The 230,686-nt window shown below is 59.2% G+C and carries 198 protein-coding genes and 6 pseudogenes (2 of these 204 cut by a window edge); 109 read left to right on the plus strand and 95 right to left on the minus strand.

Translation table 11 applies throughout. The features are described 5' to 3' along the window. Positions 1-1,142, plus strand: the 3' portion of a protein-coding gene (locus CFBP6623_RS23215) for an MFS transporter (protein WP_046802049.1). It extends 40 nt beyond the left edge of the window; the window shows 1,142 of its 1,182 coding nt (coding positions 41-1,182); its start codon lies beyond the left edge, outside the window; the stop codon is at positions 1,140-1,142. 79 nt (positions 1,143-1,221) lie between these two features. On the opposite strand, the gene CFBP6623_RS23220 is transcribed toward CFBP6623_RS23215, so the two are convergent. From CFBP6623_RS23220 to CFBP6623_RS23235, 3 genes are all read right to left on the minus strand, one after another. Then, positions 1,222-2,214: a WD40 repeat domain-containing protein gene (locus tag CFBP6623_RS23220; protein ID WP_080842964.1), complete on the minus strand. Its 993-nt coding sequence runs from the start codon at positions 2,212-2,214 to the stop codon at positions 1,222-1,224. Positions 2,215-2,608: 394 nt separating this feature from the next. Beyond that, positions 2,609-3,718, minus strand: coding sequence for a CobW family GTP-binding protein (locus tag CFBP6623_RS23230; RefSeq protein ID WP_046802046.1), 1,110 nt, complete (start codon positions 3,716-3,718; stop codon positions 2,609-2,611). 117 nt (positions 3,719-3,835) lie between these two features. Beyond that, positions 3,836-4,636, minus strand: coding sequence for a creatininase family protein (locus tag CFBP6623_RS23235; protein ID WP_080842965.1), 801 nt, complete (start codon positions 4,634-4,636; stop codon positions 3,836-3,838). Positions 4,637-4,715: 79 nt separating this feature from the next. Here CFBP6623_RS23235 and CFBP6623_RS23240 point away from each other — a divergent pair, with 79 nt between their 5' ends. The 3 genes from CFBP6623_RS23240 (at position 4,716) to CFBP6623_RS23250 (ending at position 7,682) form a co-directional block, all read left to right on the plus strand. After that, positions 4,716-5,225 carry a MarR family winged helix-turn-helix transcriptional regulator gene (locus CFBP6623_RS23240; protein ID WP_046802044.1) on the plus strand — a complete coding sequence of 170 codons (510 nt, stop codon included), beginning with the start codon at positions 4,716-4,718 and terminating at the stop codon, positions 5,223-5,225. A 132-nt stretch (positions 5,226-5,357) separates the two neighbouring features. Then, positions 5,358-6,380: a LacI family DNA-binding transcriptional regulator gene (locus CFBP6623_RS23245; RefSeq protein ID WP_004433466.1), complete on the plus strand. Its 1,023-nt coding sequence runs from the start codon at positions 5,358-5,360 to the stop codon at positions 6,378-6,380. Between the two features lie 339 nt (positions 6,381-6,719). After that, positions 6,720-7,682 (plus strand): 2-hydroxyacid dehydrogenase, encoded by a 963-nt coding sequence (locus CFBP6623_RS23250; RefSeq protein WP_080842966.1) that lies wholly within the window; start codon positions 6,720-6,722, stop codon positions 7,680-7,682. Between the two features lie 150 nt (positions 7,683-7,832). On the opposite strand, the pseudogene CFBP6623_RS23255 reads toward CFBP6623_RS23250, so the two are convergent. The 12 genes and pseudogenes from CFBP6623_RS23255 to CFBP6623_RS23310 form a co-directional block, all read right to left on the minus strand. After that, positions 7,833-8,998, minus strand: a pseudogene (locus CFBP6623_RS23255) (IS481 family transposase); the annotation flags it as partial. A 222-nt stretch (positions 8,999-9,220) separates the two neighbouring features. Continuing rightward, entirely contained in the window at positions 9,221-10,348 is a 1,128-nt protein-coding gene (locus tag CFBP6623_RS23260) for a Gfo/Idh/MocA family protein (RefSeq protein WP_080842967.1), read from the minus strand. A 215-nt stretch (positions 10,349-10,563) separates the two neighbouring features. Continuing rightward, positions 10,564-11,376 (minus strand): 5-deoxy-glucuronate isomerase, encoded by an 813-nt coding sequence (iolB, locus tag CFBP6623_RS23265; protein ID WP_080842968.1) that lies wholly within the window; start codon positions 11,374-11,376, stop codon positions 10,564-10,566. 242 nt (positions 11,377-11,618) lie between these two features. After that, on the minus strand, positions 11,619-12,527 hold the full coding sequence (gene iolE / locus CFBP6623_RS23270) for a myo-inosose-2 dehydratase (protein WP_080842969.1): 909 nt from the start codon (positions 12,525-12,527) through the stop codon (positions 11,619-11,621). A gap of 1 nt (position 12,528) precedes the next feature. Beyond that, entirely contained in the window at positions 12,529-14,355 is a 1,827-nt protein-coding gene (iolD, locus tag CFBP6623_RS23275; protein ID WP_052820663.1) for a 3D-(3,5/4)-trihydroxycyclohexane-1,2-dione acylhydrolase (decyclizing), read from the minus strand. Next, positions 14,352-16,268: a bifunctional 5-dehydro-2-deoxygluconokinase/5-dehydro-2-deoxyphosphogluconate aldolase gene (locus CFBP6623_RS23280; protein WP_080842970.1), complete on the minus strand. Its 1,917-nt coding sequence runs from the start codon at positions 16,266-16,268 to the stop codon at positions 14,352-14,354. The genes iolD and CFBP6623_RS23280 overlap by 4 nt, the downstream gene beginning before the upstream one ends. A gap of 206 nt (positions 16,269-16,474) precedes the next feature. Further along, on the minus strand, positions 16,475-17,290 hold the full coding sequence (locus CFBP6623_RS23285) for a MurR/RpiR family transcriptional regulator (protein WP_046802038.1): 816 nt from the start codon (positions 17,288-17,290) through the stop codon (positions 16,475-16,477). A gap of 217 nt (positions 17,291-17,507) precedes the next feature. Continuing rightward, a complete protein-coding gene (locus CFBP6623_RS23290) occupies positions 17,508-18,224 on the minus strand; it encodes an ABC transporter ATP-binding protein (protein WP_052820660.1) in 717 nt (238 codons plus the stop codon). Then, complete coding sequence (locus tag CFBP6623_RS23295) at positions 18,205-18,969, minus strand: ABC transporter ATP-binding protein (protein WP_080842971.1); 765 nt, start codon at positions 18,967-18,969, stop codon at positions 18,205-18,207. The genes CFBP6623_RS23290 and CFBP6623_RS23295 overlap by 20 nt, the downstream gene beginning before the upstream one ends. Further along, a complete protein-coding gene (locus tag CFBP6623_RS23300; protein WP_080842972.1) occupies positions 18,966-19,973 on the minus strand; it encodes a branched-chain amino acid ABC transporter permease in 1,008 nt (335 codons plus the stop codon). Before CFBP6623_RS23300 ends, CFBP6623_RS23295 begins: the two co-directional genes overlap by 4 nt. A gap of 1 nt (position 19,974) precedes the next feature. Beyond that, complete coding sequence (locus CFBP6623_RS23305; RefSeq protein WP_046802034.1) at positions 19,975-20,838, minus strand: branched-chain amino acid ABC transporter permease; 864 nt, start codon at positions 20,836-20,838, stop codon at positions 19,975-19,977. A 118-nt stretch (positions 20,839-20,956) separates the two neighbouring features. After that, on the minus strand, positions 20,957-22,129 hold the full coding sequence (locus CFBP6623_RS23310) for an ABC transporter substrate-binding protein (protein ID WP_080842973.1): 1,173 nt from the start codon (positions 22,127-22,129) through the stop codon (positions 20,957-20,959). A gap of 377 nt (positions 22,130-22,506) precedes the next feature. Here CFBP6623_RS23310 and CFBP6623_RS23315 point away from each other — a divergent pair, with 377 nt between their 5' ends. Then, a complete protein-coding gene (locus CFBP6623_RS23315) occupies positions 22,507-22,884 on the plus strand; it encodes a hypothetical protein (protein ID WP_052820655.1) in 378 nt (125 codons plus the stop codon). Positions 22,885-22,965: 81 nt separating this feature from the next. On the opposite strand, the gene CFBP6623_RS23320 is transcribed toward CFBP6623_RS23315, so the two are convergent. The 7 genes from CFBP6623_RS23320 to CFBP6623_RS26955 all read right to left on the minus strand — a co-directional run bounded on the left by CFBP6623_RS23320 (position 22,966) and on the right by CFBP6623_RS26955 (position 31,275). Continuing rightward, a complete protein-coding gene (locus CFBP6623_RS23320) occupies positions 22,966-23,790 on the minus strand; it encodes an AraC family transcriptional regulator (RefSeq protein ID WP_052820654.1) in 825 nt (274 codons plus the stop codon). Positions 23,791-23,993: 203 nt separating this feature from the next. Then, positions 23,994-25,727, minus strand: coding sequence for a M14 family metallopeptidase (locus CFBP6623_RS23325; RefSeq protein ID WP_080842974.1), 1,734 nt, complete (start codon positions 25,725-25,727; stop codon positions 23,994-23,996). A gap of 5 nt (positions 25,728-25,732) precedes the next feature. Next, complete coding sequence (locus CFBP6623_RS23330) at positions 25,733-26,581, minus strand: ABC transporter permease (protein WP_080842975.1); 849 nt, start codon at positions 26,579-26,581, stop codon at positions 25,733-25,735. 6 nt (positions 26,582-26,587) lie between these two features. Beyond that, positions 26,588-27,511 carry an ABC transporter permease gene (locus tag CFBP6623_RS23335; RefSeq protein WP_167379193.1) on the minus strand — a complete coding sequence of 308 codons (924 nt, stop codon included), beginning with the start codon at positions 27,509-27,511 and terminating at the stop codon, positions 26,588-26,590. An 89-nt stretch (positions 27,512-27,600) separates the two neighbouring features. Beyond that, complete coding sequence (locus CFBP6623_RS23340) at positions 27,601-29,136, minus strand: ABC transporter substrate-binding protein (RefSeq protein WP_080842976.1); 1,536 nt, start codon at positions 29,134-29,136, stop codon at positions 27,601-27,603. Positions 29,137-29,177: 41 nt separating this feature from the next. Next, positions 29,178-30,998, minus strand: a complete 1,821-nt coding sequence (locus CFBP6623_RS23345; protein ID WP_080842977.1) for an ABC transporter ATP-binding protein — start codon at positions 30,996-30,998, stop codon at positions 29,178-29,180. Between the two features lie 139 nt (positions 30,999-31,137). Beyond that, the gene (locus CFBP6623_RS26955) at positions 31,138-31,275 is read right to left on the minus strand and encodes a hypothetical protein (protein ID WP_167379194.1); all 138 of its coding nucleotides are present in this window, start codon (positions 31,273-31,275) and stop codon (positions 31,138-31,140) included. 292 nt (positions 31,276-31,567) lie between these two features. Here CFBP6623_RS26955 and CFBP6623_RS23355 point away from each other — a divergent pair, with 292 nt between their 5' ends. Then, positions 31,568-31,861 (plus strand): putative quinol monooxygenase, encoded by a 294-nt coding sequence (locus tag CFBP6623_RS23355; RefSeq protein ID WP_080842978.1) that lies wholly within the window; start codon positions 31,568-31,570, stop codon positions 31,859-31,861. A gap of 60 nt (positions 31,862-31,921) precedes the next feature. Here the strand turns inward: CFBP6623_RS23355 and CFBP6623_RS23360 are convergent, their stop codons facing one another. Next, positions 31,922-33,823: a bifunctional sugar phosphate isomerase/epimerase/4-hydroxyphenylpyruvate dioxygenase family protein gene (locus CFBP6623_RS23360; protein ID WP_080843262.1), complete on the minus strand. Its 1,902-nt coding sequence runs from the start codon at positions 33,821-33,823 to the stop codon at positions 31,922-31,924. 122 nt (positions 33,824-33,945) lie between these two features. On the opposite strand from CFBP6623_RS23360, the gene CFBP6623_RS23365 reads away from it, so the two are divergent. Continuing rightward, positions 33,946-34,638, plus strand: coding sequence for a TetR/AcrR family transcriptional regulator (locus CFBP6623_RS23365; RefSeq protein WP_046802087.1), 693 nt, complete (start codon positions 33,946-33,948; stop codon positions 34,636-34,638). Here the strand turns inward: CFBP6623_RS23365 and aroQ are convergent. The 11 genes from aroQ to pcaD form a co-directional block, all read right to left on the minus strand. After that, positions 34,613-35,056: a type II 3-dehydroquinate dehydratase gene (gene aroQ / locus CFBP6623_RS23370; RefSeq protein ID WP_080842979.1), complete on the minus strand. Its 444-nt coding sequence runs from the start codon at positions 35,054-35,056 to the stop codon at positions 34,613-34,615. The genes CFBP6623_RS23365 and aroQ overlap by 26 nt on opposite strands. Next, entirely contained in the window at positions 35,053-35,922 is an 870-nt protein-coding gene (locus CFBP6623_RS23375) for a shikimate dehydrogenase (protein WP_080842980.1), read from the minus strand. Before CFBP6623_RS23375 ends, aroQ begins: the two co-directional genes overlap by 4 nt. Positions 35,923-36,125: 203 nt before the next feature. After that, positions 36,126-36,887 carry an amino acid ABC transporter ATP-binding protein gene (locus tag CFBP6623_RS23380; protein WP_052820646.1) on the minus strand — a complete coding sequence of 254 codons (762 nt, stop codon included), beginning with the start codon at positions 36,885-36,887 and terminating at the stop codon, positions 36,126-36,128. Between the two features lie 13 nt (positions 36,888-36,900). Continuing rightward, on the minus strand, positions 36,901-37,740 hold the full coding sequence (locus CFBP6623_RS23385) for a transporter substrate-binding domain-containing protein (protein ID WP_080842981.1): 840 nt from the start codon (positions 37,738-37,740) through the stop codon (positions 36,901-36,903). A 42-nt stretch (positions 37,741-37,782) separates the two neighbouring features. Beyond that, positions 37,783-38,433, minus strand: coding sequence for an amino acid ABC transporter permease (locus CFBP6623_RS23390; RefSeq protein WP_080842982.1), 651 nt, complete (start codon positions 38,431-38,433; stop codon positions 37,783-37,785). 10 nt (positions 38,434-38,443) lie between these two features. After that, a complete protein-coding gene (locus tag CFBP6623_RS23395) occupies positions 38,444-39,112 on the minus strand; it encodes an amino acid ABC transporter permease (RefSeq protein ID WP_046802020.1) in 669 nt (222 codons plus the stop codon). A gap of 368 nt (positions 39,113-39,480) precedes the next feature. Next, positions 39,481-40,542, minus strand: coding sequence for a 3-carboxy-cis,cis-muconate cycloisomerase (locus CFBP6623_RS23400; RefSeq protein ID WP_052820644.1), 1,062 nt, complete (start codon positions 40,540-40,542; stop codon positions 39,481-39,483). 12 nt (positions 40,543-40,554) lie between these two features. Then, positions 40,555-41,175, minus strand: a complete 621-nt coding sequence (gene pcaG / locus CFBP6623_RS23405; protein WP_052820643.1) for a protocatechuate 3,4-dioxygenase subunit alpha — start codon at positions 41,173-41,175, stop codon at positions 40,555-40,557. Positions 41,176-41,177: 2 nt separating this feature from the next. Then, positions 41,178-41,918, minus strand: coding sequence for a protocatechuate 3,4-dioxygenase subunit beta (pcaH, locus tag CFBP6623_RS23410; RefSeq protein WP_052820642.1), 741 nt, complete (start codon positions 41,916-41,918; stop codon positions 41,178-41,180). Beyond that, complete coding sequence (pcaC, locus tag CFBP6623_RS23415) at positions 41,915-42,364, minus strand: 4-carboxymuconolactone decarboxylase (RefSeq protein ID WP_046802016.1); 450 nt, start codon at positions 42,362-42,364, stop codon at positions 41,915-41,917. Before pcaC ends, pcaH begins: the two co-directional genes overlap by 4 nt. Before the next feature lie 3 nt (positions 42,365-42,367). Continuing rightward, on the minus strand, positions 42,368-43,165 hold the full coding sequence (gene pcaD / locus CFBP6623_RS23420; RefSeq protein ID WP_052820641.1) for a 3-oxoadipate enol-lactonase: 798 nt from the start codon (positions 43,163-43,165) through the stop codon (positions 42,368-42,370). 94 nt (positions 43,166-43,259) lie between these two features. Between pcaD and pcaQ the strand changes: the two genes are divergently transcribed. Next, on the plus strand, positions 43,260-44,204 hold the full coding sequence (gene pcaQ / locus CFBP6623_RS23425; RefSeq protein ID WP_052820640.1) for a pca operon transcription factor PcaQ: 945 nt from the start codon (positions 43,260-43,262) through the stop codon (positions 44,202-44,204). Here the strand turns inward: pcaQ and pobA are convergent. After that, positions 44,198-45,370, minus strand: a complete 1,173-nt coding sequence (gene pobA, locus CFBP6623_RS23430) for a 4-hydroxybenzoate 3-monooxygenase (RefSeq protein ID WP_052820639.1) — start codon at positions 45,368-45,370, stop codon at positions 44,198-44,200. The two genes, pcaQ and pobA, sit on opposite strands and share 7 nt — an antisense overlap. 117 nt (positions 45,371-45,487) lie before the next feature. On the opposite strand from pobA, the gene CFBP6623_RS23435 reads away from it, so the two are divergent. Next, positions 45,488-46,411 carry a helix-turn-helix domain-containing protein gene (locus CFBP6623_RS23435; RefSeq protein ID WP_052820638.1) on the plus strand — a complete coding sequence of 308 codons (924 nt, stop codon included), beginning with the start codon at positions 45,488-45,490 and terminating at the stop codon, positions 46,409-46,411. Here the strand turns inward: CFBP6623_RS23435 and CFBP6623_RS23440 are convergent. Continuing rightward, positions 46,381-47,142 carry an IclR family transcriptional regulator gene (locus CFBP6623_RS23440; protein WP_046802011.1) on the minus strand — a complete coding sequence of 254 codons (762 nt, stop codon included), beginning with the start codon at positions 47,140-47,142 and terminating at the stop codon, positions 46,381-46,383. The two genes, CFBP6623_RS23435 and CFBP6623_RS23440, sit on opposite strands and share 31 nt — an antisense overlap. Positions 47,143-47,281: 139 nt before the next feature. Here CFBP6623_RS23440 and CFBP6623_RS23445 point away from each other — a divergent pair, with 139 nt between their 5' ends. From CFBP6623_RS23445 to CFBP6623_RS23490, 10 genes are all read left to right on the plus strand, one after another. Further along, entirely contained in the window at positions 47,282-47,989 is a 708-nt protein-coding gene (locus tag CFBP6623_RS23445; protein ID WP_052820637.1) for a 3-oxoacid CoA-transferase subunit A, read from the plus strand. Further along, a complete protein-coding gene (locus tag CFBP6623_RS23450) occupies positions 47,986-48,681 on the plus strand; it encodes a CoA transferase subunit B (protein ID WP_052820636.1) in 696 nt (231 codons plus the stop codon). The genes CFBP6623_RS23445 and CFBP6623_RS23450 overlap by 4 nt, the downstream gene beginning before the upstream one ends. A 24-nt stretch (positions 48,682-48,705) precedes the next feature. Continuing rightward, the gene (gene pcaF / locus CFBP6623_RS23455) at positions 48,706-49,911 is read left to right on the plus strand and encodes a 3-oxoadipyl-CoA thiolase (protein ID WP_052820635.1); all 1,206 of its coding nucleotides are present in this window, start codon (positions 48,706-48,708) and stop codon (positions 49,909-49,911) included. A 409-nt stretch (positions 49,912-50,320) separates the two neighbouring features. After that, positions 50,321-51,349, plus strand: a complete 1,029-nt coding sequence (locus CFBP6623_RS23460) for a LacI family DNA-binding transcriptional regulator (protein ID WP_052820634.1) — start codon at positions 50,321-50,323, stop codon at positions 51,347-51,349. 282 nt (positions 51,350-51,631) lie between these two features. Beyond that, entirely contained in the window at positions 51,632-52,573 is a 942-nt protein-coding gene (locus CFBP6623_RS23465; RefSeq protein WP_052820633.1) for a sugar ABC transporter substrate-binding protein, read from the plus strand. Between the two features lie 152 nt (positions 52,574-52,725). Next, positions 52,726-53,634, plus strand: coding sequence for a sugar ABC transporter substrate-binding protein (locus CFBP6623_RS23470; RefSeq protein WP_052820632.1), 909 nt, complete (start codon positions 52,726-52,728; stop codon positions 53,632-53,634). 47 nt (positions 53,635-53,681) lie between these two features. After that, the gene (locus CFBP6623_RS23475; RefSeq protein WP_080842984.1) at positions 53,682-54,578 is read left to right on the plus strand and encodes a sugar phosphate isomerase/epimerase family protein; all 897 of its coding nucleotides are present in this window, start codon (positions 53,682-53,684) and stop codon (positions 54,576-54,578) included. A 10-nt stretch (positions 54,579-54,588) separates the two neighbouring features. Next, entirely contained in the window at positions 54,589-55,599 is a 1,011-nt protein-coding gene (locus tag CFBP6623_RS23480) for a Gfo/Idh/MocA family protein (protein ID WP_080842985.1), read from the plus strand. Positions 55,600-55,607: 8 nt separating this feature from the next. Continuing rightward, complete coding sequence (locus CFBP6623_RS23485) at positions 55,608-56,393, plus strand: TIM barrel protein (RefSeq protein WP_052821214.1); 786 nt, start codon at positions 55,608-55,610, stop codon at positions 56,391-56,393. 206 nt (positions 56,394-56,599) lie between these two features. Continuing rightward, positions 56,600-57,646: a LacI family DNA-binding transcriptional regulator gene (locus tag CFBP6623_RS23490; RefSeq protein ID WP_175415505.1), complete on the plus strand. Its 1,047-nt coding sequence runs from the start codon at positions 56,600-56,602 to the stop codon at positions 57,644-57,646. 250 nt (positions 57,647-57,896) lie between these two features. Here CFBP6623_RS23490 and CFBP6623_RS23495 read toward each other — a convergent pair whose 3' ends face one another. From CFBP6623_RS23495 to CFBP6623_RS23505, 3 genes and pseudogenes are all read right to left on the minus strand, one after another. Beyond that, on the minus strand, positions 57,897-58,946 hold the full coding sequence (locus tag CFBP6623_RS23495) for a carbohydrate ABC transporter permease (RefSeq protein ID WP_137002582.1): 1,050 nt from the start codon (positions 58,944-58,946) through the stop codon (positions 57,897-57,899). Positions 58,947-58,948: 2 nt separating this feature from the next. Then, positions 58,949-59,944, minus strand: coding sequence for a carbohydrate ABC transporter permease (locus CFBP6623_RS23500; RefSeq protein WP_080842987.1), 996 nt, complete (start codon positions 59,942-59,944; stop codon positions 58,949-58,951). Position 59,945: 1 nt separating this feature from the next. Then, positions 59,946-60,746, minus strand: a pseudogene (locus tag CFBP6623_RS23505) (ABC transporter ATP-binding protein); the annotation flags it as partial. Here CFBP6623_RS23505 and CFBP6623_RS23510 point away from each other — a divergent pair. From CFBP6623_RS23510 to CFBP6623_RS23520, 3 genes are all read left to right on the plus strand, one after another. Then, positions 60,682-61,686 (plus strand): ABC transporter ATP-binding protein, encoded by a 1,005-nt coding sequence (locus CFBP6623_RS23510; protein ID WP_080843263.1) that lies wholly within the window; start codon positions 60,682-60,684, stop codon positions 61,684-61,686. The pseudogene CFBP6623_RS23505 and the gene CFBP6623_RS23510 sit on opposite strands and share 65 nt — an antisense overlap. After that, complete coding sequence (locus CFBP6623_RS23515) at positions 61,683-63,368, plus strand: ABC transporter permease (protein WP_080842988.1); 1,686 nt, start codon at positions 61,683-61,685, stop codon at positions 63,366-63,368. The genes CFBP6623_RS23510 and CFBP6623_RS23515 overlap by 4 nt, the downstream gene beginning before the upstream one ends. Positions 63,369-63,448: 80 nt before the next feature. Next, the gene (locus tag CFBP6623_RS23520; RefSeq protein WP_080842989.1) at positions 63,449-64,405 is read left to right on the plus strand and encodes a hypothetical protein; all 957 of its coding nucleotides are present in this window, start codon (positions 63,449-63,451) and stop codon (positions 64,403-64,405) included. A 153-nt stretch (positions 64,406-64,558) separates the two neighbouring features. Here the strand turns inward: CFBP6623_RS23520 and CFBP6623_RS23525 are convergent, their stop codons facing one another. The 4 genes from CFBP6623_RS23525 to CFBP6623_RS23540 form a co-directional block, all read right to left on the minus strand. Then, positions 64,559-65,122: a flavin reductase family protein gene (locus CFBP6623_RS23525; protein ID WP_080842990.1), complete on the minus strand. Its 564-nt coding sequence runs from the start codon at positions 65,120-65,122 to the stop codon at positions 64,559-64,561. Positions 65,123-65,133: 11 nt separating this feature from the next. After that, a complete protein-coding gene (gene fdxA / locus CFBP6623_RS23530) occupies positions 65,134-65,469 on the minus strand; it encodes a ferredoxin FdxA (protein WP_080842991.1) in 336 nt (111 codons plus the stop codon). 103 nt (positions 65,470-65,572) lie between these two features. Further along, positions 65,573-66,172 carry a superoxide dismutase gene (locus CFBP6623_RS23535; RefSeq protein ID WP_034498094.1) on the minus strand — a complete coding sequence of 200 codons (600 nt, stop codon included), beginning with the start codon at positions 66,170-66,172 and terminating at the stop codon, positions 65,573-65,575. A 373-nt stretch (positions 66,173-66,545) separates the two neighbouring features. Then, entirely contained in the window at positions 66,546-67,115 is a 570-nt protein-coding gene (locus tag CFBP6623_RS23540; RefSeq protein ID WP_080842992.1) for a TetR/AcrR family transcriptional regulator, read from the minus strand. Positions 67,116-67,162: 47 nt separating this feature from the next. On the opposite strand from CFBP6623_RS23540, the gene CFBP6623_RS23545 reads away from it, so the two are divergent. After that, on the plus strand, positions 67,163-67,690 hold the full coding sequence (locus tag CFBP6623_RS23545) for a dihydrofolate reductase family protein (protein ID WP_080842993.1): 528 nt from the start codon (positions 67,163-67,165) through the stop codon (positions 67,688-67,690). A 40-nt stretch (positions 67,691-67,730) separates the two neighbouring features. On the opposite strand, the gene CFBP6623_RS23550 is transcribed toward CFBP6623_RS23545, so the two are convergent. Beyond that, complete coding sequence (locus CFBP6623_RS23550) at positions 67,731-68,798, minus strand: linear amide C-N hydrolase (protein WP_080842994.1); 1,068 nt, start codon at positions 68,796-68,798, stop codon at positions 67,731-67,733. 140 nt (positions 68,799-68,938) lie between these two features. Between CFBP6623_RS23550 and CFBP6623_RS23555 the strand changes: the two genes are divergently transcribed. After that, complete coding sequence (locus tag CFBP6623_RS23555; protein ID WP_080843264.1) at positions 68,939-69,739, plus strand: hypothetical protein; 801 nt, start codon at positions 68,939-68,941, stop codon at positions 69,737-69,739. Between the two features lie 100 nt (positions 69,740-69,839). On the opposite strand, the gene traA is transcribed toward CFBP6623_RS23555, so the two are convergent. Then, a complete protein-coding gene (traA, locus tag CFBP6623_RS23560) occupies positions 69,840-73,595 on the minus strand; it encodes a Ti-type conjugative transfer relaxase TraA (RefSeq protein ID WP_080842995.1) in 3,756 nt (1,251 codons plus the stop codon). Between the two features lie 425 nt (positions 73,596-74,020). Beyond that, the gene (locus CFBP6623_RS26960; protein ID WP_167379195.1) at positions 74,021-74,293 is read right to left on the minus strand and encodes a hypothetical protein; all 273 of its coding nucleotides are present in this window, start codon (positions 74,291-74,293) and stop codon (positions 74,021-74,023) included. Here CFBP6623_RS26960 and CFBP6623_RS23570 point away from each other — a divergent pair. The 3 genes and pseudogenes from CFBP6623_RS23570 to CFBP6623_RS23580 all read left to right on the plus strand — a co-directional run bounded on the left by CFBP6623_RS23570 (position 74,277) and on the right by CFBP6623_RS23580 (position 76,914). Continuing rightward, entirely contained in the window at positions 74,277-74,585 is a 309-nt protein-coding gene (locus CFBP6623_RS23570) for a mobilization protein (RefSeq protein WP_137002583.1), read from the plus strand. The two genes, CFBP6623_RS26960 and CFBP6623_RS23570, sit on opposite strands and share 17 nt — an antisense overlap. After that, positions 74,582-75,725 (plus strand): annotated as a pseudogene (locus CFBP6623_RS23575) (type IV secretory system conjugative DNA transfer family protein). Before CFBP6623_RS23570 ends, CFBP6623_RS23575 begins: the two are co-directional and overlap by 4 nt. 238 nt (positions 75,726-75,963) lie before the next feature. After that, a complete protein-coding gene (locus CFBP6623_RS23580; RefSeq protein WP_080842997.1) occupies positions 75,964-76,914 on the plus strand; it encodes a bile acid:sodium symporter family protein in 951 nt (316 codons plus the stop codon). 49 nt (positions 76,915-76,963) lie between these two features. Here CFBP6623_RS23580 and CFBP6623_RS23585 read toward each other — a convergent pair whose 3' ends face one another. Further along, positions 76,964-78,019 (minus strand): aldo/keto reductase, encoded by a 1,056-nt coding sequence (locus tag CFBP6623_RS23585; RefSeq protein WP_080843265.1) that lies wholly within the window; start codon positions 78,017-78,019, stop codon positions 76,964-76,966. A 184-nt stretch (positions 78,020-78,203) separates the two neighbouring features. On the opposite strand from CFBP6623_RS23585, the gene CFBP6623_RS23590 reads away from it, so the two are divergent. Beyond that, positions 78,204-79,109, plus strand: a complete 906-nt coding sequence (locus CFBP6623_RS23590) for a LysR family transcriptional regulator (protein WP_080842998.1) — start codon at positions 78,204-78,206, stop codon at positions 79,107-79,109. 94 nt (positions 79,110-79,203) lie between these two features. On the opposite strand, the gene CFBP6623_RS23595 is transcribed toward CFBP6623_RS23590, so the two are convergent. Next, positions 79,204-79,989 carry a 2-keto-4-pentenoate hydratase gene (locus CFBP6623_RS23595; protein ID WP_080842999.1) on the minus strand — a complete coding sequence of 262 codons (786 nt, stop codon included), beginning with the start codon at positions 79,987-79,989 and terminating at the stop codon, positions 79,204-79,206. A 192-nt stretch (positions 79,990-80,181) separates the two neighbouring features. On the opposite strand from CFBP6623_RS23595, the gene CFBP6623_RS23600 reads away from it, so the two are divergent. Beyond that, positions 80,182-81,366 carry an AGE family epimerase/isomerase gene (locus CFBP6623_RS23600; RefSeq protein WP_080843000.1) on the plus strand — a complete coding sequence of 395 codons (1,185 nt, stop codon included), beginning with the start codon at positions 80,182-80,184 and terminating at the stop codon, positions 81,364-81,366. Between the two features lie 155 nt (positions 81,367-81,521). Here CFBP6623_RS23600 and CFBP6623_RS23605 read toward each other — a convergent pair whose 3' ends face one another. Further along, on the minus strand, positions 81,522-83,285 hold the full coding sequence (locus CFBP6623_RS23605; protein ID WP_080843001.1) for an ABC transporter ATP-binding protein: 1,764 nt from the start codon (positions 83,283-83,285) through the stop codon (positions 81,522-81,524). Positions 83,286-83,555: 270 nt separating this feature from the next. After that, positions 83,556-84,986: a mannose-1-phosphate guanylyltransferase/mannose-6-phosphate isomerase gene (locus CFBP6623_RS23610; RefSeq protein WP_080843002.1), complete on the minus strand. Its 1,431-nt coding sequence runs from the start codon at positions 84,984-84,986 to the stop codon at positions 83,556-83,558. Between the two features lie 319 nt (positions 84,987-85,305). Here CFBP6623_RS23610 and CFBP6623_RS23615 point away from each other — a divergent pair, with 319 nt between their 5' ends. The 7 genes and pseudogenes from CFBP6623_RS23615 to CFBP6623_RS23645 all read left to right on the plus strand — a co-directional run. Further along, positions 85,306-86,583, plus strand: coding sequence for a glycosyltransferase family 4 protein (locus CFBP6623_RS23615; protein WP_080843003.1), 1,278 nt, complete (start codon positions 85,306-85,308; stop codon positions 86,581-86,583). 168 nt (positions 86,584-86,751) lie between these two features. Next, complete coding sequence (gene gmd / locus CFBP6623_RS23620) at positions 86,752-87,723, plus strand: GDP-mannose 4,6-dehydratase (protein WP_080843004.1); 972 nt, start codon at positions 86,752-86,754, stop codon at positions 87,721-87,723. Positions 87,724-87,725: 2 nt separating this feature from the next. Next, positions 87,726-88,727, plus strand: coding sequence for a GDP-mannose 4,6-dehydratase (locus tag CFBP6623_RS23625; RefSeq protein ID WP_080843005.1), 1,002 nt, complete (start codon positions 87,726-87,728; stop codon positions 88,725-88,727). A 220-nt stretch (positions 88,728-88,947) separates the two neighbouring features. Next, positions 88,948-90,435, plus strand: coding sequence for a glycosyltransferase family 4 protein (locus CFBP6623_RS23630; protein WP_080843006.1), 1,488 nt, complete (start codon positions 88,948-88,950; stop codon positions 90,433-90,435). 31 nt (positions 90,436-90,466) lie between these two features. After that, positions 90,467-90,685: pseudogene (locus CFBP6623_RS23635) on the plus strand (IS66 family transposase); the annotation flags it as partial. A 386-nt stretch (positions 90,686-91,071) separates the two neighbouring features. Next, a complete protein-coding gene (locus CFBP6623_RS23640; protein WP_080843007.1) occupies positions 91,072-92,610 on the plus strand; it encodes an IS3 family transposase in 1,539 nt (512 codons plus the stop codon). Between the two features lie 55 nt (positions 92,611-92,665). Then, a pseudogene (locus CFBP6623_RS23645) lies at positions 92,666-93,127 on the plus strand (DDE-type integrase/transposase/recombinase); the annotation flags it as partial. 36 nt (positions 93,128-93,163) lie between these two features. Here the strand turns inward: CFBP6623_RS23645 and CFBP6623_RS23650 are convergent. From CFBP6623_RS23650 to CFBP6623_RS23675, 6 genes are all read right to left on the minus strand, one after another. Continuing rightward, positions 93,164-97,984, minus strand: coding sequence for an FkbM family methyltransferase (locus CFBP6623_RS23650; RefSeq protein ID WP_080843008.1), 4,821 nt, complete (start codon positions 97,982-97,984; stop codon positions 93,164-93,166). A 122-nt stretch (positions 97,985-98,106) separates the two neighbouring features. After that, positions 98,107-99,000, minus strand: coding sequence for a glucose-1-phosphate thymidylyltransferase RfbA (gene rfbA, locus CFBP6623_RS23655; RefSeq protein WP_080843009.1), 894 nt, complete (start codon positions 98,998-99,000; stop codon positions 98,107-98,109). Next, on the minus strand, positions 98,997-99,890 hold the full coding sequence (rfbD, locus tag CFBP6623_RS23660) for a dTDP-4-dehydrorhamnose reductase (protein ID WP_080843010.1): 894 nt from the start codon (positions 99,888-99,890) through the stop codon (positions 98,997-98,999). The genes rfbA and rfbD overlap by 4 nt, the downstream gene beginning before the upstream one ends. 4 nt (positions 99,891-99,894) lie before the next feature. Further along, complete coding sequence (rfbB, locus tag CFBP6623_RS23665; protein WP_080843266.1) at positions 99,895-100,950, minus strand: dTDP-glucose 4,6-dehydratase; 1,056 nt, start codon at positions 100,948-100,950, stop codon at positions 99,895-99,897. A 2-nt stretch (positions 100,951-100,952) separates the two neighbouring features. Then, positions 100,953-101,522, minus strand: coding sequence for a dTDP-4-dehydrorhamnose 3,5-epimerase (gene rfbC / locus CFBP6623_RS23670; protein ID WP_080843011.1), 570 nt, complete (start codon positions 101,520-101,522; stop codon positions 100,953-100,955). A gap of 288 nt (positions 101,523-101,810) precedes the next feature. Further along, on the minus strand, positions 101,811-103,877 hold the full coding sequence (locus CFBP6623_RS23675; RefSeq protein WP_080843013.1) for an ATP-dependent helicase: 2,067 nt from the start codon (positions 103,875-103,877) through the stop codon (positions 101,811-101,813). Positions 103,878-104,259: 382 nt separating this feature from the next. Between CFBP6623_RS23675 and CFBP6623_RS23680 the strand changes: the two genes are divergently transcribed. Further along, positions 104,260-104,997, plus strand: coding sequence for a prolyl oligopeptidase family serine peptidase (locus CFBP6623_RS23680; RefSeq protein WP_080843014.1), 738 nt, complete (start codon positions 104,260-104,262; stop codon positions 104,995-104,997). An 88-nt stretch (positions 104,998-105,085) separates the two neighbouring features. Here CFBP6623_RS23680 and CFBP6623_RS23685 read toward each other — a convergent pair whose 3' ends face one another. Genes CFBP6623_RS23685 through CFBP6623_RS23700 form a run of 4 tightly spaced genes read right to left on the minus strand, consistent with a single transcriptional unit; the run spans position 105,086 to position 108,576 of the window. Then, entirely contained in the window at positions 105,086-105,823 is a 738-nt protein-coding gene (locus CFBP6623_RS23685; protein ID WP_080843015.1) for an ABC transporter ATP-binding protein, read from the minus strand. Beyond that, positions 105,820-106,665 (minus strand): ABC transporter ATP-binding protein, encoded by an 846-nt coding sequence (locus CFBP6623_RS23690; protein ID WP_052820395.1) that lies wholly within the window; start codon positions 106,663-106,665, stop codon positions 105,820-105,822. The genes CFBP6623_RS23685 and CFBP6623_RS23690 overlap by 4 nt, the downstream gene beginning before the upstream one ends. Beyond that, positions 106,652-107,551, minus strand: a complete 900-nt coding sequence (locus CFBP6623_RS23695; RefSeq protein ID WP_052820396.1) for an ABC transporter permease — start codon at positions 107,549-107,551, stop codon at positions 106,652-106,654. Before CFBP6623_RS23695 ends, CFBP6623_RS23690 begins: the two co-directional genes overlap by 14 nt. Next, positions 107,548-108,576, minus strand: coding sequence for an ABC transporter permease (locus CFBP6623_RS23700; protein WP_080843016.1), 1,029 nt, complete (start codon positions 108,574-108,576; stop codon positions 107,548-107,550). The genes CFBP6623_RS23695 and CFBP6623_RS23700 overlap by 4 nt, the downstream gene beginning before the upstream one ends. 206 nt (positions 108,577-108,782) lie before the next feature. Between CFBP6623_RS23700 and CFBP6623_RS23705 the strand changes: the two genes are divergently transcribed. The 9 genes and pseudogenes from CFBP6623_RS23705 (at position 108,783) to ligD (ending at position 119,929) form a co-directional block, all read left to right on the plus strand. Further along, positions 108,783-109,496, plus strand: coding sequence for a FadR/GntR family transcriptional regulator (locus tag CFBP6623_RS23705; protein ID WP_046801148.1), 714 nt, complete (start codon positions 108,783-108,785; stop codon positions 109,494-109,496). A gap of 67 nt (positions 109,497-109,563) precedes the next feature. Continuing rightward, positions 109,564-110,544, plus strand: a complete 981-nt coding sequence (locus CFBP6623_RS23710; protein ID WP_080843017.1) for a mannonate dehydratase — start codon at positions 109,564-109,566, stop codon at positions 110,542-110,544. A gap of 124 nt (positions 110,545-110,668) precedes the next feature. After that, on the plus strand, positions 110,669-112,207 hold the full coding sequence (locus CFBP6623_RS23715; protein WP_404801037.1) for an ABC transporter substrate-binding protein: 1,539 nt from the start codon (positions 110,669-110,671) through the stop codon (positions 112,205-112,207). 243 nt (positions 112,208-112,450) lie between these two features. Further along, positions 112,451-113,554 (plus strand): hypothetical protein, encoded by a 1,104-nt coding sequence (locus CFBP6623_RS23720; protein WP_137002604.1) that lies wholly within the window; start codon positions 112,451-112,453, stop codon positions 113,552-113,554. A gap of 177 nt (positions 113,555-113,731) precedes the next feature. Continuing rightward, positions 113,732-116,074 (plus strand): bifunctional diguanylate cyclase/phosphodiesterase, encoded by a 2,343-nt coding sequence (locus CFBP6623_RS23725; protein ID WP_080843018.1) that lies wholly within the window; start codon positions 113,732-113,734, stop codon positions 116,072-116,074. Between the two features lie 125 nt (positions 116,075-116,199). Then, a pseudogene (locus CFBP6623_RS27220) lies at positions 116,200-116,304 on the plus strand (NAD(P)-dependent dehydrogenase); the annotation flags it as partial. Between the two features lie 29 nt (positions 116,305-116,333). Continuing rightward, a complete protein-coding gene (locus tag CFBP6623_RS23735) occupies positions 116,334-116,609 on the plus strand; it encodes a hypothetical protein (RefSeq protein WP_080843019.1) in 276 nt (91 codons plus the stop codon). After that, positions 116,606-117,433 carry a Ku protein gene (locus CFBP6623_RS23740; protein WP_080843020.1) on the plus strand — a complete coding sequence of 276 codons (828 nt, stop codon included), beginning with the start codon at positions 116,606-116,608 and terminating at the stop codon, positions 117,431-117,433. Before CFBP6623_RS23735 ends, CFBP6623_RS23740 begins: the two co-directional genes overlap by 4 nt. 3 nt (positions 117,434-117,436) lie before the next feature. Beyond that, positions 117,437-119,929: a DNA ligase D gene (ligD, locus tag CFBP6623_RS23745; RefSeq protein WP_080843021.1), complete on the plus strand. Its 2,493-nt coding sequence runs from the start codon at positions 117,437-117,439 to the stop codon at positions 119,927-119,929. A 13-nt stretch (positions 119,930-119,942) separates the two neighbouring features. Here ligD and CFBP6623_RS23750 read toward each other — a convergent pair whose 3' ends face one another. From CFBP6623_RS23750 to CFBP6623_RS23760, 3 genes are all read right to left on the minus strand, one after another. Beyond that, on the minus strand, positions 119,943-120,734 hold the full coding sequence (locus tag CFBP6623_RS23750; RefSeq protein ID WP_080843022.1) for a Ku protein: 792 nt from the start codon (positions 120,732-120,734) through the stop codon (positions 119,943-119,945). A 95-nt stretch (positions 120,735-120,829) separates the two neighbouring features. Further along, positions 120,830-121,834: an inorganic phosphate transporter gene (locus tag CFBP6623_RS23755; protein ID WP_080843023.1), complete on the minus strand. Its 1,005-nt coding sequence runs from the start codon at positions 121,832-121,834 to the stop codon at positions 120,830-120,832. Further along, positions 121,834-122,478, minus strand: coding sequence for a DUF47 domain-containing protein (locus tag CFBP6623_RS23760; RefSeq protein ID WP_080843024.1), 645 nt, complete (start codon positions 122,476-122,478; stop codon positions 121,834-121,836). Before CFBP6623_RS23760 ends, CFBP6623_RS23755 begins: the two co-directional genes overlap by 1 nt. Positions 122,479-122,591: 113 nt before the next feature. On the opposite strand from CFBP6623_RS23760, the gene CFBP6623_RS23765 reads away from it, so the two are divergent. Then, positions 122,592-123,134, plus strand: coding sequence for an NUDIX hydrolase (locus CFBP6623_RS23765; RefSeq protein WP_080843025.1), 543 nt, complete (start codon positions 122,592-122,594; stop codon positions 123,132-123,134). 285 nt (positions 123,135-123,419) lie between these two features. Here the strand turns inward: CFBP6623_RS23765 and CFBP6623_RS23770 are convergent, their stop codons facing one another. Further along, positions 123,420-126,581 (minus strand): efflux RND transporter permease subunit, encoded by a 3,162-nt coding sequence (locus CFBP6623_RS23770; protein ID WP_080843026.1) that lies wholly within the window; start codon positions 126,579-126,581, stop codon positions 123,420-123,422. Between the two features lies 1 nt (position 126,582). Beyond that, positions 126,583-127,731: an efflux RND transporter periplasmic adaptor subunit gene (locus CFBP6623_RS23775; RefSeq protein WP_080843027.1), complete on the minus strand. Its 1,149-nt coding sequence runs from the start codon at positions 127,729-127,731 to the stop codon at positions 126,583-126,585. 188 nt (positions 127,732-127,919) lie between these two features. Here CFBP6623_RS23775 and CFBP6623_RS23780 point away from each other — a divergent pair, with 188 nt between their 5' ends. The 3 genes from CFBP6623_RS23780 to CFBP6623_RS23790 all read left to right on the plus strand — a co-directional run bounded on the left by CFBP6623_RS23780 (position 127,920) and on the right by CFBP6623_RS23790 (position 130,911). Further along, positions 127,920-128,594, plus strand: a complete 675-nt coding sequence (locus CFBP6623_RS23780; RefSeq protein WP_080843028.1) for a response regulator transcription factor — start codon at positions 127,920-127,922, stop codon at positions 128,592-128,594. Further along, on the plus strand, positions 128,591-129,928 hold the full coding sequence (locus CFBP6623_RS23785) for a sensor histidine kinase (protein ID WP_080843029.1): 1,338 nt from the start codon (positions 128,591-128,593) through the stop codon (positions 129,926-129,928). The genes CFBP6623_RS23780 and CFBP6623_RS23785 overlap by 4 nt, the downstream gene beginning before the upstream one ends. 104 nt (positions 129,929-130,032) lie before the next feature. Further along, positions 130,033-130,911 carry a DUF3313 domain-containing protein gene (locus tag CFBP6623_RS23790; RefSeq protein ID WP_080843030.1) on the plus strand — a complete coding sequence of 293 codons (879 nt, stop codon included), beginning with the start codon at positions 130,033-130,035 and terminating at the stop codon, positions 130,909-130,911. 2 nt (positions 130,912-130,913) lie between these two features. On the opposite strand, the gene CFBP6623_RS23795 is transcribed toward CFBP6623_RS23790, so the two are convergent. From CFBP6623_RS23795 to CFBP6623_RS23830, 7 genes are all read right to left on the minus strand, one after another. After that, the gene (locus CFBP6623_RS23795) at positions 130,914-131,786 is read right to left on the minus strand and encodes a sugar phosphate isomerase/epimerase family protein (RefSeq protein WP_137002584.1); all 873 of its coding nucleotides are present in this window, start codon (positions 131,784-131,786) and stop codon (positions 130,914-130,916) included. Next, positions 131,786-132,991, minus strand: coding sequence for an NAD(P)/FAD-dependent oxidoreductase (locus tag CFBP6623_RS23800; RefSeq protein ID WP_080843032.1), 1,206 nt, complete (start codon positions 132,989-132,991; stop codon positions 131,786-131,788). The genes CFBP6623_RS23795 and CFBP6623_RS23800 overlap by 1 nt, the downstream gene beginning before the upstream one ends. Positions 132,992-133,048: 57 nt before the next feature. After that, the gene (locus CFBP6623_RS23805) at positions 133,049-133,993 is read right to left on the minus strand and encodes a substrate-binding domain-containing protein (RefSeq protein ID WP_080843033.1); all 945 of its coding nucleotides are present in this window, start codon (positions 133,991-133,993) and stop codon (positions 133,049-133,051) included. A 176-nt stretch (positions 133,994-134,169) separates the two neighbouring features. Then, positions 134,170-134,481, minus strand: a complete 312-nt coding sequence (locus CFBP6623_RS23815) for a MocE family 2Fe-2S type ferredoxin (protein ID WP_046801168.1) — start codon at positions 134,479-134,481, stop codon at positions 134,170-134,172. Beyond that, complete coding sequence (locus tag CFBP6623_RS23820; protein WP_046801169.1) at positions 134,478-135,512, minus strand: sterol desaturase family protein; 1,035 nt, start codon at positions 135,510-135,512, stop codon at positions 134,478-134,480. The genes CFBP6623_RS23815 and CFBP6623_RS23820 overlap by 4 nt, the downstream gene beginning before the upstream one ends. A 172-nt stretch (positions 135,513-135,684) precedes the next feature. Continuing rightward, positions 135,685-136,686: a LacI family DNA-binding transcriptional regulator gene (locus CFBP6623_RS23825; protein ID WP_080843034.1), complete on the minus strand. Its 1,002-nt coding sequence runs from the start codon at positions 136,684-136,686 to the stop codon at positions 135,685-135,687. A gap of 50 nt (positions 136,687-136,736) precedes the next feature. After that, a complete protein-coding gene (locus CFBP6623_RS23830; RefSeq protein ID WP_080843035.1) occupies positions 136,737-137,642 on the minus strand; it encodes a hydrogen peroxide-inducible genes activator in 906 nt (301 codons plus the stop codon). 211 nt (positions 137,643-137,853) lie between these two features. On the opposite strand from CFBP6623_RS23830, the gene katG reads away from it, so the two are divergent. Then, the gene (gene katG / locus CFBP6623_RS23835) at positions 137,854-140,025 is read left to right on the plus strand and encodes a catalase/peroxidase HPI (protein ID WP_080843036.1); all 2,172 of its coding nucleotides are present in this window, start codon (positions 137,854-137,856) and stop codon (positions 140,023-140,025) included. Between the two features lie 165 nt (positions 140,026-140,190). Here the strand turns inward: katG and CFBP6623_RS23840 are convergent, their stop codons facing one another. Then, positions 140,191-140,367, minus strand: coding sequence for a hypothetical protein (locus CFBP6623_RS23840; RefSeq protein ID WP_052820419.1), 177 nt, complete (start codon positions 140,365-140,367; stop codon positions 140,191-140,193). Between the two features lie 217 nt (positions 140,368-140,584). Here CFBP6623_RS23840 and CFBP6623_RS23845 point away from each other — a divergent pair, with 217 nt between their 5' ends. Further along, entirely contained in the window at positions 140,585-141,478 is an 894-nt protein-coding gene (locus CFBP6623_RS23845) for a helix-turn-helix domain-containing protein (RefSeq protein WP_208613760.1), read from the plus strand. Between the two features lie 203 nt (positions 141,479-141,681). Here the strand turns inward: CFBP6623_RS23845 and CFBP6623_RS23850 are convergent, their stop codons facing one another. Further along, on the minus strand, positions 141,682-143,802 hold the full coding sequence (locus tag CFBP6623_RS23850; RefSeq protein ID WP_080843038.1) for a TonB-dependent siderophore receptor: 2,121 nt from the start codon (positions 143,800-143,802) through the stop codon (positions 141,682-141,684). A 221-nt stretch (positions 143,803-144,023) separates the two neighbouring features. Between CFBP6623_RS23850 and CFBP6623_RS23855 the strand changes: the two genes are divergently transcribed. The 4 genes from CFBP6623_RS23855 to CFBP6623_RS23870 are packed head-to-tail and all read left to right on the plus strand — an operon-like array spanning position 144,024 to position 147,932. Next, positions 144,024-145,034 (plus strand): iron-siderophore ABC transporter substrate-binding protein, encoded by a 1,011-nt coding sequence (locus tag CFBP6623_RS23855; RefSeq protein ID WP_080843039.1) that lies wholly within the window; start codon positions 144,024-144,026, stop codon positions 145,032-145,034. Positions 145,035-145,036: 2 nt separating this feature from the next. Next, positions 145,037-146,074, plus strand: a complete 1,038-nt coding sequence (locus CFBP6623_RS23860; protein WP_408606505.1) for a FecCD family ABC transporter permease — start codon at positions 145,037-145,039, stop codon at positions 146,072-146,074. Then, positions 146,071-147,111 carry a FecCD family ABC transporter permease gene (locus tag CFBP6623_RS23865; RefSeq protein WP_137002586.1) on the plus strand — a complete coding sequence of 347 codons (1,041 nt, stop codon included), beginning with the start codon at positions 146,071-146,073 and terminating at the stop codon, positions 147,109-147,111. The genes CFBP6623_RS23860 and CFBP6623_RS23865 overlap by 4 nt, the downstream gene beginning before the upstream one ends. Then, positions 147,108-147,932: an ABC transporter ATP-binding protein gene (locus tag CFBP6623_RS23870; RefSeq protein ID WP_080843042.1), complete on the plus strand. Its 825-nt coding sequence runs from the start codon at positions 147,108-147,110 to the stop codon at positions 147,930-147,932. The genes CFBP6623_RS23865 and CFBP6623_RS23870 overlap by 4 nt, the downstream gene beginning before the upstream one ends. 41 nt (positions 147,933-147,973) lie before the next feature. On the opposite strand, the gene CFBP6623_RS23875 is transcribed toward CFBP6623_RS23870, so the two are convergent. After that, positions 147,974-148,861: a LysR family transcriptional regulator gene (locus tag CFBP6623_RS23875; RefSeq protein WP_080843043.1), complete on the minus strand. Its 888-nt coding sequence runs from the start codon at positions 148,859-148,861 to the stop codon at positions 147,974-147,976. A 126-nt stretch (positions 148,862-148,987) separates the two neighbouring features. Between CFBP6623_RS23875 and CFBP6623_RS23880 the strand changes: the two genes are divergently transcribed. After that, positions 148,988-149,344 carry an antibiotic biosynthesis monooxygenase gene (locus tag CFBP6623_RS23880; RefSeq protein WP_080843044.1) on the plus strand — a complete coding sequence of 119 codons (357 nt, stop codon included), beginning with the start codon at positions 148,988-148,990 and terminating at the stop codon, positions 149,342-149,344. Positions 149,345-149,438: 94 nt separating this feature from the next. On the opposite strand, the gene CFBP6623_RS23885 is transcribed toward CFBP6623_RS23880, so the two are convergent. Then, positions 149,439-150,311 (minus strand): helix-turn-helix transcriptional regulator, encoded by an 873-nt coding sequence (locus CFBP6623_RS23885; protein ID WP_080843045.1) that lies wholly within the window; start codon positions 150,309-150,311, stop codon positions 149,439-149,441. Positions 150,312-150,445: 134 nt separating this feature from the next. Here CFBP6623_RS23885 and CFBP6623_RS23890 point away from each other — a divergent pair, with 134 nt between their 5' ends. The 6 genes from CFBP6623_RS23890 to CFBP6623_RS23915 all read left to right on the plus strand — a co-directional run bounded on the left by CFBP6623_RS23890 (position 150,446) and on the right by CFBP6623_RS23915 (position 156,416). Next, positions 150,446-151,660, plus strand: coding sequence for an amino acid ABC transporter substrate-binding protein (locus CFBP6623_RS23890; RefSeq protein ID WP_080843046.1), 1,215 nt, complete (start codon positions 150,446-150,448; stop codon positions 151,658-151,660). A gap of 70 nt (positions 151,661-151,730) precedes the next feature. Continuing rightward, positions 151,731-152,603 (plus strand): branched-chain amino acid ABC transporter permease, encoded by an 873-nt coding sequence (locus CFBP6623_RS23895; RefSeq protein WP_080843047.1) that lies wholly within the window; start codon positions 151,731-151,733, stop codon positions 152,601-152,603. Beyond that, positions 152,600-153,508 carry a branched-chain amino acid ABC transporter permease gene (locus tag CFBP6623_RS23900; RefSeq protein ID WP_046801184.1) on the plus strand — a complete coding sequence of 303 codons (909 nt, stop codon included), beginning with the start codon at positions 152,600-152,602 and terminating at the stop codon, positions 153,506-153,508. The genes CFBP6623_RS23895 and CFBP6623_RS23900 overlap by 4 nt, the downstream gene beginning before the upstream one ends. Then, a complete protein-coding gene (locus CFBP6623_RS23905) occupies positions 153,505-154,233 on the plus strand; it encodes an ABC transporter ATP-binding protein (RefSeq protein ID WP_080843048.1) in 729 nt (242 codons plus the stop codon). The genes CFBP6623_RS23900 and CFBP6623_RS23905 overlap by 4 nt, the downstream gene beginning before the upstream one ends. Further along, complete coding sequence (locus CFBP6623_RS23910; RefSeq protein WP_080843049.1) at positions 154,226-154,948, plus strand: ABC transporter ATP-binding protein; 723 nt, start codon at positions 154,226-154,228, stop codon at positions 154,946-154,948. The genes CFBP6623_RS23905 and CFBP6623_RS23910 overlap by 8 nt, the downstream gene beginning before the upstream one ends. 16 nt (positions 154,949-154,964) lie before the next feature. Further along, positions 154,965-156,416 (plus strand): aldehyde dehydrogenase, encoded by a 1,452-nt coding sequence (locus CFBP6623_RS23915; RefSeq protein ID WP_080843050.1) that lies wholly within the window; start codon positions 154,965-154,967, stop codon positions 156,414-156,416. Positions 156,417-156,446: 30 nt separating this feature from the next. On the opposite strand, the gene CFBP6623_RS23920 is transcribed toward CFBP6623_RS23915, so the two are convergent. Further along, complete coding sequence (locus CFBP6623_RS23920) at positions 156,447-157,343, minus strand: choline sulfate utilization transcriptional regulator (RefSeq protein ID WP_080843051.1); 897 nt, start codon at positions 157,341-157,343, stop codon at positions 156,447-156,449. A gap of 94 nt (positions 157,344-157,437) precedes the next feature. Here CFBP6623_RS23920 and choX point away from each other — a divergent pair, with 94 nt between their 5' ends. After that, complete coding sequence (choX, locus tag CFBP6623_RS23925) at positions 157,438-158,391, plus strand: choline ABC transporter substrate-binding protein (RefSeq protein ID WP_080843052.1); 954 nt, start codon at positions 157,438-157,440, stop codon at positions 158,389-158,391. 15 nt (positions 158,392-158,406) lie between these two features. Continuing rightward, entirely contained in the window at positions 158,407-159,921 is a 1,515-nt protein-coding gene (gene betC / locus CFBP6623_RS23930) for a choline-sulfatase (protein ID WP_080843053.1), read from the plus strand. Between the two features lie 15 nt (positions 159,922-159,936). Here betC and CFBP6623_RS23935 read toward each other — a convergent pair whose 3' ends face one another. Genes CFBP6623_RS23935 through CFBP6623_RS23960 form a run of 6 tightly spaced genes read right to left on the minus strand, consistent with a single transcriptional unit; the run spans position 159,937 to position 166,446 of the window. After that, positions 159,937-160,827, minus strand: coding sequence for a carbohydrate kinase family protein (locus CFBP6623_RS23935; RefSeq protein WP_080843054.1), 891 nt, complete (start codon positions 160,825-160,827; stop codon positions 159,937-159,939). Next, positions 160,824-161,864, minus strand: a complete 1,041-nt coding sequence (locus CFBP6623_RS23940) for an ABC transporter ATP-binding protein (protein WP_080843055.1) — start codon at positions 161,862-161,864, stop codon at positions 160,824-160,826. Before CFBP6623_RS23940 ends, CFBP6623_RS23935 begins: the two co-directional genes overlap by 4 nt. Beyond that, on the minus strand, positions 161,864-163,378 hold the full coding sequence (gene argH, locus CFBP6623_RS23945; RefSeq protein ID WP_080843056.1) for an argininosuccinate lyase: 1,515 nt from the start codon (positions 163,376-163,378) through the stop codon (positions 161,864-161,866). The genes CFBP6623_RS23940 and argH overlap by 1 nt, the downstream gene beginning before the upstream one ends. 4 nt (positions 163,379-163,382) lie before the next feature. Then, positions 163,383-164,225 carry a carbohydrate ABC transporter permease gene (locus tag CFBP6623_RS23950; protein ID WP_046801194.1) on the minus strand — a complete coding sequence of 281 codons (843 nt, stop codon included), beginning with the start codon at positions 164,223-164,225 and terminating at the stop codon, positions 163,383-163,385. Next, entirely contained in the window at positions 164,222-165,163 is a 942-nt protein-coding gene (locus tag CFBP6623_RS23955) for a carbohydrate ABC transporter permease (protein ID WP_080843057.1), read from the minus strand. The genes CFBP6623_RS23950 and CFBP6623_RS23955 overlap by 4 nt, the downstream gene beginning before the upstream one ends. 17 nt (positions 165,164-165,180) lie before the next feature. Beyond that, entirely contained in the window at positions 165,181-166,446 is a 1,266-nt protein-coding gene (locus CFBP6623_RS23960; protein ID WP_046801196.1) for an extracellular solute-binding protein, read from the minus strand. 248 nt (positions 166,447-166,694) lie between these two features. Between CFBP6623_RS23960 and CFBP6623_RS23965 the strand changes: the two genes are divergently transcribed. The 3 genes from CFBP6623_RS23965 to CFBP6623_RS23975 are packed head-to-tail and all read left to right on the plus strand — an operon-like array spanning position 166,695 to position 171,251. Further along, complete coding sequence (locus CFBP6623_RS23965) at positions 166,695-167,921, plus strand: ROK family transcriptional regulator (protein WP_046801197.1); 1,227 nt, start codon at positions 166,695-166,697, stop codon at positions 167,919-167,921. 19 nt (positions 167,922-167,940) lie between these two features. Further along, positions 167,941-170,343 (plus strand): PIG-L family deacetylase, encoded by a 2,403-nt coding sequence (locus tag CFBP6623_RS23970; protein ID WP_080843058.1) that lies wholly within the window; start codon positions 167,941-167,943, stop codon positions 170,341-170,343. Next, on the plus strand, positions 170,340-171,251 hold the full coding sequence (locus CFBP6623_RS23975; RefSeq protein ID WP_080843059.1) for a DMT family transporter: 912 nt from the start codon (positions 170,340-170,342) through the stop codon (positions 171,249-171,251). Before CFBP6623_RS23970 ends, CFBP6623_RS23975 begins: the two co-directional genes overlap by 4 nt. An 11-nt stretch (positions 171,252-171,262) precedes the next feature. On the opposite strand, the gene CFBP6623_RS23980 is transcribed toward CFBP6623_RS23975, so the two are convergent. Then, positions 171,263-171,730 (minus strand): hypothetical protein, encoded by a 468-nt coding sequence (locus CFBP6623_RS23980; RefSeq protein ID WP_046801200.1) that lies wholly within the window; start codon positions 171,728-171,730, stop codon positions 171,263-171,265. Between the two features lie 73 nt (positions 171,731-171,803). Continuing rightward, positions 171,804-172,697 carry an AraC family transcriptional regulator gene (locus CFBP6623_RS23985; RefSeq protein WP_046801201.1) on the minus strand — a complete coding sequence of 298 codons (894 nt, stop codon included), beginning with the start codon at positions 172,695-172,697 and terminating at the stop codon, positions 171,804-171,806. Between the two features lie 197 nt (positions 172,698-172,894). Here CFBP6623_RS23985 and CFBP6623_RS23990 point away from each other — a divergent pair, with 197 nt between their 5' ends. The 11 genes from CFBP6623_RS23990 (at position 172,895) to CFBP6623_RS24040 (ending at position 188,521) form a co-directional block, all read left to right on the plus strand. Continuing rightward, positions 172,895-174,361: an alpha-glucosidase/alpha-galactosidase gene (locus CFBP6623_RS23990; protein WP_080843060.1), complete on the plus strand. Its 1,467-nt coding sequence runs from the start codon at positions 172,895-172,897 to the stop codon at positions 174,359-174,361. Positions 174,362-174,465: 104 nt separating this feature from the next. Next, positions 174,466-176,553 (plus strand): ABC transporter substrate-binding protein, encoded by a 2,088-nt coding sequence (locus CFBP6623_RS23995; RefSeq protein WP_080843061.1) that lies wholly within the window; start codon positions 174,466-174,468, stop codon positions 176,551-176,553. Between the two features lie 207 nt (positions 176,554-176,760). Then, positions 176,761-177,768, plus strand: coding sequence for an ABC transporter permease (locus CFBP6623_RS24000; protein WP_046801204.1), 1,008 nt, complete (start codon positions 176,761-176,763; stop codon positions 177,766-177,768). A 19-nt stretch (positions 177,769-177,787) separates the two neighbouring features. Then, complete coding sequence (locus tag CFBP6623_RS24005; protein ID WP_408606506.1) at positions 177,788-178,906, plus strand: ABC transporter permease; 1,119 nt, start codon at positions 177,788-177,790, stop codon at positions 178,904-178,906. A gap of 12 nt (positions 178,907-178,918) precedes the next feature. Continuing rightward, positions 178,919-180,586, plus strand: a complete 1,668-nt coding sequence (locus CFBP6623_RS24010; protein WP_080843063.1) for an ABC transporter ATP-binding protein — start codon at positions 178,919-178,921, stop codon at positions 180,584-180,586. Between the two features lie 22 nt (positions 180,587-180,608). Then, entirely contained in the window at positions 180,609-181,982 is a 1,374-nt protein-coding gene (locus CFBP6623_RS24015; protein WP_080843064.1) for an alpha-glucosidase/alpha-galactosidase, read from the plus strand. 474 nt (positions 181,983-182,456) lie between these two features. Beyond that, positions 182,457-183,521: an HlyD family secretion protein gene (locus CFBP6623_RS24020; RefSeq protein ID WP_080843065.1), complete on the plus strand. Its 1,065-nt coding sequence runs from the start codon at positions 182,457-182,459 to the stop codon at positions 183,519-183,521. Next, positions 183,518-186,301 (plus strand): ribosome-associated ATPase/putative transporter RbbA, encoded by a 2,784-nt coding sequence (gene rbbA / locus CFBP6623_RS24025; RefSeq protein WP_080843066.1) that lies wholly within the window; start codon positions 183,518-183,520, stop codon positions 186,299-186,301. Before CFBP6623_RS24020 ends, rbbA begins: the two co-directional genes overlap by 4 nt. Then, positions 186,298-187,416 carry an ABC transporter permease gene (locus tag CFBP6623_RS24030; RefSeq protein ID WP_046801210.1) on the plus strand — a complete coding sequence of 373 codons (1,119 nt, stop codon included), beginning with the start codon at positions 186,298-186,300 and terminating at the stop codon, positions 187,414-187,416. Before rbbA ends, CFBP6623_RS24030 begins: the two co-directional genes overlap by 4 nt. Positions 187,417-187,553: 137 nt before the next feature. Further along, entirely contained in the window at positions 187,554-188,156 is a 603-nt protein-coding gene (locus CFBP6623_RS24035) for a hypothetical protein (RefSeq protein WP_046801211.1), read from the plus strand. A 218-nt stretch (positions 188,157-188,374) separates the two neighbouring features. Continuing rightward, the gene (locus tag CFBP6623_RS24040; RefSeq protein WP_080843067.1) at positions 188,375-188,521 is read left to right on the plus strand and encodes a DUF1127 domain-containing protein; all 147 of its coding nucleotides are present in this window, start codon (positions 188,375-188,377) and stop codon (positions 188,519-188,521) included. Positions 188,522-189,001: 480 nt separating this feature from the next. Here the strand turns inward: CFBP6623_RS24040 and CFBP6623_RS24045 are convergent, their stop codons facing one another. Continuing rightward, the gene (locus tag CFBP6623_RS24045) at positions 189,002-189,445 is read right to left on the minus strand and encodes a response regulator (RefSeq protein WP_046801212.1); all 444 of its coding nucleotides are present in this window, start codon (positions 189,443-189,445) and stop codon (positions 189,002-189,004) included. A gap of 374 nt (positions 189,446-189,819) precedes the next feature. On the opposite strand from CFBP6623_RS24045, the gene ftsZ reads away from it, so the two are divergent. The 3 genes from ftsZ to CFBP6623_RS24060 all read left to right on the plus strand — a co-directional run bounded on the left by ftsZ (position 189,820) and on the right by CFBP6623_RS24060 (position 192,956). Beyond that, positions 189,820-190,782, plus strand: a complete 963-nt coding sequence (gene ftsZ, locus CFBP6623_RS24050) for a cell division protein FtsZ (RefSeq protein ID WP_046801213.1) — start codon at positions 189,820-189,822, stop codon at positions 190,780-190,782. Positions 190,783-191,182: 400 nt separating this feature from the next. After that, complete coding sequence (locus CFBP6623_RS24055; protein WP_080843068.1) at positions 191,183-191,881, plus strand: GntR family transcriptional regulator; 699 nt, start codon at positions 191,183-191,185, stop codon at positions 191,879-191,881. Between the two features lie 109 nt (positions 191,882-191,990). Next, positions 191,991-192,956, plus strand: a complete 966-nt coding sequence (locus CFBP6623_RS24060; protein WP_046801215.1) for a dihydrodipicolinate synthase family protein — start codon at positions 191,991-191,993, stop codon at positions 192,954-192,956. A 245-nt stretch (positions 192,957-193,201) separates the two neighbouring features. On the opposite strand, the gene CFBP6623_RS24065 is transcribed toward CFBP6623_RS24060, so the two are convergent. After that, on the minus strand, positions 193,202-194,239 hold the full coding sequence (locus CFBP6623_RS24065) for an Ldh family oxidoreductase (protein WP_046801216.1): 1,038 nt from the start codon (positions 194,237-194,239) through the stop codon (positions 193,202-193,204). Between the two features lie 378 nt (positions 194,240-194,617). Between CFBP6623_RS24065 and CFBP6623_RS24070 the strand changes: the two genes are divergently transcribed. The 7 genes from CFBP6623_RS24070 to CFBP6623_RS24100 all read left to right on the plus strand — a co-directional run bounded on the left by CFBP6623_RS24070 (position 194,618) and on the right by CFBP6623_RS24100 (position 201,647). Next, entirely contained in the window at positions 194,618-195,424 is an 807-nt protein-coding gene (locus CFBP6623_RS24070) for a transporter substrate-binding domain-containing protein (protein ID WP_046801217.1), read from the plus strand. Between the two features lie 72 nt (positions 195,425-195,496). Next, a complete protein-coding gene (locus tag CFBP6623_RS24075) occupies positions 195,497-196,162 on the plus strand; it encodes an amino acid ABC transporter permease (RefSeq protein WP_046801218.1) in 666 nt (221 codons plus the stop codon). Positions 196,163-196,174: 12 nt separating this feature from the next. After that, the gene (locus CFBP6623_RS24080) at positions 196,175-196,828 is read left to right on the plus strand and encodes an amino acid ABC transporter permease (RefSeq protein WP_046801219.1); all 654 of its coding nucleotides are present in this window, start codon (positions 196,175-196,177) and stop codon (positions 196,826-196,828) included. After that, positions 196,821-197,543: an amino acid ABC transporter ATP-binding protein gene (locus tag CFBP6623_RS24085; RefSeq protein ID WP_020811659.1), complete on the plus strand. Its 723-nt coding sequence runs from the start codon at positions 196,821-196,823 to the stop codon at positions 197,541-197,543. Before CFBP6623_RS24080 ends, CFBP6623_RS24085 begins: the two co-directional genes overlap by 8 nt. Beyond that, positions 197,543-198,784, plus strand: a complete 1,242-nt coding sequence (locus tag CFBP6623_RS24090; protein WP_080843070.1) for an NAD(P)/FAD-dependent oxidoreductase — start codon at positions 197,543-197,545, stop codon at positions 198,782-198,784. Before CFBP6623_RS24085 ends, CFBP6623_RS24090 begins: the two co-directional genes overlap by 1 nt. Before the next feature lie 114 nt (positions 198,785-198,898). Then, entirely contained in the window at positions 198,899-200,608 is a 1,710-nt protein-coding gene (locus tag CFBP6623_RS24095) for an aconitase X (RefSeq protein WP_080843071.1), read from the plus strand. Positions 200,609-200,618: 10 nt separating this feature from the next. Further along, entirely contained in the window at positions 200,619-201,647 is a 1,029-nt protein-coding gene (locus CFBP6623_RS24100; protein ID WP_046801222.1) for a trans-3-hydroxy-L-proline dehydratase, read from the plus strand. Positions 201,648-201,873: 226 nt separating this feature from the next. Here CFBP6623_RS24100 and CFBP6623_RS24105 read toward each other — a convergent pair whose 3' ends face one another. After that, complete coding sequence (locus tag CFBP6623_RS24105; protein WP_080843072.1) at positions 201,874-202,896, minus strand: LacI family DNA-binding transcriptional regulator; 1,023 nt, start codon at positions 202,894-202,896, stop codon at positions 201,874-201,876. A 157-nt stretch (positions 202,897-203,053) separates the two neighbouring features. Next, positions 203,054-203,374 carry a hypothetical protein gene (locus CFBP6623_RS24110; protein WP_046801224.1) on the minus strand — a complete coding sequence of 107 codons (321 nt, stop codon included), beginning with the start codon at positions 203,372-203,374 and terminating at the stop codon, positions 203,054-203,056. A gap of 294 nt (positions 203,375-203,668) precedes the next feature. Between CFBP6623_RS24110 and CFBP6623_RS24115 the strand changes: the two genes are divergently transcribed. From CFBP6623_RS24115 to CFBP6623_RS24145, 7 genes are all read left to right on the plus strand, one after another. Next, positions 203,669-204,472 carry a transporter substrate-binding domain-containing protein gene (locus tag CFBP6623_RS24115; protein ID WP_046801225.1) on the plus strand — a complete coding sequence of 268 codons (804 nt, stop codon included), beginning with the start codon at positions 203,669-203,671 and terminating at the stop codon, positions 204,470-204,472. Between the two features lie 67 nt (positions 204,473-204,539). Continuing rightward, positions 204,540-205,244, plus strand: a complete 705-nt coding sequence (locus CFBP6623_RS24120) for an amino acid ABC transporter permease (RefSeq protein ID WP_003499524.1) — start codon at positions 204,540-204,542, stop codon at positions 205,242-205,244. Continuing rightward, positions 205,241-205,900, plus strand: coding sequence for an amino acid ABC transporter permease (locus CFBP6623_RS24125; protein ID WP_003499527.1), 660 nt, complete (start codon positions 205,241-205,243; stop codon positions 205,898-205,900). Before CFBP6623_RS24120 ends, CFBP6623_RS24125 begins: the two co-directional genes overlap by 4 nt. Beyond that, entirely contained in the window at positions 205,881-206,612 is a 732-nt protein-coding gene (locus tag CFBP6623_RS24130) for an amino acid ABC transporter ATP-binding protein (RefSeq protein WP_046801226.1), read from the plus strand. The genes CFBP6623_RS24125 and CFBP6623_RS24130 overlap by 20 nt, the downstream gene beginning before the upstream one ends. 23 nt (positions 206,613-206,635) lie before the next feature. After that, on the plus strand, positions 206,636-207,571 hold the full coding sequence (locus CFBP6623_RS24135) for a 2-hydroxyacid dehydrogenase (protein ID WP_080843073.1): 936 nt from the start codon (positions 206,636-206,638) through the stop codon (positions 207,569-207,571). A 230-nt stretch (positions 207,572-207,801) separates the two neighbouring features. Further along, a complete protein-coding gene (locus tag CFBP6623_RS24140; RefSeq protein WP_080843074.1) occupies positions 207,802-209,976 on the plus strand; it encodes a putative bifunctional diguanylate cyclase/phosphodiesterase in 2,175 nt (724 codons plus the stop codon). 448 nt (positions 209,977-210,424) lie between these two features. Continuing rightward, positions 210,425-211,540: a porin gene (locus CFBP6623_RS24145; protein ID WP_080843075.1), complete on the plus strand. Its 1,116-nt coding sequence runs from the start codon at positions 210,425-210,427 to the stop codon at positions 211,538-211,540. Positions 211,541-211,715: 175 nt separating this feature from the next. On the opposite strand, the gene CFBP6623_RS24150 is transcribed toward CFBP6623_RS24145, so the two are convergent. Then, positions 211,716-213,254 carry an amidohydrolase family protein gene (locus tag CFBP6623_RS24150; RefSeq protein WP_080843076.1) on the minus strand — a complete coding sequence of 513 codons (1,539 nt, stop codon included), beginning with the start codon at positions 213,252-213,254 and terminating at the stop codon, positions 211,716-211,718. A 159-nt stretch (positions 213,255-213,413) separates the two neighbouring features. On the opposite strand from CFBP6623_RS24150, the gene CFBP6623_RS24155 reads away from it, so the two are divergent. The 7 genes from CFBP6623_RS24155 (at position 213,414) to CFBP6623_RS24185 (ending at position 221,843) form a co-directional block, all read left to right on the plus strand. Beyond that, on the plus strand, positions 213,414-214,979 hold the full coding sequence (locus CFBP6623_RS24155; protein ID WP_052820550.1) for an ABC transporter substrate-binding protein: 1,566 nt from the start codon (positions 213,414-213,416) through the stop codon (positions 214,977-214,979). Between the two features lie 257 nt (positions 214,980-215,236). After that, positions 215,237-216,205, plus strand: coding sequence for an ABC transporter permease (locus CFBP6623_RS24160; RefSeq protein ID WP_046801232.1), 969 nt, complete (start codon positions 215,237-215,239; stop codon positions 216,203-216,205). Positions 216,206-216,223: 18 nt separating this feature from the next. Beyond that, a complete protein-coding gene (locus tag CFBP6623_RS24165; RefSeq protein ID WP_080843077.1) occupies positions 216,224-217,171 on the plus strand; it encodes an ABC transporter permease in 948 nt (315 codons plus the stop codon). 5 nt (positions 217,172-217,176) lie between these two features. Beyond that, on the plus strand, positions 217,177-218,370 hold the full coding sequence (locus tag CFBP6623_RS24170; protein ID WP_080843078.1) for an amidohydrolase family protein: 1,194 nt from the start codon (positions 217,177-217,179) through the stop codon (positions 218,368-218,370). Then, positions 218,370-219,863, plus strand: coding sequence for an amidohydrolase family protein (locus CFBP6623_RS24175; protein ID WP_080843079.1), 1,494 nt, complete (start codon positions 218,370-218,372; stop codon positions 219,861-219,863). The genes CFBP6623_RS24170 and CFBP6623_RS24175 overlap by 1 nt, the downstream gene beginning before the upstream one ends. Next, positions 219,856-220,839, plus strand: a complete 984-nt coding sequence (locus CFBP6623_RS24180; protein ID WP_137002587.1) for an ABC transporter ATP-binding protein — start codon at positions 219,856-219,858, stop codon at positions 220,837-220,839. The genes CFBP6623_RS24175 and CFBP6623_RS24180 overlap by 8 nt, the downstream gene beginning before the upstream one ends. After that, positions 220,836-221,843, plus strand: coding sequence for an ABC transporter ATP-binding protein (locus CFBP6623_RS24185; protein ID WP_080843080.1), 1,008 nt, complete (start codon positions 220,836-220,838; stop codon positions 221,841-221,843). The genes CFBP6623_RS24180 and CFBP6623_RS24185 overlap by 4 nt, the downstream gene beginning before the upstream one ends. 9 nt (positions 221,844-221,852) lie before the next feature. On the opposite strand, the gene CFBP6623_RS24190 is transcribed toward CFBP6623_RS24185, so the two are convergent. Further along, positions 221,853-222,530 carry a GntR family transcriptional regulator gene (locus tag CFBP6623_RS24190; RefSeq protein WP_046801238.1) on the minus strand — a complete coding sequence of 226 codons (678 nt, stop codon included), beginning with the start codon at positions 222,528-222,530 and terminating at the stop codon, positions 221,853-221,855. A gap of 130 nt (positions 222,531-222,660) precedes the next feature. Here CFBP6623_RS24190 and CFBP6623_RS24195 point away from each other — a divergent pair, with 130 nt between their 5' ends. Together CFBP6623_RS24195 and CFBP6623_RS24200 are read left to right on the plus strand one after the other, a co-directional pair. Further along, complete coding sequence (locus CFBP6623_RS24195) at positions 222,661-223,290, plus strand: flavin reductase family protein (protein ID WP_046801239.1); 630 nt, start codon at positions 222,661-222,663, stop codon at positions 223,288-223,290. A 22-nt stretch (positions 223,291-223,312) separates the two neighbouring features. Further along, complete coding sequence (locus CFBP6623_RS24200; RefSeq protein WP_080843081.1) at positions 223,313-224,029, plus strand: aspartate/glutamate racemase family protein; 717 nt, start codon at positions 223,313-223,315, stop codon at positions 224,027-224,029. Between the two features lie 65 nt (positions 224,030-224,094). On the opposite strand, the gene CFBP6623_RS24205 is transcribed toward CFBP6623_RS24200, so the two are convergent. From CFBP6623_RS24205 to CFBP6623_RS24220, 4 genes are all read right to left on the minus strand, one after another. Beyond that, a complete protein-coding gene (locus tag CFBP6623_RS24205; protein WP_052820557.1) occupies positions 224,095-224,601 on the minus strand; it encodes a DUF992 domain-containing protein in 507 nt (168 codons plus the stop codon). Beyond that, entirely contained in the window at positions 224,598-224,945 is a 348-nt protein-coding gene (locus CFBP6623_RS24210) for a BON domain-containing protein (protein WP_080843082.1), read from the minus strand. Before CFBP6623_RS24210 ends, CFBP6623_RS24205 begins: the two co-directional genes overlap by 4 nt. Before the next feature lie 7 nt (positions 224,946-224,952). Beyond that, positions 224,953-225,132: a CsbD family protein gene (locus CFBP6623_RS24215; protein ID WP_080843083.1), complete on the minus strand. Its 180-nt coding sequence runs from the start codon at positions 225,130-225,132 to the stop codon at positions 224,953-224,955. Positions 225,133-225,272: 140 nt separating this feature from the next. Next, the gene (locus CFBP6623_RS24220) at positions 225,273-226,751 is read right to left on the minus strand and encodes a helix-turn-helix transcriptional regulator (protein ID WP_080843271.1); all 1,479 of its coding nucleotides are present in this window, start codon (positions 226,749-226,751) and stop codon (positions 225,273-225,275) included. Positions 226,752-226,941: 190 nt separating this feature from the next. Between CFBP6623_RS24220 and CFBP6623_RS24225 the strand changes: the two genes are divergently transcribed. From CFBP6623_RS24225 to fdhF, 4 genes are all read left to right on the plus strand, one after another. Beyond that, complete coding sequence (locus tag CFBP6623_RS24225; protein ID WP_080843084.1) at positions 226,942-227,877, plus strand: LysR family transcriptional regulator; 936 nt, start codon at positions 226,942-226,944, stop codon at positions 227,875-227,877. A gap of 104 nt (positions 227,878-227,981) precedes the next feature. Next, positions 227,982-228,461, plus strand: a complete 480-nt coding sequence (locus tag CFBP6623_RS24230) for a formate dehydrogenase subunit gamma (protein WP_046801244.1) — start codon at positions 227,982-227,984, stop codon at positions 228,459-228,461. Next, positions 228,458-230,014 carry a formate dehydrogenase beta subunit gene (locus CFBP6623_RS24235; RefSeq protein ID WP_080843085.1) on the plus strand — a complete coding sequence of 519 codons (1,557 nt, stop codon included), beginning with the start codon at positions 228,458-228,460 and terminating at the stop codon, positions 230,012-230,014. Before CFBP6623_RS24230 ends, CFBP6623_RS24235 begins: the two co-directional genes overlap by 4 nt. Positions 230,015-230,018: 4 nt before the next feature. After that, on the plus strand, positions 230,019-230,686 hold the start of the coding sequence (gene fdhF / locus CFBP6623_RS24240; RefSeq protein WP_080843086.1) for a formate dehydrogenase subunit alpha. The gene runs 2,215 nt beyond the window's last position; 668 of the gene's 2,883 nt are visible here — the first part of the coding sequence; it begins with the start codon at positions 230,019-230,021; the stop codon falls past the right edge of the window.

Consider the following 230,686-nt stretch of genomic DNA (forward strand, 5'->3'; position numbering starts at 1 on the left):
AGGCCTATATGATCGCGCTGCTGGTCTTCGTTGCCGGCGGCACCAATGCGGCTGTCGTGCCTTTTATCGGATTTTACATTATTCAGGTGCTCGGCCACGCGCCTGCGACACTCGGCATCTACAGCGTTACAGCGATGGTTGCCTCGATTGTAGCCAGTCGTATTTATGGTGAACGTGTCGATGCCGGTGTGCGGGTGCGGCCCTTGCTGCTTCTTTCCGTTGCCGGGGCTTTTATCGCTGCGGCGGCGGCGACTTTCGGTCATCTGGCGCTGCTGGTGGCTGTTACGGCCACTGGAATGGGGCTTTCCAACGCCGCCAGCACGCTCGTCTTCAGTTATGGCCGATATCACGGCCGGGTGCAGGCGCTCGATACCACCGCCTACAACGCTTTCCTGCGGATGATGGTATCGCTGGCGTGGATGCTGCTTCCGGCCGCCGCCTATCTGATCGTCGATCTCGCCGGTGCAAAAGCCGTGTTCATGAACGCCATGCTGATGGCAGCCATCTGGGGCGGGCTGGCCTTGGCCATCGTGCCGCGCGGCCAGACATGCCCTATGGAACGGCGACAGGGGGGCGAGACCGATGAAGGGCGCAACCTGCCGCTGCTTATGGCGGCGGCGGCCAGTTTCTGCATGTCTTTCGCCCATTCCCTGTGCGCGTCGGCTCTGCCGGTGTTTCTTGTGCGTGAGGTTGGGTTGCCGGATTACGCGCCGGGCCTGTCGCTCAGCATCAAATGCGCCATGGAGGTTCTGCTGATCCTGCTTGCGCCGAGGATCATGCGCCGGGTCAGCGCGCGCCTGTTGCTGAGCGGTGCGGCGGTGACGGCGATTATAGCCTTCAACATCATCGCCTCGGTCACGACATTACCCGCCATGCTGTTCGGCGCAGCCATGGAGGGAGCTTATTATGGCCTTTTTGCCGGCACGAGCCTGACCTTCATTCAGGGTTTTGCACGCGGGCGCACGGCGCGGGCGACCGCGCTTTATATGAACTCCATCTTCCTTGCCGCACTGTTTGCGGTGCCCTTGATGGGGTTCGTGGCACAATATTCCAGCTTCGGTGTGTCGATCCGGCTTGCCTCGGTGGGCGCCGGCGCAGCCCTGCTGCTATTGTTCCTGACGCGGCGTCAGGTGAGCGAATAGACGGCTCTCCGCCACATTCCCGTGATAAGGACGGGAATGAGAGGAATAGAGCCAGTAAATTGTCTGACCGGTGCCTGCCTTACGCCGAAATATCGATAATGCCGCAGTCGCCTGCCTCTGAGGCAAAGGCGAGCAGTTTGCCGGTGGCGCTCCAGTCCATGGCGGTGATGGCGCCCTTGCCGGGGCGACGAAGCAGGGCTTCCTTGCCATCGGCCAGGCGTACGCCGAGGATCATGCCGTCGATGAAGCCAATGGCGAGCACATCTTCCACCGGGTGGAAGGCGACGTTGGTGACCATGATGTTGGCGCGGCTGCCGAGCTCTTCCGGCGCCTTGCCCATCGGGCCGTCCTTGCCGGCAAATGGCCAGACGATGGCGGCCGGCGCGCCGGAAGAGGCAAGCCATTTGCCCTTAGCCGACCAGGAAATGGATTTGACCTTGGCTGGATAACCCGTCATGCGCATGTGGCGGGCTTCCATGCCGCCCTTGGTGGCTTCCATCTTCCAGCCATGCAGGGCGTTTTCCTGCATGGTGGTGACGAGGAACTTGCCGTCAGGCGAGAAGGTGACGCCGGTATGCGCGCCCTTCCATTCCAGATCGACCGGATCGCCGGCGCTAGCCACCCAATGCAGTGTCACGCCGTTGTAACGTGCAACCGCAATGCGCAGGCCCTTGGGCGCAAAGGCAATCGCCTCCACCGTGCGCTCTTCCTTGAATTCCTTGATCGTGCCGTCCGACAGCCGCACGAAGCTGGACTTGCCGAGACCGTAAGCGACCGCCTTCTGCGGCCCGCCGGCAACGACGCCGACCCATTTGCGCGGCACGTGCGCCAACTCGCTGATGCTGCCATCATGGCCGATGCGCAGCACGCGTCCATCCTCACCACCGGAAAGCAGCGTGGCGCTGTAGGGATCACGAATGCAGGTCAAAAGCCCCTCATGCGCCTCGGTTACCTTTTCGCCGCCATCCAGCCGGTGAATGGTGCCGGCGGCGGTGGCAAACAGGGGAATGTCGCCGAGAAAATGGGTCGAGACCACGTGGCCTTCGATATCAAGCGGGGCAACAGTCGGCATGGGGCATCGGTCTTTCGTATCTGTGTCGGATGGGGCGACGATGTCGACCCCGGCGGCAGGCATGGTTCTAAAGCATTTCCGGCAAAAGCGGAACCGCTTTTACGTTCGGACGATTCGTGAAATCAAGGAGATAGAGCGCTTTGTCGTCGAGGGACCCACGGTGTACGGCATCACGATTTTACAGGACGGTGCATCTCCCTGTCCCTCATTCCTGTGCTTGTCACAGGAATCCAGCCGACGCGCGTCTGCGCGACGGGAAGGCTCTTTTCAGCCCAAAGACTTGGGCTGGCTGGATCCCTGTGACAAGCACAGGGAGGAGGGGCGGTGAGCGCATCCGAATGACGTACGCGGTGCCACCCCGGCGCCAAAGGCCGGGGTGAAGGAGGGATAAGGATCAGGCCGTTGCGAGGCAGGCGTTGAAGCTCTTTTCCAGCTTTTCGCGATCCAGTTCGCGGCCGATGAAGACGAGGCGGCTTTCGCGTTTTTCGTCTTCCTTCCACGGGCGCTGGTGATCGCCCTCGATGATCATGTGCACACCCTGCACCACGTAACGTTCCGCATCGCCCTTGAAGGCGATGATGCCCTTCAGGCGCAGAATGTTCGGACCGTCGGTCTGGGTAACCTTCTGGATCCATGGGAAGAAACGCTCGGGGTTCATCTCCCCGCCGCGCAGCGATACCGATTGTACGGTCACATCATGGATCGGCGAAACCGCGCCATGGTGGTGGTGATCGTGGCCATGGTCGTGATCATGGTGATGATGCCCGTGGTCATGGTCGTGATGATGGTGGTCATGGCTGTGATCGTGGTCGCAATCGGGCCCGCAGACGTGATCCTCATGGCCGTGCTCGAGGAAATGCGGATCATTTTCCAGCGCGCGTTCCAGGTTGAAGGCGCCCTGATCGAGCACCCGGGCGAGATCGACGCCGGAACGGGTTGTCTTGTAGATGCGGGCGGAAGGGTTGATGGCGCGCACGATATCCTCGATGCGGGCGACTTCCTCGGGCGAAACGAGATCGGTCTTGTTGACGACGACGACATCGGCAAAGGCGATCTGGTCTTCGGCCTCGCGGCTGTCCTTCAGCCGCAGCGGCAGGTGCTTGGCGTCAACCAGGGCAACGACCGCATCAAGCTCGGTCTTGGCGCGCACGTCGTCATCCATGAAGAAGGTCTGGGCGACGGGAACCGGGTCGGCAAGACCTGTCGTCTCGACGATGATGCCGTCGAAACGGCCGGGACGGCGCATCAGGCCTTCCACGACGCGGATCAGGTCGCCGCGCACCGTGCAGCACACGCAGCCATTGTTCATTTCGTAGATTTCTTCATCGGACTCGACGATCAGATCGTTATCGATGCCGATCTCGCCGAATTCATTGACGATGACAGCGTATTTCTTGCCGTGGTTCTCGGAGAGAATGCGGTTAAGAAGCGTTGTCTTGCCGGCGCCGAGATATCCCGTCAGGACGGTGACTGGAATGGGCTTGGCTGGTGCTGTTTCGGTCATGGAAAACCCCGCGTGGAGACAAGGCCGGTAGAGGCCTCAAGGAAGAAGTGTCGACGTCCATATAGGCGCGACGTCCGGGCAGTTCAAAGAGATTTTGGCCGAATCCGGCCAAGTGCCTCAAATTTTGTTATGAAATAACGTTATGTCAAAAGCGTGGACATCTTCAAGCAGTTCGACAAGGCCCTTGACGGCGTGGGAGATGAGCCTCTCACCCTTTTGCGCCGTGGCTGCTGCGGCATTTCCGGCAACACCATCAGGGTTGAGATCGCTCATCAGCCAGCCGAAGGCGTGCGGGCCATAGGCGCGCAGATGCCGGAAGCGGCTGGCGAAATCGCTCTGGCGCGAGCGGAAATCGGCTGCCTTTTCCATTCTTACCCGTTCCGGGCAGAGCGCCAGCATGACGGAGGTTTCGATATCGCCGCCATGAATGTCGATCGCCTTGTCTTCCGGCTTCACCACATCGGCGGGCACGCCGAAACGGGTCCAGCTGGTGGCAACCGCCAGCATGCCGAAACGGGCGCGGGCCTCGGTGGCAACGATGGTCATCAGCGGCGAGTTGCCGCCATGGGCGTTCAGCATCACGAATTTGCGCACGCCTTTTTCATGTTCCGTCTTCGCAATGCCGAGCCAGCGTTCAACAGCTTCATCGTAATGCAGTGTCTTCGTGCCCGGCACGTCCATGTGTTCGATGGAATATCCGACGGGTTCCACCGGCAGGAAGGAGACCGGCAGATGGGAGGGCAGGGCGGCGGCGAGACGGGCAACGATACCTTCGGCAATCAGCATATCGGTCTCGAAGGGCAGGTGCGGCCCATGCTGTTCATGCGCCCCCAGCGGCAGCACGGAAATTGCACCTGTTGCGCGAAGATGCGGGTCTGTTACGTTTTCGTCGTGATAATGCGTGTATGAGTTTGGCATCTGGCAGTCCGCGCGTGCATTCGGTAAGGATTTCCAGCAACATATATCGGTTCCGCCACAGGGTAAAAGGCACTCGCATATGAGCAAGGACAAAACTGGGCATAAGGACAAGGGCGCCAAAAAAGAAAAGGGCGGCAAGAAAATAAAGGACGCCAAAAAAAGGGATGAGAATTTCAACCCCGAAGAACTGGCGCAATCCATCACCCAGGCCGCCCGTTCCATGCGCACGGCGCTGAGCCACAGCCTGGCCGAAAGCGGGCTTTATGCCGGGCAGGACGGTGTTATCCTGGCGCTGGCGCAGGAAGGCAGCCTGACACCGGGGCAGATCGCCCAGAAACTCGGCGTCAAGGCGCCCACCATGACGCGCACCATCGGCCGCATGGAGGCCCAGGGCTTCGTGGAGCGCAGCGGCGACGACGAGGATGGCCGCGTGACCTTGGTGAAGCTGACGGAGGCGGGACTGAAAAGCGTTGAACACATCAACATCTCGATAGCCGATTGTGGCGCCAGGGCCATAGAGGGGCTTTCGGCCAAGGATGTGCGCACCGTGGTTAAACTTCTCAAGGCAATCGATACCAATCTTCAATGATTTGTTGAAATTTTTAAAAATAAAACTCTGTTTTGTGGGTATCTCTTAAACGGGTTGCGGATTTTGTTTAAATTGTTTAATTGCAATTTAAACAGGGACATCCGTCGCTGACATGCGTTTGGGAGGAATGCTGTGGCTCAAAAGGTCAAACTGTCCACGATTGCCGAAAGTCTTGGTCTCTCGACCGCCACCATTTCCCTTGCATTACGTGACAGTCCGCTGGTTGCTTCCGATACACGCGACAAGATCAAGGAACAGGCGCGTGCGCTGGGTTATATCTACAACCGTCGTGCCGCCAGCCTGCGCACATCGCGCTCCGGCATTGTTGGCGTGGTGTTCCACGATGTGATGAACCCGTTTTACGGGGAAATTCTCAAAGCCATCGAAAGTGAGCTGGACCGCAGCCGCCAGACCTTCATTCTTTCCAATCATTATGATTCAGTGGAAAAACAGCGCACCTTCATCGAAACGTTGCTGCAGCTGGGTTCCGATGGCATCATCATGTCGCCGGCCATCGGCACGCCGATTGAGGATATGACGCTTGCCGAAGAGAACGGCATGCCGGCCATTCTCGTAGCCCGTTCCATGGATGGCGTCGACATGCCGACCTATCGCGGTGACGACAGCTACGGCATTTCGCTCGCCACCAACCACCTGATCAGCCTCGGTCACCGCACCATCGCCATGGTTGGTGGTACCGATCAAACATCGACGGGCCGTGACCGTTATCAGGGTTACGTCAATGCACTGCGTAAAGCCGGCATCGAGGTCGATCCGAACCTGCGCATTCCCGGCCCGCGCTCCAAGCAGGGCGGTTTCGAGGCGGCGGTGCATTTTCTGTCACTACCGCAGAAGCCGACGGCCGCCGTCTGCTGGAACGATCTGGTCGCCATCGGCCTGATGAACGGCATTTCGCGTGCTGGTCTGGTGCCGGGTGTCGATATTTCGGTAACCGGCTATGACGATCTGGAGGAGGCGGCGATTGCCACGCCGGCGCTGACCACCGTTTCCAACGGTCAGGCCGAGGTGGGGCGTCTTGCGGCCCGCGCGCTGCTGGACAGGCTGGCGGGCAGCCATGAACCTGACGGCATTCACCTCATCAAGCCGGAAATGCGCATCCGGCAATCCACCGGGCCGGTGCGGCCGCGGGTTTGAGGCTTCAGACGATGGGAAATGGTGCGCGTTCTGTGCATTGCACCTTTCCGTCATCCCAGCCTTGAGCGGGAATCCAGCTACCGCGTGTCCACGCGGTAAAAAAAGACTCTCTCAGCCCAAAGACTTGGGCTGGCTGGATGCCGGATCAAGTCCGGCACGACGGTGAGGGGGCGCAAAAAATCGGCATGAAACTTCCGTCTGCCCCCATAGCATCCCCTTATTGCCCTTTTCACGGCGGTCTTTGTTTGAAAGGATCGCCGCCCAGAGGAGTGGTATGCGAGCGGTTCGCCTGCAACCCACTTCAGCATATTGGAATGTTATCAGGAGGAATATCCGCTCATGTCTGACAAAAAGGCCGTCGTTCTCGTTCCCGGCAAGATAAACCCGCGCGTTCTCGAACGCCTCGAAGGCAAGGTCGAGATCGTGACTGTGCCTGCCGGTGCCGAGCCGGTTCTGCCGGCAGGCGCGGCGGAACGCATCAATGCCATCGCCGTTTCCGGCGTCGTCAACGCAAAGTGGATCGATGCGCTGCCGAAGCTCGAGATCATCGCCAATTTCGGCGTGGGTTATGACGGCGTCGATGCCAAACATGCCGCCACACGCAACATCGTGGTGACGAATACGCCTGACGTGCTGAACGACGAGGTGGCCGATACGACGATTGCGCTTTTGATCAACACCGTGCGCCGTCTTTATCAGGCCGAGACCTGGTTGCGCGATGGCAAATGGGTTGGTGAAGGTCCGTTCGCGCTGTCGCCGTTTTCGCTCCGCGGCCGCAAGGTGGGTCTCTTTGGCATGGGCCGCATAGGGCAGGAAATCGCCAAGCGGCTGGAGCCTTTCAAGGTGGAAATCGGATACCACACCCGCAGCAAGCGGGATGGCCTCCCTTACACCTATTACGGCTCGCTGAAGGAGATGGCGGAAGCCGTCGACATCCTGATCTGCATCGTGCCCGGCACGCCGGAAACGCATAAGGCGATCAACACCGAAATCCTGACAGCGCTGGGGCCTGAGGGCGTGTTCATCAATGTCGGGCGCGGTTCCAGCGTCGATGAGGATGCGCTTTTGCAGGCGCTTAAGAGCGGTGCTGTGGGCGCTGCCGGCCTCGATGTGTTCTATGCCGAGCCGAAGGTGCCGGAAGCCTTCCTGTCGCTGCCGAATGTCTCCCTGCTGCCGCATGTCGCCTCCGCCTCGATCCCGACGCGCAACGCCATGGCCGATCTGGTGGCCGACAATATTCTCGGCTGGTTCAGGGACGGCAAGGTGCTGACGCCGGTGCCGGAAACGCCAGTCAAGGGGTGAGGCTTTGGGGAAAGGGCGAGGGCTGCGAAGAGCAGCCTTCAAGGTGTAGACTAGGGCGAAGGCTCCGCCCTCTTCTTCGTCGTCCTCGGGCTTGACCCGAGGATCCACGATCAGTTGAAAGCAATGGATCCTCGGGTTAAGTGTAAAGACCGGACACATCCCTGACATGTGTTCGGAGACATCCCTGACAGTCAGACTTTGTCTTCGAGGTTTATCTTTGCGATCTGCGTTGCCCCGAAGAACACGCCGAAGAGACCTGGGCTGTTGAGTGGCCGGATGGCCAGGCGCTCGCTTCTGAAAGCGTTCGGGATGCGCCATGCTTTGCCCTTGAAGCTGAGATAGCCTTTGGTAGAACTGACGCTGCGCACGATCTCGCTTCTGTCGTAGACGGGCTCGGGAAGCTGACTTGGAAATGGGCGTGCAGAAGGCCGATAGCGGCTTGCAGGCACAGCCATGTCGATCGCTTCATGCGGGCGATGGTGATTGTAAATCTCACGCCAGCGGTCGAAAGCTCTCTGGGCATGTGCCTGATCCTTCAGCGCGGCGAAGTCCGTCACCTCGGCCTTGAGGCTGCGATGGAAACGCTCGTTCTTGCCGCGCCCCTGCGGATGATAGGGTCGTGAATGGATCAACTCGATGCCAAGCTTCAAAAGCCAGACCCGCAAGCGCGTCCACTGGTTTGGAACACCTGCACCCCACGGGTTGCCATTGTCGCAGTAAATCGCCAGCGGCATGCCATAGCGGCGAAAGATCGTCTCCAGCTTCGTCTGTACGGTCTCCAGTTGCTCGTTGAGGCAGGCCTCTATCGCGATGGCAAAGCGGGAGTGGTCATCGATGATCGTCAGGGGGTAGCACCAGTTGCCGCAGCCCATCTGCGTACGCCCCTTGAAGTCCATCTGCCACAGAAGGTTCGGTGCTTCACGCTCGAAGCGGCTCTCTGCCATGCGCTCACTTGCCTGCGGTCCGATCCGACCATGGCGGGACAGGACAGCATGCACGGTGGATGCTGAGGGAGGCTCGATGCCCAGATCCTGCATTCGCCTTGCGATCTTGCGAGCACCCCAGGCAGGGTGCTCGTCACGAATGGCAAGCACGCAGCGCTCCAGATCATCGGATGTCCGTCGAGGGCTTGAGTGTGGACGACGGGAGCGATCCTTTACCGCCTCTCCCGCATTCGCCCGACGCCGCCAGAGATAACCCGTCTGCCGACTGATGCCGAAGCGCTTGCACAGGGCCGAAACATTGGCCCCGTCCAACGTCGCAAGCAGCACGAACTCCCTACGCTGGTCCATGACAGAAATCTCCCGCCAAGCCATCCCGACCCTCCTCTGCCAACCGGCAAAAGTGTCAGGGATGTCTCCGAACATCTGTCAACTATGTCTCCGGGCTGAACATTAAGCCCGAGGATGACATCGTGGGGGCGGTAAAGTTCCGGGGTTGTCCCGGAGATGACCCCAAGTGAGCGGTAAATTACCCCCAACCCTCGGTAGATGACGTCGAGTGGGTAGGTTTTGCCGCAACCCCACGAATGCTTTCACTTATTCCGCAATCTCCGCGCTTCCCACCCATCGTCCTTCGGCGAAAGACCGGGCCATGGCGTGAATGCTGCGCTCGATCTTCAGCCCTTCCTCGAAATCGATGATATGGGCCTTTTTCCCCTCGATTGCCGCGATCAGTTCCCGGCATTCGATCACCTTCAGATCGTTGAAGCCGAGGCCGTGGCCGGGGGCGGGGATGAAGCGGTCATAGGGCTTGTGATGCGGCGCGGTGAGGATTGTTCTGAAACCCTGCTCCTCCGGGCGTCCGTCCGTGGTGTAGAACTGGAACTCGTTCATCCGTTCCTGATCGAAGAGAATCGAACCCGTCGAGCCATAAATCTGGATGGCGATGCGACCCTTGCGGCCCCAGGCGGAACGGTTGGCGATGAGCACGGCGGAAATGCCGCCTTCGAGCTTCAGCAGCACGCTGGCAAGATCATGCGTCTCGACGGCGCGCTCGCCGCCGCCGGCAAGCGGGCGAGTCTCATAAGGTTTCACCATGTCGGTGATGGCGCTTTCGGCATGGCCGAACAGGGCAAAGAGCAGCGATAGCGGATGCACGGCGAAATCATCCAGCGCGCCATAACCGGAGGAAGCTTCGCTCTTCCAGTAGAAGGGCTGGGTGGCATCCGCCATGAAGTCCTCGTCCATTTCGGCGCGGACGTGATAGACCCTGCCGATGGCGCCTTCGTCGATCAGGCGGCGGATATGGCGGATGACGGGGTTCTGAATGTAGTTGTAGCCCATCGCCGCGGCCTTGCCGGAACGGCGGGCCGCATCGCGCATCTTCACCGCGTCAGTAAAGGCGGGCGCCATCGGCTTTTCACACCAGACATGTTTGCCGGCCTCAAGGGCGGCAATCGCCATTTCCGGGTGGAAGGCGTTCGGCGTGGTGACCGAGATGACGTCGATCTCGGGGTCGGACAGCAGGTCGCGCCAGTTACCTGTCGAGCGGGCGAAGCCGAACTCGGCGGCTTTCTTCGCGGCAAGCTCGGGATTGACTTCCGCGAGCGTCACGAGGCGCGGGCGCTCCACATCGCCGAAGACGCTGGTGACATTGTTCCACGCCAGCGCGTGGCATTTGCCCATGTAACCGGTGCCGATAAGGCCCACGCCAAGAGCGGCCATGGTATTCTCCTCCCGAGAGTTTTAGAATGAAATCAAAGTATTGAGCGTTTATTGAAATGTGGCAGGCGAAACAAAGCCCCTCCGCCCTCATCCCTGTGCTTGTCACAGGGATCCAGCCAGCCCAAGTCCTTGGGCTGGGAAGACTCTCCCCGTCGCGCAGACGCGCGCCGGCTGGATTCCTGTGACAAGCACAGGAATGAGGATAGGTGAGTGAATTACGGATTATCCCGTTTGAAAATCCAGTCGTGATCCGGGTGGTTCTTGAAGCGCCATTTGCGCATCGGCCCGGCCATCACGTTCAGATAATACATCTCATAACCATAGGGCGCGCCGCAGGGGTGGTGGCCCTTGGGCACCAGCACGACATCGCCGTCCGACACCGCCATGGTCTCATCCAGCGAACCGTCTTCGGTAAAGACACGCTGGAAACCGAAACCCTGCGCCGGGTTGAGGCGATGATAATAAGTCTCCTCCAGATAGGTCATGTCAGGGTAATTATCCTCATCATGTCGGTGCGGCGGATAGGACGACCAGTTGCCGGATGGCGTGAAGACTTCCGTTACCAGCAGGCTGTCGGCCACATCGCGCTCTTCCATGGCGATTGGGAAGATGTAACGCGTATTGGCGCCCTTGCCGCGCTCGGTGAGCTGCACGCCATTGGGACCGATCTGCTGCGCCTCGCGGCTGCCTTTTTCGCCGGGTGCGGTGCAGACGCCGACGGTGCAATCCGTCGTGGCAGTCAGCGACCATTCGGAGCCTGCGGGCACGTAGACGCAATGCGGCGGCTTGCGTTCGAACACGTTCATGCGGTCGCCGAGTTCACCGAAATCCTTATCCCCTGCGGAAATCGTCGCCTTGCCTTCGACCAGCACAAGGATGACTTCGGTATCGCCGGTGTTTTCCGTCGCCGTCTCGCCCGGCTTCAGGCGGTAGAGGCCGAAACCGACATAACCCCAATCCGCGCTTTGGGGCGTGATATCGTGCACCTTGCCGCTGGTCGCGACCGGCTTGCGCAGAAGTGAGGTCATGGTGGTGTTCCTTTTTGGTCAGTCGTTCAATGTATCGGGCGGCTATTCCCGCGTTTCCCTCATCCCTGTTCCCTGTGCTCGTCACAGGGATCCAGCCAGCCCAAGTCCTTGGGCTGAGAGGAGTCTTCCCGCCGCGCCGACGCGCGTCGGCTGGATTCCTGTGACAAGCACAGGAATGAGGGAGGAGGGTTGCACCGGAACATACGATTCTAGGACGTATGGACGAATGCTCCCCGCTCGGTTCAAGCAGCCTGAGCCTTGTCCAGCCCCGCTTCACGCGCAAAAGCCTTCAGCGATTTCAGCCCGAGGCTCTGATATTCGAAGGGGTTGCGGACATCCGGGTCCTGTTCCGCCTCGATCACCAGCCAGCCGCTGTAACCATGCTCGGCCGCCACCTTCAGCACCGGCGGGAAGTTCACGCCGCCTTCGCTGTCGCCGGGAACGGTGAACACGCCACGGCGCACGCCTTCGAGGAAGGAAAGCCGCTCGCCCCGAACCTGATCAGCAATGGCAGGGCGCACGTTCTTGGCATGGATATGGCCGACGCGACCCATATATTTCTGCGCGACACGCACGGGATCGCCGCCGCCGAACAGGCAATGGCCGGTATCGAGCAGAAGGTGCGTCTTCGGGCCGGTGTGCTGCATCAGAAGGTCGATCTCGTCTTCGCTCTCGACCACCGTTCCCATGTGGTGATGATAAACGAGGGTGATACCCTGTTCTGCGGCAAAGGCGGCCAGCGCCTCGACCCCCGCGCCGAATTTCGCCCAGTCATCGGCCGCAAGGCGCGGACGGTCGACCAGCGCCTTGTTGTCATCGCCGTGGATGGCGTTCGAGGTCTCGCAGACGATGATGACCTTCGAGCCCATGGCCTTCAAGAGATCAAGCGCCGGCTGCATGGCCTTCTTTTCGGATTCGATGTCGTCGGTCAGAAGGTTCAGCGAATGCCAGCCGGAGACGAAGGAGAGACCGCGCGGCGAAAGCACGCCCTTCAGGCCTTCCGGCTTAGTCGGGAACTTGTGGCCCTTTTCGATGCCGTCGAAACCGATCTTGGCGGTTTCATCGAGGCACTGTTCGAGGCTGATATGGGCGCCCAGCGTGCGGTCATCGTCGTTGGACCAGGCGATGGGATTGGTACCGTAACGGATCATCTTACTGTCTTTCCTTGACATGGTTTTCATAACGGGCGCGCGCCGGGCCGATTTCGGCACGGTCGGAGACTTCAGGCACCGCGACATCCCACCAGTGACCGCCGGCCTGAGGGGTCGGATAGGGATCGGTATCGATGACGATCACTGTTGTTCGGGTGGAGGCACGGGCGCTCGCGAGCGCTTCTTCCAGTTCAGTGATGGTGGAAACCTTACGCGCATCCGCCCCCATCGAGCCGGCATGGGCGACGAAATCGATGGCGATGGGGTTGACGTTGGTGTGGGCGTAGAGGTTGTTGAACTCCGCGCCGCCGGTCTCCATCTGCAGGCGGTTGATGCAGCCATAGCCCCTGTTGTCGGTGATGACGAGCGTGATCTTCACGCCCATGGCGACCGATGTGGCAAGCTCCGAATTCATCATCATGTAGGAGCCGTCACCGACCATGACGATCACGTCGCGGTCCGGCTCCGCCATCTTGATGCCGAGGCCACCGGCCACTTCATAACCCATGCAGGAGAAGCCGTATTCCATGTGATAGGAGAGCGGCAGCTTGGATTTCCAAAGCTGGTGCAGCTCACCCGGCATGGTGCCTGCCGCGCACATGACGACGGTATTGTCACGCGACTGGCGCTGCACCGCGCCGATGACCTGCATGTCGGTGGGCAGGCTGTTGGCGTTGTCTTCGCCCGGCGCGGCTGTATCGGCATCGGCCTTTTCGAACCATGCCGCCTTGAGACCGGCATCCGGCGCGGCAAAACGGTGGCTGCCGAGTGCTGCGGAGAGCTTTTCAAGCCCGATCTTCGCATCCGCCGTCAGGCTGATCGCATCATGCTTGGCGCTGTCATAGGGCTGGACGTTGAGCGCCAGGATCTTGCGGTTAGGGTTCTTGAACAGCGCCCAGGAACCGGTGGTGAAATCCTGAAAACGGGTGCCGACGCCGAAGACCAGATCGGCCTTTTCACTGATGATATTGGCGCTTTCCGCGCCCGTGACGCCGACGGGACCGAAGTTGAGATCGTGATCCCACGCCAATGCCGATTTCCCAGCCTGCGTTTCGACAACGGGAATGGAATGGGTTTCGGCAAAGCGCTTCAGGGTTTCGGTTGCGCCGGCAAAATGCACGCCGCCGCCGGCAACGATGATCGGGTTCTTCGCCGCCTTCAGCGCGGCGACCGCATCTTCGAATTCCACAACATCCGGCTCAGGACGGCGCTGACGCCAGACGCGCTTTTCGAAGAAGCTGACAGGATAATCATAGGCTTCCGCCTGCACATCCTGGCAGAAGGCGAGCGTGACCGGGCCGCAATCGGCCGGGTCTGTCATGGTGCGCATGGCGCGGGGAAGGGCGGTCAGCAACTGTTCCGGTCGCATGATGCGGTCAAAGTAACGGCTTACCGGGCGGAAGCAGTCGTTGACCGTCATGGTGCCGTCGCCGAAATCTTCGAGCTGCTGCAGCACGGGGTCGGGGCCGCGATTGGCGAAGACATCGCCGGGAATCAGCAGAACCGGCAGGCGGTTGACATGCGCAAGGGCCGCCGCCGTCACCATATTGGCGGCGCCGGGACCGATGGAGGAGGTGACCGCCATCGCCCGCCGGCGGCGCAGCTGCTTGGTGTAAGCAATGGCCGCATGGGCCATGGATTGCTCGTTCTGGCCGCGATAGGTCTGCAGCTCGTCGCGAATGCCATGCAGCGCTTCGCCGATACCGGCGACGTTGCCGTGGCCGAAAATGGCCCAGACACCGGCAATATAGGTTTCGCCATGTTCATTCATCTGCGCGGCGAGGTAACGAACCATTGCCTGCGCAGCCGTCATTCTGATTGTCTTCACGCTGCCTCTCCCTTTTTGGCGCGCGCCTCATCCCAAATGCGGCACAGGCTGATATAGCGCTGCGCCATATCCTTCACCGCTTCCTGATCGGTGATCCTGCCACCGAGCCAGCTTCGCGCGGCATCTGCGAAAATCGTGCGGCCAACGGCGAAACCTTTGACCAGATCAAAACCGGCGGCAAGGCGGAAGCTTTCCTCCAGCTCGCTTTGCGGGGCGTCGAGACCGAGAACGACGATGCCGCGCACATAAGGATCGTTACGATGCACGGCATCGCAGGCGTTCTTCCAGGCGGCGCGGGTCTTCATCGGCTCCAGCTTCCACCAGTCGGGATAGACCCCGATCTCATAAAAACGCTCGACGATGCGGGCGGCTGTCAGATCGTCGGTCGGGCCGACCTTGGAAGGAATGACCTCCAGCAACATTTCCAGCCGGTTGCGGCGTGTCGCCTGGAACAGACGCATGACCGTCTCCTCCTGCGTTGATCGCATCTCCTCCGTATCGTCGGGATGATAGAAGCACAGGACCTTGACGACATTTTCAAGCGGCCATTCGGACAGCCCGCCGAAATCCTTGCCGAGTTCCGGTTCCAGCGTCAGCGGACGGGAGCCGGGCCATTCCACTGGGCGGCCGATCCAGAGACCGGAACCGCTCGCGGCAAACAGGGCGTCACGGCCAAGGCGACCGTCGCAGAGAATACCGTAACCCGGCCTGTCGCCGGCCACCTGCTGTGCGGCTTCTAGGCAGAGCTTCTTGAAAGCGCCGATCTTTTCGTGCTTGACGCCAAGCTCGTCGGCGATGGCTTCCAGCTGCATGCGGTGGTCAAAGGCGAAGACGCGCATCGTGTCCCAGTCGCCCTTGCGGTTGGTGGACCAGTGCACCTGTTCCAGCGCCTCGTCCTTGCGCAGCGCCTTGTTGCGAATGCCGGCCTTGAAGAAATATTGCAGCTCTTCCCAGCTCGGATAGGCCGGCGTGCAGCCGTGGCGGGAAACGGCGAAGGCGCCGCATGCATTGGCGTATTTTAATGTCGTCGGCCAGTCTTCGCCGCGCAGCCAGCCACGGAACAGCCCGGCCATGAAGCCATCGCCCGCACCCAGAACGTTGAAGACCTCGATCGGGAAACCTTCGCCCGTCTCGCCATCGTCGAGACTTGCCGGGATTTCACCGGTGAAGACCGAGGCCCCCATCGGCCCGCGCTTGCACACCAGCGTCGCATTCGAAACCTTGCGCACGGCCTTCAGCGCCGCAAGCGTATCGGTGGAGCCGCCGGCGATGTGGAATTCTTCCTCGGTGCCGACGATCAGGTCGAAGAGATGCAGGGTGGATTGCAGCTTGGCGGTGACCTTCTGCGATTCCACGAAACGGCTTTCGCCGTCGCCATGGCCGGCCACACCCCAGAGATTGGGCCGGTAATCGATATCGAGCGCGGTCTTCGCGCCATTTTCGCGGGCGAGTTTCAGCGCCTTCAGCACGGCCGCTTCCGTTTTTGGATGCGACAGATGCGTGCCGGTGGCGCAGACGCAAGCAGCTTCGGCGATGAAGGCGGGATCGATATCGTCTTCGCTGAGCGCCATGTCGGCGCAGTTTTCGCGATAAAAGATCAGCGGGAACTGGTTCTGGTCGCGAATGCCGAGCAGCACCAGCGCGGTCAGCCGCTCCGGGTCTGTCTTCACGCCGCGCACATCAACGCCTTCACGCACCAGCTGCTCGCGGATGAAGCGGCCCATATGCTCATCTCCGACACGGGTGATGACGGCGCTGTTGAGCCCAAGGCGTGCAGCGCCGGCTGCTATATTGGTGGGAGAGCCGCCGATATATTTGGCAAAGGAGGCCATGTCCTCCAGACGGCCGCCAACCTGCGAACCGTACAGATCGACAGACGAGCGCCCGATCGTGATAAGATCAAGTTTTTTCAAAAGGTTCCTCCTTCGGGCCGCCCGTTGCGGCGGCCTGCCTCACATGTTTGGAGCGATATCGGGCAAAGCTGCCCGCACCTTTCGCCATCCCGTTCCGGCAGGCCTCCTCCGCCCGCTGTCATCCGTCACGAGACGGACGAATATGGAATGCCCGTTTCATGGATTTGGATCATAAATTCTATTTTTTCCATTTTCAATAAAAATATTCAGGCTGTTTTGCGGGTTCCCACAGCCACGGCCAGCGTAATCGCCAGACAGAGGGTGGCGGAAAGGGAGCGGAATGCACCAAAATCGATCTCCGTGACCGTCAGAAGCGTTGCGCCGGATTTTCGCAGCGGATTGACGGCAGAATCAGAGAGCGCAACCACCGGAATGCCATTGGCCCGGGCCGTTTCCGCCAGTTCCAGCGTCTCAGTGGAATAGGGGGAGAAGGTGATGGCGATCAGCGCGTCATCGCTGGAGATGGCGCTGATATTGCCCAGCCCGCCGACGGCGCTGTGCAGAACCGCCGGAACCTTCATTTTCTCGAAGGCATAGGCAAGGTAACTGGCTATGGGGAAAGAACGTCGCAAACCGACAATGTGGACGGTGCGCGCGCCAGCCAGTGCCGAAACTGCCTCGTCAAGCTGCCGTGTATCGACCGATTTCAGCAGCATTTCCAGCGAGGAACGACCAGCTTCGACAAATTCCGCAAGCAGGCTGGAGGCACTTTCATCGCCCTTTTCACGCAGATGGTCGAGCCGTGTGGTGTAATCCGGCCAGCCGCCGACATAGGAATCGCGAAACAGGCGCTGCATTTCCGAAAAACCGGAAAAGCCCATGATCTGGCAAAACCGCATGAAGGCCGAAGGCTGCACGCCAGCACCCTCTGCCATTTCGGCGACGGTGGAAACGGCGATGCGGTCCTGATTGGAGGCGACATAATCGGCGCATTGCCGCAATCGTTTCGGCAGCCCCTCCGCAACCTGGAGCAACCGCTCCTCAAAAGCCTTCACCGATTCTGGCGCCTCGATTGCCGTCATTGTCGTTCCTTTATGCAGACTGAAATTGTGTGCACTTTAACTCCAGTGGAATTTTTATTCCATTGGGTTTTTTAGGAACGAATAAATGAGGTGTCGTGGGTCCGTTGTGGGCACAGTTGATCCGACGCCCTCATTCCTGTGCCTGTCACAGGGGTCCAGCCAATGCGCATCTGCGCGGTGGGGGCTGGAAACCTGTTCTGGTTTTATTTCGATGCACTCAGTGCAGCCCGCCAACGCCAAGATGCGTATCGACAATATCCGGGTTCTCCGCAAGCGCGCTGGACGGCCCTTCCCAGACGATGCGGCCACGTTCCATGATGATGGCGTGGTCGGCGAAGTCGATGGCCATCTGGATACGCTGTTCGACGAGAAGAATGGTCATTTCGCCCGATTGCGCCAGTTTGGAAAAGGCCGCCATCAGCTCCTCGCAGATGACGGGGGCGAGGCCTTCCAGCGGTTCGTCGAGAAGCAGCACGCGCGGCTGGCCGAGAATCGTGCGGGCGGTGGAAAGCATCTGCTGTTCGCCGCCGGAAAGTTGCGAGCCGAGATTGCGGCGGCGCTCCTTCAGGCGCGGAAACAGCGTGTAGGCTTCCTCGATGGCCGATTTCGGCCGGGTCTTGAGGCCGACGAACAGGTTTTCCTCGACGGTCAGCGTCGGGAAGACATCCCGCGTCTGCGGCACGTAGCCGAGGCCGGCTTTGGCGCGGGCGGCGCTCGGCAGGGCGGCGATGTCCTGCCCGCCGATGCGGATATCGCCGGCAAAGCGTTTCGTCTGGCCGGCCAGCGTGGCGAAGAGGCTGGTCTTGCCGACGCCGTTGCGGCCGAGAACCGCGAAACGCGAGCCCGACGGCACGGAAAGCGACAGGCCCTCGATGACGCGGGTGGGGCCGTAACCGGCGGTGAGGTTGACGATTTCAAGCGGCGCTGCGGGCATCGGCGTAACTTCCCAGATAGGCTTGGCGGACTTCCGCATTGCTGGTGACGTCTTCCGGCGAACCGTCGAAGATGACCGCGCCTGCGGCGAGCACCACCACACGTTTGGCAAAACGGAAGACCAGATCCATGTCATGCTCGATCATCAGGATCGCGAGATCGGCCGGCAGCCGGTCGAGTGCCTGTTCGATGCGCGCGGTTTCCGTGGAAGGCACGCCGGCGGCCGGTTCGTCGAGCAGCAGGATTTTCGGGCGAAGCGCCATGGCAAGCGCGATCTCGATCAGCCGTTGCTGGCCATAGGCGATTTCGCGCACGCGGGTTTCTGCAAGGGCCAGAAGACCGAGCGTGCCGAGAATGTCGCGGGCTTCGCTCATCACCGCGGGCATGGCGCGGTAACGGCCGAAAATCCGGCCCGTCTTGCCTTCGCGCTGGAGAATGGCAAGCGCCACATGCTCCTCCGGCGTCATGTCCTGAAACAGCCTTGTGACCTGGAAGGAGCGGACGAGGCCGCGCTTCACCCGCTGGCTGGCGCTGAGGCCGGTCACGTCTTCGCCGGCGATGCGCACCGTGCCGGCCGAGGGCTTGATGTTGCCGGTGACGAGATTGACGAAGGTGGTCTTGCCGGCGCCATTGGGGCCGATCAGCACCGTGCGGTCTCCCGGCGAAAGCGACAGCGAGACATTGTTGGTGACGACGAGGCCGCCGAAATTCTTCTTGAGGCCGGATACTTCGAAAATGGCGCTCATTTACGAACTCCCCGCAGGCGCGCAATGATCTGCTCACCTGCGCCATAAAGCCCGCGTGGTGCGAAGAGCACGACGGCAATCAGCAGCAGGCCGACAATGGTGAGCCAATGAAATGGATTGGCGGCGGAAACGACATCTTCGAACCACATGAAGGTGACGGTGCCGATCAGCGCACCATAGAGCGAACCCGCGCCGCCGAGTACCAGCATGACCAGCGCTTCGGCCGAAAGCGTGAAGCTGAGGCTATCGAGGCCGACGACCTGGGTGGAAATCGCGTTCAGTGCGCCGCCAATGCCGGCGACGACGCCTGATATGACGAACATCTTCAAAATCGTGCCATTGACCGAGCCGCCCATGGCCTGAATGCGGATGCTGTCCTGCTTGACGCCGCGACACAGCATGCCGAAGGGCGAGTGGACAATGACCCTGAGGGCGAGGAAAACGAGGAGCAGCAGACAGACGCCATAGATATAGGCGGTGCGGCCGAAAAGATCGAACTCGAAGGTGCCGAACAGGGCGTCCGGCGAGACGCCGGCAAGGCCGTCGCTGCCGCCCGTCCAGTTCGACGCCTTGTTGGCCGCCTCATGGAACAGATGGATGACGGCGATGGAAAGCACCAGCTGCGGCAGGCCGTGGGCACGCAGCAGAACCGTGCCGGAGAGCAGCCCGGCGACGCCGCCTGCTGCGGCGCCGATGGCGGTCATGAGCAGCGGATCGGTGATCTCGAAATGGGCGGCGGCGATGCCGGCGGCATAGGCGCCCGCACCGAAGAGCGCCGCATGGCCGAGCGTGGCGACACCGCAATACCCTGTGACGAGATCGATCGAAAGCACGAGAAGCCCAATGGCGATGATGCGGGTCAGAAGCGCCAGATTATCCGGAAACAGAAAGTAGCCGATGATGGCGGCGGCGATGATGAGGAGCGGCCCTGCGACAGCGCGCAGCGGCGAGCGTGTTTTCGGGATCTCTGCCGTTTCAGTCACGTCGTTCATGAGCACCGCCATCTCATTTCGCCCTTCCGAGAAGGCCGCGCGGGAACAACGTGATGATCACGATGACCGCCAGATAAAAGAAGAATTCGCCATATTCAGGGGCGAGATACCGCCCGGTCGTATCGATGGCGCCGAGCAGCAGGCAGGCGATCAGCGCGCCGGGGATGGAGCCCGCGCCGCCGACCGAGACCACCACGAGGAAGGTGACCATATAGCGCAGCGCATAATAGGGTTCGACCGGCAGCAGTTCCGCGCCGATGACGCCGCCCATTGCGGCAAGACCGACGGCGATGGCGAAGCTGACGGCATAGATGATTTCGGTGCGCACGCCCAGCGCCGCAGCCATCGCGGCATTGTCCACCGCCGCTCGCAGCTTGATGCCGAAGGCCGTCTTTTCGAAGGTGAACCACAATGCACCCGCGACGGCCAGACCGCAGGCAATGGCGAAGATGCGGTGGGTCGCAATGGTGCGGAAGCCGAGATCGGTCGGGCCAGCCAGCTGCTGCGGCAGCGGAATGGTCTTCAGCGTCGGGCCGAAGACGAAATTGGCGATGCCGATGATGCAGAAGGTGATGCCGATGGTCATCAGCACCTGCGTCAGTTCAGGTGCACCATAAATCCGCCGGTAAAGGAAACGTTCGAGCGGTATGGCGATGATAATGGTGCCGACGATGGCAACGAGGATCGCCGCCGCATAACCGAGACCGAGGCCGTGGGCGGCATAAGAGGCGAGGTAACCGCCGATCATGGCGAAAGCGCCATGCGCCAGATTGACCACCCGCATCAGTCCCATCGTCACCGAAAGGCCGATGGAGATGATGAACAGGACCATGCCATAGGCAAGCGCATCGATAAGGATGCTGAAGACCGTCTGCATGTTGAAAAAACTCCTCCCGGTGCTGTAACGCCCGTCCGGGCCGGAACCGAACCGCCGCAAGGGCGGCTCGACCGTTGCAAGAATGCCGCCCTTGTGGCGGCGAGGCCGGTATCGCCGGTTATTTCGCGGCGGTGAGACCCGGATCGCCCTGTTTTTCGAAGGTCTGGACTTCCTTGTTGTAATAGTTGCCGTCATCGCCCTTGGCGACTTCGCGCAGATAGATGTTCTGCGTGATGTGGCGGCTTTCCGGATCGATGCTGACAGGGCCGCGCGGGCTTGTCCAGGAAAGACCCTTCACCGCCTCGACTGCCTTTTCCGCATCCTGTTTGCCGCCGGTGGCCTCGATCATCTTGCTGATGACATACATGCCGTCAAAGGCGCTAACGGCAGGGAAGGACAGTTCCTTCGGATTGCCGATCGCCTTGGTGGCGGCTTCCACGAAGGTCTTGTTCTCAGGTGAATCATGCGAGACGGCATAATGGAAGGTCGTCTGCATGCCGAGTGCGGCCTCGCCAAGTGCCGGCAGGTCGGATTCCTGCGTGAGATCGCCCGGCGCGAAGAGCTTGACGCCTGATGATTTCAGCCCGTTATCGTTGAAGGCCTTGACGAAGCCGAGCGTGGTCGGGCCTGACGGCAGGAAGGCGAAAACCCCTTGCGCGCCGGAATCCTTCACGCGCTGCATGATGGGGCTGAAATCATTGGTGGAAAGCGGCATGCGGATGGTTTCCACCACCTCACCGCCGGCGGCGGTAAATGCCGTCTTGAACGCGTTTTCGGCATCGACGCCGGGGCCGTAATCGCTGACCAGTGAAATGACCTTCTTCACACCGCCATCAAACGCCACCTTGGCAATGGGGGTGGAGGTCTGCCAGGTGGTGAACGAGGTACGCACCACATAGGGGCTTTTGGTCACGATGGCCGAAGTGGCGGCATTCATGATGACCATCGGCACATTGCCCTGCTTCAGAAGCGGCGTGACGGCCATGGCGTCGGGTGTGAAATAGAAGCCGGCGAGATATTGCACGCGTTCCTTCACCACCAGTTCCTGTGCCAGCGCCTTGGACTGCGCCGGATCGGCTTGCGGCACATCGCGATAGACGACCTCGACCGTGTCATCGCCGACCTTGTTGCCGTGAAGTGCAAACCAGGCATCGATGCCGGCCTTGAAGTTCTTGCCCTGCAACGCAAAGGGGCCGGAGAACGGACCGACCACGCCGACCTTGATTGTCTCGGCATAAGCAGCAGAACTGAAGCAGATGGCCGCGATTGCGGCGGTGATCCGTAATTTCATTGATTTTCTCCCAATTGATCCGTGGCTCCCATCCACAGATCCAGGCTGCCAGATTGATGAGTGCGGTGACCAAAGTAAAATGAAATAAGGGGGGTAATAAATAACCTGACGGTTATCAATCCCGGCTTCATCTGCTTCCGTCTGCAATGGGATCACACAATAGGCATCGCCGGGTGATTCTCAATACGAAGCCCACCGGCGACCATCGCGGGCGGCCTGTCTGGAAGCTGCCGCGTCTGGATGTCCCGTTATCAAACGGCTGCGGCCGGTGACGGGAAGACACGGATTTCATGCGCGCAAAATGATATGCCTTAACCAGTTCTAAGGGGATTGTTCGTAGTCTCGCGAAGCATATTTTGAAATTTATTTGGTGTCTGATGGGCGAATATCAAAATAAGGCTGTTGAGCTGATGCGAAATCGCGTCGGAGAAAGTATACTCAACAACAAGATCGAGCGCCGCGAGGCGTTTCTGCGCAAGGCGCTGGCTCTGTATCACGTCATGGGTGGTACGGTGGAGGGTGTTCAGGCGGCGACGAAGGATGTTGCAACCTTGCCGGTGCCGGCCGTCGACGTGGCCGTCGGCGATGTCATGTATAAGCTTGCCGCAATCGGCCATGTCGCCGATATCGATATCATTCAGGCCGGTTATAACAAGCTCGACGCCGCAAACCTGCATATCCTCAGCAAAGGCAAGAAGCTGTTGCAGAAACAGCGGGAAAACAAGCTTGCCGCCACCACGACACCGGAAAAATAAGCGTAATTTCCGTTCCTGCCCGCCAAAAGTGCGGTTCAGGGTATGCCCCAGCACTAGGCTGGGGCATAGGCATTTCAGGCGTCAGGCGACGATCGGAATCCAGATTTCCACGGTGCCCCGTCCCGTTTGCGGATCGAAACGTCGATCATACAGTTCGAAATCGGGGGAGCGGGCGGTTTTGAGGCCGGCATCGGGCAAGGCTTTGTTCCAGATCGTATAGACCGTTTTGGGAAGATCCGAGATATGGCCACTATGGGTGAAGACCGCGTAGGATTGCGCGGGTACCTCGATGTGATCCATGCCGGCTGTTTTCTTCAGCGCTTTGACGCCGGCTAGATATGTGCAGTTGCCAGCTTCATCGGCGACGCTGCATACGCCGTAAGCGGCCCCGGATACCGCCTCCTCGACGTCGTTTTCACGGGTGTTAAAGGCTTGCCAGAGCGTCGGAATAGCGCCGTTGTTCTCCAGCGAACAGGCGGTGCTGAGACCGACTACCAGGAAGGCGTCGGCGCTGCGCATTTCCGGTGGCTGGACTTTGACGAACATGTCGTTCTTCATTTTGAATGGCTCCATGAGATCAAGGGATGAGGTTGATCGGGCCTTGCGAACAATGCTCGGTAATATGTTGAAATAATTCGCAAAGGCTCGTGTGAACGCCTCATGAGACCCGTATCCCGCACCAAGCGCGACGGTGAGGATGTCAGCATCGCACTGCGCGATGGTTCTGGCCGCCTCGGAAAGCCGACGCGCCCGGACATAAGACATGATCGACAGGCCGGTGGAAAGCTGGAACAACCGGCACATATGATGTGTGCTGATGGCGCAGCGGTCGGACAGGACCATCAATGTCAGGTCTTTGTGCAGGTCGGTCTCGATCTGCCAGATAAGTTTGTCCAGGGCGGGCATGGGGTCTCCTGTGGTTCACACCCGCATCATGCAAAACCGCTCCCCTTCATGCTTGATCGGGTTTGACTTGTTGTCGCGAATGGACCGGACAATACAGGAGACATCCGAATATTTGTCGGATGTCGCGCCGCTGCTTCCAAGTTGACCGGGTGCCAGCGCGCCCGAAGGTGAATACGCTGGCATGGGGCCCTTACCTGGCGATGTCAGGCGACCTGCGGTGACACAATCTCCTGCCAGGCATCATAGGCCGATAGAACCGTTTCCATCTGTGCAGTATGGCCGGTGATGAAATCATCGCCGTAGATCGTCTCATCGGGATATTCGGTGATCAACGTCATCGGCACGGTGTGGCGGTCGTCGATGGACGAGAGGCACGGGAAGCCGTTGATGATGCGGAAACCGGTTTCGCCGGCGTGGATTTCATAAAGCGCGATCTGTCGATTGTTGTAATCGAGCAGCCCGGGAATGGCGCCGAGATGGCGGGTTACCCTGTCGAGCAGGGCTTCGGCCTGGCTTTCCCAGTCGGCATGATGGCGGATGATGAGGAAGAAGCCTTTCGGCAGTGTCCACATGGCGAAGTTGCGCGGCACATAACCTGATAGAGGCCGGGTCCATTCATGCGAGGGATAGCCGTGCAGGTTTACATGCAGGCTGGCACCGCTCATCTCCTGCGCTTTGAAGCGGATTTCCTTCTCGTTGAGATGGCTGCCTGAATTTTCCGGCGTGCGATATTCGAGATCGTCGCCCAGCGCCGTGTAGCGTGCCGCATGGTGCATATGACGGGGATTGTCGATGCGCAGCCGTTGGTGCAGGGCATAGCCGTCAGGGTTTTCCAGCGGCGATATGGTGAAATGCGCACCCTTGCGCTCTGCAAGTTTGCGGGCCGCCCGGATGGCGCCGACGATGCCTGTCGTCTCGTTGGGGTGCTGGCCGCCACTCACCATCACGGCGGCATCGCTGCCGGCGATGTAACGGGCGGCCAGAATGCGGCCGGAACGCGAGCGGGCATCGAAGGCCTCGCCGCCGATCTCCGATAGCAACCCTGCGATCTGACCTGCGGCCACCGGTTCGCTGGCCGCATCGATCGTCTGCTCCTTGCCATCGAGGAAGGCGGTGGTGAGCGCACGGGTCTCGATGCGGACCGAAACCTCGCCATTGCTCTTGGCGATTTCCGGAACGATCTGGCCGGGTTTCAGGCCGCGGTCACCCAGCGGTCGGCCCGATTTTTTCTGGAAGAATTCCAAGAGCGAGAAATAGAAATCCTCATGCAGCGCTTCACGCAGGCTGACGACTTCATCGCCGACCGGTAGCGACAGGTCTTCGGCCGGATGCGCAGCGCGGATGTTCAATTCCTCGAAATAGGGTTCTTCATTACCCCAGTCGTGGCTGGCGACTGCTTTAATGGCCGCTTCGAAAAGTCGCTCGTAGTCCGTCTCCAGCCGCTCGCCGGTCATATCGCCTGCAAGACGGAACCAGCCGGTGGGTGAGACATTGGTTTCGCCGACGATATCGTCGTGAACCCGGTTTGGAGCCAGAACCTTCAGTGTTTCCGTCCGGTCGCCACGCTTGAGTGTCAGGTCATAGTGAAGGGCATCGTCCTTGCGGGCAATGAAGCCAATCTTCGCATCGCCGACCAATGCTGCCAGCGGATAGGCCTCCAGCCGGAAACGGTTGGCGGGCGCGTTTGCGTGCACCGGGTAACCCACCTCGATGCTATCGACGCCATCAAGATTGATCTCTTCCAGAAAGGTGAAGAGAAGCGGCTTGTAGGCGCTGCGGATACGGGCGCTGATGCCCTTCTTCTTCAGCCTCTCTTCGGCCTCGCGGCGGCTTTTGGCATCATCGAAGGTCCATGCCTCGAAGGATTGGCCGGGCGCGGCGCGGGCGACAAGGGCGTCCAGGGTGCGCTCGAAGGTCTGTTCGAAAATCTGGCTCATCGCTGTTACCTCGAGGTTCTGCCTGTTGGGTCAAGGCTGTCGCGCAGCCAGTCGCCGAGAAGGTTGAGGCCAAGCACGGTGAGGAGAATGGCGAGGCCGGGGAAAACGCTGACCCACCATGCCGTCTGCAGATAGGTGCGGCCATCCGCCAGCATGCCGCCCCAGCTCGGAATGGTCGGATCGACGCCGAGGCCAAGGAAGGTGAGGCTGCTTTCAAGCAGGATATTGTTGGCGACATTGAGCGTCATCAGCACGATGACGGGGCCGATGAGGTTCGGCAGCAGGTGCTGGAGGATGATGCGCCAGTCCTTCACGCCGATGGCGCGGGCGGAAAGGATGAATTCCCGTTCCCTCAGCGTCAGCACCGAGCCGCGCACGAGGCGGGCATATTGCACCCATTGAGACACGATCAGCAGGATGATGGTGTTGGTAAGGCTGCCGCCGACAATGGCGATGAAGGTGATGGCAAGAAGGATGAAGGGCATGGCGAGCTGGATATCGGCAAAGCGCATGACCAGCATATCCCAGAAGCCGCGATAATAACCGGCCACGAGGCCGACAGCGACGCCGAAGATGACGGCGCCGATGACCGAAGTGAAACCGACCAGCAGCGAAATCTTGCCGCCGGCGACGACGCGGGCGAGCACGTCACGCCCCAGCGGATCGGTGCCGAGCGGATGGGCGGCGCTGGCAAAGGGCTTGGCAAGGCGCGCCATCAGGTCGATCTTCTCCGCCCCACCGGGAAACAGCACGTCGGAAAAGAGGACGGCAAGGCAGATGACGGTGGTGAGCAACGCGCCGAGAACGAATTCGAGATTGGTGAAGCGCGACAGGCGCGAGGTTTTGGCAGCCATCGTCACTTACTCCGTGCGGATGCGCGGATCGACAAGCCCATAGGCGATATCGACCAGAAGGTTGATGCCGACGATCATCAGCGACAGCACGGTGATGACGGCCTGAAGCACGGGATAATCACGCGCGCCGACCGCATCGAAAGCCAGCGTGCCGAGACCCGGCCAGTTGAAGACACGCTCGATGACGACGATGCCGCCGAGCAGCCCGCCGAATTGCAGGCCGAAATAGGTAATCAGCGGAATGGCGCAGTTGCGCAGCGCGTGTTTGTACAGCACCTTGCTTTCGCTGAGACCCTTGGCGCGCGCCACCATGACATATTGCGAACGCAGCGTATCGAGCATGGCCGTGCGCACCAGGCGCACATTGGTGGCCGTCAGGATCACACCCATGGTGACTGACGGCATGATGTAGCTGGCAAAACCGCCCATGCCGCTGGGCGGCAGCCAGCCGAGCGTGATGGAGAACAGGAGCACCAGCATGGTGGCCAGCCAGAAATTCGGGAAGGACAGGCCGACAAGCGAGAAGATGCGGATCACCTGATCGGCCGTCTTGCCGCGCGAGGTCGCCGCCTTGATGCCGAGCGGGATCGAAAGCACAATCGACACCGCCATCGAGATGAAGGCGAGCAAAAGCGTGGCGGGCAGGGCGTCGGCAATCAGCCGCGAGACCGGCGTGCTGCCGGTGAAGCTGCGGCCGAAATCGAGCGTTACGAGGCCCTTCAGGAAGCTGAAATATTGCACGAAGAACGGTCGGTCGGTACCGAGCGCCGCGCGAATGCGCGCCAGATCGTCTTCCGTCATGCTGCCGCCGCCCTGGAACATGGTGACAGCCGGATCGCCCGTCAGGCGGATGGCGAAAGAGACGAGAAGGGTGATGGCGATGACGACAAAAATCGCCTGCAGCAATCGCTTGATGAGGAAACCGGCCACGTTTTTTACCTTGCGAGGAAACGGGGGAAGAGAAATCCCGCCTTGCCCGCGAGAGGCGGACAAGGCGGCGTGTCAGAGGATCAACCCGCTTATTCGACGGTGACGTCGGTAAGCTTCAGGCGGTTGTCCGGCGGTGCGATGAAACCCTTGACCCGCTTGTTGATGCCATAAATGGCATTGGTGTTGTAAAGCGGAATTTCCAGCGCGCGTTCGGCGGTATAGCTGCCGATTTCCTTGAGGATCTTTTCGCGCTCGGCACGGTCGGTCAGCGGGCGCTGGGATTCCAGCAGCTTGTCCAGCTTCTCGTCCTTGTCGTAAGGGTTCCACTTTTCACCCGAGTGATACATGGAATAGGCCGTGTTATCGTAATCGAAGGTCCAGCCGCCCCATTTCTGCTGGAACATCGCGCCGGTCTTGCCCTGCGGGATGATGTCGTTCAGCAGAACGTTGGTTTCGTAAGGCTTGATGGTGGCGGTGATGCCGACCATGGAGAGGTAGCTGGAAATAACCTGCGCCACCTCGTTCATTGTCGCGTCATTGCCGCGGATATCGATCTGCAGCGCCGCACCTGCCTTGACGCCGGCTTCCGCAAGCAATTTTTTCGCACCTTCCGGATCGTAAGGCAGCGGCTTCAGTTCCGGATCGTAACCGAAGGACAGCGCGCTCTGGAAGCTTGCAATCTCGGAGGCCTGGCCGGCAAGGATCGACTTGACGATGGTGCCACGGTCGACGGCCATGATGATCGCCTTGCGCACCTTCGGATCGGCGGTGATGCCATCACGGGTGTTGAAGCGCAGCGCATCCACAGTCGGGCCGGGAACGCTGACGATCTCCAGCTTGGAATCGCCCTCGATAACCGGGATCATGCCGATCGGGATGGTGGGCGGAATGACGAGATCGACGCGGCCGGCCTGCAATTCGGCAACGGCGGTCGCCGGTTCGGCGATGAAACGATATTCAAGCTCGGAAAGCTTCGGCGCACCGCCCCAGTAATCCGGGTTGGCTTCCAGCTTGATGTTGGTCTTCGGCGCGTAGGAAACGAATTTGAACGCACCGGTGCCGATCGGGTTGAGGTTGAAATTATCCTCGCCCTTTTCCTGAATGTACTTCGGCGGAACGATCATGCCGCCATAACCGGCAAGCTTGGTCAGCAGCACCGGATCCGGCGCCTTCAGCTTCATGTCGACAGTGTAGTCGTCGATGACGTCGACGCTTTCGATGGCGACATAGTTGGAGCGCTGCGGGCCCTTGGCACCCTGTTCGCCGAGAAGGCGCTCGAAGGTGAACTTGACAGCGGCGGCGTCGAAGGGTTCGCCATTGTGGAACTTGACGTTCTGGCGCAGCTTGAAGCGGATGCGCTTGCCCTCATCCAGCTCTTCCCAGGATTCGGCAAGGCCGGGGGCCAGTTTCAGGTCCGGGCCGCGATAGGTCAGGCCGTCGAAGATGTTGGTGGCCACAGCCGCCCATTGCACGAGGAAGGTGTCGATCGGATCCCAGCTGCCCGGGTCCTGCGGGCTGGAAATGGTCATCTTGCCGGCGGCAAGAGCCGGTGCGGCGTTCAAGGCCGTGGCGGCCATGGCAAGCGCGACGAACGTTGTCGTCATCCCCTTCTTGATTATTGTCATCTACCTGTTCCTCTTCAGATTGTTGTGGGTCTGGTTGTTATTCAGGCGCTCTTCGCGATGAAATGGCCTGGATTGATTTCCTCATGGGCGAGAATGGCCGGCTCATCGCCGACACGGCGCACGGGATTGGGAATTTCGCCCTCGATCATGGCGATGCGGCGCTCGATCTTGGGATCGGCGACCGGCACGGCCGAAAGCAGGCGGCGGGTATAATCATGCGTCGGGGTTTCGAAGACCTGCCGGCGGCTGCCCATTTCCATGATCTGGCCGAGATAAAGCACGGCGACGCGGTGGCTCATCTTTTCCACCACCGCCATGTCATGGCTGATGAAGAGATAAGCGAGACCGCGCTCGGCCTGCAGGTCCATGAACAGATTGATGATCTGCGCCTGAATGGAGACGTCGAGCGCCGAGAGCGCCTCGTCGGCGATGATGAGCTTTGGGTCGGAAGCGAGTGCGCGGGCAATGCAGACACGCTGGCGCTGGCCGCCGGAAAACTCGTGCGGATACCGTGATGCATGTTCGGAGCTTAGGCCCACACGTTCCAGCAATTCATCCACGCGCCGCCGTACGGCCTTCTGATCATTGATCAAACCATGGGTGTTGATTGGCTCGGCAATGGAAAAACCCACCGTCTTGCGCGGATCGAGCGAGGCGAAGGGGTCCTGGAAGATATATTGCACTTCCTGGCGCATGCGGAAGCGCTCTGCCGCCGACATCTGAGAATAGCTGCGGCCATTGAAGGAGATTTCTCCCGACACTGCCGATTGCAGCTGCTGGATGGTGCGGCCGATGGTGGATTTGCCGGAACCGGATTCACCCACCAGCGCCAGCGTCTCTCCGGCATGAATGTCGAAGCTGACCTTCTGGACGGCGCTACAACGGTGTGTCGCCTTGCCGAACAGGTTCTTGCGGATATCGAAACGAACGAACAGATCCTTGACCGACAGTAGCGGCTTGGCGTCATATTTTGCGGTGTTCTGCACGCGTTCCTCGCCGACCACCACCGGCTGGCCGTCCTGCAATACGGTGAGCGGCAGGCGCTTGGGAAACTCTTCGCCTTCCATGCTGCCGAGACGCGGAACGGCGGAAAGCAGGGCGCGCGTATAGGGGTGCTGCGGATTGCCGAAGATATCCTTGACCGGACCTTCCTCGACCTTCTTGCCCTTCCACATGACGACGACGTCATCGGCCATTTCAGCCACCACGCCCATATCATGGGTGATGAAGACCATGCCCATGCCGAGCTTCTTCTGCAGGTCGCGCATGATGTTGAGGATTTGCGCCTGAATGGTCACGTCCAGCGCCGTCGTCGGTTCGTCGGCGATCAAGAGCTTCGGTCGGCAGGCGAGCGCCATGGCGATCATCACGCGCTGGCGCATGCCGCCGGAAAGCTGGTGGGGGTAACGGTGCAAAAGCTCGGCCGCATCGGGCAGCCGCACCATGTCGAGCAGCTTTTTTGCTTCCGCCATGGCCGCCTGCTTGCCCATCTTCTCATGCAGAACAAGCACTTCGCAAATCTGGTCGCCGATGGTGAAGACCGGGTTCAGCGATGTCATCGGCTCCTGGAAGATCATGGCGATCTCCTTGCCGCGGATCGAGCGCATCTCCTTCTGCGAGGCCTTCAGCAAATCCTTGCCTTCAAACAGGATTTTACCGGTGGGATAGGTCGCGCCCATCATGTCGGCAAGGCGCATGGTGGACAGTGAGGTGACCGATTTTCCCGATCCGGATTCGCCGACGATTGCCACGGTCCTGCCTGCTTCCACGGAAAAGGAGATGTCGTCCACGACGCGGCTGTCGCCGAACTCGACGCTCAGGCCTTCGACCGAGAGGAGGGCGTTGCGGTTTACGGCAGTCATGTCAGCGTCTCCGGCTTGGCGTGCGCGGCAATTCTGGCGCGGCCATCTGAATTATGGAAGGGCAAAAGGGCGTCGGACAGGCGCCGGCATCAGGCGTTGCGCGAAAGAAGGCGAATGTGAAGGAAGAGCGCATGGTGGCTCACGCCGCCTCGAAGGCGCAATGGGCATCGGATGAAGCCGGCAGACGCGGATATTGCGATCTTGCCCCGGCTTTGAAAGCCACGACGTCGGTGCCGGCAAGATGCCCGGCATCGGCCCCGGAATCGATGTTGCGCATGAAATTGTATTCCCCACCCTTGTTTTACAAAAAAGCTAACAAAACCCGACAATCATGTCCAGAGTGTTGAACAATTTTTATGTACTGCTCTACAAATGCGCAAGTGCATTTATTTTGGGCGCGGGTGTGCCTCAATGTGCTGGGCGCGTACAACGCCTCTTCAGGGCTTACTTTCGAGGATGACGGAGGAAGGGTAAGCGGACAAATTTTATCGTGATGTCGCAATGGTAGACGATTGTATCGTTGCCCGTGCTACAGGCGGATAAACAATAATCCAACGAGGATACCGAACATGACGAATAGAACGGGCGCAGTCAGATTATCCGGCTTCCTGCGTTGCGCATCGGTGGAGGATATCCAGCTTGTGGAAACCCATCTTCCCGAGCACCTTCGTCTGACCAGAGCGGAACCCGGCTGCATTTCCTTTGACGTCACTCAGACCGACGACCCTCTGATCTGGCGGGTGGAGGAACTTTTTGTCGATCGCGCCGCCTTTGATTTTCATCAGCAGCGGACGCGGGCATCGGAGTGGTTTGCTGCCACCTCCGCCATTCCACGGGATTACGAGATAACGGCGGTGGCGTGAGAAGAACGGCCGGCCGCAGCGGCATTCCTGTCGCTGCGTACTGTCGGTTTTCGACGGCAATTATTCCTTCGGCATGCCGACCGGTGGTGCAAGACGTCGTTGGGCCGCAATGCGGAAAGGCGCGTTCATGGCCCCATAACCGGCATAGGCACCACGCCGCTCGATGATCTCGAAGAAGAAACCTTCACCGAAGGTGCGGCTGTATATCTGGAAATATTCGCCATTGTCGTCGCGGTCATAAAGAATACTTGCTTCTCGCAGGGCATCGGAAAATTCCGGTTCCAGCCCGAAACGGGCTTCCAGATCGTCGTAATAATTGCGCGAGATCGGCAGGGCGTGGAAACCTCGTGCCTGCATTGCCTTGGCCGTCGCGAAAATATCATCGGTGGCAAAGGCGATGTGCTGGATGCTGGTGCCGAAACCCTCGGCCAGAAATTTGCCGGCGAAGGTCTTGCGATTGTCGGCGCCGTTCATGGTCAGGCGGAAATGCGGCGAGGGCACGCTTTCAATTGCCTGACTGCGCACCAATCCGCCGGGATCGACCACATCGACCATCGGCGTGCGGCGGGTGGAAAACAGCGATGTGTAGAACAGAAGCCAGGTCAGCATTTCATCATAATGCGTTGTTTGCGCAAGGTGATCGATGCGCTTCAGGCCGGCATCTTCGGCTGCCTTCCGTCCCTGCGTCGACACGAACTCATTGTCCCAGATGGAGGCGAGCGCCGGCGAGGCATCGAGGAAATAGATGACGCCGTTGCCCACGCCCTGAATGGCGGGAACGGCCACTTCGCCCGTCTTGCGCGGTTCCGTGAAGGTCGGCGCGCCGAGCGCTTCGGCCCGGGCAAGGGCCGCCTGTGCATTATCGACCTTCAGGCCGAAGGCATAGGCATTGGTGCCGTGGATGGAATAGGACGCGCCGGCGAAACTGTCGCCTTCATCGCTGGTGTTGATAACAATGCGGATGTCGCCCTGCGTATAAAGATCGACATCGCGATTGCAGTGCTTGCCGGTTCTTTCGAAACCGAGCGTGGCGAGCAATGTCTCCAGATGGGCTTTTTCCTCCGGTGCCGTGGTGAATTCGACGAATTCCACCCCTTGCGTTTGCACCCGCTCCGGCATGGCCGGCACATCGATGCGAATATCGGGTTCGAGACGGCGCACCTGATCCATGAGGTTGATGAGCGAGCGGTGACCGTCTTCGGCGAGCAGGCGGGCCGAGCCGCCGCGGAACTGGTCGTTGAAGATTTCCAGCGATAGCGGGCCGCTGTAACCCGTCGCCGCCACGGCGCGCATGAAATCCACCACCGGCAGGTCGCCTTCGCCCGGCATGTTGCGGAAATGGCGGCTCCAGTAGAGCAGGTCCATGTCGATCAGCGGCGCATCGGCCAGCTGCACGATGAAGATCTTGTCGCCGGGGATGGAGCGGATCGAATTGGGGTCGATCTTGCGTGAGAGCGTGTGGAAACTGTCGAGAATGATGCCGACATTGGCGTGGTCGGCGCGGCGCACCACCTCCCAGGCATCGCGGTGATCGCTGATATGGCGGCCCCAGGCCAGTGCCTCATAGCCGACGCGCACGCCGTGTTTTGCCGCAAGCTCCCCAAGTTGATGGAAATCGGCGGCGGCGCGGTCGATGCCGCCAAGCGAGACCGGCGAGACATTCGAGCAGATCAGCATCAGGTCGGTGCCGAGTTCGCCCATGATGTCGAATTTGCGCTGAGCGCGTTCGAAGGCGCGGGCGCGGTGCGGCTCCGGCATGCCCTCGAAATCGCGGAATGGCTGGAAAAGCGTAATGTCCAGCCCGTGATCGGCGACAAGCGCCTTCACCTCGCGCGGGGAGGCGTCATAGGTCAGGAAATCGTTTTCGAAAATCTCCACGCCACTGAAACCCGCCTTGGCGATGGCCGCCAGTTTTTCGGGAAATTCGCCGCTGATCGATACGGTTGCAATGGATGTGCGCATTGGCATGCCGTGTCTGCCTGTGTCATAGCTCGCCATATTGCCTTCCTTTTCAGCCTTATGTACTGATTGGTTAATAATCAGGGCGTGGGCTTGGGCCAGCCGCCCCACCGATGGAATGGATCATGACCAAAAGTGCTACTTCGAACGGAACCCGAGACAGCCGGCAGGCGAAGCGCGATCCGGAAGGGGTGCGCCGCGACATTCTTTCGGTGGCCATGGAAGAGTTTTCGCAGAACGGTCTCTCCGGCGCCCGCATTGATGAAATTGCGGCCCGCACGCGTACGTCCAAGCGCATGATCTATTACTATTTCAGCGACAAGGAGAGCCTTTACCAGCGTGTGCTGGAAGAGGCCTATGCCAAGGTGCGCGGGGGTGAGAGCGATCTGGAGCTGGACGATCTGGAGCCGGCGGCGGCACTCGACAAGCTCTGTCGGTTCACCTTCGATCACCACCGGCGCAATCCGGCCTTCATCCGCATGGTGATGATCGAGAACATCCATCATGGCCGGCACATGCAATCGTCCGAAACCATCCGTCAGCTCAACCGACCGGCCATTGATGCATTGGAAAGCGTTCTGCTGCGCGGCCAGAAAGGCGGCATCTTCCGCGATGGCATCGATGCGCTGGAACTGCACTGGCAGATCAGCGCGCTGTCCTTCTTCAACGTTTCGAACGCCGAGACCTTTTCGTTCATCTTCGGCGACAGCCTGTTTACCGAAAAGGGTCAGGAGACATTGTCGCGGCATGTCAGCGACATGGTACTGCGTTATGTGCTGACGCCCGGCCATATCACGACGATCGGGAAAAACGGTTGATGAGATGGCGTAACGCCACCTCGTAACCTTCGATGCCGAGACCGGCGATTACGCCTTCGGCGCGGGTCGAGACGTAGGAATGGTGGCGGAAAACCTCGCGTTTGTGGATGTTGGAAATATGGACCTCGATGACATCAGCTTCGAAGGCATTCAGCGCATCGAGGATCGCCACTGATGTGTGGGTAAAGGCGCCGGGATTGATGACGATGCCCGACGATTTGCCCCGCGCTTCGTGAATCCAGTCGATCAGCTCATATTCGCGGTTGCTCTGGGCAAAGAACAGCTCGTGGCCGGCAGCATCGGCCACCTTGCGGCAGTTGGCCTCCACGTCGGCCATCGTCTCATAGCCGTAGATTTCCGGCTGGCGCTGGCCGAGCAGGTTGAGATTGGGTCCGTTCAAAACAGTAAAAAGGCTCATGCCACACCCTCCGCCATGCACAGTTCGGTGAAATGCGCCGTCATGCGCTCCGCATCCGGCTCGCGGCCGCAGAACAGGCGGAATGCGCCGACGGCCTGAAACACCGTCATGCCGCCGCCGGGCAGGGTGCGACAGCCCTTTTTCGCCGCCGTCGCCAGAAGTTCGGTGACCAGTCGCATATAGACGATATCGGCCACCCAGTGCCGCTGTTCGATGAGGTCGGCCGCGACCGGCATGCCCGGATGGGCAGGCATGCCCATGGGGGTGGCATGGATGAGACCATCGGTGAGGGGCAGGGAGGCAGCAGGGTCTTCAACGGCAAAAGCGCGGCCGTCGCCGAAACGGGCATTGAGTTCACCGGCGAGCCGCTCCGCCCGCGGGAAATCGCGGTCGAAAATATCGAGACGGATGATATCGAGCTTCAGCGCCGCATGGGCCACCGCAACGCCCGCTCCGCCAGCGCCGACCAGCAGCGCCCGGTCACGTTTCGCATCCGGCAGGCCGCGCACGAAACTTTCATAAAAGCCGTACCAGTCGGTATTGTGGCCGACGCGTCGGCCATCCTTGAAGACCACGGTGTTGACCGCGCCAAGCATGCGGGCATCGTCGGAGAGTTCATCCAGATGCGGAATGACCGCCTGTTTGAACGGATGGGTGATGTTGGTACCGGCAAAACCACGCGCTTCCAGCTCATCGAGCAGATCGGGAAGGGCGCTTGCGGGCAGCTTGCGGGCGGTGACGTCGAGCAGCTCATAGGAATAATCGAGGCCGTGGGCAGCGCCTTCGCGCATGTGCAGCGCGGGCGATTTGGAAAGCTGGATATCGGCGCCGATCAGGCCGACCTTGAAGGATTGTTTCTCTATCATGATCAAGTGTCGTTCGTCGTTTCGGGGCAGGCTCCGCCTGCCTTCAGGTTGCTGGCGAGGTATTGAGACCTCTCCTTCGTCATCCTCAGGCTTGACCCGAGGATCCATAGCCCGTTGAAATCATTGGATCCTCGGGTCAAGCCCGAGGATGACGTCGCGTATGCCGAGAGGTCGCCACAAGTCTGAGGGCAGATGGACGAACCTCAGTGATGGGCGAGAATTTCGCCGAGGAACGTGCGCGTGCGCTGATGCCTGGGATCGCTGAAGAATTCCTCCGGCGGGCCTTCCTCGATGATCTCGCCTTCCGACATGAAGATCACGCGGTCTGCCACCTGCCGGGCGAAACCCATTTCATGGGTGACGCAGATCATCGTCATGCCGTCACGGGCAAGGCCGATCATGGTGTCGAGCACTTCTTTCACCATTTCCGGATCGAGCGCCGAGGTTGGCTCGTCGAACAGCATGGCTTTCGGCTCCATGCATAGCGCCCGGGCAATCGCCGCACGCTGCTGCTGGCCGCCGGACAGCTGGGCCGGGTATTTGTCGGCCTGGTTGAGGATGCGCACGCGCTCCAGATATTTGCGCGCCGTCGCCTCCGCATCGGCTTTCGACAGGCCCTTCACCCGCATTGGGGCGAGCGTGCAGTTTTCCATGATGGTCTTGTGCGGGAAGAGATTGAAGCTCTGGAACACCATGCCCACCTCGCGGCGAACCGCATCGATGGCGCGGCTCGAATCCGAAAGCGTGGTCCCTTCCACCGTGATCTTGCCTTCCTGGATTTCCTCCAGATGGTTGATGCAGCGGATAAGGGTGGATTTCCCCGAACCCGACGGGCCGCAAAGGACGATTTTCTCACCCTTGCGAACCGTCATGTTGACATTTTTAAGCGCATGGAAGGCTCCATACCACTTTCCAACCCCTTGAAGGGCGATAAGCGGAACCTCGGCAGTGGCGGATTGCGGCATGGAAACCTCCGGATTACTTCACGGTGAACGGGATGTCGGGCAGGCTGTCCGGGAAGGCCGGAACTTCGCGCTTCATCCACTTGTCATAGATCTTGGCCAGCTGGCCGTCGGACTTGATCTTGTCGAGGAAGGCGTTGACGGTCTCGTTCCAGTCCTTTTCACCGGGACGGGTGCCGGCGCCGTTATAAAGCGTCGTCAGATCGAACTTCGGCTCGTATTTGCCTTCGGCCGCCTTGTTCAGACGGTCGCCATAAAACTGGTTGCCGCCGACGACCTCGACCTGGCCGGAGATGAGCGCCTGAATATTGGCGGCGTCATCATCAAAGCGAAGGATGTTGGCCTTCGAGCCGGCGCCTGCCGTGATCGATGTATCCATGGCGCTCGACTTCGGCACGCCGACGGAGACGCCGGTCAGATCGTCATAACCGGCGATCTTCTTGTCCTTCGGGCCGTAGACCGAGAGAACGTTGCCGGCATAGGGCTTGGAATACTGGATGGTCTTGGCGCGTTCGGCGGTCATGCCCATGGTTGCGAAAAGCAGGTCGACCTTGCCGGTCAGAAGCGCCGGAATGCGGTTTGCCACAGCGAGCGGCACAAACTCCACCTTGACGCCGAGATAATCGGCAAAGGCCTTGCCGATATCGGCATCGAGACCGTCCTGTACGCCGCTGGAATTGACGAAGCCCCATGGCGAATTGTCGCCCTGAATGCCGATGACGACCTTGCCCCGGGCCTTGGCCTCTTCCACCGTTCCGGCGAAAGCATCGACCGGTGCGATAAAGGGCAGGGCAACCGTTGCCGCGGCAAGCGCGAGCAGGGCGCGGCGAGAGAATTTCATGCTGGTGGTTTTCATCTTTTGCTCCTCCTTACAAAGCTGATGAGATGGTTTTGGTTGTTAACGGGAATTGGCCTGCATCCGTCTCTCCACACCCGCGCCCCACAGGGAAAGCGGCCAGCAGATCAGGAAATAGATGATGCCGACGATGGCGAAGACGGTGAGCGGGCGGAACGTCTGGTTGGAGACGATCTGGCCGGCGCGCGACAGTTCGACGAAGCCGACGATGGCGGCGAGCGAGGTGCCCTTGATGAGCTGCACCAGAAAACCGATGGTCGCGGGCAGAGAAATCTTGAAGGCCTGCGGCAGAACCACGTCCTTCATGCGGGAGATATAATGCAGGCCGAGCGCATTGGCGGCTTCCGTCTGGCCTTTCGGCACCGCCTGGATGCCGCCGCGCCAGATTTCGCCAAGGAAGGCGCTGGCATGCAGGGTGAAGGCGATGGCGACGGCAATCCATGCATCGACATTGAGGCCGGCAAGCGCCACGCCGTAATAGACGACGAATAGCTGCATCAGGAGCGGAGTGCCCTGGAAGACAGCGATGTAACCGGTGCTGGCGCGCTGGATAGCGGCATTGTCGGCAACGCGGGCAAGCGCCACGCAGAGACCGAAGACACCGCCGCCGATAAAGCCGATCACGGTCAGCGCAAGTGTCCATTTCAGGCCTTGCATCAGGAAGAAGAATTCGTTGGGACCGATGGATTCCATTGTCTTTTCCTCACTTGACCGGATAGCTGAAAGACGCGCGGGAGATGAGCGAGAAGATGCCCATCATCAGCGAGGAAATGATGAGATAGAGCAGCGTGATCGAGAAATAGACCTCGAAGGACCGGAAGGTGTCCGCCTCGATCTTCTGGGCCACGGATGTCAGTTCGTAGGCGGCGATCGAGGTGCAGACCGAGGTGGTCAGCGTCAGCATGATGAACTGGCTGGTGAGCGACGGATAGACCGCGCGCAGTGCCGGCTTCAGAATGATGTGGCGGAATATCTGTGACCGATGCAGGCCGAGTGCCAGCCCAGCCTCCACCTGGCCCTTGGGAATGGAATCCACGCCGCCGCGAATGATTTCAATGGCATAGGCGCCGCCGTTGAGAGCCAGCGCAATGATGGCGGTGACGGTGGGGTTAAGCTTGATGCCAACCTGCGGCAAAGCGAAGAAAATGAAGAATATCTGCACCAGAAACGGCGTGTTGCGGATGGCTTCGACGAAGCCAATGACCAGACCGCGCAGCAGCTTGAAGCGCGAACGACGGGCAACGACGCCGAGAACCCCGATGACGGTGGCGAGCGACATGCCGGCAATGGCAAGGCCGATCGTCGCCAGACAGGCCAAAAGCAGCTCGGGCAGGCGGTCCATGACCACCGAAAAATCGAGACTGTAAGACATTCTTCCTCCCAACCCGTTCGGGTCCGGACAGGCGTTTCGCCTTGTCCTTATCGCTTTGGGAACCTTACGGCGCCAAAGCCCTCCATTTGTCTGACCATGTCCAGAAGGTTGTTTTCCTCACCCGCAGCACGGCTTCGACATGATTGTTTGTACCAGTTAGTTCATTTTTGTGTCAAGCGCTTCATCCGGTTAAAAAAGCAGCTGAAAAGCCGTTTTTTCTACATTCGTTATTTTTAAGAAAATCTTGTGTTATCAATAGCTAATGCGCAAAGGCGCAAGCGTTTTCAATGCATGCAAACACTGCCGCCGAAGGTGTGGCGTGAAGTGCCGGGGAAGCCGATTTCAATCAAAATCCGTGGGTCTCTCGGCTAGCTTTTTTCCGTGCCCAACCTGTCTATCTGTCCCGCGAGGCGTTCGGCGATCAGCAGGGATGCACCCGTTGCCGTCACCATTTGCGGCAGCGTCATCCATTCCAGCATCCAGCCAGCACCGGACCGCTCCTGTTCGTGGACAAGCGACTGATGCACTGCGGATATCTGCACGGCATTAAACCGTGCCAGTGTCACCAGCGTTTCGGCATTGACCGGATTCTGCTTGTGCGGCATGGCCGAGGAGCCGCCGCCGCCGGAGAGGCGGATTTCCGCGCCGAGTTCCGCCATCAGCGCAATGTCCTGGCCGAACTTGCCCAACGCACCGGTGATCAGCGAGAGAATATTGCCGAATTCGGCGACGCCATCGCGCTGGCTCTGCCATTGCGGTCTGTCGGCAAGGCCGAGGCGCTTTGCAAGATCGGCGCGCACGGCAGCGGCATCGTCGCCAAGCTTTTCCAGCGTGCCGGCCGCGCCGCCGAACTGAAGGGCAAAGCCGTTCTGCGCAAAGATTTCGAGCCGTAACAGATGGCGTTCGAGTGGCGCGGTCCAGCTCGCCGCCCGGTCGGCGACGGTGATGCCGATGGCGGCCTGCATGCGGGTATAGCCCGTCAAGTGGTTGTGGCCGTCGCGGGAAGCGATGTCTCCCAGCGTATCGATGAGGTGGCCGAGCCGGGTGGCGATGATTTCCGCAGCCATTTTCAGCCGCAGCATCAGGCTGGTATCGATGACATCCTGGCTGGTCGCGCCGAAATGCACCTTGTCCGCCGCCTGACCGGCGACCGCTGCCCGCATCTGCCGGATGAGTTCGGGAACCACAACGCCGTCCTTCGCGACGCCGTGGCGAAGTGCGGTCATATCGGCGGCAAAGTCCGAAAGCCCCAAGACGATCGCTTCCGCCACATCCTCGGAGATGATGCCGGCCTCCGCTTCCGCCTGCGCCAGCGCCGTCTCGCAACGGACCATGGCGTCGATATCCGCTCTCGCCGAAAACAGCTCGACGATCTCGCTGTCGCCGAAAAGGCCGGACAGAAACGGATGTTCGAAAGGGGAAAGGCTCATCTTCCGTCTCGCTCAGATATCGAAAAACACGGTTTCGCCTTCGCCCTGAAGGCGGATATCGAAGCGATAGACGTTGCCTTCTTCCCTTTTGGCGACGAGCGTGGCGATACGGCTTTTCTGCTCGACGCGGGCAAGAACCGGATCGGCGGCATTGGCCTCCTGTTCTTCCGGAAAATACATGCGGGTCTGCAGGCCGATATTGATGCCGCGCGCAACGATCCAGAAGGTGATGTGCGGCGCCATCGGCCGGCCGTCACGGAACGGGACCGTGCCGGGCTTGATCGTTTCGAAAATGAATTCGCCAGTATCCATGTCGCCAGGCGAGCGGCCCCAGCCGATGAAATTCGGATCAGCCTTGCCGCGTGTTTCGCTCGGGCTGTTGTAATAACCGTCGGTATCGGCCTGCCAGATTTCGATCAATGCGTCCTTCAGCGGCATTCCCGCGCCGTCATAAACCGTGCCGCGCACGCTGATACGTTCGCCGCGCGCCTTATCGTTATAAAGCGGACCGGACCCCAGATCCTTTTCGAACACGCCTTCGATGCCGACGAAATTGGGCGTGCAGCCGATATGCACATAGGGTCCCGCCGTCTGCGAGGCGGTCTCTTTGAAATAGTTGAGCGGCTGAACCATGGTCAGTTGCCCTCCATGCGATTTTCGAAAAGGGTCGAACGGCGACCGCGCAGGACGATATCGAACTTATAGGCCAGCATGTCCATCGGCAGCGTCGCATTCATGTCCAGCGGCGCAATCAGCCGCTTGATTGCGTCCTCATCCGGAATGGTCTTGACGATCGGACATTTCCAGATCAGCGGGTCGCCTTCGAAATACATCTGGGTGATGAGCCGCTGGGCGAACCCGTGGCCGAAGACGGAAAAATGGATATGGGCCGGCCGCCAGTCATTGACGCCGTTCGGCCAGGGGTAAGCGCCCGGCTGGATGGTCTTGAACCAGTAATAGCCGTTCTCATCCGTAATCGTGCGGCCGACGCCGCCGAAATTCGGATCAATGGCGGCGAGATAGCTTTCCTTCTTGTGGCGATAGCGCCCGCCGGCATTGGCCTGCCAGAATTCCACCAGCGCGCCATCCACGCCGCGGCCGCGCTCGTCCAGCACCCGGCCATGTACGAGGAGGCGCGGACCGATGGGCATTTCGCCGGGGCGGGCGTAATTGAGGATGAGGTCGTTATCCAGCTCGTTCAGCATGCCATGGCCGAAGACGGGACCGGTGATCTCGCTCTTGGTGCCATCAAGCGAAATCAGCGCGCGCTGCGGCGAGCGCAGGATCGAAGTCTTGTAGCCGGGCGCATAGGCCAGCGGGTGAATGTCGCGGTTGCGCGCGAAGAACGGTCCGGTTTCGGGCGGTTGGTTGCTCATTTCGTCTCCTCCCCATCGCCAGAATGATCAGCGCCAGAATTATCAGGGGAACTATCGGCCTTCATGCTGGCCAGGGCAAGCTTGGCGATCTTGAAAGCGTGGTTGGCGGCGGGCACGCCGGCATAGATCGCCACATGCAGCAGCGCCTCGCGAATATCCGCCTCTGTGGCGCCGGTGTTGACGGTGGCGCGCACATGCATGGCAAGCTCCTCGTCCTGCCCGAGCGCGGCAAGCAGCGCGATGGTGACCATCGAGCGCTCGCGCTTCGTCCAATGGTTGCCGGACCACACCGTTCCCCAGGCGGCTTCGGTGATGAGCTGCTGGAAGGGCTGGTCGAAGCCGGACGTCATGGTTTGCGCCCGGTCGACATGCGCGTCGCCCAGCACGGAGCGGCGGGTCTTCATGCCCTGTTCGAATCGTTCGTTCTTGTCGATATGGTCCGCCATCGGTCAATGCTCCGGCAAGGTCTTCAGAAAAATTGAGGTCGCCTGTGTGTAGGCAAGCGGCTGTTCAAGGCATGGGATGTGGCCGCAGCCGGCAATGGTCACGAAATGGCTTGCGGGAATGAGATCGGCAAGCGTCCGCACCAGCTCCGGTGAGGTGGAGCCATCCTGATCGCCCGCGACACAAAGCGTCGGCACGGCGATGCGCCCAGTGGCTTCGGTAAAATCCGCATCGCGGATGGCGGCGCAGGTGCCGCTGTAACCGGCTTCCGGCTGTTGCGAGAGCATGTTGCGCGCGCCGGCATAGGCGGCATTGTCTGGCTTACGGAAGACGGGTGTGAACCAGCGCTCCATGACGGGATCAACCAGCGAGGCGAGGCCATCGGCGGCGATCTTGTCGATGCGTGCATTCCACATCTCGGCCGTGCCGATCCTGTGGGCGGTGTTGCTGAGCACGAGCGCGCGCACGAGATCGGGACGGCGGGCATAAAGCCCCTGTGCAATCAGACCGCCCACCGACAGGCCCCAGATGATCGCGCTCTTCACACCAAGATGATCGAGGAGTGCGATCAGATCGCCGGCATGATCGTCGATGGAATAGGGGGTGTGTCCGACATCGGAAAGCCCGTGGCCGCGCTTGTCGTGCAGGACAAAAGCATAGTCATCACCGAGCGCTTCGATCACCGCATCCCAGATGCGGAAATCGGTGCCGAGCGAATTGATGAAGGCGATGACCGGCTTGCCGCTGTCTAATCCCTTGGTGCGATAATGGATCACGGTCTCGCCGCAGCGCAGAAAATGCATGGCATGCTCCTCCTGCCAGGGATATTGCAAGCCGGTTCCGGTTAAGTAAAATGACATTATCGATGAAAATCATAACCTGTGGATTATATGAGCGATGGTCGATCAGCGTATCAAGTTCCGCCACCTGCAGACCTTCGTGGAGGTGGCACGGCAGAAAAGCGTCATCCGTGCTGCGGAAATCCTGCATGTCAGCCAGCCGGCGGTGACGAAAACCATCCGTGAGCTGGAAGAGATTCTCGGCGTCTCGCTGTTCGACCGGGAAGGGCGCGGCATCCGCATCAGCCGTTATGGCGAGATATTCCTGCGGCATGCCGGCGCGACGATGACGGCGCTGCGGCAGGCGGTCGATTCGGTCTCGCAGGAGGCGGCACGCGCCGGTCCGCCGGTGCGGGTGGGGGCTTTGCCCACGGTTTCGGTGCGGATCATGCCGCAGGCGATGGCCGGGTTTCTGGCGGAAAAGACCGGCAGCCCGGTGAAGATCGTGACCGGCGAAAACGCCGTGCTGCTGGAGCAGCTGCGCGTCGGCGATCTCGACCTCGTTGTCGGTCGGCTGGCCGCGCCGCAAAAAATGGCGGGCTTTTCCTTCGAGCATCTCTATTCTGAGAAGGTGCGCTTCGTGGTGCGCGTCGGCCACCCGTTGCTGTCACCCGGTCTTTCGGTGTTCGACCACCTGCATGAATATCCGGTGCTGATGCCGACGCGGCAATCGGTCATCGGCCCTGTCGTCGAGCAGTTTTTGATCGCCAACGGCGTGCCGGCCCTGCCGATCCGCATCGAAACCGTGTCCGACGCCTTTGGTCGCGCCTTTTTGCGCACCAGCGATGCGATCTGGATCATCTCCGAAGGCGTGGTGGCGGCGGATGTGGCGGATGGCATTCTGGCGATCCTGCCGGTTGATACCGGCGATACCAGCGGCCCGGTGGGGCTGACGGTGAGAGCCGATACGCAGCCTTCGCTGCCGCTTTCGCTGCTGATGCAGGCTATTCGCGAAGCGGCGGGTGAGTTGCTGGATGGGAGGGCGGAGGCCACCTCTCAGTAAGGAAGCCCGACATAATTCTCCGCAAGCGCGGTGGAAGCGGCGCGTGATTGCACGAGGTAATCCAGTTCCGCTTCCTGAATGCGCTGGCCGAACTCCCCCGTATCCGGGAAACGGTGCATCATCGTCGTCATCCACCAGGAAAAACGCACGGCCTTCCAGACGCGGGAAAGCGCCTTCTGCGAATAGCCGTCGATGCCGGTCTCTGACCGGTCGCGATAAAACTCGATCAACGCCTCGCTCAGATAATGCACGTCGCTAGCGGCGAGGTTTAGGCCCTTGGCGCCCGTCGGCGGCACGATATGGGCGGCGTCGCCGGCCAGAAACAGCCGCCCGAACCGCATGGGTTCGCAGACGAAGGATCGCAGCGGCGCGATGGATTTTTCAAAGGAAGGTCCGGTCACCATTTCATCCGCATGGTTTTCCGGCAGGCGGCGGCGGAGTTCATCCCAGAAGCGCTCGTCGCTCCAGTTTTCCGGCCGGTCATCCAGCGAACATTGGATGTAATAACGGCTGCGCGTGTTTGAGCGCATGGAACAGAGGGCAAAACCGCGCGGATGGTTGGCATAGATGAGTTCATGGTTGACGGGCGGCACATCGGCCAGAATGCCAAGCCAGCCGAAGGGATAGACCTTCTCGAATTCCTTGATCGCGCCATCAGGCACGGATTTGCGGCTCACCCCATGAAAACCGTCACAACCGGCGATGAAATCGCAATCAATCCGGTGGGTTACGCCGTCTTTCTGATAGGTGACATAGGGACTGGCGCCATCGAAATCATGCGGCTCCACATTGGCGGCATCGTAAATGGTCATGAGGCCCGCCGCTTCACGGACATCCATCAGGTCATGCGTCACCTCGGTCTGGCCATAGACCATGACGCGTTTGCCGGCGGTCAGATCGAACAGATCAATGCGATGGTCGCGGCCGTCGAAGGTCAGCGAAAAACCATCATGCGGCAGGCCTTCCCGGTGCAGGCGCTTATCCGCGCCGACCTTTTCCATGAGGTGCACCGTGCCTTCTTCCAGCACGCCGGCGCGGACACGGCCGAGGATATAATCCTTGCCGGCCCGGTCCAGAATGACGGTCTCGACGCCTTCTCTGGCCAGAAGCTGGCCAAGCAGAAGCCCCGATGGGCCGGAGCCGATGATGACGACCTGTGTGCGCATTGTTTCCTCCCGGACTTGTCTCCTGTCAGGAAATTGACCAAGGCGGGCAACAAGCTCAATGGACTTTCTGATCCGTAAATTGCACAATCCGACCATGAGGTGGAGGAGGGGGATAAGATGCGGATTGCTGCGAGTGAGGGGCTTTATGGCGAAGAAGCGGCGCAAGGCACTGATTTTCGCTTCCATTGCGAGACGCTTTTTTCGAGAAGCAGCCTGCACCGTTTCGAAATCGGACTGCATCGCCACTCTGCCTTTCTGCAAATCTTGTACATTTTTGGCGGTGAGGGCGATGCGTTGCTGGATGGTCGCATCGAACCTATCCGCCCGCCGGTCGCCATCATCGTGCCGCCGGGTTTCGAGCACGGCTTCCGTTTCTCACGCGATATTGGCGGGGTGATCGTCACCATGCTGCCGGGCGCGCTGCCGGCATCGGTGCAGGCGCTTTTGCTGCGCAATTTCCAGCAGCCGGTGCTTTTGCCCTTGCGCGACTTTGCCGAGGGAGAATGCCTGAGCCAGGGTTTTGAACGGATTTCCGCGGAATACGAAGCCCGCGAGATCGGCCGCAATGCGATGATCGAAGGCCAGCTGGCCACCGTGGTCACGCTTCTTTCACGGGCCGCGCGGCCGCTTCTGGAAGCGAGTGGCGAAGGCCTTGCCGGGCAGCGTTTCGAGCGGTTGCTGTCGCTGATCGCCCGCCATATTCGCGAGCCGCAAAAAGCCGGGTTTTATGCAAAGAAGCTCGGTCTGTCCGAGACCCATCTCAACCGTCTGGTCCGCTCCGTGTCCGGTCTCAGCCTGCAGCGGTTGATCGCCAAACGTCAGATCGAGATCGCCCAGCAGGAACTGGTCTTTACGGTTTCCAGCGTGCAGATGATTGCGGAAGGGCTGGGCTTTACCGATCCCGCCTATTTCAACCGCTTCTTCAGGCGGGAGACCGGCATGACGCCGCGCGCCTGGCGGCTGGCCGAACAGCGCAAAATGGGCGATGCCGGCGCGCGGCAGATGCCGCCTCAGACCAGCATTCTCGCCAGTTCCCGCTGAACGGAAAGAAGCGCCGGCAAATATCGCTCCACCAGTTCCTCCATCGAGGCGGCCGAGGCGGCGAGCCCGACATTAAGCGCAGCAACCGTCTGACCACGCACGCTTTTCAGCGGCACCGCGATGGAGCGAAGACCGGCTTCGACTTCCTGATCGATCAGCGCATAACCGCGATGACCGGTCACCTCGATTTCGGCGAGCAGGGCGTCGATGTCGGTGATCGTCTTTTCCGTGCGGGCGACCAGCCGGGAAGCTTCGAGAATGTCGCGCCGCCGCTCGGATGGTTGCGCCGAAAGAAGAACGCGGCCCATCGAAGTGCAATAGGCGGGCAGGCGCGATCCGGGCATCAGTGCAATGGACATGACCCGCTGCTGGGCGGCGCGGGCCACATAAACGATTTCGGTTTCATCCAGAATCGAGACGGAGGTGCTCTGGCCGATCTCCTCTGAGAGATGGTCGATGAGCGGCTGCACGATCTTCGGCAGCGGCATTGTGGCGAGGCAGCCGGTGCCGAGCCGCAGCACCTTCGGCGTGACGGTGAAGAACTTGCCGTCATAGGCGGCATAACCAAGCTCTGAAAGCGTGAGCAGACAGCGGCGCGTCGTGGCGCGGTCCAGCCCGGTAATCTCGGCGGCATCGGAGATGGAAAGGCGCGGCCTCTCGGCGCTGAAAGCCTCGATCACACGCAACCCCTTGGCGAGACCGCCCATCATGTCTCTTTCGTTGACCGCCATTTTACAGCTCCATTTATGCGATATACGAACAAAAGTCATATAACGCACAAAATCCTTGCCGTCGAGGTTGTTTCGGATTTACCTCATGGCCACAAAGCCTTGCCGGTTCCATCAGCTTGGCTGGATGGAGGTTTTGAGAATGGACAAGACAATCAAGAGTGCTAGAGAGGCGCTTTCCGGTATCGGCGACGGTGCGACGATCATGATCGGCGGTTTTGGCGGCTCCGGCGCGCCGATCGAGCTGATCCATGCGCTGATCGACAAGGGTCCGAAGAACCTGACGGTCATCAACAACAATGCCGGCAACGGCCGCATCGGCATCGCCGCTATGATCGACGCCGGCATGGTCAGGAAGATGATCTGCTCCTTCCCGCGCTCTTCCGATCCGCGCGCCTTCACCGATCGGTATCTGGCCGGCGAAATCGAGCTGGAACTGGTACCGCAGGGCACGCTTGCCGAGCGCATCCGCGCTGGCGGTTCCGGTATTCCGGCTTTCTACACCCCGACCGGCTTTGGCACGGAACTGGCGCAAGGCAAGGTTATCGCGGAATTTGACGGCCGCTCCTATGTGCAGGAGCGCTGGTTGAAGGCCGACTTTGCCATCGTCAAGGCCGAGCTTGGCGACACCTATGGCAACCTCACCTACAACAAGGCCGGGCGCAATTTTAACCCGCTGATGTGTATGGCCGCGAAAACCACCATTGCGCAGGTCTCGAAGATCGTCGCCGCCGGCGAGATCGATCCGGAGCATGTCGTCACGCCAGGCATTTTCGTGAACGGCGTCGTGGAAATCCCCGATCCGCAACAGGAAGAAGTCCTCATTCGCGCCGGGGTAGCCTACGCATGACCACGACCATCGACACCCGCGAAGACATCAAGCTTTCCAACGCCCAGATCGCATGGCGTGCGGCGCAGGACATCGAGGACGGCGCTTACGTCAATCTCGGCATCGGCTTTCCGGAAATGGTGGCACGTTACCAGCCGCCCGGCCGTCAGGCGATCTTCCACACCGAAAACGGCATCCTCAATTTCGGCGAAGCGCCGCCGGAAGGCGAAGAGGACTGGAACCTCATCAATGCCGGCAAAAAGGCCGTGACGCTGAAACCTGGTGCGGCCTTCTTCCACCATGCGGACAGCTTCGCCATGGTGCGCGGCGGGCATCTGGATGTGGCGATCCTCGGGGCCTATCAGGTGGCGCAGAATGGCGATCTCGCCAATTGGCGCGTCGGCTCCAAGGGCGTGCCGGCCGTCGGCGGGGCCATGGATCTGGTGCATGGCGCCAAGCAGGTCTTCGTCATCACCGAGCATGTGACCAAGAACGGCGAACCGAAGCTCGTTGAGAAATGCGCATTTCCGCTGACCGGCGTCGGCTGCATCACCCGCATCTATACCAGCCATGCCGTCATCGACGTGGTGGATGGCCGTTTCGTGCTGCGCGAAAAGCTGCCGGCGATGACATTTGAAGAATTGCAGGCCATGACCGGTGCGCCACTCAGTGTGAATGGCGAGGTAACCGATCTCGTTGCACCGGAACTTTAAGGCCAGAACTCTAAGGAAAGACCGATGACCGAAGCCTATATCTGCGATTACATCCGCACGCCCATCGGCCGCTTCGGCGGCGCGCTTTCCTCCGTCCGTGCCGACGATCTCGGTGCGGTGCCGCTGAAGGCGCTGATGGAGCGCAATCCTTCCGTCGATTGGGAGGCCGTCGAGGATGTGATCTTCGGCTGCGCCAATCAGGCGGGCGAGGACAACCGCAACGTGGCGCGCATGTCGCTGCTGCTTGCCGGCCTGCCGGTTTCCGTAACCGGAACGACGATCAACCGGCTGTGCGGTTCTGGCATGGATGCTCTCATTACGGCCGCCCGCGCAGTCAAATCGGGCGAGGCGGAGCTTATGATTGCCGGCGGCGTGGAAAGCATGAGCCGCGCGCCCTTCGTTCTGCCCAAGGCGGAAAGCGCCTTTTCGCGCAATGCCGAAATCTACGACACCACCATCGGTTGGCGTTTCGTCAACCCGCTGATGAAGGCGCAATATGGCGTCGATTCCATGCCGGAAACGGGTGACAATGTCGCGATCGATTATCAGGTCTCGCGTGAGGATCAGGATGCCTTTGCCGTGCGCAGTCAGCAGAAGGCGGCTGACGCGCAGGCTAACGGCCGTCTCGACAAAGAGATTGTTTCGGTGACGATCCCACCGCGCAAGGGCGATCCGCTTGTTGTCTCCAGAGACGAACACCCGCGTGCGACCAGTCTCGAAGCGCTGGCGAAGCTGAAGCCGGTGAACAGGCGCGATGGCGCGACGGTGACGGCGGGCAATGCGTCGGGCGTCAATGACGGCGCGGCCGCGCTCGTCATCGCTTCAGCGGAAGCGGCGAAGAAATATGGTCTTACCCCCATCGCCCGCATCCTTGGCGGTGCCGCCGCCGGCGTGCCACCACGCATCATGGGCATCGGCCCGGCGCCTGCTTCGGCCAAGCTTCTGGCACGGCTAGGGTTGAAACAGGAACAGCTTGACGTGATCGAGCTGAACGAGGCTTTCGCCAGCCAGGGCCTTGCGACGCTTCGCCAGCTCGGCATTGCCGATGACGATGCGCGGGTGAATGCCAATGGCGGCGCCATCGCGCTCGGCCATCCGCTCGGCATGTCGGGTGCGCGTATTGCCGGCACTGCGGCGCTTGAGCTTTCGCTGACCGGCAAGCGCCTTGCGCTCGCCACCATGTGCATCGGCGTCGGGCAGGGGATCGCTGTGGCGCTGGAGCGGGTCTGATCGTTTGGCGGCATTCGGAATCGTCAAAACGGTGCGAATGCCGCTGCCGCAGTTTCCTTACGTGTGAGAGTGGCCATTCAGGCTACCCGGCAGGCGATTTTCTCGCTCTGACACATCCCAGCCTCCTCATTCCTGTGCTTGTCACAGGAATCCAGTCGACGCGCGTCTGCGCGGCGAAAGGTCTCTCTCAGCCCAAGGACTTGGGCTGGCTGGATCTCTGTGACAAGCACAGAGATGAGGGAAGGAGCGTACTGGACCAGGCAAGTCGGCCTTGCGGCGCAGCTCTGGCCTGGCTATTCCCTGATGAAGCACTCCATACCATATCCCTTCACGCATGTTGGATTCCATCATGATCCGTGACATGTTTTGCGAGATATGACAGGAATCTTTCCGTCTACGGGGTGTCCGCATGAAACGTCCGACCATCACAGATGTTGCGACAGCCGCCGGCGTCAGCGTCGCAACCGTCGACCGCGTGTTGAACGGCCGCCTGCCGGTGCGAGAAGAAACCGCGCGGCGCGTGTTTGAGGCGGCGGAGAAGATCGGTTTTCATGCCACCAACATCATTCGCCAGCGCATGCTGGCCGATATGCCATCCTACAGTCTTGGCATTATCCTGCGCAAGGAACGGCATGCCTTTTACCAGACCTTTGCCGACGAGCTCGAACTTGCGGCACGCAACATCCGGGATCGCCACCTCAATCTTCGCATCGAATTCGCCCAGTCCGGCGAACCGGGCGAGTTGGCGGCGCTTCTGGCCGGCATGAAGGGCCGTGTGCAGGCGGTCGCTGCCACGGGTCCGGACCATCACGATGTCACGGCCGCCGTCGAGGCGCTGAAAGCCAAGGGTATACCGACCTTTTCCCTGCTCTCCGATTTTGCTCAAGGCGTGCGGGAGGCCTATCTCGGCGCCAACAATATGAAGGTCGGGCGCACGGCGGCCTGGATGATCTCGCAGCTGGCGCGCAGCAGGGGCAAGGTGCTTCTGCTTTTGGGCGGTCACCGTTTCCACGGCCATTCGCTGCGCGAAACCGGCTTTCGCAGCTACATGCGGGAATATGCGCCGGAATTCGAGGTGATGGATGCGCTGATCACGCTGGAGACGCGGCGACTGACCTATGAGCTTGTCATGGATACCATCGCCAAGCATCGGGATCTCGTCGGCATCTATTGCATCGGTGGTGGCATGGAAGGGGTGATCGAGGCGCTGCAGCAGGAAAACCGGCATGAAAACATCGTTTGCCTCGTGAATGAACTGACGCCCGAGTCCCGTCAGGCGCTGCTGGAACGGCGCATCAGCGGCGTCTTCCAGACACCGCTTCGCGAGCTGTGCGCAGACCTCCTTGTCACCATGGTTCACACCATCGAACACGGCATGGCGGAAACGCCGGGACAGCGCTTTGTGCCTGCGCATCTGTGGGTTCCTGAGAGCCTTTGATGGTTTGATGGATTCCATCATAAATCCGGTGTCCGTTTCTATCAGGCTTGATGGTTTCGGTGGTCTCTGACGCGTTGACGTCGGGGCCGGACTAGGAAATCTTGCCAGCGTGCGGAACGGGCAGGAGGCCGGACCCACACGACATTAGATTATTTCAGGGCTGTTTGACGCTGCGGTTTTTCCTTTGCGGCGAAGGGCAGTTTTTGCCGGAAAGCGGTGGGGGCGCGATGCGCTCCAGCCGGCTCGACCGGTTCTTTTCAAAGGGGTTTGGAGGAGAACGACATGAAAAGACATTTCGCAATTGCAGCTTTTGCCGCGATGCTGGCAACGGGCGCGTCGGCGCAGACGGTCGGGGTTTCCATGGCCCTGTTCGACGATAATTTCCTGACTGTGCTGCGCAACGGCATGATCGATTATTCCAAGGGCATGAGCGGCGTATCGCTGCAGGTCGAGGATGCGCAGAACGATGTCGGCAAGCAGCTGAGCCAGGTGCAGAATTTCGTCGCCGCCGGCGTCGACGCCATCATCGTCAATCCCGTCGATACGGACGCGACCGTTGCGCTTTCGCAGGCCGCAGCCGCCGCCGGAATTCCGCTTGTTTACGTCAACCGCCAGCCGGTCAATCTCGACAGCTTGCCGGACAAGCAGGCCTTCGTCGCATCCGATGAAAAGCAATCGGGCACCCTGCAGACGCAGGAAGTCTGCCGGCTTTTGAAGGAGGCGGGCAAGACGGAAGCCAGTGCCGTGGTGATGATGGGCGAGCTTTCCAACCAGGCGGCCCGCATGCGCACGCAGGATATCAAGGATGTGGTGGCGGCGCCCGATTGCAGCTTTATCAAGCTTGTCGAGGAACAATCCGCCAACTGGTCACGCACTCAAGGATCGGACCTGATGACCAACTGGCTTTCCGCCGGCGTTGAGTTCGATGCTGTCATTTCCAACAATGATGAGATGGCCATCGGCGCCATCCAGTCGTTGAAGGCGGCCGGCCGGCCGATGGACAGCGTCATCATCGCCGGCATCGACGCCACGCAGGACGCGCTTGCGGCGATGGCGGCGGGCGATCTGGATGTGAGCGTTTTCCAGAATGCCGCAGGCCAGGGCAAGGGTGCGCTGGATGCGGCGCTGAAACTCGCCAAGGGCGATGCGGTGGACAAGAAGGTCTTCGTTCCCTTCGAGCTGGTCACGCCGGCCAACCTCAAGAACTATCAGGCCAAGAACTGAGCCATCGCCGTGCCCAGTCGGCTTCTCCGCTCCCGGGGAATGCCGCCAGGCTGGGCGAACGCGCCGGAGCCGGTAGGATGGCCGGCTCCGGCGACAAGAAATGAAGCAACCAGCGGCGATTTCCGCGGGAGGAAACCTTGAAAAAATTACTGATGGCGACGGCGCTCTGCGTCTTCGCGACACCGGCCCTTGCCGAGACCCGCATTGCGGTGTCCATGACGTCTTTCGACAATCCGTTTCTGACGATCCTGCTCAACGGTATCAGGGCCGAGGCCGGGCGCGATAAAAATATCGAGCTTCTGGTCGAGGATGCCCAGCTTGATCCGTCGAAGCAGCTCAATCAGGTGCAGAATTTCATCGCCAATGGCGTTGATGCGATCATCGTCAATGCCGTGGATGGTGATGCCACCACCGCGATCACCAAAGCCGCATCCGCCGCAAAAATCCCTCTCGTCTACGTCAACCATCCGCCGGCCGAACTGGAAACCGGCCTGCCTGATGGGACGGCCTTTGTCGGTTCCAACGAACTCGATTCCGGCACCATGGAAGCGGAAGCCGCCTGCAAGCTGATGGGCGGCAAGGGCAAGGCCGTGATCCTGATGGGACCTTTGGAAAACCATGCGGCGCTGGTGCGCACCAAGGATGTGGAAACGGTGTTTTCCAAGCCTGACTGCAAGATCGAAATTCTCGAAAAGCAGACGGCGAACTGGAGCCGCACGCAGGCGCAGGACCTGGTTTCATCCTGGCTGACGGCGGGCATCCAGTTCGATGCCGTCATCGCCAATAATGATGAAATGGCGATCGGCGCCGCGCAGGCGCTGAAGGCGGCGGGCGTTTCCATGAAGGATGTCGTCATCGCCGGCATCGATGCCACGCCGGACGGTCTTGCCGCCATGCAGGCCGGCGATCTCGACATTACCGTCTACCAGAATGCGACGAAGCAGGGCGAGGTCTCGGTTCAGACGGCGGTGAAGGCTGCTGCCGGGCAGGGCGCTGAAAAGACGCTCTGGGTGCCCTTCGAACTCGTCACCCCGGAAAACATGTCTGCCTACGCCAAATAAGCCGGGGCTTCGGCCCCGGTCCGTTTATCACTTCACTGGAAACAGCCATGAAACATACGCTCGATCCCCACATGTTCCGAGACCTTTCGCTGGCCGAGACCTGCCGCAAGGTTGCCGAACTCGGCTATGACTACGTCGAACTTTCACCCCGTCCGGATTTCCTTTCCTGGTGGACCCGGCCGAAGGTCTATCCCGAACGCGTCGCCGAATTCAAAAAGGCGCTGAAGGACCATGGTGTCGGCCTTGCGACGCTCCAGCCGATGTATCGCTGGGCAAGCCCCTATGCGGACGAATGGGAAGTGGCGATCGACAACTGGAAACGCGCCATCGAGATCGCCGTCGAGATGGAATGCCCGATGTTCGTTTCGGAATTCGGCCGCGGCGGCTCGCCGGAGCGCAGCCTCAACGACCGTTCCGGCCTGCATCGTCCGGAAACCTGCGAAGCGCAGTTCTTCCGCGCCATGGATATTCTGGTGCCGATCCTCGAACGGGAGGGGCTGGTGCTGTCGCTGGAGGCCCATCCCGAAGACTGGATCGAGGAGATCGCGCCGGCTATCGACATTATCAAGACCATCAATTCCAAGGCGGTGAAGGCCTCCTTCATCGCGCCGCATACGTTCTTCTACGGGCCGGACATGGTGGCTAACCTCCGTGCCACCGAGGGCCATCTGGTGCATGTGCGCCTTGCCGATACCTATGACCACAACAAGTCTTCTCAGCTGCGCTACATCGTCAATCCCCCCGGCTCGAAGGTCAGGGTGCATCAGCACACCGATTTCGGCCAGGGCGAGATCGACTGGGAGACCTTCTTTGCGACGCTCGCCGACATGAAATTCGACGGCGTGCTGTCGAACTGCGTGTTTGCCTGGGAAGATCGTGTCGATGAAAGCGCGCGTTTCATGCTCAGCGAAACCCGGCGATACGTCGCCAAGTACTGGAAATGAGGTTTTTCAAATGAGTGTCAGAATTGGTGTCGTCGGCACCGGCGCAATCGGGCGTGATCACGCCCGCCGTATCAACAAGGTTCTGGGCGGTGCGAAGATCGTCGCTCTCAGCGACGTCAACCGCGCATCCGCCGAGGCGGTCAAGAACGACATCGCCCCCGATGCCGTCGTTTTCGCCACCGGTGAAGAGCTGATCGCATCACCGGACGTGGATGCCGTGCTCGTCACCTCATGGGGTGCCACGCATGAGCAATATGTGCTGGCGGCCATTGCCGCCGGCAAGCCGTGCTTCTGCGAAAAGCCGCTGGCAACAACGGCGGAAGGGGCAAAACGCATCGTCGACGCCGAGGTGGCGCATGGCAAGCGGCTGGTTCAGGTGGGCTTCATGCGCCGCTACGATGCCGGTTACGTGGCGCTGAAAAGGGCCGTCGATAGCAAAATCGGCGCGGCGATCATGGTGCACGCCGCCCACCGCAATCCAACGGTTCCGGAGCAATATGTCACGCCCATGGCGATCCATGACACGATGATCCATGAGATCGACGTGCTGCGCTGGCTGCTTGACGATGACTATGTTTCGGCGCGTGTTCTCTTTCCCCGTTCGGCGGCCAGAAGCCATGCAAGGCTGAAGGACCCGCAGATCGTCATTCTGGAGACGGCGAAGGGCACGATCATCGACGTCGAAATCTTCGTCAACTGCCACTATGGCTATGACATCCAGTGCCAGGTGGTGGGCGAGGACGGCATTGCCAGCCTGCCGGAGCCGATGTCGGTGCAAACGCGCCTCGGCGCCAAGCTGCAGAACGACATTCTGACTGACTGGAAAGATCGCTTCATCGCCAGCTACGATGTGGAGTTGCAGGACTTCATCCATGCGGCGGCGAAGGGCACGGCATCGGGGCCCAACTCCTGGGATGGCTACGTCGCCGCCATCACTTCCGACGCCTGCGTGGCCGCGCAGGAAACGGACGGGGCAGCCGTCGCGATTGAGCTTCCCACCCGTCCCGCCCTTTATCAGTGAGGTCTTTCATGCGTTTTGCCATCAACCACATCACCGCGCCGAAGCTTTCCCTTGAGGAGTTCTTCGCGACAGCCCGTGAACTCGGCCTTACCGAAGTCGAAATCCGCAACGACCTGCCTGATATCGTCGGCACGGTTGAGCCGGCGGCCGTGAAGGCGGCGGCCGAAAAGGCCGGCGTAACGATCATCTCGATCAATGCGCTTTATCCCTTCAACGTCTGGTCGGGCGACCTGCCTGCGCGGGCCGTCGCGATGGCCGATTATGCGGCGGCAAGTGGCGCGAAAGCGCTGGTCATGTGCCCGCTCAATGATGGGACGCCAGTGTCTTTTGACGATCTCGTCACGGCGCTGAAGGCCATGAAGCCGATCCTCGAAGAACGCGGCCTGACCGGCCTTGTCGAGCCACTCGGCTTCCCGGTATCATCACTGCGCACCAAGGCCGAGGCCATCAAGGCAATCGACGCGGCCGGCGGCGGCGATGTCTACAGGCTGGTGCACGACACCTTCCATCACCACCTCGCGGGCGAGACGGCGTTTTTCCCGGAACGAACGGGGCTGGTCCACATTTCCGGCGTGACCGATCCTGCCGTCTCCGTGGCCGACATGCTTGACGCTCACCGCGTTCTGGTGGATGGCGACGACCGGCTGGAGAATATCGCCCAGATCAGGACACTCGAGGCGGCCGGTTACAAGGGACCTTACAGCTTCGAGCCCTTTGCGACGGAAGTGCACGAGCTGAAGGATCCGGCAGCTGCCGTGAAGGACAGCATCGACCATATCTCTCAGGGGCTCTGACCGCGTGGCCGTTCGCGGTTCGCTGCGGGCGGCGTTTCTTGCGGGAGATTAAAAACCCAGAGAAATCAATTCCGCATTTACGGATGATGCTGTAATCTTCCGGCGACGAGAGAACAGCAAACAGGCACGGGTATTTTTCAGATCGACTGCGTGGGGCAGGCTTTCTGCCCGCACCGTCCGAAGTAGAGTGGTTGAATTTCCCCTTTATGAAAATAGACAGGAAAACGACGCTTAAGGACGTGGCGCGGGAGGCGAATGTTTCGCTGAGTACCGCTTCGCATGCCCTCAACGGCACCGCACCCTTGACCACGCAGGTTCGCGAGCGGGTGCTGGAAGCGGCTCGTTCGCTCGGTTATCTCGAAAACCGCCGGCAGAAGGCGACGATCGCCACTCTGCGTGTCGTGTTGCTCGCCATGACCAATGATGCAGCGCCGCAGAGCGATCTCAATATGGTCAGCTGGACGATGCTGAACGGCTTCCGGCGTGAATGCGAGAAGCGCGGCATTCGCATCGTTCCCTTTGTCAGCACGACGAGCCGGCTCGATCCCGTTACCGTCGCGGAGGCTGCCGATGCCGACAATGTCGATGGCATCGTGGTCCTGAATGATGACAGGGCGCAACTGGTCGAGGCGCTGTCCGCGCTTTCCAGGCCGGTGGTCCTGATCAATGGCGAAGACCCGGCCATGATCGTCGATACGGTGACGGCCGAGAACCGTTTTGGTGCGCGGCTCGGTATCGAGCATCTGCTCTCACTCGGGCATCGCGACATATTGCATGTCACCTGGAAGGGCCGCACGACGATCCGCCGCCGTTATGATGGTTATAGCGACGCGTATCTCGCGGCAGGCCTGACAGTTCCGGCCGATATGGTTATCGAGGTGGAAAGCTACGAGCCGGAATGGGGCGAGGTCGCCATCCGCCGCCTGCTGGCCGAGACACGCCCGCTTAGAAACGCAACGGCGACCTTCTGCGCCGCCGATAATCTGGCGCTCGGCTGCCTGAAGGCGTTGACGGAGGCCGGTATCCGCGTTCCCGATGATGTCTCGGTGCTTGGTTTTGACGATATCATGCCGGCCGCCTTCAGCGCGCCGCCGCTCAGCACCATACAATTGCCCGCTGACAGGCTGGGCGGTGCCGCCCTTTCACTTTTGGAACAGCGGCTTGTGGCAGCTGATCCCACCCGACCGGCGCACCGGCTGGAACTCGGCTGTCGGCTGGTATTAAGGGGTAGCATCGCTCCGCCGCCAAAATAGGATCGTCGGCCCCTCTGCGGGCTGGTGGAGAATGCCTGTTGGGCGACTAATTTTCTCGCCGTCATGCCGGACTTGATCCGGCATCCAGCCGACGCGGCTCTCGCGCGGCGGAGAGACCCCTTCAGCCCAAGGACTTGGGCTGGCAGGATACAGGCTCATGGCCGGTATGACGGGGTGGAGAGGTCTCGGTACTACATCATCCAATAGTCGAAGCGGCTATGCTTTAAAGCGAGCATCCTCGAACCCCGCCTCACTTCATGCCTGTCCCCGCAATGCCTGTCGTGATGTAACGCTGCAGGAACAGGAATACGACGGTGACAGGCGCCAGGCTGAGGAAGGTCATGGCGAGGATATAGTGCCATTGCACCGAGAACTCGCCCTGGAAGGCATTCAACCCCACCTGCAGCGTGAAGTTTTCACGGCTGCTGAGAACAATCAGTGGCCAGAGGAAGTCGTTCCAGCGCCAGAGCACCGAGAAGATGGCGAGAACCGCAAGCGCCGGCGCCGTCAGCGGCAGGATGATGCGCCAGAAGATGCGGAATTCGCTTGCCGCATCGACGCGGGCCGCCTCGATCAGCTCGTCCGGAATGGTCAGCATATATTGCCGCAGCAGGAACACGCCGGTCGGCGTCGCGACCGTCGGGATGATGACGCCCCAGAGATTGTCGACGAGGCCGACGCCGACGATGACGAGATAGGCCGGCACCATGACAACGGTGAGCGGGATCATCAGGGTGGATATGATCAGCACGAAGATCGCCTTCTCGCCGCGGAAGCGGTATTTGGAGAGAGCGAAGGCTGCCATGGCATTGACGATCAGCGTCAGGATAGTCGCCACGAAAGTGACGAAGACCGAGTTCTTGAGGAAGGTCAAAAAGCTGAACCGGGTGAGCGGATCGGTGAAGTTCTCCGTCGCGATGGTCAGTTTCTGAACCGGCGTTATTTCCCGCGTATCGACGCTAACCGGCGGACCGGGATTGGCGGGGTCCACCATCTGGGCTTTGAGGCCGATGCGACGGACCATGGCCATCTCCCGCTCCATGCCGTCGATGGGGGCTTTCCAGAGGCTGAGCGGTTTGTCGTAACCCTGCACTTCCACCTGCACGGCGGCGCGCGGCAGAAGGCTCGGCGGAAACCGGGTGATTTCGGCTTCCGGTTTCAGCGATGACATGGCGGCCCAGACGACGGGGATGAGGACGGCGAGCGTGCCGCCAATAAGCCAGACCCATGACAGCATATCGGTGAGGCCGATGCGGCCGGGGCGGCGGGTGCGTGTGAGGAAGGAGACGGCGTTGGACATGGTCAGGACTCCATCTTTTTGCCAAGGCGCAACTGCACCAGCGTCAGCGCGAGAAGCACAAGGCCCATCAGAACCGATGCGGCGGATGCAAGGCCGAACAGCCTCAGATCGCTGCCGAAGGCCATCTGGTAGATATATTGCACGACGAATGTATTGGCTGTTCCCGGTCCACCACCATTGGTGAGAACCCACGCTTCATCAAATATTTGCACCGATCTGATCATTAAGAGGATGAGCACGACCAGCAGGTTGGGCCCAAGCAGCGGCAGGGTGATGCGCAGCAGGGTGCGCCGGGGCGAGGCGGCATCGATGGCGGCGGCTTCGTAGAGATCCTTCGGGATGGCCTGAAGGCCGGCGAGCAGGATCAGCGTATAAAAGCCCATGTGGAACCAGACCGAAACGACCACCACGAAAAAGCGCGACCAGCCGACATCCAGCAGGAAGATTTCCGGCGGCACGCCCAGCATCTGGAAGAAGGCGTTGAGCAGGCCGTTGCGGTCCAGAAACCATTTCCAGATGAGGCCGATGACGACGGGCGACAGCAGGACCGGATAAAAGAACATGGCGCGGAAGAAGCCGCGCGCGGCTATCGCCCTGTTGAGGATGAGGGCGGTGATGAGCGCGACCAGCAACGTGGCGATGACATTGAAACCGACAAACCACAGCGTGTTCCAGATCGCCGTCCAGAACAGCGATTCCCGGCAGCTTCCCGGGTCCATATAGCTCTGGCAATCCAGCAGCTTGCCGAAGTTTTCCAGCCCGACGAAGGGGCGGTCGGTGATCAAAAGTTCGGTGCCGCCGGTAAAGGCATAACCGACGGCAATCGCAATCGGCAGGAAGGTGAAGATGCCAAAAAGAATGAGGTTAGGCATCAGGAAGATGTAGGGCATGCGCCTTTTGCCGATCAGCCGCTCGATGAAGTTGAGCGGCACCTCGGCAATCGCCATAACGGCGTCAAGCGCGCGGTCGGACAGTCTCGCAAGCTTTGGATTTGCCATGCTACCCCCTCCCTTGGCCCGCAAGGCGCGGCAGCGCCAGTTCGGTGGCGGGATCGAAGACATGCACCTTCTCACGTGCAGGCATGATTTTGAGCACCGAGCCGGATGCGGGCGCGAAGTGGCCAGCCTGATGCACGATGATCTGGTCCTTCTCACCCTTGATATTGCCGTAGAGATAGGTCTCGGTGCCGAGGCTTTCGTGGTATTGCACCTCGAAGGGCAGACCGGCATCCGCGATGGTGAAATGTGAGGGTCGGATGCCCGCGAGAACCGCCTGTCCGGGACTGACGGTTGCCGGATCGACGAGGCAGGGGAGGGACACGCCATGGCCAGCATCGATGGCAATGCTGCCGTCCTCGGCCTTGGTGATGGTGCCCTTCAGCATGTTCATTCGCGGCGAGCCGAGGAAGCCGGCAACGAAGAGGTTGCGCGGATTATCGAAAAGCTCAAGCGGGCTGCCCACCTGTTCGATGCGCCCGGCGCGCAGCACGACGATCTTGTCGGCCATGGTCATGGCTTCCACCTGATCATGGGTGACATAGATCATAGTTGTCTTGATATCGCGATGCAGGCGGGTGATTTCGGCGCGCGTCTGCACGCGCAGTGCCGCATCGAGGTTCGACAACGGCTCATCGAACAGGAAGATGTCAGGTTCGCGCACGATGGCGCGGCCGATGGCGACGCGCTGGCGCTGGCCGCCGGAAAGCTGTTTCGGCTTGCGGTCGAGATAGGGCTCGATGGCAAGCATCCGCGCCGCCTCGTTGATGCGGCTTTCGATCTCCGCCCGCTTGAAGCGCAGGTTCGCCGGGTTTCACCAACAGGACAGTGGCAGCATCAGCATCGAAAGACAGGCGATTGAGCATGTGCCCGCCCATAAGCGTGATGTCGGGATGGTATTTCAGGATTACGCAGTTTTTCCGCATATTTCCGTGTTCGATAATATTGCCTTCGGTCTGAAGCAACGTAAGGCATCGTCCGCCGAGATCCGCGAACGAGTCGCCAAGATCCTCGATATCGTGCAGCTTGCTCCGTATGCCAAGCGCATGCCGCACGAGCTTTCCGGCGGCCAGCAGCAGCGTGTGGGCCTCGCGCGCGCACTGGTCATTAATCCCAAAGTGCTTTTGATGGACGAGCCGCTATCCAACCTCGACGCCAAACTGCGCGTGGACCTGCGGCGGGAACTGCGTGAAATCCAGCAGGCCATGAACATCACGACGGTTTATGTTACCCATGATCAGGAAGAGGCGCTCGCCATGTCCGATCTGGTTTGCGTCATGTATGGGGGAGTAATTCAGCAGGCTGCGCCACCCTGGGAAGTCTACAATAATCCCTCTAACCGTTTCGTCGCGTCTTTCGTTGGAGCCAATAACTTCCTGGCGCTTGATCGCACGGGCGGGCAGACATTCCTGTCAGGCCACAAGGTTGCACTGCCGCAAGCGGATGCGATTTCACCGGAACGGAAGGTCGTCGCAGCGATCCGCCCCGAGGCGATTTCAATGGGTCTTTCCGCGATCTCTGCTCAAGACTGCATCGACCTGCCCGTGACCATCCGTCAGGTCAGTTTCACCGGACGCGAAATGAACGTGGCGGCCGTACTCTCCTCGGGTGAAGAGATCGAGGCAATCACCAAGCCGTCACCAGAGATCATCGCCCTCGAGCCGAACCAGAAGACAACCTTTTCCTGGCGGGCGGCCGATACTCAGCTTTTCGGTGAAGGTGTGACGGGGGAGCGCTTGTCATGACGGATATGACCGCCACTTCAACGCCTGGAGGTTTTCGCCTGCGGCTGCCGGGTTTCTGGACAAGTGTCACGGCGCTTGCCGTGATCTTGCTGGCAATTTTCCTGATCCTTCCGATATTCAGCGTGTTTTTCATCAGCTTTTTTGATGCAAAGACCGGTGCGCTCGGGCTCAGCAATTACGCGGAGGTATTCACGCGCCGGTTTTACACCGTGGCCCTTTGGAACACATTGCTGATCGGCGTCCTGGGCATGCTCGGTGCCTGTCTACTTGGGATCCCGCTTGCATTTTGCACGTCGCGTTATCGCATCAAGGGACGCACATTCATCGCGACCTTTGCAGTTCTTGTTCTCTGCGCACCGCCTTTCATCGGTGCTTATGCCTGGATCATGCTGTTCGGCGCCAACGGTGCGGTTACCAACCTTTTGTCTTTTGCCGACATCTCGTTGCCAACGATTTATGGAATACCCGGCATCGTCATGGTCTTCAGCCTGAAGTTCTTCCCGTATATCTTCCTGATGACGGAAAATGCTCTGAACACCATCAACAAGTCTTATGAGGATGCGGCGGAAAACCTCGGCTGCACGGCGTTTGAGCGTTTCCGCAAAATCACCTTGCCCCTTGTTTTTCCAGCAGTCAGCACAGGTGCGATCATCTGCTTCGTGCTTTCCATCGCCGACTTCGGAACACCGGCCATTCTTGGCAAGGGCATCAGAACGCTATCGACCATTGCCTATGCGCAATATACCTCCGAAATGGCGGGCACGCCGACCATGGCCGTCACGATTTCAATGGTGATGATCGGGATTTCCATGGCAGCGCTTCTTCTCCAACGGCACATTCTCGCCAAGCGCCGCTACGCCAGCTCCCTGACCAACCGACCCGTTAAACAGTCGATGCGCCCGCTGAAGTCATTCATCGTTCACGGTTTCTGCTATCTGGTAGTGTTCATTGCCATGCTGCCTTCTCTAACGGTCATCTATACATCTTTCCTGGCGACGAACGGCCCCGTCTTTACCGGCGGCTTCGGGTTGGACAGCTATGCTCGCATTTTGAGGGATTCCCCTCAGGCCATAGCCAACAGCTTTACCTTCGCACTGGCCGCAGTGGTGCTTATCGCGGTCGTCTCCGGGCTCCTGTCCTTTATCGTCGTGAGGCGCGATAATGCCGTTTCCGGCTCGCTCGATCTGTTATTGATGGTGCCGTATCTCATTCCGGGCGTCGTTATGGCGATCGGTTACGTCACGACGTTCCGATATCCTCCTTTCGATATCACCGGGACGGCGCTCATCATCATCCTTCTGGTGTTCATACGCCGGCTGCCCTATGGCGTCCGATCCACGACATCGATCCTCAGGCAGATCAAGCCGTCGATCGAGGAGGCGGCGGTTAATCTTGGAGCTTCACCCGCAAAGACATTCCTGTCGGTGACGGTGCCATTGATGTTGCCAGGCCTCATCATCGGTTCGCTGATGAGCTTCATCACCGCCATCAACGAGCTTTCCTCGACGCTGATCCTTTATACGGCGCGCACGATTACCATGCCGGTCCTGATCTACATCCAGGTAATCGACGGTGAATTCGGGACTGCGGCCGCGCTTTCGACCGTACTATTGGTCAGCACCGGGATCTGTGTCTTCGTCGTCTTTCGCCTTTCGGAAGACAAGGAAGCTTCCTTCGTCTGACCTCTTACACCCCAGTAAAGACAATAGCTGCGGCGACCGACGTGTCGCCGTCCGCTACCCTCTGCAAGGAAATCAACAAAATGAATATCGCGAGCTTTTCGCAATCGAAATACAAGAACGCCGCAACGCCGGGGGACGACGTGGCAGTTCTTCTTCCCGGCCGGGTTCTGGCTGTTTTCGACGGTGCGACCGATCCGACCGGAGCAAGTTACGACGGGCTGAGTTCCGGCCGTATCGCCGCACTTGCCGCAGCAAACGCGGTCGCCGAGATGAGCATAAAGGGCACCTTGCAAAGCTGTGAGGCGGCAGCTCTGTTTCAAAGTATCAGCGACCTCCTGAAATGCGAGGCTAAGCGCATCAATGCAAGCCATCCGCCATCCACAACGCTCGCGATTGTTGCAGATCTGGGTGACAGTTTTCGCCTGCTTCTGGCCGGGGATTCTGGTGTGCGTATCAACGGTACCCGCCTCCTGCAGCACGCCAAGCTAATAGACAAGGTCAGCACGTCGGCGCGAATCCATGTTTTCAAAGGGCTCCTGGCGACGCATGGGGACGGCGATGCTGCTGAGGCAAAAACCCGCGCCACCATATTTTCCGGCCTTCACGCTGCTGTTAAAGCTGGCATCATGACGATGCCGGAAGCCGAGAAAGTCGTCGCCGCCGCGGCTGTCGCAAGCGGCCTTCAAAACGATATGGAAGCGGTCGAAGAGTTCCTGATGGGCGGCATTCGTGTCCAGCCACATTATGCAAACAGGCAGGGCCATGTTCTCGGTTACGCGTCGATCAACGGTGGGCAGGTGATAGGGGAGGGCTTGGTCGATCTCACCCTCGCCAAGGACACGGTCACAAGCCTCGAAATCTTCTCCGATGGTTATCTGTCATTGCCGACCGGTGTAGACATTGCCGATTGGGAGGCGGAATTTGCCCGCGTCGAGGCAGCAGATTTTCACAAGCTCAGCGACTACCCGTCGGTGAAGGGATCCACAACGGGCGAATTCAGTGACGACAGGACGGTGATATGCCTAAAGGCTCGGTAATAAATCTGCTGCGGCAGGTATGGGGTCGCTGGCTGTGTTCTACCAGGCTGCAAGATCCCATAATTGACTGCCAGGCTCTCGCCACTTTGTGGGAGTGTTAAAGCCGACTGAAAGACGCTGTGTATCTGAGGTCGTCGGGGGAACCCTGGATCGCTAGCCCCCCGTCTCTCTGCCGGTATAGGAGCGTTCGCTCCAAAGCAGGGCTTTGCGTGAGGGATCTGGGATCGATTCGGTGATGGCGCCAACGAACAGGATGTGGTCGGCGGCATCAACGGAGCCGACGAGCTCGCAATCAAGGGAGAGTAGCGCCCCGGCAAGCTGAGGGCTTCCTGAAGGCCAGGGATCCCACTGGCCGATCGAAAACCGATCCGGCAGGTTTCCCTTCCCCGCGAAAACGTCGGCGATCTCTTCCTGGCCCCTGGACAGCGCGGCGACGGAAAACCGCCGGCTTGCGGCTATGAGGTCGACCATACGGCTGCTGGCGTCGATGGAGATCATCAGAAGCGGTGGCTCCGCGCTGAGCGGCATGTAGGAGGTGATCGTACGTCCGATCCGCTCACCTCCATGGGCGGATGAGGCCACCGCGACGGTGAAGGCGAGGGCGCTCATCGCGTCCTTGAACTCACGTGGTGAGACTGCCGGCGTAGCGGAGGCTTTCAGCGGAAGATGCGCGTGATTGACCGCACCGCCATCGATGAGCCTGAGGTTATGAGACATGCGACACCGGGCTAACCGCCCGCTCCCGGTTTTTTCGAAAAAATGGAAAACTTGGCCGCCGCGCCATTCATGATATCGGCATTCTCCGGCGGCGCTCTCTTTTGATGCACGCGCGGCCAGATGCCGGAATAGTGGCGGTTGAGGTCGAGCCAGACGTGCAGTCCCGGCTCCGTATCTGGCCTGATCGCTGCGGCGGGGCACTCTCTCTCGCAAATGCCACAGTCGATACATTGATCGGGATGGATGACGAGCATGTTCTCGCCTTCATAAAAACATTCGACCGGGCAGACGTCCACACAGTCCATATATTTGCAGGCGATGCAGTTTTCGGTGACGACATAGGGCATCTGGGTGCTCGAACGGAATGGCAGCCGGATGGCGGCTGTCCGGCTGCGCCTGAGCCGACGGGCCGCACGAGGTAGCGGCGCCGGCCGGATTGGTTCAATCAGATCAGAGACGACCGGCGACCGCCTGCCAGTTCACCAGATTATCGAGGAAGTTCTCGATATAGGCCGGGCGCTTGTTCCGGAAATCGATGTAATAGCTGTGTTCCCACACATCGCAGCCAAGAAGCGCCTTCTGTCCGGAGCACAGTGGATTGACCCCGTTTTCAGTGCGGGTAATTTTCAGAGAACCATCGGTATCCACTACCAGCCACGCCCAGCCGGAGCCGAACTGGGAAGCGCCGGCAAGGGCGAAATTCTGCTTGAACAATGCTACCGAGCCGAAGGACTGTGTCAGCGCCTCTTCCAGCACCTTGGGCATCGCATGATGCTCAGGCCCCATGATTTCCCAGAAGAGAGTGTGGTTCCAGTGCTGGGAGGCGTTGTTGAATATGCCGGATTGTGCCACCGCACCCTTCTCATAGGTGCCTCGGACGATCTCTTCGAGGTTCCTGTTTTCCCACTCGGTCCCTGATATCGCCTTATTGAGATTGTCGACATAGGCTTTGTGATGAAGATCATGATGGAACTTCAGCGTCTCCTCGGACATCCCCGAGGGGGCGAGCGCATCATGGGCATAGGGCAGGTCGGGAAGCTGGAAAGCCATGGGGTATTCCTTTGTCAACTGTTCGCTCAAGAGCATGAAAGAGCCTTGCGAAAACAAGGTGACCGTACTTCTAGGACCTCAATCGCGGTTGAGGTCAAGCGGTTTTTTGACGCCATGCCAACGGCGTGCCGCCGTGATGGTGAGGGCAGGCCAGCCAACGGGACTGCGCTTCGGTTTGCTCGCTTTTGCGCCTAGAATTTCTTGCTGACGCCGAGTTTCGCCCCTGCTGATGTTTCCCGATCGCCCTCTATGTTGAAAAGGAGTGCTGCATCAAGCGACCAGTTTTCTGCCGTCTCCATGGAAACACCCGTCGTGAGGGAGCCAAATGCGCCAGATCCGTCAAGACTTGAGACACCGACAGTACCCCTGAATTTCACCGCCCAGCCCGTTCCACCATGTCCACCCAATCCTGAAGCGCTCTTCGAATTGCCGAATCCGCGTCTTCACCGCGGGTGAACGCCCACCACGTGTGCGCGCCCTGCCAGACGGCCGCCATCTGCCAGCCGAGGCTCGCTGCGGCTTTTTCATCTTTCGAGACCCGACGCCCCAGCGATTGTGCGAGAATCTTGCCCCAGAGGGCACCTTTCGCCCTGAGTTTCGGATTGCGGATATCTTCTCTAAGCAGCAGGAGTCCGTCACAGGCGTTCTTTTCTGCAGCGTCACCCGGCATAAGCCGTATCAGCAGGGATATCGCGCCCTGCGGCGTCAACGGCTCCTCCTCGTCCCCTGTCCGCGTCTGCGCCAGCAGGTTGTCCCATGCGCGCATCAGCACAGACTCCACAAGGTCTTCGCGGTTGCCGTAGCGCTGTACCAGCGTAGCGGCAGAGAGGCCACTGGCTTTGGCGGCGGCAGCGAAGGTCAGACCGTCAGGCCCTGTCTGCAACATCAGCGGCAGCAGGGAGTCAAGCACCTCTTCATCGGAAACAAGCTTGTGTCTTGGCATGAGGATACTTATAAACGAATATTCATTTATAAATCAAGGAGGGTGGAATGGCAATCATTCGTGGATATATAGCTGCCAGTCTGGACGGCTTGATCGTAGCGGGAGACGGGTCTCTCGACTGGCTCTACAAGTATGACGACATGGACCTCGGCGAACATGATTATCGCCTGTTCCTGAAGGGGATAAGGACTGTGGTCATGGGACGGGCGACCTATGATTTCATTGCCGGGGAGCAGAGCCCCTGGGCCTATGACGGCCACCGTGTCATCGTCGTCACGTCGCGGCCGATCGAGCAGCCGAAAGGCGCGCTGGAAGTGCGCGCCGACCCGGACTCGCTGATCGAGGAATTGCGTGCTCTCGATGACGGCGATGTCTGGATGCTCGGCGGGGGCCGGCTGCAGATGGCCTTCATGGAGCGCGGCGCGCTGGATGAGATCGAAATATATGTGATCCCGGAAATGCTCGGCTCCGGCCAGCCTCTCTTTCCTCTGACCGGTTATCGGGCAAGCCCGACGCTGATAAGTGCAACAGCAATCGACAAGGGCTGTGTGAGATTGCATTACCGCTTTTCATGACGCTCCGGCGACCATGGAACCGCAGCGGCCAGGATGAGACTCAAAGCCCCAGAAATTTGAAAGGTTGAGCCTCCTTCAGGCTATCATTCGCCATGCCGGAATAGATATGGATCTGATTGGCGCCGAGGTCGAGTTTCTTCACTGCACCCGTCTCTTTGGAAAGATCGAGCTTCGTCAGGTCAATCCAGAAAATATTCGGTGTCAGTGCGGATTCGAAGAAATAGAGCTTGCGCTTGTGATCGATCACCGTGCGCCAGCGGGTGGAGGATATGTTGGGCTGGTCCGGGGTCGTGATGCCGTAAGGAACGGAGACGTTGCGGATGACACTGAATACGCTTGCGATGGCTTCGACCGGGTTTTCGCTTTTGGGTATTGCGTTTGCGTAAAAGGATGCGCGGGCAAAACGGTCGGACGCGCGGTTCGTGCCCGGCAGCATGACGGTGCCGCCAATCTGCTTCCAGTATTCGTTCAATGCCAACTGATGGTCGAAAGTCGGCGAATTGGTCATCACCTGATACTGGCGGCCGTGATGGATGACCTGCTTGCCATCGATATATTCAACGATCGCACTGTCGCCACTCCCATCGGAGAGCGATAGATGCAGTGTCGCCAGACGCTCTTCGCCGGGGACATTATCAGTCACGATCGTGAACGGGTTTTTCTCGAGCGCACGCACCGCTTCCTCCACGGTCGCGAAATTGTCGAGCACATATTGCGCCCATGCTGCGATGGACAAGCCCGGAGATTTCCCGTCATAGACGGGATAACTCGACTCAACGAGCCAGAGAACGTTGGCCGCCAGGCCTGCCTCGTTCACGCCGTCCGTCGTGGAAATGTCGTAACCCGATGCAATGACGCTGCCATATTTCGAGGTCCATTTTATGGAGTTCGGACCGGCCTCACCGGAACGGTCCATGCCGCGGGGGAAAACCCAGATATTTGTCCCCACATCGGTTTTCCAGTCCATCGAACGGGCCGTCATTACCTGATTATTCTCGCCCAAATAAACGAAACGCGTGCAGGCTTCCGCAACTGACGTGGTGAGCGTGGCGATGGAAACCATGGCGGCGGTGAAGGCAGAGAAAAGCGGCAGGGTCTTCGGGCGCATTTAAACGTCTCCGGTGCTTTCGGTACAAGATACAGCGTACGATAGAAGATCGGACTTGTTGGCGGGAGTCAAATAGGTTTAGCTACGGGCAATTACTTGGGGAGAAGGCATTGCTAAAATATTCGGTTTTTGCGGTCTTTATGGCCTTTTCCGCAACTGCCGCCTCAGGCGCGGATGAGGTTCGTGCCGCGCCCGCAACGGTTGATGGAGCCGATTGGGCGTTTCAGGCCACGGGTTATCTGTGGGCCACTGGTTTGAACGGCAACATCTCGCCGTTCCGGCGGGCGCCCACGCTTCATGTCGAAAAATCCTTCTCCGACGTGATGGAGGATCTCAACTTCGGCGGGTTTCTTAACGTCTGGGGCCGTTATGACCGCTTCGTCCTTTCCGGCGACATCATGTATGTCGATACGACGGACAGCAAGGCGGCCGGGCCGCTGCCAGCGCTGCAGATTCCCGGTTTACCAACCTTGCCGGCCGGCGCTGCAATCGATGCAGATGTAGACACGCAGGAATTCATGGCGACGCTGCAGGCCGGGTACCGCATCGTTGACGCAGATGGATTTTCGCTGGACGCGCTGGCCGGGGCTCGCTTCTGGCATATTTCCAATGAGGTGGCGGTGACCGCCAGCCATCCCCTAATCGGCAGCGTGTCCGCCACCCACAAGGAAAGTTTTGGCTGGATAGATCCCGTCATCGGCGCACGCGCTTTTTTCAGCCTGACGGATAAGCTGTCCGTTCAGGGGCAGGTGGATATCGGCGGCTTTGGCGCGGGATCCGATCTCACCTGGTCAGCCTTGGCTACGGTCAACTACATCTTCACCGACACATTGTCCGTCTCGGCAGGCTATAAGGTGCTCGATGTCGATTATTCAGACGATGGTTATGTTTTTGATTCCCGATTGAGCGGGCCTGTGATGGGCCTAACTTACCGGTTCTAGTCATTGTTTGTCTCAGTCTCCGCCATAATGGGTCCACGGCCCAGAAGACGGAGGCGACCGGCGCAACAGCTAGTTAATGCTATGTAGCAGTCAGCGCTAGCTAACGGCTCCATCCAAGCCCGCGAGACCGGTTCATTTGCTGTTTCAGCGTATGGTCATGGCTGAGCTCAGCATGGCGTGTACGATGCACAATACGGGCGATCGCCTCGATCTGCGCGGCCTGTTTTGCGAGTTCGGGACGTGATGCAAGCTCCTCGGCGAACTTGCGAGGATCAGAACTACCGAACCGCCGCGTGAGCGCATCAACCACCAGCTTTGCCTCATCGAGCGCGGCTTGCCCCTCAGGTGACGATCGCAGCTCTTTGATGAACTTGCTTCTCCGCTCGACCGGCATCTTCTCCACCTGGCTGATGATCTCGGCGCTGCGCGGCGTGAGGCCGGGCACTTCGATCACGTCACGCTTTTCACGCTGCCATTGTTCGCTTGCGCGTTCTTCTCCCACCCGACGCTCCCATGCCTCGGAGACATAGCCGATATGGGCGGAGAGAGATCTCGCATATTGCAGCGCCTCTTTGCGCTCCTTGTTGTTTCCGAACAGACCGGACTTGCCGCGCAGCTCCCCGAACCGCTCGGGTTGCTCGGCCATGGCCTTTGCCATGATCTTGCCATTGCCTTCCTTCTCGGTCATCGCGGTGCGCAGTCTCGCGGCGACCTCGGCCGGATCACGGAACACGTGCCGCACCAGAGATTCGACCGTATCGAATTGCTGCTCGATAACCGACATCGCCCTGATCTGCGCCACCGCTTCGATGCTGCGTTGGTATTGGGTGATGGCTGGTACCAGCGGCGCTGGCTTACCGGGTTCCAGCCACGATTGCTGGCCGACAGCTTCTGTGGGGGCAGGGAGGGTGCTGTCTTTCGACATGAGGTCGGACCAGCGGATGCGGCGATATCCTTTATTCTCCTCCGTCCGATCGTCGCGCCGTCCGTCATCGATATTTCGGGCGAACTGATTGCGACGATCCTCGCAGCGAACAGGGCCGGCCAGATCGCCGCCAGGTTCCTCGTAAACCCGCTGACGTTCCGATGGCCGGCCCTGCTGTTCCCGTTGCAGATGGGCCGCGCGGGACACGACGTCTTGACGCTCATTCCGGTCGGAAGCAAGTTCAATCTCGCTTCTGAGCCCGAGCTGCTCCGTGATGCCCCGCCGCTCGGCAAAGTCCCTGACATAGTCCAGCGTGGTTTCCTTCGCGCCGGAACGCGACAGGCGGCCTGCCAGCTTCTGGTAGGCCAGTTCATCACCCTTGATGACACGCCATGCATTTCGCTCGGCCTTTGTACCGTCCGGAAGCGTGACGGGCGTCGCGCCTTCATGCTGCAGGGAAATCCTGTCCCCGATCTTTGGCGAGGCATCTCGCATGGCCCGCTTGAGATCGACGCCCCACACCGTGCGCCGCTCGTCCTTGTCGTTCTCCAGGGTCACAAAATAGTTTTCTCTCGCCTGGCGACTATGCTCGTAGGGCGCAACGCCGTGATCAACCAGCCGGCCCGCATTGGTGAACTCCTGGAGGTCGGCATAGAGTTGCACGCTGTCGCGATGCCTTGTCATGGCGACATAGGTCAGATGCCGGTCCATGGTGCCGGACGCCAGCACGAAAGCGCGATCAACCGTCGCTCCCTGGTTTTTATGGATCGTCGTCGCATAACCGTGGTCGATCGCCTGGTAGCTGTCCGTGGCAATGCTGACACTGTCGCCGCCTCGGCCATCGAGCTGGGCGATGATCTTGTTTGGCTCGACATGCTCGACGGTGCCAAGCATGCCGTTTTTGACGCCGAGGTCGCGGTTGTTCTCGAGGAAGATTATCCGGTCACCGGGAGCGAAAGCGCGGTTGCCGTTACTGGTCTGGAAGGTGAGTTCTCCAACTGCCTCACTTTTCCCTCCGGCCTTACCATCCGCTTGCTCTGCACCAGCGCTCAGCTCGTCACGGTTCCCCAGCCTTTGTCGGTTTTGAAGCTCCGAGCGGATGGCAGCATTGAGGACGCGCACATCGGCGCGGCGATGCGCCATGGCAACCCGGCTGCCATCGGCACGCCGCTCACTATCGGCAACATAATCACGCACGATCTGCGCCATCGCCTTGTCGCGGCTTTCCGCAAAATGAATGTCGCCGTGCTCGCGGTAAGCAGCCAGCCCCTCGGCCGTTTTGTGGGTGGCAAAGGCAACCGATGCTTCTCGCTGCCAATCATGGCGCTGGCGGCGAATGCCGGAAAGCTCGACATGGCCAATCTGCTCGGCAATCGCCCTGAAGGGTGCACCGGCTCCGATTGCCTGCAGTTGCTCATGGTCACCGACAAGCACGATCTTTGCGCCTCGCTCCTCCGCTTCTCCGATGAACCGGGCAAGCTGACGGCTGCCGACCATGCCGGCCTCATCGATGACGAACACGTCACGTCGGCCGATCAGATCCCGGCCATGGTCCCAGCTGTATGACCATGACGCAAGCGTGCGGCTCTCTATGCCGGAACTTTCCTCAAGCCCCTCGGCTGCCTTTCCGGCTAATGCCGCACCATGGACCTGATAGTCTTGAGCCTCCCACGCCTCGCGAGCGGCTGCCAACATGGTGGACTTTCCGGCGCCGGCAAACCCGACCACGGCCGCAATGCGTTCTCGCCCGGTAATATGCTCGATCGCCTGACGCTGTTCGGCCGACAATCCCGCAGACGGATCGCTCGCAGCCGACGGTCCGCCAGAGCTTGTCCGAAGAGAGCGATCCTGCCTCTCCATGGCGCGCTCGACATGGCGATGATCGACACCATGGGACTGCGCCTGATGCAACCGGTTCGCCGATCGCGCCATTGCGAGTTCCAGGTCGATCATTTCCCGTGTCGAATAGCGCGAATTGGAAACCTCGCCTGTCTCGTGATCGATGCGCTCAGCCTGGAGTTCCACCAGCGCCGGCGAGGCCATGACAGCGGCAAAGGCGTTCCGGAACGTTTGGGCGTCATCGTTGATATAGCGATGCAAGGTTTTGGCGATATCGTGCCGATCGAACACGCTCTTCTCATGGCTGATCAGCGTCAGAACCTGTTCCGGTTTTTGACGGATCAGTTCGGCATTTTGGCGTGCTGCCTCGTCATCCAGCCGGCCGCGCTCGACCGTCAATCCTTGCTGCTGCATCTGCGAGGCATGCACGCCCATGTGCTCGGTCGGCGACAACTCAAGACCGCGCTCCACATGCGAGCGATGATCGATGCGAACATCCAGGCCTTCGCGTTGAAGCTGACGGTTGGCAATGCCTTCCCATGCCTGCCGGATATCGCGAAGCTGCATGTCGGTTGTCGCCATACCATTTGCCAGCAGCCGTGCGTTCTTGTGCTCAAGATAAGTTTTCTCGCCAAGACGGGTTTTGCCAAGCTGTCGCGTCGTCATCAGCACATGCGCGTGGTAGTTCCTAATATCACCATGCTCGCTTGGCGAATGGATTGCAAAATCCACGGCCGCGCCATAGCGGTTTGCAAGATCCTGGGCAAAGGCGCGTGCAGCCTTCAGTCTCCCTTCTGGCGACAGCTCATGCGGAAGCGCGATTTCGAATTCGCGGGCGACGCGGGCATCCCTGCGCTTTTCTGCAAACTCGGCAGCGTTCCACAAGGCAGAACGATCCAGAGCCCAATCGGCAGAAAGACCGTCCGGCAGCACGATCTCCTTATGCTCGACGCCCTCTTTGCGGGTGAAGTCATGCACGAGGCCATCGCGATGATTGGTGAGGAGAACCGCGCAACGATAGGCGGCAGATGCCACAGCGCTTCGGCCGGATGAGCGCGAGACAGGTTTGGTGCTGAGATGATAAATCGCCAAACGAAATCTCCGATCCGCAAACGGGGAAATTCAGCGCGCTGACGCGTGGCAAGTCGTAAGTGCGCCCTTGTCTGTTTACCGGTGGCGACGCTAGCAACATCGAACGGGTGTTTCGACTGCTAAAAGTGGTCAGCAAAATTCAACCTGAGATAATGAACCCGTCAATGTTCGCTATTGAGGAACGCCGGTATTCCAATACCATTTGCATCAATCAGAGATAGCTGCCCAGGGCCGAAGGCGCATAGTCGGGAAGACAGACATTTGCCGGGCCGCTCAAAACCGGAGTTCGAGCGGGCTCTGGTATTGCTCAGACAGGACACCGTGGATAAGCGGAGCAGACATGAAGACCAGCCTTGAACATTTGCCGGCCTTGAGCTTTTGCCGGAACGTAAGCAACGCGAGTTTGTCCGCATCGCCGGAATTATTCAGAAAAAATTCGCTGATCTGGTGGCGCGCTCGGCGTCTGACGCCAGGCCGATGGGCGGATTTTCAAAATCATTCTGTTCGGTCTTGGGCGAAAATTTCATCTGCGCAGGTGACGGCGGCATCATGAACCATAGGGTTTGAACTCCTCTTACAATCGCTATGCCGATCTCCTCATAGAAACTGGCCGGTCTTCCAGGAGCGAAGCCGTGGTCAACAACGGCAGTTCCGGTGCGACCGCAATCGAAAGGAACAATCGTGGCAAGGAAAACCATCGAACAGCGCCTGGCTGAACTGGAGGCGCAGCGGTCTGCGCTGAAGGCCCGGCTTTCCAAAACCGAGCGCAACAACGATATGCGCCGCAAGGTCCTGATCGGGTCGCTCGTCCTGCAATACGTGGAGACTTCGAATGATCAGGAGTTCAGCAAACAACTCGGTGACTGGCTGCGCCGCGAACTGCCAGGGTTTCTGACACGCGACAATGACAAGGCGCTCTTTGCCGATCTGATCGGACCAGTGCTACCGGGGAACGGAGAGGGTGGCGACAGTGCGGAAGGGCTTCCATGAACCGGTTACGGCTTGCCCGGGCCGCATTCAAGAACATGATGCGCGCCGCCGCGCGGGATCCGCTCTGGGCATTTCTGGCTTTGATCACCATGCCCTTCCGGATCTGGAAACGGCTTCTTGGATTTATGTTCATCCTGTTCAACGTCACCTTTGTGATCGGCATGGGGGGCGGTCATTTCCTCGAGCAAACGGGTTTCGAGCGGGGCTCGCTTGTCCACATCATCCCGGGTCTCTTAACCCTGCTGGCGCTTGCCGTTATCACCTTCTGGTTCATTACCAATTCACTGATTTTGCATTTCGGGGAGAATGACGATGAGACCCATGGCTCAGCCCGCTTTGCGACAGACAAGGAGATAGCCGCTCTCACCTCATGCGGCTCCGGCTTCCTGATCAGTCGTCATACAAAAACGGGCAAGCTCCTGCGCTATGATGGCCCGGCCCATCTCCTCACCATGGCGCCGACCCGTACCGGCAAGGGCGTGGGCACGATCATCCCGAACCTGCTGACCGCCAATCGTTCGGTGATCTGCGTCGATCCAAAAGGCGAGAATGCAAGGATCACCGGCCGTGCGCGCCAGAAATTCGGACCGGTTCATGTGCTCGATCCTTTTGCTGTTACCGGGAGACCTTCTGCAGCCTTCAATCCCCTTGCCATGTTTGATCCCAAAGCCGGTGACACCCGTTCTTTATCTGCTCGATGAGTTCGCATCCCTTGGGCATCTGGCACCGGTCGAACGCGCGATGGGTCTAATGGCGGGTTACGGTGTCCAGCTTTGGCCCATCCTTCAGGACATCCATCAGTTGCGTGCCACATACGGTCACCGCGCCGGAACTTTCCTGTCAAACGCCGGCGTGCTGCAGGTCTTTGGCGTCAACGATCATGACAGCGCCCGTCTCATCTCTGATTTCGGACAGGAAACGGTCGTGTTCCAGACGATGGCGAGAGCGCTCGATTCCGATAAGACAGGCATATCCTACAGCCAGCAGCATACCGGCCGGCCGTTACTCACCCCGGACGAGGTGCGCAATCTTCCAGCCAACGGACAATTGCTGTTCCTGGCCGGGCAACGACCTGTTTTTGCGCAAAAACTTGCCTACTTCGCCGATCCGGAGTTCAGGGAGATGTTCGATCCAGTCTAAGGCACGACGAAAAAGCCGTCCGGCATCTGCATCGGACCTTGTATGCGCTGCCTCGGACTCTCTCGGCGCAATAGGAAGCGGATAGATTAGCCATCGTCAAAATTGTAGTCCTGGGGTGACGGCGACATCGTGTTCAAGGGATCGTTTTCGATCACGAGGTCTAGCAACGGCGCAATGACCTTGACAGGGCACCATAGGAGACTAGAGGGGGGGGCATGATCATCTTGGGAGTATTGAAATGAAAACACTGGCAGCCGTTTCGGCTTTTGTGGGCAAGACCTTTGCGGCCTGGGTCATCCTGTTTGCAGTGCTCGGCTTCTTTTTTCCGAATACGTTCAAGCAGATCGCGCCGTGGATCGTCACGCTTCTCTCAATCATCATGTTCGGCATGGGTCTCACACTTTCGGTCAATGACTTCAGGGAGGTAGTGAAAAGGCCGTTCGATGTGACCATCGGCGTGCTCGGTCAGTTTCTCATCATGCCGCTTCTGGCGGTGCTGCTCACCCGCATCATTCCCATGCCGCCGGAAGTCGCGGCGGGCGTCATTCTGGTCGGTTGCTGCCCGGGCGGCACGTCTTCCAATGTCATGACTTATCTCTCTAAGGGCGATGTCGCGCTGTCGGTCGCCTGCACCTCGGTCACCACGCTTGCCGCGCCGCTGGTGACGCCATTCCTCGTCTGGCTGTTCGCAAGCCAGTTCCTGCCGGTTGACGGCTGGGCCATGTTCCTCAGCATCGTCAAAGTCGTTCTGGTTCCGCTGGCTCTCGGCGCCGCCCTGCAAAAGCTGCTGCCCGGCCTCGTCAAGACCGCCGTACCGGCGTTGCCGCTCGTTAGCGTCATTGGCATTGTCCTCATCGTCTCGGCGGTGGTCGGAGGATCCAAGGCGTCCATCGCCCAGTCTGGATTGATGATTTTTGCCGTCGTGGTTCTGCACAATGGCCTCGGCTATCTGCTCGGTTACCTCGCGGCAAAGGCAACGGGCCTGTCGCTTGCCAAGCGCAAGGCCATTGCGATTGAGGTCGGCATGCAGAATTCCGGGCTTGGTGCGGCACTTGCCACGGCCTATTTCTCGCCTCTCGCTGCCGTTCCGAGTGCCATTTTCAGCGTCTGGCACAATATTTCCGGTGCAATCCTGGCGAACTGGTTTTCGGGCCGGGTGGACGCAGGCTCCGCCAACAAAACCGCCTGAAGCTCCGCATTTGTCAGGCCGCCCGTCGTTGAGGCGGCCTGACCCTGCCTTAGAACGGCATAGTCTGACGTGCTAGGGCAGGTGGATTAAGCCGGGCAAAGCCCTCCTGGCGCTGATACGGGAAATGCGGGTAGGGCGCTGTCGTCTCGCTGGCTTTATCCAGTGTCGCGAGCTGTGCGGATGTCAGTTCCCATCCCACGGCATCGAGATTGTGCCGAAGCTGTTCCTCGTTGCGCGCGCCGATGATGACCGTGGAAACAGTCGGGCGTCTGAGCAACCAGTTCAGGGCGACCTGCGGTACGGTCCGGCCTGTCTCCGTCGCAACGGCGTCGAGCGCATCGATCACGCGGTAGAGATGTTCATCATCCACCGGCGGGCCGAAACCGGCGGTTTCATGCAGGCGGCTACCCTCAGGCAGCGGCGTGCCGCGGCGGATTTTTCCGGTCAGCCGTCCCCAGCCAAGCGGGCTCCAGACCATTGCGCCAAGACCCTGATCCGCGCCGAGCGGCATCAGATCCCACTCGTAATCTCGGCCGATCAGGGAGTAGTAGACCTGGTTGACCACATAACGCGGCCAGCCATATCGATCCGCGACCGCCAGCGATTTCATGATCTGCCAACCTGAAAAATTCGAGACACCAATATATCGCACCTTGCCCGACCGGACGAGCGTATCGAACGTCGAGAGCACTTCCTCAACCGGCGTGAAGGCGTCGTAGGCGTGGAGCTGAAGAATATCGATATAATCGGTCTCAAGGCGGCGTAAAGCGTCATCCACCGCGCGAAGCAGCCTGAAACGGGAAGATCCGGCTTCGTTTGGGCCATCACCCATCGGCAGGCTGGTCTTGGTCGAGATGAGAACGCTGTCGCGCCTCCCCTTGACAGCTTCGCCGAGCACTTCCTCCGATGCGCCATTGGAATAGACATCGGCGGTATCGAAGAGGTTGACGCCTGCTTCCAGACAAATATCGATCAGGCGTCGGGCTTCTGCCGCATCTGAATTGCCCCAGTTGCTGAAGAGCGGGCCGGAGCCGCCGAAGGTTCCGGTGCCGAAACTCAAGACCGGCACCCTCAGACCGGATTTGCCAAGCTGGCGATATTCCATGAGACTTTCCTTTGTTGTTTCGAAATGATCGTGGGCGGCGCGTCGCGGCGTGGCCTTCTGCCCGTCCATTAGTGATCCGACGGGTGAAGACTGCGCTGTGTTGCAATCGCTTTCTTAAGATAGACGCCTGCTCTTCAATGAAATAGAATGCCGAAAATATTATCACTTGTGAGATGAAGTCATCATGGCGCGATTGGAGATCAACCGGGCAGGGGAGATGGAGATCTTCGTACGGGTCGTTGAGCTTGGTGGTTTTTCTCGCGCGGCGGCTGCGGCTAACATGACGCCTTCCGCCGTGAGCAAGCTGATCGCGCGCTTGGAAAGCCGCCTTGGTGCACGCCTGCTCAACCGTTCCACCCGTCAGCTTCAGATCACCCCCGAGGGCTGCGCCTTCTATGAACGGGCCACCCGTATCCTCGCCGATCTCGAAGAGGCCGAACGCGCCGCCGGGGAAGGTGAACGGCCTCTCGGCCGCGTGCGGATCAACACCAGCGCATCCTATGCAGCGCATATTCTTGCACCGATCCTGCCACGGTTTCTGGCGTTCCATCCAGGCATTACGCTCGATATCGTACAGACGGATCTGGTGGTTGACCTGCTTGCGGAACGCACGGATGTGGCCGTGCGCGCGGGACCACTGAAAAGCTCAACGCTTGTCGCCCGCAAGCTCGGTGAGACGAGAATGATCATCGCGGCCTCTCCTGATTATCTGGAACGTTATGGCACGCCGCAGACAATAACCGATCTGGAAGACCACAATCGGCTCGGGTTCGGTTACGCGCGGTCAGTGGACGGGTGGCCGTTGCGGGACGCCGGAAAGACCGTCGTTATTCCGGCCACGGGACGCGTGCAGGTCAGCGATGGCGAAGGTCTTCGCCGTCTTGCTCTTGCCGGTGTCGGGCTGGTTCGTCTTGCCGCTTTCACCGTGAGAGACGATATCGCCGCCGGCCGGCTGGTCCCCGTGCTCGATCATCGCGATACGGGTGAGACGGAGATGTTTCATGCCGTCTATGTCGGCCAACGGGGACCGCTTCCGGCACGTATTAGGGCCCTGCTCGATTTTCTGGGTGAATACGGGCGGGTGAAATAAAACGATGCAAATAGATAACGGTTGGAAACGGCGCCCGTTGGCTTCTCATGGCTGCGGATCGGGCGCGTGTGATTGTATCCGTTAGGCTGGCGGCTTAATCTTTCGGACCTGACAATGTGAAAGCGCCGACCGATTCCAGCATAATGCCGGTCTCGCCAGAAAGTGCACCCGGCAACGCACCGCAGAGGCTGCCCGTCGTCACCACTTGGCCTGCTCTCAGCATATGTCCTGTGTTGAGTGCGGCGTTGGCGAAGGCGAGAAGCGGCGCCAACGGATCAATATTCGGGTGTTTTACCTTGGCATTGAAGAGCTGCACTGGACCATCGGTGACGATGAGCAGCGGCAGGTCATCGCTATTAGCCGCAAAAACATCCACGATGCGCTTGTCCACTTCCGGCCCGAGGGCGAAACCGTGGTTGGCGAGGCGATCTGCGAGAAAGAGCGGAAACGGAACCTGATTTTTCTCTTCCAGCCTGTATCGGAGAAGCTCGACACCGAGATGCACTTTGTCGATATACTGCATCATATCCGCCCTGGTGAGCTGCCTTTCAGCGGCGGCGGGAATATCGGCAGCGAGCGTAAAGCATATCTCGACTTCAATCCCTTCTATACCAGCCAGCGGGAAGGAAGCGACATTGGCATCGTTCACCCGGCAGCAATCAAACATGGGCGCCCCAACAGCCTCACCATCCGGCCGGATCGCCAGTTTCCAGCCGGCAGCCGGCGTTGCCCAGTTTCCAGCAAAAGCCCGCTGAACCGCCATAGCCTCTGAAAGGCTGCCGGGAACGAGATCCTCCGCTTCAAGCTCTGCCAGAGGAATTCTCGCGCCTTGATGAACTGCTTCCGCGAAGCGCCCTGCTAGTTTTTCCATTGACGTCATTGTCTGATATGTCCCCTCGGTCTGCGTCGCTAATGGTGGCACGATCTGTAGCTGTTCGCCAGCAGTTCGCGCAGATGAACGCGCTTGGACTGAGGGATAGTTATGCTGCTCCAAAACGACGGTTTTAGCCTTTGTTTTCAGTCTTTCTTGTCGTATGGGTGCCACGGATACATCCCAAGAGAGAGTTACCGCATGACCGTGCAATTTCCGAGTATCGCGCAGACACTTGCCGAGGAGATCGGAACATTACGCAAATGGCTTGACGAGGATGCCCTGCCATTGTGGTGGGAGGCGGGGTCAGCCCGGCCGGATGGCGGCTTTTACGAGCGGCTCGGTCAGGATGCGAAACCGGTTTTTTCCGATGACCGCCGCGCCCGCGTCCAGCCGCGCCAGGCTTATTGTTATGCCGCCGCCGGCCAGCATGGCTGGCATGGACCCTGGAAAGACGCAGTGTTGCACGGGCTGTCTTGGTTCGAGAAGGTCTATCGCCTTGAGAACGGCCTTTACGGCAACCTGGCCGACCAGACTGGAAAACTGATCGACCCCTCCTTCGATCTCTACAACCAGGCTTTTGCGCTTTTCGCCGCAGCACAGACAGCTGCGATCCTTCCCGAGCGAAAGAATGAGATGCGCAGCCGCGCGCTCGAAATCCTTGCCGTTCTCGAGCGCGACTACAGACACCCCATCGCTGGCTTCGAGGAGGCGAACCCGCCGCGCACACCGCTTTGCTCCAATCCGCATATGCATCTTTTCGAAGCGATGCTGGCTTGGGAAGAACAGGATCGTGACGGCCCGTGGTCGGCGCTGGCGGACGAGATTGCTGGCCTCGCACTTTCCCGCTTCATCGATGACGGCAATGGCGGCCTGCGCGAATTCTTCGACCATGACTGGACACCTTACGAGGGGGAGAAGGGCCGGATCATGGAGCCGGGCCACCAGTTCGAATGGGCCTGGCTTCTGGTGCGCTGGGGCAGCCTGCGTGGAAACGAAGAAGCGATCAGGAAGGCAAAGCGCCTGTTCGAGATCGGGGAAGACCACGGTATCTGCCCGCGCCGCAAGGTGGCGGTGATGAGCCTTTACGACGATTTTTCGGTGCGTGACGGGCTTGCGCGACTATGGCCGCAGACGGAATGGCTGAAGGCGGCGGTGCGGCTTGCCAGTGTGACTGATGGTGAGGAGCGGCAGCGTTACCTTGCCTCTGGTCTGAGCGCCATCGGCGCGCTGCAGCCTTTCCTTGATACGCCGGTCAAGGGCCTGTGGTTCGACAAATGGCCGGCGGACCGGCCCATGCTCGACGAACCGGCGCCGGCAAGCACGTTTTATCACATCGTCTGCGCCATCTATGAGGCAGAGGCGGTGCTGGCGGTCAGTGGTTGATCTCAGGACGCCTAGCCGGTGAGACTGCATTCGCCACCCTCCTTTTCAGGGTGGCGAGACAGTTAGTATTAATATGCTGCAAGCAGCCGGTTCGTTATAGCTGACGCACTCGGCGCAGATCAAAGTCGCGCCTTTCGTCTGTCGAATCCTCTCGACTAAGCTACATCGGCGTCAAATTGGATACTGTGAAGCCGTTTATAAAGGCCATCATTCGCAAGAAGCTCACGTCTGCTGCCCTGCTCGGCAACCTCACCATTGTCCATAACGACAATTTTGTCGGCGCGATTGATAGTGGAGAGACGGTGAGCAATGACGATTGATGTCTTGTTGAACGTCAATCGCTCAAGTGCATCGCGGACGAGAGCTTCGGATTCTGAATCCAATGCACTTGTTGCTTCATCGAGGATCAAAATATCTGCGTCTCTGAGCATGGCGCGGGCTATCGCAACACGCTGCCGCTGCCCCCCGGACAATCCAGAGCCGTTTTCGCCGAGCCTGCTGTCATAGCCGTCCGGCATGCTCATGATGAAATCGTGCGCATTGGCTGCCTTGGCGGCCGCTATTATCTCTTCTTCGGTGGCATTGTCGCGGCCAACGGAAATATTGTGTCTTATAGTTCCCGAAAATAGGAATGTTTCCTGCCCGACGTAAGAAACGTGCTCGCGCAAGCTCGAAAAAGAAACGTCGCGCAAATCCATACCGTTGATTTCTACGGAACCGGTTTGCGGATCGTAAAGGCGCATCATGAGATTGATGATGGTGGATTTGCCGCTGCCGGATGGGCCAACGAGCGCAGTCATCTTGCCACCTTCGAAGAGCAGGCTGACATCCTTCAGAACAGGCTGGCCTGCAACATATTCAAAGCTCACATTTTTCAGTTCGACGTTGCCCGTCGCTTTGGGCAGAGGCTCGGCGTCTTTTTTCTCTGCAAGCGTCAGCGGGGCGTCCAGCACCTCAAACATCATCCGCACGCCAATCATACCGCCTTCGATCTGTACCCGCATGCGGGCGAGGCGTTTCGCCGGTTCATAAGCGAGCAACAGGGCGGTAATAAATGCCATCAAATCGCCCGGCGAGCCGCCTTTTTCAAGAACGGTATAGCCGGACACGGCAATAACTACAGCAATTGCAAGGCCTGATAAAGTCTCCATGATAGGGCTGGTTGCGGCCTCCAATTTGGCAATGCCATTGGCACGTTGCTCTACGTCGGAAACCGCCTTGTTCATGCGCTGACGCATAAGCTTCTCAAGGGAGAATGCCTTGATGACACGTACACCTATGCTGGTTTCCTGTACGACATTGACAATCTCACCGAGCGAAGCAAGCTCCGCCTCCATGATCTTGCGTACGCGGCGCAAGACAAGCCGAACGCTGAAGATGGCAAGAGGGCCAATAATCATGGAGATCGCACTGAGGAGGAAATTCTGGGCGAACATCACGATAATCAGACCGATCAGCGAAAACAGATCACGCACGAAAGAAGTAACTATTGTATCGATAACATTTCGAGCGGATTGCGCATTGTAAGTGACGCGAACAAGTAGCTCGGAGGATGGTATATTTTGAAAAAAAGAGACCCCCTGCCTCAAAAGTCGGTCATAGATCTTTCGTTGTTGCTCCGCGACGATACTATTCCCAGCTTTGCTGAGATAATAACTCTGCACGAAGGTTGCCAGACCTTTAATGATAAAGATTGCCGCAACCGCAACCGCAATCTCAAGGACAACCTCAAAGCCTCGTTTCAGATAAACACTGTTGACGATGTCGCGCATGATCCAGGCGCTAAGCGAAGTCATCCCCGCAACCACGATCATCGCGGCTATCGCTGCAGAGTACCAGCCCACGTGCTTTTTGAAGTTTTCTTTAAAAAGTCGCACCAGCAACTTCTTGTCGTTTTCAGACAAAAAAGATCCGATCACGGAGATATCCTTAGTTAGCTGATACCACTACGATTTGAGAAATTGATAGCTGTCCATTTCGATCATTTTTTGACCAGGAAACCAGTGAACTATCTGTTCCGAACAGGTAAGCCGCATCGTACTTCGTTTTGTAATCCCGTATCAACTGGCTTGATAATTTCTCTCGGCGCTGGAAAAGTCCTCAGACTCGTTGCTCAAGCGAACCAAATAGTGTGGTGGCTGGCGAGTGTCAACATCCTGCGGCCCCGGTCGCACATTCGCGATGCACCGTTACCGCCTTTTATAATCGTCCTCGATGCGGATGACATCGTCCTCGCCAATATAGGCTCCGGTCTGGATTTCGACCAGTTCGAGCGGGATCTGCCCCTCATTGGCAAGACGGTGCGGCTGGCCGATCGGGATATAGACCGACTGGTTTTCCGTCAGCAGTCGGGTCTCGTCACCAATCGTCACCGTCGCCGTTCCCTTGACGACGATCCAGTGTTCCGAGCGGTGATAATGTTTCTGGAACGAGATGCGGTGGCCGGGATCGACCGTGATGTGGCCAACCCGGTAACGCTTATCCACATACATGTGTTCGATATAACCCCAAGGGCGATAAACGCGTTTGTGCGCCTGCGTCTGCGGCGCATGGTCGCCGTCCTTCAGGGTCTCCACCAGACCCTTGACATCCTGCACCCGGTTTTTCGGCACCACCAGAACCGCATCCTTGGTGGCCACCACCACCAGATCCTTGGCGCCCACCACCGTCGTCAGCAATTGCGTCGAATGGATGAGGCAGCCTTCGGAATCGATGAAGACGCCGTTACCTTCCAGCGCATTGTCATTGCTGTGTTTGTCGGCGATCTCCCAGATCGCGTCCCAGCTGCCGATATCCGACCAGCGAAAATGGCCGTGCACGACAGCCATGCGCCTGGTCTTCTCAATCACGGCATAGTCGATGGAATTCTTGGGCGAGGCTTCGAAGCTTTCCTGATGCAGACGCACGAAACCGAGGTCGCTTTCATATTGCTCGACGGACTGCGTTACCGCGGCTAGAATTTCCGGCGCAAAGGCCTCCAGTTCGGCAATCATCACGTCGGAGCGGAACAGGAAGTTTCCGGAATTCCAGAGATAGCCTTTTTCGAGATAGGAGATCGCCGTCTTCATGTCAGGCTTCTCCACGAAGGCCTCGACCTTGCTCAGATCCTTTTCACCATCGATCGCCTCGCCCGGCTTGATGTAACCATAGGAGGTGCGCGGCTCCGTCGGCACCAGGCCGAAGACGACGATATTGCCCTGATCGGCGGCTTTGGCGCCGAGTTTCACGGCATCGGAAAACTTGTCGGCGTCGAGCACCACATGGTCGGCAGCAAGCGCCAGAACCAGGCATCCGGGTTCGCGGCGCTCGGCCAGCACGGCGGCGGCGGCCATGGCGGCGGCGCTGTCGCGGCGGGCGGGCTCAAGCACCACGGTGGCCGGCAGATCGATCTCCTCCGCCTGACGGCGGGCAAAAAAACGGAAATCCTCGTTGGTGATGACGAGTGGCTCGGAATAAAGCGTTTCGTCACCCACCCGCTGCAGGGTCTGCTGATAGGTCGAAAGATCGCCGACCAGCGGCTGAAACTGCTTGGGCAACTGATCGCGCGAGACCGGCCATAGCCTGGAGCCAGCACCACCGGCCAGAAGAACCGGCGTGATCTTTCGAGTGTACGTGCTCAAAATGAAACCTCTCAACTTTCTATCGCCCCTTGACTTTCGTGATATCGAACGTGAGCTGACGCTTCAAATGCGGCATAGAGCTTTCCACAGCGAATAGAAACAACGTGATTTTTACTTGATGAACCGATGACTGCCAAAATTTTCACGGGTGATGAGCGCATTTGACAAGGGTTCAGAACCACCTGTATAAGCCGCGCACATCTCCGCCCGCGCCAGAAGTTAAGGGCTTAAAGAGGGGCGTATCCCCGATGTGGGTGATTTAGTAACGCTGCATCGGCGTCAACTGCCACTTGGTGGGGCATGAGGATATGTCTGCAAGATGACTGAAGTTTTTTTCGATCTTTCCGAGCTTTTTTTAAATTCAGGCGTGAAATTCAAATATTATGGTATCTCCAGAACTGTGATGGAGGTTGCTTACGAACTGACAAGGTTGGATTCGAGGGTCCGATACGTCATATATTCTCCATATCATGGTCGGTTTTTTGAAGTTTTCCCGAGGGTTGGAGACGCATCACCGACTGGCGTGTTGGACCACAATCTTCCTCCTTCGGCCACTCCTCTTCGGCTGCGTCAGAGCCTCTTCAACAATAACCCCGTAAAATCTTCCGTTTATTGGGCAATTCGAAAGATCGTCGATTTCAGAAACCGGCGGCGATGGGCTACGGTGCCGGATGGTTCGGCTAAGGAGGTCGATCTCTCGGGCCATGTGCTGATCTCCCTGGGCAGGCCCAAGATTATGTCCGACTATCTGGAGGCCCTTGAAGCGCGTGGAACAAAGGTGATCTTCGTCCCACTTCTGCACGACATGATCCCGTTGCATGATTTCACGCACAGGAATCAATTCTCTTTCCCGAAAAATTTTCTGCACGACAATCAGGTGGCGATTAAAGCATCGTCACTCGTTCTCACGAATTCGGAATTCACAGCTCGTGAAGTCATGCATTTTTCGGATAAAGGCGTGTTGCCGCCTGTATCCAAGGTCATTGCCGTGCCGCTTTGCAACGAGCTGCGCCCGACATCAGAGCCCATAGAGAAGCGCGGGCCGTCCGGACGTTACATCTTATGCGTGGGAATCTACAATGGCAGGAAAAATCTGGAATGCGTAGTTGAGGCCATGATGTCACTTCACGAGCGGGGAATGGATGTCCCCAGTCTAGTATTGGCCGGTGCGAGACGTAAACGCGTGGAGAAATTTCTGAAGAATAAGCGATTTATGCCCCTGTCCATGAAATTTCATTTCGTACTCAACCCGAACCAGGCCGAACTGGCGGAATTGTATAAACGTGCATTTGCGCTGGTTCTCCCCAGTCGGATGGAAGGATGGGGCCTGCCCATAAGCGAGGCACTATGGTGCGGAACACCTGCACTGGCGGCGGACGTGCCGGCACTGAGAGAGGCGGGGGGCGACCTGGCGCGCTATTTTGACCCGGAAAAGCCAGATGAGTTGGCGGATGTTTTGGGTGAGTTGTTGGTGAACCACGCGGAGTACGAAGCTCTGCGTCTTGAGATCGCTGAACGGAAACCCTTTATGCGGACATGGCACAATGTTGCATCTGAAATACTTTCGGGAGTGAAAAATACGCTTTTAGTGACTTGAAGCTTTTCGTATGTCGCTGACGGATATCTGTGCGTTCAGATAAAAGGACTCGGTAAATTCCGATAAATATCATAGAAGAGATTGCTGTCTGCGCATTTTTTTGAATTCGTGCTGGCATGTAATGCAGAATGACCAGAAGATCTGGGTTGATTAGATTACAGGTGGAAAATGAAAAAAGCGTTGGTAACCGGATTAACTGGCCAGGATGGAGCCTATCTTTCGCAGTTTTTGCTGGAGAAGGGTTATGAAGTATACGGCTTGGTGCGGCGCTCCAGTACTGCAGATGTCAATGATACTAGGCTGAAGTGGCTGAATATCGACAAGCATGTTCGTATTATTGATGGAAATCTTACAGATCTCTCCAGCATAATTCGGATTATGCGTGAAGTGCAGCCCGACGAAATATACAATCTGGGTGCGCAATCATTTGTGAAGTCTTCTTGGAATCAGCCGCTGCTGACAGGGCAGGTGACGGGCCTGGGTTGCGCAAACATGTTGGAGGCGACGAGACTTGAGGTGCCGGGTGCGCGCTTTTATCAGGCTTCCTCTTCTGAAATGTATGGCCTCATTCAGGAGGCGATGCAGAACGAGACGACGCCGTTTTATCCGCGTTCCCCTTATGCTGTTGCGAAGCTTTACGCGCACTGGATGACGGTAAACTACCGCGAGAGTTTCGGTTTGCACGCCTCCAGTGGTATTCTGTTCAATCACGAATCGCCGCTGCGTGGGATCGAATTCGTAACCCGCAAGGTTACAGACGGTGTGGCCAGAATTAAGTTGGGGCTTCGCGACGAGCTACGCCTCGGCAATATTGATGCGAAGCGCGACTGGGGTCACTCTAAGGACTATGTCCGTGCAATGTGGCTGATGTTGCAGCAGGAAATCCCGGATGACTATGTTGTTGCAACAGGGCGCACTGTTACCGTTCGCGATATGTGCAAGATCGCTTTCGGGCACGTTGGGCTGAATGTTGATGATTATCTCGTAATCGATCCGGAGCTGTTCCGCCCGGCTGAGGTTGACGTACTCCTTGGGAATCCCAAGAAAGCAAAAGAGAAGCTTGGTTGGGAAGCCACAATCACGCTTGAAGAGATGATTTGTGAAATGGTTGATGCGGATATCAGTCGGCTTTCGAAGTGAATATGGCGCAGCAAAATTCTGTCTCTAACCCCCGTGTCTTGATAACGGGCGCGAATGGATTTGTTGGACGTTGGCTGCGGGAGGAATTACAAAAAGTCCTCCCGCCGGCCGCTCAGATAGTTTCCACCTTCAAGGGAGGTGGAAATGACGTTGCAGCTCAGTCACAAGGAACTGAGGTCTCAATTGCGTTGGACATTGAAGACGAAGAGGCTGTCGCACAGGTGATAGAGACCTGGCGACCGACCGTGGTTATACATTTGGCTGCGGTCTCTCATGTATTGGAAGCCTCTGCTTCTCCGAAACAGACATTTGCCGTCAATCTTAACGGTACGATTGCGCTGGCATGTAGTGTTCGCAAATTTTGCCCAGATGCCCTGTTTATAAATATCGGGTCGTCCGAGGTTTATGGGAGCAGCTTCATCGGTGCGACAAGTCCTTTGGACGAGGAAACGTTACTTGCTCCGACAAATGTCTATGCAACATCTAAGGCTGCTGCGGATCTCTTTATTGGCCAAATGGCGAGAAGCGGTCTGAATTCTGTTCGATTTCGACCGTTTAATCACACTGGACCGGGGCAAGCGGAGAGCTTCGTAGTCTCGGGTTTTGCGGCGCAAATAGCACGGATCGAAAAAGGCCTGCAACCGCCGACTATCAAAGTTGGCAATCTTGAAGCGCAACGCGATTTTACCGATGTGAGAGATATAGTTTCGGCCTACGCTGCTGCAGCTCTCTTACCTGCAGAAGTGTTTAAGAAGGGAGAAATTCTGAATCTATCCTCTGGAATACCGCGCCGAATTGGAGATATTCTTGATGAGTTGCTAGGAATGTCCCCAGCTCAAATTCAGATCATTGAAGATCCTACTCGGATGAGGCCAAGTGAAGTGCGCTATGCCGCAGGTAGTTCTGTGAAAGCACATGGCCTTCTTAAGTGGTCACCGACGACCCCTTGGCAAGAGACCTTACGTTCCGTTTTAGATTACTGGCGTTCGAAAGTCTCGCTTTGAATAGGCTACTTTGTTTCGACTTGGATTTGACAGATCCTCTTTCTATCATGTGGGGTAATCGTTAAATTCGCCTTCTCGGGGGTAAATTTCGGAGGCAACAGAGATGTTCGTTCGTGCCGTCTCTAAAGCCTCCGCGTCTGTTTTGAAACGAGACGAGCAAATGGACTAGTTTTGAATTCTATGGCAGATGCTTTGAGTTTTCAATAATATTGGGGACGTTATGTCAGATACTAATAAAAAAATGCGCGTGTTTTTCGACATATCGAGTCTCGTAGCTTACGTTGCTAAAATAGACAGATATTCCGGAATCCAGCGCGTCCTTGTAAATATAGTTGCGGAAATTAAAAAATATGCAGTCGATGCCGAGTTTTATTTTTGCTTTCATGAGGGCGTGACCAGAAAGTATGTCTCTCTGCCGTTTTCATATTTTAACATGGAGAATTTTGACGACCCCGCAACGCTTCGGGCAGCTCTCAAAATGCCGAAAGTAAGTACAGCGGCGGATATCTCTGTGATATCAAGGTATAATTCAAATATACTAAAGTTCTACTTCCATAGAACGAAGCTAGATTTCTTGGCGATGCTTGGTTCAAAACATTCTTTTTTGAGGCACAATATTACACCTGAACGTTGGCTGGAGATGCGTTTCCCACGAGACAGGAAGTCGCGGAAGAGCGCAATGAAAAAAAGCTTTTTGGCAATCTGCCAACCAGGTGATGTATTGGTCAATCTCGATAGCTCTTGGTTAGATCTGCACGAAAGGACCTTCGCTGCTGCGAAGGAAAAGGGTGTGATCTGTTACACTCTCGTTTACGATCTTATTCCTATTTTGTTGCCACAAACTACGAATGGTATGATGCCGCTGATTTTTCATAAGTGGCTAGCTAACAGCGTGGAGTATACGACGAAGTATCTCTGTATCAGTAATGCGACAAAGAAAGATTTGCAGATCTTTTTAGCTAAGAGCGGTTGTAGGCACGAAATCGATGTTTTGCCATTGGCTCAGCAGGGAATAGATAGAAAAGTGACTCCCGAAGCAGCGGGTCCGATGTCTGTTAAAGTCAACAAGAACGCATATCCGTGGCTTTACGAGGTCGCCGAGATTTCGGATCATGTGCGCAACGTGGCCACGATTCCCTACGTACTGTGCGCCGGAACAATTGAGGCCCGTAAGAACGTTTGGCGCATTGCACAGAGTTGGCAGCGCTTGCTTGAGGACGGGGACTATGACCTTCCGCGACTTGTATTTGCTGGAAGAAAGGGTTGGCATATTCGCGCATTTGAAGACTTCTTGAATGCTACAGGCAATCTTAACGGCTGGATCCAGATTATAGAAGCGCCTAGTGATAGTGAGTTGGCGTTTCTGTACAGGAATTGTAAATTCTCGATTATGGCAAGTCTTTATGAGGGGTGGGGATTGCCAGTGGGGGAGGCGCTCTCGTATGGAAAAACTGCGGTTGTCTCGAATAATAGTTCGCTCCCTGAGGTTGGCGGGGATCATGTTGAATATTGTGACGCGACCTCAATCGAAAGTATTGCTGCGGCTTGTGGCCGTCTCATCAAAAACCCAGCGCGTATCGAAGAGTTGGAAGATGGCATAGCCTCTGCGAAATTGCGAACGTGGGCCGAGGTGGCTTCTGATTTGCTCAGTATTCTAGGTTTACTGACCGATACGCCCGCTGAGCAAAATAATGCTTTACAGAATTGACAAGCTGTTCGTCGAGTGGCTTCGGCGGTTGAGAGAATTGCGCGGCGCGGCTTGCGGGAGAAAAAACCGGAGCGTTGCCTGTTCGATCGTGGCGCAGACCGGGCCGCCATCATGCTGATCCTGATTACGACCGCCTCAACGACATCGATCCAAAGGCCCGGCTTCCCGACTTGTTGGCCCGGATTGGTGAGCTTCCCATCTCCCGGCTGCATGCCTATTGCCTTGGGAGGAAATTCCGGCTGCTGCCTAAACAGTTTGCGAAACAGTTCTTCCGACCGGCACGGACCCTCGTCCCCATCACCAGCGGCTTCTACTTGTTCACCGGATCGCCGATCAGGCCTTCCTGATACAAACGATCACCGAATACATCGGCAATTTGCTCCTTGCGCTCGAGGGGAAGCGCGGCCAGAGCACTTCAAATGTGGGCATTTCTGTCATCATAGTTGAAAATCCTCTACCCTTCGGATAGTGATCGTTCTCTCATTGGGGGACGGTGAATTGAGGGATAATTCAGCTGACGGGCTGCGAGGCCTTGCTGCGTTAAATGTGGTAATTGCGCACTTTGTTGATGGGTTTTGGCCCAAAGTGCTCTTTCGGGGGTGCGGACGAAAACTTGGACCACCAAGGAGGTAGTTCATGTATTCCTACGCAGACAGACTTCGAGCGGTTGAGCTCTATATCCGGCTTGGCAAGCGGCTTAACGCGACCATTCGCCAGCTGGGATATCCCACCAAGAATGCGCTGAGGGGCTGGTACCGCGAGTACCTACAGCATCTCGACCTGCGTACTCAGCCGGTAGCGCGAGCGCCAAAATATTCACAGGCTCAGAGGCAGGCGGCACTTGAGCACTTTCGCACCCATGATCGTTGCATCTCTGCGACGATGAGGGCGCTCGGCTATCCCGGTCGAGGAACTCTAACCGCATGGGTTCGTGAGGCGTTTCCGGAGGCGCGGACATCGATGGTCGGTCGATCGTGGCACCCTGGCTATTCCGAAGAGGTCCGGCAAGCGGGGGTCATCGGATTATGCAGTGGAGATGAAAGCGCTCAACAGGTGGCTGACCGACTGGGCGTCTCAAGGCCGACATTGTACAGCTGGAAAGATCAGCTACTCGGTCACGAGGCCCCCTCATCCATGAAACGCCGCAAATCCAACCCCAAGGTGCCTGAACGTGAAGAGCTCGAGCGCCAACTTGAAGCCCTCCAGCGTGATGTCCGCCAGTTACAACTCGAGCATGATCTCCTGAAGAAGGCAAACGAACTCCTAAAAAAAGACCTGGGCGTCGATCTGCAGATCCTGAGTAATCGGGAGAAGACCCAGCTGATTGACGCCCTTAAGGAAGTTTATCGCTTGCCAGAGCTGCTTGCCCAGCTTCGAATTGCCCGCAGCTCCTACTTCTACCATCGCGCTCGCATGTGCCTGGCAGACAAGTATGCCGCCGTCCGCCACAGCCTAGCGGAGATCTTTGAAGCGAACCGGCGTTGCTACGGTTATCGACGTCTGCAGGCGTCGCTGGCCAGACAAAGCGTGATAATCTCGGAAAAGGTTGTCCAGCGATTGATGAAGCAGGAGCAGTTGGTCGTTGCCAAGCCGCGTCGACGGCGGTTTGGATCCTATCTGGGAGAGATCAGTCCAGCGCCCGAGAACCTGATCAATCGCGACTTTCATGCAAAAGCGCCGAACGTGAAGTGGCTGACAGATATTACTGAGTTCCAGATCCCAGCTGGCAAAGTTTACCTTTCGCCCATCATCGACTGCTTTGACGGCATGGTCATCAGCTGGTCCATCGGAACCCAACCAGATGCGGGTCTCGTCAACACAATGCTGGATGCAGCCATCGGAACCGTCGCCAACGGCGAGGAACGGCCAATCATCCATTCTGATCGCGGAGCTCATTATCGATGGCCCGGCTGGTTAACCCGTATCAGCGAAGCAAGACTGGTTCGCTCGATGTCTCGAAAGGGTTGCTCGCAAGACAACGCCGCGTGCGAAGGGTTCTTCGGTCGGTTGAAAACCGAGCTCTTCTATCCACGAGACTGGAAGGTCATCACGATCGAGCAGTTCGTGGCAGAGGTGGACGCCTACATCCGATGGTACAATGAAACGCGCATCAAAATATCACTGGGATCACTCAGCCCGGTCGAATATCGTAAGAGCCTCGGCCTGAGCATTTAAAACAGTCCAACTTTTTATCCGCACCCCCACCGGGTCACTTCTCAGTGAAAATCAACACGTGGCCTTCGTGATCGATGCCTTTGCCCGACGTATCGTCGGTTGGCGGGCAAGCCGGACTGCCCATGCGGGCTTTGTCCTCGATGCTCTGGAGCAGGCACTTCATGATCGGCGGCCCGTCAAACGGGGCGGGCTGGTTCATCATTCCGACCGCGGCTCGCAATACGTGTCGATTCGCTATTCTGAGCGGCTGGCGGAGGCGGGCATCGAGCCGTCTGTCGGGAGCGTCGGTGATTCCTATGACAACGCTCTCGCCGAAACGATCAACGGCCTTTACAAAGCCGAGGTCATCCATCGCCGGGGACCATGGCGCAACTTCGAAGCCGTGGAGTTCGCCACACTCGAATGGGTGGACTGGTTCAACAACCGACGCCTTCTGGAGCCCATCGGCAACATACCGCCAGCCGAGGCAGAAGAACGATACCATGCCATGCTGGACGCGCCAGCCATGGCCGCATAACTTAAACCAAACGGTCTCCGGTAAACTCGGCGCGGTTCATCTCGCTCCACTTCTAATTTCGTCGAGGCGCGCTAACATCCTGCGTCCGGCTTTTTCAAGAGACAACTGAGTTGTCGCGTGTCCTTTTGCTTTTGCAGCTAATGCATGAGCAAATTCTTTATCTTCATAAATTCGCCTCATCTTTTTCGAGGCGTCTTCCTCTGAAGGGTAAGCCCATTTGAAGGAGGAGTCGTATGGCGGAATCGATTTACCAACGTCCACCAGTTTATAATCGACTAGCAAGCTGTTTTCGTCGTCCATGAATTCTAAGTTACCGGAATAGCGCGTGGCGATTACCGGCTTTCCGAGTAACATCGCTTCCGCCATTGTAAGGCCTAAGCCTTCGCTGCGATGTAACGAGACGTATGCATCCGAAACATTGATCAAAGCCAAGAGGTCTTCGTGGCTGAAATCTCGGTCGATGATAGTAATTCTAGCTCCCTCAGCGGCTGCTTGGAGCTCTTTCATCTGAGCCGGATGACGATCGCCGAAGGACGTTTTCAGAACAAGGCGAACTGGCTCCTGCGGTGAAAATGCAAGTTTAAATGCACGAATCAACCCTAAAGGGTTTTTTCGCTCCATTATACTGACCATGTGGAAGGCGAAGAAGAAAATTGTCTCTTTTTCGCAAAGTTGAAAATAGCTGCGGTCCCGTTTGCGGAAGTTTAAAAGTCTGACGCCTGGGAACATCTTTCTAACGGGAACTGAGAGCTTTTTACGCAGTCCGGTTGCTACAAATTCCGTCGCAGCCCAGACTTCGTTGACATCATTAGCAGACGTCCTCCACTCGTCTGGAATGCTGTCGAACTCCCAGTACCAATATGCAATTCGATATGAGCGCGGAGTTCGCGGCAGCAGATCTGCTCGTTGAAACGCGTTAGAAAAGAATGGTTCCGGTTGGGCGTGGATAAGTGTAGTGTCAAATGTTTCAAAACCAGAAAACTTTTCCCGTCCAACTTCATCTTTTTGGTCCGTACGGAGATCGCGCAACGAAGTCTGTACGCCGCATTTCTGTAAGCTTTCAACTATTGCCTCCGCCGATACCCGGAGGCCTGAAGGATAGCGTAGATGCCCAATAACATTCAGGCCTACGCCCGAAAGCTCGCGAGCAACATTCAATTGGTCAAGGCCGCTTAACCAATTTAAAACCCACTTTTCGACGTAAACTTCCCCGGATTGCAGCCAATTTAAGAATAGTTGAGCGCAATTAATATCATTCAAAGCGTGCGGATGTGCCGCTTGCCAATCTTCTCTGCTCCGCCAAGAGAGACGAACCTGGTCCGCTGGAGTGCCGGGAAACGGCCAGTTCGCCGGATGGACCCACGGGGCGGTTACCCGGTAACGAGAAGAAAACCAGTTCGCAAAACGGCCAGCTCCGAACGGAGATGCGCCGTCTGGGAACATCGCCTGCCAGTCCGGTGTGAATGCAAATGCTGTAACTAATTCAAATTCTGGGCGTTCGGAAGCTTCCATGAACAGCCACCAGATTTCCTCTTTTGAGAGCTTTCCATCATATCGCCCCTCTTGAAGAAACCAGCGGAAAAGCTCATCTCTCCCAGCAGGCGTCAGTCCATGTGGAAGGCTCCGCCGAATATCCTCTCGCCAGAAATAGTAACGACGCGCTCTTGCGCCGAAGCATGCGTCGTACATCGGCGCAATATGCATATTTGTATCTGTAGGAAGACCAAATTGAGCGAGTGCGTCGGTTGAAAGCCACTTTGCAAAATCGCCATTTGACCCGTCCGAAAGCGCTCGAGGAAAGCGTTCACGAATATCCGAACGACGTCTAAGTAGGTCAAGAGTAAACCGAGCGAGGGCTATTGGACTATCTACTTGGTGGGCCGATTGAGGTGGCCAAAGAATTTCGTCACGACTACGATTTACGAACTCCATAACATTTTGGTCACTCCCCAGTTCGAGCAGTGTCCCTGAGCCCGGGTAGGAACTATTTAATTGCAACATTTGCTCCAGAACATCAGCAGGTCCGGAGGCCGATTGCGATCTGAGGCGAGGGGTGGGGGAATTCCCATCCAACTCAGGGTGGAGATATGGGTCTTCTTCGATGCCCGCGGCGCGTATGTCTTCCGCGAGCCGGCGTTCGTCTTCGGGAGGATTAGTATGGCCGCGGGTCGCTCCTTCGTGATGAATGAGTTCTCCTTCGGGAACATACGCCGTTCGATAACCGTATTGCCAAAGTCGGATGCAAATAGCCACATCGCTCATGGCTATTCGATAAGCTTCATCGAACCCTCCAACAATTGAAAAGGCTTCTCTAGATATCATTTGGCAAGCACCCATTACGGCGAGCCAGTTGCGTGAATGATGGGGCGAGCCGAACACGTCAAACGCCATCCGTTCTTGGCCTCGATAGCCTAGTGCTGCTAGATGTGGCCCAATCATTACGCCGCCATGCTGTAGCATACCATTCGGGTAACTCAGCTTCACTCCTACGCAACCGACTCCAGGGCGTTGGGCAACACGAACCATCGACGACAGCCAATCAGACGATATGACCTCAATATCGTTGTTAAGGAACAGTAGAAATTTTCCCTTTGCCGAGGCGGCACCGAAATTGCAGGCTGATGAATAGTTGAATTTAGATTTGAAATTAATAATGCGCACGCGGGAATCATTACGCAGCTCTGCGTATAATTCATGTGTCGCAGCCTCCACCGATCCTGTGTCGACAATGATCAGCTCAAGATTCTGGTAGTCCGTTTGCCGGAGGACGCCGGTTATAGAAACCTTGAGAAGATCGGCTCGATCTTTTGTCGGAATAATAATTGACACGAGCGGCTCTTCTTTGAAGGGCCAGGAAACTGACTGCGTGCCATCCGGGAAAGACTTTGCCGTAGCGTCAAAGCCTTTGGCGCGCCAGTAAGTTTCAATTGTTCGTCTACAAGCAAGTGCGGGCTGAGTTTCAGGGGCCGGGCGACCTCTGTGGCTGGTGAAGTGTCGATGGCAAATGATTTTAGGAAGGCGCACGATGCGCTTGGCTAAATCGGATGCCCTCAGATTGAGATCCCACTCTGCGTCTAAGTCGGCGTCTTCAGTAAGACCACCCGCACGCACTACGATTTCTCGGCTAAGGAGCGTCAATCTTCCAAAGTAGTTAAAAGCATAAAGAAGCTCCGGTGACCATGAAGGCTTGAGGTAGGGAGTAGATATCGAACCGTCCGTAAGTTTTACGTCCTCATCGCTGTATACGATATCGGCGTCGGGGTTCTTCGCCAATTCGAACGCGAGGTGATCAAGCGAATCTTTTTCTAGCGTATCACCCGGCTCAAGAAGAGCGATGAACTGACCGTTAGCCTTCGTTATGATATTAGAACGTTCAGAAACAACCACGATACGAACGTCGTGTTCCGTTTTATCTAGGCCCGGGTTCGCGGTCACTAAATACGAATTTTCACCATAGACAATGATCTCCCATCCCGGCCGATTTAGGCTAAGAAGGGACTGGATGGTCACGTCAGCGAATTGAGCTGCCGCCGGAGTTTGAACGTTCATGAGGAAGGAGACGATGGCCGACTCTTCTCCGCTAAATGCCGCAGCCTCAACTCTCGTCCACGAATGGTGTCGTAGAGGCGCAGGTTGATTTCGGGTGGAAGTTCTCTCACTGTGTAATACCAGCGGTAAAGTTGCCGTGTTCGAGTTTGGCAATGGGACCGCCCTAGGGAGTCTTTGATACTCTTGGCTGGTTAGCCACATGGAAAAAGGTCTATGAGGCCTTCCATCCGGATGTAGGATCCATTTTTTAAATACTCCACGCGGTTTTCCGTTGTTGTGGAAAAATAAACGTCGAAATGCTTTTTTCGGCTTTCCAGAGGGGCGAAAGAGAAGAGTTTCCCACAGATCGCGATTCAATACGTATTGATGTTTGTTCGACAAGTCGTTGTACATGGCCTCTGACTGATTAGCTCTGTGATTCTCGTTAACAAAACTCGCCTCTAATGATTGGGCCCGTCGCTCTGCTGTATCCGCACGCACACATTCTTCATTGGCTTTCGATGATTCTTCTTGGAGCTTCTGCTGAGTATCAGTCATTCTCAGTTGAAGCTCTTCGATCTTCTGCTGAGTGTTCGTTATTCTCAGTTGAAGCTCTTCGATCTGGTGCTCTGCTTCCATTTGGCCGACGGTAATGAAGCCATCAAAAATATTTGGCGGCGCGGAAAATGCGGACTTCAAATCGCTATGCTCATCGGCGACGTAGAAGCGGTTAAGCCCATCCCAATACGCAGCGCTATAGCCCGCCGATAAAATCAGCGGCTCCCAATCAGTAGATGTTTCGGTTCGTGATAGTGGCACCGTTGCCTCGACGACAATTACCCAAGGACGATGTACCGACAAATCGAGTCCTCCGAGCGCGGCCGCTTCGTGTCCTTCTACGTCAACTTTCAGGAAATGGATCGGTTGATCCGGCTTTACATGTTCCGCCAAGATAGAGGAAAGTCTTTTCCGCGCGACCTCAACGACTTGTGTACCCCATCCAGATGATTTGTGCATCTCTGCGATCGAGGGTTCGACGGTTGTCAGTCCCGTGTCATCAACAATGTGAAGTTGCACAAAGCCATCTTGGTCACTTACTGCGAGCTCTAGGTTGATATCGCGAACGCGCTTATGTTTTAACTCGGCAACACGTTTTGGATTAGGTTCGATATTAATTCCGGCCCATCCCCGATCGTAGAAAGCGCGCGTAACACTGTGCTCGTCTGGAGAATAAGCGCCCACATCCACGTAGAAGCCGTTTTGCAAGTGCCCTAGCGCTCTCCAGAGAATCACGTCTTCAAAATTTTGCGCAAATGATACAAATTGCATTTTAAGATTTCCTAATACGATACGTAGGCACTGTTGAGAATTTTCTTCGCACGGCAACTTCTCTTCCGACGTCAATGATAAGTAAATACGAGTTGCGATACTTCGAAGATGAACAAATGAGACTAAGCCTCTGGGGCGACATTCTTGTCTTGTTGCGAAGCGATGCGGCGAAGATACGCCCCGTAATCGCTTTTACCGGCCATAGCTGCTGTTTTGTCGAACTGTGCTTCTGTTATGAAGGCTTTACTCAAAGCAATCTCTTCGGGGCAAGCGATCTTAAAGCCTTGGCGTTTTTCCAGCGTCCGCACGAATTCTCCGGCCTCCAGCAAGCTATCCGGCGTTCCGGTGTCAAGCCACGCATAGCCGCGCCCCATGATCGATACTTTCAGCTTTCCGCGCTCGAGATATATGCGGTTAACGTCGGTAATTTCGTATTCGCCCCGATCTGAGGGTTTCAAGTCAGCGGCAATATTCACAACGTCGGCGTCATAAAAATAAAGCCCCGTTATCGCCCAGTTAGACTTTGGTTTGCGAGGTTTTTCCTCGATGGAAAGTACCCGCATCCGACTGTCGAACTCAATGACGCCATATCTCTCTGGGTCGTTCACTTGATAAGCGAACACTGTTGCACCATCCACCACCGCCGCGCCACCAGCTAAGAGCTCGGGCAATCCGTGACCGTAGTATATGTTGTCTCCTAGGATTAGACAGGATGGTGAACCATCGATGAATTCCGCACCAATTATGTATGCCTGTGCGAGCCCGTCTGGACTTGGCTGTATTGCATATTCGATAGAAAGTCCCCATTGCGAACCATCTTTTAGTAGGTTCTGAAAAAGCGGCATGTCGTGTGGTGTTGAGATAATAAGAATCTCGCGAATGCCGGCCAGCATCAGCGTGGTCAGCGGGTAGTAGATCATCGGCTTGTCGTAGACCGGCAGGATCTGCTTCGAGACCGCCAATGTCATCGGATGTAGGCGCGTGCCACTGCCGCCCGCCAGAATAATGCCCTTCATGGCTGTTCCTCTTTAATGTGTGCCAAGGCGGAAACGACCGCGCGCGTTGATGTTTGCCAGTTTGGCAGCCTTATGCCGTAAACCGCTTCCAGCTTGCTGCAATCAAGCCGCGAGTTTGCCGGACGCCGAGCTGGTGTAGGGTACTGTGCAGTCGTGATGTCGTTGACGATCATCGACTTTCCGCCGTTTTCTTCAGAAAATGCGAATATCTGTTTCGCGAAATTCGCCCAGTTCGTTTCCCTGGTTCCGGAAAGATGAAAAACTCCACGGAGACTGATCGAGGAATCATCCAGGAGTTTTCTTGCGATTGCTACTATAGCGGCAGCGATATCGTTGGCCGAAGTAGGGCATCCGAACTGGTCCGCAACGACATTGATTTGGTCGCGGTTCTCGCCGAGCCGGAACATTGTCTTCACGAAGTTGTTGCCATATTCCGAATAGACCCATGCGGTCCGCAGAACCACATAATTGTCGGTGGCCTCCGAAACGGCGCGTTCGCCTTCGAGCTTCGAGCGGCCGTAGACGGAAGTGGGGCCTGTCGGATCACTTTCGACATAAGCGGTGTCCTTGGTGCCGTCGAAAACATAATCCGTAGAGAGATGAATGACAGGAATGCCGAGTTCATTTGCCGCCTGCGCGACGGCCCTTGCTCCGTCCCGATTAACGGCAAAAGCGATTTCCGGCTCGCTTTCTGCCTTGTCGACAGCGGTGTAGGCAGCAGCCGATACCACAGCATCGGGCTTTACCTCTCGTAGCGCCTTCAAAACAGTTTCAGGCTGGGCTAGGTCGAGTTCCGGCCGACCAATAGCCACGATCTCCAGCTCGGCGCTCGCCAGTGCCTGAAGGGCGGTGACGACCTGACCATTTTTGCCCGTAACTGCCAGCCGCATTCGTTCAGCCCTTCGTCAGAACGCCAAGGCGTTCTCCGGCATAAACACCCTCGCGAAGCGGTTGCCACCACCATTCATTGTCGAGATACCATTGCACGGTTTTGCGGATGCCAGTTTCAAAATTTTCCTGTGCTTTCCAGCCGAGCTCGGTTTCGAGCTTCGTTGCATCAATGGCGTAGCGCGCATCGTGACCAGGGCGATCGGTAACGTATTTGATAAGCTCGGCATAGGGTTTGGATTGAGGGCGCAGTTCGTCGAGAATAGAGCAGATGCAGTTCACCACATCGATATTCTTCTGCTCGTTTCTGCCGCCGACATTGTACTTCTCGCCAACAAGACCCTTTTGAACGATGAGCCACAGGGCGCGGGCATGGTCTTCCACATAAAGCCAGTCTCGAATGTTTGTACCGTTGCCATAAACCGGCAGCGGTTTGCCATCCAACGCGTTGAGAATGATCAGCGGAATGAGCTTTTCCGGGAAGTGGAACGGGCCGTAATTATTGGAGCAGTTGGAAATGACGACCGGAAGGCCATAGGTGCGCTGCCAGGCTGTGGCGAGATGATCGCTTGCGGCTTTCGAGGCGGAGTATGGCGAGGACGGGTCGTAAGGGGTCGTTTCTTCGAAAAGACCCTGGTCCCCGAGCGAGCCGTAAACCTCATCGGTTGACACATGAAGCATGCGGAATTCCGCCTTGGCGTCGCCCTCAAGACCACTCCAATATTGCCGCGCCGCCTCCAGCATCGTGAAAGTGCCGTTGATGTTGGTCTGAATGAAATCAGCGGCGCCTGTGATGGAGCGATCGACGTGGCTCTCGGCTGCGAGATGCATCACGTAATCCGGCTGGAATGTCGTGAAGGCGTCATTCATCGCGGTCCGGTCACATATGTCGGCCTGAAGAAAGCGGTGATTGGGTGAGTTTTCGATTGGCTTGAGAGAAGCCAGATTTCCCGCATATGTCAGCTTGTCGACAGTGAGAACATCCGCGCCAACCTCGCTTACGAGATAACGTACGAGGGCCGAGCCGATAAATCCGGCGCCGCCGGTAACTAGAACGCGCATCATCAGTTCCCAGTGTTTTCGTAAGTGAAATATTCAGGCAATTCGGACAGAAGCGGCTGTTTGGCATCTTTGTCGGAAAGGATGCAGCCATCCAGCTTCGGCCAGCTGATGCCGATGGCAGGGTCATCCCATTTAACGCCGCGGTCGTTGGCTGCACTGTAAGGGGCCGTCACTTTGTAAGAGATGACCGTGTCGTCAACGAGCGTCATGAAGCCATGCGCAAATCCCGCCGGAACCCACAGTTGCTCGCCATTTTCAGGTGAGAGTTCGACAGCGGCCCATTGTCCGAAGGTGGGCGATCCTGTTCTGATATCGACAGCGACATCCAGCAGCCGTCCCCGAATGCAGCGAACGAGCTTGCCCTGCGCAAAAGGCTCTGTCTGGAAATGAAGCCCTCGCACGGTTCCGGCCTGTGCGGACAGGGATTCATTGTCCTGCACGAACTCCACATCCGCTACATTTTCGCGAAACCATTCCCTCTTGAAAACCTCGCTGAAGTAACCCCTGCTATCGCCGAAACGAGCCGGAGTTATCTTTTTCAAGCTTGATATCGAGAATGCTTCTAGTTGCACTATGCGGATCCTGTCTGGTCTGCTTACTCAGGGTGATATGGCTTTATCGGCAGGGACAGTCAATAACGCTTTATTGATCGCCCACACAAGAGCAACAAGCTTTACGTTGAGCAGTATGCAGAATCTTCCAGATCATCGCGTGTTTTTTTGCATCGCGTTCAGCGAAGCGCTCGCTAAATTCTCTCCATTTGCCATCCGCGCAGCGTGAAATCTATACTGCCTGCGCGTCAAGTCCACCGGGATTGATTGTGAATTGTTCCATGCGCTTTCCGGGATGCGGTCGCACTCTTATTTCCACATCGCCCGCATCCGCGCGCCCACATCAATCCGGATCTGCTGCGCGCTGCGCTCCGAAGCCGCGGCCGATATGATGGGCCAGGTTGCCGTTTCGAAGAATTGCAGCAATGTCGCCGGTATGAAGCGGGTTCTTGAGGCGTAGACATGCCTGTCGCCCTGCTGGCTCTGGCCGCCGGTGAAGAAGCGTTGTGGCGTGATCAGTGACAGGCCGTCCTTGGCGCGCGTCATCGCGACATAGAGTAGCCGTCGCTCCTCCTCCAGTTCCTGGGTGGTGCCGACGCCAAGATCCGATGGGATGCAGCCGTCGATGACATTCAGGATGAAGACGGAACGCCATTCCTGGCCTTTTGCCGAATGGATGGTCGACAGGGTCAGGTAATCCTCATCAAGCAGCGGCACGCCGGCCTGATCGCTGGTGGCGTCAGGCGGATCAAGTGTCAATTCCGTCAGGAATCGTTCGCGTGAGGGATAACCGCCGGCGATCTGTTCGAGCTGTAGTAGATCGGCCTTGCGGGTATCTGCATCCTCATGGATGCGTTCGAGATGGGGCTCGTACCACAACCTTGCCTGCCCGATTTCGTCCGGCCAGCCGTTTTGGCTCCGCCGCAGGCCCACCAGCATTTGCGTGAAGGCCGTCCAGTCATCGCCGGTCTTCGGTGGTGGCGGAATTTCGGCAAGGGCAAGCAGGGGCTCGGCGTCTGTCGCAATTGCATCGAGAATATTGCCGGCTTTCTTCGGTCCGATGCCGGGCAGCATCTGCAGCAGCCGGAAGCCGGCGACACGGTCACGCGGATTCTGGGCGAAGCGGAGGACTGCCAGCATGTCCTTCACATGGGCGCTGTCGAGGAATTTGAGGCCGCCGAATTTGACGAAGGGGATGTTGCGGCGGGTCAGTTCCACCTCGAGTGGGCCGCTGTGGCTGGAGGTGCGAAACAGCACGGCCTGCTGTTTCAGCGTCATGCCGGTTTCGCGATTGGCAAGGACCTGATCGATGATGAAGTTCGCCTGTTCGGTTTCGTCCTTCACCGTCACGAGCTTGGGGCGTTCGAGCGACTGCCGCTCCGTCCACAGGTTTTTGGTAAACCGCTCACGCGCCAGATCGATGACGCCATTGGCGGCGGCAAGAATTGGCTGCGTCGAGCGATAGTTGCGATCAAGCGTGATGATATCCGCCGCCGGGCTGAAGGATGCCGGAAAATCGAGGATGTTGCGCACCGTCGCAGCCCGGAACGAATAGATCGACTGCGCATCGTCACCCACCACCGTCAACCCGCGGCCACCGGGTTTGAGGGCCATCAGCACCGAAGCCTGCAGCCGGTTGGTATCCTGATATTCGTCGACCATCACATGGTCGAAACGGTTGCCGACATCGTCTGCCAGGATGGGGTCGCTCACCATCTGCGCCCAATAGAGCAGAAGATCGTCGTAATCGAGCACGTTCTGGACCTGCTTGGCTTCGACATAGGCCGCAAACAGTTGCTTGAGTTCACTCTCCCAGCTGGCGACCCACGGATAATGCTGGCGCAGGATCTCCTTCAGCGGCGTCTGGGAATTCACCGCACGCGAGTAGATCGCAAGGCATGTTCCCTTGGTCGGAAAACGGCTTTCGGTCTTGGAAAATCCCAGCTCGTGCCGGGCAAGGTTCATCAGGTCGGCGCTGTCTTCGCGGTCGTGGATGGTGAAATCGATATTGAGGCCGATCTGTTCGGCATAGATGCGCAACAGGCGTGCGCCGATGCCATGAAAGGTGCCGGACCATGCCAGCGCGTCGGTGAGCGCGCCCGAATTGCCGCCGAGGACCTGTTTGCAGATACGCTCGACACGCCGCGACATTTCCGACGCGGCACGTCGGGAAAACGTCATCAACAGGATGCGGCGGGGATCGGCGCCGTTCACAATCAGATGCGCGACGCGATGGGCAAGTGTGTTGGTCTTGCCGGAACCGGCGCCGGCAATGATCAAGAGCGGTCCGGCCGTCTGTCCTTCTCTCAGCCCGACTCCGTGTTCCACGGCCTTGCGCTGCTGTTCGTTCAACTTGTCCAGATAGGCAACCGCCATGCCTGCAATCCTTGATATGTGGTTGTCCGTCCGTGGATAGCTGTGGATATGGTCAGCCGTCGAGGCATCGGCTGGCCATATCCACCGTTCCTGCAATGATTAGCAAAGACTCAAACACCAATCCAGAACAAATGCTGAACGCACTGCACGGATCATTTTAGCCGGCATGCTGCTCCAAGAACCGTGGGCGGAAAGGATCTGATTTTCCCATCATGATAAGAATAGTAGTGAGGAAAATCTCGTACTTAATTGAAATATATATTCATTTATTGTGGTCTCTCCCGCGTTTCCTGTTTCAGGTCGGAAAGATTTGAACCAAGCCGGAGGCCTGCGAGTTCAATCATCGGCCTTGGGGAAGAGGCCAGTCTGTTGGGAGGACCAAATGAAAAATCTGAAATTCTGCCTGATCGCCGTTGCCGCCCTTGCTACCTCGACATTTGCCTTGGCCGAGCAGAAAGCCGTGAAATCCGATGTCACCATCGCCTCAGATATCAATTACCTGCTTTACACCCCGAAGGACTATGATGGTTCGGACAAGACCTATCCTCTCGTCGTCTGGCTGCATGGCGGTGACCAGGGTGGCAGCGATGTTGAAAAGCTAGGGGCGAGCGGACTGCCGAAAATGATCGAAGAGGGGCGTGATTTTCCTTTTCTGGTGTTCTCGCCGCAAAACCCGAGTGAGGAACTGCTTTATCCGATCGAGCGTGTCGCAGCCACTCTCCAGTCGGTGGTGGCCGATCATCGGGTGGACCGCAGCCGCATCTACCTGATCGGTTATAGCCGGGGTGGATTTGGGGCGTGGTCAATGGCCGAACAGTTTCCGGAGACCTTTGCTGCTGTCGTGCCGATTGCCGGCGGCGGTATCCGGCATTATCTCAACCGGACCAATGAAAAGACCGCCTTTTGGGCTTTTCATGGTGCAAATGACGAGGTGATACCGCTGTCCGACACCGTGGTTCTCGTTCAACGCCTTCAGGAGCTGAAACGCAATGTTCGGCTCACCGTGTTCGAGGAGACAAATCATCAGGCGGTGGAGGGAAAAGTGCTGAAGGATGAGGCGATGTGGACGTGGCTTCTCGAACAGAAGCTCGCTGAGGTCAAAGCACCGTCTTCTCCCTGAGTTTCGCCGGATCTCTGATTGAGACGATCACAGACAAAGCCGCCCGGCGCTTCCGCCGGACGGTTGTCTTTAGAGGCTCGATGTTCGTCTAAAGGAAGCTGCTTTCGAACAGTTCGCCCGAATAGGCCGCGTGGGTGATGCCCGCTTCAAGATCGGCCCTGGTCAACTCATCGATGAAAACGCCATTCTGCATGACGAGAACGCGGTCGCACATATGGGCAATGACCGCGAGGTCGTGGCTGACGAGAACGAAGGTGAGGTCGCGTTCCTCACGCTGGTCGGCGAGCAGATTGAGGATTTCCGCCTGAATGGAAACGTCGAGTGCGGATGTCGGCTCATCGAGCAGCAGGATCGGTGGCTCGAGGATCAGCGCGCGGGCAATCGCCACACGCTGGCGCTGGCCGCCCGAAAGTTCATGCGGGAACCGCTCGGCGAAATGTGCGGGCAGGCCGACCTGTTGCAGGGCGGCCGGAACCTTCGACCAGCCATCGCCAAGCCCCATGGAGCGGATGGGTTCGGCGAGAGCCCGGCCGATGCGATGGCGTGGGTGCAGCGAACCGTACGGGTCCTGGAACACCATCTGCGCCAGCTTCAGTTCTTCGCGGCTGCGCACTTTGCCGACCGGCTTGCCGTCGAAACTGATCGATCCGGTCCACACCGATTCCAGACCCGCAAGCGACCGCAGCAATGTCGATTTGCCGCAACCGCTTTCACCCACGATACCGAGCGTTTCACCCTTGTTGACCTTGAGGCTGACGCCGCGAACCACGTGATTGCGGTTTTCCTTGGCGCCATAAACGACATCGAGCTTGTCTACCGTGATCATCGCATCACCTCCGCATCAATTGCCTGTCGGTCGAGTACCTTGAGACGCCGGACCGGATTGCGGGGATCTGGCATCGCCGCGATCAGGCCACGCGTATAGGGATGTTGCGCATCTTCCAGCTTCGTCAGCGTTTCCACGACGCGCCCGCCATACATGACCAGCACCCGTTCGCAGAAGGCCGACACCATGCGGATGTCATGGCTGATGAGAATGAGGCCTGAATTGTTTTCGCGCACCATCTCGTCCAGAAGCAGAAGCACATCCTTGCGAACGCTGACATCGAGAGCCGAGGTCGGCTCGTCGGCGATAACGAGCTTCGGTTTGGCGAGCAGCATCATGGCGATCATCACGCGCTGCCCCATGCCGCCGGAAATCTGATGCGGATAAAGCCCCATCACGCGGTCGGGATCGTTGATGCGCACGCGCAGCAGCATATCCCGCGCTGCGTTTCTCGCGGCCTTGCCGGTGAGAGCCAGATGCAGTTCTGCCGCCTCCGCCACCTGTTTTCCGATGGGCAGGACCGGATTGAGCGAATAACGCGGGTCCTGCATGATCAACGCCATCTCGCTGCCGCGGATCGCGCCCATCTGGCGCTCGGATCTGGTAAGCAGCGGCTCGGAGAGGAAGTCCATGCGCTCCGCTGTAACGGTGGCGCTTTTCGGCAGAAGCCGCATGGCGGCGCGGCCGGTCGTGGACTTGCCGGAGCCGGATTCGCCGACGATGCCGACACGCTCGCGCCCAACGTCGAAGTTGACATTGGAAACGGCGGGAATGGAGTTGCGGCCGAAGCGAACGTTGAGGTCGCGGACCGAAAGAATGGGGGAGCTATCAGGAACGGGCATGGCGCGGATCCAAGAGGTCTCGCAGCGTATCGCCGGCGATGTTGAAGGCAAGGCTCGTCAGCAGGATGGCGATGCCGGGCATGACGGCAACCCACCAGTAATCGAGCATGAATTTACGGCCGCTGGAGATCATCGCTCCCCATTCCGGCAAGGGAGGCTGGGCCCCGAGACCGAGGAAGCCAAGCGATGCGGCAGTGAGGATGATGCCGGCCATGTTCAGCGTCAGGCGGACGATGACCGAAGGAATGCACATCGGCGCAATGTATAAAAACAGGATGCGCAGCGGTGATGCGCCATAAAGGCGGGCGGCGGCCACATAATCCGTATTGCGCACGACGAGGGCTTCGGCGCGGGCAAGACGCGCGATTGGCGGCCAGGCGGTCAGCGAGATCGCGATAATCGCCGTGCCGAGACCCGCACCCATGGCGGCCGCAAAGGCAAGTGCCAGCACGAGCGATGGGAAGGACAGCACGATATCGGTGGCGCGCATCAGGATCGCATCGGTTCTGCCGCCGAAGAAGCCGGCCATGACGCCAATCGCAAGGCCGATGGGGCCGACGATAACCGAGACCGACAAAACCGTCTGGATGGTGATGCGGGTGCCATAGACGAGCCGGCTGAAAATATCCCGGCCGAATTCGTCGGTTCCGGCCAGATGCAGCCAGCTGGGCGGCTGAAGCGCATTGTCGAGTGCCTGGCGGGCCGGATCGAATGGTGCAATGAGCGGCGCAAAAATCGCGACGAGAACCAGGATGGCAAGGATGGCGAAACCGAACATTCCAAGCGGCTCGTCACCGAGCTTCCTTAATGTCCGGAACGTCGTGGTCGATAGGCGTGACAGGGCGCTGCGGCCGTGAACACCATTATTCTGGGTGATATCGGTCATCGAGCGACCTCCCGTGTGCGCGGGTCCAGCGTGGTATAGGCCACGTCTGCCAGGAAGTTGAGCATCATGAAGATGAATCCGATGACGATGGTGGCTGCGAGAATGGCATTCATGTCACCGATGAGCAGGGCGTTGGTCATGTATTGACCGATACCGGGCCAGGAAAAGACGATTTCCGTCACCACGGCGCCTTCGAGAAGGTTGCCATAGGAGATTGCGAGAACGGTGATGAGCTGCACGGCGATATTGGGCAGCACGTGCCGGGTAACCGTGCGTGCCGGGCTGACGCCCTTGGCGCGCGCTGCGATCACATAATCCTGGCTGAGTTGCTCGAGCGTGAAAGCACGTGTCATGCGGGTGATATAGGCCATCGCCATATAGGCAAGGATGATCGCCGGCAGGAGGATGTGCGAAAGCGCGTTCCAGAAAATCTCGGTTTCGCCGGCAAGGAGGGTATCGACCAGCATCAGTCCCGTTTTCGGTTCCACGAGGCCTTCGTAAAAAACGTCGACACGGCCGGGGCCTGCAACAAGGTTGAGATTGGCGTAGAAAATCACCAGCCCGACGATGCCGAACCAGAAGACCGGGATCGAATGTCCCACCAGCGCGAAGACACGGGCGAATTTGTCGATGAACGTATCGCGAAACAGCGCGGCGGAAAGACCAAGCGGCACGCCGATGACGGTGGAGATGATGATCGCCAGCGTCGCCAGTTCCAGAGTTGCCGGAAAGGCCTGTGCCAGATCCTTGGTCACCGGGTTGCCGGTCAGGATTGCTATCCCGAAATCTCCATGCAGCAGGCCGCGCAGATAAAGGAAAAACTGCTGGTAGAGCGGCAGATCAAGTCCGAGCCGCGCCCGCATGGCCTCATAGGCCTTGGGGTCCGCAAGCTCGCCGACAATTGCGCCGACCGGATCGGTCGGCATGACCCGGCCAATGATGAATGTGATGCAGAGCAGAATGAAGAGGCTGACGACAAGTTGCAGAAAGCGATGTCCAAGCCCGCGCAGTGAGATTTCCGTCATTGCAGGCCGCACTTCCGCACGAGGAAACCGTTAGCGAATGGCGTATCTCGAACCGCTCGCCACAGGCGCGCAATTCTCCATTGCAAAAACTCTTGATGGTACTTCATCCCAACTCCTCCCTGAGCTAACATGAAAACATATGACGTAACACAAAGTCATCATATGAGTAACGAAGGGATTCGTATTTCGCAAGAGGGAAGAGTGGCATGAGGGACGATATGGCAAAACCGCGGGAGCGACGGGCGCAACAGATCATCGACAATCTCAGCGCGGAAATTCGCAGCGGTAAACTGAGAAATGGTGACCAGCTTCCCACGGAACCGCAGCTTGAACGCACCTATGGCGTGAGCCGAACGGTGGTGCGCGAAGCGATCGCGGATTTGCGCTCTGCCGGTTATGTCGTTCCCATCCAGGGCAAGGGGGTTTTTGTCAGCAATACCAGTGAATGGGCCGGGGTAAAGCTGACCCAGTCGGAAGCTGGCACCATTGCGGAAACGCTGGAAATGCTGGAGTTCCGGCTGGCAACGGAAGGGGAGGCGGCGGCGATTGCAGCCTATCGCCGCACGGCCCAGCAGGAAGCCGCAATCTCGGCCGCGCACCGGAAAATGGCCCGCGCCATAGATGCCGGCGAAACCACCGTTGACGCCGATTACGAGTTTCATACGGCCATCGCGATTGCCACGAATAACCGCTTTTATCTGGAGGCCCTGCGCCAGTTCGGTTCACGCTCCATACCGCGCGGTCAGTTTCCGACGCTGCCTGAAACGGGGGATGCGAATTATCTTCGCAAAGTGCAGGCGGAACACGATGCAATCCTGCGCGCCATCGTCGAGCAGGACCCGGATGCGGCGCGAAAAGCCATGCGCGAACATATGCTTGCGAGCCAACGTCGCTATCGCCTGCTTTCGGAAGCGCAATAGCATCTCGACACTCATCTTATTTCGTGCAATGTCATATGATGACTTGCATGGAGAGAGGAGAGAATCGATGTATGTCGGCACCCAGGTTGCTGCACGCGACGATGAGGATTTCAAGGTTTGGGCGCAGCTCGGCGTCAAGAACATAAGCGCTGACCCGCCCGGAAAGCCCGCGAGCTGGGTTCTGGATGACTTCGAGCGTCTGCGCGACAAGGTCGAAAGTTTCGGTCTGGTGCTGGACATGGTGCAATTGCCCCTGCCTTCCCGGCCGATCGAACAGGCATCGTATCCGGATATCCTGCTTGCCGGTCCAGAGCGTGACCGGCAGATCGATGCCGTCTGCACGATGATCGAGAATATCGCCAAGGCCGGCATTCCGGCAGCGAAATACAATCTCAATCTCATCGGCATTCCGCGCACTGAAATGGAACTTGGCCGCGGCGGTTCGCTGAATGAAGCGTGGCGGTGGGACAAGGCTGACCACAATGCCGATCCGGGTCTGGCCGGCGTACTTTCGGAAGACGAGAACTGGGAGCGCATCGATTATTTCCTCGAGCGCGTGGTGCCGGTCGCGGCAAGCAACAAGGTGCGCCTCGCGTGCCATCCGCATGATCCCTATACGCCACCGGGCTATAAGGGCGTCACCCGTGTGCTCGGCACCGTCGAGGGCCTGAAGAAATTCGTGCAGATGCGCGAAAACCCCTATCACGGCCTGAATTTCTGCCAGGGGTCGATTGGCGAGATGCTTGATAATCCGCGCGAGGAGATCGATGACATCATCCGCTGGTTCGGCAGCCGCGACAAGATTTTCAACGTCCATTTCCGCAATATCAGCGGCGGCAAGCTGTCGTTCATGGAGACGTTCCCCGATGAGGGCGACATGGACATGGTACGTTCGCTGAAGCTCTATCGTGAGCTGGGCTATCGCTACATGATCATGCCCGATCATGTGCCGACGATTGCCGGCCGCGACCCCGTCGGCGTCGCTTTCGGCTTCTGCTACGGCTACATCGCCGCGCTTCTGGAAGCACTCAACAACAAGCATCTTTGACCGTTTCAGGCCGGTCGGCGCAGGTCCGCGCCGCCGGTTTCACATCCATAATTACCGATCTGTAGGAGGAGCAGGTATGAGAAAATCATTGATCCGTCTCGCATTCACCACCGTTCTGGGAGCCATGCTGGTGCCCGCGGCACCAAGTCTGGCAAAAACCCCCAACGACCAGCTCATCATCGCAACGTCGCTGGCTCAGGTTCTGTCGCTTGATCCGCATCAGGCCACCGAAGCCAAGGCCAACGAAATCATGGCCAATCTTTATGATCGCCTGATTTCGGTTGACGGTTCGGGCAAGGTCTCGCCGCAGCTGGCGGAGCGCTGGGAGACAGACGACAAGGGCATCACGTTCCATCTTCGCGAGGCCAAATTCGCGTCCGGCAATCCTGTCACCTCTGCGGATGTGGTTTATTCGTTCAGCCGCCTGTTGAAGATGAACCAGGCGGCCGCCGCCAACCTTAAACGTGTCGGTTATAATGCTGACAATGTCGACAAGCTGGTGAGCGCGCCGGATGAAAAAACGGTGCGCATCGAACTTTCCGGTGAGACCACGTCCGAACTGCTGCTCTATCGCCTCGCCATGGTCATTGCCAGCGTTGTCGACAGCAAGGAACTCAAGTCCCATGAAGTCAATGATGATTGGGGCAATGCCTGGCTGAGAACGAATTCCGCCGGTTCCGGACCCTTCACGCTCAATCGCTGGTCGCCCAATGAGATCATCATTCTCGAGGCCAACAAGGATTACGTGGCCGGCAGCCCGAAAATGCGCCGCGTCATCGTGCGGCATGTGCCCGAAAGCCAGGTCGAGCGTCTGATGCTGGAGCGCGGCGATATCGACATCGCCAGTGCCTTGACGGCGGCTGACCTTGCGATCTTCAACAACAAGGAAGGTTTTCAGATCCAGCGCGTGCCGACGGGCGGTTTCTACGTCCTGTCGATGAATGCCGGCAAGGAGCCTTTGTCCAATCCCAAGGTCCGCGAAGCAATCGCTTACGGCATCGACTACAAGGGCATGGAAAAGACCATCATGGGGCCTTATGGCCGGGCGCGCACGGTGCCGGTGCCTGAGAATTTCGAATATGCCATTCCAAGCCCGGACTGGAAACTCGATGTTCCCAAAGCAAAGGCACTGCTCAAGGAAGCCGGATATGAGAACGGCTTTACGCTTAATCTGAAGACGATTGCACAGACACCGCGTATCGACCTTGCCACCGCGATCCAGGCGTCCCTGAGCCAGATCGGCATCAAGGTCAATATCCAGCAGGGCAATGGTTCGGACGTGATTGCCGCTCACCGCGCCCGCGATTTCGATCTGCTCATTCCGCAGACCGGCGCCTATATGCCGAATGTGCTGGGTTCTATGGAGCAGTTTTCCAGCAACCCCGACAATTCGCTTGCCGCCAACAATGCCGGCAATTTCGTCTGGCGCTCGGCCTGGGACATTCCGGAACTGACTGCGCTGACGGCAAAGGCTTCGCTTGAACCCGACGCCAAGAAACGTGGGGAAATCTACACCGAGATGCAGGAGAAGTTCATTGCGCAGAATCCGGCCGTGCTGCCGATGTTTGAGCGGTTCGAACCGATTGTGCTCAATGCGCGCGTGAAGGACTATGTGGGCCATCCAAGCCAGACGACACGGCTGGAAAAGGTGACGAAGGACTGAGGGCCAGACCACACACCATCTGAAAATCTGTGACGGGCGGTCTTACCGCCCGTTTTTTATCGGCAGTTGCAGCGCAATGTTTCAGGGCAGACCATTGGTTTCAGGCGATTATCGTCATCATCCCGAAATTTCGGGGGTTTTCTCAAGGACTTCATCGGATTAGACCGTGTGATGACCATTCCTTCCGCTGGGCGAGAGTCGCAAACTCCGCTCACCAACCTCCCAGAAAATACGTTGACGATCATGAACCTTGCACAGATAAAACTTCCGTCGCGGCCGCTGAGCCTCAAGCGTGGCGTCATTTCGGTGCCGGCAGCCTATTATTTTTCCATTCCGGTGCTTCTGGTAATCCTGGCGGTGATGCTTGTGGCTGAGGGCCCGGGCATATTGCGCGATTACCAGATCAGTAAAGATCCGCTTGAGATTGAAAGCGGCGATATCAACGGCAGCTGCAAGACACGCAAGGCGATCTTTACGACCTGCGAGGCGGACCTTTCTTATGAACAAGCCGGCGTGAGCTACACGAAGGAAGTCGAGGTCATGTTCGTCGATTTCCATTCCGGTGACTATGAGACCGGGCTGGTCATTTCCGCGAAGAACCCGGAGCTTGCAACGATCTCACTCGGCCTCGATATGCTCTGGAACCGCATCATCACACTCGGTGTGTTTGTCGCCCTGCTCGGTTTCGGCAGTCTGGCAATGCTGTTTACGCTTATCCGCGTCCTGCGAGCCCGCCTGCAATTGCGGCATCCGGCACCTTTGACTGTTATCCCCGTGGCGCTGACGGCAGTTGCCGAAAAACGCAGCCGCCTTTTCGTAACCTATGCCGATACGGTCAGAGACGCCAAAACCAAGCGGCAGTCCTTCACGCATCTGGAGAGAGGACGCATCCCTGTTGTCGTCGGTCACACCGGAAAACACGATATTGCGCTGGCGGTCTGGCACGGCAATACCGCGCTTCCGGTTCTTCTCGACGATCAGCTGGAGCGGATCGACCTCTCGAACGAGGAGAGGGCGCAGGCTCTTGCATCAATTGCACCGATGGTTGCGAGCCAGGTACAGGAAGCTTCCCCCACTGCCGGTGCGGCGATAAAGAAACAACCGGGCCTTCTGCGTCGGCTTGGGACTTTCGCCGCAATCGTGGCCGTCATCATTGTCGCGGCCTTCGGCTACTGGCTGTGGTACGTCACAGCCGCGCCGTCGCAATTCAATTCGCCGGGTATGGACCTCAACAACATGATGCCCGCAGCCGTCAATGAATGGGGTTGCGCCCGCCTGCAGGAGCGCTTCGCCGACGGCCCGGCGCCCTTCGGATGTACTGCGGCTGACTACCGAAGCTGGAAATAACGGCTTCTCTCTCTAACATCGCCGGACCGAGCGCAACGTTTTGCGCCGGTCCGGTGCATATCCTGTTTTGCGCAGAATGGCTGGCGCCATTTATCAATAGTTGCATTAGAGATTTATAAATAAACCAAATTCATAGTGCGATCATGGGCGGTTCTTCAGAGGCTGGGAGAGTGCATCATGTTCACGGTTCTGGAATGCGTTGCCGTACAACACGACCGGGCGGTCGTGCTTCTTGCGGCAGTGATCTGCCTGCTTGGCATGCTTGCCTTTTTTCACCTGTTGCTGCGTGCGGAGGAAAGTCCGGCAGGTCGCAAGCCCTATTGGGTGCTGACCGCCGCCTTTGCCGGGGGGCTTAGCGTCTGGGCCACACATTTCGTCGCCATGCTCGCCTATAAGGGATCGGTCCCTATCGGGTTTGATTTTTTCTTCACGGCTCTTTCCGCAGCGCTTCCGGTTCTGGGTTTCTGGCTGGCGCTCAGAGTGCCCTCGCAGGCAGGTTACAGCCCTGCCATCGTTGGAACGCTGGTGACCGTTTCGGTCGCCGTCATGCATTTCGTCGGCATGGCGGGAATGGATGTCGCCGCCACCATCAGCTATCGCTGGGGGGCTGTCCTTGGCGGTTTTGCCGTTGCCTGGGTGTTTTTTCTTCTGGCCTTTTTCCTGTTTCGCCGTTCCGGCTCCTGGAAACAGCGTATCCTCCTTCCGGCCGGCTCTTCGATCCTGGCAATCTGCGCACTGCACTTCACCACTGTTTCGGCAACGGTGCTGTCGCCGGATCCCTCCATTTCCGGTCCTGATCCCGATAGTCTTGCAAGGCTGATGGTGATCGGTGCCGTGTCCGGCGTAACGTTCCTCATCATTTGTGTGACTGCTACAGCGGCGCTTGTGGATCGCTACCTTGTCGATCTCAAGGGCCTTGTCGATGCGACGCTGGATGGTCTTGCCGTCGTGCGCGATGGTCGTATCGTCGAGTTGAACACCCGCTTTGCCGGTCTTCTCGGCAATGATGAGGCATCCCTGATCGGGAAGAATCCCGATGATCTGTTCAAGGCCATCGACGGGCAGCCCGCCTATCTGCCGCGCCACGCGCCGGTCGAGGCGATCCGCGAGCGGGCCGACCGGCAGCAGGTGTTTGAACTTGCCGTGCGCACCATCGAATATCGTGGTCGCCCCTGCGAGGTGATGGCCATTCGCGACCTGACGGAAAAGCGTGAGGCGCAACGGGAAATCGAATATCTCGCACGCCATGACGTGCTGACGGGCCTTGCGAACCGTACGATGTTCCAGACGCAGCTGCGCCGGCAGATCGAGAATTGCGACGACGAGGACGAATTTGCGCTGCTGGCGCTCGATCTCGACCGGTTCAAGGCGGTCAATGACATATTCGGCCATGCCGAGGGCGACCGCGTGCTCAAAAGGGTCGCCGCCATTCTCCATGAATGCGCAAGGGCAGGGGATGTGGTTGCGCGCCTTGGCGGTGACGAGTTCGTCATACTGACTGCCCGGCACACCAAGGCGGATGAGGCGCGATTGCTCGCCGAGACCATCCTTGGCATGTTCGCACTGAAAATGAATGTTGCCAACGACCCGACCGCCGTCGGCGTCAGCATCGGCATTGCCGTTTTCCCGCGTGATGGTCTGAATGATGAAAGCATCATGCACGCTGCAGATCTTGCACTTTACCGTGCCAAGGTCGGCGGGCGTGGCATATTGGCTTTTTACGATCCTCTGATGGATCAGGAGGCGCGTGAGCGCCGCCAGCTCGAAACGGATTTGCGGCTTGCCGTCAATCGCAACGAGTTGCTGTTGAACTACCAGCCGGTTTTATCCGTCGAATGTGGCCAGGTCGTTGGTTACGAGGCGCTGGTGCGCTGGCAACACCCGACAAGGGGTGTCGTGTCGCCGGATGTTTTCATTCCGATAGCGGAAGAAAGCGGGATCATCATCTCGCTCGGCGAATGGGTGCTGCGTGAGGCCTGCCGCGAGGCGAGCACCTGGGCACCGCATCTGAAAATCGCGGTCAATGTCTCGCCATTGCAATTTTCTCTGGCAAATCTCGGCCATGTCGTCTGTACGGTGCTGATGCAGACCGGTCTTTCGCCGAACCGGCTGGAACTGGAAATCACCGAGGCTGCGCTGCTGAAAGATCGCAAGGCGACGCTGATCATCCTCAACCAGTTGAAGGCGCTGGGCGTCGCCATCGTCATGGACGATTTCGGCACGGGTTATTCTTCGCTCAGCAATCTCCAGAGCTTCCCTTTCGACAAGATCAAGATCGACCGCAGCTTCATTGCCGCCATGAGCGATGATGACAATGCCCGCGCCATCGTGCGCGCGGTAATCGGCCTTGGCCGCAGCCTCGATCTGCCGGTGACGGCGGAAGGCATCGAAACCGACGCGCAATATCGTATGGTTGTCGATGAAGGATGCGCGCAGGCACAAGGTTATCTCTTCGGTAAACCCGATGTGGCGCCAGCCGGGGCCGCAGGTACGACCACACGCAAGAAATATTCCGTTTGAAAGAAGGCGCAACGGCGTGATGCCGTTGCCCGCCATTCCCCAAATGATGGAACGAGAGCGGACGTAGATCGTTAGGGTCACGTGTGATGTGTCCACATCGTCGGCCAGGTCCGGCACCGGACGACCAGCCTGTGGAACTCGCGCCCGTCTATGTGCTGCTGGCCTCTCAGGACGGGAGCTTCATCAATGGCGAGGTCTATGGCGTGACCGGTGGCAGGGGCATCGCCTGAGGGCGACGTGTCAGTCTTGAGGATGTGAGATGAAACGGCAGGCAGAACGTTCAGATGCTCAGGTAAACGCCCTCGACGTCCGCGACCGGCTGATACTGGCGCTTTATGCCCAGCTGAAGGCGGAGCGGCAGACGCGTGAGGCGATGGAGTGGGTCATCCGTAACGGTGGCCTCACACCCGAGGTGCTGGAGGCGATGGCATCCGACCCCGTGCCGGTGCTGGCTGAGGCGGATATTCCCGCGATCGAGCGTATTCTTGGTGCTGATCGATTTTCACGTGACGCTAACAGCGGACGGCCATCATGAACCGAAGAGCCAGCTGGAAGGGCCATCTTGCCTTTGCCGATTTCAACTGCGAAATCGGCCTCTATTCCGCGCTGACCTCCACAGAGAAGATCTCGTTCAACATCGTCAACCGCAAGACCGGCCACCGGGTTGAGCGGCAATATGTCGATAGCGATACCGGCGACGCCGTCGGGCGTGACGATCAGGTCAAGGGCTACGAGCGCGACAATGGTGACTACATCGTCATCGAAGGCGATGAGATCGCAAAACTGATGCCGGAGAGTGACAAGGTCATTCGCATCCGGCATTTTCTTGAATGTGACGAGATCGACAAGCTGTTCTTCGACAAATCCTATTATCTCGCCCCCACGCAGGACGGCGGAGAGGAGGCCCTGACGCTGCTGGCAAAGGCCATGCAGGACGAAAACGTTGTCGCGCTTGGCGAGGCTGTACTTTTCCGTCGTAACCGCATGTTGCTGATCCGCCCAAGCGGCAAGGCGCTCATCGCCACCACGCTGAATTTCGGTTACGAGGTGCGCGCTGAGAGTACCGTTTTCAAGTCCATTCCCGATATCCAGTTCGATGACGAGATGCTGGAGCTTGCTGGCCACATTATTCAAACTCGCGCCGGCACCTTCGATCCCGCCGAATATAGCGACCGTTACAATGATGCGCTCGCGGAGCTGGTGAAGGCCAAGATCGAGGGCCGGGAAATCCAAAGGCGGCCCGCTCCGAAAGAAGACAATGTCATCGATCTGAAAGAGGCCCTGCGCCGCAGTGCGAATGCCGATGGCGGAAAGAAAACCAGGACGACGGGCCGCAGGACTTCCCGGAAAGCGAGCTGACGCATGGGATTGCAGACCTATAACGCCAAGCGCAGTTTCGACAAGACGCCGGAGCCGAAGGGTACGCGGGCCGAAGCTCAAGGGTCGAGTTTCGTGATACAGAAACATGATGCCCGCCGGCTGCATTATGATTTCCGGCTGGAAATGGACGGGGTGTTGAAAAGCTGGGCGGTGACGCGTGGCCCCAGCCTCGATCCGGAGGACAAGCGCCTTGCGGTGCATGTCGAAGACCACCCGCTGAGCTATGGTGATTTCGAGGGCGCCATTCCCAAGGGACAATATGGCGGGGGAACGGTCATCGTCTGGGATCGTGGCGTCTGGAGGCCGATTGGGGATGCCAAGAAGGGGTATCGCAAAGGCCATCTCGAATTTGAACTTGATGGCGAAAAGCTGAAAGGGCGCTGGCACCTGGTGCGCATGCACGGAAAACCCGGTGAGAACAGGGAAAACTGGCTGCTGATCAAGGGTGATGATGAGGAGGCCCGGCATCAGGGTGGTGCGGATATTCTGGAGGAGCGGCCGGAATCGGTAAAGACCGGACGCAGCGTCGAGGATGTCGCGGCCAAACCGAAAGACACGTGGAATTCCAAGCCGGTATCGAAAAAGGCTGCTGCCTCTTCTTCCGGCCAAAAGCAGGCGCATGCCCTGCCCAAGGGCGCACGCAAGCAGACGCTTCCGTCCTTCGTGCCGCCGGCGCTGGCGACGCTGAAGCCGAAACCGCCGACCGGTTTGCGCTGGCTGCATGAAATCAAATTCGATGGTTACCGTCTGCAGGTGCGGCTTGATCACGGCAAACTCCAGCTTCTGACCCGCAGCGGGCTGGACTGGACGGAGAAGTTTGGCGATGCGGTGGCACGTGCGCTTAAAGCCCTGCCGGCGGAAACCCTGCTCATGGACGGGGAAATCGTCGTGGAACGCGACAGCGGCGCCTCCGATTTCTCGGCTTTGCAGCAGGATCTGAGTGAGGGGCGCAGCGACCGTTTCGTTTTTTACGCCTTCGACCTGCTTTACCTTGATGGCAATGATCTGCGCGGGGCGGCACTGACCGATCGCAAGGCGCTGCTGGAAAAGCTGCTGCCGGCGGGCGATCCAAAGCTTCGATACAGCGAACATTTCGAGGAGAGCGGCGAGCTCGTGCTGGACCATGCCTGCCGTCTCAGCCTTGAGGGCGTTATTTCCAAGGTTAAGAACAGCCAATATGTTTCCGGCCGTAAAGGCGAATGGGTGAAATCCAAATGCTCCATGCGGCAGGAATTCGTTATCGGCGGCTACACGCTCTCTTCGACATCGGACCACGCCATCGGCTCGCTGGCGCTTGGCGTTTATGAAAAGGGCAAGCTGCGCCATGTCGGCCGTGTCGGCACCGGCTACACGGGCGAAGTGGCCGAAATGCTGCTTGGCCGCCTGAAACCGCTGGACCGCAAGGAAAGCCCGTTTGGCGACAAGCTCTCCGCGCTTGCGCGCCGCGACCTTCACTTCGTCACGCCGCAACTGGTGGCGGAAGTGGAGTTCCGCGCCTGGTCTGGCGATGGCAATCTGCGTCATGCGTCCTTCCGGGGCCTGCGCGAAGACAAGCCGGTGGAAGAAATCGAACGCGAGGAGAAGGCCGTGAGCGATACAAACGCGCCGCAATCCGCCATCAAATTCACCCATCCGGACCGGCTTTACTGGCCGGACGATGGTGTGACCAAGGAGGGGCTCGCCGATTATTATGCGCAGGTATGGCGGCATATGGCGCCCTTCGTCGTCGATCGGCCACTGGCGCTGCTGCGTTGTCCCGAGGGTATAGAGGGGCAGCGTTTTTTCCAGAAACACGCCTGGCGCGGCATCAACAAGGCCGTGGAGCAGATCAAGGACCCAAAGGACAAGGATGGCGAACCGCTGATCCGCATCACCGATTTCGACGGCCTTATGGCTCTGGTTCAGTCCGCAACGCTCGAAATTCACCCATGGGGCGCAACGACTGCCAATTGGGAGAAGCCGGATATGATCACAATGGACATCGACCCCGGCGAAGACGTGGCCTGGGAAGAGGTGATCGAAGCGGCGTTGGAACTGAAACGGCGTTTCGAAGACGCCGGGCTTGCGGCCTTCGTCAAGACCTCCGGCGGCAAGGGCCTGCATGTCGTGGCGCCGCTCAAACCTCAGGCGGGCTGGGCCGCCGTCAAGGCATTTGCAAAAGCGATGGCCGCCGATATGTCGAAGGCTGAACCCGATAAATATCTTTCCGTGGCAACGAAAGCGAAACGCAAAGGCCGCCTTTTCATCGATTATCTGCGCAATGGCAGAGGCAATACGGCGGTTGCACCCTATTCGACCCGTGCACGACCGGGGGCGGCGATTTCCGCGCCGCTGGAATGGTCGGAACTCACGGCCGAGATCGGCCCGGCGCATTTTACCGTCAACAATATCGGCGCGCGCCTTTCGGCTCTGAAAAAAGACCCATGGGACGGTTTTTTCGCCGCAGCGGAACCGCTGCCGAAAAAAGCGCGCTGACAACAGCTGATCTTCAGCTTCGTTTTTCGGCGGCGAGGCTTTTTTTAAGTGCGTCCATGATGTTGATAACATTGCCGCCGGTGCTGGCTTTTGTGCCGGTTTTCTTTTTGGAAGACGGTGTCTCGTCGCCTTTGGTCTTCAAAAGCGCCTTGATCTTTTTCTGGATCGGGTCCTGCACCAAAGTTGGCTTCCAGCCGGTCATCTGTTTGCCGATGCGCTTTTCCATGGCCTGCAGCAGCGGCTTTTCAATTTTCATTTTCGGGTCAAGCGCGTCGATGCTCTCGCGCACCTCTTCGCCATAATGCAGCGTCCACAGGATGATGCCCTTGCCTGAAGGCTCCAGCAGAACGGCCCGTTCACGGCGGTAGAGCACCAGCCGCGCAATGCCGTACACGCCGTTGGCCGTCATGGCTTCGCGAATGACGCTGAAGGCCTCGGTGCCGATCTTGTCTTCAGGGCGCAGGAAGTGCGGGCGGTCATACCAGATCCAGTCGATCGAGCCCTTCGGTACGAAAGTCCTGATATCGATCGTGCGGGTGCTTTCCAGCGCCACGGCATCGATCTCTTCGTCTTCCAGCAGCACATACTCGTCCTCGGCGCGGGGAAACCCCTTCACCTGGTTTTTTGCTGCTACAGGCCGATGAGTGATGCTGTCGACATAGCGGCTCTCGACACGGTTGCCGGTTTTGCGATTGAGGATGTGGAAGGAATATTTGTTACCCTCGGTCGTCGCTGGTGTCAGCGAGACGGAGGCCGTCACCAGCGACAGCTTCAGATAACCCTTCCAGAAAACCTGCCGTGCCATTGTCCGCGATCCGTTTCGCCGTTGATCTCCCGGATCAAACTTCCGCGGGGCGGTATTTGTTCCGGGAGAATGGCAAGAGGGCAGGGGGGAGCCTGTCAGCCGAGCAGCGAGGTCAGCCCGTAGACGGTGGCGGAAATCAGTGCGGCGGCCGGCATGGTCACGATCCATGCGATGACGATGTTGCCGGCAAGCCCCCAGCGTACCGCCGAAACCCGGCGGGCAGCCCCCACGCCAACGATGGCGCCGGTAATCGTGTGGGTGGTGGAGACCGGAATTCCGAGCCATGTCGCGCCGAACAATGTCAGCGCGCCGCCGGTTTCGGCGCAGAAACCCTGCATCGGGTTCAGCCGGGTGATCTTCGAGCCCATGGTGTGCACGATGCGCCAGCCGCCGAACAATGTGCCGAGCGCCATGGCCGACTGGCAGGAAATGACCACCCAGAACGGCACGTAGAAACTTTCGCCCAAATGCCCCTGGCTGAACAGCAGCACGGCAATGATGCCCATGGTCTTCTGCGCGTCGTTGCCGCCATGGCCGAGCGAATAAAGCGAGGCGGAGATGAACTGCATGACGCGGAAGGTGCGATCCACCGCAAAGGGTGTCTGCCGCACGAACAGCCAGGAAACGGCGAGCACCAGCAGCAGCGCCAGGAAAAAGCCGATGGCCGGCGACATGAAGATGGCCCCGACAGTTTTCAAGAGGCCCGACCAGACGATGGAATTAAAGCCCACTTTCGCAAATCCGGCACCGACGAGACCGCCGATCAGCGCGTGTGACGAACTGGAGGGAATGCCGAAAATCCAGGTGACGATGTTCCAGACGATCGCGCCGATGAGGGCGGCAAAGATAACCTGCGGCGAAACGATGGCCGGATCGATGATGCCGGTGCCGAGCGTTTCCGCCACATGCAGCCCGAAAAACAGGAAGGCGATGAAATTGAAGAACGCCGCCCAGGCAACCGCATATTGCGGGCGCAATACGCGGGTGGAAACGATGGTGGCGATGGAATTTGCAGCGTCATGGAGACCGTTCAGGAAATCGAAGAACAGCGCGATGGCGATAAGGCCGACAAGCAGCGGCAGGGCAAGTGCGACATCCATCAGACGTTCTCGATAACGATGCCGCTGATCTCGTTGGCCACATCCTCGAAGCGGTCGACGACCTTTTCGAGTTCGCCGTAGATCTCGCTGCCGATCAAATAGGCCATGGCGTTACCGGCCGCACCGTGGCGGCGGAAAAGGTCTTTCAGGCCCTGATCATGAAGCTCATCGGAGCGGCCTTCGACGCGGGTGACTTCTTCGGCAATCGCCGACAAGCGCTGCGCATTGGTGCCGACCTTTTCCAGAAGCGGAATGGCTTCGGCGATCAGGCTTGCCGCACGCACGATCTCGTGTCCCATCTCCTTCATCAGCGGGTCGAATTCGCCCTGTTCGAAGAGGCGGATGGTCTTCACCGTCTTGTGCATCATGTCGATGGCGTCATCCATGGACTGGATGAGGTCCTTGATGTCGCCGCGATCAAAGGGGGTGATGAAGCTGCGCCGCACCGCAAGCAGCACATCGCGGGTAATGTCATCCGCCTGATCTTCGAGGGCAACGATAAGGTCGCAATTCTTCTCGACGTCGATGCCGCTCAACAGTTGATCAAGCGCACCTGCCGCCTTGACGACTGTTTCGGAATGTTTGCTGAACAGGTCGAAGAAACGATCCTCGCGCGGCATCAGCTTGCGGAAAATGCTCATCATGCGAATTGGCCCTCAATGGCGCTATTTATGTTGTAGGGGGTAATTGTCATAAAACTGTCATAAATGCAGGCAGGGCATTGATGCAACCCGGAAAATCGGCACTATCAACGCAAATGAAATCTTCCAAGAAAAGCCGGAAAACCCGTCCGGTGCGCCCCCTGACACTGCTTCAGCAACTTGCTACCATTCCCGAAAAGCTCTTCACCGGCGCTTTCCGGCAGCAATATGCCGCCTTGTGTTTTCGCCACGGCGATAACGGAAATGATGTTGAAATCCTTCTCGTCACATCGCGCACCAGCCAGCGCTGGATCATTCCGCGCGGATGGCCGATGAAACGCAAGAAGCCGCATGAGGCGGCGGCCATCGAGGCGTGGGAGGAGGCGGGCGTGCGCGGCCGGGTGAGAAAGGCAGCCATTGGCCGCTACACCTATCTGAAGATGCTCGACAATGGCGATGTCGTCCCGTGCATGGTCGATGTGTTTCAGATCGAGGTGACGGGTGCGGAAACGAGTTTCAAGGAACGCGGCGAACGCCTGGTTGAATGGGTCCGTCCGGATGAGGCAGCGAGGCGCGTTCGGGAAATCGAACTGAAATCATTGCTGGTTGATTTCAAACCCAAGGGCAAAAGGAAAGACGGGGCGGGTGAGAGACCCTGACAGGTCGCCGTGTTCTCCGTGAACAGAGCCTGGACCCTGTGCCGTAATGTCTTTGCAACATGGCATACTCAATTTTGCCGGATGAATTTCATCAGGTGCATTATGCGTTTATGTCGTGCCGCCATGCGGCTTCTTGGCCGCTACATCCATCCCATCATCGTGTTTGCCGTGCTTCTGGCAGGGCCGGCCACCATACTTCTGCTCCGGTAAGAACTGTCGCCCCATTGACGGGAAAAGCATTGCTGCCTCTCCCGTCAATGACCGTCTTTAGAAAACCAAGGGGTTTCAGCCGGGCTGCGCCTCGCGGGTCTGGGCGGAGTGATCGGCCGTGCCCGCTTTTCCAGCCTCATCCGGTGCTTTTGGCAAAAGGTGGGCGAAACGCCTCGTGATACTGTCGATATAGGACAGGATGGTTGGCACGACGATCAGGGTGAGGAGGGTGGAGCTGATGAGGCCGCCGACCACCGCATGCGCCATCGGCGCGCGCTGCGCACCGCCACCGCCGATGGCGAGCCCAAGCGGAATCATGCCGAAGATCATTGCAAGCGTTGTCATGATGATCGGCCGGAATCGGATGACACCGGCGTTCGCCAGCGCTTCGTTGAGGGAAAGCCCGCGTTTTCTCTCCCTGTTGGCGAAATCGACCAGCAGGATGCCATTCTTGGTGACGAGGCCCATCAGCATGATGAAGCCGATCAAAGAAAACATGTTGATCGTGCTGCCGGCCACCATCAGCCCCAGAAGGACGCCGGCCAGCGAGAGCGGCAAAGAGGCCATGATGGCGAGCGGTTGCAGGAAGCTGCCGAATTGCGAGGCAAGCACGATGTAGATGAAAATAACCGCCATGATGAGCGCCTTGACCATGTGGCCAATCGTCTCCTGCATGGTCTCGGCCTCGCCGCCGAAGCGGATGCGGTAACCATCCGGCAGATCGCGGGCAGCGGTCAGGCTCTGCAGGGCATTGGTCACATCGCCTAGCGTGCGGCCGGCAATGTTGGCCGAAACCAGCACCTCGCGGCGATTGTCGATGCGGCGGATTTCAGCCGGTGCCGGCGCGGTGCCGATCTCGGCCACCTGATCGAGACGTACCATCACGGGCGTGCCATTCGATGCCGTGCGGCCGGTCGCGATCATCAATTCGCCGAGGGTTGCGGCATCGGAGCGCCGTTCGCCGGGAAGGCGCACGACGATGTCATAGCTGTTGCCGCCCGTATCCGTCCATTTCGACACATCTTCGCCACCGATGAGCGGAGAGAGGGCAGTGGCCAGATCTGCGCGGGAAATGCCGAGATCGCTCGCCGCCTCGCGTTTCAGACGGACGGAAAGGACCGAGGTCACGTTGCGGGCGCTGGAATTCACATCCACAAGGCCGGGGATCGTTTTCATATCCTCCACCAGACCTGCGGCTATTTTTTCAAGGACGGCGCGGTCGTCACCGAGGATGCTGAGCTGCACCGGGCTTTCACCGCCGCCAAGGCCGTTCTGAAGGATCGCGACCTCTATGCCTGGTACGGCTGACAGGCGCTTGCGGATCGGTTCAGCCAGCATCGCGGGTGTCTGCGTTCGCGCTTCCAGCGGCACCAGCCCCACCAGCACGGCGGCGCGCTGCTTGCCCGCCGCACCACCGGTGTTGATGGTGGAATAGAGCGTCTCGACTTCGGGGAACTCCCTCAGTGCCTTCTCGACCTGTCGGACCTTCGCCGTTGTGTAATCCAGCGAGGAACCGGCTGGCGCCGTAACGGTAATCTGGAAGCGGCCTTCATCGGTGTTCGGCACGAATTCCGTGCCGACCAGCGGCACCATGAACAGGCTGCCGATGAAGATGCCGATGGTGGTGAGCAGCGTGATGAGCCGGTGGCGCAATGTCCAGCCGATCACATGCCGATATTGTTCGGCCAGCCATTCGAAACCATGATCGAAGCGCGTAATCAACCGTCCGATTGGCCCGCGTCTGGCATCGGGCTGCGCATCCGGGTCGTACCAGACGCTCGAAAGCATCGGATCAAGCGTGAAGGCGACGAAGAGCGAGATCAGCACCGCAGCCGACACCGTGACGCCGAATTCATAGAAGAACCGACCGATGATGCCGTCCATGAAGGCAACCGGCAGGAAAACCGCCACGATGGTTGCGGTTGTCGCAATCACTGCAAGGCCGATTTCGTTGGTGCCGTCGAGCGCCGCGCGGATATGGGATTTGCCCATATGCAGATGACGGGTGATGTTCTCGCGCACGACGATAGCGTCATCCACCAGAATGCCGATGGAGAGTGTCAGTGCCAAAAGGCTGAGCGTATTGAGGGTGAAACCAAGAAAATCGATGACGGCAAGCGTACCGATGATGGCGATTGGCAGTGTCAGGCCGGTGATGACCGTGCTGCGCCAGGAATTCAAAAACAGGAAAACGATGGCGATGGCGAGCGCTGCCCCTTCGATCAGTGTCGTCTGCACCTGACCGACGGATTCCCGAATGGGCGTGGAGGTGTCGGTGACGATCCGCAATTGGACATTCTGTGTGGCCAGCTCGGTATTGAGTTGCTGGAGACGGTTCCTCACATCCGTCACGACCTGAACCGTGTTGGCGTCCTGAACCTTGACGATATCTATCGCCAGTGCCGTCTGGCCGTTATAGAGGGCGCGGCTTTCGGCATCGACCGCTCCTTCGGAAACCGTGGCGACGTCGCGGAGCAGGATCGCCGCGCCACCGCGTCTTGTCACCACCATGTCCAGCAGCGCCTGCGGCTCCTCGACGCGACCCCGAACCTGGATCGTGCGTTCGGACACGGGATCGACGATGCTGCCGGCCGGGCTGTTGCCGTTGCCGGTGCGCAGCGCGTTCACCACCTCGTTGATGCCGACCCCGAGCGCCCGCATGCGTGTTTCGTCTATAGCAACGTCGATCTGTCGTTTGCGGCCACCCACCAGCGTCGCCTGTCCGACACCTGCCACGGTGGTCAGCTGGCGCACCACCTTGCGGTCGGCAAGGGTGGTGAGCGCCGGCACATCGAGCGACGTCGAACTGATTGCCAGGGACAGGATAGGTTCGGCGGCGGGATCGAAACGGGAGACGACCGGCTTCTTGGCGTCTTCCGGCAAGTTCGCCTCGATGGCGGCGACCTTGTCGCGCACATCCTGCGCGGCGGCGGCTCCCTGTACCTCGAGCTTGAATTTCACGACGACCACGGAGCGCCCCTCATAAGAGGTCGAGGTGATCTCATCCAGACCGCCAATGGCGTTCAGCGCATCCTCGACCGGGCGTGTCACTTCGGTCTCCACGGTCTCCGGCGTCGCGCCTGGATAGGTGGTGACCACCACCACGACGGGCACGTCGACATTGGGATATTGATCCAGCCCCAACCGTTGCAGCGAAAAAATGCCCATGACCAGCAATGTGACCATCATCATGGTGGCAAAGACGGGATGGGAGACGGATATACGGGTCAAAAACATTTCAGCCTGCCTTATCGATGGTCACTGCCATGTCCGGCTGCAATTCCGGAAGCGGTGCAGTCAGGATCGTTTCACCATCCTTCAGGCCCGTGGCGATCTCGATCAGGCTGCCGCCGTGCCAGCGTGATCCCAGCGCCACCGTCTGGCGGCGCAAATGGCCGTCCGTCACCTTAAGCACGTGGTAGCCGGTTTCATCCTTGCGAAGTGCGATGGCGGGAACCACGAGCGCATCGTTTTTTTCACGCACGAGGATTGATCCGCTGGCAAACATTCCGCCCCACAGCCGGCCGTCACCATTGACGAGACGCAGATAGACGGTGACGAAACGTGTGCCATCCTCGGCAACCGGGCTGATACGCTCGACGGTGCTTTTGACGGTCTGGCCAACGAGGCCGTCAATCTCCAGTTCCGCTGTCTGGCCAACGGTCACACGGGGAATATCGCGGGTGGCGACGAGAACCTTCGCTTCCAGAACGCTGGTATCGACCAGTGTGAGAAGCTCGCCATCGGCGCTGACGCGCGCGCCTGCTTCGGCCAGCCGGCGGGTGACGGTACCACTGAAAGGCGCGCGGATTTCCGCGTTGCTAAGGGCGAGGCGGGCGATATCCATCTGTGCCGAAAGGCTTTGAACCCTCGCTGTTTTCACCACGACATCGCTTTTCGCCTTGTCCAGCTGTTCCGCCGACGTGATGTTTTTGGTGGCAAGCTGTTCGGTTCTCGTCAGTGCCAGCATCGCCAGTGTCAGTTCGGCCTCGGCCGCGTCCCTGTCGCTTTGCCGTTGCAGCAGCGCCGCTTGCAGATCATCGGTTTCAAAGCGCACCAGCACATCACCGGCCCGCACCGCCTGTCCGTCCCGGATGTTCACCTCCAGAATTTTCCCGGCCTCGCGGGCGCGGATCACGATTCGGCTGACCGGCTGAAGTTCGCCGCTGATGCTGAGCTTCTCCACCATCTGGCGCGTGCCGATCTTCGCCGTTTCCGCAGCCGTCAGTTCGAAGGGAATGCCGGCCGGGCTCAGGAGGCTGGCCTCGACAATTCCCTTGACGCGTTCATTCGCATCGACGCTGCCGCGCGCCGGGTCGAGTGCAGTAACGACGAGAGCGCAGCCCGCAAGCGCGATCCCGGCCTTGATGCTTCTCTTCACCCACATAATACAATCCTTCCACACAAAGCTCTTCCGGTAACGGCTCACCGAGCTGTCACGTCGCCCGTTATTCAGGCGGATGGTGTCTGGATAGGGGGCCATAATTGCAGCAGCATTACCCTGCCGCATCGTCTTCGCCGCAATACTGCCGCAACCTTTCTGGCAGACAACGGCTGGCAAAGGGACGGTGACATATGAGACTTCTGTTGATCGAAGATGAAAAAGAAATGGCGGATGCGCTGTCGGCGACGCTCGGCAAGCAGGGCATCATCATCGACCATACGATGCGGTTAGGTGACGCGATGGAGTTGACGCGCCAGCATGTTTACGACACCATCCTGCTTGACCGCCGGCTGCCGGATGGTGAAGGGCTTGCGCTCATCCCGAAACTGCGTCGCGCCGGCGTCGATACGCCGATCATCCTGCTTACCGCGATGAACGAACCGGAGGACCGCATCGCGGGACTGGATGGCGGCGCGGACGATTATCTGGGCAAGCCGTTTCTCATCGGCGAGCTTCTGGCGCGGGTGCGCGCGGTTTTGAGACGGCCGGCAAGCCTTGCACCGGCCCAGATAGCCGCCGGTCGGATCGTGATCGATCCGCTGCATCTCAGCGTCACCATCAATTCGCTTCCCCTCGATCTTCCAAGACGCGAGCTTCTGGTTCTCGTCGCGCTCGCCAAACGCAAAGGCAAGTCGGTGCTGCGCTCGACGCTCGAGGCGGCCGTCTACAATTACGAGGAGGAAATCCAGTCCAATGCGCTCGACGCGCATATATCGCGACTGCGCAAACGCCTGCTCGACGCCTCTGCCGGTGTGAGCGTGCATAATATTCGCGGCATCGGTTATCTGCTCAAGGAGGATGCATGAAGGCGCAGGGTAAATCCAATCCGTCCCTTTGGTGGCAATTGAGCTGGCAGCTCAGCATCGTCGTCTCCGCCATGATCGCCGTCGTCATCATCGGGCTTTGTGTTTACGGGGTGATGCGGGTCTCTCCCAATATCGGGCTTTGGGAGGATCTGTCTGCGACACTCGACGAGTCGCTTTCGCTCGATCCGCAGAAGGGGCTCGTCATCACCGAGGGGCCGGCGCTGAAGGCCCTCAAGGCGGAGAATGAAGAACTCTGGTTCGTTGCCTCGACGCTGGATGGTCAATCCGTGACCTATGGCGCTGTGCCAGCGGTCTATGCCGAGCTATCGCGTTACGCCCATCTGATGATGGACGCTGATATTCGCGGCGGCGCCGGCATATCCGAGGTCGCGTTGTCTGAAAGTCTCGATACGGCATCTGGGCCGCTGAGGGTCATGTTCGGCGGAACCTCCCATATCAGCGCGTCGTTTCTGACGCTTCTTCTCGGCACTTATCCGATCTATGTTCCGCTGCTGGCGGTTATCCTGCCTGCGGTGTTCTTGTCCGTGCCGCGCATCGTGCGCCAGGCGCTCGCCGGTCTCAGTTCCGTCGCCCGGAAAGCCCCGGAGATCGACCCGCGCCGGGCGGGCTCGAAGCTGCCCGTCGAGGATGTGCCGCGGGAAGTCGTGCCGCTTATCGTGTCTTTCAACAGCATCCTCGAACGGCTCGAGCAGCAGTTCCGGGCGCGGCAACGGTTTCTCATCGATGCGGCGCATGAACTCAGAACACCGATCGCCATCATGCAGACCCGGATTGAGGGTCTGCCGGAAGGGCCGGAACGGCAGCGCCTTATGGAGGATGTCGCGCGGCTTGGTGAAACCGCGGAACAGCTTCTGGCCGTCGAGCGAAATGATCAGGTACATGACCGATGGGAGACGGTCGATCTCGTCGAAATCGCCCGTACGGTCGTTGCCGATCTGGCGCCGCTGGCGCTGTCGGCGGGTTACGATATTTCCTTTGACACGCAGATCGCGCACTACGAGATGCAGGGCAACCCGTTCGCTTTGCCACGCGCCGTCAGCAATATCGTGCGCAACGCCATCGACCATGGAGCAAACAGAGGGATGATCCATGTCTCGGTTCTCGCAAACGGCGAAATTGCGATTTCCGATGAAGGGCAGGGCATAGCCGAAGACCAGCAGGAGCGGATATTCGAGCCATTTTATCGCGTGACGCCACGAAGCACGGGAGCAGGTCTGGGTCTCAGTCTCGTCAAGCAGATCGTCGCTGACCACAATGGACGTGTCCTTTTGGAAAGCTCCGCCTTCGGAAGCACATTCCGGCTCTGCTTCTGATCGCGATTTTTGCAACGCCCCCGGACTGTGATTGTAATGCTGCCGCAATTTTAGCTGTCGTAGCGTGTGGGGCACAGGAAATCTTTCCAACCGGAGCACATGCAATGAAACACCAGCGGAATCCGTTCGTCACGGCCAGCGGCGGCAAAGTTGCGCGCAGCCGCAGCGCCACCTTCGCCACCTTGCCTCTTGCCATCATCATGTCCGGCTGTGCCTCCGTTCCGCTGCAGGAGGGCGGTACGCTGACATCCTATGCGCAGCTCAGCCCCGCCAAGGGCAAGTTCACCAAGACCAGAACCTTCGTGGATGCCAAGGGCTTGGCAGCGGTTAAAACCGTCGCCATCGTGCCTACCACGTTTTCCTTCACCGCCTCGTCGCGGGTCACATCGGAAAAAGACCGCGCGCTTGTGTCCAATGCGCTCGATCGCGCCATCTGCGTGGCGCTCAGTGACAAATACCGGATCGCCGCTCTTGGCCAGCCGGCGGATATGACGGTGCGCACCGTCATCACCGATCTGGTGCCGACCGACAAGACCATGGCGGGGGTTTCAACCGCCGTATCGCTCGGCAGCAACTTTGTCCTGCCGGTCGGCGTGCCGCGATTGCCGGTGGGCCTCGGCGGCCTGGCGGTCGAGTCGGAGGCGGTGGACAGTACCGGTGTCCAGCGCGCCGCCGCCGTCTGGTCGAAGGGTGCCAATTCCTTCACCGACAGTGCCCGTGTTTCGGAAATCGGCGATGCCTATGGGCTTGCCTCTGACTTCGCCAATTATTTCGCCCGCATCCTCGTCAAAGGCAAGACCTCCGAAGGACTGGATATTTCGATCCCGTCGGGCCACCGCATGCGCTCGGCCCTCGGCGGCAAGCCGAAATATGCCGAATGCGATGCCTATGGCCGGTCACGGGGTTTGCAGGGCATGGTGGCCGATCAATTCGGCGCACCGCCCGAATGGACGGATAAGCAGGCAAAGGCCGCTTCGCGATAGAATCAGCAGGGCTTGTGCGCACCCGTCTTTGCCGTGTTGGCGGGACGGGCGGCCTGCGCCCATAATGCCTGCGCCATCGTCTTGAGCAGCAACGATTCCGCCCATCTGTCGGTGGAATCGTTGCCGTCCCGGTCGGTAATCGCATAGGGGCGGGGGCCGAGTTCGCAGGTGAAGATCAGCTCGGCATTATCAGGCGCGCGCGATCGCCAGTGCCGGAAACCATAGTCCCACCAGTCCAGAAAAAGATCGACCCATGGCCGGTGATGGGCAAAGGAAATCTCGATCTGGATTTGCTCGCAGGAGCCGATGCGTCCGTGAAAGGCCTGCGCATTATGAAGGATGCGCTGAATCTGTCTCTGGCTCTCGTCTTCCTCCGTAAAGGCGAATTCGCGGGCAACGAGATAATGGGACAGATCGGCCAGAAGCGGCAGATCGGGTCGTTGTTCGAGCAGGTCCAGCGTGAATGGGAGATCGCTGGTGATGCGATTGCGGTGGGTCTCGATGAAGACGGGAACGCCCGCCTCTTCGGCAAGCCGCATCCAGCCGTCGAGAAGCGGCAGGCAATCTTCTACTCGGCGCGGGCGGATGTCGGCCTGCAGATCGATATGGCTGACCGGAAACTCCTTCGCCAGTTCCAGCGTGTGGCGCAGGTCGTCGACATGACGCGGAAAACAGACACCTTCGATCCGAAGGCCTGTGCCGCTGATAGCCTCATGGAGACGCAGCACGTCGGCACGGTTGGTGTAATGCGCGCTGATGCCGTCGAAGCCGGTTTCGGCAATCCGGGCGATGTTTTCCTCAAGGGTCGGCTCATGGCCGTCGCGGCGCAAGCGTTCCATGGCCCAGAGCGATTGAAAGACGAGCAGCTTCTGCATCAGGCTGCCCGCGCGCTTTTCAGCAATGTCTTGAGGTTCACACCGGGGTCGGCAAGGCTCTCCGGATCGGGGTTGATGCCGGCGGCGATCAGCATCTCGGCCAGTTTTATGTCCCTGGCGACAGTGTTGCCGACACCCAGCCCGGCTGCTGCGACAAGCTGGCCGTCCTCAAGGAAGAATTCCAGTTCGCCATTGCCGAGCGGACGAATGACGCTTTGGTGTCCCGGTTGCGGCAGGCCCGCGACCTGAAGGCCGAGATCATATTGATCCGACCAGAACCACGGGAGGGCGGCAAAGGCTTCGTTCGCGCCAAGACTATTGCGCGCAGCAATTTCCGCCTGATGGCGGGCATTGCGCCAGCTTTCGAACCGGATATGTCCGCCAATGGCCTGCGAGACGGCCGCGCAATCGCCTGCCGCAAAGATATGGGGATCGCTGGTGCACAGAAACGCATCGGTCAGAATGCCGTTGCCGGTTGCAAGCCCCGCCGCTTCGGCCAGGGCGATATTGGGCACGACACCGATGGCGGAGACGACAATATCGGCCGGCACGCGCCCACCGTCGGTCAGCAGGACTGCTTCCGGTGTAATGTCCGCCACTCCCTGACCCAGATGGAAATGCACCCCTTCATCGCGATGGCGCGCATGTATCTTTTCGGCAAAACGCGGCGGAACCGCCCGGCCAAGCGGTCGTGCTGCCGCTTCGATAACGCTGACCATAAGCCCCTTGCCGCGCAGCACCGCCGCAAGCTCCATTCCGATCAGTCCCCCGCCTATGATCGCGATCCTTGCGCCGCTATCGGCGCGGGAAAAAATCGCTTCCGCATCCGCATGGGTGCGGAAATTGAGCGCCTGTGCGGCACCGGGGCAGGTGAGTGTTCGCGGCTGCGCCCCGGTTGCGAGCAGCAGCCTGTCATAGCCAAGCACCTGCCCGTCATCTAGTCTCACGGTTCGGCCTTTCGCATCGATCCGGGTCGCCGATACGCCCTGACGATAGGAGATGCGGGCGGCTTCCAGCGCGCCGTCCGCGCAGATGGGTTTCATCCGCACGGCACCTTCGAGCGGCTTGGAAAGCGGCGGCCGTTCATAGGGCGGATGCGGCTCGGTGCCGACCAGCGTGATGTTGCCTGCAAAGCCCGTTTCGCGCAGCGTAAAGGCGGCGCGCGTGCCCGCCTCGCCGGCGCCGATGATGACGATTGCGTCCATGGTATCTCCGTCAGAAGGGGCCGGCGCGCTTTTCATGGCGCACCGGCTGGGGGAGGGTCAGTTGCGGCTGGCGTAGTCGGTCATGTTTTTCCGCGTCACCAGTTCGAAAGGAACCATGACCTGCTTGTCGACCGGCGTGCCGCGCATCAGGGCGACGGCGGCGTCGAGCGCGCTCGTCGATTGCCCCTTGGCGTTCTGGAACACCGTGGCGTCAAGATCGCCGGCGGCCATGGAAGCAAGCCCGTCCGGGGTGGCGTCGATGCCGATGACGATGACATCATCCATCGAAACGCTCGCCGCCTTCAGCGCCTGCACCGCGCCGATCGCCATTTCGTCATTATTGGCGAAGACGACGTCGATGGGCCGGCCGGCGGTGATCCAGTTCGTCGTCATGTCCATGGCGTTTGTCCGTGTCCAGGCCGCCGACTGTTCGTCGGCGATGGTGACGGTCTTGCAGTCGCCGGATGCAAGTGCCTGCTTGAAGGACGAAGTACGGTCACGCGATGCCTGATGGGCAAGATCGCCCATCAATATGTAAGCCTGCGCATCCGCTGCCTTTCCCTTCTCCTTGAGCAGCGAACAGGCCGCTTCGCCCGCCAGCCGCCCGGCATCGGTTTCCCTTGAGCCGACATAGGCCTGTTTTTCGGGAAGCTTGGCGACATTGTCCGGCTCGAGATTGAGGTAGACGAGCGGAATGCCTGCCTTTGCGGCGGCATCGCTGATGCCGGGTGCGGCAGAGGTGTCCGCAAGCGTGACGATGATCGCATCGACGCCTGCGGCGATGAAATTATTGACCTGGTTGAGCTGCTTGGAAATATCGGCCTGCGCGTCCTCGACCTGGATCTTTACGCCGTCGACTTCCGATGCCCGGGCGCCAAGCCCTTCGCGCAGCAAAGTCTGGAAATTATTGTCGAAGCTCTGCATCGAAGCGCCGATCGTTTCGGCCGATGCGGTGCCCGCCAGCAGGACCGCCAGCGCGGCCATGGTACAGATGGATTTCATGTCGTCCTCCCTTGGGGCGCCGGGCCGCCCGGGTGCATTCCGGAGGCCCTTTCGGGCCTGCTCGAAAGCTCGGCTTAGAGCGTTTTCGCTTTTCTTCGAATCGCGAAACCGCTCTAACTCTTTGTTTTGTCGCATTTCCGGACGGAAAACCGGGTTCCACTTTTCCTCGAAATGCTCTAGCCGATGGTGACGCGCACTTCGCCGTCCACCACTTCGGCCGGATAGGTTTTGAGATTCTCGCAGGCGGGAAGCCGCAGCGCTTCGCCGGTGCGGTAATCGAAAGCGCCGGAATGCTTGGGACATTCCACCTCGAAATCCATCACCAGCCCTTCGGCAAGATGGATCGCCTCGTGGGTGCAGAGTCCCGCGGTGCAATAAACGCTGTCATCCGGGGCGCGATAGATCGCATAGGTGCGCCCGGCGTGGTCGAAGCGGATTGCGCCTTCCTGTTCGATGTCGTCAAGTCTGCAGGCTGAAACCCAGCTCATTCGGCTGCCTCCCCGATTGTGTTGCGCGCCTTGCGGGCCGCGAGTTTTTCTTTGCGTTTGCGATAGCGTTCCTGCATGCGGGCTTCCCCCTCGGCCGAGCCGTCGTGCCAGGTGCCGAACCACCGATCGAGCGGGATGAGGGCATCGCCGTAATTCACCTCGAAATATTTGTGGTGGAGGTAATGCGCATAGGCATGGCTATCGACCAGCCCGTCCTCGCCGATCTCGACCTTGTCGAAGCCGACATGGCCGGGGATCGCGCCGAAACCCGCATAGTGCAGCTGGTAGAGCATGAGGACCGGGTTGGACGGCAGGATCAGGTGATAAAAGGCCGTGCCGAAATACAGGAGATGCTCGACCGGATGCATGGAGAGCGACGACCATGGCGACGGGTTCACTGAATTATGGTGGACGGAATGCACCCATTTGTAGAGCAGCGGAATATGGATGAGCCGGTGAACGCAGAAGAAGTGAAATTCGTGGATGATCGGCACGACAAGCGCCACGGCGGCGAGCGTCCACGGATTTTCGGCAAAGCTGAGCCAGGGCGCATAACCATTGGCATAGGCCCACAGCATTGCCACTTCGATGGCGGTCCAGATGGTCACGCCGGAAAGGAAGGTGCGCAGGATGTTGTCGAGGTTCTGGCTTTCGAACCAGAAGGCCTTGCTCTTTTGTTCGGCCGGAAACTTGCCGTTATATTTGAAACGGTTTTCCTGCCGCTTCAGAATATAGAGATGCAGTTCGAAGCCGCCGTAAAAGAGGAAGACGCAGACCGCATTGACCGCATAGAGCCAGGCGATCCAGCCGAAGCCGAGGCTCGCCATGGTTTCCACGGGTGGGATGACCCATGCCCAATAGGCGATGGCAGAAAGCGCGAAGATCGCATTCCAGGGCAGGAAATAATGCGGCAGCCATTTTAACAGTGCCATGAGGCGGGGCGGAAAGGCGAATAGCGGCGCCGTTTCCACCGGCTGGTTCGGCGCCCAGTCGCCGCGCTTGTTGCGCGTTCCATATTTCAGATCGTCCATAGCGCTCTCCTTCGGACGATCGCTCCCGATACGCCCGCGCAAGTTCTCACGATGAAGGGGACGTTTGCACGCCGTGGTCGCCCGTCGCTCCTCACGATCTGCGACCTTCCTCCCTGACGCAAAATTAGCAGTGAGGGCGGTGAAAGCCGAAACCTTCCTTGATCAAATCAGATCAAAGGCTCTGCGCGGTGATGGTGACGAAGCGAATGGGCGCGCTGTCAGGTTCGATATCGGTAAGGCCGATCCTTTTCAGGACAAGGTCCAGCGCCCGGCGGGCCTGCGCCTCGGGCGCCTGATCGAGCACGATGTCCATGATGCCGTCGTTCAGCGCCTTGCGGGTATAATCGGTCAATTCATGGCCGACGAAGAAGATGTCTCCTCCGCGCGGGTGACGGCGAAGAACGTCGATCAGCGCGGCATTGGCGCCGCCAACATTATAAAGGCCGGCCATGTCGGGGTAGAGATCGAGCGCCATGCGCAGAGCCTCGGCGCTGTAATATTCGTCATCGCGGGTAAAACCCAGCCATTCGAAATGATGTTTCCCGGGATGATCGCGGAAATAGTCGGAAAAGCCGCTGATACGGTCGCGATGAACCTGATAGATCGGATGGCAGAGCGCTATGACCGGGCCGTCCCGGTGCGCCATGCGGGTGATGAAATGTGCCGCCGTCCGTCCCGCCGCACCATTGTCGATGCCGATGAACTCACCCTTTTCGGCCGAGGCGCGCGTGACGACATGGACGACGGGAATGCCGCGGGCGACCACTGCTTCGACCGCAGCCCTGACCGCCGGGCTGCTTGGAACAGCGAGGATCAGGCCGGCGCGCGCTTCGCCGGCGGCGATAATGCGGCTTGCCAGTTCTTCCGGCTTCATTTCTTCAGCAAAGCTGCGGTGAACGACGACAAGAGGGTCGAGCGTTGCGGCAATTCTTTCGAAGGCCTTGGAAAGCCTCCGATAAAAGGTGGTTTCGGGGCGTACCATCAGCACTTCTATGCGAAGCAATCCGCGGTGGGTTTCCGGCAGGGTGCGGGGATAGTCCAATTCCCGCGCGGCGATGACGACCTTTTCCACGAGTTCGGCGCGAACACCGCCACGCCCGTTCAGCACCCGCTCGACCGTTGCTGTCCCGACACCCGCAAGGCGGGCGATATCGCGATAATTCGGTCTGCTCACATTCGGGTTCCCTGCTGGTGGTGCGGACGTCGGATTCTGCTGCAGATGGATCAGGCGATGCCAAGTTTCTGGAGACCGCATTCGCGGACAATCTCGGCAATATGGCTGAACTGCCCGGACAGCGGATTGCTCTTGCGCCACACCATGCCGATGGTGCGCGACGGGCGCGGTTCCGCCAGCCGGAACACCGAGACGGTGGATTGCCGCGTCTCCATATCGACCGCCATCTGCGGAATGAGCGTGACGCCGATGCCAGCGCCAACCATCTGTACGAGGGTGGAAAGCGAACTGCCTTCCATAAGCACGCGCGGTGGCGCATTGGTCGTGCTGCAGAAGGAAAGCGCCTGATTGCGGAAGCAATGGCCTTCCTCCAGCAGCAGCAGGCGCATTTCACCCAGCTTGTCGGCGCTCGGCACCGGCATGCCAGCGTCCTCCATGGGCCGCACGAGAATGAATTCCTCCGAAAACAGCGGAACCTCTTCGAGGGCGGGTTCCGATACGGGCAGCGCGACGATCGCCATATCCAGCCGCGCTTCCAGCAGGTCTTCGATCAGTTTTTGCGTCACCGCCTCGCGCGGCCGCGCCTCCAGCCCCGGATAATGCCGGGTGAGTGTTTTGATGACCTGTGGTAAAAGATAAGGCGCGACAGTGGGGATGACGCCGATGCGCAGGCGGCCGCTGAGAGGGCCTTGGCCCGCACGCGCCAGATCCTGCAACTCATCCACCGACCGCAGGATCGAACGGGTGCGCTCGGCGAATTCCTCGCCAAGCGTCGTCAGCCTGATCTGGCGGCTGCCGCGTTCGACGAGCGGCGCGCCGATCAGTTCCTCCAGCTCGCGGATTTGCAGCGAGAGCGCCGGTTGGGAAATGGCGCAGGCTTCCGCCGCCCGTCCGAAATGGCCGATCTTGGCCAGCGCGTCGAAATAACGGAGATGTTTCATGGAGAGCGCAATCATAAGCTCAGCATATCGCAGCCTTTAGAATATACAATTGGAAATTATGGAACCCGGCTGTTAGTCATCTTCATGACAGAAAGAAGCTGTAGCTGTGAAAGGTCACCAGCGTCGCTGCACGGTCTTCCCATGACCTGCCGCCGCCTCTGGCTCGGAATGCTGCACATGTCGAACTGATTATTTTGTTTAATTGCTAAACCCATCGGAGGGCGAAATGGACGCAACTTCAAAACCAGCTGGCAAGTGTCCTGTCATGCATGGAGGCAATACGGCCTCCGGTAAATCGGTGACCGAATGGTGGCCGAATGCGCTGAACCTCGACATCCTGCATCAGCACGACACCAAGACCAATCCGCTCGGCACCTCCTTCAATTATCGCGAAGCCCTGAAGACGCTCGACGTCGAGGCCCTCAAGGCCGATCTGCGTGCGCTGATGACGGACAGCCAGGAATGGTGGCCGGCGGACTGGGGCAGCTATGTCGGCATGATGGCACGTGTTACCTGGCATGCGGCCGGTTCCTACCGCGTGACGGACGGTCGCGGTGGCGCCAACACCGGCAACCAGCGTTTTGCCCCGCTCAATTCCTGGCCGGACAATGTCAACACCGACAAGGGTCGCCGCCTGCTGTGGCCGATCAAGAAGAAATACGGCAACAAGATTTCCTGGGCTGACCTCATCGCGCTCGCCGGCACCATCGCCTACGACGTTGCAGGTCTGAAGACCTTCGGTTTTGCCTTCGGTCGTGAAGATATCTGGGCTCCGGAAAAGGACACCTATTGGGGTGACGAGAAGGAATGGCTGGCGCCGAGCGATGGTCGCTACGGCGATGTGAGCAAGCCAGAGACGCTGGAAAACCCGCTTGCCGCCGTGCAGATGGGCCTCATCTACGTCAACCCGGAAGGCGTCAACGGCAAGTCCGATCCGCTGGCGACGGCGGCGCAGATGCGCGAAACCTTTGCCCGCATGGGTATGGATGATGAGGAAACCGTGGCACTGACCGCCGGCGGCCACACCATCGGCAAATCGCACGGCAATGGCAGCGCCGCCAATCTCAGCCCCGATCCGGAAGCCGCAGGCCCGGAATATCAGGGCCTTGGCTGGATCAACACCAAGGGCCGCGGTATTGGCCGTGACACCGTGGTGTCGGGCATCGAAGGCGCCTGGACGAGCGAGCCGACCAAGTGGGACAACGGCTTCTTCGACATGCTGTTCAAGCATGAGTGGACCTTGACGCACAGCCCCGCCGGTGCTTCGCAATGGGCGCCGATCACCATCGCCGAGGATGACAAGCCTGTCGACGTCGAGGATGCCTCGATCCGCACCATCCCGATGATGACCGATGCCGACATGGCCCTTAAGGTCGATCCGATCTACCGCGAGATTTCGCTGAAGTTCAAGGACGACCAGGACCACTTCTCCGACGTCTTCGCCCGCGCCTGGTTCAAGCTGACGCATCGCGACATGGGGCCTAAGTCCCGTTACATCGGTCCGGATGTTCCGGCTGAAGACCTGATCTGGCAGGATCCGATCCCAGCAGGCTCCACCACCTACGACGTCGCTGCCATCAAGGCCAAGATCGCTGCTGCCGGCCTGCCGGTCGCCGATCTGGTTGCGACCGCATGGGACAGCGCCCGCACCTTCCGCGGTTCGGACAAGCGCGGCGGCGCCAATGGCGCGCGCATTCGCCTCGCACCGCAGAAGGACTGGGAAGGCAACGAGCCCGCCCGTCTTTCCCGCGTGCTTTCGGTTCTCGAGCCGATCGCCCGTGAAACCGGGGTGAGCATCGCGGATGTGATCGTTCTCGCCGGCAATTACGGTGTGGAACAGGCAGCGAGAGCGGCTGGCTTCGATATTGCCGTGCCTTTCGCGGCCGGCCGTGGCGATGCTTCCGCCGAGCAGACGGATGCCGACAGCTTTGCCCCGCTTGAGCCGCTGGCGGATGGTTTCCGCAACTGGATCAAGAAGGACTATGTCGTCAGCCCTGAAGAACTGTTGCTCGACCGGGCGCAGCTTCTCGGCCTCACAGCGCCGGAACTGACCGTCCTCATCGGTGGCCTGCGCGTCATAGGTGCCAATTATGGCGGCGCGGCGCATGGCGTTTTCACGGACAAGCCCGGCGCGCTGACGACGGACTTCTTCACGACGCTGACGGATATGGCCTATTCCTGGGTTCCGACCGGCAACAATCTCTACGAGATTCGTGACCGCAAGACCGGCGCAGCCAGATTTACGGCGACCCGTGTCGACCTCGTGGTTGGCTCCAACTCCATCCTGCGCGCCTATGCGGAAGTGTATGCGCAGGACGATAGCAGGGAAAAATTCGTCCGTGACTTCATTGCCGCCTGGACGAAGGTGATGAACGCCGACCGTTTCGACCTCGTCTGAGCGGAAAGGCGAGTACCCGATAAGGCAAAACCTCCCCGAGCGATCGGGGAGGTTTTTTTGATCTTGTCAAAGCCATCCAGGTGCTGCGTTACCCTCGGGCGTTAACCCGTGATGACGCATGAAAGGGGATGCGTAACTTGCGGCTGTCGGGATCAAAAGAAACTGTCAGCGGCGGTCGGATGATGAAACCGACCGGTCAGCGGCCGGTTTTTCGGCTTTCCCCGACGGCGCCTTGCCGCCTTTTTCATTTTCATGCGCATCCGGCCCGGCAACGATGACACCGTGGCCCTGTTCTTCGCGCTTCTTGTCGGCGAAATCGCCCGCTTCCTTCTTGCGATCCATGTTCATCTCCCGTGTTGAGGTCCTGTCATGGATTTAACGGGCGGTGCGGGCGGAGGTTCCAGAACTGCCGCGCAAGCGAATGTTTCTCTTTATAACGATCTTTGCTATTAACATGAATTGATAAGTCATGTTATTGGCGTAGGGGCGCGATGTCTGTTGCGGCATTCGCCGCTTCCCGCGTCCCCAACCTCGGCTCGACAACCGGACGGTAACCGCTTTGAGTTTCTGGCATTCCATGACCTGGCACACGGAAGGGATCAGCGTCACTGCGCCGGTCAAATGGCGCCAGTTCGACGGGCTCGTCAGCGCTTTCTGGGAGGCCGAAAGCCAGATGGGGGCGAAGGGTTATTATCTGGCCGCCGATCCCCGCATCATGATTTTCTTCAACGATGTCTCGTCGCGGATCCGGATTTCCAACCGCGATGGCGAGTTTTCGCAGCATTCGCGGCCGATGACGCGGGCGGTCTATGTGCCGGCCGGCGTGCCGATGTGGACGAGCAGCAATGCCACGCATCGCTTTTCCCATCTCAACCTGCATATCCACAAAGACCGGCTTTTGCGCTTCCTGTCGCCAGCGGTCGGCGGTTCTGCGGCCATGACGGCGCTACGCCGTCCGGTCGAGATACAGGATATCGGTGCGGTGGAAACGCTGGCAGGCTTGCTTGTCGATGAGCTGGCCGAGCCTTCGAAACATCCGCTTTATGCCGAAAGCCTGATTGGCGGGATCGTCGCTGGATTGCTGGATATTCCCGGTCCAACCCCGGAACAGGCCAATGGCAGGCTGACGCAGGCGCAGATGAACAGGCTGCTCGCCCGGGTCGAAAAACGCGGTGACGACCGCATGACAGTTGCCGAAATGGCAGATATTGTCGGGCTTTCCGAAAGCTGGTTCGCCACCGTGTTTCGCCAGACCACGGGCAAGACACCGCTGCAATGGCAGCTGGAGCGGCGTATCAATGCCGCCCAGAAACTTCTGCTGGAAGGTGATCTGACCGTTGCCGATATCGCCGCGCAGCTTGGTTTTTCCGATCAGGCCCATCTGACCAAGGCCTTCCGCCACTTGGTGGGCAATACGCCGGCCGCCTGGCGGCGCATGCACAGGCTGCTTTGATAACGGGTCGGTCTGGTCCCGTCCACGTTCACCGGTGGCGCAATTCCACAGACGTTGCTCTACGTCATCCTCGGGCTTGTCCCGAGGATCTGCTACCTTCTGACTTGATGCGATGTGGTTAGATCCTCGGGACAAGCCCGAGGATGACGTTTAGAATTAGGAAATATACCTAATACTCTGAAAAATATTGCTAATCGCGACGTTCACCACGTCTTGCGCAGGGTGACGGAAAACGCCCGGCCGGGATTGTAGAAGTCAGCGCCGAAACCACCATAAGCGACGTGTTTTTCGTTGAAGAGGTTGGAAACATTCACATCCAGAGAGGCGGTTTCCTGGATCTTGTAGCTGAATGCCGCATCCACGGTGACACTGCTGCCGGTTGAGACCTTGTTGGCATTGTCGAAATAATAGGCGCCGGTGTAGCGGCCACCGAGACCAAAGGTCATGTCGCCGAAGTGGTCGTTGCCCTCAAGCGTATAGTTGACCCACAGCGAGGCCTGATGTTCCGGCACGAATTGCGGCCGGTTGCCGACATTGCCGCCCGTGCCGTTTTCGGTGATTTCCGCGTCGAGATAGGAATAGGCGGCCGTCAGGCTGAGATTGTCGGTGACTTCCGCCTTGGCTTCCAGATCGAGACCGCGCACGCGCACTTCACCGATCGTGGTCGGCAGGCTGGTGATCGGGCTGGTGACGGTGATGTTGTTTTTCTTCAGGTCGTAGATCGAGGCGGTGAACAGGGCGGGGAAAGCCTCCGGCCGGTATTTGATACCAAGCTCGATCTGCTCGCCGCGTTCCGGTTCAACGCTGAGGCCCGATGCCGGCACCACCGATTCGGCGTAGCTGATATAGGGCGCGATTTCATTGGTGACCTTGTAGGACACGCCGATGCGCTTGGTCAGTTCGCTAATGTCGCCGCTCGCCGTCGTACCGTTCAGCCGGTTGGTCTGGTCGGTGTCGATCCAGTCGTTGCGCAGGCCGGCGCTGACGATCAGCCTGTCGAAGAAGGTCAGGTCCTGCTGCAGGTAGATTGCCTTGGTTTTCTGGTCCGTCAGCGAGTTGGAGAAGAGCGGCACGGAGGCGGGGGCACCGGTATAGACCGGGTTCATCCAGTTGATGCTTGGGGCCGAGCCGAAGTAGTTTTTGCTGCCGGAGGTGTAGTCGTTGTAGAAGACGCCGACGAGGCTGCGGCTTTCGACATTTTCAAACCGCGTATCGTATTGCAGGCGCGTGTCGATCAGGAAGTTTTCGGTCTCGGTCTCGTTGCCGAAATAGGACCGGTTGGCGATCGTCGAACCGTTGGTCGGCGTCGACGAGATATAGGCGTAACCGAAATCGTTATTGGTCTTGCTGTAGCGCGCATTGGAACTCAGCGTCAGGCCGGAGCCGAAGTCGTGGTCGAACATCACGCTCAGCGAGTTGCGGTTGGTGCCGCGATAGTTGTAGTCCGGCTCACCGAAGAAGCGGCTGCGGTCGAAATGCGAACCGACCGGATGGCCGCCGCCGCCGGGAACGCCATCCTTGTTGAGGTGGTCGTAAACCACGGTCAGGCTGGTGACATCGGTCGGACGCCAGGTCAGGCCGCCCATGAAAAATTTCTCATCATCGCGCGAATAGTCATATTCCGCATCGGCATTTCTGAGCTTGCCGGTCAGACGGTAGGACAATGTGTCGTCGCTGGTGATGTTGTCGCCGAAATCGAAGCCAGTCTCGGCGCGACTATAGGAACCGCCGGTGACATAGGCTTCGCCGAAACGGGCGCGTTTCGGCACCTTGGTGGAGTAGTTGACAGAACCGCCGGGATCCGAGACGCCAAACGTGGTGGAGTTGCCGCCTTTCAGCACTTCCACGCGCTCATAGGCATAGGTCTCTTCGCGTGGCGCACCGAAGGGGCGGCCGAGCGTCAGGCCGTCCCGATAGGTATAGGCATCGAAGCCGCGAATCTTGAAATAGTCGAAACGATCGTCGGAGCCGTAGAAATCCGTGGTCACGCCGGCGGTATATTGCAGCGCTTCTTCCACGGTCTGCACACCGCGCTGCTGCATTTCCCTGGCGGTGATGACGGAAACAGAGGCAGGCGTGTCGAGAATATCGGTCGCCATCTTGCTGCCGCTCGTTGTGCGGGTGGCGACGATGGACTTCTGGTCATTGTCGCCGCTGTCGATGGTGATCCGTTCCAGAACCGTGCTGCCGCCCGTCGTGGCAGCTTCCTGCGCCAGCGATCGGCCGGGCAGGGCGACGACAAGCGCCGTGCAGGCAAGCAGGGCCGCTTGCCCGTAACGATGCGGCGCGGTTTTGCGGTTTCTGCCTTCGATTTCGATATTCATTGGTGCGTTCCAGAAGTTGATGTCCCTATCGCCGCTTACACGGCCCACTCTCGAAGCGCCAATAACTTGAGAAAGTTTGTCCGGTATTGTAACTTTTTGCGGTTTTGTACAAAACCCCGGAAATTTCACCGCTGTTCGGGCCGCATATCTTCCTTAGGCTTGACGGGGGCATGTGAAGCTGAGAGTTCAAGTCCACTTTTGAACCTTTGAGAGCTTCGCCCATGCTTCGCCTGTTTAGCGGTCTCGTGCCGGCCGTTTTGCTTTTCCTGTCGATAATCGTGCCGACTGCTGCCGCGGCGGACGAGACGACGAGCTATCCCATCGTCATCAAACATGCCTTCGGCACCACGACGATTGCCGGCAAACCGAAGCGCGTCGCCACCGTCGCCTGGGCAAACCATGAGGTACCGCTTGCTCTCGGCGTCGTGCCTGTCGGTTTCGCCGCCGCCAACTTTGGCGATGATGACGGCGATGGCCTGCTGCCCTGGGTGGCAAAGCGGCTTGCCGAACTCAGGGCGGATAAACCGGTTTTGTTTGACGAGGGCGACGGCATCGATTTCGAGGCGGTGGCGGCAACGCAGCCGGATGTCATTCTCGCGGCCTATTCCGGTCTCAGCCAGTCCGACTACGATACGCTGAGCCAGATTGCGCCCGTGGTCGCCTATCCCGTCTCTCCATGGGCGACGGACTGGCGGGACATGATCCGGCTGAACAGCGCCGGCCTTGGCATGGTTGCGGAAGGTGAAGCGCTGATCAAACGCATCGAGACGGAGATTGCCGAGGTGGTCGCCGGCCATCCGCAGCTGAAGGGCAAGTCGGCGATGTTCGTCACCCATCTCGATGCCACCAATCTCAGCGTCGTCAATTTTTACACCGCCAATGACAGCCGGGTGAAGTTTTTCGCCGATCTCGGGCTCGCCTCGCCAAAAAGCGTCGTGGAAGCAACGAAACCGGGACAGTTCGCCGCCGGCGTCAGCGCCGAGCGTGTCGATGCCTTCGACGATGTCGATATTGTCGTGACCTATGGCAGCAAGCCGCTGCTGAATGCCATGCGCGCCGATCCGCTTTTGGCCCGTATGCCGGCCGTTTCCCATGATGCCATCGTCATGCTGGGGCGCGATCCGCTCGGAACAGCATCCAATCCCACACCGCTGTCGATTTCCTGGGTGCTGAAGGACTATGCCGACCTACTGGCAAAGGCCGCTGAGAAATCCACCGGGAAACCGCAATGACAATGCCTGGGGCCGACGGCGCTCCCACCCTGCCATATGCCGGTCGCTCCAGCCGCAGGCGCGCACTCTGGCTTGGCATCGTGCTGGCGCTACTTGCGGTCCTTTGCGCGCTTTCGGTTGCCATCGGCACGCGTGACGTATCGCTGGCCGATATTACCGCAGCGCTTGCCGGCAGGGTTGAGACGGTTGCGGAAGCGGCCGTCGCGGTCCGCCTGCCGCGCACGGTACTTGCGCTTCTGGCCGGTGCGGCGCTCGGTCTGGCAGGAGCGATCATGCAAGGCGTCACTCGCAATCCGCTGGCCGATCCCGGCATTCTCGGCGTCAATATGGGTGCGTCGCTCGCCGTCGTCATCGCCATCGTCTGGTTCGGCATTGCCTCTTCGCAGGCTTTCATCATTGCCGCGATTGTTGGCGCAGGTATCTCTGCCGTTTTCGTTTATGTCGTTGGTTCGCTGGGACGCGGCGGGGCGACGCCGCTGAAACTGGCACTTGCCGGTGCCGCCACATCCGTTGCCTTCTCGTCACTGGTCATCGCCGTGGTGCTGCCGCACAGCGATATTGCCGGTGGCATTCGCGCCTGGCAGATCGGCGGCGTCGGCGGCGCGACCTTCGAGCGCATCGAGACCGTGCTGCCGTTTCTCGCCGCCGGTTTTGCCATCAGTCTGCTTTCGGCGCGCAGGCTGAATTCGCTGGCGCTGGGGGACGAGCTTGCTGCCGGCCTTGGCGAAAATGTCGCTGTCGCCAGAGCCGTTGCCTCCTTCGGCGCCATTCTGCTCTGCGGTGCGGCCACAGCCATCTGCGGGCCTATCGGCTTTGTCGGGCTGGTGGTGCCGCATCTGTGCCGGCTGCTTGTTGGTGTCGACAATCGCTGGCTGCTGCCGTTTTCCGCGCTTGGCGGCGCCTGCCTGCTGCTTGCTGCCGATATTGTCGGCCGTATCGTCGCACGACCGTCGGAACTTGATGTCGGCATCGTCACCGCGCTGGTCGGAGCGCCGTTCTTCATCTGGATCGTCAGACGCCAGCGGGTGCGTGAACTATGACCATGCACGCTGCCGTCATCGACACATTGGTCTTGAACCGCCAGACCCGCCACCGCCGGCGTCGCCTTGTCATCGCCATTCTGTCGGCCCTCCTGATTGCCGCATTCACCCTGACGCTGATGCTGGGGCAATCCTTTACTCCGCCCGGTGAGGTGATCCGCGTCTTGGCTGGCGAGGATATTGCCGGCGTCAGTTTCACCGTTGGGCAACTGCGCCTGCCGCGCGCGCTGCTCTCTGTGCTGGCCGGGCTGAGCTTCGGGCTGGGCGGTGTTTCCTTTCAGATCATGCTGCGCAATCCGCTCGCCAGCCCCGATATTATCGGCATCAGTTCCGGCGCAAGCGCGGCGGCCGTCTTCGCCATCGTCGTGCTGCAGCTGAACGGGCCGCTCGTCTCGGTCTTTGCCGTCATCGCCGGTCTTGGCATTGCGCTGCTGGTCTATCTCCTCTCCTTCCGCAACGGCGTGGCGGGAACACGGCTGATCCTCGTCGGCATCGGCGTTTCGGCCATGCTGGAAAGCGTCATTGCCTATATCCTCTCCGCCGCGCCGGCATGGACACTGCAGGAGGCGATGCGCTGGCTGACGGGCAGCGTCAATGGCGCCAAACTTGCCCAGACCTCGCCGCTCCTCATCGCGCTTATCCTGTTCGGCGGGCTTCTCATCAGCCGTGCGCGCGATCTTGAGGCGCTCCGCCTCGGTGATGATGCGGCCGCCGCGCTCGGTGTGCGGGTCGGGAAAACGCGCATCATCGTCATCATCGCCGCCGTGGGGATGATCGCTTTTGCCACGGCGGTCTCAGGTCCCATTGCCTTTGTCGCGTTCCTGTCGGGGCCGATCGCCGCGCGTATCGTCGGCAGCAACGGCTCGCTGCTCATTCCCGCAGCACTTGTCGGCGCGGTTCTGGTGCTGGTGGGGGATTATTGCGGCCAGTTCCTGCTGCCGGGCCGTTACCCGGTCGGCGTCGTTACCGGCGCGCTGGGCGCGCCCTATCTGATTTACCTTATCGTGCGGGTCAACCGCAGCGGAGGCTCGTTATGACCGGCCACTCCCTTTCCGTAAGCGGCCTTTCCGCCGGCTACGGTGAAACCCTTATTATCGAAGGGCTGGACCTCGTTGTTCCGCGCGGCAGGATCACGGTCATTGTCGGCGCCAACGCCTGCGGCAAGTCCACCCTGCTGCGCAGCATGTCTCGGCTCATCACGCCCCGCGCCGGTCAGGTCCTGCTTGATGGCAAGTCGATCCACCGGCTTCCTTCGAAAGAACTGGCGCAGCGCATGGGCCTGCTGCCGCAGTCGCCGATCGCGCCGGAGGGCATTGTCGTGGCTGATCTCGTCAGCCGTGGCCGGCATCCGCACCACGGCCTTTTCGCCCGCTGGTCGCGGCAGGACGACGAGGCGGTTGCGGCAGCCCTCATCGCCACCGATACGGTGGAGCTTGCCGAACGGCCGGTGGATGAACTGTCGGGCGGCCAGCGGCAACGCGTCTGGATCGCCATGGCGCTTGCCCAGCAGACCGACATATTGCTGCTGGATGAACCGACCACCTTCCTCGATATCAGCCATCAGGTCGAAGTGCTGGACCTTCTGACTGACCTTAACCATGCCCGGGAGACCACCATCGTCATGGTGCTGCACGATCTCAATCTTGCGGCCCGGTATGCCGATCATCTCGTGGCCATGCGGGACGGAAAGCTGCATGTCTGCGGCACGCCGGAAGAGGTGTTGACGGAAGAGAATGTCCGCCGCGTTTTCGGCATCGAAAGCCGGGTCATCGAAGATCCGACATCGGGCAAGCCGATGATGCTGCCGATCGGGCGGCACCGGAGTGGGGTCGCGCGGCTGCAAGATAGCAATATCTAGCCGCATGCGATTTATTTCCGGGGTAGACGTCTGTTAAGTCTTCACGGCTTGAAGAGATTGGCCGCCATATAGTCTACGAATACCCGCACCTTGGGTGATAGATACCGGCTTGTGGGCCATAGCACCCGGAAGGCGCCGGTCGCCGCCAGGTAGTCATCAAGCACGGATACCAGTTTTCCCTCCGCGATTTCAGAGGCCGCTGCGAAGAGTGGAAGACATGTGATGCCGAAGGCGTGCTGAGCGAGGTGGATCAACGGCTCGAGCGTGCTTGCCACGGTGGTTGCCGGAAGGTTCAGCTTGATTTCCTGCCCATCGCGAACGAGTGGCCAGGGTTCCAGCTTGCCGGAATTGGCAAAGCGGTGGTGCAGGCAGCGATGCAGGAGTAGATCTTCCGGTTCTTTGGGGCAACCGTGTGCGGAAAGATATTCGGGTGACGCGACGATCACATGCCGGAATGTTCCGAGCTTTCGGCTCATCAGGCGTGTGTCTTTCAAATCGCCGGTGCGGATCACGGCGTCGAAACCCTCCTCGATGACATCGACGATGCGATCGGTGAAATCGAGATCGAGATTGATCTCCGGATAAGTGCTCATGAAAGTGGATATCGTCGGCATCAGCAACATGCCCGCAAGCGGCAGGCTGACACGCAGCTGCCCGCGCGGGACGGCCTGTGATCGCGACAGTTTCGCCTGCGCTTCCTCATATTCCGACTGGATGCGCCGGCAGGTGTCCAGAAAATAGCTTCCCTCTTCCGTGAGGGCGATGCTGCGCGTCGAGCGATTGAAGAGACGAACACCCAGTTCGTCTTCCAGCCGGGCGACGGCTTTTCCAACCGCGGAGCCGGATATTCCCAGACGGTGTCCCGCCGCGACGAAACTACCGGCTTCGGCCACCTGAACGAAGATGCCGAGCGTACCAAGCTTGTCCAAGATTGCCCCATTGCGGAAATATTTTCCGATATGTTGAGAGTTGCGGCCCGTTTATCCGCTATTTCCGAGGAGATATCCAGACCGTGCCACGCCGATAAGGGCTGTGCGTATCAAACGGAGATATCAATGGAAACGACACCGATTGCCTGCTTTTCAGGCGCGCCTGCTGCCACAACCTTCATCGTCAACGTCATCCACGTTCACCCGGGCAAGCAGGAAGAAGCCTTTGCCATCATCCAGGACGTTGTCCACTACGTTGCGGAACGGAAGGAAGGATTTCTCTGGAGCAACCTCGCGAAAAGCAAGGACGGCCTGACCGTCGTCAATATCGAAGCGATCCAGGATGCCGGCAATGTCGACGAGTTCTTTACCGACCCGGTTTTCGTTGAGAAATTCAGGCGGCTGGATACGGTTTCGAAGAGCGAATTCCACGCCTATTCCGTCGATGATCTCGTCCTTCCAAAACGGATCGCGACCGAGTGAAGGTCTGGGGTGGTAGGTTTTTCTGACTGGAATGAAGCGGACCGGCAGGGACTGACCCTGCCGGTGCCGGCGTGGCGCTCTCACACCAGAACAGTCACGGCCATGCCGCATAGGATGGCGGCGGCACGTTTTGCATGCGCATCCCCATTCGCCGGAAACGGCCGGGTGAGGTGCCTTCGTTGCGGGTGAAGAAGCGATTGAAATAGCCGGGGTCCTGAAATCCCAATCGGAATGCGATTTCAGCGACTTGCAGTGAAGAGTTCAGAAGAAGATCGCGCGCTTCGGAGAGCAGTTCGCGATGAATATAGGCCTGTGGCGAAAGCCCCGTCGCCTTGCGCACCGCAAATCCAAGACGTTCGCGGTTGACGCCGAGTTGCCTCGCATAGTCTTCCACACCCCATTGATCGCGTTTGTGCTGGCTGACGAGCAGCACGAAACGCTCGGTGAGGCTGCCGGGGGTCGAGAGGGCTGCGGCAATATCGGCGATGGCGTGCTGGCAGATGCGGATGAGGGTGACGGAGAGCAGGCTGGCGATGATCGTGTCCGAACCGGTTGTCGCGCGGACATTTTCGCTGGCGATGGTCTCGAGATAACCCGCCAGTTCCTGCCGGTCCTTCTCCGCCGGCGCCTGCGTCAGAACACGCTGCAATATATTGCGCACGGCGCTCGCGCTCGTGCCGGTGGGCATCGCATGGGCAAGCCCGATTTCGCTCGTCCTCAGCAGCGATCCACGGCTTCCGGCATTCAGCCGCAGGCGGCCGGCGGGGCCGATGGGCAGCCAGACAAGCCCCGGCGCCGGGACAGGCAACGTCTTTTCACCCTGTATGATCTCCGCTTCCCCGGCTGAAAGGAGAAGCAGATGGGCGCTATCCGATTCCAGCCGGAATTCCGATACGCGCAACGTCGAGGCGAGGGTGCGCGCCGTGATCTCCACGCGATTGCCGGCAATCTGGCTGTACAGCGGCATTCGGCCTCCAAAAGTACAATAATGCGCTACATTAGTGCATTTTATATGCGGCTGTCATTGCTAAACTTTGATCAGCGCAGGGGAAAGCCTTGAGGAGAACGGCAACCCCGATAAGGCGCTTTGGGAGGAACATCATGAATAGTCTGAAGCGCAGAACGCTGTTCTGCCTGCTCTCTGGTGCTGCCCTGTCGGCGGTATCTTTCGGTCACGCCATTGCGCAGGACCGCACCTCGGTGAAGATCGGTTATGCCGTTTCCAAAAGCGGCGCCAATGCCACGGGTGCTGGCATCACCACCATTCCGAACTACAAATTATGGGTGAAGGAGGTCAACGATGCCGGTGGCCTCACCCTGCCGGATGGCAAGCGCCTGCCGGTGGAAGTGGTGGAATATGACGACCGTTCCTCGGCCGAGGATGCGGTACGGTTCACCGAGCGTCTGGCCAGCCAGGACAAGGTCGATTTCATTCTGCCGCCCTGGGGCACGGGCTTCAATCTGGCCGTCGCGCCGCTTTACGACCGTTTTGGTTATCCGCAGCTGGCTGTGACCGGCGTGACCGACAAGGCGCCGGATTTTGCAGCGCGCTGGAAAAAGAGCTTCTGGATGCTGGGCGGCGGTCATGACTATGCCAATGCGCTCGCCGATGTTTTGAAAGCCGCGCGCGATGCCGGCCAGATCAACGACAAGGTCGCGGTGATTTCCGTGGCTGACGGTTTCGGCATCGATCTCATCAAGGCCGCGCGGCCGGCGCTGAAGGAAGCGGGTTTCACACTTGCCTACGACAAGACCTATCCGGTCGGCACTTCGGATTTCGCAGCACTGGTCAACGAGGCGGCGGCGAGCGGTGCGGACAGCTTCATCGCCTTTTCCTATCCGCCCGACAGTTTTGCGGTAACGAAACAGGCGCAAACGGCGAAGTTCAACCCGAAGGTGCTTTATGTCGGCGTCGGCGGTGCTTTCCCGATCTTCCCGAAGGTTTCCGATGGCAAGCAGGAGGGCGTGATCAGCATCGGCGGCGTCGATGGCAGCAGCGACAAGATCGAGGACTATTTCAAACGCCACGAAGCCTTCATCGGCACCAAGCCGGACAGCTGGGCAAGTGCCATCACCTATGCGAGCCTCGAAATGCTGGCCCAGTCCATCCAGCGCGTCGGTCTCGACAAGGCGGCGGTTGCGGGCGAGCTTTCGACTGGAAGCTTCGAGACTGTGATCGGCCCGGTCAAGCTTGAAGACAACCAGCTTCGCCAGCTCTGGTGGGCGGGGCAATGGCAGGGTGACCGTTTCGTGGCGATTGCGCCCGCGGACCGTGCAGGCGCGGCGAAGCCGGTCGTTCCGAAGCCGCAATGGTGAGCCTTTGCCGGCCGGGGCCGTGAACCCCGGCCGGAAGGCTTCGGCCATCTTCCATACTGGAGACATTCCCTTGTTTTTATCCACCCTCATCTTCGGCTTGATGCTGGGAGGGACCTATGCGCTGATCGCGCTTGGACTTTCGCTGCAATATGGCATCGCCCGCATCATGAACCTTGCCTATGGCGAAGTGCTGATTGCGGCTGCCTTCATCGCCTTCGTGCTGTTTTCCAGCTATGGCCTGTCGCCGCTCTGGTCGCTTTTCATCATCGTGCCGCTCGGTTACGTCCTGTCTTTCGTGATCTACCGGGTCATGATGCGGCCGCTGGTGCGCCGTTCGGGCGGCTCCGGCCGTCTGGAAGTTGATTCCATTCTGGCGACCTTCGGGCTGCTCTTCGTTATCCAGGGCATCATGCTCGTGGTATTCGGCGGCAACTACCATTCCTATTCCTATCTCGCCGATGGCGTCGACATCTTCGGCACGACGGTGGCGCTGAACCGGCTCCTGTCCTTCGGCCTGTCTGTCGCGATTGGCGGCGGGCTTTATCTGGCGCTCACCCACAGCCGCTGGGGTCTCAACCTGCGGGCTGTGGCGCTGGCGCCCAAATCCGCACCGCTGGTCGGCATCGATGTGAACCGTGTGGCCTCGATCGGCTTTGCACTTGGCGGCGCACTCGCCGTGGCGGGCGGGGTGATGATTTCGATGTATCAGACCTTCTCTGCCTCCTATGGCGTGGTCTTCACCATGAAGGCGCTTGTCGTCGTCATCATGGGCGGTGTCGGCAATCTGCTCGGCGCGCTGGTTGCCGGCCTGCTGCTCGGCCTCGTGGAAACCTTCGTGCTTGTTTATGTCGATCCCGGCCTCACGCTTGCCGCCACCTATCTGCTCTTTCTCGTGGTGCTGCTCTGGCGTCCGGAAGGCATCTTCGCAAGGAGGGGCAAATGATCCCGCTTCTCATCGGCCTTGCCGCAGCCGCGCTGCTGGCGCTTTCCCCATTCTTTTTCGATGCCTATGGCGTCGGCGTCATCATCGGCCTTCTGGGTTATGCGACGCTCGCCTCTGCCTGGGCGATGTTCTCCGGCCCGACCCGCTATATTTCGCTCGCCACCGTCGCCTTCTTCGGCGTCGGGGCCTATACGGTCGCGGTGCTGAGCGAGGTTCTGCCCTGGCCACTCGTGCTCCTGTGCGCGGCTCTTGTCGGCGCGGCGCTGGCGCTTGTCGTCGGGCTTTCCACATTGCGCGTCGCGGGCATTTATTTCGTGATCTTTTCCTTCGGTCTTGCCGAACTCATCCGCCAGCTCATCACCTGGTATGAGGTGAATGTGACCGGCACGCTGGGGCGTTACATCTTCCTGCCGCTGGAGCCGCAGCATGTGCTGTGGCAATTGCTGGCGCTGGCTGTCGTCACTCTTCTGCTGGCGATCCTCATCGACCGCAGCAAGCTCGGACTGGCGCTGAAGGCAATCGGTGACGACGAGGTCGTGGCCGCCCATGCGGGCATTAATCTCGCCCGCACCAAGCTGACGCTCTTTGTGCTGTCGGCCACGCTCATCACGCTTGTCGGCGCCATTCAGGCCCCGCGCTGGGTCTATATCGAGCCAGCCATCGTCTTTAATCCGCAGGTATCGTTCCTCACCGTCATCATGGCCCTGCTTGGCGGAGCCACACGCCGCTGGGGACCCATTCTCGGTGCGGTGCCGCTGTTCCTGCTGTTCGAGTGGCTGGGCGCGAACTTCCCCAACCATTTTTCCATCATTCTCGGCGCTCTCTTCATCCTCATTGTCTTCGTGCTGCCGGATGGCGTGCTGGCGGCGCTGGAGAAGTTGCGCAAAAAGGAGAAAGCCGCATGAGCGCCGTTCTCGAAATCACCGATATCCGCAAGACCTTCGGCGGGCTGAAGGCGGTGGATGGTCTTGGTCTCACCATCGAGGCCGGCGAGGTCGTCGGGCTGCTCGGGCCGAACGGTTCCGGCAAGACGACGCTGATGAACCTGATCTCCGGGGCGCTGAAGCCGACGGAAGGATCGATACGGCTGAAAGGGCAGGAGATTGCCGGCCGGCGGCCGGATGTGATTGCGCGCGCCGGCGTGGCACGCACCTTCCAGCTAGTGCGACTTTTGCCGTCGCTTTCCCTGCTCGAAAATGTCGCGGTGTCGGCCATGTTCGGTCCGCAACGTCTGTCGCGTGCCGAGGCGGAGAAGGTCGCGCGGGCCTGCCTCGAAAGGATTGGCCTTGCGGGGCGGGAGACGATGCCTGCCGGCGATCTCACCTATATCGATCAGAAACGCCTTGAACTGGCGCGTGCGCTGGCGGGCGAACCGAAGCTTCTGCTTCTTGACGAATGGCTTGCGGGCCTCAACCCCACCGAACTTCAGGAAGGAATAGCGCTGATCCGGCGGCTGGCATCGCAGGGAACGACGATCCTGCTGGTGGAACACATCATGGCCGCCGTGCGCGCGCTCTGCCCGCGCTCCGTGGTCATGGCGGCCGGTCGCAAGATCGCCGATGGGCCGACGGCAGTGGTGCTTGATGATCCGCAGGTCATTTCCGCCTATCTGGGAGCGGCACATGCTTGAAATAGATGCACTGACAATCCGTTACGGCAAACATCTCGCGGTTGACGGCATATCGCTCAATGTCGCCAAGGGCGAAACGGTGGTGCTGCTTGGCGCCAATGGCGCCGGCAAGTCTTCACTGCTGAAAGCGGTCGGCGGCATGGTGGCTCCGGCCTCCGGCGAGGTGCGCGTCAATGGCACGTCGCTTGCCGCTGTCCCCGCCCATCAGATCGTGGAGCGGGGCGTGGCGCTGGTGCCGGAGGGGCGCGGAATTTTCGCGGCGCTGACGGTGGAGGACAATCTCCGTCTCGGGGCCAATCCCCGCCATGCCCGTTCAGCGGAAAAGACGACTCGCGAACATATTTTCTCGCTATTTCCGCGCCTTGCCGAGCGGCGGCAGCAGCTTGCAGGCACCATGTCCGGCGGCGAGCAGCAGATGGTCGCCATCGGACGGGCGCTGATGTCGGCACCCGATTATCTGTTGCTGGACGAGCCGAGCCTCGGCCTTGCGCCCATCGTCACGCAGGAACTTTTTGCCGCCCTGGCGGAGATCAAAAAGAGCGGCCTTTCCATTCTGCTCGTGGAGCAGAATGTACGTGAAAGCCTTGCGCTTGCCGATCGCGGTTATTTGCTGGAAGCAGGACGGACTGTCGGGGCGGGCACGGCTGAGGCCCTGTCCGCCGATCCCGCCGTGCAACGGGCGTTTCTCGGCGGCACCACCGCCGCCATTGTCTGAATTCAGGAGGAAGACCATGCAGACTGCCAATCTTTTCATCGCCGGCGACCATTGCCCGGCCACAAGCGGCAAGCGCTTCGAACGCAGCAACCCCATTACCGGCGACGTGGCGACCAGTGCGGCGGCGGCAACGGTGGAGGACGCTACCCGTGCCGCCGATGCCGCGGCCGCCGCTTTCCCGGTCTGGTCGGCAACGCCGCCCGGTGAACGCCGTCGCCTGCTTCTGGCCGCCGCGCAGGCGCTTCTTGCCGCCGGGCCTGATATTACCCAGGCGATGAAGGAAGAAATCGGCGCAACCGATGCCTGGGCCGGCTTCAACGTCAAACTGGCGAGCGACATGCTGGTGGAGGCGGCGAGCCTGACGACCCAGATCAAGGGCGAGATCATCCCCTCCAACCGTCCCGGAACCATGGCGATGGCGCTGCGCCAGCCGGCGGGTGTCGTGCTGTCCATTGCGCCGTGGAATGCGCCGGTCATTCTCGGCGTGCGCTCCATCGCCACGCCGCTTGCCTGCGGCAATACGGTTGTCATGAAGACCTCGGAACTTTGCCCACGCACCCATGCGCTGATCATCGAAGCCGTCGCTTCGGCGGGTCTGCCGAAGGGCGTGCTCAACGCCGTCTCCAATGCGCCGGAAGACGCGGCAAAGATCGTCGATACGCTGATCGCACACCCCGCCGTCAGACGCGTGAATTTCACCGGCTCGACCCGTGTCGGCCGCGTGATTGCTGAAACGGCCGGTCGTTACCTGAAACCGGCGCTTCTGGAGCTTGGCGGCAAGGCGCCGTTCATCGTGCTCGACGATGCCGATATCGATGCGGCTGTCGCGGCTGCGGCCTTCGGCGCTTATATGAATCAGGGCCAGATCTGCATGTCGACGGAGCGCATCATCGTGCTCGACAGCGTTGCCGATACATTTGTCGAGGCCTTTGCCAAAAAAGCTTCGAGCCTCACGGCCGGCGATCCGCGTGAGGGCAAAACACCGCTCGGCTCGCTGGTCAGCGCCGAAGCGACCGCCCGTATCCGGGCGCTGGTGGATGACGCCGTCTCCAAGGGTGCACGGCAGGTCGCCGGTGGCGGCGGCAACGGCACGATGCTCGATGCGATTGCCGTCGATGGCGTCACTCCCGCCATGCGGCTCTATTCGGAGGAAAGTTTCGGTCCTGTCGTCTCCATCATCAGGGCCGGCAGCATCGATGAGGCGGTGAGCATCGCCAATGAAACCGAGTTCGGCCTGTCCGCCGCGATTTTCGGCAGGGATCAGGCACGGGCGCTTTCCATTGCCGCCCGCATTGAAAGCGGCATATGCCACATCAACGGCCCGACCGTTCACGATGAAGCGCAGATGCCCTTCGGCGGCGTCAAGGCCTCCGGATACGGCCGTTTCGGCGGCACGGCGGGCATTGCGGAATTCACCGAACTGCGCTGGGTTACACTGCAGGACGGGCCGCTGCATTATCCGATCTGAACCGGAAACGGTACAGGCTGGCGGGCGGCGTCATCGCCGCTCGTCGATCAGCCAGCCGGTGAGTTTTCTCACCGCGCTGTCGCTGCTTTTCGGTCGCATCAGCCAGTAGCCGCGTCCCGGTGCGTCAAGGCTTGGGCCTGCCGTTACCAGCACGCCGGCCTCGAGCAACGGATCGACCAGCCCGGCCCAGCCGAGCGCGAACCCCTGTTCGCCGATGGTTGCCTGCACCACCATGGTGTAATTGTTGAAGCTGATATCGCCGCCATCGTGGTCGGCCGTTCTCAGCACGCCGAAGTGCTTGAAATAGGAAGGCCAGTCGAACCAGTGCGCCTGCGAGGTGTTTTCGAGGTGGATGAGCTTCCGTCGCGAAAAATCCGCAACGGTCGCGGGTGCCGGTGTCCCGGCCAGCAGGGCAGGCGAGCAGACCGGCGTGACCTTTTCCGAAAGCAGCAATACCGCCCCGTCGCCCGCTTCCTGCCGCGTTCCGAAAATGATCATCACGTCGCTATCGTGTTTGCCCTGGCCGAGCGGGTCCTGCGTGGCGACGATCTGGATATTGATATCCGGATTGAGCGCGCGAAAACCATGCATGCGCGGGATGAGCCACAAGGACGAAAAGGCATAGTCCGTGTGCAGACGGATGGTCTGCCGCTCCTCCGTCCGGCGAAGCTGCTGAGCGAGAAGGTCGATGGCGTCGACATTGCGCGAGACGATCTCGAAAAGCCTCTGACCCTCCGTCGTCAGTTCGATGCCGCGATGTCTGCGCTGCACGAGCGCCACGCCCAGTTCCTCCTCCAGCCTGCGAATCTGATAGCTGACGGCTGGCTGGGTCAGCCGCAGGGATGCCGCCGCAGCCGTCAGGCTGCCGCGGCGGGCAACCTCGGTGAAAATGCGCATCCATCCCAGATCGAGCGGTCGGTCTGACATTAAAATTCCTTATATCAACTATCGAAAAATACCCGCTTCACAGGCAAAAGCAACGTGGTGTTCAATAAACTGGATTGATAAAAGGGGAGCCGCAATGAAAACCATTTCTCATCTGCATCGCATCGCCGCCGGTCTCATTCTGTCCGTGGCGGCCTTCTCCACCCCGCTTCAGGCGGCCGATGACGCGGCCTGCAAGACGATCCGTCTCAGCGATCCCGGCTGGACCGACATCACCGCCACCAATGGCGTCGCTTCCGTCCTGCTCGATGCGTTGGGTTATGAGGCCGACGTCAAGACACTGTCGGTGCCGATTGGCTATCAGGCGATGAAAAACGGCGAGATCGACGTTTTTCTCGGCAACTGGATGCCGGCCCAGAAATCCTTCGTCGATGACCTGAACGCGGCCAAGGCGGCCGAGGTGATGACGAAGAACCTTGAAGGCGCAAAGTTTACGCTGGCAGTGCCTTCCTATATGGCGGAAAAGGGCGTCAAGGATTTCGCCGATCTCGCCAAACATGCCGATGAGTTCGAAAGCAAGATCTACGGCATCGAGCCGGGTGCACCGGCCAACCAGAATATCCAGAAGATCATCGATGCCAATGATTTCGGCCTGAAAGGCTGGCAGTTGGTCGAATCCGGCGAGCAGGCCATGCTGGCGCAGGTGGAGCGGGCTGGCAGGGACAAGAAGGCCGTGGTCTTTCTTGCCTGGGCGCCGCATCCGATGAATGAGAAGATCGATATCGCCTACCTCTCCGGCGGTGACGCCTATTTCGGCCCGAATTTCGGCGGCGCGGAAGTCCATACGCTCGCCCGCACCGGTTGGCCGCAGCAATGCCCGAATGCGGCGACGCTGTTCAAGAACCTGAAATTCGATATCGGCATGGAAAATACCCTGATGGGCTCCATTCTCGGTGGTGAGGATTCGAAGGCCGCGGCGGCGGCCTGGCTGAAGGCCAATCCGCAGGCGCTGGATGGCTGGCTGCAGGGCGTTACCACGCTGGATGGCAAGCCGGGTGCGGATGCCGTCAAGGGTAAGCTGGGCCTCTAAAATCGGAAAGTGGAAATGCCGCGTCCCAATATTCTGATCCTGATGGCCGACCAGTTTAACGGGACGTTTTTTCCCGATGGCCCGGCCGATTTTCTCCATGCACCACATCTGAAAGCCTTGGCGGAGCGGTCTGTCCGCTTCGCCAACACTTATACCGCAAGCCCGCTCTGCGCACCGGCCCGCGCCTCCTTCATGTCCGGGCAATTGCCCAGTCGCACGCGGGTTTACGACAATGCCGCCGAATTTGCTTCCGATATTCCGACCTATGCCCATCATCTGCGGGCGGCGGGTTATTACACCGGCCTTTCGGGCAAGATGCATTTTGTCGGGCCCGACCAGCTGCATGGCTTCGAGGAACGCCTGACGACGGATATCTATCCGGCGGATTTCGGCTGGACACCCGACTATACCAAGCCCGGTGAGCGGATCGACTGGTGGTATCACAATCTCGGTTCGGTGACTGGCGCAGGTGTCGCGGAAATCACCAACCAGATGGAATATGACGACGAGGTGGCCTATCACGCCACCCGCAAGCTCTACGACCTGTCGCGCCGGCTCGATGATCGCCCGTGGTGCCTGACGGTCAGCTTCACCCACCCGCACGACCCCTATGTGGCGCGGCGCAAATTCTGGGACCTCTACGAGGATTGCCCGGCGCTCGACCCGCAGACGCCGGCGATTGCCTTCGAGGAGCAGGACCCGCATTCGAAGCGGTTGCTGGAGGCCTGCGATCACGAAGCTTTCGATATTTCGGCAGAGCAGATGCGCCGGGCACGGCGCGGTTATTTCGCCAATATCTCCTATATCGACGAGAAGATCGGCGAAATCCTCGACGTCCTGAAGGCGACGCGGATGGAGGAGGACACGATCATCCTCTTCCTGTCGGACCATGGCGATATGCTGGGCGAGCGCGGCCTGTGGTTCAAGATGTGTTTCTTCGAGGGTTCCGCCCGCGTGCCCTTGATGATCGCCGCACCCGGCTGGCAGCCGGCTTTGATCGATGCACCGGTCTCGACGCTGGATGTCACGCCGACGCTGTGCGGATTGGCGGGGCTCGATATCACTTCACTCAAACGCTGGACGGATGGCGAAGATCTGGCGGCGCTGGCTGCTGGAGCTGGCGAGCGCGGCCCGGTGCCGATGGAATATGCCGCCGAAGGCTCCATCGCGCCGCTCGTCGCCATCAGGGACGGCCGCTACAAGCTGTCGGTCTGCGAGGCCGATCCGCCACTGCTCTACGATCTCGAAGCTGACCCGGAAGAGCGCATCAATCTTGCCGGCGATCCCGCTTTCAGCGATGTGCTCTCATCGCTTTCCGCCGAGATTGGCCGGCGTTGGCAATTGCCGGGGTTCGACGCTGCCGTTCGCGAAAGTCAGGCGCGGCGCTGGGTGGTCTATAAGGCGCTGCGCAACGGCGCCTATTATCCGTGGGATTACCAGCCCTTGCAAAAGGCCTCGGAACGCTACATGCGCAACCACATGGACCTCAACGTGCTGGAGGAAAACCAGCGCTTTCCGCGCGGGGAATGAGGCGGGCAGGGCGTGTCACGCGGCGGTCGCCCTTGGCGCGCCGCCCGCCGCCTGCACCGCAAGACTGCCCGCCGCAACACCCGCCTTGAGGCATTGTTCGTCGCCCAGCCGATGAAGCCATGCGTCAAGAAAGCCTGCATTAAAGGCGTCACCTGCGCCCGTCGTGTCGATGACAGGGACTTTTTGAGCCGCGGCATGCCGAAGTCCGGCTGAAGAGGATACCCATGCGCCCTGCGCACCGCCTTTGAGGGCGACGAGGGGAAAAGCCTCCGCCAGTGCCTTAATGGCCGCTTCCGGCTCTGAATGACCCGTGATTGCTTCGGCTTCCTCAAGATTGGGCAAAAAGACGTCAACCCCCGCACAGGCCTTGAGTAGTCCCTTGTCATATATCAGTGCCGCGTCCCAGCTCGGATCGAGCGAGACGGACAGGCCGTTTGCCTTGGCGCGGGAGACGAGATCGGGGATTTCGTGCAGCGTGGCGAATTCGGCGATATGCAGATGGCATGCCCCGTTCCAGGCAAAGGCGGCATCAAGCGTTGAAGGGCGAACGGCACCGGCGCGGCGCGTCAGAAACGCCCGGTCCTGCCCGACCACGCTTGCCACCGTGACTTGCGGCCCCGCATCCGCCGAATGCTCCAGAAATTGCAGGTCGACGCCGCTTTGCTGCATCTTCTCGCCGATCGCGCGTGAAAGCGTGTCGGTGCCGAGCCTTGCAAGCAACGCGGCCGGGCGGCCGATATGGGCGAAATGCGCGGCGGCGATGAAGGCCCCGCCGCCAGCGGCCATTTCCATGTCGCGGGCAAAGAGTTCCCGGCCGAGCACCGGCAATTCATCAAGCCCGGTGAAAATAAGGTCGCAATAGATCCGGCCGATGCTGATGACGGCTGATTTTTCTGTTGTCATCATGCACGGCCCAGAAGCTTTTCCGTTTTCGCATCGAAAAGGTAGAGCGCCCCCGCCTCGGCGCGGCATTGCAGCCGGCTGCCGACGGCCGGAATGGATTTGCCTCTGGCTGTTGCTATCACGGAGGTCGTGTCCGTATCCAGATGAACCAGCGTTTCCGGACCGAGCGGCTCAACGGCCGTGACCGTTCCCTCGAGAGAAAAGGCGTCCTGGGCCGCCTCGCTTTCCCCAACGAGCAGATCGTGCGGTCGGACGCCGATCAAAAGATCGCCCGTTGCCGAAGGCGCGATGCGGTTCGTCGCTCTGGCGCCGCGCAGCAGGTTCATGGAGGGACTGCCGATGAAGCGCGCGGTGAAAATATCCACCGGCGTCTCATAAAGTTCCGTCGGCGTGCCGACCTGCAATATATGGCCATCCTTCATCACCACGATCCGGTCCGCCATGGTCATGGCTTCCACCTGATCGTGGGTGACGTAGACGGTTGTTGTCTTAAGACGTTGGTGCAAGCGCTTGATTTCAATGCGCATCTGCGATCTCAGCTGCGCGTCGAGATTGGATAGCGGCTCATCGAACAGAAAGGCGGCAGGATCGCGCACCATGGCGCGGCCGATGGCGACGCGCTGCCGCTGGCCGCCCGACAGGGCCGCGGGACGGCGGTCAAGCAGGGCTTCCAGTCCCAGCACCCGGCCGGCCTCTTCAATGCGCCGGTTCTTTTCCGCCTTGTCGAGCTTCGATGTATAAAGCCCGAAGCCGATATTCTGGCGAACCGTCATATGCGGGTAGATCGCATAGTTCTGGAAGACCATGGCGATGTTGCGTTGTTTCGGCTCTTTCTCGTTGACGACATTTCCGGCGATCTTGAGCGTGCCATCGGAAATCTCTTCCAGCCCGGCGATCATTCTGAGCGTAGTGGATTTGCCGCAGCCGGAAGGGCCGACAAAAACGACGAATTCGCCGTCTTCAATGGCCAGGTCTATGCCTTTGACCGCTTCGACCTTGCCGTAGCGCTTCACGAGTTGATTGAGTTCGATTGTCGCCATTATCGCGCTCCCGTCAGGGCGGTAAATTTCTCTGTCAGTTCGGTGGCCTTCGCCGCTTCGTGGTCGGCGGATCGCTGTGCTTCCGCTGCCAACGCACCCAGCTTGTCTCGATAGGCCGCAATGGCCTCCCGCATCGGTTCGGGGGCAGGGCCGCCAAAGCGGCTGCGAACCGCGACGAAGTGCTCCGGCGAGACGATCTGCCTGAACTTTTCCTCGTCAATGCCGGTCTCGCGTCCTGTCAGCTCATTGAAGGCCTTGAGGAACGGGTGATAGCCGTCATTCGGCAGATCGCCCTTCAGGGCGACGACGCTTCTGGCGACGGTCGCGGCAATTTCATGCGCCTGGCGGAACGACAGGTCTTCGATGCGGACAAGCGAATCCGCCAGTTCCGTGATGGTGATGCAGGAACGGCGGATGTTCTGGTCGACCCTTTCAGGATCGATGCTGATCTGGCCAACGAGGCTGGCGAGAAGATCGAGAACCCGGCCGGCGGAAGCGAAGGCCTCGTAACCCATGCCCTGGGTTTCGCCTTCGCTGTCGTTCATGTCGGTGAAGGGCGTATTGTGCATCACATCAAGCACGGTACGCGCCCGGCCGAATGTCTGGCTGGCGAGGTGGCGCAGATGTTCGATCGGCACCGGGTTGCGCTTCTGCGGCATGATGGAGGAAATCTGTACCAGCGAATTTGGCACGTAGATCTGGCCAACTTCGAAGCTCGTCCAGAACTGGAAATCCTGAATGAGCCGACCGAGATGCAGGAACATCAGCTCGATCGCGCCGTAGGTTGCTGTCGTATAATCGACGGCGGCGATGCAGGAATAGGAATTGCGCAGTGGCGCGGCAAAGCCCAGCAATTCGGCAACGCGTGCACGGTCGATTGGAAAGCCCGAGGTGGTGATGGCGGCAGCGCCCATCGGCGAAAGGTCAACGATGCGGCGCGCCTCAGCGAAGCGGTCAATATCCCTTATCAACACCTCGATGGCGGCGGAAAGGTAATGGCCGAAGGTCGTGGGCTGGGCGGGCTGCCCATGCGTATAGGCCACAATCAGCGTGGACTGATTGCGCTCGGCGGCATCGATCAGCGCTTTCAGCAGAACGCGTGCCTTGGCGGTGAGCGTGTCGATCTTGTCCTTGAGGCCGATCTTGAACAGCGTGTGATCGATATCGTTGCGCGAACGGGCCGTGTGCAGGCGACCTGCCACATCGACGCCGATGCGGGCTTTCAGTTCCTTTTCGATCAGGAAGAAGAAATCCTCGACCTCGCCGGTATAGACAAGTTCCGATGGCTCGATGGTCCTGTCGATATCCTCAAGCGCGCCGGCGATTTTGGCCGCCGTTTCGGCGTCGAGAATGCCGGTTTCCCGAAGCATGACGAGATGGGCGCGGTCGATGCGGCGGAAGCCGTCGACATGGTGGTTCTTGGCACCGTCGAAAAGCGGGCGCAGCACTGTTTCCTTGTAGACAGGGTCGGGAAACTTGCTGGTATCCGATTGGCGCGGGTTGATATCGGCCATGATATTATCCTTTCAGACCCGCCAGCATCACACCGCGCACGATGTAGCGTTGCAGGACGATGAAGACGATAAGGGTGGGGATGGTCGCAATGGCTGCGCCCGTCATGATCATTTCCCACTGGATCTGCTGCTCCACGGCAAAGCTCGAGAGGCCGACCGGCAGGGTATAGAGTTCCTTGCTGGTCGTGACGATCAGCGGCCAGAAAAAGGCTGTCCAGTTGCCAAGGAAGGTGAAGATCGCGAGTGCGGAGAGCGCCGGCGTCACCAGTGGCAGGGCGACTTTCCACCAGATCTGGAATTCGTTCAGCCCGTCGACGCGCGCGGCCTCGATGAAATCGTTAGGAACCGTCTCGAAGAACTGCTTCATCAGGAAGGTGCCGAAGGCCGTCATCATGCCCGGAAACATGATGCCCCAGTAGCTGTCGAGCCAGCCCAGCTGGCTGGACATCAGATACCACGGAATAACGAGCATTTCGGTCGGTATCATCAGTGTCGAGAGGATTGCGAGGAAGATGAAGTATCGACCACGGAACTCGAACTTCGCCAGCGTATAACCGACCAGACTGTCGAAGAAACAGTTGGAAATGGTGACGACAACGGCGACCAGCATCGAGTTGAAAAACCAGCGCAGGAAACGGCCGTCAGCCATGACGGTGATGTAGTTTGCGATTGTCGGCGCAGCCGGGATGAGCCTGAGATCATAGACTTGATCCGCCGTCTTGAACGATGTCGAGAACATGAACAGCAGCGGCGAAACCATGATCAGGCCACCGATGAACAGCAGCGTCCAGGCGAGAATGCGGCCGGGTCGGATGCGGGCGTGGGAGAGTGGCGACGCTTCGCTCATTTTTTTTCCCTCAGGACCCAGAGCTGGATCAGCGATACGACGAGAAGAATGGTGAACAGGACGACCGTCTGCGCGGCGGCATAGCCCATCGCATAGGAGTTGAATGCGGTCTGGTAGATCATCAGCACCAGCGGTTTGGTGGAACCGAGCGGCCCGCCCGGATCATTGGTGGTCATGTTATAGACCTGGTCGAAAATGCGCAGGAAGCCGATGGATGAAAACACCACGAGGAAAACGGTGGTGGGTTTCAGAAGCGGCAAGGTTATCTTGCGCAGGATCGCCCATTCACCCAGCCCGTCGATACGGGCGGCTTCGTAGAATGTCGTCGGAATGGCGCGCAGGCCTGCCATGAAGATGATGATCTGGAAACCGAGGCCCGCCCAGATGGCGGTTACCATCACCGAATAAAGCGCCTGATCGGTGGAGCGAATAAATGGCTGCTGGGGAATGCCGATGAGGCCGAGAACGTCGTTGATGATGCCGATGGGCGGCGGCTGATAGAACCAGCGCCAAACCCAGGCCATGGCGGCAGCCGTGGTCAGGTATGGCAGGAAATAAAGCGCGCGGATGAAGCCGTGCAGAATGCGCACCCGGTCCAGATAAAACGCGATGACGAAAGCCAGAACGAGGCTGATCGGCGTACCGACGATAAGATAGGCAAAGGTGTTCTTGAACACCTTCCAGAATTGCGGGTCCTTGAACAGCTTGACGTAATTGGCGATGCCGATGAACTTTGCCGGTCGCAGCAGGTCCCAGTTGGTGAAGGATAGATAGAAGGCCTGCAGCGTCGGGTAAAAACGGATGACGCTGTAAAAGAGGATCGGGATTGCCAGAAAGCTCCAGATCCACAAAAGCCGTTTGGTGCGCATGGAAAGGCGATCTCCGAAGGAGCCGCCGGGGCGGCCGGGTGCCGCCCCCTGTTGATCGATCGCTGTCATTGTTGGACCTGCGGTTTTCAGGGTTTCGCCGCGTCGATGATTTCCTGCTCGGCCTCGGCGGCCTGCTTGATGGAATCTTCGACCGACTGACCTTCGAGCAGGACCCGGTTGGTCATGTCGATGGCGTTCTGCCGCTGGGCGGCTTCATCCATGAACAATGTTGTATGGGCATATTCCAGACCCTTCAGGAACGGCGCGTAGATCGGGTCCTTCAGGTTTTCTTCTGTCAGCGCCGCAGAGCGCCGCGCCGGCAACTCGCCCACCGTCTTCAGCCAGATCGCCATGGCTTCCGGGGAGGAGATATAGGCGAGGAACTTCTTCGACGCCTCAAGCTCTTCACCTGTCGTCTTGGCGCTGATGCCGTTGGCGAAGTAGCTCGCATAGTTGGAGCGGATATTCTTGTCATTGGTGGGAAGTTCGGTCACGCCCCATTCGAAATCCTTGATGGTGCGGAACGAGCCCAGCCGGAAGGTGCCGTCGATGGTCATACCGGCCTTGCCGGCGCGGAAGGCGGCCTGGCCTTCATCCATGAAGCCGGCCTGACCGATCTTCTTTTCAAGCTGCAGGCTGGTGTAGAATTTCAGCGCCTGAACGCCCGCCTCGCTGTTATAGGCGACCTTCTGGTCGTTGTCGGTATAGGGTTCGCCACCATATTGGCGAATGAGAATCTCACGCCACCACTGGTGATCCTGCCCGCCCATGTCGAGCGTGGAGCCGGCGACCGTCAGGTTTCCGGCGGCGTCGTGCTTGGCGATCTTTTCCGCGGCTGCCACGAATTCATCGAGCGTCTTCGGCGGATTGGCGGCGTCGAGACCTGCTTCGGTGAAGAGCTTCTTGTTGTAGAAGAGCGCCAGCGAACGAACCGCTGTCGGCAGGCCGTAATAATCGTCGCCGCGTTTCATGGCGCTGACGATCGGGAAAAATTCGCTTTCGATCTTGTCATGCGGGAAGGCGTCGGTTGGCAGCGGCTGCAGGATGCCGCCGGCTGCGAATTTATCCAGCCAGCCATAGAAGAGCTGCATCACGTCCGGGCCCTTGCCGGAAAGATTGGCGGCGATGACGCGCGTCTGGTAATCGGCGTATGGAAAGGTCACCTGCTTGACGGTGATGTCAGGATTGGCCTTCTGGAATTCCGCGATCAGCTCATCCATGGCCTTTACGCGTGTGTCGAAGACATATTGCCAATATTCGATTTCAACCGCCTGCGCGGCGTTGAATGCAAATGTGCTGAAACCGGCGACCAAGCCGGCGAACAGAGTTGCCCTGCGCATGTAACCCTCCATTTCCTCCGTCCGGTCTTCCGGATGCGGAGTGATCGTTCCCTTTATCCGCGCTTTCGCGCGTGCTCATTCACTCGCCCGGCAACGGGAATTTTTGTGTCCCATCCCCCATGCGAGCCTGACCCCCGGTCGTTCTCTACGGTTCTCCGAACACGGGCATTTGTCAATAAGATAATTTACTTGAATTATTATATTGCGCTTATCGTCATTTGGACGTTATGAATTTTCTAAGGGACGGGGAAATTGAAGAGATGACGGTGCACACGGTGGATGCCTATCCCGTAGCAATCGGAAAAAATCCTGAGCGGAGCCGCGAGCATAACAGGCGAGTCGTCCTCGACCTCGTCAGGCGTCACGGATCGCTCGGTCGCGCCCAGATCGCCAAGATCACCCATCTGACAGCCCAGGCAGTCGCCAACATCGTCGATGAGCTGGTGGGTGAAGAATTGCTGAAGGAACTCGGCCGACGCCGCACCGGCAGGGGTCAGCCGCCGATCCAGTTCGCCGTCAATCCGGATGGCGGCGCGACGATCGGCGTGGAAATCGCCGCCGACCATATGGTCACCGTCGGCCTCGATCTCGCCGGCGTGCTGCGCACCCATCGCGTCACGCCGCTGACGGACACCACTCCGGAGGCCATATTCAAGACCTTTGCCGCCGAGCATGCGGCTGTTGCGAAAAATCTCGGTTGCAGGCTGCTCGGCACCGGCGTCGTCATGCCCGGTCCCTTCGAGATCGATGGCATGACCTCGGTCGGGCCAACGACCCTTTCCGGCTGGGGCGGCATCGATGCCCGCCAGATGCTGAGCGACGCCTGCGGCCAGCCGGTTGTGGTGGAAAATGACGCGACAGCCGCTGCCGTCGGGGAGCGCCTGTTCGGCGCGGGGTTGGCGATCCCCAATTTCTGCATGATCTATTTCGGCGTCGGTATCGGTCTTGGCATCATTCAGGATGGCTCGCCCTATCGCGGTGCATTCGGAAACGCCGGCGAAATCGGCCACGTCACCGTATCGCCGCGGGGCAGGGCCTGCCCGTCCTGCGGGCAAAAAGGCTGCCTGGAAGCCTATGCTTCCGTTTACGTGCTGAAGGAAAAGCTTAGCCATGCCGGTATCGCCGATACCGAACTTGGCGATCTTGAAGCTCTGTTCAAAGCCGGCGATCCGGTCGTGACAGAGTGGATCGACGATGCCTCGGCCCATCTCGCGCCGATGATTGCCATGCTGGAGAACATTCTCGATCCGCAGACCGTCATCCTCGGTGGCGCGCTGCCGGAGGTCATCATCAGCGAAATCATTCAGCGCATGGGGGATTTGCCGACCTCGGTCGCAAGCCGGCGGCAGCGGGAACTGCCGCGCGTCATGCACGGCAAATCAGGGCAGTTGACCGCCGCCCTTGGCGCTGCGGCGCTGCCGCTGTTCGATATCGTCACACCAAAACTGGAGACATCCCCGGGAGCCGCAGCACAGGCGCCGGGCTGAATATTGGAGGAGACCGCCCATGCTTACCCCCCGCGAACGCATCGAACGGCAGATGGCCGATCCATGGCTCGTTCGCCTGCATCGCAAGCTGAGCGCGCTGAAATCCACCGCCACCATCATGCATACCGGCGCGCATCCGGATGATGAGCAGAACGGCCTTCTCGCCTATTTCCGCATGGAACTGGGCATGCGGATCATCATTGCCTGTTCGACACGCGGCGAGGGCGGGCAGAACGCGCTGGGGCCGGAAAGACTGGGCGCGCTTGGTGTCATTCGCTCGCGGGAACTCGAAGAGGCCGCCCGTGTCATCGATGCCGACATAAGCTGGCTTGGCCACGGACCGGCGGATATGATCCATGATTTCGGTTTCTCCAAGGATGGCGACCAGACCTTCGGCCGCTGGGGGCAGCAGCGCATCGTCGAAAGATTGGTGCGGGCCTATCGCAAGGAGCGTCCCGATATCGTCATCCCGACATTTCTCGATGTGCCGGGCCAGCACGGGCACCACCGCGCCATGACACGGGCTGCAAGAAGCGCGATTGCGCTGGCGGCCGATCCTTCCGCTTACCCTGAACATTTCTCCGAGGGGCTGAAGCCCTGGAAGGTGGCGAAGTTCTACCTTCCGGCATGGTCGGGCGGTGGTGATACCTATGATGACGAAGTGCCGCCGCCGGAAACCACCCTGACGATCAATGCGGTCGGCAAGGAGCCGGCGACCGGTGCGGAATATGACCGTATCGGCGAATGGTCACGTTATTACCATGCCTCGCAGGGAATGGGGCACTGGCCAAAGCGTGCACAGGAACTCTGGCCGCTTCATCTCGAACTCTCTGACGCCGCCAATCGAGAAGAAGGATCGATCCTCGACAACCTGCCATCGACGCTTGCCGCCCTTGCCGGCGTTGCGGGGCTGGATGCCGAATCCCAGAAAGCACTGGTCGAGGCCGAAAAGGCCATCAACCGGGCGATTGCGGCTTTTCCCGACACGCGGGAAATCACCAGATCGCTACTTGATGCGGCGGCCCTTCTGCAAAAGGTGGATGAAGCCGCGGCAAGTGAATTCACGGACTTGCACGGCCACAGGATCACGCGCAAACGGGCTGAAGTCGATGCTGCCATTCTGACCGCGCTTAATCTTTTCGAGCGGGCCTATGCCGAGCCGGCAGAGATCGTTCCGGGTGGGGAAACGTCGCTTTCTGTGGAGCTTTCCGACCGGGCGGCGGAATTCGATATCAAGGTAACACCGGTTCTTCCGAGTGGAGTGTCGTCGTCCATCAGGTCGTTGGGACAGACAGTTGTCTTTTCCCTTGCCGCCGATCAAACCACGGCTGTCTCAGGTCTCTATCAGCCGGACTGGAAGGCGGCTGGCGGCAACGGCCATGGTTTCGTACGTGTGGCTGCAACGCTTGAGGGGCGGGAGGTTTCCGCCTTCTTTGATCTGGAAGAACCGTTTTTTGTTACGCCGGCGCAGTCGCTCACGCTTTCGCCGGATGCTTTTCTCGTTCCGCTGGGGCAAGGCCGGGACACACATGTGTTTCAGGCCCTTGTGAAAGGCGCGGATACACCGATTTCATTCAGGGGCGCTGGCGGCTGGAATGTGCAAAAATCGGGAGACGACTGGATTGCCGAACGCACGGGCGAGGGCGCTGCGGGGCTTTCACAGCTTGAGGCGATCTCCGGTTCGCAGCCGGCTTTCCAGGTCACCCCTATCGCCTATCCGCATATTGGCAGGGCGCGGTTTCTGGCCCCGTCCGTCATGAAAATTCTGTCGCTGGACCTCAAACTGCCCAAGGGCGCGCGGATCGGTTATGTCGGCGGCGGTGCGGACCGGGTCGGTTCATGGCTGTCGCGTATAGGTCTCGATGTCACCGAACTTGACGCGCAGGCGCTCGGCGGCGATCTCTCGTCTTTCACGACAATTGTCGTCGGCATATTCGCCTTCGGCATCCGCAGGGATCTCACTGCTGCGACGGAGAAGCTCCATCGCTTTGTCGAAAACGGCGGCCATCTCATCACGCTCTATCACCGGCCGACCGACGGATGGAACCCGGAGACAACGCCGGTCCGGCGACTTGAAATCGGCAAGCCGTCCCTGCGCTGGCGGGTAACGGACCCGAAGGCGGAGGTGACGGTGCTGTTGCCCGATCATCCGCTGCTTGCCGGCCCCAATGTCATCGATGCCGCCGACTGGGCGGGCTGGGACAAGGAGCGCGGGCTTTATTTCGCCTCGCGCTGGGATGACGTGTACGAGCCATTGCTCGCCATGCACGATGTCGATGAACAGCCTCTCAAGGGCGCGCTGGTCTCGGGCGTCATCGGCAAGGGCCGTCACACCCATACCAGCCTCGTGCTGCATCACCAGATGGACAAGCTTGTGCCGGGGGCGTTCCGCCTCATGGCAAACCTTGTGCAACCGGCGTGAATGCCCACGGACAAAGTGAGAAACAGGAAAACCCGCGCGAAACCGATACGCGCGCCGGTATCGGCTGGCTGTTGCTGGACATGACCCTTGTTGCGGGAGGAATGACAGCGCTGGTCAAGGCGCAGGGTGTTACCTATCCCGCCTTCCAGCTCGTCTTCATCCGGGCGATGATCGGCCTTATCTTCATCCTGCCTTTGATCTGGCGGCATCGGATGGAGATGCTGCGCGTCAAATATCCCTGGCGCAACCTCTTCCGCATCTGCTGCAACGCCATTGCGCTCACCAGCAATTTCATCGCCATCACCCTCCTGCCGCTTGCCACGGTCAACGCCGTCGGCTTCTCCCGACCATTGGTGACGATGGCGATGGCCGTTGCTTTTCTCGGTGAAAGAGTGAGTCGGTATCGCTGGGCCGGAGCCTGCCTCGCATTTGCCGGCGTGCTTGTCGTCATCGGGCCGGGTGGGGCGGAGTTTAACGGGGGCGTGCTTGTCGTCCTCGTATCTGTGGTGTTCGGCGCACTTGCAGTGATCCAGACCCGGGCGTTGCGGCAGGAAAACACCACGGTCATGATGGTGTTTTATACCGTTGGCCTTGCCGTCATCACTGCTGTTCCGGCGATCTGGACATGGAAGCCGGTTGCGCCGCTCGACTGGGGTCCGCTGCTGGCCATCGGGCTTCTGGCGCAGATGGGGCAATATTGCTTCCTGCGGGCTTATCGTATCGCCGATGCCAGCGTTCTTGCACCCGTCAGCTATCTCTCGATCCTGTTCGTCACGGCTGTCGGATATTTCATCTTTGACGAGGTGCCCGAAACCCGTGTCGTGCTCGGCATCGCCATCATCCTCGTTTCGTTGCAGTCCACCGCACTTGTGGAATATGTTTTAAAGAAGCTGCGCCGCCGGAAGTAACGGAAACGCCCTTACCTCTGGAATTCCAAGACCCTCAGCCGGATCCAGTTCAAGGTCGCCAGTTTGGCGCGATCGTAAAAGGAACGGGCGAAGCGCACATAGCGCATGATCCAGGCGAGCCAGGCATAGGTGAGGAGCTTTTCCTTCCCCGCGTGATAGATGCGTTCGACGATCAGGAAGGTTGCGAGATGGGCGAGGATCGTGACACCGATCCCTGTCTTGATTGCACCATGGGCAATCAGGAGAAGGCCGACGATCTTCATGGGTTCGGCAATAGCGAAGGGCACGGCGAGACAGAGAAGAATGGCGAGACGCGGCAAGTCGGCGATCCGGTTTTCCAGTCGCCTGATGAATGTTATGCCGGATATGGCCCTGATGACAGGCCGATAAAGCGGCCGGAAAATTCCGTCGAGGATCAGTGCAAATACGATGATTGCCCTGATTGGAAAAACGAGGATCGTGCGGACTTTGCTGTTCACCTCAGCCGGTCTCCAAGGAGGTTGTTCAGTCCATTCTTAGTCGCCTGAAACGTGGCAAAACGAAGTTGTTTTTTCAGGTTCCGTCCTGCCGAACGCTCGCATACATGCCGGTGGTGCGAAATTCGCTGGGGTTCGTGCCGTAAAGACGGCGGAAGACCTTGGAGAAATAGTTCGGATCCTCGAACCCACACAGCACGGAAACCTCCTTGATCGGGATGTTTGCGGCCGTGGTGAGAAGCTTGGCCGCCCGCCTCAATCGGCGTTGCAGCACGAATTCAGCGGGCGGCATGCCTTCGCTTGCCGTGAAGATGCGGGAAAAATGCGCGCGGCTGAGGCCGGCGACGCCCGCAAGGTCGCTGACGGAAAGACGCTCGCCGAGATGGCTGTCTATGTGGCTCAGCACCTGTTGCAGGGTGCGATATTCGCCGCCGAAAGAAGGGTGCGAACCGAAGACATCATCATAAAGCGTCATAGCTGCTTCATAGGCCACGGCGGAGGCGGCCCCTGGTGTTTCCGCGCCATTAACGAGGCGCGAACAGCATTCGGCAAGGTGATCGACGGTTTCGGACTGGAGCTTGAGGATCGGGCCGGTGACGGCGAGGATGTTGCGGTGAATGCGCAGGGCTTCCTCGCCATTCATGGAAATCCAGAAGAATTCCCACTCCTTGCCCTCTTCCAGCCAGTAGCGGTGATTGTGCGGGATGAGCAGCAGCAGGGTTTCGCCCGGCTTCACCACATAGTGGCGGTTCTCGTAACGCAGGTTGCCCTGTCCGCTGATACAATATTGCAGCACCGTGAAGGGCGTCTGGCCGCGCTTGCGTCCGTCCCAGTCGTAATTGCCGCCGCGGCGGATTTCATAACCGCTGCTGGTCGGCATGGTGTGCAGCGTCTGGCGGCCGCGCGGCAGCGAGACGGTGCGCATGCCCGGTCCCTGATCGATCAAATCGTGCAGCACAAAATTACCCATGAAAGCATAATCCTTCTCTGGTCCTCACCCTCTTTATACGCATAATCCCGATCCGAGGAGACAGCCAACGGGATATTGTTGCTGAAAAATTGGGAGGAAGGCCGGTTTTCCGGGATTCTTACGGGTATTTTTCTACAGCGCCATTTCATGACCCTTCGGCCCGTTTCACCCGTTCGATTTGCAACAGAGGTGGCGTTATGAGTTTCAAAATCGCTATTATTGGCGCAGGCAGCGTCGGTTTCACGAAAAAACTGTTCACCGATCTCCTGTGCGTGCCGGAGTTTCGCGACATTGAAGTCGCGTTGACGGATATCAGCCAGCACAATCTCGATATGATCAAGGCGATCCTTGAAAAGATCGTCGAGGCCAATGGTTTTCCGGTGAAGGTGACAGCCGATACCGACCGCCGCAGGGCGCTGGAGGGTGCCAAATACATCATCAGCTGCGTGCGGGTCGGCGGTCTGGAAGCCTATGCCGACGATATCCGTATTCCGTTGAAATATGGCATCGATCAGTGCGTCGGCGATACGATCTGCGCCGGCGGCATTCTCTACGGCCAGCGCAACATTCCGGTCATCCTGGATTTCTGCAAGGATATCCGCGAGGTCGCGGCACCCGGCGCAAAATTCCTGAACTATGCCAACCCCATGGCGATGAACACGTGGGCGGCCATCGAATATGGCAAGGTAGATACGGTTGGTCTCTGCCATGGCGTGCAGCACGGTGCCGAACAGATCGCCGAAATTCTCGGTGCGAAAAGCGTGTCCGAACTGGATTACATCTGCTCGGGCATCAACCACCAGACATGGTTTATCGATCTGAGACTGAACGGCCGCAAGATCGAAAAGGACGAGTTGATCGCCGCCTTCGAAGCGCATCCGGTCTTCTCGCAGCAGGAGAAGCTGCGCATCGATGTGCTGAAGCGTTTCGGCGTCTATTCGACGGAAAGCAACGGCCATCTCTCCGAATATCTGCCGTGGTATCGCAAGCGGCCGGAGGAAATCGCCCGCTGGATCGACATGTCCGACTGGATTCACGGCGAAACCGGCGGGTATCTCCGCCATTCCACCGAAACGCGCAACTGGTTCGAAACGGAGTTTCCGCAGTTCTTGGCATCCGCCGCCAAGCCCATCGACCCGGCGAAGCGCTCCAACGAACATGCGAGCCACATTCTGGAAGCGCTGGAAACCGGGCGCGTCTATCGCGGCCATTTCAACGTCAAGAACAATGGCGTCATCAGTAACCTGCCTGCGGATGCGATCATCGAATCGCCCGGCTTCGTTGATCGTTTCGGCATCAACATGGTCTCGGGCGTGACGTTGCCGGAAGCTTGTGCTGCCACCTGCATGGCCTCCATCAACGTCCAGCGCATGTCTGTCCATGCGGCGGTGAGTGGCGATATCGATCTTCTGAAACTTGCGGTGCTGCATGACCCGCTGGTCGGCGCTGTCGCTACGCCGGAGGAGGTTTGGCAGATGGTCGATGAGATGGTTGTCGCGCAGGCGCGCTGGCTGCCTCAATACGCCGATGCCGTGCCGGCCGCCAAGGAGCGGCTTGCGAAATCCAGCGTCAAGACCCGTGACTGGGCGGGAGCTGCGCGCCGCAATGTGCGCTCCATCGAGGAATTGCGGGCCGAAAAATCGGCGTTGAAAAAGGCCGTTTGAGGAAAAGCGAGGAAACAGGCCGGCGGCAAAAGGGAGTTTGCCGCCCGGTCGCAACGATCAAAGAGGGTGGGCGGTCGAAGGGCTGCCATTTGGGAGGAATGACGATGTTACTTCAATGCAAGATTGGTATCATCTCGGCACTGGGTCTCGGTGTTTCGATGATCGCACTCAATGCGAATGCCTTCGAGACCACCACGCCGCCGGAGCCGCCGCAATTTCCGGCCGAAGGCAAGATCAATTATGTCGCGCGCGACTCGATCCTCGAATTCAAGGCGCTGCCGAATTACAGCGAACCCGACTGGGTCAGCGAGAAATTCGAAAAGACCGGCAAATTGCCGCCGCTGAAGGAGCGTTTGCCGGAAGAGCCGCTGGTCTACAAGGCGGCCAACATGCCCGACGGCGCCGGCGTTTACGGCGACACGATGCGCCATGTGGTCGGCGGCAGGCCCGAAGGCTGGAACTATATTGCCGGCCAGAGCCAGGGTTGGGGTGGCATCGATATCGCCCTTTCCGAATGCCTGACGCGCACCGCACCGCTCTTCCAGGTGGATGCCAAGGACACCGAACCGCTGCCCAATCTGGCGAAAAGCTGGGAATGGTCCGAAGACGGCCACAGGCTGACGATGCATCTCGTCAAGGGCGCCAAGTGGTCGGACGGCGAAGCCTTCAACGCCGATGATGTGATGTTCTACTGGGAAGATGCCGTCGTCGATCCAAATGTGTCACCGCTTGGCGGCGGCGCATCGCCCGAGGCTTTCGGTGAGGGAACGACGCTCAAGAAGATCGATGATTACACCGTGGAGTGGACCTTCAAGGCCGCTTTTCCCAAGCAGTATCTCTACACCATGGCCTATCCGAGCTTCTGCCCCGGACCGTCGCATATACTGAAACCGCAGCATCCGAAATATTCCAAGAACACCTATAACCAGTTCAAGAACGCTTTCCCGCCGGAATATATGAACATGCCGGTCATGGGTGCTTGGGTGCCGGTCGCCTATCGGCCCGATGATATCATCGTGCTCAGGCGCAACCCCTATTACTGGAAGGTGGATGAAAAGGGCCAGCAGCTGCCCTATCTCAACGAGGTCCACTACAAGCTTTCCACCTGGGCCGACCGTGATGTGCAGGCCGTGGCGGGATCGGGCGATTTCTCCAATCTCGAGCAGCCGGAGAACTTCGTCGCCTCGCTGAAACGCGCCGCCGATCCCAATGCGCCGGCCCGCCTTGCCTTCGGGCCGCGGCTTATCGGTTATAATCTGCAGATGAATTTTTCCGCCAATGGCTGGGGCAATCCGGACGCACGTGGACAGGCTATTCGCGAGCTGAACCGCAACGAGGTGTTCCGCCAGGCCGTGACATCGGCCCTCGATCGCAAGGCGATCGGTGACTCGCTGGTGAAGGGGCCTTTCACGGCGATCTATCCGGGCGGCATTTCATCGGGCACCAGCTTTTATGATCGCGCCTCCACGGTCTATTACCCCTTCAACCTCGAGGCAGCCAAGGCGGCGCTCGCCTCGGTTGGCCTGAAGGATACCGATGGCGATGGTTTCCTGAATTTCCCCAAGGAAACGCTTGATGGTCGCAATGTCGAAATTACCCTTCTCGTTAATAATGGCTATGCGACGGACAAGAGCCTCGCGGAAGGTCTCGTCGGCCAGATGGCGAAACTCGGCCTGCGCGTCGTCATCAACAGCCTTGATTCCAACCAGCGCGATGCCGCCCATTATGGCGGGCAGTTCGACTGGCTGGTGCGCCGCAATTCCACCGAGCTTTCGTCCGTGGTGCAGAATACCGAGCAGCTTGCCCCTGTCGGCCCGCGCACCAGCTGGAACCACCGCTCTCCCGAAGGCAAGGAGCTGGACCTGATGCCGTTCGAGAAGGAGATGGCCGATCTGGTGCGGAAATTCATCTCCTCGCAGGACAATGCCGAACGGGCGGACCTGATGAAGCAATATCAGAAGGTCTATACGCAGAACCTCTATACGATTGGTCTCACCGAATATCCCGGCGCGCTGATCGTCAACAAGCGGTTCTCGAATGTGCCGCAGGGCACGCCGATCTTCATGTTCAACTGGGCTGAAGACGCCATCATCCGCGAACGCCTGTGGGTCGCGGCCGACAAGCAGGGCAAATACGAACTTTTCCCGCAGCAGCTTCCCGGCAAGCCGGGTGAGGGCGGGCCGATTAACTAAAGCATTTCCAGGAAAAGTGCGTAGCGGTTGTACGTCCGGAAAATGCGTAGAAACAAATAGCTAGCGCATTTCCAGAAAAAGGTGACCCCGCTTTTCCGCCCGGAAATGCCAATACCTTGAAGTACTCCTCCCGGAGAACACCCGGTACCGGTCGCGCGTGAAGCGCGGCCGGAGACACACGGCCCACCCAAACCGAGGAGACCGTCGATGCTGCGATTTTTGACGATACGCGTTGCATCCGCCATTCCGGTGCTGCTGATCCTGAGTGTGGTGACCTTCGCCATCATTCAGGCGCCGCCCGGCGATTATGCCGATTACATCCGCTCGCAGCTGATGAACCAGGGCGGCGCGTCTTTCGAACAGGCGGAAGCGCAGGCGCAGGCCTATCGTGTCGAACACGGTCTCGATCAGCCGCTCGTGGTGCAATATTTCAACTGGATCGGCGGCATCGTGACGCGCGGCGATTTCGGCTACAGCTTTTATTACAACAAGCCGGTCGCCGATGTGGTTGGCGAACGCCTGCCGCGCACCATTGCGCTGGCGCTGGTCTGCCACATCTTTGCATCCGTTCTCGGTATCGGTTTCGGCATCTGGGCGGCCACACGGCAATATTCCTGGGTCGACAACCTGCTCTCCACCATCGCCTTTCTCGGCATGACGATCCCGCGTTTCCTTATGGCGCTGATCCTCGTCTATCTCATGGTATTTCATTTCGACGTTTCCGAGATCGGAAGCTTCTTCTCGCCGCAATATGGCGGTGCGCCGTGGTCGTGGGGCAAATTCGTCGATCTGGTCAGTCATGTCTGGCCGGTGGTCGCCATCGCCGTCTTCGGTGGGCTGGCCTATAATATGCGGGTGATGCGCGGCAATCTGCTCGATACGCTGAATGCGCAATATGTCGAGACGGCGCGCGCCAAGGGGCTTTCGGAAGGCGCCGTCATCATGCGCCATGCGGTGCCGAATGCCGTGCACCCGCTCGTCATGTATCAGGGGGTGGTGCTGCCCTACATGCTGAGCGGCGAGATCGAAACCGCCATCATCTTCGCGCTGCCGACCGTCGGTCCCGCCATCGTCGGCTCCATGGCAGTGGGTGATGTCTATGTCACTGCGACATTCATGATGGTGCTGGCCGCCACGCTCATCATCGGCAACATCATCGCCGATATGCTTCTGGCCATGCTCGACCCGCGCGTGCGCGAATTCGGGAGGGCCTGAGATGATGGCGTTTGACGAGATGAAGAACGAAACCACCGTTGCAGCAAAACCCGACCGCTCCGCCCATGGCAATGAGAGCTATCTCGCGCTTGTCTGGCGGCGTCTGCGGCGCTCGTTCACCGGCATGATCGGGCTGGTGCTGGTGGTACTGCTGATCCTCATTGCCATCTTCGCGGATTTTTTTGCGCCGATGAACCCGCTCGAAACCCATGGCAGCTTTTCGCCGCCGCAGGTGGTGCGCTTCAGCGACAAGGACGGCAATGTCAGCCTTTCGCCGCGGGTCTATGCCATCGCCGAGACCGAAGAGCTCGATCCGATCACCTTCCAGCCCATCGTCGGGCCGGACTATGACAATCCGGTTTATCTCGGCTTTTTCGTCAAGGGCGCAGAATACAAGCTTTTGGGTCTCATCCCGATGAGCCGGCATTTCTTCGGCTCGACGGATGGCCAGCCGGTGCATTTTCTCGGAACCGATAAATTCGGACGCGACGTGCTGTCGCGCGCCATCTATGGCTCGCGCATCTCGCTTGCCATCGCGCTCAGCGTCGTCGCCATCGTCACCGTCATCGGCACCAGCGTCGGGCTGATATCAGGATATTTCGGCGGGCCTCTGGATGCCTGGATACAGCGTTTCGTGGAAGTGGTGCTCGCTTTCCCGCAATTGCCGCTTTATCTCGCGCTGACCTCACTCATTCCTGTCACCGCGCCGACGACCGTTTTCCTCGTCTTCGTCGTCGGTGTCATGTCGGCGCTCGGCTGGGCGCAGATGTCCCGCGAAGTGCGGGGCAAGACGCTGGCGCTGGCGCGTATCGATTATGTGCGGGCGGCGATTGCGGTCGGGGCCACTGACCGGCGCATCATTTTCCAGCATATCCTGCCGAATGTGATGAGCCATGTGATCGTCGCCGTCACCCTGCATATTCCAAGCGTCGTGCTGCTCGAATCCTTCCTCGGTTTCCTCGGTTTTGCGGTGAAGCCGCCGCTCATCTCCTGGGGGCTGATGCTGCAGGATACCGCCACCTATTCCGTCATCGGTTCCTATCCATGGATATTGGCCCCGGTCGGTTTCGTGCTGGTCACCGTCTTCGCCTTCAACGCGCTGGGCGATGGCCTGCGCGATGCCGTCGATCCCTATTGAGAGGAGTGTGTCATGGTTGCTGCCCAGAACAACGCCTACGCCCCTGCGATCCGCCTCGATGCCGATGACCGTCAGGACGATGCCATTATCGACGCGCGCAATATTGCCGTGACCTTCAGGGTGGAACACGGCACCGTGGAGGCGGTGAAGGATATTTCCTTCCAGCTCTATCGCGGAGAGACGATCGCCATCGTCGGCGAATCCGGTTCGGGAAAATCGGTGACGGCGCGCACCGTCATGGGCCTTTTGACGAAGCGGGCTTCCGTTTCGAAATCCGCGACCGTGCGGTTCAATGGCGACGACATCCTGAAGTTCTCCAGCCGCCAGCGCAGGGCGTTGCGTGGCAACCGCATCTCGATGATCTTTCAGGAGCCGATGAGTTCATTGAACCCGATCTATACGATCGGCAGCCAGATCGTCGAGGCGATCCGCGTTCATTCGAAACTCAGTCGGAAAGAGGCCGAGGCAAGGGCGCTCGATCTGCTGCGGCAGGTGCAGATACCGGAGCCGGAAGCGCGACTGAAGCAATATCCGCACCAGCTTTCCGGCGGCCAGCGGCAGCGTGTGATGATCGCCATGGCGCTCTCCAACGATCCGGACGTGCTGATTGCCGACGAACCCACCACCGCGCTTGATGTGACGGTGCAGGCGCAGATCCTCAATCTCATACGCGACCTGCAGAAAAAGCGCGGCATGGCCGTGGTGCTCATCACCCATGACCTGACCATTGTTAAGCAGTTTTCCGATTACGTCTATGTCATGCAGCATGGCGAGATGCGTGAGCACAACACCACGGAAAAGCTCTTCGAAGCGCCGCAGCACCCCTATACGAAGAAGCTGCTCGGCTCCGAACCGCATGGCACGGCAAAGCCGCTGCCGGAAAATTCCGGCGTGCTGCTGACGGCGAGCGGCGTGCGCGTTTCCTTCATGATGCGCTACGGCGGGCTGTTCAAACCGGAACTGAAAGAACTGATCGCCGTCGACAGTCTCGGCCTGACCCTGAGGCGGCACGAGACGCTGGGGCTCGTCGGTGAATCCGGTTCCGGCAAGACCACGTTCGGCCAATCCCTGCTGCGGCTGAACGAGCCGGTGGCCGGGGAAGTGATCTTCGACGGCGAGAGGGTCGATGGCCGCTCGCGTGCGGAAATGCGGCCCTTGCGTTCGCGTATGCAGATCGTCTTTCAGGATCCTTTTGCCTCGCTCAACCCGCGCATGACCATCGGCCAGATCATCGAGGAAGGCCTCATCATCAACGGTCTTGGCAAAACCAAGGCCGAAAGACTGGAGCGGGTGCGCGACGCGCTGGAGGCGGCGGGCATGCCCGGCAACATCCTCTCGCGTTTCCCGCACGAATTTTCCGGCGGCCAGCGCCAGCGCATCGCCATTGCCCGTGCAGTGGCGCTGGAGCCGGAATTCATCCTGCTCGATGAGCCGACCTCGGCACTCGATCTCTCCGTACAGGCGCAGATCATCGATTTGCTGCGCAAGCTGCAGGATGAGCGGGGCCTGAGCTACCTGTTCATCTCGCATGACCTGAAGGTGGTGCGCGCACTCTGCCACCGCGTCATCGTCATGCAAAGCGGCAGGATCGTCGAGGAAGGCCCCGTCGAGGACGTTCTCACTCACCCAAAAACCGAATATACTCAGCGGCTTGTAAGGGCCGCCTTCGAAATCGCTTGAATGCCAAATGCCGGAGGTAGAAATGGCAAGAGATCCCAAGATCACATTTATCGGCGCAGGTTCCACTGTTTTCATGAAGAACATCATCGGTGATGTGCTGCAGCGTCCGGCCCTGTCCGGCGCCACCATCGCGCTGATGGACATCAACCGTGAAAGGCTGGAAGAAAGCGCCATCGTCGTCAACAAGCTGATCTCGACATTGGGGGCAAAGGCGAAGGCCGAGACATATACCGACCAGAAGAAGGCGCTCGCCGGTGCGGATTTCGTCGTCGTCGCCTTCCAGATTGGCGGATACGAGCCCTGCACGGTCACCGATTTCGAGGTGCCGCGCAAATATGGCCTGCGCCAGACGATTGCCGATACGCTCGGCGTCGGTGGCATCATGCGCGGCCTGCGCACCGTGCCGCACCTGTGGAAGATTTGTGAGGACATCCTTGCCGTCTGCCCCAATGCGATCATGCTGCAATATGTCAACCCGATGGCGATCAACACCTGGGCGATCGCGGAAAAATACCCGACGATCCGGCAGGTCGGCCTTTGCCATTCCGTACAGGGCACGGCCATGGAACTCGCCCACGATCTCGATATTCCCTACGAGGAAATTCGCTATCGTTCGGCCGGCATCAACCACATGGCGTTTTTCCTCGAATTCGAGCATCGCCAGCCCGACGGCAGCTACAAGAACCTTTATCCCGATCTCGTGCGTGGTTACCGCGAAGGCCGTGCACCAAAACCCGGCTGGAACCCGCGCTGCCCCAACAAGGTCCGCTACGAGATGCTGACGCGGCTCGGTTATTTCGTCACCGAAAGCTCGGAGCATTTCGCCGAATACACGCCCTATTTCATCAAGGAGGGGCGAGAGGACCTGATTGAGAAATTCGGCATTCCGCTCGATGAATATCCCAAGCGCTGCATCGAGCAGATCGAACGCTGGAAAGGCCAGGCGGCTGCCTATCGTTCGGCCGAGAAGATCGAGGTCAAGCAGTCCAAGGAATATGCCTCCTCGATCATCAACTCGGTCTGGACCGGCGAACCCTCGGTGATTTACGGCAACCAGCGCAACAATGGCTGCATCACCTCGCTGCCGGCCAATTGCGCGGCGGAAGTGCCTTGCCTCGTCGATCACAACGGCGTGCAGCCCACCTATATCGGCGAGTTACCGCCGCAGCTCACCGCACTGATGCGCACCAACATCAATGTGCAGGAACTGACGGTGCGGGCGCTGATGACCGAAAACCGCGAGCACATCTTCCACGCGGCAATGATGGACCCGCATACGGCGGCGGAACTCGACCTCGACCAGATCTGGTCGCTGGTGGATGATCTCCTCGTCGCACACCGCGACTGGTTGCCGGAGTGGACGCAGGTGGAGGTGAAGCGGGCGCGGGCGGTGTAACGCGCGGTCGCTACAGCAAATACGAGGCTGCAGGTTTCAACCTGCGGCCTTTGACTATTCAAGGTGCAGGCCCTCTCCTCCGTCATGCCGGACTTGATCCGGCATCCAGCCACGGCGCGTCTGCGCCGTGAGAAGAGAGTCTCGTGCGATCAAGGACTTGATCGCCTGGACCCCGGATCAAGTCCGGGGTGACGAGTGCGGATGATGCGGCCTTGCCAAACGAGGCCGCATCATATGGATTTGCAATCGCTGCTGCGTGCCATCGTCAACCGGTTTAGGCCCTTGCCCGAAACCTCTCATGCACTTGACTTGTGTCAAAGCCACGAAGCGCACCCTCACTTAAACAGCCGCATGACCCGGCCCATTTCCTCAAACAGAAGAAATGCCGGGTGCAAATTCTAAACGCGATGGTGGCTGGCATCTTCGGTTTTTACGTATTACGGTTGAAACCTGAAGGGTTCATGGGGAAGACGGATGTCTAAAAAAGGCTTGCTCATTGGTCTGGTGGTTCTGGTTATTGCCGGTGTCGCCTATTTCTCCTGGTCAAAACTGAAGGGGGAGGGACTTCCCGCCGGATTTGTGGCCAGTAACGGCCGGATCGAGGCTGTCGAGATCGACATTTCCACGAAAACCGCCGGCCGCCTCCAGGATATCATGGCGCGCGAGGGCGACTTCGTGAAGGCCGGGCAAGTGCTTGCGCAGATGGACACAGCCCAGCTGGAAGCCAAGAAACGTCAGGCGGAAGCGCAGCTTCGCCGTGCGAAAATTGCGATCGATACAGCCAACAGCCTCGTTGCCCAGCGTGAAGCGGAAAAAACCTCCGCTCAGGCGGTGGTGGAACAGCGCAAGGCCCAACTCGATTCCGCATCCAAGACCTATACGCGCTCAAAACAGCTGCTGACCGGCAACGCCGTCTCCCAGCAGATCGTCGACGACAGCGAAGCCGCTGAGCAATCCGCCCGCGCCACACTTGCCTCGGCGCAGGCCTCTCGCGCTGCTTCGGATGCTGCAATCAGCGCCGCCAAGGCACAGATCGTTGATGCCGAAGCGGCTGTCGATGCTGCGCAGGCCGATATAGAGAGCATTGAAACGGATATAGAAGATGCGACGCTGAAATCGCCCCGCGACGGCCGCGTGCAATATCGCATCGCCCAGCCCGGAGAGGTGCTTTCCGCCGGCGGCCGCGTTCTCAATCTTGTCGATCTCGGCGACGTCTACATGACGTTTTTCCTGCCGACGGCCGAGGCCGGCCGCACTTCCATGGGCTCCGATGTCCGCCTGATCCTCGACGCAGCGCCGCAATACACCATTCCCGCCAAGGTTTCCTTCGTCGCCGATGTCGCGCAATTCACTCCAAAAACGGTTGAGACCGAAGAAGAGCGCCAGAAACTGACGTTCCGGGTGCGGGCGCAAATTCCGCAGGAACTGCTGCAGAAATATATTCAATATGTCAAAACCGGTCTGCCCGGCATGGCCTATGTCCGGCTTGATCCGCAGGCGGCCTGGCCTGAAAACCTCGAACGCAATCTCGTCAAGTGACGGTGGCCGCCGTGGTCGCGTCTCCCCAAACGAACGACAAGAACGCACCGGTCGCGCGATTGACCGATGTGCGGCTGACCTTTGGCAGCACGGTAGCGCTGGCCGATATATCGGTGGAGGTCCCCGCCGGCCGGATGATTGGCCTGATCGGGCCTGATGGCGTCGGCAAATCCAGCCTGCTGTCGCTCGTCTCCGGTGCGTGCGCCATCCAGAAGGGCAAAGTGGAGGTTCTGGGCGGCTATATGTCCGATCCACGCCACCGCGAGGATACCTGCCCGCGTATCGCCTATATGCCGCAGGGTCTCGGCAAGAACCTTTATCCCACCCTGTCCGTCTTCGAGAATATCGACTTTTTCGGCAGGCTGTTCGGGCAGGGCAGCAGGGAGCGGCAGGCGCGCATTGCCGAATTACTCAAGAGCACCGGCCTCGAGCCATTCGCCGACCGCCCCGCAATGAAACTTTCTGGCGGCATGAAGCAGAAGCTCGGGCTCTGCTGTGCCCTCATCCACGATCCGGACCTGCTCATTCTCGATGAACCGACCACGGGCGTCGACCCGCTGTCGCGCCGGCAGTTCTGGGAACTGATCGATTCCATCCGCGCCGGGCGTCCGGGCATGAGTGTGATCGTCGCCACGGCCTATATGGAAGAGGCAGCCGGTTTCGACTGGCTGGTCGCCATGGATGGCGGCAAAATCCTCGCCACCGGCTCACCCGCCGAACTTCTCGAACGCACTTCGACCGCCAATCTCGATGCCGCCTTCATCGCGCTTCTTCCGGAAGAAAAACGCAAGGATTATCATGAGGTGCATATCGCGCCACGCAAGGTGACGGATGATGGTGACTATGCCATTGAGGCGTCGCATCTCAGCATGCGCTTCGGTGATTTCACCGCCGTCGACAATGTCAGCTTCAAGATTCCGCGCGGCGAGATTTTCGGCTTTCTCGGCTCGAACGGTTGCGGAAAATCCACGACCATGAAGATGCTGACCGGGCTTCTGGCCGCCAGCGAAGGCGAAGCGAAGCTCTTCGGGCACAAGGTGGATGCCAGTGACATGGCGATCCGCCACCGCGTCGGTTACATGAGCCAGGCGTTCTCGCTCTATTCCGAGCTGACGGTGCGCCAGAACCTCGATCTGCACGCGCGGCTGTTCAAGCTGCCGGAAGAAACCATTCAGCCGCGTATCGCCGAGATGGCGGAGCGTTTCGATCTCGGCGCCGTTATGGAAACCATGCCTGACGACCTGCCGCTCGGCATCCGCCAAAGGCTGTCGCTGGCGGTGGCGATGATCCATTCGCCTGATATTCTCATCCTTGATGAGCCGACCTCGGGTGTCGATCCGGTGGCGCGGGACGGCTTCTGGCAAATCCTCGCCGATCTCTCGCGTAACGATAATGTCACCATCTTCATCTCCACCCATTTCATGAACGAAGCGGAGCGCTGCGACCGGATTTCGCTGATGCATGCCGGCAAGGTGCTGATCAGCGATACGCCAGACGCGATCACCAGAAGTCGCAATGCCGCAACGCTGGAAGAGGCCTTTGTCGCCTATCTCGAAGATGCGTCCGGTGTAAAGAAGACGCAGGCCGCCGCCGTTCCTGCTCCGGCAGTGGCCGTGCCCGCGACGCCGCATGCAGCGCCCGCCCGCAAACGGTTTTTCGATGTCAGGCGCATGTTCAGCTATACGCGGCGCGAGGCGCTGGAACTGCAGCGAGACCCCATTCGCGGCACGCTGGCGGTGCTTGGCAGCGTCATCCTGATGTTCGTGATCGGATATGGTATCAATCTCGATGTCGAGGATCTGACCTTCGCGGTGCTGGACCGTGACGATTCCACCATCAGCCGCGATTACGTGCTCGACATAGCCGGCTCGCGTTATTTCATCGAGAAAGAACCGATCCGCGATTATGCCGATATGGACAGGCGCATGCGTGACGGCGAACTCAGCCTTGCCATCGAAATCCCACCCGGTTTCGGCCGCGATGTCTTGCGCGGCAAGACGGTGGAGGTCGGCGCCTGGATCGATGGTGCCATGCCGCAGCGGGCCGAGACGGTGCGCGGTTACGTGCAGGGCATGCACCAGACATGGCTGGCTCGCAAGGCCGCCGAGATTTACGGCAGCGCCGCCACGCAAAGCACATTCAGCATCGAGACGCGGTATCGTTATAATCCAGACGTCAAGAGCCTCGTCGCCATGGTGCCGGCGGTCATTCCGCTGTTGCTGATGCTCATCCCCGCCATGTTGGCGGCGCTCAGCGTCGTCCGGGAAAAGGAGCTTGGCTCCATCGTCAATCTTTACGTGACGCCGACCACGCGGCTGGAGTTCCTGATCGGCAAGCAGCTTCCCTATGTCGCTCTCGGCATGCTCAATTTCCTGCTGTTGACGGCATTCGCCATCTTCATCTTTCAGGTACCCTTCACGGGAAGTTATCTCGCTTACACAACGGGAGCGCTGCTCTTCGTCATCATCGCCACATCCATCGGCCTCGTCATGTCGTCTTTCATGAAGAGCCAGATCGCGGCGATCTTCGGCACGGCCCTGTTGACGCTTATTCCGGCCACGCAATATTCGGGCATGATCGATCCCGTTTCGTCGCTACAGGGGGCGGGGGCCTTCATCGGCAACATCTATCCCGCCACCTATTTCATGACCATTTCGCGCGGCACCTTCTCCAAGGGACTGGATTTCGCCGGCCTTTCCGGCTCGTTCCTGCCGCTCATCATCGCCATTCCGCTGCTGCTCATCGCCGGTGCCGCGCTTTTGAGGAAACAGGCGTCATGAGGTTGTTTTCGTCCAACATCTTCCAGCTCGGCATCAAGGAACTGCGCGGGCTTGCGCGTGATGGCATGCTGCTGCTCCTGATCGTCTACGCTTTCACGCTGCAGATCTACACCGGCTCCAGCGCATTGCCGGAGACGCTGAACAATGCCGCCATCGCGATTGTCGATGAGGATCAGTCACCGCTTTCCGGTCGCATCAGCACGGCGTTTTATCCGCCCTATTTTGCGCCGCCAAAGCAGATTTCGATTGCTGAAATGGACAAGCGCATGGATGCGGGGCTCGATACCTTCGCGCTCAACATTCCACCGGATTTCCAGCGCCGGCTGATGGCCGGGCAACAGCCCGCCATTCAACTCAACATCGACGCCACCCGCATGAGTCAGGCTTTCAGCGGCGGCGGTTATGTTCAGACCATCGTGACGAGTGAAGTTCAGGAATATATGAACCGCTATCGCGGTGTGACTTCGGTGCCGGTAGATCTGACACTGCGCTCTCGCTTCAACCCGGAACTGGACAAATCCTGGTTCGGGTCGATCAACAACATCATCACCGCCATCACCATGCTGTCGATCGTGCTGACCGGGGCGGCGCTCATTCGCGAGCGTGAGCATGGCACGGTCGAGCATCTGCTGGTCATGCCGGTCACGCCGCTGGAGATCATGCTCAGCAAGGTCTGGTCCATGGGCCTTGTCGTGCTGGTGGCTTCGGCATTTTCGCTGTTCGTTGTTGTCAGGGGTCTGCTTGCCATTCCCATCGAAGGCTCGCTCTCGCTCTTTCTGCTTGGAACCGCCCTGCAGCTCTTCGCCATGACGTCGATGGGCATATTCCTCGCAACGGTTGCCGGGTCCATGCCGCAATTCGGCATGCTGCTGATCCTGTTCCTGCTGCCGTTGCAGGTGCTTTCCGGCGCCATGACGCCACGTGAAAGCATGCCTGATATCATCCAGTATCTCATGCTTCTCGCACCCAACACCCATTTCGTCATCCTGGCGCAATCGGTGCTTTTCAGGGGCGCCGGGCTGGATGTGGTGTGGCCGCAACTGCTGGCGCTGCTGGCTATCGGCTCGGCGCTCTTCGTCTTTGCGCTTCGCCGCTTCCGGCGTTTCCTGCGCTGAGGTGAGGGAAACCCGCCGTTTTTCGAACGCTTCCGGACAAGTTGAATTAATTGTGTTCGGTAACGGTATGTTCGCCTTCCGGGAATATGCCTATGAGGACGGCTGGGTAAAAGCGGGCTTTGTTCAGGAGTAGCATAATGAATATTGCAGCACGTCTGTCTTTGACGGCCATGATCGCACTGGTCGCGACATCATCTTTCGCCTCTGAGGATATGACTTCGGAGACGAGCGAGGCGATATTCGGTTTCGCTGGCGCCATGACGAAAGAAGACATGCTGAAAAGTGCTGCGCTCATTCCAGTGGAATATGAAAGAAACGCCACTATCGGCGGCGGCTACCAGTTTTATCCCTACCGTATCGGCAATGTAAAACTGGGCGGCGAGATTGGCATAGCCGCCAGGTTTGGCAAAGGCTTCACCGGCGAAGTCTGGGCCGGCCCGGTCGCACGTTACGAGCAGATCAGGCTTGGGGAGCGGCTTTTCATCACGCCAAGCTTTACCGCCGGTCTCAGCCTGGTCACGGATGCGCAGCCGGGCCGTGAGCGTGAGCAGGAAATCAAGGACGACGGCAATGCCAATGTCCTGTTTTATCTGGGGCCGGAAATCAATGTCTCCTTCAGCGAGGATTCGTCGACGGAATTCTTCTGGCGCCTTCACCACCGTTCCGGCGGTGGCAAAACTTTGGGCAATATGAAGGGCGCTACAAACGCCAATGTATTCGGTGTTCGCTACAAGTTTTGAGATGACAGCGCCGGGTAAAGCCTCGCGAACCGGCTGAATTTCAGTCACGTTTCTTTTTCGTTGCAAACCGTCACGAGGTACCCTTGCGTCTGGCGCATGGGTGTATTGCCTTATTCTGCCTGTTCATTGGGCATGAGAAAGCGCATATAGAGGGCATCAAAGGACGCCGGAACGAAAACGTTGCTGACGTCACCTAAACCTCAAGAAAGGGTCATGTCATGAACGTAGCACGCAGCTTTAACAATTGGCGCAAATATCGTCAGACCATCAACGAACTGGGCCGCATGAGCACCCGTGAACTGCACGATCTCGGTCTCGACCGCAGCCAGATCACCAGCGTTGCCCGCGCCGCAATCGGCAAATAATCAAGACGATTATTGTCGTGTCTTAATGCCCAAACGCCCGCTTCGCGGGCGTTTTTGTTTTGGCGCATCATTCAATTTCTTCGTCACCTTTTGACGCTTGTAACGAAGTTTTGCCCGGCTGCGTGAAATAGGCAGTCTGCGGTTTTTGCAGACGATGCGACAAGACGTGAAGCTGTGGCATCCATATCCCATAGCGTGAAATTCGCCATGCACCAAATGCATATCTGTACTGCAAGCTTATGCCTGTGAAATGCGCAGGAAAATGCTATCTTCAAATCATCGAAACGGATGTACCTCCTCCCACATCCTTTTGGTAATGCGGGCGATCCTACTCCTCCTCCCAAGGATTGCCCCAGGGACAGCGGTTTCCTCCTCCCATATCGCTGTTCATCTTTTCAGAAGCCTGCCGCACCTCCTCCCGCGGCAGGCTTTTCTGTTTTCAGCCTTATCTTCAGGTCAGATTAATTTTAAGGAAGTGCCTCAGTCGAAAGCCATCATGCCGATGGGCGTCACCGCATGGGTGCCGGCCCGTTTGGCAAGCGCGTAGGACAGGCATTGTCCCACTGCGTCCTGCGGCACGGGCTTGGCAATTACTCCCGCGCCAATGCCCAGATTGACGACCACTTCCGGGTTTGCCGTCATGAAAATCACCACCACGCCATGATCCTGGGAAAGACGGCGGCCGATCTCCGGGCCAGTCTGGCCATCGGCAAGGTTGACGTCGACGAAGGCGATGTCGGCGCGGCTGCCGAGCGCAACGGCCTCATCCAGCCGGTTGGCGATGCCGATGACATCTGCCTCTTCATCCGCCTGGAGAATGGAATCCTCTATGTCCATGGCGATGAGGAACTCATCCTCGACGATCAGCACCCGCGGCTGTTCCATGCGGAAACCCGGTTCGCTTTGCAAGACGTCTGCCAACATATGTCTGCCTCCATTCTGTGCGCCAAGCGCGGTCGGCAAGCAAACACTTGTCGGCACAACTCGTTCCAAACTGAGATAAACATAGTGAATGGAGTGTAAACGGCGTGCCTTTTCGGCTATCACCATTCAATAGCGAAGCAGTTGATTCGGTTTGGTTTTCATCCGGAGGAAGGGTGGGAGAACGTTGCCGTAGCGCATCTTTCGCCGCTGGAGCACAAGTCTTTTGGCCGCAATCGGCCGATAGCTTATATGCAATTCAACGCGTTAAAGCCTCCTTCGTGCGCCAGGAAGGAAGTGCCGGAACGCCGCCGATCATTCGCGTGCCGCGGCCAAAACGGCGCGGGACACTATGAGTTTAGAAAGAGAATAACACGATGACCCAGTCTCCGCGCGCTTCGATTGCCCGCAACACTCCCAATATCGCTGTCGTCGGCGTTGGTGGCGGTGGCGGAAATGCGATCAACAACATGATCTCCGAGGGCATTAGCGGGGTCGATTTCATCGCCGCCAATACGGACGCGCAGGCGCTGAAGAAAACCAATGCACCGCGGATGGTGCAGCTCAGTTCCGAGCTGACCGGTGGACTTGGTGCAGGGGCCGATCCGGAGGTCGGTCGGCAGGCGGCGATCGATTCACTCGATGAGATCATGGATCACTTGAGCGGTTACGACATGTGTTTCATCACCGCCGGCATGGGCGGCGGCACCGGCACGGGTGCGGCCCCGGTAATTGCGGAAGCCTGCCGGGCAAAGAACATCCTCACCGTTGGCGTTGTTACGCTTCCCTTCAGCTTTGAAGGTGCGCGCCGCATGCGAGCTGCCGAATACGGCTTTGCCAACCTGCTCAATACCGCCGATACCGTCATCGTAATTCCCAACCAGAACCTGTTGCGCATCGCCGACGCTGGCACCACCTTCGAGAATGCGCTGAAGACGGCCGACAAGGTCCTGTCGCTCGGCGTGCGTTGCGTCACCGATCTCATTCTGCGCGAGGGTCTCGTCAATCTCGATTTCGCCGATGTGCGCTACGTCATGAAAAATGGTGGCCGGGCGCTTATGGGCACGGCGCAGGCCAAGGGTGAAAAGCGCGCCTCGGAAGCGGCGGCCGCCGCCATCGCCAACCCGCTGCTCGGCGAACCGTCGCTGAAAGAAGCGCGCGGTGCGCTTGTGGCCATCTCCGGTGGCAACGATCTGACGCTTTATGAGATCGATGAGGCGATGACGCTGGTGCGCGAGGCTGTCAGCGAGGAGACGGATGTGGTGATGGGCGCTTCTTTCGATCCGACGCTGGACGGGGCTTTCAAGATCTCTGTCGTGGCCACCGGCCTGCGGAACTGAGGCGCAGCTACAGCGACAGGGAGTTACGGGGGAGTACGAGGGTGCGGCTCGTTTCTTCTCCCCGCCGGGGAGAAGGTGGCCCGAAGGGTCGGATGAGGGGGCAACGTTGCCGAATATCTCTACCCTTGCCCCCTCATCCCGCTGCCGCGACCTTCTCCCCGAACGGGGAGAAGAAACAGGCGGCGTGCTCCCCGTTCCCCGATAAACTAAGCGGCGACATTTTATAAACAGCGTACACGCCACAAACCGAACAATTAAAAGCCGTCGCGGGTAATTTTCGCGACGGCTTTTTGTTGTTTTTGAACAATTATTCCGCCATTCGGGGAGGCGGGGCTGCAACGCGTCGTTGATAACGAAAAAAGATAATAGTACTCTTTATGTCGACAAGAAGGATTTGGCTATGACGGATATAATTGCTTCTGCCGAGCGCAAGCGCGGCTCCGGCGTGAAGATGGTCTATGATCTGCTGCGCGACGAGATTCTCGATCTGGTCCTGCCGCCGGGAAGCCCCATTGACGAGGTGCAGCTTGCCGAACGGTTCAAGATGTCGCGCACGCCCATACGCGAGGCGCTGGTGCGGCTTTCGGGTGAAGGGCTGATCGATACGTTGCCGAACCGCTCGACCATGGTGTCGAATATCGATTTCCTCAACATGCACACCTATTTCGATGCGCTGGTGCTGATGTACCGGGTCACCACCCAGCTTGCGGCGCAATATCACCGCCCCGAGGATCTGGCGGGAATCCGTGCCCATAATGCGGAATTCGCCATTGCGGTGGAAGAGCAGAATGCGCTGGCAATGATTTCTACCAACGCCGCACTTCATCTCTCCATCGCCGAGGCAGGCCGAAACCCCTATTTCACCAGCCTGTTCAAGCGCCTGCTGGATGAGGGGCGGCGCATTCTGAGACTTTATTACCAGTCCTATGAGGACCGTCTGCCGAAGCGTTTCGTCCATGACCATGACGCAATGATCGCCGCCATCGCCGCGCGGGATATCGCCCTTTCCGAAAAACTGGCGCGTGAACATGCGGAACAGATCGTGCAGCAGGTGCAGAAATTGCTGGTGCGAAATGAGCGGTTGGAAATAAATCTGTAGCTTGTCGATTTCTTGTCGACAAATAAAATACAAGATAGTAATGTCCTTGTTGAAAGGGTGGCGCATCGCTGCGTCCATTCCTGAGAACCATGTGCCTTAGGAGCTAATAATGACGGCCAGCATTTTTTCCGGCGTGATTCCCGCCTTGATGACCCCCTGCAAGGAAGATCGCACCCCTGATTTTGATGCGCTTGTGCGCAAGGGCAAGGAACTGATTGCCGATGGCATGTCGGCCGTCGTTTATTGCGGTTCCATGGGCGACTGGCCGCTTCTCACCGATGAGCAGCGCATGGAAGGCGTGGAGCGTCTGGTCAAGGCTGGCATCCCCGTTATCGTCGGCACCGGTGCGGTCAACACGGCCTCCGCCGTCGCGCATGCCGCCCACGCCCAGAAGGTTGGTGCCAAGGGCCTGATGGTCATTCCCCGCGTCCTGTCTCGCGGTTCGGTCATCGCGGCCCAGAAGGCGCACTTCAAGGCCATTCTCTCGGCCGCTCCTGAAATTCCGGCGGTTATCTACAACAGCCCCTATTACGGTTTTGCCACCCGCGCAGATCTCTTCTTCGCGTTGCGTGCCGAACACAAGAACCTGATCGGCTTCAAGGAGTTCGGCGGTCCGGCTGATATGCGTTACGCAGCTGAAAACATCACCAGCCGTGATGATGAAGTGACCCTGATGATCGGCGTCGATACCGCCGTTTTCCACGGCTTCGTCAACTGCGGTGCAACCGGCGCCATCACCGGCATCGGCAATGTTCTGCCGAAGGAAGTGATTCATCTGTGCAAGCTGTCGCAGGCCGCTGCCAAGGGTGATGCGGATGCCCGCACCCGCGCGCTGGAGCTGGAGCAGGCGCTGGCCGTACTCTCCTCCTTTGATGAAGGTCCGGATCTGGTTCTGTATTTCAAGCACATGATGGTGCTGAAGGGCGACAAGGAATACACGCTGCATTTCAACGAAACCGACGCCCTGACGGACAGCCAGCGCGGTTATGTCGAGGCGCAGTTCAAGCTGTTCAACAGCTGGTATGCCGACTGGAGCAAGCTTCCCGGTGCCGTTCAGACCTGTAAGGCTGCCTGAGCAGTCGCTGACGTGAAAACAAAAGGCCCGCAAATGCGGGCCTTTTTTGCATGTTATGAGGTTTGATCGTTCCCCGGCTTCGACGTCATCCTCGGGCGTGTCCCGAGGATCTGCCAACGTTTAGTCAAATCAATCGGTTGCAGATGCTCGGGACAGGCCCGAGCCTCACGGAGGAGAGGTTTGCGGTCTTCGCCATCACATCAGGCCCGCGCCCTCAGCCTTTTGTATATCGCTCCCCAACGCGGTCAGGAGACCGCGTCCAGACCCTTCTCCAGCAACCGGTCGAGCCCGGCCATTTCTGCTGCGGTCAGCGTGATGCCCTCGCTTTCGGACTTGGCGCGTGCGACGAAGCGGCGGCCGGAGGGCAGGCGGGCGCCCTGGCCGATGATGGCGTCGAACAGCACTTCCGCGCGCTGGAACGGGTCGCCGGGGCGGCCCCTGGCGAAGGCTTCGGGAGAGAAGGCGACAATCAGCTCGCCGTGTGTGGGGGCGAGCGCCGTGCTGCCGAGAAAGTCGAGGGCTTCGGGGCTGGTCAGGTCGCCGATCATGATACCGGCGAGAAGTTCGATCATGGTGCCGATTGCCGATCCCTTGTGCCCGCCGAAAGGCAGCATGGAACCGGCAAGCGCGGCTTCCGGGTCGGTCGTCGGCTTGCCTTCAGCGTCCAGCGCCCATCCTTCCGGCAGGGATTTGCCTGCGCGACGGTGCAGTTCGATTTCGCCGCGCGCCGCAACCGATGTGGCGAAATCGAAGACATAGGGTGATGTATCCTTGCGCGGCCAGCCGAAAGCGAAGGGGTTGGTGCCGAGAAGCGGTTTGCTGCCGCCAGTGGGGGCAACGGCGGAATAGCTGGGGCACATCACCAGCCCGGCAAGGCCGTTCTCGGTCAGTCCCTCGATTTCCGGCCAGAGCGCCGAGAAATGCGTGCAGTCATTGATGACGAGTGCGGCGATGCCCGAACGTTTCGCCCGCTCCACCAGAACCGGCAGGCCCAGTTCGAAAGCTGGGTTGGCAAAGCCGCCATTGGCGTTGACCTTCACGATCGCCGTGCCGTCATCTTCGGCCACATCAGGGATCGCGTCAGGCTTCACCTTACCGGCCTTGACGGTGCGCAGCGCGCCCTCGATGCGGTAGATGCCGTGCGATTTGCAGGCGTCGCGCTCGCCGGCGGTGATGACGCGGGCAAGCGCTCCCGACTGCACGTCATTCAGCCCCGCCTTGCGGAAAATTTCTTCAACCCGCTTTGAAAGCGCATCAATGGTCAGGGTGGTGGCGTCGCTCATCATGATCCTCCGATATCGGCTCGCACATCTTGAATACATAAAGTATACAAAGGCGGGTCTATTGCAACTCGTCTTTTCGGTGAAGTGCCATGAAAGCGTAAATCGGCATCGAAGATACAGAGTTTTCAGTTTTTGTGACGGTTTCCTCTTCCTTCGCATTCCCGGGCGGGCCGCGGCACTCGCGTCGGCTCAAGTGCTTGGGCTGAAAAGAGTCTTTTCTTCAGCCGCCACACAGACACCCATGCGGCAATTCCCGATTATTCGCTGCTGCAAAATTCTTTTTGTATACTAGTTGTATTTTTATGTTGATTTATCGGCCCCATAGGGAAATAGTGACCGGGCCTTCAAAGGCAGACCAATTGTGGGAGCAAATAAAGAATGAAAAAATCGGTCATCATCGCCGGCCTTCTGGCCACCACTTCCGTTATCACGCCGGCCAAGGCCGACAAACTTGACGACATTATTTCCGCCGGTACGCTGCGCTGCGCCGTTGTGCTCGATTTCCCGCCCATGGGTTCGCGTGACGACGCAAACAACCCTGTTGGCTTCGACGTCGATTATTGCAACGATCTCGCCAAGGCGCTCGGCGTCACGGCTGAAATCGTCGAAACGCCTTTCCCCGAGCGCATTCCCGCCCTGATGTCGGGCCGCGTCGATGTCGGCGTTGCGTCGACCTCCGATACGCTGGAGCGCGCCAAGACGGTCGGCATGACCGTGCCTTATTTCGCCTTTGAAATGGCCGTTACCGCCAATGACAAGTCGGGCATCAAGTCCTTCGAGGACATGAAGGGCAAGACGGTTGGCGCAACCGCCGGCACGTTCGAAGCCATCGCGCTCGAAAAGTCGGTCAAGGAATGGGGAACCGGCGAGTTCCGTCCTTACCAGACGCAGGCCGATGTCTTCCTCGCGCTGAGCCAGGGCCAGATCGACGCCACCGTTTCCACTTCCACGGTTGCGCAGTCCAACGTCAAGGGCGGCAAGTTCGCCGGCATCTCGGTGGTCGGCAAGGCGCCTTACGACATCGACTATGTCGCGCTCTTCACCAACCGTGACGAATACGGTCTCATCAACTACCTGAACCTCTTCATCAACCAGCAGGTTCGTACCGGTCGTTACGCCGAACTCTACGAAAAATGGGTTGGCGGCGAGGTTCCATCGCTCACCGTCAACGGCGTTTATCGCTGATCAGGACTTTTCGTAAACGGCGCGGTCGAAATGATCGCGCCGTTGATCGTTTCTGAAAAGGCGGGACGCTTAATGTTCAACTATACATTCCACTGGAATCAGGCGCTGAAGGCTTTGCCGCAGCTTCTGGACGGTGCGGTGGTAACGCTGCAGATCGCCCTTTTGTCGATGGTGATCGGTCTTACCTTCGCCATCCTGCTGACGCTGTTCCGGCTCTCCGGTAACCGCGTTCTCGGCGCTTTGGCCTCCGTCTGGGTGGAGGTTGCCCGCAACACGCCGGCACTTTTCCAGATTTACATGGCCCATTTCGGGCTTGGCAATTTCGGCATCCACCTCAGCCCCTATACCGCGCTTCTGGTCGGTATCGCGTTTAACAATGCCGGTTATCTGGCCGAGAACTTCCGCGGTGCGCTGAAAGCAATCCCGGATACGCAGACGCGGTCGGGCCGCTCGCTTGGCATGACCTCGATGCAGACCTTCCGGCTGATCATCCTGCCGCAGATGCTGCGCGTTGCTTTCCTGCCGGCCACCAACCAGATGGTCTGGGCGATCCTCATGACCTCGCTCGGTGTCACGGTCGGCATGAATACGGATCTGGCCGGCGTCACGCAGGCGCTCAATGCGCGCTCGTTCCGCACCTTTGAATTCTTCGCGCTCGCCGCGGTCATCTATTACGTGATCGCCAAAATCGTCACGCTCGCCGCCAGAATGCTGGCCTGGCGTCTGTTCCGTTACTGAGAGAGGTGAGCCATGTTTGAAACCGCTCTCAGCTGGAGTGATCTCGCCTTCCTGGCCAAGGGTGCCGGCATGACGCTTGCCGTCACCGCCGTCGCCGTCACGGCGGGCACCCTCATGGGAATCATCTTCGGTATCATCCGTTTCCAGTTCGGCCCTTACTGGTCGCTGCCGCTGACCTTCGTGCTGGATATTTTCCGCTCCGTGCCGCTGCTCATCCAGCTGGTTCTCGGCAACGCCTTCCAGTCGATCGCCAAGCTCGGCTGGCCGCCATTTACCACCTCCTGCGTGGTGCTGTCGCTTTATACGGCAGCCTATTGCACCGAGATCGTGCGCGGCGGCATCGATGCCGTGCCGTCCAATACGCGCCGCGCCTGCCGCTCGCTCGGCATGACGTGGTCGCAGGACATGCGCTACATCGTGCTGCCGCTTGCCACCCGCGTGTCGCTGCCGTCCTGGATCGGGCTGACGCTCGGTGTCATGAAGGATTCGGCACTGGTGCTGTGGCTTGGCCTCATCGAGCTTCTGCGCGCCTCGCAGATTCTCGTTACCCGCCTGCAGGAACCGTTGACCATTCTGATGATCTGCGGCGCCATCTACTTCCTTATCAGCTTCCCCATCGCCCGTTTCGGCGGGTATCTCGAAAGACGGTGGTCCCCCAATGATTGAGATCGAAAACGTCCGCAAATCCTTCGGCCCGCTGGAGGTTCTGAAAGGGATCAACCTCACCGTCAACAAGGGCGAGGTCGTCACCATCATCGGCGGTTCGGGTTCCGGCAAGTCGACCCTGCTGACCTGCATCAACGGCCTTGAGCCGATCGACAGCGGCAAGATCGTCATCGACGGCACCGAGGTGCATGCGAAGTCCACGGACCTCAACAAGCTGCGTCGCAAGGTCGGCATCGTCTTCCAGCAATGGAACGCCTTCCCGCATCTGACGGTGCTTGAAAACGTCATGCTGGCGCCGCGCAAGGTGCTCGGTATTTCCAAGGAACAGGCCGAGGAAATCGCCGTCAAGCAGCTGACCCATGTGGGCCTTGCCGAAAAGCTGAAGGTCTATCCCAACCGCATGTCGGGCGGCCAGCAGCAGCGCATGGCGATTGCCCGCGCGCTCGCCATGTCGCCGGAATATATGCTGTTCGACGAAGTCACGTCAGCGCTCGACCCGATGCTGGTGGGCGAAGTGCTCGATACGCTGAAGATGCTGGCGGATGAGGGCATGACGATGATCTGCGTCACCCATGAAATGGCCTTCGCCCGGGATGTCTCGAACCGCGTCGCCTTCTTCCATCAGGGCGTGATGGCGGAAATCGGTACGCCTGACCAGCTGTTCGGCGCACCGCAGCATGCTGAAACCCAGAAGTTCCTGGCGAGCGTGCGGTAATGCCAGCCAATGATGTCATCGTCATAGGGGCCGGCGTCGTCGGCCTCTCGGCGGCAATCGCCGCGCAGGGCCGTGGTCTTTCGGTCACCGTCATCGATCGCGAGGGACCGGCGGCGGGCGCTTCGGCCGGCAATGCCGGTGCCTTCGCCTTCACCGATATCCTGCCGCTTGCATCGCCGGGCATTCTCTGGAAAGCGCCGAAATGGCTCATCGATCCGCTCGGTCCGCTCAGCGTGCCGCCGGCCTATGCGCTGAAGATCGCGCCGTGGATGTTCCGCTTCTGGCGGGCCTGCGCGGCATCGAAAGTCGAGCATTCCACCGCCGCCCAGACGGCGCTGATGGATCTTTCCAAAGCAGAGCTGGAGCCGTTTCTCAGAAAGACGGACACCATTGCCATGCTGCGCAAGGAGGGCAACCTTCAGGTCTATGAAAGCGAGGCGGAATTCGAATCCTCGCTTCCCGGCTGGAAGGCGCGCGAACGCCATGGCATCGAGTTCCGGCATCTGAACGCCGAACAGATGGCCGAGATACAGCCCGGCATCGCGCCGCGTTTTACCTGTGGCACGTTTACGCCCGGCTGGTATTCCATTGCCGATCCCAAGCTTTACACGCTGGCGCTGGCCGACCATTTCCGCACCATTGGCGGTCGCATCGAATGCCTTGATGTCGCCTCGCTCCGGCCGCTGGAAGACGGTGTCGAGGTGGTGAGCCATGATGGCCGCACCCGCAAGGCCGGTAAGGTTGTGCTGGCGGCCGGGGCTTTCTCGCACCGCATCGCCCGCTCGCTTGGTGAAAAAATTCCGCTGGAAACGGAACGGGGTTATAATACCACCCTGCCTTCGGGTGCTTTCGATCTGCGCACGCAGGTCACCTTCGGCGGCCATGGTTTCGTCGTTACCCGCCTTTCCTCCGGTATCCGCGTCGGCGGTGCTGTGGAACTCGGCGGGCTGGAGCTTCCGGCCAATTTCGCCCGTTCGGAGGCGCTTTTGACCAAAGCGAAGAGCTTCCTGCCGGGCCTGAAAACCGAAGGCGGCAAGCAGTGGATGGGCTTTCGCCCGTCGCTGCCGGACAGCCTGCCGGCCATCGGTGAAGCGCGGCACACGGCACGGGTGGTTTATGCTTTCGGCCACGGGCATCTGGGGCTGACGCAATCGGCGGGCACGGCCCGCATCGTCGCTGATCTTCTGACGGGGCAAAAACCCGCCATCGATACAAGGGCATTTTCGCCGCAACGTTTCTAGAGAGTTTTGGCTTTTCCCCAAAACGCAAAAATTCTCTAGCTCTTTTTTTTCACGCATTTTCCGGGCGTAAAACCGCTACGCAATTTTGACGGAAATGCTTTAGGGAGATTTTCGATGTCTTCTGCCGTTTCGCCAATCACCGCTCCCGAGGCGCGCAGCATTCTGGCTGGCGCCGCCGAAGGCAAGGTTATCGCCACGACCGAGGCGCTGAGCTTCTGGGGCGGGGTCGATCCCGCCACCGGCAAGGTGATCGACGTGCATCACCCGCTGCATGGCGCCTGTCTCACCGGCGGTGTGCTGTTCATGCCGACCAGCCGCGGCTCCTGCACCGGTTCCGGCGTGCTGCTCGATCTCATCCTCACCGGCCGTGCGCCCTCGGCGCTGGTTTTCTGCGAGGCTGAAGACGTTCTGACACTCGGCGCCCTCGTCGCGGCGGAAATGTTCGACAAGGCTCTGCCGGTCGTCCGTCTGGATGCGGATAATTTCGCCCGCTTCTCGCGTGCTGCGCATGTCAGCATCAATGAGAACACCATTGAGGCTGACGGTATCTCGCTTGCCATCGCGCCGCCGGCGACGGCCCATCTCGACCTGAAGGACGACGATGGGGCAATGCTCGAGGGGCGAGACGGCATCGCCGTGCGGCAGGCCATGCGCATCATCGTCGCCATGGCCGCGCAGCAGGGCGCTTCGGCGCTTGTCGATGTGACGCAGGGCCATATCGATGGCTGTATCTATGCCAGCCCCGCCAACCTCACCTTTGCCGAAAAAATGGCTGACATGGGTGGCAAGGTGCGGGTACCGACCACCATGAACGCCATTTCGGTGGACAAAGCGCACTGGCGGGCGCAGGGCGTGCCGGAGGATTTCGGCGATCCGGCTGCAAGGCTGGCGGATGCCTATGTGCGCATGGGCTGTCGCCCCACCTTCACCTGTTCGCCTTACCTGCTGGATAGTGCCCCAAGTGCCGGTGAATCGATCGGCTGGGCCGAATCGAATGCGGTGATCTTCGCCAATACGGTGCTCGGTGCCCGCACCGCAAAGCACCCGGATTTTCTCGACCTCTGCATTGCGATGACGGGCAGGGCGCCGCTTTCGGGGGTCTATCTCAAGGAAAACCGCAGGCCGCAGCGCATCGTCGATGTGGCGTTGCCAGCTGGTATCGATGATGCCTTCTGGCCGCTCGTTGGCTATCTCGCCGGCAAGGCCGCGCCGGATTGTATTCCGTTGCTGCGTGGTCTCGGGGCCGCAAAGCCGTCGCGGGACGATCTCAAGGCGTTGTGTGCCGCCTTCGGCACCACCTCCGCCTCGCCCATGCTGCATATCGAGGGCGTGACGCCGGAGGCAGAACTAGCGCCGCTCGAAACCGCCGAGACCGTCACCATTTCGCTCGCCGATATGGCTGCCGGCTGGTCGCTTCTGAACGAGGGACCGGAAGAGGTGCAGCTTGTCGCCATCGGCAGCCCGCATGCCTCGCTGGAGGAATGCCACGCCCTTGCCGCCGTGTTCAATGGCCGCAAACGCCATGCGGATGTCGCCGTCATCGTCACCGCCGGCCAGCAGGTCATCGATGCGGCTGTGCAGGACGGCACGTTGCAGAGTTTGAAGGACAGCGGCGTGCAGGTGCTGCCGGATCTCTGCTGGTGTTCGATTTCCGAGCCGGTCTTCCCGACGAAGACGCGCGCACTCATGACCAATTCCGGCAAATACGCCCATTACGGTCCCGGTCTCAGCGGCCGCGCTGTGCGCTTCGGCAGCCTTGCCGATTGCGTCGAAAGCGCGCTGACCGGCCGTGCCGTATCCCGCCTTCCTGTCTGGCTTTCCTGAGGAGAACTGAATGCGCAGTATCAAGACAGTTCATGTAATTTCCGCCCATGCGGAAGGTGAAGTGGGGGATGTTATCGTTGGTGGGGTGAAGCCGCCGCCGGGGGAGACGATCTGGGAACAGAGCCGTTTCATCGCCCGCGATGAGACCCTGCGCAACTTCGTGCTCAACGAGCCGCGCGGCGGCGTGTTCCGCCACGTCAATCTGCTGGTGCCGCCGAAACATCCGGATGCGGATGCCGCCTTCATCATCATGGAGCCGGAGGATACACCGCCCATGTCCGGCTCCAATTCCATCTGCGTTTCCACCGTGCTTCTGGATGGTGGTATCGTGCCGATGCAGGAACCGGAAACCCATATGCTGCTGGAAGCTCCCGGTGGACTGGTGAAGGTGCGCGCCGAATGCCGCAACGGCAAGGCCGAGCGCATTTTCGTGCAGAACCTGCCGAGCTTTGCCGCAAAACTCGACGCCGAACTCGAGGTCGAAGGTCTCGGAACGCTGAAGGTAGATACCGCTTATGGTGGCGACAGCTTCGTCATCGTTGATGCCGAGGCGATGGGTTTCAGCCTGAAGCCGGAAGAGGCGCATGAGATTGCCCGCCTCGGTGTGCGCATCACCAATGCCGCCAACAGGGCTTTGGGCTTCGACCATCCCGAAAACCCGGACTGGCGGCATTTTTCCTTCTGCCTTTTCGCCGGCAAGGTGGAACGCACGGCGGAAGGTCTCAGGGCAGGGGCGGCCGTCGCCATCCAGCCGGGCAAGGTGGACCGCTCGCCGACCGGCACGGCACTTTCGGCCCGCATGGCCGTGCTGCATGCGCGCGGCGAAATGAAGGAAGGCGAAACGCTGACGGCGGTATCGCTGATCGGCTCCACCTTCACCGGCCGCATCCTCGGAACCACAACAGTCGGCGACCGCCCGGCCATCCTGCCGGAAATCTCCGGCCGCGGCTGGGTTACCGGCATCCATCAGCATATGCTCGATCCGTCGGATCCATGGCCGGAAGGGTATCGGCTGACGGATACCTGGGGTGCGAGGTAATAAGAGCCTTACGGTCGAAACCCAGCTCGGGTGGCGTGTTTCGATGGACCGCAGCGATTCGGCGAGTTTCTTCTCCCCGCCGGGGAGAAGGTGGCCCGAAGGGTCGGATGAGGGGGCGACGTTGCCGGATTTCGGAGAGCTCGCCCCCTCATCCCGCTGCCGCGGACTTCTCCCCGGCGGGGAGAAGAAACAAGCGGCATCCGCTCGTTCCAATAGGGCTAGGCGCTCACAGGCTCAACCGCTTCGTCGTCTCCCGCACGATCAGCTCGAAACCGACATCCACCCGCGCCCCTTCGGGAACAGCGGCATCCTTTTCCGGCTCCAATATCGAAAGCAGCAATTCGCCCGCCTTGCGGCCGATCATCTGGGCATCGACGCGGATCGTTGAAATCGCGGGGTAACATTGGCGGCTGATATCGAAATCGCCGAAACCGAGAATCGACACCTGATCCGGCACGGGAATGCCGCGGCGATGACATTCCATCAGTGCGCCAACGGCGGAAATATCGGAGACCGCGAAAATGCCTTCGACATCGGGCGCCTTCGCGAGCAACGAGCCGAGCGTCTTTGCCCCGTGATCGTAGGAGACAGGCGCGCTGCCTTCCCGGATGATCAGATCGTCGGGAATGCCGGCTTCGCGCAGTGCCGCCGCAAACCCGACAAGGCGGCTTTCGCCGCGCCAGTCGTTCACAGCGCCATCAGCCCGGGAGCCGAGTGCGCCTATGCGCTTTAAACCAAGCGATATCAGATATTTGGCGGCGTTTCTTCCCACTTCGTAGTTGGAGAAACCAACCGCGTGGTCGATCGGATGTTCCGGAACATCCCAGATTTCCACGATCGGAATGCCGGCGCGCATCAGAACTTCGCTCGCCATCTTGGTATGTACGGTGCCGGCAACGACAATCGCGTCGGGACGCCGCTCCATCATGGTGCGGATGACGCGCTCCTCTTCCTGCAGATCATACATCGTATAACCGATCAGCAACTGGTAATCGGCCGCGCGCAGCGCCTTGGCGAGCCCCTGGGCGCTGTCGGCGAAGTTGGAGTTGGTGAGCGTCGGCAGGATGGCGGTGATGAAATTGGTGCGCCGGGAAGAGAGCGAACCGGCGATCCGGTCTGGCACATAACCAAGCTTCTCTATCGCCTTCATCACCTTCTGGCGTGTGTCTTCCGACACCAGGGCAGGATCGGCCAGCACCCGCGAAACGGTCATCTTGGAGACGCCCGCGAGTTTCGAGACGTCGCTCATGGTTGCTTTTTTTGACGTGACTAACGCTGTGGCCAAGGGCGTGCGCTCCACCAAAGCATGTCTCCCTAAATTCGAACCGGTTCAGGACAAGACATACACGAAGATATCAAGGGAAAGCACGCCGTATGATTGCAGATCGATGCGGCGTGCACCGGATTTATGCGACGCGGCTATAGACCAGATGGTAAAAACGGCCGTCGCACATGCTCATCATCTCGTCCGTCAGCACCCGGCCTTCCAGCCGGACGGGGGAAACCAGCGCTTCCTCCACCGCCTCCATCGACGGATAGTCGATTTCCTGCACCATGATGATCGCAGCCGCGTCCGGATCGGTGCGCTCGGTGCGCATCACCCGCACGGCCTGCGCATTCGGCATGCGTTTCCAGACGGGCAGCAATTTCTCCTCGACGATGCGGAAAAACTCCTCCTCCCGGCCGGGGTGAATCCTGCCTTCGAAAATTGCCGAGCGTGTGTACATGTTTCCCTCCCGAATGAATGCCGACCAAAACAGTTCTGTAGATCGGACTTGCAATGATACCGATAACATGCATTATTGATCCTGCCAAGAACGTGAAATGGTGTCGAACAGAGGAAAATCGATAACCAGCCGAAAACATTGAATTTCATTGGAAATTCCAGCTGTTTTTGATCTTCGCGTCCCCTTGGGAGGAGTTTTTAGTCAATCGCGACAGAATGTTATCGAGAACATTTTGTCCTTTGCGCAAGGCCGCTGTTCCTGTCGAACAGCCACTATAAGGTTGGAGGAGAAACCATGAGCATTTCAAGATTTCTGAAAAACATGACCGTTGCCGTCGGTGTTGCAGCAGCAACGCTCGCCGCAACCACATCCGCCCATGCCGTCTCGCTCAGCGAGATCACGGCGCGCGGCAAGGTCAAGATCGGTGTTCTCACCGGCGCTCCGCCAATGGGCATGGTGGACGAGAAGGGCAATCCTTCCGGTTACGACGTCGATGTCGCCAATCTTATCGGTTCTTACCTGTCGCTGCCGGTGGAGCTGGTGCCGCTGACGCCGCCCGCCCGCATTCCGGCACTTCAGACCGGCAAGGTCGATTTCCTTGTCGCGACGCTCGCACCGACCGGTGAACGCGCCAAGACCGTGATGTTCACGCAGCCCTACAGCGCCTTCAACATGGACATCATCTCCGGCAAGGACCAGAAGTTCGAAAATCTCGACAGCCTCAAGGGCAAGCGCGTCTCGGTCAATCGTGGTTCCTCGCAGGAAACAGCGCTGCGCAAGGCCAATGTCGAAGGTCTCGAAATCGTCGTTTACGAAGACGATTCCACCAGCGCGCAGGCTTTGCTTGCCGGTCAGGTGGATGCCGTCGCACTGCCGTCCACGGTTGGCGAAGCGATCATCAAGCAGCGCCCGGAGGCTGGTCTGCAGGTTGGTTTCACCTTCTTCCAACAGGGCAATTCCATGGCGACGAAGCTTGAGGATTTCGAGCTGCGCCAGTGGCTGAACACCTCCATCTACCTCATGAAGATGTCGGGTGATCTCGACCGTATCTCGGTGAAGTGGACCGGCCGTCCGCTGCCGCAATTGCCAAGCTTCTGATTGAGCCTTTCAACGCGTCCGCCGGAGGAAAATTCCGGCGGACCGGGAAATGTCAACGGAGTGACGCATGTCCTATACTTTTCAATTCGGCGCGCTCGCCCAATATCAGAATGAAATTCTGAACGGCATATGGCTGACGATCAAGCTGTCTGTCCTGTCCATCGTGCTCGGCTGCGCTTTCGGCATTCTTTTGGCCTCGCTGCGGTCCATCAATGGCGGCATTGTCCGCATCATCGTGGACGCCTATGTGGAGGTGATCCGCAATACGCCGTTTCTTGTGCAGCTGTTCATCGTCTATTTCGGCCTGCCGGGCCTCGGCTTCAGGGTAGGGGCGGATACGGCGGCGCTGATCGGCATGACGATCAATCTTGCGGCCTATTCGACGGAAATCATCCGCGCCGGCATCGAGGCTGTGCACAAGTCGCAGATCGAGGCAGGCGAGGCGCTGGGCTTCACCAGATACCAGATCTATCGCCACGTCATCATCGTGCCTGCCATCGCCAAGGTCTATCCCTCGCTGTGCAGCCAGTTCGTGCTGATGATGCTGGCGTCGAGCATATGCTCGGCCATTTCCACCCATGAGCTTGCGGCTGCCGCAGCCTTCGTGGAATCGCAGACCTATCGCTCCTTCGAAGTCTATATCGTCGTCACGCTCATCTATCTTGCGCTGGCGCTCAGCCTGCGGCTCATCCTTGCCCTTATCGGCATGTGGCTGTTTGGCCGCCGCGTGGCTCGCAAGACGATGACCGCTATGCCGGAGGTGCAGTCATGACTCTTCGAACTTTCGGCTGGAACGAATTCGGTTTCCTGCTGACCGCCCTGCAATGGACCGTGCTTTTGACGATCATTGCGCTTATCGGCGGTGGCATCGTCGGCTTTTTCATCGCTCTTGCCCGCACCTCGGATAACAAGCTGCTGCGCATTGCCGCCGGCACCTATATCCAGGTCATCCAGGGCATTCCGGTGCTGATGATCCTGTTCCTGTCCTATTACGGCCTCAGCCTTGCCGGACTGGAACTGCCGCCTTTGATCGCCGCCGGCGCGTCGATGACCATCTATACATCAGGTTATCTTGCCGAAATCTGGCGCGGCTGCATCCAGGCGGTGCCGAAGCAGCAATGGGAAGCATCGGAATCGCTGGCGTTGACCCGCGCCCAGCAATATCGCTACGTCATCCTGCCGCAGGCGATCCGCATTTCCCTGCCGCCGACCGTCGGTTTCGCCGTCCAGGTCGTCAAGAATACGTCCATCGCATCGATCATCGGTTTCGTCGAACTGGCGAGAGCGGGGCAGCTCATCAACAATGCCACGTTCCAGCCGTTCCGCGTCTTTGTCGCGGTGGCCGTGCTTTATTTCATCGTCTGCTACCCGTTGTCCCAGCTGTCGCGTTGGCTGGAAAGGAGGCTTCATGCCGGAAGTAATCGTTGAAAACGTTCACAAGAGCTTTGGCGCTCTGGAAGTCCTGAAAGGCGTTTCGCTTTCGGTCGGCCGTGGTGAAGTCTTCGCCCTCATCGGCCGCTCTGGCTCGGGCAAGAGCACGCTGTTGCGCTGCATGAATGGGTTGGAGAAGATCAATTCGGGCCGCATCGAAATTGCCGGTCATGCCATTGGCGAAGATGCCAAGGCGCTGCGCAAGCTGCGCACCGATGTCGGCATCGTGTTCCAGAGCTACAATCTCTTCCCGCATTTGACGGTCGGCGAAAACATCATGCTCGCGCCGCGCATCGTCAAGGATGTGGCGAAATCGGAAACAAAGGATATCGCCCGCGAGGTCCTGCAACTCGTCGGCCTGTCGGAGAAATTCGATTCCTATCCCGACCAGCTGTCCGGCGGCCAGCAGCAGCGCGTGGCAATTGCCCGCTCGCTCGCCATGCGACCGAAGGTGATGTTGTTCGACGAGGTGACCTCGGCGCTCGACCCCGAATTGACCGAGGAAGTGCTGACCGTCATGGAAAACCTCGCCAAAGGCGGCATGACCATGATCCTCGTTACCCATGAAATGGCCTTTGCGCGCCGCGTGGCGACTGAAACCATCTTCATGCACAAGGGCAAGATCTGGGAGCAGGGCCGTTCTTCGGAACTTTTCGCCAATCCGCAAACGCCGGAACTCCGGCAATTCGTCAAGGCCGATGTGAAGTAATTCACCGGCGCAAAGGAAAGTCCATGACCACTGAAATCGTGCAACTGTGCCCGCTCATTCCGGCACTGGAAGAAGAACTCGCGCAGCGTTTCACCGTGCATCGCCTGTTCGAAGCTTCGGGCAAGGCGGCGTTCCTTGCTGAAAAGGGCGCCGCGATCCGCGGCGTCGTCACCGGCGGCCATATCGGCCTGCCGGCGGATATCGGCGCCGCACTTCCCAATCTTGAAATCGTCGCCATCAACGGTGTCGGTTTCGACAAAGTCGATCTGACTGACGCGAAACAACGCGGTTTCCGTGTCTCCAACACGCCTGACGTGCTGACGGCTGATGTCGCCGATCTTGCGCTTGGCCTCGTTCTGGCGCAGGCGCGCAAGCTGCCGCAGGCCGACCAGCATGTGCGTACCGGTCAATGGCTGAAGGGCGATATGGGGCTTTCCACCCGTGTGGCTGGCCGTCGTTACGGCATTTTCGGCCTCGGCCGCATCGGTCAGGCAATTGCAAAGAGGCTCGAAGGTTTTGATGCGCGGATTTCCTATACCGCCAGAAACCGTCGCGACGTCGCCTATGACTATCACGACAGCATAGAGGCGCTGGCCGCCAATTGCGACGTGCTGATCATCGCCGCCGCCGCCACCGCCGAAACGCGCCATATCGTCAATGCCGATGTGCTGAAGGCACTTGGGCCGCAGGGCGTGCTTGTCAACGTGGCACGCGGTTCGCTGGTGGATGAAAAGGCGCTGGTCGAGGCGCTGTCAAACGGCACGATCGGTGGTGCGGCCCTCGACGTCTTCGAGGATGAGCCGCATGTGCCGGAAGCGCTTTTCGCCTTCGACACCGTCACGCTTGCCCCGCATGTCGGCAGCGGCACGCACCAGACGCGACGCGCCATGGCCGATCTCGTTCTTGCCAATCTTGACGCGCATTTTGCGGGCAAGGAACTGCCGACCCCGGTGGTCTGACATACCTCTATCTGAGCCTGTAATCCGACGGCGCGGCTTTTATCCGCGCCGTTTCGATTCGTGCTGTCGGCTGTTCCTGATTTAGCATGTAAAAGGCAGTCATTCGCCGGTAATCTCGGCCTGTCGTTCATATTTATATAATATGTATAATCCTACTATTCTGCTTCCTTATAAAGCGATGAGGCGGAGAGGTGCGTTCCAAAGGCCCGAAGACACCCGTGCAGAACCGGATGTCGCGAACCAAGCGCGGCGTAGCGCCATCTGCCTCTCCTGCAACGACTGAAAACCCCAATACCTCCGACCGGCATGTGCTTCTGGAAGCGATGATCAATCATGTGCCGGATTTCATCTATGCCAAGGATCTGGAGGGTCGTTTTCTTTTTGCCAACCGCGCCATCGTTACGGAAAACGGCTTTGAAAGTGTCGAAGAACTGATCGGGCTCACCGACGGCGACATTCACGGAGATGCGGCGCAGCGGGCCGGCATTCCCGATACCGAAGCGCGGGTGATGCGCACCGGAGAGCCTGATCTTGGCTATGAGGAACCCGCCATGCGCGGCGATATCGACCGTTGGTTGATGATGTCGCGTGTGCCCTTGAAGGATGAGGCCGGCAAGATCATTGGCGTGGTTGGCGCTTCCAGGGACATAACCCAGAAAAAGGCCTCGGAAAGACTGCTTCAGGCACAGGCGCGTATTCTGGAAATGATTGTCGCGGCGGCGCGGATCGAAGATTTTCTCGACGAATTCGTCAAGGCCATTGAAAATCTTGCCACCGGGCTTGCCTGCGCTGTCAGGGTGTTCGAGGCGGCGGCGGGCGAACCTTCCGTTTATGTCTCTCCGGCGCTGATGCCGCATGAGGGTCTGACGGCGCGCATTTCCACAGTCAACGATCCCGGGAGCCTTATCTATCCGGCCGACAGCACGGCTTTCAGTTTCGATATTCCCGCCAGCGAGGGCAAGGCGCATGGTTTTGTCTGGTGCGTGCTGGCGGGCCGCCAGCCGGATGCGGCGCTGGTAGAGTTCATCGGGGCTGCCGCCCGCATGGCGGGGCTGGCGATCGACCGGAAACGTGCCGCGGAGCATATAGCCTTTCTAGCCGATCACGACATGCTGACCCGGCTACCTAATCGCCGTTTTCTCGATACGCGGCTACCGGAAATATTGGCGGTGGCGGCAAAGGCAAAACGGAAGGTCGGCATCGGTTTTCTCGATCTCGATAATTTCAAGCAGATCAATGATACGCTTGGTCACAGCGTTGGCGACGCGCTACTTTCGAAAACGGCGGAGCGCATCGCTCATAGCCTCAGCCGCAACGATCTCGTGCTGCGGGTGGGCGGCGACGAATTCGTCGTCATTCTGGAAAAGCAGAAAGACAGTTTCGAAAACCGTCTGCAGCGTATTCAGGCGGCGGTTTCGCAGCCGCTGCGCATCGGCAATTACGATATCAAGGTCACCTGCAGCATCGGCATGGCGTTTTTTCCCGAGCACGGGGAGACCACGGCGGAAATCGTCGCTGCCGCCGACCTTGCCATGTATGAGGCCAAACATAATGGCCGGAATGGCATCGCCACTTTCACACCGCGCATGGCGGACGATCTGAGAAAGAAGTTCACCCGCATCGAGGAATTGCGCAAGGCTGTGGAGCGGGATGAGTTTGTTCTGCATTTCCAGCCGCAGGTTGATCTTCTCACCGGCCGCATCAGCGGGGTGGAGGCGCTGGTGCGCTGGCAGCATCCGGTGGAAGGTCTGCTGGCTCCGTCGGAATTCATCGGTCTTGCCGAGGAAACCGGCCTCATTGTGGAGCTTGGGGAAAGCATTCTGAAAAAGGCATGCCAGCAGGCGCAGGCTTGGATCGTGGCCGGCCTGTCGCCCATCAAAATGGCGGTCAATATCTCACCCCGGCAGTTTCAGGGCGGACTTGTGGAGCAGATACAGTCGGTGCTGAAGGAAACCGGTCTTTCGCCCTCGCTGCTCGAAATCGAAATCACCGAGACGCTTATCATTCAGGATGTCGAAACATCGGTGCGGATCATGCGCTCCATCAAGCAGATGGGCGTCAGCCTCTCGCTGGACGATTTCGGCATCGGTTATTCCTGCCTCGGCATGCTCAAGACCTTTCCCCTGTCCTGCATGAAGATAGACCGCTCGTTCCTCACCCACCTGCCGGAAAAAACCAAGGACAGCGCCATCGTCTCGATCATGATTCAGCTTGCTGGATCTCTGGATATCGATGTCATTGCCGAGGGAGTGGAGACCGGCGAACAGGCGGCGTTTTTGCGCGCCGCCGGCTGCCCCTACGGGCAGGGTTATTATTTCAGTCGCCCGGTGCAGGCGGACGTGATTGAAGACATGCTGGCGAAGATGACGACATTCCCGACGGGCCCTGCCGGCGATCTGCAATAAACCCCACTTGGTGGCCCTGTTTTGACTGGCCTGATCTGAGCGACGCCGGAAAGGCTCCGGTAGGGTCCGCACGCCTTTTTATTACAATAATCTCAAACGTCTTTGTGATTGTTCCGGGTCAGGATGCCGGGCAACCGTCTTTCGTGGTGGAGAGCATTTTTATTTCATAATAAATAAAACAATTGTATTCGATTATTTCTATTAAGTAATAAATGATGTTATTTTAAAATAAAACATGAAATTATTATATTTTAAACTATTGATTTGTTGTAATTTTACTACTTAATCCAATTGTGTACTTTTATTGTATTTGTAATCCGCCGATTTGAATTGCGAGTCTCCCGCACTTTCTGTCATTTGCTCAGTCAGCGCAGGGAAGCGGGCGGCAGGGAAAGACCAGCCCTCAAATTTGCGCATTCGTTGAAAAATTTTTGACTGGAGATTAAAAATGAACATCAAGAGCCTTCTTATCGGCTCCGCTGCGGCTCTCGCAGCAGTATCCGGCGCACAGGCCGCTGACGCAATCGTCGCTGCCGAGCCGGAAGCCATGGAATACGTTCGCGTTTGCGACGCTTTCGGCACCGGCTTCTTCTACATCCCCGGCACCGAAACCTGCCTGAAGTTCGACGGTTACATCCGTTTCCAGACCGACTTCGGTCGTGACCAGTCCGGCACGTCTGACTGGAACACGTTCACGCGCGCTCAGTTCAACGTTGATACCCGTTCGGACACCGAGCTCGGCGCTCTGCGCGGTTACTTCGGCTTCCGCGGCCAAGCCAACAACGACAGCAGCCGTGGCGTCGTTCTCGACCAGGCTTTCATCGAACTCAGCGGCCTGAAGGTCGGTTTCTACTACAACTGGTGGGATGACGGTCTCTCTGGTGAAGTCGACAACCTCAGCTCCAACCAGACCCGCCTGAACGCCATCCGTTACACCTACGACGCTGGCTCTTTCTACGCTGGTGTTGCAGTTGAAGAACTCGAAGGCGTTATCGCTGGCAACTCGATCAGCGGAACGACCATTCAGCGCAACAACCTCGGCGTCAACCAGAACAACTGGACGAGCCTCAACCGCCAGGGCGACAACAATGTTGGCGTCAGCGCCATCATCGGTGCAAAGTTCGGCGGCGTTAAGGCTAACCTGCTTGGCGGTTACGACACCGACGCTGAAAACGGTGCTATCCGTGCTATCGTAACGGCTGAAGTCGGTCCTGGTACGTTCGGCCTCGCCGGCGTATGGGCTTCTGGTGCCAACGCGTACTACGAAGAGTCCGAGTGGTCTGTTGCTGCTGAATACGCAGTCAAGGCAACCGACAAGCTGACCATCACCCCCGGCGTTCAGTACTTCCGTACGCTGGACATCGGCACCGATGGCGACTTCGTTGGCAACCGCGATGCATGGCGCGCTGGTGTAGCTGTTGGCTACAAGATCACTTCCGGCCTTTCCACGCTCGTTTCGGTTAACTACCAGAGCGTTGACGGCGATGAGCGCGTTCGTAGCGGCGTCGGCAGCGGTGCTGGCGACCAGTGGACCGGTTTCGTTCGCCTGCAGCGTTCGTTCTAATAGAGCGCAATAAAAAAGCATAACCGGGTTAGACAACTCAGATCCACCCCGTTTCCGAACGGGTGAGTCACTAGCTCCAGTCAAAGTTCCTGACATGATGTCAGGTTTGCTCCCCGGACCCCTCCAGGCCGGGGAGTTTTTGTTTCTGTACAAGGTCTCCGGCAATTCACTTCCGCTATCGGAAGAATGCCGGCCCATTGCCCTCTTCTTGGTCAGTACCGCCCTGTTGCCCATGGGCCGCCGGCTCCGGTGGCCGGGGAGGGTGGACAGGTTCTTCGAAGGTCCGCAACAGGCGGCCCCAACCCGGATCGTGCATATGCGCTTCAAGACCGGCACGGGCGGCGAGTGCCAGCGCTTCTCGCTGGCCGAAGTTAAGTGCTGCATCAACGTCGGTTGTCAGAACCCGGCCGTTTTCCATCAACATCCTGCCATCCACGAAGACGGTATCGACATCGCTGCCCAGCACCTGATGCACCAGCCGGTGCACCGGCATCCACATCGGCATCAGATGCGGTTTGCGCATGTCGATGATGACGACATCGGCCTTTTTGCCGATCTCCAGCGAGCCGATCTCGTTTTCCATGCCGATGGCATGGGCGGCGTCGATGGTGATCATTTCGAATATCTTGCCGGGCGGCAGCAGGTAACGATCATGGTTGTGCAGCAGGTGCTGGGTGAATTGCGCCAGACGTGCCGTCTGCAACATGTCGAAATGACGGCTGGGGGCCGCGCCGTCGGTGGTGATGGCAACGCGAATGCCTTTCGACATCATTTCCATGATTGGCGTCGCCCGACCGGGCGGGGCGTGGGTAACGCGAGTTCCCGTTTCGGCCAGAATGTCGATCTCGTCATGCGAGATGCCCCAGCAATGCTGAAGATGGATATCAGGGCCAAGCAGCGCATTTTCCTTGTCCTGAAACGCCATGCGAATCTGGCCCGCAAAAGCGTCCGAATGTAGCCTGACGCCGGTCTTTCGTGCCGTTTCGCGGATCCGGCGCGCCTGCATCCGGTCATTTTCCGTCAGTTTCACCGACTGATCGGGTGTCGAGGCATTGGAGGGCTCCACTGACGGAACGATGGTGAAAGGTGTGAGGAAAACGCTGATGCGGCCATCCGCCGTGCCGTTCAGGGCCTCGATGGTTGCCTCGCTGCCTTCGATCATCTCTTCGAAGCTGATATGACGGCGCTCCGGCGAACCGCTTTCCCATCGGGTGACGGGGTGCGGCCATGGCAGGCCGGAAGGGCCGACACAGATGATTTCGCGAAGGCCGATCTCCTCATAGGCGCGTGCATGGTTGATAGCGAAGAGGGGATCGTCGGCGCGCGGCATCGAGGTGATGATGCTGGCGCCGGTCGTCACGCCGGCGCGTAACCGCTCGATGCCGGAGACCAGGCCGTCGGCGTACCAGTAATCGCGGGTGACGTAGTGATAATAGGTCGGTGTCACGACCTTCATCCACATGGCATTGGTATCGGCGGCAATGCTGCGGATGAGCGCATGCCCGGCATGGCCATGCGCATCGATCAGGCCGGGAATGATGAGTTTGCCCCGGCAGTCTATGATCTGCTTGCCGGGGTGGCGTGAAGCGAGTTCCCCGGCCGGGCCGATGTCAACGATACGATCATCCTGAATGGCAAGGCCGCCATCCTCGATAATCCGTCTTTCGCGATCCACGGTGACGATCGTGCCATGCAGCAGCAGATAATTTCCCATTCGCCTTCTCCCATATGTTTGCAGTCGGTATCCAGAATTTCACAATTTTGAATACGATAATTGTCAACAATATTATTGACAATAAGCCCGTGCAAAACAATACTCCCCTTGCTCAGCCGCCAGCCGGCTTTCCAACGACCTATAAAAAGGGGGGATCAAATGTCCCGAATTAGAAGTTTTGTCCTGGCCGCCATGGCCGCCGCCGCCATTGCCGCTCCCGCAAGCGCAGAGACCCTACGCTGGGGTAGCCGCGCCGATCTTTATTCGCTCGATCCGTATTCGGTGCCTTCCACCTCCAACCTTGCGTTCCTCAATCACATCTATGAAGGGCTCGTCCGTTACGGGCCGGACTTCAAGATCGAGCCGGCGCTGGCGACGGAGTGGAAGCTCGTTGATGGAAAGACCTGGCGTTTCACCCTGCGCAAGGGTGTGAAGTTCCATGACGGCTCGGATTTCACCGCTGACGATGTTGTTGCGTCCTTCACGCGCGCTTCCGATGCCACCTCGCCATTGCGCGGCAATATTCCGGTCTTTGCCGGCGTGAAGAAGGTCGATGACTACACTGTCGATCTCGACGTCACCGCGCCGACCTCGCTTTTCCTGAACGACATTACCAATATCTTCATCTTCAATGCCAAGTGGTTGAAGGATAACAATAGCGAGAAGCCGACCGATTTTGCCTCCAAGGTCGACGGTTATACGACGATGCACACCAATGGCACCGGGCCGTTCAGGCTCGAAAGCCGTGTGCCCGATAGCAAGACGGTTCTCGTCGCCAATGATGGCTGGTGGGATCAGAAGAAGCACAATCTCGACCGTATTGAATTTGTACCGATCGCCTCTGCCGCGACCCGTGTTGCAGCGCTGCTTTCCGGCGAAATCGACCTGATCGATTCCGCGCCGATCCAGGATTTGCCGCGGCTCGAAACCTCGGCCAATATCACGGTGAAGAAGCGCACCGAACTGCGCACGCTGTTCATCGGTTTCAACCGTCGCGAAAAGCTGGAAGACGGCAAGCCCAACCCGTTTAATGACCTGCGTGTGCGTCAGGCATTCGAGGCCTCGCTTGATCGCGATCTCATCAACAAGAAGGTCATGCGCGGCCTTGCAAGACCTTCCGGCTCGCTCATCGCGCCTGAAATCGCCGGTTATGCCAAGTCGCTCGATACCTATGAACCCGCCGATCCGGCAAAAGCACAAAAGCTGCTTGCCGATGCAGGCATGAAGAACCTTGCTTTCACCTATACCTGCATGAACGACGAAAGCATCAATGAGGAAGATATCTGCTCCGGTGTCGCCAACATGCTGAAGCGCGGCGGTTTCCAGCCGACGATCGACATTGCCCCGCGCTCCGTGCAGTCGCCCAAGCGCAATGGCGGCAAGGCGGATGTCTTCAACCTCAGCTGGGCGAACGAGCCGACGCTCGATGCCTTCTCGTTCCTGTCGCAGATACTGTCGACCCGCAAGGGTGCGATGGGTGTCTCCAATTATGGCGGCTGGTCGAACCCCGAAATCGACAAGCTGGTCGATCAGGCGGCGCAGGAGCAGGACAACACCAAACGTCTGGCGCTTGAAGAAGCTGCATTGAAGATCGCCAAGGATGAAACCATGCTTGTTCCGCTGCATCAGCAGCCCATTGCTTGGGCCATGCTCGGAAAGGTCAAGAGCGTCGATTTCCGTGCCGATAACAAGCCGCGTCACTGGCTGACACAGCTCGACAAATAATGCAGGATGCAGGAAGGGCGTCGGCCAGTCGCCGAACGCCTTTCCAGCCTTTCCGGCGCAGTCGCCTCAGCCGTTCAAACCGTGATCCCCAGGGACAGGGAAGGCCGAAATGCGATCCTCCGCCGGTGCAATTGTCGACAATGTGACAGGCTCATGCGCGAGGCATCGCATCGTTGCGAAAGCTCTGCCCTGTCTCTGCAAGAGAATGGTCGAACCTGACAGGCCTTGTGGCGCGGGTTCTGATCCGAGAGGTAACCATGCTGGTTTTCATCATCAAGCGTTTGGGAAATGCCGTGCTCGTCATGCTTTCCGTCGCGCTTATCGCATTTCTCATTTTCCGGCTCGCGGGTGATCCCGTTGAACTGATGGTCGGCGAACAGACCTCGCAGGAGGATCGGGCGGCCCTGCGTGAGCGCCTCGGCCTCAATGACAGTCTGCCGACGCAATATCTGCGGTTTGTCAAAGATGCGGCAGAAGGCAATTTCGGCGTTTCCTATCGCAACGGCCAGCAGGTGCTGCCGCTGATAGCGGAGAGGTTTCCGGCAACGCTGGAGCTTGTTCTTGTCGCCACCGTCCTGTCGCTGGTCGTCGGCCTGCCGCTCGGGGTGCTGACGGCGATCAGACGTGGTAAATGGTATACGGAGGGCCTGCAGTTCCTGTCGATCGTCGGCGTTTCCCTGCCGAGTTTCGTCGTCGGCATCCTGCTCATTCTCGTCTTTTCGGTGTCGCTCGGCTGGGCGCCGGCCTTCGGTCGCGGAGATGTGGTGCAGATCGGCTGGTGGTCCACCGGGTTGCTGACCTCCTCCGGTCGTGCGGCCATCATTTTGCCGGCCATTGCGCTTTCGCTTTATCAGATCACGCTCGTCATGCGTCTGGTTCGCGCCGAGATGCTGGAGGTGCTGCGATCCGATTTCGTGAAATTCGCGCGTGCCCGCGGCATTCCCCGCTGGCGCATCTATTTCCGCCATGCGCTTCGCAACTGTCTTATGCCTGTTGTGACGCTGACGACGATGAATGTCGGCTCGCTCATCGCCTTCGCACTGATTACGGAAACGGTGTTCCAGTGGCCGGGCATGGGCATGCTGTTCATACAGGCGGTGACGTTTCTCGATATTCCCGTCATGGCGGCCTATCTCTGCATCATTTCCTTCATCTTCGTTGTTCTCAACACGTTCGTCGACATTGCCTATGCGGTGATCGATCCGCGTCTGCGCACCGCGCGTTAACCGAAGGGAGCCGGTTCCATGACAGACCTTCCACAAATGGTAAAACCCGCCCGTCGGTCGATTTTCAGCCGCCTGCGCGACAGCGATCTCTACTGGTCCTTCAGTCGCAGCAAATCGGCGAAGATCAGTGCGCTGGTCCTCGCAATCCTGATCCTTGCTGCCATATTCGCGCCATTGATCGCCCCCCAGAACCCCTATGACGGCGCTTCGCTGGACATGTGGAAGGCCGAGCTGCCGCCGGTTTGGCAGGAGGGCGGCGAATGGCCCTATCTGCTCGGCACCGATACGCAGGGGCGGGACATGCTCTCCGCCATTCTCTACGGCACGCGCATATCGATCGTCATCGGCGTCGCTTCCGTGGCGCTGTCGCTTGTCATCGGCATGACCGCGGGATTGATTGCCGGTTACTTCGGTGGCTTTGCCGACAATCTCCTGATGCGGATCGGCGACATCACGCTCTCCATCCCGACAATTCTGGTGGCCATCCTCGTCTCGACGGTCGTGCGGCAGATGTTGCCGGACAGTCTGCGTGAGGTGGGCGCATCCGCCGTGCTCATTTTCGCCATCGCTCTTTCCGCCTGGGTGCAATATGCCCGCACCGTGCGCGCCCAGGCCATCGTCGAAACCGGCAAGGATTATGTGCAGGCGGCCAAGCTCATCGGCGTTCCCGCCCGCCGTATCATGGCAAACCATATCCTGCCCAATACGCTCACACCGATCATGGTTGCCGCCACGCTCAATTTCGGCATGGCGATCCTGACCGAAGCGACGCTGTCCTTCCTTGGCATCGGCATGCCGCCCAGCCAGCCTTCACTCGGAACGCTGATCCGCATCGGCAATCAGTTCCTGTTCTCGGGTTCGTGGTGGATCGTATTGTTTCCCGTTTTCCAGCTCTGTCTGCTCGTCGTCACCGTCAACCTTCTGGGTGACTGGCTGCGCGATGCGCTCAATCCGAAACTGAGGTGAGTTCCATGCATGATCTTCTGCTCCGCAACATCAGGCCCATGGCGGGCGATACCTGCGACGTTCTGATCAGGCAGGGAAAGATAGCCGGTTTCGGAAAATTCGAGGCCGAACCGGGCATGCCGGTCGAGGAGGGGAATGGCGCGATTGCCGTTCCCGGCCTTATCGATGCCCATACCCACCTCGACAAGACGACATGGGGCATGCCCTGGCATGTTAATAATCGCGCGGCGATCCTGCGCCAGCGGATCGACTTTGAACGCGATAACCGGACACAGATCGGCATCGATCCGCACCGCCAGTCCATGCGACACGCCATCGGCCTTGCGGCAAATGGCGGCACGCATATTCGCAGCCACGTGGATATCGACCCGACCCATGGCCTGACGCTCGTGGAAGGTATCTGGGAGACCCGCGAGAAGCTGAAGGGCATCATCGACATCGAAGTCGTCGCCTTCCCGCAATCCGGCGTCATGGTCATGCCCGGCACCGTGGAACTTCTGGACGAAGCCTTGAAACAGGGCTGCGAAGTGCTTGGCGGTATCGATCCCTGCGGCATCGACCGCGATCCGAAAGGCCAGCTGGATATTCTCTTTGCGCTTGCGGTCAAGCACGGCGTGCCGATCGACATCCATCTGCATGAGGCCGCCGATCTCGGTGCCTTCACCATGGAGCTGATCTTCGAGCGTATCCGGGCCAATGGCATGCAAGGCAAGGTCGCGATCAGCCATGCCTTTGCCCTTGGAATGAATGATTACCTGCGGGTCGGCAAGCTGATCGAAGAGATTGCAAAGCTCGACGTGGCGATCCTGACGACAGGTGCGCCTTCGGCAAACGTGCCGTCGATCATGCGCCTGAAGGAGGCGGGTGTGCGCGTCGGCGGCGGTTGCGATGGCATTCGTGATACCTGGGGGCCATGGGGCCAGCCGGATATGCTCGACCGGGCAAAGATCATCGGCATGAAGAATGGCCTGCGGTCGGATATAGAACTTGCCCATGTGCTGCATGTGGTCTCGCAGGGCGGCGCCGATGTCATGGGGCTTGGCGATTATGGCCTCAAGGAAGGCTGCGCCGCAGACTTCACGTTGCTTACGGGCGAAACGCTCGCCCATGCCGTGGTCGATATCGCGCCCCGGCCGCTCGTCGTCAAAGGCGGCCGCGTCACCGCCAGAAACGGCAAAGCCATCGTGGAGGCGCCGTGATGAGCGCTGCCTTGCAATCTCTCGCACTTGGCGAACGTCCGTCCGGTCGCACGCTGCTTACCGCAAGCTGGGTTGTCGGACACAAGGATGGATCGCATCGGCTCTTGAAAAACGGCGAGGTGGTCTTCGAGAACGGTGAGATTCTGTTCGTAGGGCACGGCTTTGAAGGCGAGGTCGCCCGTCGCGTCGATTTCGGCAATGCCCTCATCAGCCCTGGCCTGATCGATCTCGACGCGCTTTCCGATCTCGATACGACGATCCTGGGGATCGATCATTACCCCGGCTGGGCCAAGGGCCGGGTCTGGCCGCGATCCTATGTCGAGGCGGGTCCCTACGAGATGTATTCCGTGGAGGAGCTGGCCTTCCAGAAGCGTTTCGCTTTCGGTCAGCTGCTTCTGGGCGGCATTACCACGGCAGCGCCCATCGCTTCCCTGTTTTACCGGCAATGGGGCGAAACCGCCGCCGAATTCGAGGCTGCGGCCGATGCTGCCGGCGAACTCGGCCTGCGCGTCTATCTCAGCCCCGCATACCGCTCCGGCGGCATGGTGCTGGAAGAGCCGGGACGCATGGTGCCTGTATTTGACGAGGAGCGCGGCTTTCAGGGGCTGAAGGATGCGGTGTCCTTCATCGAAAGACAGAGCGGACGCCATGGAGATCTCGTGCGCGGCATGCTCGCACCAGATCGGGTCGAGACATCGACACTCGCCCTGTTGCAAAGAACCGATGCGGCGGCTCGCGATCTTGGCTGCAAGTTTCGTCTGCATATGGCGCAGGGCACGATGGAGGTGGATACCGTCCGCAGCCTTCATGGCTCGACTGCGCCTGTGTGGCTGGCCAAGGCGGGCTTGCTCAGTGACCGCCTTGTCGCGCCGCACGCCACCAATGCGACCGACGAGGATCTGGCGCTTTACGCTGAAAATGGCGTTTCCATCGTCCACTGTCCGCTGGTGTCGGCCAGAGGCGGCAGCAAGCTGTCGTCGTTTTCGTCGTGCCGGCAGCGTGGCATCAACATCGCGATGGGTACGGACACGGCACCGGCCGACATGCTGATGAACCTTCTGGTCGGGCTCATCACCTGCCGCATCAGCGACGGCGTTCCCGACAGGGTTCGCTCGGCCGATCTGTTTGACGCCGCCACGATCGGTGGCGCAAGGGCGCTGGGCCGATCCGATCTCGGACATCTCTCAAAGGGTGCCCGCGCCGATATCGCGGTCTTCGATCTCGATGATACGGTCATGGCTCCGAGCGTCGATCCCATCACGACCATCATTACCGGCGGCTCTGGCAAGATCACGCGTGCGGTCTTCGTTGATGGCCGGCTGTCGATGCGCTCAAGGCAGGTCGCGAATATCGACATGGAGCGCGCCCGCGTTCAGGCGCAGGCGCAGTTCGACGGGCTGATCGCGAAATATCCCGAACGAAGCTGGGCCAATCCGCCCGTTTCGGAAATCTTTCCCCCGAGCTACCCGGTGGAGGTGGACGCCAATGGATAACATGAACCAGTCGGTTATCGATGTTCGCAATCTGAAAGTCGAGTTTCCGGGGCGAAGAGGCACGGTGACGGCGCTTTCGGATGTCAGCCTGTCGATCCGCCCCGGCGAAATCCTCGGTGTGGTGGGAGAATCCGGTGCCGGAAAATCCATGACCGGGCTTGCGATACAGGGCTTGCTGGAAAAGCCCGGCCGCATCGCCGAGGGTGAGATATGGCTGGGATCGCGGCGTATTGACAAGTTGGACGACAGGGCGATGGAGAGCATTCGCGGCCGCGAGATTGGTGCGATCTTTCAGGATCCGCTCACCTCGCTCAATCCCCTCTTTACGGTTGGCGCGCAGCTGCTCGAAACGATCCGCCAGCATCTGCCGCTCTCCAAAAAAGAAGCGCGGGGGCGGGCGGTTCAACTCTTGAAAGATGTCGGCATTCCGTCTCCGGAAGATCGTGTCGATCATTATCCGCATCAGTTCTCCGGCGGCATGCGCCAGCGTGTCGTCATCGCATTGGCGCTGGCGGCTTCGCCGAAGCTCATCATTGCCGACGAGCCGACCACGGCGCTTGACGTATCCATTCAGGCGCAGATCATCGCGCTGCTGCGCAGGCTGTGCAAGGAGAAGCAGACGGCCGTCATGCTGGTCACGCATGATATGGGCGTCATCGCCGAAGCCGCCGATCGCGTCGCCGTGCTTTATGCCGGCAGGCTGATCGAGGTCGGGCCGGTCGAGCAGGTTCTGCATGCGCCGAAACATCCCTATACGCAGGGCCTGATGGCCTCCATCCCCTCGCTCGGCGCGCGCGTGGAGCGGCTCAACCAGATCGACGGGGCGATGCCGCGTCTCGATGCGATCCCCCCGGGCTGCGCCTTCAATCCGCGCTGTGGCTTTGCCGGCCCCCGCTGTCTTCGCGAGCGCCCGGAACTGGAAACGCAGGGCGACAGCGCAAGCGCCTGCTGGATGAATGCAGGAGGAACAGCATGAAAACCCCGGTGACAAAAACACCTGCACTGACGGTGAAGGGTCTGACCAAGACCTTCGATGTTTCCGCCCCGTGGCTCAACCGCGTCATCGAGCGCAAGCCCCGTCAATTCGTGCAGGCCGTCAACGACATCGACTTCACGGTGCCAGCCGGTGGATGTCTCAGCATTGTCGGCGAAAGCGGCTGCGGCAAGTCCACGGTCGCGCGGCTGGTGACAGGGCTGTTCCGTCCAAGCGCCGGTGACTTCCGCTTTGCCAAAGGGCGGAAGGACGCGCCGCTTTCGGCGCAGATGATCTTTCAGGATCCCTATGCTTCGCTCAATCCGCGCTGGCGGGTGAAGAACATCATCGCAGAGCCGATCCGCGAGCTGAAACTGCGCGCCACCCGTGCAGAGACAATGGAGCGGGTGGAGGAACTGCTGCGAACCGTCGGCCTTTCCGCTTCCGATGGCGAGAAATTCCCGCATGAATTTTCCGGCGGTCAGCGCCAGCGCATTTCGATTGCCCGCGCCCTGGCAAGCGAACCGGAGTTTCTCGTCTGCGACGAGCCGACATCTGCACTTGATGTATCGGTGCAGGCACAGGTACTGAACCTGATGCGGCGGCTTCAGGATGAGCTGGGACTGACTTATCTCTTCATCAGCCATGATATGAGTGTGGTTCGCCACATGTCGGACCGTATCGCGGTGATGTATCTCGGTCGCATCGTGGAGGAGGGCGATACGGAGGAGCTATTCGCCCGCCCGCGTCACCCCTATACGCAGCTTTTGTTGCAGACCATTCCCAATATCGAGGCGCCGCGCCGCGACCGGGAACTGGTGGCAGGTGAAGTCCCAAGCCCGCTCAGGCCACCCTCGGGGTGCACGTTCCATCCGCGCTGCCCGCTTGCAACGGCGCGCTGTTCGGCGGAAGTGCCGCAGGTGCGCACGCTTGCCGTCGGCACACGCGTTGCATGCCATCTGGTGGAGGATGAAGAGGTGCTGACGCAGGAGCGGGAGCGCGCCTGACCCGCAGGGTCAGGCGAGTGCAGCCCGCAGATCATGGGAAAGGTCGCGGATTTCGCTGAGATCGAGCTCCGCTTCCACATGTTCCAGGTGATGGGTCATCAGATGCGTGGCTCTCGCCGGGTCGTTATTGGCAATCGCGTCGACAATTTCCGCATGTTCGTCGGGCCCGCAGTTGAATCGGTCCGTGTTGCGGTAAACAGCGGTGATGAGGGAGGAACGCGAAATGAGGTCTCGCATGGTGGTGAACAGGAAATCGGAACCGACCGTTTCCGCAAGCAGCAGGTGGAAGCCGCCGGAAAGCTTGATGATGTCGGTTGTGATATTGTGAGCATTGGCCACGCGCTCCTTCTCGACATGGTCGCGAAGCCGTTTCAGATCGGTCTTGGTGGCGGATTTGCACAGCCGCTCAACGACACATTGTTCCACGGTGCGGCGCACGAAGAACACGTCCCTTGCCTCTTCGACCGAGGGTTTGGAAACGAAGGCGCCGCGATTGGGAACGATGGTGACGAGCCCGTCACGCTCCAGCACGGAAAGCGCCTGGCGGATGCGCGCGCGGCTGACGCCGAAAATGGTGGCGAGCTGCTCTTCCTTCAGCTGCACGCCCGGGCGCAGCCGCCGTTCAGCGATCGACAGCCAGACTTTCTCGACAATTTGCTGCGTGGACTGGCCGTTTTGTTCGGTCATCGGGTTCACTCTCCATTGTGGGTAGAGAAGCGTGATGCGGTGGAAAAAGTCAACCGTTTCAACAGAGTTTTGGTTGCAAGATTGTCAACAATCTGAAATAATATTGTGTACCATAAACAGGGTAGTTGTCATGGAATTCGACTTCACCGCGCTCGAACCACAAAGCCGTTATCGTCTGCTGACGAATTTTATCGGTCCACGGCCGATAGCGCTTGTCACGACGCGTTCGGCCGCCGGCCACAACAACGCGGCGCCGATGAGCTTTTTCAACGTTTTCTCGCATGATCCGCCGATCGTCGTCCTCGGTATTCAGCCGCGTGTGACGGGGGAGGAGAAGGATACGATGGTCAATATTCGCCGAACCGGCGAATTCGTCATCAACATGGTCGATATGGCTCTGTCGGAACAAATGCTCGTTTGCGGCCTCGGTTTCGACAGCGAGGTGGACGAGCTTTCCATGGCGCGGCTGACCGCGACCCCGTGCAGCAAGATCGATGCAAGCTTTGCGGCGGAATCGCCCTGTGCTTTCGAGTGCCGGGTGGAGCGTCTGATCGATTATCCGCGCCGCACACTGGTTCTGGGCGAAGTCGTGCACATGCATGTGCACAAGGATTGCCTCGATGAAGAGGGGCGTTATGTCGATCCGGACCGCTATCAGCCGATCGCGCGCCTTCACGCCGACAATTACATTACTTCGGACCGCCAGTTCGTCCTCAAGGCGCCGGCGATTACCGACTTCATCAAGCCAGACGGCGCGTGAAGGTCCTGAAAGGCTTACCCCGATGCATATTCGCCTGATCAACCCCAACTCTACGGCCTCGATGACGGCGCAGGCGCTCGACAGCGCCTTGCGCGTCAAACACATGGACACGAAAATTTCCGCTGCAAATCCTCTCGATACGTCCGTCAGTATCGAAGGCGGGGCGGATGAGGCGCTGGCTGTTCCGGGCCTGCTGCAGGAGATCCGCAAGGGTGAACAGCTCGGCGTTAACGCCTATGTCATCGCCTGCTTTGACGATCCGGGGCTGCATGCTGCCCGCGAAGTGGCGCGCGGGCCGGTCATCGGCATCTGCCAGGCCGCCGTGCAGGTGGCCATGACGATCAGTCGCCGATTTTCCATCATCACCACCCTGCCGCGTTCGATCCCCATCATCGAGGACCTTGTCGGCAACTATGGGGCGGAGCGGCATTGCCGCAAGGTTCGTGCCATCAATCTGCCGGTGCTTGGTCTCGAGGAAGACCCGCACGCCGCCGAATTGATGCTGATCCGCGAGATCGAAGCGGCCAAAAAGGAGGATGCGGCAGAAGCGATCATCCTGGGATGCGCCGGCATGTCGGCTCTGTGCGACAGGCTGCGCGACGCAACCGGCGTGCCTGTTATCGATGGGGTTACGGCAGCGGTGAAACTCGCCGAGGCGCTGGTGGGAGCGGGTTACAGCACTTCGAAGGTCAATGCCTATGATTATCCACGCATCAAGGAAGCCATGCTGGTTGCCTGAGCCGGGAGACGGCATCTGGTTTCGGGCAAATTGGATGCCCGAAACCGCGCTGTTTGCGACCTGAATTAGCGGGCGTGCTTCAATTGCAGACGTGATACGCCCGCTGCAATGTTTACACCCGTGCCAACCTCGGCGCTGATCGGCTGAAGTGCGAAATTCTTGGCATTGCCGCCGATCAGGGCGTTTGCGCCAATACCAATGCCGACAGAGGCTGCAGCGGAAGCGCCGACATACTCACCCCCAAGCGCACCGTCGCCGATGCGGCTTGCGGCGGTATTGAACACGATCCAGCTCATATAGGTCTTGCCCGTCACGCCGATATCGAGGCCGAGCTTGCCGATTGTGCCTGTGTAGCGCTCGGTTTTGCCGGAGCGCTGGCGAAACTGGCAATCGACGTTTTTGCTGGAACCGATCACAAGTCCGACCCCGCCGGCGATTTCGCAGGACAAGGTGCCGACACGTTCCTTCTGGACGGCTTCAGGCGCGCGTTTCGAGTTGTGTCTGGTTTCGGCCGAGGCGAGCGGGGCAAGTGCCAGGGTTGCGATGGCGGTTGCGAGAACGAACTTCTTCATTGTTTATCACTCCTGTTGTTGTTAGCGAGGTGGAGATGCGGGGAGGCCGCGTCCAGCCTGGTCGACGACCGCTGGCGGATCGCCAGATCGGCGATGATGGGTCGTGATGCGAAACACTCGGCAATGATGACCGCACGTTCGAAGGCAGAGAGGGTTTCAACTTCGCCCGTGAGGACGATGCACCCATCAGAGGAACTGACGGAGATGCAGCTGTTTTCCTGCCCGTCCGCATAGGCAATCAGTGCCTGCAACGCGGCGCAAAGGCTGATCTCCTGTGGATTGCAGCCCGGTGCCGTGTTTGCGGCCCATGAAAGCATCATCGTGAAACCTCCGGCCTTGAACATCGACGGATCACTTCAATGCTTTGGTGATGGCGTCTTTCGCCCGGCCGAACTTCTCCTGTGCGTGGCCGGCAACCTTTTCGGCCTTGCCTTCCGCCTCAAGTCGCCCATTGCCGGTGATTTTCCCGGTTGCTTCCTTGATGGTGCCCTTTGCCTGGCGGGCAATGCCTTCGATGCGGTTTTTGTCCATGATGTACTCCTTCCACCGTTGGATCATGTCGCTGCTGACAACGGCATGATGGGAAGGTAGTGCGGCGCATTGGCCGGAAGCAGAGCATTTTCTACTAGTTGAACTGGTATAAAGTGACCTATTTTCGCAAAAGCAGGCCGCTATTTTTCCCTGCGGCCGGAAAAGCCCCGTTCGCGTGCCCAGATAACCGCGGCGGTACGGCGGTTCACGCCGATCTTGCCATAAAGCGACGCGATATGATTCCGGATGGTGTGCTTGGAAAGATGAAGCCTGTCGCTCATTTCCCTGTCGCTGCACCCGTCGCAGATCAGCGACAGGATTTCCTCCTCGCGATCCGTCAGGTCCTTCAGCGATGCGGATGGCGTCGCGCTGCGCGCGTTCTGGCGCAGTCCCGCCAGCCTTTCGACGACGGTTCTGCTGAACCATGATGTATCGGTCATCACGCTTTCGATTGCCTCGATCAGTTCATTTTCCGAGCGTCTGCGCTCGGTCACGTCCTGTATCGCCCAGATGACGCATTGCTGGTCGTTGATCTCGGCGCGTTCGGCGGAAACGATGCATTCGGCTGTGCCGCCATCGCTCAGCTTCATGCGCATGTTTTCGTTGCGGATGGGGATGTTGTCCTTCAGCCGTTTCTCGATATCCCTGCGTGCCGCCACATCTTCCCACAGCCGCAGTTCGCCGGCGGTTTTTCCCACTACCTCCGGCTCCTTGCGGCCACATAATTGCAGGAAGGCGTCGTTGACTTCAGTCAGCACGAAGTCCTCCAGCCGCGAAACGGCAGCGGGTGCGGGCGAAAGGCGGAAAGATTTGAAGAACCGTTCCTCGCTCTGGCGCAGAGCGTTCTGCGCTCTGCGGCGCCCGTCAAGATCGGCGAAGGTGAAGAGCATGCAGGGCTCTTCGGCAACCGCGATGGTTTCGCCAGCGACGATCACCAGCCTGTCGCCTCCCGGTATGGGGATGAGCGCCTCCCGCTGGCGGATGATCTTGCCCTCATGCAGTCGCTTCAGCGCGTCCTCGCCGGCGTCGCATTCGGAAAACAGTCCAAGCTCCTCGACGCTCACACCGATAATGTCCTCACGCGTGAAGCCGGTCATTTCAAGAAAACCCTGATTGACGCGGATGAAACGCTCGTCTTCCAGCCGGCAGATCAGGCCCGGGGCGGGATTGGCGTTAAAGGCGCTTTCAAAGCGCGCTTCGGCCTCAAAACGGGGTGTTTCATCCCGGATGATGAGGACGAGGACGTCGGGCCTGGCGCCCGCGTCCTCAAGAACAAGGCCACGCATCGTGTGGACCCAGCACTCCTCCTCATTGCCGCTCGGTGACACTTCCACCGTAACGTCGTCGAAATCATCGCCGGCCAGAAGACGCTCGAGCGGATATTGTCCCTCTTCGAGCAGATGGTTATTGCGGTAACGAAGCGTGAAATTTCGCCGGTAGGCCGCGGCATCCTCTCCGAGATCCACGAGCGCCTCGATCCGGTGCATACGAAGTGCCGCGCTGTTTGCCCAGGCAATCGTTCCGTCCTTTTCGAGCAGGATCAATCCGTCGCTCAGCCCGGCGATCAGATTCTGCAATACCAGCCGGTTGATCTTCGGAACCTCTGCGATCGCGTCCATGCTTCCCCCGCTATCCTGATCCTTGTCGCTGTTATAACGCATGGTTGCGGCAAGTGTTGCAAGGAAGTCCAGCCTGTGTCTCCGCGCTCCGGCAGTCTCCTGCTGCCACCGGATTTGCGACAAGGCCCGTCAGGCACTAGTGTCCGGTTGCGTGCTGTCGCGCGCAGCGACACGTGTCATGGGAGGACGCATGATCGACAAGCTGGAATTTTTCATCGCATTGGCGCGCGCGGAGCATTTCGGGCGGGCAGCGGAGGAATGCGGCATTTCGCAGCCAAGTCTCTCGGCGGCGATCCGCCAACTGGAGGATCAGCTGGGTGTTGTTCTGGTGGTGCGCGCCGCCCGTTATCAGGGGCTGACACCTGAAGGCCAGCGCGTTCTGGAATGGGCGCGCCGCATCGTTGCCGATACGCGCACCATGCGCGAGGAAATGCGCGCCGCCCGCAAGGGTCTGGCCGGCCATATCCGCCTTGCGGTCATTCCCACCGCGCTTGCCATGGTGCCGCGATTGACGGAGCCGTTTCAGGCGCGCCATCCCGCCGTGACCTTTTCGGTGACGTCACGCACCTCGCTTCAGGTTTTGGGCCAGATCGAAAATCTCGAGATCGACGCGGGAATCACCTATTTAGACAATGAGCCGCTGGGGCGGGTGACGACAGTGCCGCTTTATTCGGAGCGATATCACCTGATTGCAGCGGCCGGAACACCTTTGGCCGATCAGGAAAGCGTTACCTGGAGGCAGGTTGCCGGTCTTAGGCTATGCCTATTGACTTCGGACATGCAGAACCGCCGTATCATCAACAAGCACATGGCGGAAGCGGGTGTAGAGGTGAAGCCAACGCTCGAATCCAATTCGATGATCGTGCTTTTTTCCCATATTCGAACCGGACAATGGGCTTCAATAATGCCGCGTAACATCGCGGAATCATTTGGTTTTCCAAAACAGATAAAAATGATCCCGATTATCGAGCCCGATGCCGAGCATCTTGTGGGCTTGATTGCGACTTACCGCGAACCGCACACGCCACTGGTTTCAGCGCTTCTTCATGAGGCGCGGCAGCGCGCTGCGGAGCTGGTTTTTGATAGGAAATCCCTATCGAGCGACGGAAACACCTTATTGACCTGATCCTGCCGGTCTCGCCATTCTTGCCGCCAATGCAGGGGTTGCGAAAGGGCTGAGAAATGTCCTGCCCGCCATCCTTGCCCCTGTCGGTTTGGGAGGACTGGCTTATGAATATTCAGGCGGTTGCCGCAGATGAGGCGGCCCGTGTTTCCGCGGTCATTGACGACTTTCTTCACCTCGAAGGGCCGATGCTGCCCATCCTGCACGCGGTTCAGGAAGAGTTCGGCTACATTCCGGAAAGCGCCAAACAGATTATCGCCTCCGCACTGAATGTGTCGCGGGCGGAGGTGCATGGTGTCGTAACCTTCTATCCCGATTTTCGTGATCATCCTTCCGGCCGGCATGTCTTGAAGCTCTGTCGCGCCGAGGCTTGCCAGTCGATGGGTGGCGAGCCTCTGGCGGACACCATAAAGTCCCGGCTCGGCCTTGACTGGCACGAAACCGCCGCTGACGGTTCCGTCACCCTGGAACCGGTTTTCTGTCTCGGGCTTTGTGCGCAGGCGCCGGCCCTGATGTTGGACGGCGAAGTCCATGCCCGCCTTGACGAGGACTGTCTTGGCGACATTCTGACGGAGGCGCGCCGATGAGTGTCACCGTTTTTGTTCCCGGCGATTCCGCCGCGCTTGCGGTTGGCGCAAACCGCGTGGCCGACGCCATCGCCCGGGAAGCGGCCAGCCGCAATCTTGATATCCATATTGTCCGCAACGGTTCGCGCGGCATGCTCTGGCTGGAAGTGCTGGTCGAAGTGCGCACCGACCATGGCCGCATCGCCTACGGGCCGGTCAAGGTCGGCGATGTGGCCTCGCTTTTCGATGCGGGTTTTCTCACCGGCGGCGAGCATCGTCTCTGTCTCGGGCCGACCAAGGACATCCCGTTCCTGAAAAGCCAGACGCGTCTGACATTTGCCCGCTGCGGCGTGACTGATCCATTGTCGCTTGAGGATTACCGCGCCTATCAGGGCATGAAAGGCCTCGAAAAAGCCGTCGCCATGGCGCCGCTCGACATCGTTGCGCAGGTGACCGAAAGCGGCCTGCGTGGACGCGGAGGTGCGGGTTTCCCGACGGGCATCAAATGGAAGACCGTTGCCGATGCCGTGGCGGACCAGAAATACATCGTCTGCAATGCGGACGAGGGCGATAGCGGTACCTTTGCCGACCGCATGATCATGGAAGGCGATCCCTTCGTGCTGATCGAAGGCATGGCGATTGCCGGCCTTGCCGTTGGTGCGACGAAGGGCTTCATCTATACCCGCTCGGAATATCCCCACGCCGTCAAGGTCATGGAACAGGCGATCGACATCGCCCGCCGAGAAGGCATTATCGGCGTCTCCGTCCTCGGTTCCGGGCGGGCCTTCGATCTCGAAGTGCGCATGGGTGCCGGCGCCTATGTCTGCGGCGAGGAAACATCGCTTCTCAACAGTCTGGAAGGCAAGCGCGGCACTGTGCGCGCCAAGCCGCCGTTACCTGCCCTGCAGGGCCTGTTCGGAAAACCCACCGTCGTTAACAATGTGATTTCGCTGGCATCCATTCCAGTCATCATGGATCTGGGTGCCGCTTTCTACCGCGATTTCGGCGTCGGCCGTTCGCATGGCACAATCCCCATCCAGCTTGCCGGAAACATCAGGCATGGCGGGCTTTACGAGACCGCCTTCGGCCTGCCGCTCGGGCAGCTGGTCAACGATATCGGTGGCGGCACGATCACCGGACGTTCCGTCAAGGCCGTGCAGGTGGGTGGTCCGCTCGGCGCCTATTTCCCGGTTTCGCTGTTCGACACGATCTTCGACTACGAAGCCTTTACCGCCGCCGGTGGCCTGATCGGCCATGCGGGTATCGTGGTTTTCGACGATACCGCCGATATGCTGCATCAGGCGCGGTTCGCGCTGGAATTCTGCGCGGTTGAAAGCTGCGGCAAGTGCACGCCCTGTCGCATCGGCTCCACGCGTGGCGTCGAGACGGTGGACAGGATCGCGCTCGGCATCGAGCGGGAGAAGAACACCGCGCTCCTCGAAGACCTCTGCGAAACCATGAAATTCGGTTCGCTTTGCGCGCTTGGCGGCTTCACGCCCTATCCCGTCATGAGCGCGCTCCGGCATTTCCCTGATGATTTTGCCCCCATCCCACGCGTTGAAGCTGCGGAGTAAGACCATGGCCCTTGTTTCTGAATTCGACTACGGAACTCCGAAATCCCGCGCAACGGACATGGTGACGCTCACCATTGACGGCCGGCAGATTACCGTACCGGCGGGAACGTCGATCATGCGCGCCTCACGCGAGGCGGGCATCGATGTCCCGAAACTCTGCGCCACCGATATGGTGGATGCCTTCGGCTCCTGCCGGCTCTGTCTTATCGAGGTGGAGGGCCGTAACGGCACTCCCGCCTCCTGCACCACGCCTGTCGCCCCCGGTCTCGTCGTGCACACGCAGACGGAGCGGCTGAAACAGATCCGCAAGGGGGTGATGGAGCTTTATATCTCCGATCACCCGCTCGACTGTCTGACCTGCGCTGCCAATGGCGATTGCGAGCTGCAGGATATGGCGGGCGCCGTTGGCCTGCGCGATGTGCGCTACGGTTACGAAGGCGACAACCACGTCAAGGCACGCACCGGTGAAGGTGATCTCAATGCCCGCTGGATGCCGAAGGACGAAAGCAATCCCTATTTCACCTATGATCCTTCCAAATGCATTGTCTGCTCCCGCTGCGTGCGTGCCTGCGAGGAAGTGCAGGGGACGTTTGCACTGACGATCGAAGGGCGCGGTTTTGAAAGCCGGGTTTCGCCCGGCGCACATGAGGCATTCCTCGATTCCGACTGCGT

Source organism: Agrobacterium tumefaciens (genome assembly GCF_005221385.1).
In the GTDB taxonomy this organism is placed as follows: Bacteria; Pseudomonadota; Alphaproteobacteria; order Rhizobiales; family Rhizobiaceae; genus Agrobacterium; species Agrobacterium tomkonis.

Bases quoted from the DNA above. Each gene is read 5' to 3' on its own strand.
- CFBP6623_RS23220 (WP_080842964.1), bottom strand. From the start codon at position 2,214: ATGCCGACTGTTGCCCCGCTTGATATCGAAGGCCACGTGGTCTCGACC.
- CFBP6623_RS23230 (WP_046802046.1), bottom strand. From the start codon at position 3,718: ATGACCGAAACAGCACCAGCCAAGCCCATTCCAGTCACCGTCCTGACG.
- CFBP6623_RS23235 (WP_080842965.1), bottom strand. From the start codon at position 4,636: ATGCCAAACTCATACACGCATTATCACGACGAAAACGTAACAGACCCG.
- CFBP6623_RS23240 (WP_046802044.1), top strand. From the start codon at position 4,716: ATGAGCAAGGACAAAACTGGGCATAAGGACAAGGGCGCCAAAAAAGAA.
- CFBP6623_RS23250 (WP_080842966.1), top strand. From the start codon at position 6,720: ATGTCTGACAAAAAGGCCGTCGTTCTCGTTCCCGGCAAGATAAACCCG.
- CFBP6623_RS23260 (WP_080842967.1), bottom strand. From the start codon at position 10,348: ATGGCCGCTCTTGGCGTGGGCCTTATCGGCACCGGTTACATGGGCAAA.
- iolB (WP_080842968.1), bottom strand. From the start codon at position 11,376: ATGACCTCACTTCTGCGCAAGCCGGTCGCGACCAGCGGCAAGGTGCAC.
- iolE (WP_080842969.1), bottom strand. From the start codon at position 12,527: ATGATCCGTTACGGTACCAATCCCATCGCCTGGTCCAACGACGATGAC.
- CFBP6623_RS23285 (WP_046802038.1), bottom strand. From the start codon at position 17,290: ATGACGGCAATCGAGGCGCCAGAATCGGTGAAGGCTTTTGAGGAGCGG.
- CFBP6623_RS23290 (WP_052820660.1), bottom strand. From the start codon at position 18,224: ATGCCCGCAGCGCCGCTTGAAATCGTCAACCTCACCGCCGGTTACGGC.
- CFBP6623_RS23295 (WP_080842971.1), bottom strand. From the start codon at position 18,969: ATGAGCGCCATTTTCGAAGTATCCGGCCTCAAGAAGAATTTCGGCGGC.
- CFBP6623_RS23300 (WP_080842972.1), bottom strand. From the start codon at position 19,973: ATGGCGGTGCTCATGAACGACGTGACTGAAACGGCAGAGATCCCGAAA.
- CFBP6623_RS23305 (WP_046802034.1), bottom strand. From the start codon at position 20,838: ATGCAGACGGTCTTCAGCATCCTTATCGATGCGCTTGCCTATGGCATG.
- CFBP6623_RS23310 (WP_080842973.1), bottom strand. From the start codon at position 22,129: ATGAAATTACGGATCACCGCCGCAATCGCGGCCATCTGCTTCAGTTCT.
- CFBP6623_RS23315 (WP_052820655.1), top strand. From the start codon at position 22,507: ATGGGCGAATATCAAAATAAGGCTGTTGAGCTGATGCGAAATCGCGTC.
- CFBP6623_RS23320 (WP_052820654.1), bottom strand. From the start codon at position 23,790: ATGCCCGCCCTGGACAAACTTATCTGGCAGATCGAGACCGACCTGCAC.
- CFBP6623_RS23325 (WP_080842974.1), bottom strand. From the start codon at position 25,727: ATGAGCCAGATTTTCGAACAGACCTTCGAGCGCACCCTGGACGCCCTT.
- CFBP6623_RS23330 (WP_080842975.1), bottom strand. From the start codon at position 26,581: ATGGCTGCCAAAACCTCGCGCCTGTCGCGCTTCACCAATCTCGAATTC.
- CFBP6623_RS23340 (WP_080842976.1), bottom strand. From the start codon at position 29,136: ATGACAATAATCAAGAAGGGGATGACGACAACGTTCGTCGCGCTTGCC.
- CFBP6623_RS23345 (WP_080842977.1), bottom strand. From the start codon at position 30,998: ATGACTGCCGTAAACCGCAACGCCCTCCTCTCGGTCGAAGGCCTGAGC.
- CFBP6623_RS26955 (WP_167379194.1), bottom strand. From the start codon at position 31,275: ATGCGCAACATCGATTCCGGGGCCGATGCCGGGCATCTTGCCGGCACC.
- CFBP6623_RS23355 (WP_080842978.1), top strand. From the start codon at position 31,568: ATGACGAATAGAACGGGCGCAGTCAGATTATCCGGCTTCCTGCGTTGC.
- CFBP6623_RS23360 (WP_080843262.1), bottom strand. From the start codon at position 33,823: ATGCGCACATCCATTGCAACCGTATCGATCAGCGGCGAATTTCCCGAA.
- CFBP6623_RS23365 (WP_046802087.1), top strand. From the start codon at position 33,946: ATGACCAAAAGTGCTACTTCGAACGGAACCCGAGACAGCCGGCAGGCG.
- aroQ (WP_080842979.1), bottom strand. From the start codon at position 35,056: ATGAGCCTTTTTACTGTTTTGAACGGACCCAATCTCAACCTGCTCGGC.
- CFBP6623_RS23375 (WP_080842980.1), bottom strand. From the start codon at position 35,922: ATGATAGAGAAACAATCCTTCAAGGTCGGCCTGATCGGCGCCGATATC.
- CFBP6623_RS23380 (WP_052820646.1), bottom strand. From the start codon at position 36,887: ATGCCGCAATCCGCCACTGCCGAGGTTCCGCTTATCGCCCTTCAAGGG.
- CFBP6623_RS23385 (WP_080842981.1), bottom strand. From the start codon at position 37,740: ATGAAAACCACCAGCATGAAATTCTCTCGCCGCGCCCTGCTCGCGCTT.
- CFBP6623_RS23390 (WP_080842982.1), bottom strand. From the start codon at position 38,433: ATGGAATCCATCGGTCCCAACGAATTCTTCTTCCTGATGCAAGGCCTG.
- CFBP6623_RS23395 (WP_046802020.1), bottom strand. From the start codon at position 39,112: ATGTCTTACAGTCTCGATTTTTCGGTGGTCATGGACCGCCTGCCCGAG.
- CFBP6623_RS23400 (WP_052820644.1), bottom strand. From the start codon at position 40,542: ATGAGCCTTTCCCCTTTCGAACATCCGTTTCTGTCCGGCCTTTTCGGC.
- pcaG (WP_052820643.1), bottom strand. From the start codon at position 41,175: ATGGTTCAGCCGCTCAACTATTTCAAAGAGACCGCCTCGCAGACGGCG.
- pcaH (WP_052820642.1), bottom strand. From the start codon at position 41,918: ATGAGCAACCAACCGCCCGAAACCGGACCGTTCTTCGCGCGCAACCGC.
- pcaC (WP_046802016.1), bottom strand. From the start codon at position 42,364: ATGGCGGACCATATCGACAAGAACGAACGATTCGAACAGGGCATGAAG.
- pcaD (WP_052820641.1), bottom strand. From the start codon at position 43,165: ATGCATTTTCTGCGCTGCGGCGAGACCGTGATCCATTATCGCACCAAG.
- pcaQ (WP_052820640.1), top strand. From the start codon at position 43,260: ATGGTCGATCAGCGTATCAAGTTCCGCCACCTGCAGACCTTCGTGGAG.
- pobA (WP_052820639.1), bottom strand. From the start codon at position 45,370: ATGCGCACACAGGTCGTCATCATCGGCTCCGGCCCATCGGGGCTTCTG.
- CFBP6623_RS23435 (WP_052820638.1), top strand. From the start codon at position 45,488: ATGCGGATTGCTGCGAGTGAGGGGCTTTATGGCGAAGAAGCGGCGCAA.
- CFBP6623_RS23440 (WP_046802011.1), bottom strand. From the start codon at position 47,142: ATGGCGGTCAACGAAAGAGACATGATGGGCGGTCTCGCCAAGGGGTTG.
- CFBP6623_RS23445 (WP_052820637.1), top strand. From the start codon at position 47,282: ATGGACAAGACAATCAAGAGTGCTAGAGAGGCGCTTTCCGGTATCGGC.
- CFBP6623_RS23450 (WP_052820636.1), top strand. From the start codon at position 47,986: ATGACCACGACCATCGACACCCGCGAAGACATCAAGCTTTCCAACGCC.
- pcaF (WP_052820635.1), top strand. From the start codon at position 48,706: ATGACCGAAGCCTATATCTGCGATTACATCCGCACGCCCATCGGCCGC.
- CFBP6623_RS23460 (WP_052820634.1), top strand. From the start codon at position 50,321: ATGAAACGTCCGACCATCACAGATGTTGCGACAGCCGCCGGCGTCAGC.
- CFBP6623_RS23465 (WP_052820633.1), top strand. From the start codon at position 51,632: ATGAAAAGACATTTCGCAATTGCAGCTTTTGCCGCGATGCTGGCAACG.
- CFBP6623_RS23470 (WP_052820632.1), top strand. From the start codon at position 52,726: ATGGCGACGGCGCTCTGCGTCTTCGCGACACCGGCCCTTGCCGAGACC.
- CFBP6623_RS23475 (WP_080842984.1), top strand. From the start codon at position 53,682: ATGAAACATACGCTCGATCCCCACATGTTCCGAGACCTTTCGCTGGCC.
- CFBP6623_RS23480 (WP_080842985.1), top strand. From the start codon at position 54,589: ATGAGTGTCAGAATTGGTGTCGTCGGCACCGGCGCAATCGGGCGTGAT.
- CFBP6623_RS23485 (WP_052821214.1), top strand. From the start codon at position 55,608: ATGCGTTTTGCCATCAACCACATCACCGCGCCGAAGCTTTCCCTTGAG.
- CFBP6623_RS23490 (WP_175415505.1), top strand. From the start codon at position 56,600: ATGAAAATAGACAGGAAAACGACGCTTAAGGACGTGGCGCGGGAGGCG.
- CFBP6623_RS23495 (WP_137002582.1), bottom strand. From the start codon at position 58,946: ATGTCCAACGCCGTCTCCTTCCTCACACGCACCCGCCGCCCCGGCCGC.
- CFBP6623_RS23500 (WP_080842987.1), bottom strand. From the start codon at position 59,944: ATGGCAAATCCAAAGCTTGCGAGACTGTCCGACCGCGCGCTTGACGCC.
- CFBP6623_RS23510 (WP_080843263.1), top strand. From the start codon at position 60,682: ATGGCAAGCATCCGCGCCGCCTCGTTGATGCGGCTTTCGATCTCCGCC.
- CFBP6623_RS23515 (WP_080842988.1), top strand. From the start codon at position 61,683: ATGACGGATATGACCGCCACTTCAACGCCTGGAGGTTTTCGCCTGCGG.
- CFBP6623_RS23520 (WP_080842989.1), top strand. From the start codon at position 63,449: ATGAATATCGCGAGCTTTTCGCAATCGAAATACAAGAACGCCGCAACG.
- CFBP6623_RS23525 (WP_080842990.1), bottom strand. From the start codon at position 65,122: ATGTCTCATAACCTCAGGCTCATCGATGGCGGTGCGGTCAATCACGCG.
- fdxA (WP_080842991.1), bottom strand. From the start codon at position 65,469: ATGCCCTATGTCGTCACCGAAAACTGCATCGCCTGCAAATATATGGAC.
- CFBP6623_RS23535 (WP_034498094.1), bottom strand. From the start codon at position 66,172: ATGGCTTTCCAGCTTCCCGACCTGCCCTATGCCCATGATGCGCTCGCC.
- CFBP6623_RS23540 (WP_080842992.1), bottom strand. From the start codon at position 67,115: ATGCCAAGACACAAGCTTGTTTCCGATGAAGAGGTGCTTGACTCCCTG.
- CFBP6623_RS23545 (WP_080842993.1), top strand. From the start codon at position 67,163: ATGGCAATCATTCGTGGATATATAGCTGCCAGTCTGGACGGCTTGATC.
- CFBP6623_RS23550 (WP_080842994.1), bottom strand. From the start codon at position 68,798: ATGCGCCCGAAGACCCTGCCGCTTTTCTCTGCCTTCACCGCCGCCATG.
- CFBP6623_RS23555 (WP_080843264.1), top strand. From the start codon at position 68,939: ATGGCCTTTTCCGCAACTGCCGCCTCAGGCGCGGATGAGGTTCGTGCC.
- CFBP6623_RS26960 (WP_167379195.1), bottom strand. From the start codon at position 74,293: ATGGTTTTCCTTGCCACGATTGTTCCTTTCGATTGCGGTCGCACCGGA.
- CFBP6623_RS23580 (WP_080842997.1), top strand. From the start codon at position 75,964: ATGAAAACACTGGCAGCCGTTTCGGCTTTTGTGGGCAAGACCTTTGCG.
- CFBP6623_RS23585 (WP_080843265.1), bottom strand. From the start codon at position 78,019: ATGGAATATCGCCAGCTTGGCAAATCCGGTCTGAGGGTGCCGGTCTTG.
- CFBP6623_RS23590 (WP_080842998.1), top strand. From the start codon at position 78,204: ATGGCGCGATTGGAGATCAACCGGGCAGGGGAGATGGAGATCTTCGTA.
- CFBP6623_RS23595 (WP_080842999.1), bottom strand. From the start codon at position 79,989: ATGACGTCAATGGAAAAACTAGCAGGGCGCTTCGCGGAAGCAGTTCAT.
- CFBP6623_RS23600 (WP_080843000.1), top strand. From the start codon at position 80,182: ATGACCGTGCAATTTCCGAGTATCGCGCAGACACTTGCCGAGGAGATC.
- CFBP6623_RS23615 (WP_080843003.1), top strand. From the start codon at position 85,306: ATGACTGAAGTTTTTTTCGATCTTTCCGAGCTTTTTTTAAATTCAGGC.
- gmd (WP_080843004.1), top strand. From the start codon at position 86,752: ATGAAAAAAGCGTTGGTAACCGGATTAACTGGCCAGGATGGAGCCTAT.
- CFBP6623_RS23625 (WP_080843005.1), top strand. From the start codon at position 87,726: ATGGCGCAGCAAAATTCTGTCTCTAACCCCCGTGTCTTGATAACGGGC.
- CFBP6623_RS23630 (WP_080843006.1), top strand. From the start codon at position 88,948: ATGTCAGATACTAATAAAAAAATGCGCGTGTTTTTCGACATATCGAGT.
- CFBP6623_RS23640 (WP_080843007.1), top strand. From the start codon at position 91,072: ATGTATTCCTACGCAGACAGACTTCGAGCGGTTGAGCTCTATATCCGG.
- CFBP6623_RS23650 (WP_080843008.1), bottom strand. From the start codon at position 97,984: ATGCAATTTGTATCATTTGCGCAAAATTTTGAAGACGTGATTCTCTGG.
- rfbA (WP_080843009.1), bottom strand. From the start codon at position 99,000: ATGAAGGGCATTATTCTGGCGGGCGGCAGTGGCACGCGCCTACATCCG.
- rfbD (WP_080843010.1), bottom strand. From the start codon at position 99,890: ATGCGGCTGGCAGTTACGGGCAAAAATGGTCAGGTCGTCACCGCCCTT.
- rfbB (WP_080843266.1), bottom strand. From the start codon at position 100,950: ATGCGCGTTCTAGTTACCGGCGGCGCCGGATTTATCGGCTCGGCCCTC.
- CFBP6623_RS23675 (WP_080843013.1), bottom strand. From the start codon at position 103,877: ATGGCGGTTGCCTATCTGGACAAGTTGAACGAACAGCAGCGCAAGGCC.
- CFBP6623_RS23680 (WP_080843014.1), top strand. From the start codon at position 104,260: ATGAAAAATCTGAAATTCTGCCTGATCGCCGTTGCCGCCCTTGCTACC.
- CFBP6623_RS23685 (WP_080843015.1), bottom strand. From the start codon at position 105,823: ATGATCACGGTAGACAAGCTCGATGTCGTTTATGGCGCCAAGGAAAAC.
- CFBP6623_RS23690 (WP_052820395.1), bottom strand. From the start codon at position 106,665: ATGCCCGTTCCTGATAGCTCCCCCATTCTTTCGGTCCGCGACCTCAAC.
- CFBP6623_RS23695 (WP_052820396.1), bottom strand. From the start codon at position 107,551: ATGACCGATATCACCCAGAATAATGGTGTTCACGGCCGCAGCGCCCTG.
- CFBP6623_RS23700 (WP_080843016.1), bottom strand. From the start codon at position 108,576: ATGACGGAAATCTCACTGCGCGGGCTTGGACATCGCTTTCTGCAACTT.
- CFBP6623_RS23705 (WP_046801148.1), top strand. From the start codon at position 108,783: ATGAGGGACGATATGGCAAAACCGCGGGAGCGACGGGCGCAACAGATC.
- CFBP6623_RS23710 (WP_080843017.1), top strand. From the start codon at position 109,564: ATGTATGTCGGCACCCAGGTTGCTGCACGCGACGATGAGGATTTCAAG.
- CFBP6623_RS23715 (WP_404801037.1), top strand. From the start codon at position 110,669: ATGCTGGTGCCCGCGGCACCAAGTCTGGCAAAAACCCCCAACGACCAG.
- CFBP6623_RS23720 (WP_137002604.1), top strand. From the start codon at position 112,451: ATGAACCTTGCACAGATAAAACTTCCGTCGCGGCCGCTGAGCCTCAAG.
- CFBP6623_RS23725 (WP_080843018.1), top strand. From the start codon at position 113,732: ATGTTCACGGTTCTGGAATGCGTTGCCGTACAACACGACCGGGCGGTC.
- CFBP6623_RS23735 (WP_080843019.1), top strand. From the start codon at position 116,334: ATGAAACGGCAGGCAGAACGTTCAGATGCTCAGGTAAACGCCCTCGAC.
- CFBP6623_RS23740 (WP_080843020.1), top strand. From the start codon at position 116,606: ATGAACCGAAGAGCCAGCTGGAAGGGCCATCTTGCCTTTGCCGATTTC.
- ligD (WP_080843021.1), top strand. From the start codon at position 117,437: ATGGGATTGCAGACCTATAACGCCAAGCGCAGTTTCGACAAGACGCCG.
- CFBP6623_RS23750 (WP_080843022.1), bottom strand. From the start codon at position 120,734: ATGGCACGGCAGGTTTTCTGGAAGGGTTATCTGAAGCTGTCGCTGGTG.
- CFBP6623_RS23755 (WP_080843023.1), bottom strand. From the start codon at position 121,834: ATGGATGTCGCACTTGCCCTGCCGCTGCTTGTCGGCCTTATCGCCATC.
- CFBP6623_RS23760 (WP_080843024.1), bottom strand. From the start codon at position 122,478: ATGATGAGCATTTTCCGCAAGCTGATGCCGCGCGAGGATCGTTTCTTC.
- CFBP6623_RS23765 (WP_080843025.1), top strand. From the start codon at position 122,592: ATGAAATCTTCCAAGAAAAGCCGGAAAACCCGTCCGGTGCGCCCCCTG.
- CFBP6623_RS23770 (WP_080843026.1), bottom strand. From the start codon at position 126,581: ATGTTTTTGACCCGTATATCCGTCTCCCATCCCGTCTTTGCCACCATG.
- CFBP6623_RS23775 (WP_080843027.1), bottom strand. From the start codon at position 127,731: ATGTGGGTGAAGAGAAGCATCAAGGCCGGGATCGCGCTTGCGGGCTGC.
- CFBP6623_RS23780 (WP_080843028.1), top strand. From the start codon at position 127,920: ATGAGACTTCTGTTGATCGAAGATGAAAAAGAAATGGCGGATGCGCTG.
- CFBP6623_RS23785 (WP_080843029.1), top strand. From the start codon at position 128,591: ATGAAGGCGCAGGGTAAATCCAATCCGTCCCTTTGGTGGCAATTGAGC.
- CFBP6623_RS23790 (WP_080843030.1), top strand. From the start codon at position 130,033: ATGAAACACCAGCGGAATCCGTTCGTCACGGCCAGCGGCGGCAAAGTT.
- CFBP6623_RS23795 (WP_137002584.1), bottom strand. From the start codon at position 131,786: ATGCAGAAGCTGCTCGTCTTTCAATCGCTCTGGGCCATGGAACGCTTG.
- CFBP6623_RS23800 (WP_080843032.1), bottom strand. From the start codon at position 132,991: ATGGACGCAATCGTCATCATCGGCGCCGGCGAGGCGGGCACGCGCGCC.
- CFBP6623_RS23805 (WP_080843033.1), bottom strand. From the start codon at position 133,993: ATGAAATCCATCTGTACCATGGCCGCGCTGGCGGTCCTGCTGGCGGGC.
- CFBP6623_RS23815 (WP_046801168.1), bottom strand. From the start codon at position 134,481: ATGAGCTGGGTTTCAGCCTGCAGACTTGACGACATCGAACAGGAAGGC.
- CFBP6623_RS23820 (WP_046801169.1), bottom strand. From the start codon at position 135,512: ATGGACGATCTGAAATATGGAACGCGCAACAAGCGCGGCGACTGGGCG.
- CFBP6623_RS23830 (WP_080843035.1), bottom strand. From the start codon at position 137,642: ATGATTGCGCTCTCCATGAAACATCTCCGTTATTTCGACGCGCTGGCC.
- katG (WP_080843036.1), top strand. From the start codon at position 137,854: ATGGACGCAACTTCAAAACCAGCTGGCAAGTGTCCTGTCATGCATGGA.
- CFBP6623_RS23840 (WP_052820419.1), bottom strand. From the start codon at position 140,367: ATGGATCGCAAGAAGGAAGCGGGCGATTTCGCCGACAAGAAGCGCGAA.
- CFBP6623_RS23850 (WP_080843038.1), bottom strand. From the start codon at position 143,802: ATGAATATCGAAATCGAAGGCAGAAACCGCAAAACCGCGCCGCATCGT.
- CFBP6623_RS23855 (WP_080843039.1), top strand. From the start codon at position 144,024: ATGCTTCGCCTGTTTAGCGGTCTCGTGCCGGCCGTTTTGCTTTTCCTG.
- CFBP6623_RS23860 (WP_408606505.1), top strand. From the start codon at position 145,037: ATGCCTGGGGCCGACGGCGCTCCCACCCTGCCATATGCCGGTCGCTCC.
- CFBP6623_RS23865 (WP_137002586.1), top strand. From the start codon at position 146,071: ATGACCATGCACGCTGCCGTCATCGACACATTGGTCTTGAACCGCCAG.
- CFBP6623_RS23870 (WP_080843042.1), top strand. From the start codon at position 147,108: ATGACCGGCCACTCCCTTTCCGTAAGCGGCCTTTCCGCCGGCTACGGT.
- CFBP6623_RS23880 (WP_080843044.1), top strand. From the start codon at position 148,988: ATGGAAACGACACCGATTGCCTGCTTTTCAGGCGCGCCTGCTGCCACA.
- CFBP6623_RS23885 (WP_080843045.1), bottom strand. From the start codon at position 150,311: ATGCCGCTGTACAGCCAGATTGCCGGCAATCGCGTGGAGATCACGGCG.
- CFBP6623_RS23890 (WP_080843046.1), top strand. From the start codon at position 150,446: ATGAATAGTCTGAAGCGCAGAACGCTGTTCTGCCTGCTCTCTGGTGCT.
- CFBP6623_RS23900 (WP_046801184.1), top strand. From the start codon at position 152,600: ATGATCCCGCTTCTCATCGGCCTTGCCGCAGCCGCGCTGCTGGCGCTT.
- CFBP6623_RS23905 (WP_080843048.1), top strand. From the start codon at position 153,505: ATGAGCGCCGTTCTCGAAATCACCGATATCCGCAAGACCTTCGGCGGG.
- CFBP6623_RS23910 (WP_080843049.1), top strand. From the start codon at position 154,226: ATGCTTGAAATAGATGCACTGACAATCCGTTACGGCAAACATCTCGCG.
- CFBP6623_RS23915 (WP_080843050.1), top strand. From the start codon at position 154,965: ATGCAGACTGCCAATCTTTTCATCGCCGGCGACCATTGCCCGGCCACA.
- CFBP6623_RS23920 (WP_080843051.1), bottom strand. From the start codon at position 157,343: ATGTCAGACCGACCGCTCGATCTGGGATGGATGCGCATTTTCACCGAG.
- choX (WP_080843052.1), top strand. From the start codon at position 157,438: ATGAAAACCATTTCTCATCTGCATCGCATCGCCGCCGGTCTCATTCTG.
- betC (WP_080843053.1), top strand. From the start codon at position 158,407: ATGCCGCGTCCCAATATTCTGATCCTGATGGCCGACCAGTTTAACGGG.
- CFBP6623_RS23935 (WP_080843054.1), bottom strand. From the start codon at position 160,827: ATGATGACAACAGAAAAATCAGCCGTCATCAGCATCGGCCGGATCTAT.
- CFBP6623_RS23940 (WP_080843055.1), bottom strand. From the start codon at position 161,864: ATGGCGACAATCGAACTCAATCAACTCGTGAAGCGCTACGGCAAGGTC.
- argH (WP_080843056.1), bottom strand. From the start codon at position 163,378: ATGGCCGATATCAACCCGCGCCAATCGGATACCAGCAAGTTTCCCGAC.
- CFBP6623_RS23950 (WP_046801194.1), bottom strand. From the start codon at position 164,225: ATGAGCGAAGCGTCGCCACTCTCCCACGCCCGCATCCGACCCGGCCGC.
- CFBP6623_RS23955 (WP_080843057.1), bottom strand. From the start codon at position 165,163: ATGACAGCGATCGATCAACAGGGGGCGGCACCCGGCCGCCCCGGCGGC.
- CFBP6623_RS23960 (WP_046801196.1), bottom strand. From the start codon at position 166,446: ATGGAGGGTTACATGCGCAGGGCAACTCTGTTCGCCGGCTTGGTCGCC.
- CFBP6623_RS23965 (WP_046801197.1), top strand. From the start codon at position 166,695: ATGACGGTGCACACGGTGGATGCCTATCCCGTAGCAATCGGAAAAAAT.
- CFBP6623_RS23970 (WP_080843058.1), top strand. From the start codon at position 167,941: ATGCTTACCCCCCGCGAACGCATCGAACGGCAGATGGCCGATCCATGG.
- CFBP6623_RS23985 (WP_046801201.1), bottom strand. From the start codon at position 172,697: ATGGGTAATTTTGTGCTGCACGATTTGATCGATCAGGGACCGGGCATG.
- CFBP6623_RS23990 (WP_080843060.1), top strand. From the start codon at position 172,895: ATGAGTTTCAAAATCGCTATTATTGGCGCAGGCAGCGTCGGTTTCACG.
- CFBP6623_RS23995 (WP_080843061.1), top strand. From the start codon at position 174,466: ATGTTACTTCAATGCAAGATTGGTATCATCTCGGCACTGGGTCTCGGT.
- CFBP6623_RS24000 (WP_046801204.1), top strand. From the start codon at position 176,761: ATGCTGCGATTTTTGACGATACGCGTTGCATCCGCCATTCCGGTGCTG.
- CFBP6623_RS24005 (WP_408606506.1), top strand. From the start codon at position 177,788: ATGAAGAACGAAACCACCGTTGCAGCAAAACCCGACCGCTCCGCCCAT.
- CFBP6623_RS24010 (WP_080843063.1), top strand. From the start codon at position 178,919: ATGGTTGCTGCCCAGAACAACGCCTACGCCCCTGCGATCCGCCTCGAT.
- CFBP6623_RS24015 (WP_080843064.1), top strand. From the start codon at position 180,609: ATGGCAAGAGATCCCAAGATCACATTTATCGGCGCAGGTTCCACTGTT.
- CFBP6623_RS24020 (WP_080843065.1), top strand. From the start codon at position 182,457: ATGTCTAAAAAAGGCTTGCTCATTGGTCTGGTGGTTCTGGTTATTGCC.
- CFBP6623_RS24030 (WP_046801210.1), top strand. From the start codon at position 186,298: ATGAGGTTGTTTTCGTCCAACATCTTCCAGCTCGGCATCAAGGAACTG.
- CFBP6623_RS24035 (WP_046801211.1), top strand. From the start codon at position 187,554: ATGAATATTGCAGCACGTCTGTCTTTGACGGCCATGATCGCACTGGTC.
- CFBP6623_RS24040 (WP_080843067.1), top strand. From the start codon at position 188,375: ATGAACGTAGCACGCAGCTTTAACAATTGGCGCAAATATCGTCAGACC.
- CFBP6623_RS24045 (WP_046801212.1), bottom strand. From the start codon at position 189,445: ATGTTGGCAGACGTCTTGCAAAGCGAACCGGGTTTCCGCATGGAACAG.
- ftsZ (WP_046801213.1), top strand. From the start codon at position 189,820: ATGACCCAGTCTCCGCGCGCTTCGATTGCCCGCAACACTCCCAATATC.
- CFBP6623_RS24055 (WP_080843068.1), top strand. From the start codon at position 191,183: ATGACGGATATAATTGCTTCTGCCGAGCGCAAGCGCGGCTCCGGCGTG.
- CFBP6623_RS24060 (WP_046801215.1), top strand. From the start codon at position 191,991: ATGACGGCCAGCATTTTTTCCGGCGTGATTCCCGCCTTGATGACCCCC.
- CFBP6623_RS24065 (WP_046801216.1), bottom strand. From the start codon at position 194,239: ATGAGCGACGCCACCACCCTGACCATTGATGCGCTTTCAAAGCGGGTT.
- CFBP6623_RS24070 (WP_046801217.1), top strand. From the start codon at position 194,618: ATGAAAAAATCGGTCATCATCGCCGGCCTTCTGGCCACCACTTCCGTT.
- CFBP6623_RS24075 (WP_046801218.1), top strand. From the start codon at position 195,497: ATGTTCAACTATACATTCCACTGGAATCAGGCGCTGAAGGCTTTGCCG.
- CFBP6623_RS24080 (WP_046801219.1), top strand. From the start codon at position 196,175: ATGTTTGAAACCGCTCTCAGCTGGAGTGATCTCGCCTTCCTGGCCAAG.
- CFBP6623_RS24085 (WP_020811659.1), top strand. From the start codon at position 196,821: ATGATTGAGATCGAAAACGTCCGCAAATCCTTCGGCCCGCTGGAGGTT.
- CFBP6623_RS24090 (WP_080843070.1), top strand. From the start codon at position 197,543: ATGCCAGCCAATGATGTCATCGTCATAGGGGCCGGCGTCGTCGGCCTC.
- CFBP6623_RS24095 (WP_080843071.1), top strand. From the start codon at position 198,899: ATGTCTTCTGCCGTTTCGCCAATCACCGCTCCCGAGGCGCGCAGCATT.
- CFBP6623_RS24100 (WP_046801222.1), top strand. From the start codon at position 200,619: ATGCGCAGTATCAAGACAGTTCATGTAATTTCCGCCCATGCGGAAGGT.
- CFBP6623_RS24105 (WP_080843072.1), bottom strand. From the start codon at position 202,896: ATGAGCGACGTCTCGAAACTCGCGGGCGTCTCCAAGATGACCGTTTCG.
- CFBP6623_RS24110 (WP_046801224.1), bottom strand. From the start codon at position 203,374: ATGTACACACGCTCGGCAATTTTCGAAGGCAGGATTCACCCCGGCCGG.
- CFBP6623_RS24115 (WP_046801225.1), top strand. From the start codon at position 203,669: ATGAGCATTTCAAGATTTCTGAAAAACATGACCGTTGCCGTCGGTGTT.
- CFBP6623_RS24120 (WP_003499524.1), top strand. From the start codon at position 204,540: ATGTCCTATACTTTTCAATTCGGCGCGCTCGCCCAATATCAGAATGAA.
- CFBP6623_RS24125 (WP_003499527.1), top strand. From the start codon at position 205,241: ATGACTCTTCGAACTTTCGGCTGGAACGAATTCGGTTTCCTGCTGACC.
- CFBP6623_RS24130 (WP_046801226.1), top strand. From the start codon at position 205,881: ATGCCGGAAGTAATCGTTGAAAACGTTCACAAGAGCTTTGGCGCTCTG.
- CFBP6623_RS24135 (WP_080843073.1), top strand. From the start codon at position 206,636: ATGACCACTGAAATCGTGCAACTGTGCCCGCTCATTCCGGCACTGGAA.
- CFBP6623_RS24140 (WP_080843074.1), top strand. From the start codon at position 207,802: ATGTCGCGAACCAAGCGCGGCGTAGCGCCATCTGCCTCTCCTGCAACG.
- CFBP6623_RS24145 (WP_080843075.1), top strand. From the start codon at position 210,425: ATGAACATCAAGAGCCTTCTTATCGGCTCCGCTGCGGCTCTCGCAGCA.
- CFBP6623_RS24150 (WP_080843076.1), bottom strand. From the start codon at position 213,254: ATGGGAAATTATCTGCTGCTGCATGGCACGATCGTCACCGTGGATCGC.
- CFBP6623_RS24155 (WP_052820550.1), top strand. From the start codon at position 213,414: ATGTCCCGAATTAGAAGTTTTGTCCTGGCCGCCATGGCCGCCGCCGCC.
- CFBP6623_RS24160 (WP_046801232.1), top strand. From the start codon at position 215,237: ATGCTGGTTTTCATCATCAAGCGTTTGGGAAATGCCGTGCTCGTCATG.
- CFBP6623_RS24165 (WP_080843077.1), top strand. From the start codon at position 216,224: ATGACAGACCTTCCACAAATGGTAAAACCCGCCCGTCGGTCGATTTTC.
- CFBP6623_RS24170 (WP_080843078.1), top strand. From the start codon at position 217,177: ATGCATGATCTTCTGCTCCGCAACATCAGGCCCATGGCGGGCGATACC.
- CFBP6623_RS24175 (WP_080843079.1), top strand. From the start codon at position 218,370: ATGAGCGCTGCCTTGCAATCTCTCGCACTTGGCGAACGTCCGTCCGGT.
- CFBP6623_RS24180 (WP_137002587.1), top strand. From the start codon at position 219,856: ATGGATAACATGAACCAGTCGGTTATCGATGTTCGCAATCTGAAAGTC.
- CFBP6623_RS24185 (WP_080843080.1), top strand. From the start codon at position 220,836: ATGAAAACCCCGGTGACAAAAACACCTGCACTGACGGTGAAGGGTCTG.
- CFBP6623_RS24190 (WP_046801238.1), bottom strand. From the start codon at position 222,530: ATGACCGAACAAAACGGCCAGTCCACGCAGCAAATTGTCGAGAAAGTC.
- CFBP6623_RS24195 (WP_046801239.1), top strand. From the start codon at position 222,661: ATGGAATTCGACTTCACCGCGCTCGAACCACAAAGCCGTTATCGTCTG.
- CFBP6623_RS24200 (WP_080843081.1), top strand. From the start codon at position 223,313: ATGCATATTCGCCTGATCAACCCCAACTCTACGGCCTCGATGACGGCG.
- CFBP6623_RS24205 (WP_052820557.1), bottom strand. From the start codon at position 224,601: ATGAAGAAGTTCGTTCTCGCAACCGCCATCGCAACCCTGGCACTTGCC.
- CFBP6623_RS24210 (WP_080843082.1), bottom strand. From the start codon at position 224,945: ATGTTCAAGGCCGGAGGTTTCACGATGATGCTTTCATGGGCCGCAAAC.
- CFBP6623_RS24215 (WP_080843083.1), bottom strand. From the start codon at position 225,132: ATGGACAAAAACCGCATCGAAGGCATTGCCCGCCAGGCAAAGGGCACC.
- CFBP6623_RS24220 (WP_080843271.1), bottom strand. From the start codon at position 226,751: ATGGACGCGATCGCAGAGGTTCCGAAGATCAACCGGCTGGTATTGCAG.
- CFBP6623_RS24225 (WP_080843084.1), top strand. From the start codon at position 226,942: ATGATCGACAAGCTGGAATTTTTCATCGCATTGGCGCGCGCGGAGCAT.
- CFBP6623_RS24230 (WP_046801244.1), top strand. From the start codon at position 227,982: ATGAATATTCAGGCGGTTGCCGCAGATGAGGCGGCCCGTGTTTCCGCG.
- CFBP6623_RS24235 (WP_080843085.1), top strand. From the start codon at position 228,458: ATGAGTGTCACCGTTTTTGTTCCCGGCGATTCCGCCGCGCTTGCGGTT.